A 230686-nucleotide genomic window follows, 5' to 3' on the forward strand; every position below is an offset into this window, starting at 1 on the left:
GATGAACTGCGCAATGACGATGAGCCATATCGGGTGCGCCAGATCGAACGGATTCGTAAAGTCGATCATATGGCCGGACAATCCGTACCAGGCCAGCGCGACCACGAAAATCGCCACCACGATCAGCACTGCTTCCCCCAATTGAGCAATGCCCGCCTTCGATGATTGGAGTCCCGCCTGGCGAACAAGCCCTCGAGAGCCAGGGAGTAACCACAGAACGACAAGTACCGCCAGCATCGGCCCGAACTGCGTCAGCTGGATGATCACCACAGGGATGCCGGTAGCCGGCTGCACGATTCCAAGCAGTAGCGCGAAGACGGAAGCTAGAACATAATAAGCGAGCACGATCCCGCTCAGTCGATTGAATCTCGGACTATCGATTAACGTCATATCAAGCCACCTCGATCAGATGATTTTTCCATACCATCATCTTAAGCGAAGGATCATCTCGCTAAAACAGGCTAAAGTCTCGTTATCGCCTGGACTGGAGACGGATGACGTAACCACGACTTCAACTAATCTGCCCGTTAGCGCAACGCGGCTGCCGATCCATGCCGGCAGCCGCGTTTTAGTTATTGATTAAGCTATAGTGTCCCGTTAGCTTAATCGATATTACGCGCAGGGTCCGACGGCCTTAGCCTCGCAGGGCTATCTGCTTGATCGACTTCTCCACCACGTGCAGATTTAGGGCTCGTCCCCTGCAGCGTAGATACGGTGTTCGATGAAGTCGTCTGACTTCATCGAACTACTCTAAATTAGGACCACTTGCATATAAATCTATATCTAAATAAGCATCTAATTCAGACACTCTTGCAATATTTTTTGGACTAAGATTAATTCCGGGAAACAACATGTATGAAAACGGAAATTTGGATCCCTATCGTTAAGAAACTTGGATCTTAGAACACTGAGAGCAACACGAGTGCATACCACTACGTGTTGCTTTCCTCATTCGCTTTGAACTATACTGCCCGTTACCTGAATGATTGTTACAAAGAAAGACCGGATTTACTGTGCTCCGGTCTTTTCCTTATTACTATTTTAAACTCACCATTAATATTCGACTCTCCGTTTTATCACTACTTGTGATACGGTTCTCCGCGCTGTCTGTAACGGCAAGTATTACGAAAAAGAAGGAGCGCTGTTATGCCCCCTCATAATCTTCAACTCATTCCAATTCCAAAATTGACTCACCGCTAATTATCGTTCCATTATCTTTCCCTTCACAAATTTCTTTCATTGAGCCCGGCTTGTCAAAATTAAACACATGCATTGGCAGATTGTAGTCTCTAGCTAAGATGAAAGCTGATTGATCCATTACCTTCAAGTTATATTTTAAAACATCGTTGTAGTGAACTGACCTAAACTTCCTTGCTTCTTTGTCGAACTTAGGGTCAGCATTGAGAACACCATCTACGCCTTGTTTTGCAACTAACAAAGCATCACAATTAACTTCGATTGCCCTTTGAACGGAAGGATAATCTGTTGTAACGTAGGGTTGCCCGTTTCCTCCCGCAAAAATTACTATGTAGCCCTTTTCCAGATGGTGAACTGCCCTTAGTCTGATGTATGGTTCTGCAACTGATGTAATAGGTATTGCTGTCATTACACGAACTTCTTTGTTTGATTTGGCTTTAAGAACTCCTCGAAGCATCAAGCTATTAATAACAGTCGCAAGCGTCCCGATGTTATCAGCTTCTGCTCTTTCTATTCCCCAGCTTTCCGCCATATTACCGCGAAAAATATTCCCTCCACCTATAACTAATGATACCTCAACACCTAGATTCACAACTGACATAATTTCATTGGCAATATGGTCCAACCTTTCAGGCTCAAAACCAAATTCCGTGTTTCCGGCGACTGCTCCACCACTTAGTTTAATAAGAACTCTTTTGTACCTTGTCAAATTAACACCTCCGCGCAAATAAAAAACACTAAAGCAACGAATGCTTTAGTGTCTTAATGGAACGAGAATATGAAATTGTAACAATCGACTTATTGTAAGCCTCCCGTTTCCACCTCATATTACCACTCCTTCCAGTAATTTGTCATCAATTCATTCTATACTGTGTGGGAGTAAAACGCAACACCGAAAGTGGCAGAATTTCAAACATATATTATTTCCATGAGCTCCTGTTCTAAGGGGCTCTATTTCTGTTTCTTAAGGAGGTATTTGTTTTGCGTATCATCTTTACGTATCAGGATTTAAAAGTGCTTCGCCACGCCAAAGCAATTCCGCAGGCGCTCCTCGAACTTGTCCAAGATTACTTCAACCAGCTAAGGGTTGAACTTGAAGACAAAGCTAAGAGCGAATTTATCCCAAGCCCCGCAAGGAATTACGCAAAAAACTTGCCCTTATTTATGATACGGTTCACCGTGAATGATCTTAAACTATCCTGCCCGTTAGCACAACGCGGCTGCCGATCATGCCGGCAGCGGTTCAAACTTGGTTCCTCTCTGGCCTCTTTTTCGTCGAAGTACCTTGACATCAGAATGCTATATAGTATTATAAAAATAATTGAATATGTTGAATTTTCTTATCAAGAGTAGGTGGAGGGACTAGCCCGATGAAACCCGGCAACCGACAAACCTTTGTTACCAAAGGAATGCACGGTGCTAATTCTTGCAGAAAAGCTGTACTAAGCGAATCTGGGAGATAAGAGCGAGGATATGACTTTGAATTCTTATGACCTTTCTCTGATTCCAGAGAAGGTCATTTTTGTTTTCATGAACTAACTAAACATGTGTAAAGGTGTGATAAGGATGCCGATCACGATTCCTAACAATATTACGATAGATGAAACTGTCGAGTATCACCACCAAGATATTCATCCCCTTCGTATTGCTTTGCTAAATTTGAAAAAATCAGCGATTGGTCTTTCTATTGAAAGTTCGCAGCAGTGTAAGATTACCCGAATAGAATGTTTTCGATTTGACAGTAAACTTACAGAAAAGCTGCAACTTGGACATGGAACAGATGATATCTACGGGCTAATTGCTATCTCCACAAATACAGGAGCAGTTGGCTTAAGGGAATTTGCGATCCCTTGTAACAGCCTGAGGTCCGATTTGACTATGTGGGCTGCTCTTTTCCAGCGAATTAAAGGTCTGACCTTGATGGAAAGCATGAATTATGCTCAACTAAAGCAAGAGGCATGGGGACCCGTGAGATTTGAATTAATTGAGTCCGCAATAATGGATATAATTAAAAAAAATGAATTAGCATTAATAAACAACAAGGATCAAAGATACTTCTACTTCTGGGATCAGGCATACATATTTGACCATACGCAAGCGTACATCTCTTTTTAAGAGATTAACAATCCTACCCGTAAGCGGAACGAAGAGCTGCAACACGCCTTCCCCAAAGCAGACCGACGGCCCGAAGATTCCGAGTGTCTGCTTTGGGGCTGGGTTACAAAGATGGTTTGTTCAATCAAGCTAACGTGTCCCGTTAGCTTAATGATCCTTACTTCTCTATTTTAAGACAAAACCACCTATATTTTAGCGATTGTCAATCTAACATGCTCGATGTTCCCTATAGCTTAATATTATAATACACGCTCGAGAACGCCCATCCTGCCATATGAACGAGCAATACAATCCCCAGGACAGGAGCTGCAGACAATTTCACACCGCATACCATCATGATGAATAGGATATAGATTGCTACCAGCGTAATTTTCCATGCGGTTGCTTGAGATTTACTTGAAATGATATGAAATCTTTCATCAAGTCCCCTTTGACGCGCTGCTTGCTTGCGACCCCACCATAACCCGAGCAATCCTCCAAATATCCCGAGCAGTATCATCAGTAAGACTCCAACCTGATCCAAACTCATGATTATTCACTCCCCTTGTCAAAAATAAATACATCTTCAATGTAAAGATCAAACACTTTAGCAATTTTATATGCCAATTCTAAGGATGGATTATATCGACCATTCTCAATGGATATGATCGTCTGTCTCGAAACACCAACTCGTTCGGACAACTGTTCCTGTGTTAGCCCTATAGCTGCTCTTAAATTTTTAATGCGATGTTCCATCCAACCCCACCTCTATGTAAAACTAGCTTTACGTAAAGGATACTTTACTTTCATTTTGATGTCAAGCACACTTTACATCACTCAAATACTCCTTATTTGCGTAAAACAAAAAAACCAGCTAATACTTGTCAAGCATTACAACTTGGTTAAGTAATAGAATACAGATATACTTTTCTGAACAGCACAAATAACCTTCATTGGCGTGAGGGTTATTGATAAATATGGTTTTTTAATGCTTTGTAGGGCTCGCTTTTACAAAGGATGGCGTACACGTGATGGAGAAGCTTGTTGGCGCAAGCTATCACGACCACTTTGTAAGGCTTGCCCTCTTTCCTTTTCTTGTCGTAGTATTCACTTATCCTGTGATTCGGTTTGCACCTAGATTTCCTCATCTTTCCTCTATTAGTACATTGAGCTAAACTGCCCGTTAGTTCAATGGCGCTTATAGTTATCCCGCTGGATTCATCATGTGCCCTAGTTTAAAGAAGGAGGCTTTTCCCTAGACATAAGTCCAGTTCTTATTCAAACCAAAGACCGTTACCAAATCTTTCTGACCACTGTACGATTAATATACAAACGGATCACGTGATATGAAATGATGACGATCTGTTTAGCAGATGCAGAAGAAAGGAAGATAAACGTTTGAACAACAATAAGAAGTTAGCTATGATTCTCCTGGCCGCTGCCAGTATCGGACTCGCCGGATGTACGAAAGAATCCTCTGTCACTAGTACACCAAGTATGTTCCAGCAAAACTCTTCTATACCGACAAACACAATTGTAGTAAATTCAGAAACATCGGACATTAGAAATGTCTCGAATGCAGTAAAAGGGGATATCTCCCAAATAGATGTAACTAACATTCAATCCCTAAAAATTCAGAGTAACGCTGCTATAGTTACAGTCATAGGCGACAAACAAATCAATCAAGCAGAATTGGAATTATTCAAGGGCAATTCACAAGGAATGGATCCCAACGTGACTACGTCGATCCAAGATGGAACATTACAGATTATACTTGAACAAAAACAAAAGAAGATCATAAATACGGGGCCATTGCCATCTTTAACGATTCGTCTTCCTTATAAAGAATTCAAATCCCTTGAGATAGATAATAAATTTGGCAACATATCCGTTGAGTCAGAATTGTCTGTCCAACACTTAAATGTGAGCAGCAGTGCCGGCGACATTACTGTAACGGATGTAATTGGTATGGAAAGCAGTAACATATCTACTAACGTTGGTAACGTCGAATTCGCTCTACCTGATCAACCAGTACCTCTATATGTAAATCTATCAACAAAAATAGGAACTATCGATAATCAGGTTGCTCTTGAAAAAGCAACAAATACCACAAAGGTTGTTTCCAAAGAACTCCATGGATATGTTGGTAAGGCTCAATCCGAGAGTGCAACGCTCAACATTTCCACACAGGTGGGCGAAATTCTGTTCAAAAATTAAGTGTCATCATCGTACCAGGCTTGCCATAATCATGATCGAGCCTGGTATATAAATTGACTTCATGACTTGTGTTCCCACGAAGATTTTAACCTTTCTCAGACCACGAGCTAATTTTTGTAGATCGTTCGAACTAACCTGCCCGTTAGCGCAACGCGGCTGCCGATCCATGCCGGCAGCCGCGTTTTAATTAAGCTATAGTGTCCCGTTAGTTGAGCAATGAAGCCTGCACAGTGAGCGGCTCCGATTATTACCAAACTACAAAATCTCCCAATTGGCCAGCATAATCGATTCGGCCTCGTCCCAGAGCCGCGGTAGTCGGGGATCCCCGTGTCCGTGGAGATCCCCGCCCCCGTCAACACCGCCACCAGCGGCCATTTCTCGCTCATACCGTCAGGAAGTTCAGCGACGCCCCCATCGCAAGGGTGCCCAGTAGCACCAGCACCGGGCGGTTGGCGGTGCGTCGCGCCGTCCCGTGGTGGAGCCCGAACCAGCAGCGCGATCAGGCCGACGTACAGCAGCATCGGCACCACCGTGTACACCAGCGGCATCACCCCCGGCACCGACTGCACCCGCTCGAACAGCGCCGACCGGGACTCCAGGTCCGCGGAGACGGCGTTCGCGTACAAGTCGATCCCGGCCTGCGCCAGACCCGATGCGACACCGGCGCAGCCTACCGCCAGCCACACCCGGCCCCACGCCGTGTCCCGGCCGCCCAGCCGCCACAGCTCCACCAGTCCGACGCCCATCAGCACCAGCCCGGCGAACAGCGCTAGGTGCCCCACCGTCCACCCGATCCCCATCTCGCGCGAGCCCGGCACCAGCCGCACCGCACCGTACACCGCCAGCAGCCCCGCCGACCATCCCAGCGCAAGCGCCCGATTAAAGTGGGTCTTGGCTTCTAACAATTTCTCTTCTAAATACGAGGTTTCCAGGTTATTGTTCATAATCGCCATTCCACCTCTCTTCGCACTAGCCCTATTATAATAGAACAACCGCTTACAGGGATGTTTTTACATTAATGGAGTTTTCCCCCTCCAACATGCTTCGGTTTTAACATCGATACAGATGTGTGGAAATAATTGCAAAACATAAAAGTCTCTCCATTTTTTGAGAGACCTTGGCAGTAACGTTTATAAACACCTCAATATTCATGAATAATTCATTAACCTATGCTGTCCGTTACTTCAATGAAAACAAGGAGCAGCTACTGCAGTAATCTGCTCCCTGGCTATTCAACTGGGTTTGCCAAACTGCTTTACCCGTAATAGAAGGTGCTACGTGGGACATTAGCGAACGCTAGCAATGCAATCATTGGGTTTGAGCGGAGGAAAAATACGACAGATCACACGCCATTCGCTGCATAGCAAAAAAGCGATCATTCGAGATACAGGTCTAATGACCGTCTCGAAGATCGCTTGTTTCATTGTGATATTTCAGTCAGTATGAAAGACTTCCTCCATAGATGCCCACCATTCTCCATTAAGCCGTGCCTTCAATGGCTCTTGGCATGGATCGCATAACTCCCACCATTTTTGGGTAACAGGATCTGCTGCCATCTTAGCCATATCCTTCTTGAAATCTTCACCGATGTATTCAAAATAACTAAATAAGTAGCTGTCTTTATAATAAATGGAATAATTTCGAATATTGCACGCATGGATCATTTTTAGTACGTCTGGCCACACATCAGCATGCAGCATTTTATATTCTTCGAGTTTCTCTGGTTTAACCTTGATTACATTACCATATCGCTTCACCATAGTACGCATCCTTTTTATTCAGCTTGAATGCCTTTAAACTCTGACGCCGTTCGCCTAATATCCAAGCTTATGTATAGGCGTAAGCTCCTTCTCTTAAACTTATCTTATCTCACGCGATACTCATTAAAAAACTTAGGCAAAATCGTTGTCGAAGCTCCAGGCATTTCAGGCAGCACATAATGCCCTTCTTTTACAGTCGCAGGCTCCTCGAAAATGTGACGTATCCAAGGGATATATTCCAACATGATTGCATTTTGCGTAGAGGCTACAAGATGCTGGTGGATTTGACCCATATCGCCAACGTGTGGACAAATCGGGATATCATACGAAGCAGCTAAACCAGCCACCTGCAGCCATTCCGTAATACCTGCTACACGAGTAACATCAACCTGGCAATATTCGACTGCTCCTTGGTGAATATAATCCCTGAACGCATATTTGTTGTACACATGTTCTCCTAGAGCAATGGGAACGTTCAACTCGTCAGCCAACTTTTTATGTCCCATAATATCATCCGGATTTAATGGCTCCTCCAGCCAGAACAAATCGAATTCCTCAAGCTTCTTGCCCCAAGTCATCGCTGTATTAATGTTCCACTGCTGATTGACGTCGATCATGAATATGACATCGTCTCCAATTGCTTTCCTTACAGCCTTACAACGATCGTAGTCTTCACGCGGATCTGGCTTGCCGACTTTGATTTTAACGCCAGTAAAGCCCTGCTCCACAATATCCGTTACGTCCTTTAGCAGACGCTCCTGCGTCCAGTTGAGCCAACCGCCGTTCGTATTGTAGGCTTTGATTGATTTCGACTTCGCTCCTCCGAGGTACTTCCACAGCGGCTTATTCGACGCTTTCGCCATAATGTCCCATAGCGCGATATCTACAGCTGCCAGTGCCATATGCGTGACGCCCGATCGGCCGATCCAATGCATTTTTCCAAATCGCATCTCGTCCCACAGCTCTTTGACCATAAATGGATCTTTGCCAATTAAAAGAGGAGCATAGTATTTATCAATCGTATCAACGATCATATCATCGCCATTTGCACATGTTCCTGTATATCCGTATCCAATAAAACCTTCATCCGTGAAAATGCGTACACCGGATAACCCCCAGTGTGTAGCAACATTAATAGCATCTGTGATCGGCGGTGTAATTGGTACATGCAATACAAAACTTTCCACTTTAGTGATTTTCATCTGATCATCTCCTAAGTTTGGTATATGCGAAACCTATTTAGTAACCAAGTGACGCCCCGCCGTCAACGGGAAGAGCTACACCTGTAACGAAACCGGATTGAGGGCTGGCTAAGAAGAGCGCGGCTTGAGCGACTTCTTCCGAAGTAGCTGGTCTACCCAGCGCATGCATATCATTCAACTTCTGAATGGTTGCTGTCGGATCATCCTGCTCTTGAATCCACTGTTGTAATAGTGACGTAGAGACTCCGGCAGGGCAGATGCAATTTATACGAATTCCATCCGTCGCATAGTCTAATGCCAGTGATTTCGTCATTGCGATAATTCCGCCTTTGGTCGCGGCATATACGGGATTCATCTTTTGTCCAACCAAACCGTTTAACGAAGCCATATTAACGATGGTTCCACGCGTTTTCCTTAGCTCGGCGAGTGAATGCTTGATCATAAGGAACACACTTTTCAAATTAATGTTGAGCAGACGGTCCCATTCATCCAATTCAATGTCCTCTAGAAATTTAGGCAAAATAACGGCAGCGTTATTCACAATGACATCCAGGTGACCAAACTTATTTAATGTTTCTTCGATGAGCGCGCGAACATCCTCTTCATTCGAAACATCAGCCTTCACCGCTGTCGCGTATTGCCCGATTGACGTTAACTCATCTGCCACACGGACGGCTTCCTTCTCATTCCAGTCCGCAATGACTACCTTTGCGCCCTGAGCAGCAAATAAACGTGCAATCGCTTCACCAATTCCCGATCCGCCACCTGTCACGATGGCTGTTTTACCAGACAGCACCATTTAGGCTTGCCTCCATTCGTTTTATAAAAAGTCGCATTATAATATATCATTAATCATGTATGATATTAATTAAAAAAATTAGATAAAGAAGCTTCTAGTACGTGCGTGAGAATTAATCAAATGCTTCTGCAAAGCTTGCTCCGCTTCCTCAACATTCCTTGTTGCCAAACAACTTATAACCAGCATATGCTCATGCCATTCCTCTTCAATCAGTTGTTGATCCATTCTTTTTTGAATAACCGTTAAATATCTCTGTATTCTCTCTATATACATTGTAATCAAGTTTTTTAAGGTATGATTCAAGCAGTAATCAAGGATTACACCATGCAAACTTTGGTTCATCTCGGCGATCAAATTGATTCTCTCGGTATTTTCCTCTGGCTTTTTGTTAGACCATCTCTCCATATCCATTTTCAGATCAACTAATAAAGAATTAGGTATATTGGAAGCTGCTTTCCTAATCGCCAAGCATTCTAATTCCATTCTAATTTCAAAAATTTCGTCCAGTTCTTGCAGAGTCATATCCGTTGCATACATGCCTTTAAACGGCACCATATTCACCAAGCCCTCAGCAGTCAATCTGGATAGCGCTTCGCGAATAGGAATATTGCTGACCTCAAGTTCACGAGCTAATTGATCGATATTTATTTTTTCCCCGGGAACAATCTGGTGATTGATAATTTGATCTTTTAATAGAGCATAAATTTCATCTGTCAAAACATACCGGCTTAAACTTTTTTTCAAAACTTCCACTCCACTCGGACTAAAATCGTACATGATTAATGATACCAAAAAATGGACATATATACAATATATTTTGCATTTACATATTGGAGCGAAAGTAGCTTCCTTTTTAAAAGATTTTAAGTAAAAAAAGAAACCTACACCCTAACGAACCGCTCAACTGCAGTCAGATATGATGTAGGTCTTCCAATTGGATAAAGCCTAATGATCAATTATAATGGCGGCTGCACCAATAACAACTTCCCAAGCTGGATCACCGTTTGATCATACCAATCTGGATGCCGCCGAACATGCTCCATACTTCGTTCATTGCCGCATGCCTCAAACACGGCCGCTTTGTCTGTCTTCTCGGTATCGACTTCGAAGCGAACCGTATGTTTCCCATTCGGGAGCTCCGGCAAGAATACATATTGATTTCGATTATGATCGTTGTGTGGTGTGAATCGATCAACAACAAAGGGTTCCCCGCCATCCACCGACACCTTCAATCTGCCAGAATCAGGCCCCCCGATATCGAATAGCCCGATATGGGTTCCCTCAAACTGTACTGTGATAGCCTCTCCTGGATCGATTGCTCGCCATAGGCCGGGGAACAACCAATTGTACTCGCGCACTAAAGGAAAATCATCGGGCGTCATGTAAGACCATCCTGCAGAAAAATGAGTAAGACGATCCAGTGACAGCATGGTCGCATACTCCCAAGGATTAGCCGAAACTAACGGATTCTGAGGCAAGTGATGTTCCAACCTTCCCAGATGATCTCGAAATTCGCTCATTTTCTCAAATGACCGGGTGATCGTATCCGTGTAAATCTGGTGTCCTTCGGGAATGGTCGGATGGATCGAATCATGCGTAAAAATAATGGCTCCAGGATTGGACTGGTCTGCCCTTGAGGTGAAAATGAGTTTTCCCTCGGACACCAAATGACTGACCGCTACGCCCAGATGAATCGAAGGAATACCGTAGTAATCGGCCACTTCCTCTTGCATGAGAGCCCCCTTCTGGTATTCTCCAGACTGAAATAGGGCCACATCCCGCTCCTTCAGCGTATAAACGAACAGGATATCGGTAAACCGGCTGCGCTTACGGATCTGTCGGACAATGCCTTCGATCCTCGCCTTCGATTCGGGAACTCCGCCATCGTTACCAACAAATTCAACAAACACGAGATCAGGCTGATGACGCAGCACATCCATCTCCAGACGGGCGCAGCCGAGGTCCGATCCTGTCCCAGAAATGCCTGCATTCACAGAACGGATATCCGCATTGGGATATTGCCCTCGAAGCCAATCTGCTGTCATGACCCTATATCCTTCCGAACGCGTATTACTGCCGCCAAAATAGACGATTGTTACGGTATCCCCATTTTCTAACTTAGGAATGACATTAGGCAGCCCTCTTCGAGGGAATAATTCCTTCATCCCGACTTCACCTGACCTCACTTATTGTTTTAGGAGCAAACCATTTTACAGCAAACACTTCATAATAAGGAGAACCATAAGTTGCGGAGAAATCAAACCGGATTCGGGTTACATCTTTCGCATCCACCTTATGTTTATTCAACGTGAGATAATTTCCACGGATGATGATTTCACGCTCGGTTCCGTCTTCTAAGGTTAAGGTCACATCATAATCTTGGATAAGTGGCTCGATCGGATCGTCGAAATGCTCCAAATCCAACTGTGAATTAAAAACAAGATGGATTTCATCTACATGTTTGGGGCTTGCAAAACAGAATTCCAACCATTCCTGTCCTTCCGTACGTTCAGAAATCCAGCCGTTCGGCAGACCATAAGGTCTGGAGAAGCCGTTGACGACATTCTCAGGATTGTACATATTCTGGGATGGCAACAGATCCTTGAAGCAAATGTTCTTATTGAGTTTCTTCAGTCTGGACGGCTCTTCCGGCCTATAATGGAAGCTGACCGCTCCTGTCAATTTCTCTTCATTGCCGTATACGGCAAGGCTCGCCGTACCTTCCAATACGATGTAGATTTTGTCGTCAGCAGGCTTCTTGCACCCCAAGTCTAGCGTAATCCAGTCGTCATGACCGGCTGCAATAACCAAGCGGTAATCTTTCAACGCACTGGTGGGAATGTAGTTTTCCTTCCGATCCCCGCCAAACAGCTTCACATGCAGCGTTTCCGGATGCTCGGACATATTTTTAATTTTGATCCGTACGCTTTCAGCCACGGATGTCTGAATCGGCAAGACCAAACATAACGCTTTCGCCAAGGAAATCTCTTCGGATGGATGAAGATTGTCATAGCTGCGCTGAGACGAGGCACGAATAGTCAATCCGTCAGCAAAGTAAGGATCTAATTCCTCTTGAAGCCCTACAATCGTCTGCCCGTCTCGAAGCAGCAGCGCCTGCAGCTCCCCCATATGAGCTTCGACGATGGCCGCGGGGTCTACCTCATATTTCAAGCATAACGAAGCAGCCGTTCCAACCGCCTGCCCCATACAACCGCAGGTTGCCATGACCCTGGTAGATCCGAAAGCCACATGGGTAGCACTGATATTGCGGCCAGCGAACATGAGATTAGGAATATTTCGTGAATATAGACTGCGGAGAGGGATATTGTACAAGCCAGGCACGAAATTCCATGCTGTAGCCGGCCCCTCATCGTAGATGCCCTTATTCGCATGTAAATCCATATACCATCCTCCGACGGATACTGCATCTGCGAAATACGGCTTTGCTGTAAGATCGTTCTGAGACAGCATGTGCTCCCCTATAAACCGCCTCGACTCCCGCTTTCCCGGAATCGGGCATACATAATCCAAGATGAGATTGTCTACATCATCAAATTCGCCGCTATTTTTGATATAATCCCAAATCCCGTACACCAATTTCCGCAGTTCCAATGCGATGTCTTCATTATTCTTAATAATATCCAGATGTCCGCCGTATTCCAGCCACCACAATCCGCCAAGCCCGTTGATTTTCCTTGGAAAAGACCGATGGTTTAAGCCTTTTCTGATACTATCGAAAAAGGCCAGCTTCGTAATATCATACGCAAAGCCAGGCCTTTTGTAAGGAACGGAATACTCTACATCGCGGGCTTGAAACAGGATCGTATCGCCCATGGTGTAATGGTCCGCGACTTCAGGGGCCAATTCTTCCTTGTATTCATGCTTCGCTTCTCTCCCCCATCGGAAGTGCGCACCCGCTTGATATCCGACAATGCCATCTCCTGAGCAATCGATGAAGGTTCGGCTTTCAAAACGAAATTTTCTTTCGGAAGCCAACTGAAGGCCATCCACCCATTGAATTCTACCGTTCTCCATGCCCGTTTCATGCACACATGTATTCAGGAATAGAGAAATGTTAGGCTCATCGTAAACCATGTCGAGCAAGACCGTATCCGAGAGCGAGAGCATAAGCTTCTTGTTATATAACGGATTATAGTGAAATACCTTCAGCTTGAGTTCCTCCACCAACCCGCCCTCACGAGCATAATAAGATGGACTGTTTCCGAGATATGCCGATCCGTTGATATGAACCCTGACCTCGCTGCTCGCATTTCCTCCAAGAACTGGTCGATCATTAATAAGTGATACCTGCAGCCCTTGGCGTGCGGCAGCAATGGCAGCGCATATCCCAGCAATACCTCCGCCTACGACGGTTACATCTGCTTTAATAAGCTCCATTTTGATAACCTCCATGATTAGATCCTTCTATCATGGTAGTCCTTTTGGTCCCCTTTTTTTTACAAGATTTCGCGAAAAATTCATACAATTTTGCAATTTTATTTGGACTCGTACCGTGTCATTTTAATCCGATATTGCTTAGGCGTATCGCCCGTATATTCTTTAAACAATTTACAAAAATAACCTTCATTGACGATGCCCACTTCCTCGCACAATTCCAATAAAGAGTAATCTTGAACATTTAACAGCTCGAGCGCTAATTGAATTTTTTTACGGTTGATGTAGCTGATCACGCCTTCGTTCATTGTTTTTTTGAATAAGCTGCTAAAATACGATGGTGCTAAATTCACTTCCTCGGCAATCGCCTCGAGCGTTAATCGCTGTTTGAGGTTTTTCTCTATAAACTGCATGGCAAGCATGATTTCTGCACGATGTACAAGTTGGCCAGCGTGTACATATTCGAATGTGAAGTCAACAATATAGGCAAGCTGCTCCCGAAAAGTCATAAATTCGATCGGAAACTCTGCTACTTCCGTGGTCAACTTGTTCCCCGATTTAAACTTCAGCGTAATGTCTCTGTACAAGTCTCGAAGCATCGGTGCCATGATGGACTTTTGGATTTTATGGTCCGTAACAAATTGGTTCAAATCAGCAAATTCTTTCTCCAGCTCTTCTTTGGAAATATTCCTTTTCACCCAAGCAAGAAAATCAGCCAGTTTCTGCTGAACGTCCTCTTTTCTGTCATTATGGTATTGGAACCGATGCACGGGCGTTTTGAGTACTTTCTCGGTATGATAATAGAAATCGTCACTCACATTTTTAGCTTCCGTGTACGCTTGTTTGATAGATTCCCAGCCTCGGTGCGGACCTCCAAAAGCGACGGATACCCTTTGATTCAAATATTGATGCAAATGAGAGATGATCTGCCCCCCCAATGACTGGCAAGCATATTCTGTTTCCATATCACTGCGATTATTTTCCCAGGAAAGAAAGCCAATAAAACGATTATCAGATAGCTCCGCAGCTACACCTATGCCACCATTCATCACTGTTTCTTCGATAATATTCGTCATCGCATATTTCAAGATGTTTTGATCAGCGGCTGCATATTCGTTACGGAAACTTTCATACAAATTCATTTCAACAATGAAGCAGCAATAGTTGGCTTGAAAGAAATGGAACTGCATGCGATTGGCAAAATCCGATGCCCGATGAGAAGGAATTTCGCCTCTAATCAGCTCGTTAAAAAATTGCTTGCGGACTCTATATTTATTTTCAAGCACGGATACGTTTAATGATTGAAATTCCGCTTCTTTTTTCTTAACCTCATTTAAAATCCCGGCTGCCTTATCTAAAGCTCGATCCAAATCCGTTTCCCTGAGCGGAACCTTAACAATGTACTCCAATACGTTGGCTTGAATAGCTCTCTGGGCGTATTCAAAGGATGAATAGGCAGTCAAAAGAATGTATTGGGTATGGGGAAGCGCTGGCTTTAGCTGCTCAATCATGGAAATTCCATCCATTCGCGGCATAACGATATCAGATATCACGATATCTGGCTTAAGCTTTACGATCTCCTCGATCCCATCCAGCCCATTATTCGCTTTTCCCACTAAAAGAAATCGCCTATCCCTAAGGGAGAGATCGTTAAAGAACAATTCCAATCTCTGAATGATTAGATCTTCATCATCCACAATGAAGCAGGTGTAGTTTCTCACCATCATGCATCTCCTTTATACAAGCCTGCTGGGAATAAAGCGCGAACTCGGGTTATTTCCTTAGGTATGCTTATGATTTGAAGCCCGAACTGTTCTCCGTAATGAAGTCTAATTCGACCATGAATATTATTTAACCCGATTCTTTTCCTTTTCACTTCCACATCACTCGGTTCTGATTCTAAAATACGCTTTATTTTATCCGCTGGGATTCCCTCGCCTTGATCAACGACTTCGATGATGACGATGCCGCCCTCTCTATACGCATGAATCGTAATAGGGCCTTCGATCCCCCCTCCGTTATAACCATGGAAGATACTATTCTCCACAAGGGGCTGCAGCAGCATTCGAAAAACCGGAAAATCTAGTAACCCTGCTTCGATTTGTTCAATCAATAGGAAGTTTCGGTTATAGCGGATGTTCTGGATCTCGATATAGTCCGATACATTTCGCAATTCCTGATGAAGTGAAACCTTCTCCGAAGCGTCATCAATCCCGTATTCCAATAATGAAATGAGAGACCCGATCACCACATCAACTTTCTCTATCTGTCCGAGGCGTATAACATTGCTGATCGAACCAAGCGTGTTATACAGAAAATGAGGATTTATTTGAGACTGCAGCACTTGGATTTCCAGCTTTCGCTCAAGTTCATTATGAAGCTCCGCTCGCCGAATCAGTTCCACAATTTGCTGCAGCATACGATCGAAGGCTCGGGAAAGATCACCAAACTCATCGTTTCGGTTAATTGTTATAGTCGTTGTGAGGAAGCCTTGCTCCACCCGCTTCATTTTTGTTTTGAGCGCATAGAGTGGGTTCCTTATATATTTGGCAATAAAAAAAGAAATGAACAAACTTAAGAGAAGACCTGCAGCTAGAAGCTCGAAATAATAGGTTTCTAATCTGGACAAAGCAGCTTTCATGCGTGATTCATCGTTGATCGAGATGATGGTCCAGTTGAATTTCTCCATCGGTTTTTTCAGAAGGGTGACCGGAATGCCATCCTTGGTATGCAGTTGAAAGCTTGTTTCTGTCGTATCTAGAATTTGTTCCGCTGACGTTTCCCCGATTGAAAACGTATGATCTTGATTATTCAGTGGTCCTTTATTTTCAGAAAATCCGGCAATGATTTGACCCGATGCGGTGATCAGAGCCAGATTCATTTGTTCTTGTTTATTAATCTTGAACAAGGTTTCTTCAATAGCATTTAGATCCAAATCTACTGCAATGGCCATAGGAAACGGAGCGCCGTTCAGATATCGAACCATCGTAACTGTCCAGCCGGAATACTTAGATTTGTAAGGATCACTGACAAATGTAGTCCTTCTGTTCTTGTCAGCCGCATCAAACAAAGGTTCTCTCTCCGATAAAGGTTCATCGAATATTCGGGTAGGTGTACTTCCGCCTAGAATGGATAAATCGCTTTTGATCAAATAAATATTACTGACGTAATTACTGTTGAGTTCATAGAGCTCTCTTAATTGCTTTTTAATCACTTCCGGATTGTCGATGTTGGCCTTTACCGATGTTTCGACCGAGAATAGGATCGTCTGGAATGAAGAAAAATTAACCGTGAAATACTGATCAACCTTGTCAAGTATTTGGTTGGTGTAAAAAATATCATTGGTTCTTATTTCCTTTTGGACATAACGATAAGACAATTGGCTGATCAAGACGATGCAGCTTAACACAAACGCAAACACGATAAAAAATAATTTTAAAGGCAAGCTGATTCTTCTTCGCATCCATCATCTTCCTTTTAATTCCGTATTAAACTAAGAATAGCATATGACAATAAAGAGAGAGGCTATAATAGCCACTCTCTTCGCTTATTTTACTTGATGATGCCTGCTTCTTTAAATTGCTTGATGGCTGTTTCCTTATAGGTCTGCATGTCAAACTTCGTATCCAACGTTTGGAGGAAATTGTCCCAGTTGGAAAGTGGTTCTTTGCCCGTCATAAATTTGACTAAGCTTTCATTAATGTAACGTGTGCGATCAGCTGCCAAGGTATCGCTGGGGTCTGCGGTCAATAAATTTCCGGGCAACGTTGGCCCCACATATTGCTGATTATTCGTGAAAGCTTCTGTTGTCTTCGGATTCTGGAAGCTGAAGTACTCCGCATCATCACCACGGCGCGGCATTCTATAATGATCGACCCATAGATACTTTTCCTTCATTTCCTTCGATAATTCGGAGGTTTTATTTTTGATCTTGCCGTCTACCACATCCCAATGAATCCCTTTAATTCCGTATGCAAAATACGGATAGGCTTCTTTGTCCGTAAAGAGATAATTCAGCATGGACAAAATCCGAATGATTTTGTCCTTATCCGCTTTCGCGGATATGGCCCATGAATTGCCTTGGAACGATTTTCGCTCTACAATTTGATCACCGTAAGGACCTTTCATTGGAGGAATGACGATCCATTCCGGCACCTCTCCACTGATTTCTTTCATTTTCTGTTGATAATCCGGTTCCAGCCTACGGGCATCTCTTATCATGAAGCCAACTTTACCCTTAAACAACTTTTGGTCCAACAAATCAGGCGTATTCATCGTCACCCAGTCGGGGTCTACCACATTGGCTTCCATCATTTTATGAATGTAAGCAAGTGCTTCTTTCATTTTGGGATCGATAAATAGGAATATCGGTTGATTATCTTTCACTTCAATAGCTGAGGGAGGATTGACGCCGAACATCCACATCAAGCTATCGAAACCGTAGGTTTGCAGATTACCTTCTTTATTCATACCGCCGATGAATCCGTACGTATCGTTCTTGCCATTACCGTCCGGGTCTTTTTCTGTAAAGGCTTTCATAACTTCGAACAGCTCATCAGGTGTCGTTGGCACTTTCATATTCAGCTTTGTCAGCCAATCATTGCGGATGAAGAAGCTTCGACTCATACCGTTTACATTATCATAACCTGGGACTCCAATCGTTTTTCCTTGGTAGGACATCGCCTCCCAGGAATCACTACTAAAACGCTTCTGCAATTCAGGGAATTGAGCAAGATATGGTGTCAAATCCGCAAGTACGCCTTGGTCATAATATTGCGCGAGATCAGCCCGACTCTTCAAGAAGATCAAATCCGGAATATCCCCGCCTGCAATGAGCGTATTCAGTTTGGTTGTTGATTGCCCAGCTTGAGGAATCATCATATCCAAGTCGATGTCCAATTCTTTTTCTAACATTTGGCGTTGAATATCTTCTTCACGTGGCGGTATCGGAGCGGCAGCATTGAAAGTACCTTGGTTAAACATCGTGATTTTCATTTTGTTCGCAGACTTACTAGCCTCGGATTGAGAACTGTTCGAAGCTGTCGGTTTAACTTCTTCTTGGTCCCCACATCCTGCCAATAGCGTTCCCAGCCCAACAATAGCAGTCAGAACAAGTAATGAAATCTTTTTACGTTGCATATTGACCTCTCCTTTAGCTTGTATATATATTATCACGGTGTCCCGTAACAACCTAGATAAGAATTGCCTTTAACCTTTAATTGATCCTAGGAGCACACCCTTCGTAAAATGCTTCTGCATGAAGGGATATACGATCAAAATCGGAACCGTCGTCACGACGACAGCGGCCATTTGCACAGCGAACTGGCTAACCGCACCGGAATTGGCCATCGAATCCGCGCTTTGTGTTGCGACGTTAAGCAGTATGTTGCGCAAGACAACTTGAAGCGGCATTAAGCTCGAATCATTTAAGTACACAATCGCATCGAAATAACTGTTCCAATGGCCCACGGCGTAAAATAAGGAAATGGTGGCAAGGACAGGCATGGAAAGGGGTAAAATGATCCTCCACAGCGACTGAAGTTCACTTGCACCGTCGACTCTCGATGATTCCTCGATTTCAGCAGGCAATTGCTCGAAAAAGCCTTTAATGATCACCAGATTAAATGCACTAATCAGATGCGGAATAATCAATACCCAAGGACTATTTAGAAGTCCCATCGAGCGGACTAACAAATAAGTCGGAATTAACCCCCCACTGAACATCATGGTAAACACAATGAATATTAGAAACGGACTGCGTCCCGGCAAATATTTTTTGGATAACGGGTACGCCGCGAGTACCGTAAAAAGCACATTTAACGCCGTACCTACAATCGTCCGAAACAACGTAATTTTATACGCCTGCCCTATCCCATGAGAAATGAATACTTCTTTATAGGCTGCAAAGGTAAAGGTTTCCGGTAGAATAACAATCCCTCTTCTTAACACTTCTGATTCTGGTGTTACCGAAACAGCAACCACATATAAAAAGGGAAGTAAGCAAAGCAGTGATAGTAGAATAAGAATCGTATAAACGGCTGCTTGCCATACCTTTTCCCCGATCGTCAACTTAATCATAGCTCATACCACCTCACCAAATTTGCCCATCGAATTTTTTGGCGATCTTATTCGCTGCCAACACTAAAATAAATCCGATGACAGCTTTAAACAATCCTACTGCAGTAGCCAAGCCAATCTTAAGACGCTCCAGCCCTTCACGGTATACCCATGTGTCGATAATATCGATCTTCTCCTGGTTAAAACTGTTGGCAAACATGAATATTTGGTCAAAACCAGCGTCCAAGATGTGGCTCAATTTAAGAATCAGCATCAGAATGATGACGCCTCGAATGCCGGGTAATGTGACATGCCATAGCTGTCTCCATTTGGAAGCGCCATCCATTCTAGCCGCTTCATATAAGCTTGGATCAATACCCGCTAATGCAGCAAGGTACAGTATCGCACCCCAACCAATGTCCTTCCATATTTCAGATGAGATGACCAGCAGTCTTCCCCAAGCAGGTTCCGTTAGGAAGGAGATGGGTTGAACACCACTTTCCTTCAGAATCATATTAAAAAGGCCATCTCCTGGGGCTAATAATGCCACCATCAGTCCATAAACGATGACCCATGACAGAAAATGGGGCAAATACGTGATCGTTTGTACGATTTTCTTGAACCATTGGGTATAAACTTCATTGAGAAGCAAAGCGAGTACGATGGGTGCGGAGAAACCGAACAATAGCTTATACAGCGATATAATAATCGTATTTCTCATGATGTCCCAGAAATAAACGCCGTTAATAAAATCCGTAAAATTTTTCAACCCCACCCATGGGCTATCCCATAGTCCCAACGCCAGGTTATAGTTTTTAAAAGCAATGATGATTCCCGCCATCGGAATGTATTTGAATATGGCAAAGTAAAGTAATGCCGGGAACAATAGAATATACATCACTTTATACTTTTGTATCGTTCTTATCCATGAATTCCGCTTTTTGGAGCGGGGAATGGCGTCCGCTGCCAATCTCGCTTGCATATCCTCACCTCGTCTCTATTTATAGTTGTATAATAGCACCCCCCTATTGGATAAATTTCTGTAATTTCAAGAATTTCTTATAAGATATTAAGTAAGTACAGCCTTGTATAATTCCAATACAATAGGCATGAAAAATCGGACAGAGTGAGCGCAACCGTTTCTAGGTGCCGAGGTAAGACAGAAAATTGGGACTGTGTGCAGCGAATAAGATGATCGTTTTCCAGTTAATGACATGATCTGTATCGTCATATATAATAGATTGATAGTCAAAATGAATGGAGGAGGAATATCCTTGGACTCTACCTTACAAATGTTAAAAGCCCTAACCGACGCCAACGGCGTACCAGGACACGAAGACGAAGTGCGCGACGTTATGCGGGAGCACATTGCCCCTTACGCTGATGAAGTGACGGTTGATCATCTCGGCAGCTTGATCGCCAAAAAAACGGGCACGGCCCCGGACGGCCCTAAAATTATGGTAGCCGGACATTTGGATGAAATCGGTTTCATGGTGACGCGGATCGATGACAAAGGCTTCCTATACTTTCAAGCGCTCGGCGGCTGGTGGGAGCAAGTGATGCAAGCGCAGCGGGTGACCGTCATGACGCGCAAGGGGAACATTCCCGGCGTGATCGGCTCGAAACCGCCGCATATTTTATCGCCGGAAGCCCGCAAAAATCCCGTTGACAAAAAAGAGATGTTCATCGATATCGGCGCGGAAAGCAAAGAGCAAGCTACGGAGTTCGGCGTTCGCCCGGGTGACTCCATCGTACCGGTTTGCGAATTTACCGTGATGAAAAATGAAAAACTGCTGATGGCCAAAGCATGGGATAACCGCATCGGCTGTGCCATCGCGATCGATGTGCTGAAGCAATTGAAAGACGCTGAGCATCCGAATACCATTTATGGTGTCGGCACTGTTCAAGAGGAAGTCGGCTTACGCGGAGCGAAAACGGCCACAAATATCATTCAACCAGATATCGGTTTCTCGGTTGACGTTGCGACCGCCGGCGATACGCCAGGTGTGAGCGAGAAGGACGCCTTAGGCAAACTGGGCAAAGGGCCGCAAATTCTCATTTTTGACGGATCGATGATCTCGCATCGCCGTCTACGCAACTTCGTTACCGACACAGCGGATGAGCTCGACATTCCTTATCAATTCGACTATACCGCAGGAGGCGGCACCGATGCGGGCGCCATTCACGTGACAGCCGGCGGCGTACCGTCGCTTGCGATTTGTATTCCAACGCGATATATTCACTCGCATGCGGCGATTCTCCACCGCGAAGATTTCGAAAATGCCGTGAAGCTAATCAGCGAAGTAATCAAACGATTGGATAAAAACAAAGTGAAGGAACTTACATTCGGCCAAGGGTAAAAAGCGACTACACGCCGTTTTCCCTAATTGGTGCCACGTACGATCGAAGAATTGAACTATCGTTCTCCTGAGAGGGAGAGTATTTTCATGAATCCAGAGATCGGTCTGGAATTCAGTTCCTAGAGGAAAAGGGGAACGTTTAGTCAGAAAATGAAAAAATTGCAATACTAAAAATAACGAGGTGCGGTGGTCATTCATAGACCAACCGCACCTCGTTTTTACTAAAGCGTGTGTCACGCAGAAGAACGCGAATTAATTTAATTAATTTAATTATTAATTTTGATGGAAAAGGTATATTAACCCTCTCTTACCCGCAACGACTATACCCGCAATTCGAGCATGTCTTGCATCCTTCAACATTAATCAGTGAAGCGGAACCGCAAGATGTACATAAGTCCCGTGATGTGTATGCACTCTCATCATGGCTATGTCCCGCATGTGCATTGGCCTCAGACTCCTCAACCGCAATCGTCGCTGCGATTGGCGCGATATCGGATGATGCCGCCAGCTCATTGCTCTCAATATGCGCTTCGAGCGCTTTGGCTACAGCATCCGCGATGGACTCTACGCGATTAACGCCAAACCCTATCGCACCGGAACCGCCTATACCTTTCAAGTGCTTGATAAGGAGTGCTTCCTTCTGACCATGGTCCCCGTAACGCAAGAACAAGGAACATACACGGCCGAGTGCTTCCGCCATGGCGAAGACATCCGATCCTGCTTTACCCACGTTCAAGAAGATTTCGCTCGGAATTCCTTCATTATCGTTAATCGTAATATAAGCCATACCAAATGGTGTGTTAATCTTGTACGTTGCGCCACGCAATACTTGCGGACGGCTCTTGTACTGCTTGTCGAACACTTGTCTTGTGTTCGCATCGACATTCACAGGAAGCGACTTATCGAGGGTCTGAATTGCACCCTTCTCTTCATTCGTCGCAGCTGCTTCTTCTTGGACCACAGCTTCTTTCTTCTCTTCCTTCTTCTCTGTCTGAAGGACCTGCACATCGCGGCTGCCGTCGCGGTAGATGGTTACCCCTTTGCAACCAAGATCAAAGGCAAGTTCATAAAGACGCTTCGTATCTTCAACCGTGAAGTCCGAAGGACAGTTCGCCGTCTTCGAGATCGAGCTGTCCACCCAACGCTGAATCGCAGCTTGGGAACGAATATGATCTTCGGCTGACAAGCTCATTGCCGTTACGAAATATGTTGGCAACTCTTCACCTGGATGCGTATCGATCCATTCTTGTGCAATCGGAACGAACTGCTCGTCGAAGCCTAGACGGCTCTGACGGTAGAATTTGAACGCAAAGTAAGGCTCAATCCCCGTCGATGTCCCTACCATGGTACCTGTACTTCCTGTCGGCGCTTGCGTAATCACCGTCACGTTACGCATGCCGTGCTTCTCAATCGCCGCACCTACTTCTGGATACACGTCGACGATATTTTTCATAAATCCGCTCTGCATGAACGGTTCAAGCTCAAATGCCTTGAAGGAACCTTTCTCGCCTGCAATCTCCGCTGATGCGAGGTAAGATTCTTTGGCGATAAAGCCATATAATTTATCCAAGAATTCTAACGATTCTGGACTTCCATAACGAATTTGGAGCTTGATCATCAGCTCTGCGAGTCCCATCGTTCCGAGACCTACGCGGCGTTCCTTCTGCTGATTCTCTTTATTTTCTTCGAAATGATACGGCGTCTTATCAATGACATTATCCAAGAAACGTACCGAATAACGCGTTACTCGGCCTAGCTCTGCCCAATCGACATCATGATTCGCTTCATCATAGAATTTCGAGAGATTCATAGCGGACAAGTTACATACGCCCCAACCTGGAAGACCTTGCTCACCGCATGGATTCGTGCAAATGATCGGGTTGAAATACCAGCTGTTCGACATCTGATTGTAATATTCCATGAAAACGACGCCAGGTTCAGCCGATTTCCAAGCGGATTCCATAATCGTATGCCATACGTCGCGAGCACGTACAGTATTGTAGTGGATGACATTCTTGCCTAGCTTCTTCCACTTGTCCATATCTCCGTCCCAGATTTCGTCGTACTCTGGATCCGAAGTATCAGGGAATACAAGATCCCACGTTAGATCTTTCTTCACGGCTTCCATGAAGCCGTTGCTCACACAGACTGACAAATTCGCATTCGTCACTTGACCCATCGTCTGCTTAACAGTAATGAAATCCATGAGGTCCGGATGCCAGTCATTGATCATCAGCATCAGCGCGCCGCGACGGCTACCTCCTTGCTCGATCAAACCTGTCGTGTAGCTGAACAATCCGCCCCACGATACCGCACCGCTCGACGATCCATTCACACCGCGAACAATCGCTCGACGCGGACGTAGCGAGGATAAGTTAATGCCGACACCGCCGCCGCGTGCCATAATCTCGGTCATTTCGGACAATGTCGCCATTATTCCGCCACGGCTGTCTTTCGGTGAAGGAATAACGTAGCAGTTGAACAACGTCAACTCTTCACTTGCACCTGCACCGGCAGCAATCCGTCCACCCGGCACCAATTTCCAATCATCTAATATATATCTGAAGTTTTCCGTCCATTGTTTTTGTAATTCTGGAGTTTTCTCCACCGATGCCATTGCCGCTGCCAGACGATCCCACATTTCCTCAGGCGTCTTCTCAACCGTTAGAGTCAGCTTCTCAACCGTCGATTCGACCACTTCACCGCTGCGTGTTCTCACGGTAACAGAACGGCCTTCGCGCTTGATGACTTCCCCTACTTCTTTAGCTGGAAATTTCGGATCATCCTTGGTCAATACGAGCACGATATCTCCGACCTTCGTCTCGTTCGTGTCTGCATTTTTCCATGCATAACGATCCAAAAATATTTTCTCACTTAATCCTTCCAACCGCTGCTTATGCGTCGTATTCAACAAAAACAACCTCCTCTAGCATATTAACAACCAATAAACCTATGATTTCCCGCACAAAAACGCATATTTATTGTATGTAAAGTTTACAATATATTGTGTGCGTTTATCATTATACTATACCACATATTGTACTTTCTAATGGTGTGATGTGGAATTAATGCCAAGAATCCGCAGCATGTCCCATCTAGCTTCTTTTTTCTCTATCACACGCTTTATTTCTAGACTTGCAATTCTAAATCCTTCTACTTGGAGAATATTGCAAGCGAGTTATGAACCCGCCCTTTTTCGTCCATACTAACCAGAACAGTTCACTATTTTTTTATCATTATCCGCACATCATCAAGAAGGAGCTAATCCATCATGTCCATAAATTCTGCAACGACTTCACGTTCCAAACAACCCTCCGCTCCGATTGATTTCGATCGTACGTGGTTCTCGGAATTAGAAGAACGCACAGCGAAGAACGGCCCCTGGGATGACTTTACGTTGTTCGCTCTTAACTATGAAGCGGAACAATCTCAGGTCGTCTCCACCTTCGATGAGCTTCAGTGCCTCACGCAATTGAACAACCTGAGTCCTCTACCGCACCAGATTGAGACAGCTACGAAGGTCTTACACGAAATGCGCGGACGAGCCATTCTCGCAGATGAGGTGGGACTCGGCAAGACGATTGAGGCGGGGCTCATTCTCAAAGAATATCTCGTTCGCGGCCTAGCACGCAAAGTGCTCATTCTCGTGCCTGCGTCTCTCGTCCTGCAATGGGTTCGCGAGCTGAACCAGAAATTCGGCATCGCTGCCGTTGCACAGAAAAAAGAATATACGTGGCACTATGATGTTGTCGTCGCCTCAATGGATACAGCCAAACGCGATCCGCACAAAGACCTGCTCCTGCAGAACGAATACGACATGCTGATTATTGATGAAGCCCATAAATTGAAGAACAAGAAAACAACCAACTACCAGTTCATTACCCAACTGCGCAAAAAATATTGCCTGCTCCTGACGGCCACGCCCATTCAGAATGATCTTAGCGAGCTCTATAATCTCATAACGCTATTGAAGCCTGGTCAACTGGGCGGTGTCAGTGATTTTGCTGCAAATTTCATTGTCGATAAGCGACTGCCGAAGAATGAAGATCAGCTGCAGAGCGAGCTCTCCAAAGTGATGATTCGCAATCGTCGCAGCGACGGGAATATCGGATTCACCAAACGATTCGTCAAAAATGTGCCGCTGACGCTCTCCGATGAAGAAATGGCATTGTACAACGGGGTTACGGCCTTCGTCAAAGATCGCTATAACGAGCTGAACGGCGATATGAGCAGCATGCTCTCCCTCGTAACTCTGCAGCGTGAAGTATGCAGCAGCCGCGATGCGGTATTCCTAACCTTGATCAATCTATCGAAGAAAATGCCGGAAGATTCTCCTATCCATGCGAAGATCTGGGAACTCGTAAATATGATTCGACAGATCAAGGCGAATACCAAGGCCGAGAAAGCGCTCGAATTGATTGAGGAAATGAACGACAAAGTGATTATTTTCACCGAATACCGGCAAACCCAGGATTATCTCCTGAACTTCTTCCGCAGCAAAAATATGGTGGCTGTCCCCTATCGCGGCGGGATGAACCGCGGGAAGAAGGACTGGATGATGGATTTATTCCGCAACCGTGCGCAAGTGATGATTGCAACGGAAGCTGGCGGCGAAGGAATTAACCTACAATTCTGCCATAACATGATCAATTTTGATCTCCCTTGGAACCCGATGCGCGTGGAACAACGGATTGGCCGTGTTCACCGTCTAGGACAAATGAATGATGTCAAAATCTATAACCTGTCCACCTCTGGAACGATCGAAGAACATATTATCAACCTGCTCCACGAAAAAATCAATTTGTTTGAATTGGTCATTGGTCAGCTGGATGTCATCCTCGAACGGATGGAGAAGCAGGACTCTCTCGAGAAAAGGCTCTATAAGATGATGTTAGAGTCGAAATCAGATGAGGATATTCGCGCGAACGTAGAGTCGATCGGCAAATCATTTCAAGACATTGCTAAAACGGTTGCCGATAATGAGCCTTACATTCAGGATGCACCCCAAGAGGAGGCACAATAATGGTGATGAGCGCCAAGCAAGTCCAGCAATTTGTTCTTCGCTATTTGGATGCGACGAACTGCCATTTGATCGAGAAATCTCCGGGACATGTCATCGTCAAGTTATCGCCTCAGGCGGACCGTGAGCTTACCAATCGCCCTTATTACTGGGGGTTCGTCGATCGAACAGGGACAGAACCGGAGACGATGAAATTTTGTTTTATTTTCGATAAAGACAAAATGCCTCCGCTACCGCCAGATCCTCCTCCAGGACCTGGATATATCGCCCATCGATTACTGAAGGAAGAAGTCACCTACGGCAGTCGGCGATTGGATCAATTCTTTCAAGCGGCGAAGGCGGGGGGTTCTTATGTTAATCTATTTGAACTGCCCAATGCAGAGCAGAAATCGTCGAACTTCTCAACGCCCTATGAGCAATGGCTTGGCGTGAATATGAAGATTGAATTTGCCTGCGATATGAAGCGAGAAGAGATCCATGCGCTAGGCATATCTATGGTTACGGGAGACATTATCGAGCAGTTCTGCGACAACATGTTGACTCGCAAAATGTCACCGCGGCTCCCAGCTAATGTTCATGTACTGCGAAGTGCCCTAACCTTAACCAAAGCGAGAAATCAACTCGAAAGTTATATCGAGAAAAAAATCAGAACCTATGATGATGAATGGGCGGTCGAAGCAAAAATCCGATTCGATGACGAAATCGCGCGGATTGACAGCTACTATGAAGGGCTGCTCAAGACGGAAGATGATGAAATAAAGAAATCTGTAGAAGAACAATATGCGAATCGCAAACAAGAACTGACATGGCAATACGAACCGCGTATCCGAATATCCGTCATGAATTGCGGATTCTTTCATTTGAGGTCGGTGGCAAAGCAATAACAGACGAATCTCGCTAAAACATCGCAAAAATAGAACGCGTACAGACACGGCATCGCCGACACGTTCTAACACCCTTTTTCAGGCTTGTCCGCTACAATAAGGAACATAAGATCATAAAAATGATGCAAGTAGGTGATGCGCTTATGCAACCATCGCGATTCATTCGCATACTCTTGTCAACTTGTGCTATTGCTATACTGCTATATAGCGCGATATTTACGACTATTTCGCCAGTTATCGCTGCTTCCGCTTCAGAATTGACACAATCAGCTGAAACAGACACAATAACATCCCCTGCCATCGATCAACAAATGATCATTCAGCACGTTGAAGGCTGGATTCAAGATTTATCCCAGCATGCACCTTTCACCGTCTGGAAAGGAGCGGAATATGAGATCTCTCCTCTCGGACCTGGCCTGCACAGTTGGCTCGTGCAATTGACGAAGAAGGAGAAAGAACTCGGTTATCTGATCGTCAGCGCAACGGAGACGCAGCAGCTAACATTGTCCGAATACGGCGTTGGTCCTAGCCCGCTCTTCAGCACGAATACGCTGTACCTCTCTTTGGTGCAGCACGGCATTATTCCTTCATCGATCAAACGCAATCAGCTTTTTACAACGGATACCTTGCATATCAAACGTTATTATCTCCACCCCATGCTTGCCGTATGGCGCGTCGAACCACAGGATCAGCCTGCTGCTTATTACAATGCCAAGACAGGAGAGCAGCTCTTAATCACGGACCAAGAATGGGACCAGCAGAAGAAGACATTTACGCAAGGATCACCGCTCGAAGCTGGAATGCAAGAAGTGATCATGCCTAACAAGAGCGCTCAGCCGATACCCACCTTCGACCCGTTCGAACGGATCAATTGGTTAACCCATGCGCCCTTAGAAATTAAAACGGCTGCTCATTTGTCCACAAAGCTGGATCAGAAGGCGAAAATCACGTATGTGTCGAACTGGTACCAAGATTCCTACATGATCCCACTGGCTGTCTCTGGTTATCAGACCTGGCGAAACGTTACCTATATTATGGTTCATGATGAAGGAGCGAGATGGATTCCTTTCCAATCTCTTGCCGCCTTCGGGAAATTCTATAAGTGATGGATGAGAAGAGTCCCTTCATTGGGGCTCTTTCGTTTACTTGGCAGCCATCATGACCGATAGCCGCATCGCATCCCGCTTCCATCGACCTAACCATGCCGTACCTGCGTCTTCAATCGCCTGCTGCAAGTCATGCAAGGTCTTGTAAGCCAGCTTCCATTGCACCGACGTAATTACAGCCTGTTCCTTTGCTTCCTCCAGTTCCTCTACATCCAGTACAAATCGTTCACCAGAAGGCAGTATCACAAGATCTAAGAACAAATCATCAAAATAAGGCACCCCGTCAGCCGTTACCCCGCTTCCCGCAAGAATGTCTACATAATGATGGACGAGCGCGCCTTGCGGATCAATGACCGTCGTTACTGCATAGTTCGCGTTGCTCGGAAAATATTGAAGCCACACATATTGATCGTCTACAAGCAAATACCTGTGATGTACTGCTGGCTGATACCATATCGGGTCTTGAACATCATCAAATTGAACTTGTGTGACATATCCTTTAAAATCCTCTTCCTCCACAAACATCTGACGGTAAGTCACCTGAAGATCTCGGTTCCAATCCGATAAATCCGCAATTTTGCGTTTCATTTTCACAATTCTTCCCCCCTCACCTCATTTCATTATACAAAAAAAGAAGCGCCTGCCTTCAACCTTTCGATGAAGGAGGTGCTTCTTCGTGTACGCGACTTACCTTATATATCCCTTGAGCCCATTTCAGAATACTATACGGGACGTATCCGAACCATCGCAATACCCATGGCTCACGCGTTTGTCGATTTTGCTTACGGACATCTTTAGGGGTCTCCATATAGACAACAACACGTTCCGTAATATACTTGACGAGCTCTTCGCCTTTTTTGGCCATTGTACATAACCTCCTCGCTTGATTCCTTACTCTTAGCATGCTCCATTGGTACAAAAAATAAACTTAGCGCATCATTTCTTTCATTTTGCGCATCCTATTCAGGAAGCTTTTTCAAGGAGGATTTAATGCAGCATGAAACAAATGAGAACATTCCATCGCCTTCTTCTTACAAGTATCCTTATCTTTATTAGCTGTCATACCTGGAGTTCATCAGTCGCTGCGGAACCTGCATCGATGAACGAAGTATTCACCCATCCCGTCATTGTGATTGACGTTGGTCACGGCGGAATTGATGGCGGAACAAGTCATGAGAATATTCTTGAGAAGAACATTAATCTAGAAATCGGAACACGCTTGTATTTAATACTTCAGAAGCATGGTATTCATGCCGTTCTGAATCGCACAGGCGACTATGCACTTAGTGAAGATAACCATTGGTTGAACAATAAATCCAGACATCGCAGAGACCTTGCACAACGCAGACAATTGACGGAAGAAATTCCAACCGAAATGCTCGTCAGTCTACACGTCAATTGGAACAAAAATCGCAGCCGTCGTGGGCCCGTTGTCCTGTATAAAGAAGAAGGCCGTAGTATCATGCTCGCGAACATTATTCAAAATGCGCTTAACAAACACTACGGCACCCATATGGAAATGCAAAGTGGTAAACCCTTCTATTTGCTGCGTCGAGTAAACCAACCTGCTGTGATTATTGAGACCGGATTTATCAGCAACAGCGAGGATCGCCGCATGTTATGCGACCCGAAGGAACAGACCGCAATCGCAAGCACCATTGCAGGTGCATTACAATACTACTTATCGCTCTTGTGAGCTTTGGCGAATTCAGCCACTCTTACGAACTGGAACATCGACTTCATCTTCGGCAGTGAACCGGCAAGGATCGATGCCGTCGTCACACCGCCCGTACCGACATGGCCAATGACAATGCATTGGTCATGATTCTGCATGAACGCCTCGACTTTACGAACCTGACCTGAGATATGCTTCACTGTAATGCTATCATCCAGGAACATCTGGTTCTCAGCAATCGGGACACCCAGTTCTCTGGCAATTCGTGGCGCAACCGTATGATAATTGGTATGACTGTCGAGGAAGAACAACCCCCGTTCCTTGCAGACTTGCAGCACAACGCGCATAACGCGCTCGTCTCCAGTGACTTTGGAGCCCATATGATTATTCATTCCGATGGCATGTGGGACTTCTTGAATGGCCGCTTCCAACCGTTTACGGATCTCTTGATCCGACATAGATGTCATGATCGCCCCTGGCCCCAGCCAACTGGCCCTTCCAGATTTTGGCTCCATCGGCATATGAACAATGACATCATGCCCCAATTTATACGCCATCTCTGCATCTTGCTTGGTCGTTGGCAAGAACGGCATGACTGCTACCGTGAAAGAGATCGGCAGCTTGAGCATTTGCTCTGTTCCTTTCATATTGTTCCCGAAGTCGTCAATGACAAGTGCAATTTTCTTCTGCTGCAGCGCTTGACTTACGGGATCGGGATTTCTTGTAGCGGTTGCCACTTGGGGAACACCTTGCATTAAGCCCATGGCAATCACCATCAAGCAGGCAAACAGACGCGTTTTATATCCTCTACATTTCATAATGCTCCCTCCAATTTCAAAACTGAATACCTTCATTTTTTGATGGAACCGTCCAAAGTATGCAGGGCAAACAAGCTTCTCCAATACTTGGCTTAAGAACAGCAAAAACACTCCAGCCATTTCCGGAGTGTTCGGTAAAGTGGTGCAACTTGATTAGATTGTCTGTTTGGATATCGCCCCAAAATAGTCTAACACGACCTCACGGAATTCCAGAGCAGCCCGCGATATGTATCGGCTTTTATGCCATATTAATGCGATCTCTCGCACCAACTCGTGATCTTCAACTTGGAGATATGTGACATGTTCCCGTGAATTCCTTGCCGTGCTTGGCATGAAAGCTATGCCAATTTCTGCTTCTACAAGCGTACTTAGCCTTGCAGGTTCATCTCCCTCATACACATATCTAGGTACAAACCCCACCGATTTGCATACAGCATCCACTAAATCGCGAGTACCATAGCCTCTCTTTACACCGACAAAACACTCATCCCTTAGTTCAATCAAGGATATGCTGCTTCGGTCTGCCAGCCGATGCCCCTTGGGAACAGCTACAAGGATGGGGTCATTGAACACGATTTGACATTCAATGTCATCCCCTTGTATAGGAGGTGAGGACAAGCAGAAATCGACCTCTCCTCGATGAAGAAGCGTAACCATTTCCTGCGTGGTCAGCATTTGCACATGAAATTGGATATGGGGCCGCTTTTTCCGAAACTCTCGAAGGATATTGGGTAACGTGCTTGCGGCGGTCACCGCCAATTCGAGTGTACCATGTTCCGGGCTGGATAAATTTCTAATCTCCTGCTTCCCCTGTTCCAATTCAAACAATGCCCTTTCTGCACGGCGAAGGAAGCTGCTTCCGAACTCATTCAGTCGCAGCTTCCTCCCTATTCGATCGAATAGAGGTACCCCTAAATCCTCCTCCAAACGTTGAATCGTTTTGCTTAGTGATGATTGCGTAACGTGCAAACTTCGTGCTGCTTCGGTCACATGTTCCACTCGAGCGACCTCGATAAAATATTGCAGTTGAAGAAGCTCCATTTCGCACCCTCCATTCATTCCTTTGAATCAATGAAATCATAACATAGAATGCATTGGAATAAATAACCGATTTCAAGTACGATGACATCAATACACTGGAGGGGGCCAAAAATGAATGTTCACAGCAGGTGGTTGATGATTTCCGTTGGCCTTGGGATACTGTTGAACCCTTTAAATTCTTCAATGGTTTCAGTTGCTATTCCAAGGCTGCAAAATGTGTTCCAACTTGACTTTACCGTTGTTTCCTGGATTATTTTTTCTTTCTACATTGCGAGTAGCATCGCTCAACCTGTCATGGGAAAGGCCAGCGATTTATTCGGTCGCAGGAGGATATTTCTTACCGGGCTTGTTGTAGCCTTCGTTGCATCATTATTAGCTCCACTATCACCAAACTTTGGGTGGCTCATCGTGTTCCGCGTTGTGCAATCCATCGGAACAAGCATGATGGTTGCCGTTGGCATGGCCATTGTGCGAATTCATATTATGGAGAACCAAGCGACTGCACTATCGGTTTTGTCCATATTCCTATCTGGAGCGGCAGCCATTGGACCCTTTATTGGCGGGGTCATCATTCACTGGTGGGGCTGGCCTGCTATTTTCTTTGTCAATATTCCGTTCGTGGTGGTGAGCTTTCTATTAGCTTGGAGGAATATTCCTAAAGATGAACCATCCACATCCGTTGCACAGGGCATGTCCTTTCGTAAATGGGTGGATTTGATAGATGCATCAGGGATCCTGCTATTCACAGTGGGTCTGGTTGTCCTGCTCGCTTCATTACTGTCAGCAAAATCATCTGGGCATGTCTCAGTTGGGCATGTCATTGTCGGGTTGATAGGCCTCGTGGTGCTTGTGGCTTTCGTACGACATGAGTTAAAAGCGAAGTCACCCTTTATTCCTTTGCGCACATTCGCCAAATATCCTGCGATGACTTGGGTCAATGTCGAATTCATGCTCGTTAACGTACTTTTTTATTCGCTCTTTTTCGGGCTTCCGTCCTACTTGCAAATGGTACGTCATGTCAGCGAGTTCCATACAGGGATTCTCATGCTAAGCTTAGGCTTGTGCTCACTCATCACGTCTCCAATAGCAGGCCGATGGATCGATAAATCAGGACCCAGGCCAGCATTGCTCATGTCTGGAATACTGATGACATTCGGGTCAGTGTGGATCGTGACCTTGAATCAAACTTCGCCGGTTATCAGTGTATGTCTGGCGTTAGCTGCATTCGGTATTAGCAACGGGTTGAACAATGTCGGTATGCAAGCGGCCTTATTTCAAAGTTCTCCAAAAGAAATGATCGGTGTAGCATCCGGAATATTTAATACATCAAGATACCTGGGAACCATTCTCTCTTCATTGTTGATAGGCATCGTAATGGGAGGCAACTTCAGCTTCGAAGGATTTCGGGTGCTTGGGATGATCCTCACGGGCATTGCATTGTCCTTGGTATTCATGAGTAGGCGTCGCCGGGAATCAGGGCAGTTGGGAGAGTCGTAACAGCTCGAAGAATTTTTGTCGGCCCAAGAGATAAGCAATACGCTTCAAATCTCGACAATAAAAAACGGGTCTTTAAATTACTCATTCGTAATTTAAAGACCCGTTTAATTGATTTAGATGATGCGGTCAAGAGGACTCGAACCTCCACGATATTGCTACCACACGGACCTGAACCGTGCGCGTCTGCCAATTCCGCCATGACCGCATATATGATGTAGTATTTCGCGATTTCACACCGCGTAATATTCGAAGTTCCGCGTAAGACTTTTTCGGACGGCTGACGAAAGGCTAACGATAGGTTATCGTCAATCTTTTCCGTCGACCGCGCTTTATTTTAGCCGTGCGCGCCTCCAACTACGTGAGATTTATAATACCACGCCAATTTATGGACGTCAATATGTTGCAAATTTCTTTAATCAGCGTTATTACAAGAATGTACGTTCATTTTTTAGGAGGTATCTACATGCGATCTGATCCGTATGTCGACGTAATTCAATGCGGCATGCAGCGGGCGACAACTGTGCTGGCGGAGGTTCGGCGTTCGGCGAGATTTGTGCAATCGCGGAATCAAAGTTTACGATGTAGTGCGTACGGCAATAGGGATTGAAGCGAAGTATCAATTTCGCGGCTATCACGGTAACTTTTCGATGCTATGGTCGCTAGTGCAGGCGGACGTTTCGGTGCGGATGTGTGCGTACATGGGGCTGGATATATCGGAGTTCGTACGTCATGATTTAGAGGAACATGAGCGGGAGATTATACATTGAAATAAGAAAATGCGCCCTCTATCGGTATTGACGCTTGAAGCGTCGTTAATGCAATAGAGGCGCTGTGATGTACAATAAACCACCGAAAAATAAACGATAAATACTACTACTTTGAACTATTTAGCCAACGATTCTTTAAGCTCTAGTTTACTTTGCTTAATGATATTCTCATATGCCTCATCGACTGTTTTTTTACCATCAATCGCATTTTGTGCTTCAGTGTTAATACTCACATAATGTTCCCTACCAAAACCTACTCCCTTTTTAAGAGACGACTTTATAGGTTTTAATTTATAAAACGCACTTACGTCTATACCAAGACCACTTTCTGTCATCAAACCAGGTCTTGATAAAATGTCACTACTCAATGTTCTGGATTGTAACTTCGCTACTTCTTCACTGTTAATATAGCTTATGAATTTCCACGCTTCACTTAAATGAATAGTATTCTTAGTTATACTAAATATATGATCTACGGATACTCGGTCTGAATATTCGTTATTATTAGGATTAATAGGATAAGTCACTATCCCCCACTGGAATGGTTTGAAATTTTTATTAAACTCTTTTTCACTTTTCATTGTCTTTATATATTGAGAAGAATTTAATTGCATAGCTACACGACCTTGTATGAATAAATCCTCTGGTTGCTCATCAAGTACCCCTGGTTGAACAGCGCCCGCTCTGTACGCCTCAACTGCATTAACAAAAATTTTCTTCCATTCACTCGTCCCTAAAGCTGATTCTTTCTTATCTATTTGTTGCAAACCAGACGTAACCCCAATTGAGTTAAACAATCCATAGAATCCAAATAATGAATTCATCGAGAAGCCATATATTTTATTACCCTTATTATCTGAATTTGGGAACCTTTTTGCTAAATCAAGGATTTCAGTCCATGACATTTTATCCGTAGGTAAAGGTATTTTAAATTCTTCAAATAATTCCCTATTAAAATATAATGCGTCCGTACTGAAATCCGGAGACAATCCATATAACTGACCATCGTTTTGTTTCAAAATTTCTATAACACCGGGGAAATAATTATCAATATCAAAATCATTTTGTTTCATCAATACATCCAAGCTATAAAGGAACCCTTTCTCAATTAGGTGATTATACATCACTAAATTCAAATCTAGTATATCAGGGCTACTCTCTGATAACATTTTCTCGTATTTTTCTGGATTATAAATATCCTCTGGTCTTATCTCTACTGGTTCTAATGTAATGTTAGGATATTTCATCATAAATAAATTTCCGTATTTTTCTAAAAAATAATCGGTGAATACGTTGCTACTTTTAATATCTGTTTTTCTACATCCCCTCCCTTTTCTTTTGTACATCCTAGCATCGTGCTAATTAACACAATAGTCATACAAATCAATAAGGTATTAGATAATTTATTTTTCAATTTTCCACCTCGTATTTTTATTGGAATTTTTACAGATACTCCAAGTTTATTGAACACTTGTCAAACACCAAGTTGTATGTATACATGTCCCCCCCTATTTTGATATTTAGCACTATAATTTTACATTAAAAACACATAATAGTCGCCATAATTTTTCCTTAATAAGTAAATTAATTCAATTATTTATGATAATTTAGTTAATTATAACATTTAGTGCTAATTATTCAAAAATGCGTATTGTTTTATTATGGAAAATATGTAATATTAATCAATGTAATTAAAATACTATTTTATGAGGTGTTTACAATGAAATCTATCCAACGCATTCTAGCAACTTCCGTCCTTTCCCTCTCATTACTAGCCGGAGCCTCTACTCTCTAGCCGCCCCTGCACCAGTTTCTGGAGATTCAGAACAATCTAATGTTGTGCAGCCCCTTAGTCAGAAAAAATGGATTTCTAATTACACGGTTAATTTTTATAACGAGCCGATTGCAAATCCATATTTCTACGCTAAAGACGGTTTTTACGGTAATCTAACACTAGTGAAGCCTATTGATCTTGGTAATGGCGGCTGGCAGGGTGTTTATGAAGGTTGGGTCACAAAAGATATCAATTTAAAAACAGAATAAGTATAAAATAAGAGCGTTTCCATAAGGCCAATCAATCTAGCTGATTGGTCTTTCTTTTAACCTTTCATTATCGTTCCGCGTTTTGTTGCGTTATTCTGTTTTACTTTGTTCCCTTGCTTTGTCCACCGCAGCCTCTGCGAGAATATACGCCACGACCGCACCAACCACGCAAATAATTCCAGTAATCTGCGTCACCGTTTCCGCGCCTGCACCGCCGGCCACCAATACGCTAGTGCCGAGCGCCGCCACCAACGCCCAAAACTTCCGACTCGCCAATTTACGTTTCCAGTCACTTATACCGCCTCTTTCGTCGTAATATTTACCGTCTTCGTCGTCGCATCCCATGCTATATTCATGCCAAGAGCTTCCGCCACCAACCGGATCGGCACTTTCCTAATGCCCGCCTCCACTCCGCCGACTCCGACCTTCTTACCGTTAACGTTTATCCTGACCTCTTCCGTCAATTTGACGTCCTCCTTCTGGTTCAACTTAGCATCTACACTCGTAATAAACGCTTTCCACCCAATCCACCTGCCGCCATCGTACATAAAACGCGGACATATCTTACCGGACCAATCGAAGTGGCGACGTAGTCGATCCGTCCCCCAGCTACGTTCCTTTAGCATCTTGGCGACTAGTTCCGCAGCGTTGTCTAGCGTCTTCGCGTAGTTGCCGCTATTGCAGATTTCGATTCCTATTGATGTTCGGTTTCCGGAATTATTACCGCTACCATCGCCGGCATGCCACGCGTTTTCGTTAAGTGGACATTCGATTGCCTGGCGTTCGTCCACCGCGATGTGGAACGATGCTTGGCGGGGATTTGTCGGATTAGTTAACCAGTCGCGTTCGTTGCGTGCCGTCGAACTCGGATTTCCCGTATTATTAATCGTGATCGTCGTCGCCGTCATTTTGTACGCGGGTCTCCGTTTACAGGCAGTTCCATGAGATATGTGTAAAACAACGTATTCCATACTTCATTCCTCCGTTTATTGTCTTATTTATCGTTGGGCATTCGTTCTTTCAAGCCTCGGATCTCCGAAATGATTACGTCGTATTTTTCGGAGAACTTATCGAGCAACGACTGAAGGCGGCCTTCACGTTCACGTTTCGCTTTCATTACGAGATCAGAAGCCAAACAAAAAGAGCCGCGAACGGCCCTTGCGTTAGAAAATACTTAAGTACGTCCATCTCCAATATCGATTGTCTCCTCCGTTTCTGCCGCGGTTTCGTCGCGCTCAATCTCCGCGTGAGCAAGCGCAATTTGATCGTCAAGTGCACGAAGAATATCCGCTTGTTTACCTTTATGCATGGCGGCTACTGCGGATATAACCGCGGATAGCTCCGGAATTGGATCGATACGTTGACCATGCAACTGCCTACCTGCCCATCTAGCGCAAGCGTTCCGTTATTGACAACGCGATAGATGCGGTTGGGCAAGTCCGAAAACTCTAACGAAATCTCCTTCCGATTGCCGTTAAAAAGCCGCGCCAGCCTCGTTAGAGCTACGTGAAACTGAGCCGGTGATGCTTCGATATACAACGTCAAGTCAATGCGTCGCGGATATCGTATGTTGAGCCGAATGATAGCTCGCCGTCTTGTCCCGCAATCTTCACAGTCGAATCGCTAACTTCCGGTAAAATAGGAAGACGCCGCTCAAAAAGAGCAGCGCCTAACGTTGATACCCAAATTCCGTTAATCTTTACATCGTAGTTCAAGACGCCTTCACCCCCGTAGACCGCAGCCTTGTCGCCACTCGTTCGCGCTCGGAATATTACGTCTCAATGTCCGCACGATCTTTGAGAACGACGTCGCTGACCGACATGTCGATATGGTTCACAATCTGCGAAGCTGGCTGAAACGAAGAAAGGGCACAATCGTTATTCGAGTATAGTGGCCCTTTAATTGCTATAAAAATGCACCCCCTAGAATTACATCGGATTAACCTAAGGGTTTTTCTAATGTTTATTCTAAGGGGTGCACTTCAAAGGTGCTTTAAGCAACTTTTATTTGACCATCAGATGTTTTAACGATCCTTTTTCTGCATTTTGTGCATTTGAAGCTCCCACCGATTAACTTGAAATTATTCCCACATACTGGGCAATCTACCGCTTCTGCTGCTTTCCATCTTTTATTTCCCATAGTAATCCCAATAAGGACTGCTATTGCAGATATAATAAAAATAATAAAAATGATCAATTTAAGCATATGGTTCACCTCTACTTTTTCATCATTTTACCACATAGAGGCGGTGTTTAAGAATATTAATATAACGTCGCCCCTTGAAGAGACGACGTCATCCCTCAATCAAATAGGTCTCCGAATACGTCCAGAACCGATTTTTTCTTCTTATGCTTGTTATTGTAATGTGGTTGATTGTGATTGTGCTGATTATTGTGTGAGTCGTAGCGATGTCGGTCATCATCATAGGAGTCTCTTCTAGCGTGCTTATCATGCTCATCATCATACCATTGATTGAATGCCGGTCTGATCTCACGAACACCGCTCATCAGCTTCTCAAGCTCTCCACGATCAAGCCATACGCCTTTGCATGATGGACAGATGTCAATTAAGATTCCATCCTTCTCCACCTCACGCATCCGCGTATCATGACATACTGGACAATTCATTCATACACTCCCTTTCGGACCCTGTTCACACGCAGGGTTAGATTATATTACGTTGTCCCAATCCCGTGGGTTTCATTTATTCGAATGGATTTATGCGTTCCATCGTAAAAGGCGTAATCGAATAGCTTCGGTCGAGCTTCACAATTCGTTTATTCGGCCGTCTTATCATCACGGTACTGTCATCCCAAGCGACAACTATCCCAATGACATCATTGATTTCAAGCGCATCACGCACCACACGGACCTTCGTTCCATCGAGTCGATATTGATTCAACTGCTCATCTGTTAATACTTCCATCGTATATTCTCCTTCAAAAAAGAGACCGAACAGCAAGCTGTTCAGTCCCTGTAAGTTGATTATTGTTCTACATGCTTCTTCAAATCATTCGTCTCGAACCAGTAATCAAGCACCTTCGACGACATTACCCGATTTCTTACGTATGACACTTGATGCGGCGTGAAATGACTGTTCCATTCATATCCAAGCTCATCGCATAATTTAACAATCGTGAGCAGCTCCGACCAAGCAACATAGCGTTTGTACCAGAAAAATTGAGGGTGTTCAATCATATAGGGATAAAGATCGTCAAATTCGGTATGCTTACAATCCAAGGCACGTTCAAAATGGACTTTCGCGTCATTTAACTTCTTCATGAAAAATGCATCAGAAACCTGTTCATTCCCCATAGTTGGTCGCCTCCCTTCCCATATTCCTTATTATAAGTCAAAACTGACAAGGATGAAAGAGACTCTTTCCCCCGGGAATTGTGAAATTACTCTTGAAAATGGACCTGCCCATCCTCTAGAGACTTAATTCTTACTAGAGCTTCAAGACTTACGCCTTGTTCTCGAATCGAAGACGCGCCATGTTGGAAACATTTCTCGACCACAACACCCATACCTACGAGGGTCGCCCCTGCACGCTCAATGATTTTGATCAAACCGCGTGCCGCATCGCCATTCGCAATAATATCGTCAATGAACAGAATGCGATCATCCGCATGAAGGAATTGACGCGATACCATAATATCCGTTACAATGCCCTTGGTAAAAGAAGGAACACGTTCGCTGTAAGTCTCTGTATCCCCGACAAGTGTCTTCTTCCGACGTGCGAATACAAGCGGAACACCGAGTTCTGCAGCAACGACAAATGCAATGGGAATTCCCGATGATTCTACCGTCATGATCTTCGTCACCTGCTGATCCCGAAACCTTGCAGCAAGCTCCTTACCCATGACTGTGGTAAGCTTCGGATCAATTTGATGGTTGAGAATCGCATCAAGCTTCAGTACTTGATCGGATAAGACAATACCTTCTTCTAAAATTCGCTGTTTCAACGCTTCCATACGTTATACCTCCGAATGCGGATTATGTAAGTTAAGTTAACATACGATTGAAATTCATTCAAGCAAAAAAATTAACCTGTCATCCGTAACTTTTAGAGCGCGATTCCGTCTAATAAAGTAGAACAGATACATAATTTTTCACTTAGGAGCTTACCCAAATGAAAATACCGATAAAATTGATTTATGTTGGATTGATCTTAAGCCTTGCGATCTTGCCTTCTTGCAGCAGTGTCATGGATTCAGCATCCTTAACGAACGGCCAGACATCATCCAAGGTTCAGCAATCAACTGACAAAGAACCCGCAAAGCTAGCCGATTCCAATCAAGAATCCGGTGACCCGAACGATGCGATCGATCAACCAAGTAAGAATAAAATAGAAATTTCATCCTCCAAAGATACCAAAAACACGAAAGATTCTAAGGATTCGAGCAAAGCAACGAAGAAACAGGAAGAGCCTGCCTTTGACCCTCAGAATCCCAAATTAGCCGGTATTGCCTTATCCGAGTCCAAAGACAAAATTACGAATAAACTCGGTAAACCTAGTGATCATTATAAAATGGACGATGAAGATGCGCCACTTGAAATCTATGAATATAACGGTATGTCCATTGGGTTCAACGAATCGAATACCGTAGAGTTCGTCGAAGTATTCCAGAAAGAAGTCGCTACTGGACTTCGTGGCATTCGGATCAATCAACATGCAGACCAAGTCATCAAAGCACTAGGCAAGCCCGACCGTGAGACCGACTATGTTATTAGCTATAATGCCAAAGATGCGTTGCTTAAACTCGACGTTGATCCGATGACGCATCTCGTACAATCGATAAAGTTATTTCAAGTAACAAAAGCTGAGTAGAACGATGTCTACACAGTTTTTTTGCGTCTTACGAGGATTAACGCAATAACAAGAATCAGAATCGCGAGAATAGAGATGCTGTGTACCATGTGATGCCGCACAAAGCGATGAATCACATTCCAATTCGAGCCGACGAACCGGCCGAGCGTAATGAATACGAAACACCAAATGAGCGCACCGCTCGCTGCAAAGCATAAATATTTGGCAAATGGTACACGGGTAACACCCGCAAAATAACATGTAACATGCCGGATGCCTGGAATGAAATATCCAAACACAATACTTAGCCCGCCATATTTATGGAACCAACGCTCTGCTTTGACGAGACGTTCCGGGGGCAAATGAATCCATTTCCCGTAACGCTGCAATAGACTACTCCCGACCTTTCTGCCGACGGTATAACTAATTAACATCCCCGTCATACTACCGAAAAAACTCACGAACAGCACCATGCTGTATGAAAAGTGTCCATGAACGGACAAGCCTCCCACCGCAAGCATCAGTGTCTCATCTGGAACAGGAATACCCACAATTCCTGCAGCTAGCAGTAAATACAAAGCTATATACCCATACTCACTTAGAAAATGTAATGCTCCTTGCATGAGAAAACCCCTTCCATTCCCCATCCCCTTCATCTTTCGAGTCATGTCCCATCCGAACCCATCATAGGCTGTAAAGAGGGACAAACTGCGTCATTGGAGGCGGAAGCTGCTTGAGAAATATCATCAAAGTATTACAAATTGCTTTTACGTATATCGGAACCATTGTCGGCGCTGGATTTGCCACTGGGCAAGAGATCTTGCAATTCTTCACGCAATATGGAAGATTCGCCCCTTGGACAATACTTATCGCAACAGTGCTATTTGTATGGCTTGGCACGAAAATTATGCTTATTGCCCATGAAATTCGAGCAAATTCTTATGAAGATTTGAACAAACATTTATTCGGACAAGCCGCTGGGCAAGTAATAAGCTTATTTTTGATGATCGTGCTCATCTGTGTGAACAGCATTATGCTCGCAGGTGCAGGCTCCCTATTCGTGGAACATTTTAATATCCATTACCAGACGGGGCTGCTGCTTACGCTAATCGCTACATTCTTTCTCCTGCGCAAAGGTATGAGCGCGATTCTGACCTTAAATTCCATCGTTGTACCGCTAATGCTCATATTTACGTGCCTAATTGTGCTAAATACGCTCGATTCTCCATCGGCGAACCGCTGGATTACTTTAATTGTGGACAAAAGCTGGACAGCCACTTGGGCCGCACCCTTCCTTTATTCTGCCTTTAATCTCGCGATGGCGCAAGCTGTGCTCGTCCCACTAGGTGCCCAGATGCCCTCACGCGGTGTAATTCGTACAGGGGGCATCCTTGGCGGAATTGGGATTGGATTCATGCTCTTATCAGGACATTTCGCACTCTCGGCCTATATGCCAGGCATTACACAATTTGAAATCCCTATGGGTAAAATCGCCTACCAATTAGGATTATTCGCTCAAATGGTCTACTTACTGTTGATCTTCTCTGAAATCTTCACCACGTTCGTCGCCGATGTATACGGAGTTACCCTGCAAATTCAGCAGCGCATCCGCCTCTCGACACCCGTCATTACCTTGCTGCTCATGATTATCTCTTATCTAATCAGTCAATTCGGATTTAGTTCACTATTGTCCGTATTATATCCGCTATTCGGATTATTCAGCCTTGTCTGGCTCGTCATGATTGTCTTAAAGAAACGATAAGTTCGTTGACTCTGCTTCCAAATACTGAATATCGGCATGCGAAAAATGTTGTCTTACCGCATCGACGATATGTGCGTGACAGGTCATTAGAATAATCTGATGACGCTCTGCAAGAGACTTCAGCACGCGTAAAGTTTGTCTTAATCGATCCGCATCAAAGTTCACGAATAAATCATCCAATAATAATGGCATATGCGGATGACTCGCAAACGTCTCTGCAAGTGCAAACCGCATCGCGAGATATAATTGTTCGGCGGTCCCACGGCTAAGGAGTGAACTATCGATCAATTGGCCTTGTGCTTGTTCTACTAGCATCCGTCTTTCGCCGAGCGGCGCAATGATCTTATTGTATTTCCCCTCTGTCATCTCAGCAAAATATTGCGACGCTAGCTTCAGCACTTGCGGCTGTTTCTCGTCTTCATAAATACGACGCGTCTTGCGCAAGAGGGTGTTGCAAATGGCATATAGAGCATACCGCTCTGTTAAAGCGCGCAGTTCTGCACGCTGCTCCTCCAATCGCTGAAGCGCATCAGCATGTTCACTGCGCTGCCTGATGGAGTCAAGTTCATTCAGAAGACGGCCGCGTTGTTCTTGCTTTTCTAGATATGTGAATTCAAATTGCTTGATGCGTTCATCGGACTCCGCCATTAGCTGATCGAGTAGGACGGGATCATCGATCTCCAGAAGTTCAATCAGATCTGCGGTGAGTTGATCTTGTTCTCCAAGCTGATTCGCCAGTTCCCACTGCATGGCCACCAACTGTTCTCTACGTTCCACCAGCCGCGCATGACGACGTAAACCTTCTTCATCCTTCGCAACAGCCTCCTCGAACAAGGATCTCAATTTCAGATCGAGTTGATCTTTGCGATAGATGACATCCTCTCGTGCCGAAGTCAGCTCAGCGAACTGCTTATTTTGCTGACTCCATAGCCGTCTCGCTTCTGCATATTGATCCAATTGCTGTTTATACGACCGAAGCGCATACATGCGTTCTTCTGCACGAATAAGTGATGGATCCTCGATTATCTCAGCGACGGACATATCGAACGCTGACATTTGGCCCAATACTTCACGCTCTTTCAACCGCAGTCGATCGATTTGCTGTAGTAAGGTCAACCCTTGTTCCGTCCACTGAAATACTTCAAGCACCGCGTCAGGGGACAGCGTCGTTTGTAACCCTTGGCTGGTTAACCAAGCTTCCCACTTCCGATGATGTGCCTCTTCCTCTATCAGGTTCTGTTCGATCACTTCTTCCATCTCCACCAATTGATCCCGCAATCGTTGCTCAATGCTTCGATACTCATGATGTCGTTCGGTTAGATGTCTCTCCTCCCGGATCCATTGCAGCCAAGGATCAACCGATTTCTGTAACTGCACCATCTGATCTGCAATGAACCGTTCCAGATCGTGAAGGGTCGCATGCTCAAGCGATGGCTGAGCTTCATGATCTGTTGGCACGTCGATAATTTCTTGGATCGACTTGATCATTTTTAGTCCTAGATCCCTTAATTCCGTATCCGAATCCGACTCTGAAAACCTGACATTCCCTCGGCGGGAGCGTCCTCTCGAATGGCTCCGCACCTGTCTCGATCCACTGCGAGTCCCAAACATTAGATATCCATCCAATATCAGAAACCCAAGCAACGAGCCAATACCGAATGCCCATTGCTTAGCTATGACAAAAAACAATGGAATCAAAACGGTAAGTACCACAGCTCCAATTTGCATTTTAGCGTGTAATGCGCGCACCTGCTGTGAGGAATGCTCCTGTGCGTGTTCTTCCGCTTCCCGCTGCGCGCGCATAGCACGATATGTGAGCATCTGATGATTCCATTTCTGAACTTCATGCTGAAGCATGGACCACAATCGCTGTCCCTCATCAGCTGATGTTGGACGTAAATGCGTAAATCGTCGGCCACCTGCGTCTTGATGCGCGACTAACTTCTGCTGAGACGCATAAATATCGGCTGAGGCAGCCTCCAGTTGTCGGCCAAGCCGCATATTATCTGCATGCAGCCCTTCGATCCGGCGGTCCGCAACAAGCTGCCGTTCCCGCTCGATTCTCACCCGTTCTCGCAACTCAATCGTGGCCGCGAAGCTCCTTAATTGATCGGCCGTCCATCTCGGATCAATCATCCGAAGTAATCGGGAGAGTTCACGCTCTGCCGCTTCTCGCTCCGATTGCAGCTCCCGACATTCGTATCGTTTCGCTTCAATAGACTCCGCCAAGTGAAGCAGCCTCTCCACCTCGGGGAGGTCATTCAATCGCATATCGTCAAATACAAGACCAGACATCTCTTCTTGTAGCTTCGTCATCGACCTTTCGGTTTGCTTCAATTGAAGGTCTAACGCATCGCGTTCCATCGTTAACTGCTGCGTTCGATTCACAGCATCTTCAGGAAATGCTCTAAATACAGGCAGCTCGGCGAGCTCTCTTTCAATTCGTCTTGCTCGCAGCCAATTCTCACGCATTCCCATTGCCCGCATGATTCGTGAGGATTCTGCTCGACTTGCCTCAAGTTCCATCGCCAGGTCTGCTATTTCCTCATCCGCCTGTTCTAACATCATGACGTGTTCATTGTAGCTCTGTATGAAGGATTTGCTGTGCCGAATATCTTTCTCCAGCTGATCCATGGCTTGCAAAATCTTGTTCACATCTTGATTCCGACCCTTCGGACGGAACAGCTTGTCCATATCTTGCGTTAGCTTGCGCTCCGCCTGCATAAGACTTCTTCCGCCGCCTATGCCCGCATGATATAAGAAGCCGCTCAATTCCTCCGACTGAAGTGTTCGAAGCTCTTGCAGCTCGGTCAGCGATACAGCAAATAGACTTCGAAATAACTCAGAGGATAAACCGCCTAACAGCTCTCGTTCCAAGTCCTGCTGCGAGCAGAACCTCACTTGACCTAGCGCATCGGTTACACGAATCAATAGGTTCTGCTGTTTGCCTTCTCCAGAGAGTGAACCACCAGAGGATGAAATGCCTGTAGAGGACAAGCCTCCTGTATTGGAACGATCGTAGCGCTCAATTGTCCATTCATTACCTTGAGAATCTTGTAACATGAGCCGTCCGCCATGGAGACCGCCATATACAGGCTCGTAACGTTCACTCATATACGTCCGTGAAGGAATCCCATATAACATCGCCCGGATAAACCCTAAAAGCGTACTCTTACCTGCCTCGTTATTGCCATATATGACTGTAACCATTGAATCCATCTGCATATGGACTTGGTGCTTCGCACCAAATCCGTTCATATAGAGGCCATTAATTCTCAAGAAACTTCGCCCCCTGCTCTTGGATCAGCTTCTTCCATCAAGACCGCCGCTAGTTCACATGCCCGTCCGATAAGTGCCCGTCCATCTTCTGAATCCTTCAGTTCTTCGATAACATGCCGCAGTCGGGTATGGCCTTGCATCGATTCCATCGCTTGATCCATGATCTCGTCATAGAGATCCAGGTCCTGATTGGTCTGTCTAGCCATCCGGAATAATTCGCCGAGGAAACTATCTGCTTCAAGGATATGCTCCACATCCACCTCAGAACCAGAATCCACCTGAAGCGACTCGAGCCAGACGATATTAGAACCTTCTGCAGAAACCCCATACTCCTCTTCTTCGCGAAGAACTTGAAGCAGATCTTGCACAAAACCGTTCTGCTCAAGCTTGCGATGCAGCAATCCTCTACCATGCAAGAACAATCGAAGAACCGACATCCGTCCAAGCGAGCCTTCTCTACAATTCTGCATCACTTGTTCCACAAGTTCTTTCAGCGCTTGTTCTGATTCTAACCCTTCTATCGAGATGGATTCCGTATACCACCGTACATCATCCAGCGGTGCGAATGTCAGGCGAGTCTGACGCCCTTCCATAACATCGACGATATAACAGCCTTTGGCCCCTGCTTCTTTCACACTCCGACCCTGAATGTTGCCTGGATAGACAATCCATGGCTCTTGTTCATGCAGAATCTGTCGTAAATGGATATGACCAAGTGCCCAATAATCCATCCCCGCTTGGATCAAATCTCTCTTCGCGCAGGGTGCATAGTTGTCATGCCCAATATCCCCATCCACATTCCCATGAAGTAGTCCAATATGATAAAGTGAGCTGCCCGCGAGACGTTTGTAGGATAACGCAACATTCTCATGCAAGGCCTTATGTGCGTACGAAATACCGCAGATCGCTGCGATGGCCTCAGGTTCTGAAGCTTCTGCGTGTCCACGCCGATATACGATTTTCGTCTCAACTTCTTTCGAACTTAAAAAGTGTACCGTATCTGGCCATGTTAATTCGGCATGCATCCCATCTTCGGGATCATGATTGCCATGAATAATATAGACGGGGATACGTACAGTTGCCAATCGCTGCAACTCCCGTTGCAATCGAAGCTGCGCTCGCAGCGATCGGTCTGCCGCATCATAGACATCTCCACTGAATACGACAAAATCAACCTGTTCTCGCAGCGCCAGATCAATTAAGTTCGTAAATGCCGTAAAGGTCGATGCGCGCAACCTCTCTCGAATTGCATCCGGCACGTGAGACATCCCTCGAAAAGGACTGTCAAGATGAAGGTCTGCGGCATGAATAAATCGAAAATCAGACAATACAGCTCCCCCCCAAGACGACTTCATTCAAACGCTAGGATTTTCGATTTACTTGCAAATAAATATTTTTCAATTCATTCACAACGCGTGTCAGAGAATAGGATTTCTTCGCTTTCTCCCATCCCGCACGCGAAAGTTGATAACGATAGACCGGATCGCCCATCATTTTCTCTAATGCATCTGCGAGCGCTGTCGGCTGATCAGGCGGCACTAAGAGACCATTCACACCATCTTCGATCTGCTCTGCAATGCCCCCCACATCCGTTCCGACAAGGGCGAGCCAACAGAGAGCAGCTTCGGCGAATACCGAGCCGAACGCCTCGGCTCTTGAAGGGAGCACGAAGATATCCGAGAACGGCATGAACTGTTCCGGATGCAGCATATAGCCATAAAAAATGGTCTCATCATAAATATCAAGGCTCACTGCTAGCTCCTCCAGCTCCGTTCGAATTGGACCGTCTCCGATAATGTGTAAGACGTACGCATGGCCGCGCGCTTTGAGTTCTGCACACGCTTGCAAGAGGATGTCGAGTCCTTTGGCCGGGACTAGCCGACACACGGTTATTAGCTGCGGCACCTCATTCTCGTGAGAGATCGGCTTAAATCGGCGCTCATCATAACCGTTAGGAATGACGATAATACGATCATGGTGATTCATATATGTAGACAGATACTGCTTGAATGACTCGGATACCGTCAGGATCTGATCCATATGATGTTCAAGCTCGCGGTAGAGCGATGTGAGGAATTGATGCTCGATCCCGCCTTCTTCTATTTTCCCGTTCAATATGAGCTCTCGCTCATAACTCGAGTGAATCGTCATCACGACGGGCGTATCCGGGAAGAGCTTCTTAAGGACAAGCGCCGCAATCGGGTGATGCGCGTGAATGACATCGTATGACTGCTTCAGACGCATCTTGGACCACCATATATAATCACGAATCGTCTGAATATATTTTTGCACCGTTGAATTCTCTTCGAATTGGTGCCAATCAAATGTGGTAAACGTTACTTCTTCATGCCCTTTACTGCGGACACGTTTGGGAATCGAGAATATTTCCATCTCCCAATTTGGCTTCTGAAACCGTTCCTGAAAAAAAGGAATCATAGAAGACACTCCGCCCGGTTGCTCTGGCGGAAAGAACAGAGCTTGCAACAGTTTCATATCAATGTCCTCCCGAATATGATATAGTAACACGTAGATTATAAAGGGTTGAACACAGAATTATATCGTAAAATCGATCATCATTAATTGGAGCGTAGATGCATGTCAACATTGGCGAATTTCTTCACAGGTACGATCGGACAAGCCTTCTCGTCATCTTGCATTATATACATAATGTTCATCATGATCCTGCTGTCCATTCGAATGTATCGAAAACAAGGAAAAAAAGCATACCTTTATCTCATTTTCGGTTTTCTACTCATTATGACATATCAAGGATTAAACATCCATTTTAGCATAAATGAGATCTTAAGAGCCCGAGCGATAAGCTACTTCGTTGAAATCTTGCAGACCTTATCGTTTATCATTCTGAACCTGGCGATCTATCAGCTATATAATCGCAACTCGAAGCGTACCGTCATTTATTGTTGTCTGCTCGTCATGGGAATTCTCATCTTGCCGATCGTTCAACTGCTAATCGATCCGCTATTCTTAAGCGGTCCTCCGACGGATCATTTCGCAGGCGTCTGGCCGCTGCAAGCATACAATCTGATCCTGTGCCTCATCTTTGCTCTGACCCTAGGCAGACGAATCAGGCAGCAGCTTAAATATTATAGCAGCCTTGTGCTGTACGGTGTAATCCTCGCGCTCAATTTGCTAGGCAACCACGTCTTAACGAAGCCTTCGGCTTTCATTGAACTGACACATAATCTACTACCAATTGTTTATTATACGCTGCTCTACTTTATTCTGTTCGACCGTATCGTCGAGCTGCTGCAATCCGTCTACCGCTCTTCGATTACGGACGGATTAACCAGCTTATACAACCGTCGTTATTTCAACAAAGTCGCTTCCCACTATATTCATGAGAACCTCCGAGTAAGTGTCATTTTTAGCGATATTGATAACTTCAAGAAGTTGAACGATACCGAAGGTCACCACCGAGCGGATGGCGTACTGAAACAGGTTGCGAATATCATGACGGAGGAGCTCGAAGGCATTGGCATTACGGGGCGTTATGGCGGGGAAGAGCTCGTCGCACTCGTTGTAGATAAGGACGCCAAAGTCGAAGAAGTCGCTGAGACCATTCGACGACGTGTCGCCTCCGAGAGCATTGTCACCATCAGTGTCGGACACAGCACCCTTCGCAAGGGTGTAACGACAGAAGAATTAGTGAAACAAGCCGACCAGGCCATGTATCACTCCAAGACAACAGGCAAAAATAAAGTAACAGCATATGCGGACCTCCAAGGTTCAACGAGCAAACCTGACCGGAAAACCCGGTTGGGATAAGCATAAACGATTTCGTCGTCCATTCAAAAGACGGAAAGCTTTTAAGCGAGAAATATAAGAACAGTTTATCCGTGAAACTTATAAGACCTTATATTTTAAAATAACCCTCAAAGTTTAAAATCTTATGCAAGGAGTTTAGGAACGACAATGACAACATCTTTACCCTCAACGTATATCGAACAAATGCGCACGCTCCTCGGTCAAGACGCGGAGCGTTTCTTGCTGTCTTATGACGAGCCACGAACACAAGGATTACGAATCAATCCCTTGAAGACAGAGATCGGTAGTGTGCTTACAGCGGAGCTCCGCAAGATGTTTGACTTGGAGCCCGTCCCTTGGTGCAGCACGGGATTCTATTACGGAGACCATCGCCCAGGCAGACATCCCTATCACGCCGCAGGCTTGTACTATATGCAAGAACCGTCTGCGATGTCTGCTGTGGAGATGCTGGACCCACAGCCCGGAGAGGTTGTTCTAGACTTAGCAGCAGCACCAGGCGGGAAATCCTCGCATATTGCAGGCAAAATGCAAGGACAAGGGCTTCTTATCGCAAACGAAATCCACCCTGCACGTGCCAAAATACTCGCCGAGAACATCGAACGGATGGGCGTGTCTAACGCCGTCGTAACGAACGCCACGCCGGATGAGCTAGCGGCACGCTTCCCTTCGTTCTTCGACCGGATCATGCTCGATGCCCCATGTTCCGGTGAAGGGATGTTCCGTAAGGACCCTAACGCATTTCAAGAATGGTCCGAGGACCATGTCGTCATGTGTGCGGCGCGCCAGTGGGACATCTTGGAACAAGCGGTGAAGATGCTGAAGCCAGGCGGTACGCTGGCTTACTCGACCTGCACGTTCAATCGTCAGGAGAATGAACTGACGATTGAACGCCTGCTGGCGGCGTTCCCCGCGTTCACGCTAGTGGGAACGGAGCGCATCTGGCCTCACGATCACCGCGGTGAGGGCCATTTTGTCGCCGTGCTGCGCGCAGCAGCAGGCGAGGGTGGTGCCCGCGAGCCGCAGGCTGCGGGCGCGGCGCACGGCCGCCGCAAGGCGGAGCGCGCGCCGCGCGGCAAGGGCCAGCCCGCCGCTCCCGCGGCGGCGGGCATGGCCCAGTTCCTCGCGTGGGCCCGCGAGGAACTGCCCGGCTTCGCGCCGGGCCAGGGCGATGCGCTTCTCTTCGGCGAAGCGCTGTACGGGCTGCCGCAAGTGGGCGGCAGCTCCCTGTCGGCCGCACAGCTTAGCGGCCTCCGCATCCCACGTGCCGGATTGCACCACGGCACGATCCGCAAGAACCGTATCGAGCCAGCCAGCGCATGCGCTGGCGCTCGCTGTGAACCCTGCGTGGGCGCGGCTCGTCTATGACTTCGCGCCCGATGCCCCCGAGATCGCCGCGTATCTGCGCGGCGAGACACTACCCGTGCCGCCGGATCACAAAGGCTGGGCGCTCGTGACCGTGAATGGCCTGCCGCTCGGCTGGGGCAAAGCCAGCAGTAGTCAACTGAAGAACCACTATCCGAAAGGCTTACGTCTTCCGTAAGCTCATTCGCTTCATCGCATGACATAGAGAAGCCCTGTTGCTCCAAAATCAAGGAACGACAGGGCTTCCGTCTTATTTAATCCACTTCATTCTCAAACTGAATTTCATCAATGACTTCATTCCGGAACATCAGTGTCAAGTGCAGTGCTTCATATTCCACCGATTTATCTAATTCGCGCATGAGCAGCGTACACATATGCGCACGATCCTCCGTTGTGCCAGGAACATCCAGCTCGATAAATCCGCTTAATCCTTCATCGCCTATATCTACGGTAGCAATCCCTACGGGAACGGAACCATAACGTTCATGATGATATATTGCATAGGTCAGCACAAGATTGTCGTCACGCACAGGTTCGATCGAATAGCCTTCAAAGGTATGTTCCATCAAAGAAGCATTCATGAAAATTTCAGCTTCTTCTTCATCTTCTTCAGCTTCTTCGTCTTCGCCGTCCTCCAGCAAATCTTCATGCGTCAACGCCATCGTCTGCAGTTGCATGTCACCCAGCTTCATTTCCAGATGAATGGTATCCATCAATTGCTCATCTAGATCACGAACGATCAGTGCGGTTAATTGATCCATCTCTTCTTCACTTGGCAGACGGTCCCATCGAACTTCACCTATCGCATCTGCACCATACTGTTTCACCACAGATACAGCCAGCAGATCATCTTCCATGTCGTATACTTCATAGACGGTAACATGACGCCCTGCGCTAATGACCTCAAGTCTTAAAATTTCGGCTTCAGCAAATTCCTCAATCCGCTCAAAATCCGTCTCGTCCTCTTCCTCGACTTCTAAGTCTACTTCTCGTTCCATCTCATCCGGGTACCATTCATGAACGATCGCCTGATCCTCAATTTCTTCACTCGTTGATACAATCGTCTCAAAAGGGCTGTACGAGACAAATACATCGCATTTTGGCGCGGACAACGCACCTGCAAGACCCTGCACATATTGGGTAATCAATTCTAAGACTTCAGGCTTCTCCTCGCGTGACAGAGAATCTTGCTCCAATTGAACAGAACCTGCTACCCGTTCTCCTTCGCGATAGATGAGCGAGATTGTTCCGACATATCGATGATTCAAGACGATATCATGCACTTCACCGCCAGATGTCTTCAGATCAGGTCGTAGGTTGATATTCATTCCTCCGTCACTCCTTCTACATTTCTTGCTTCCACTTATTCCAGTTCTAGGATTCCCACCAGACGTCGAAGTATTCGAACGCCCATTTCTGCGGACTCGGGATAAACGTCCAATCTTATAAAAATCGGCTTCATACTATAGATTATTCGAAGATGGAGATATACACCCAGCCCCCTGGATCTTCATTTTCGCAGAAACAAGATTAAAGGAGGAATTATGCAATGGGCGGAGTAGGCGATGGATTTTTCACTTCGGCAGCTACTATTCTTGTATTATTTATCTTGTTAGTAATCGTATCGTGTGCATGCATCTAAAGATTCTCTCGTACGATATAACCAGCATCTAAATAGATGATTCGATCTTGCATCAATGGGGATTACGCATGATCCTATGCACACAAAAGAGGCATTTCCACCCGTAGGTTACTACGAAGGAACGCCTCTTTTTTCTTTTTGTTTGATCATAGCGTCAATAGTCATTATTTATCAAAATGGAATCGAAATAATGAATTAGAGACAATATTTCACAAGCGCTAAATGGACACCATCTTCATTATTGCTCAAAGTAATATCATCAGCAGCTGCTTTTACTTCGATAGGAGAGTTGTCCATCGCAATCCCCACACCCGCGAATTGAAGCATCGTAATATCGTTATAATAGTTACCGATCGCCAAGATTGCGCTAGCGTCTACCTCTCGACTTGCAGCGCAATGCTTCAGAGCATTTCCCTTCGAGGCTCTCGCATGCATAATATCAATGAAATAATCCCCACTGCGAATAATCGTGAGCTCGTGTATCCATGTATTCCACTCGGCTTCAAGCTCATCCATTTGTCCTTTCGTACCGAAAGCCGTCATTTTGACCATCTGGTCCGTTAGTGATCCATCCACGGGCAGCACCAATGGTACGACATAGAATTTGCCGTACATTGCGAGCACTTCTTCTGTCAGAATATCTTCCCGCTCAACATACAGCTCATTGGCCGTATTGAGATCAAAATGATAGTGATGTTCTCGGCAATACGCCTTGAATGGGGCTAGCTCGCTATCTGCAATCACATACTGATGAATAATCTTACGTGTGGCCGACTCCATCGTCACAGCGCCGTTGTGTGTAATGACTGTCCCAACAAGTCCTAATTGTTCCAGCAATGGAATCGTGCTGCTCGGGTTACGTCCCGTACATAATACGATCTCTGCACCTTGCTTCGCGACCTCGAGAATCGACTCTCTTGTTTTGGGGGTAATTTCGTGATGATCATTAATCAAAGTACCATCGACGTCTAGTGCAATCATTTGAAAACGGTTCATATGCTTCTGCTCCTATCTCTTCGGCCTCTGTTTGGCCTTTCTATATTTCTCGGCTATTCCCGCTCTTGCTTAAGTCCCGCTAGCTCTTCCTTTGTCAATTCACGATAATGACCTTCCTCAAGCGCTGAATCGAGTATCAATGAGCCCATCGAGATCCGCTGGAGATAGACGACCTTCTTACCGACGGATTCGAACATCCGCTTGACTTGATGGAATTTGCCTTCTGTAATGGTCAATTGGATTCTGGAGACCACTTCGGGTCCCGAACGATCGTGACTTAGAATCGTTAATTCTGCAGGTTTCGTGACATACCCATCATCCAATGTCACACCCACCATAAATGCCGCAATATCTGACTCTCCGACGTCTCCAACAACATTCGCAATATAGGTCTTCGGGACATGTCTCCTGGGAGATAACAGCTCATGGGAGAGCTTCCCGTCATTCGTTAAGAGCAATAGTCCTACGGTATCTTTGTCCAAGCGCCCCACGGGGAATGGTTCAAAGATGCGTTCTTCGTCATCCAGTAGATCAATGACCGTCTGGTCATGCCGATCTTCTGTCGCGGAGATTACCCCAGCAGGCTTGTTCAACATCAGATATATGAACTCCCGGTAGTGTACGCGCTCACCATCCAGCATAATAATATCTTCTTCCGGCTGGACTTGTAATCCGTTATCCTTGACCACGCGGTCATTCACCGTAATTCTGCCCTGCTTGGCCCATTTCTTAATCTCACTGCGCGTACCAAGTCCCATATGACTAAGTACTTTATCTAATCGAATCGTATTTCTCATCGATTTATGTCCACCTCCACCCAGCTGGGTATTCATTCTTTAACATGCCATCAATCCATTTGCCCCATCCAACAGAATAACCGTCAATACAGATAAGCACATATCCTTTTGCAGCTACCTTCTCATTTGCAAGCTGCACACGTTCTACCGGGATCGATAATGTCTCACCTTTCAAATAACGGACCGCTTCATCCGTGCTAGATTGTAGATCAATGCGTCTTACAACCTCCTGATGATGTAATGCTGTAGCAAGAGGATGCGAAGGCTCAAATCGGTTTTTCTTTAACGTTCCAATGAAGAATCCAGGCCTTACCACTTTCAATCCGGTCAAGCGATCTTGACCGACAGGCGACATGTAAACATGTTGTCCGTAACGCACAAGCTCACCCGTTAATACAATCCGAAGATGATTGCGCATGAACTGCTCTACTTGATCTCGTTCATCCGGTGTCAATTTTGTTTTGACTTCGGATTCCCTGTTGCGCTTTTCTTTCCTAGATGATTGATCCACGAAGTCTTCCTGGAGCACTTCAGAGCCATCATGCTGCATCACAGCGAGGAAATGTCCTTCCCCTTCAACAAGGTGCGGCCACAGTCTGCCCGTATCGTTCACGGCTTGAATCGTCTCTTCTTCAAAAGCTTTTCCCGAGGCATCCGTTAAAGTACGAATCCATTCCCCTCGGCCCGCCGCGAAGCCGCTAGTGCTCGGAACAGGCACGATATGGAATCCAGGATGTCGCTCTAGAAATTCTGCGATCATTGCTTCATTTTCTTCAGGGGAGAACGTGCATGTCGAATAAACAATGCGACCGCCGGGAGCGAGGAGCGAAGCGGCAGTCCTCAAAATATCGCGCTGCATAAGGACGCAATTCTCGACGGAATGCTTCTCCCACTGCTTCGCCATGTCTTCATCTTTTCGGAACATGCCTTCCCCCGAACATGGCGCATCAATCAATATTTTATCAAAAGCATGCTTGAACGTACGTGCAATCTCCTCTGGCAGCGCATTCAGTACAACCGCATTTCGTACGCCGTACAGCTCCATATTTTTGGCTAAGGCCTTCGTACGGTCTGCATTATTGTCATTGGTCACGAGAAGGCCTGTCCCAGCAAGCTTTGCCGCAATTTGTGTCGACTTGCCGCCTGGTGCCGCGCATAAATCAAGGACCCGGTTACCCGCTTCAATCTCTAGTAATTCGACAGGCGCCATCGCACTCGGCTCTTGGATATAATAGAGCCCAGCATGATAATAAGGATGTTTGCCTGGACGCGCATCTTCCTCCACATAGAACCCCTCTGGCACCCAAGGAATGGGCCTAAGCGAGAACGGTGAGAGCTCCTTAAATTGACCAACGGCTATTTTTAGTGTATTCACACGAATCCCATAAAATCTTGGCGCATCGTAAGAGGCCATGAATGCCTCGTATTCTTCGCCTAATAGTCGCTCCATCTTCGCCCTGAATGCGAGCGGCAACGTTATTCCCATTCTGTATCATTCCTATCATGAAGTAATCTACCCTATTGACGGTTCCGAACATATTAATATAAACTAACTGTAAACTTCACCTAATTATTGCCAATCACGTCACGATTCACCGCGGTAAATTCCAAAAATTTCTACTCTTCATGTCGATTAACCTCAGCAAGCAACCACATCCAGGAATACGCACTGGAATACCACTCACCTAGAGCACATACTTCAAGATTATACACCATTCTAACTGAATTAACCTTCAAAACTGAATACCACCAATTGAAATCATGCTGTTCCATATCAAAATGAGGTGACTTATGAGCGAACTCACTCCAACTCCCTTGCTTGAAGTCGAGCATTTGCATGCTGGATTTCATATTCAAGGAAAGATGTATCATGCAGTTGATAATGTCTCTCTGAAACTTCACGCCGGCAAAATTATTTGCATTGTAGGCGAGTCCGGCTGCGGGAAGAGCGTGCTTTCTCTATCCATTATGGATCTTCTCCCTAAAGGCATCGGCTCCGTCACGGAAGGAAGAGTCCATTTTAATGGGCGCGATATTACGAAGCTGTCGATGGAAGAGATGAACAAGATTCGTGGGAAAGAGATCAGTATGATCTTCCAAGAACCGATGACCGCCCTTAATCCTGTATTTACCATTGGATCGCAGCTGCAAGAAGTCCTCCACAATCACACGACCATGAGTAAGAAAGTGTCCCGCGCACGCGTCATTGAACTGCTGAAGCAAGTTGGCATTTCAAGGGCTGATCATATTGTGGATGAGTATCCACATCAATTGTCCGGCGGTATGCGTCAACGCGTGATGATTGCGATGGCCATTGCCTGCAATCCCAAGCTGCTGATCGCGGATGAACCGACAACAGCACTCGATGTCACCATTCAAGCTCAGATTCTTGAGCTTCTCAAAGATATTAAGCAACATAGCGATATGTCCATTCTGTTTATCACGCATGATCTTGGCGTTGTCGCTGAGATGGCGGATGAAGTGATCGTCATGTACGGCGGACAGATCGTAGAGCAAGCTCCTGTCGCTGCCATCTTCCATGATCCGAAGCATCCTTACCTGCGTCTACTCTTGCAATCGATTCCAAGAATGGAGGAGACCAAACATCGCCTTGAATCTATCCAAGGTATCGTTCCGTCTCTTCGAAATATGCCGCGTGTTGGCTGCCGGTTCGCAGATCGCTGCCCATCCGTGATGGACAACTGCCGAACCGTGACACCGCAGCTGCTAAAGGATGCAGGTGGTCACGCCGTTCGCTGCCTGCTGTACCAAGATACGTCATCACGATATTCGGAACAGGAGGTGAAATCATGAGTCAATCGAAACAATCCGTTGGGGCACCCCTCCTTGAAATTACGAATCTGAAGAAGCATTATCCAATCTATGGCGGCATTTTTCGTAGACAAATCGGCAGCGTTAAAGCCGTCGATAATCTGACGCTTACCCTTCAGCAAGGCGAGACTGTCGGCCTTGTCGGCGAATCAGGATGCGGAAAATCGACGGCAGGGCGCACCATTCTGCGACTAACCGATCCAACCGAAGGGTCGATTCGCTTCGAAGGTCAAGACGTCACTTCGATCCGTGGAGAGAAGCTTAGACAGCTTCGCCAAAACATGCAGATGGTCTTCCAAGATCCATTCGCCTCGTTAAATCCGAAGATGATGGTCGGTCATATCGTGAGCGAGCCTATTCGGAACTATAACCGTATCCAAGAAAAAGCACTCACAGAAGAAACGATGCAGCTTCTTGAACGTGTAGGATTACCTGCGGAAGCCTACTACAAATACCCGCATGAATTCTCCGGAGGACAACGGCAGCGTATCGGGATTGCACGATCACTCGCGCTCAAGCCGAAGCTGATCGTTGCTGACGAGCCCGTATCGGCCCTGGACGTATCTGTTCAATCTCAAGTTTTGAATCTACTCCAAGACCTGCAAGATGATTTTAAATTAACCTATTTATTTATTGCGCATGACCTTAGTGTCGTGAAGCATATCAGTAATCGCATCGGCGTGATGTATTTAGGCAGTCTGGTCGAGATTGCTGCGACTGACAGCATGTATCGCTCGCCATTGCATCCTTATACCCAGGCCTTAATCTCTGCGATCCCTGTTCCGGATCCGCTGAAGCGTAAGGAACGCATCGTATTACAAGGCGATGTGCCAAGTCCTGCCAATCCGCCAACCGGCTGCGCATTCCATCCGCGCTGCGTGCATGCGACAGCCATCTGCCGCGAAGTTCGCCCACAGTTACACCAGGCTGCACCTGGTCACCAGGTCGCCTGTCATTTATACACGACATAAATAAACATTTATTCGAAGGAGGCGTTTTACGATGAAGAAATTTCTAACATTGATGCTCTGCACATTCCTCGTCATTTCATTACTCGCAGCATGCGGCAGCACGAAAGAAGCAACGACAGAGACCAAGAAAGAGGCCACAAAGGATCAGGGCAAAGACGCAACAACCGAGAATAAGACCGAGACGAAGACGGAACCGACGACGGAGGCAACAAATGATCAACCCAAACCAGGCGGTAAAGTTACATACGGTTATGGTCAGCCTTTCAAGGGGCTTCTGGAATCAGCCTTCTGGCAAGGGCAAGATGACGGCTTGATCATAAGCGTCATCGATGACAGTTTATTTAAGACAGGTGATGACCTGAAAAATTATCCTAACATTGCGAGCTGGACAGAATCTCCAGATCACAAAACATTCAAGTTTACGATCAAGCAAGGCGTCAAGTGGCATAATGGCGACGAATTAACCGTCGAAGACTGGAAATTCGCGCTTGAAGTCATCGCACACAAAGATTATACAGGCCCGCGTTACTCGAACGTTGAGATGATCCAAGGGGCTAAAGAATACCATGAAGGCAAAGCAAAAGAGATTTCCGGGATCAAAGTCATTGACCCGTACAACATTGAAATTACGGTAAATAAAGCAGCTGTCAATACACTCGATAACCTATGGAGCTCGCCAATGAACAAGAAGTATTATGAAGGCGTTCCTGTGGCCAAAATGGATTCCAGTGACCAAGTTCGTAAGAACCCGATCGGTCTTGGACCTTTCAAAGTGAAAAAAATTCAACCGGGTGAATTCGTAGAACTCGAGCGTTTCGATGATTACTGGCAAGGTAAACCGTACCTCGATACGATCGTTTACAAGGTGATTGACGATAAACTTGCAACATCTTTACTTGAAAAAGGCGAAATCGACTATATGTCGTTGCCGAATTCGCAATACAAAGAAGCTGAGAAGCTTAAGAATATTTCACTGACCAAAAATGACTCCCTATCCTACAGCTATATCGGCTTCAGCCTTGGACACTGGGATAAGAAACAAGAAAAAGTTGTCATGGATAAACCAAAATTCGCAGACAAACGTCTTCGTCAAGCGATGTACTATGCCATTGATGTTCCAGGCATGATCGATGCTTTCTCCAATGGATTAGGTACGCCTATCTACGCACCGATGCCAACCGTGAGCTGGGCGAAGATTCCAGACGATCAGATCACCAAATACGCCTATGATCCAGAAAAAGCGAAACAATTGCTTGATGAAGCTGGATACAAAGATGTAGACGGCGATGGCTTCCGTGAAGATCCAAAAGGCAAGAAGTTTACGATCAATTTCGATGCGATGCAAGGTTCAGAAATTGCAGAACCACGTGCACAATACATTCTTCAAATGTGGAAAGATGTAGGTTTAAACGCGAAACTGAATGGCGGCGCTCTCAAAGAATTTAACTTATTCTACGATACGATTCAAAATGATGATCCTTCTGTAGAAACATTTATGGGTGCATGGGGACTTGCGAGTGACCCAGATCCTTCAGGTCTATGGACAGAAAAAGATGCATGGAACTTCCCTCGTTGGGTGAATGCAGCGTCCGACAAGCTCATTGCGGATGGTATTGGCGAGAAAGCATTCGATCCAGAACAACGTAAACAAATCTATTTTGAGTGGCAAAAACTAGTCAATGAAGAAGTGCCTATGATCTTCCTATCTGCACCACAAGACGTTGCTGCGATTAATAATCGTCTGAAAGGCGTTCATCTGAACTCTTTCTCCAGCAGCAACTTGTTAGATGCACACTTATGGTGGGTGACAGACGGAAAATAGGAGTGAACGACCATGCTAACATACTCAATCCGCAGGATCCTGGGCATGATCCCGCTCCTAATCATTATTTCTATCATTGTCTTTGGTCTTGCTAAAATGATGCCGGGCGATGCACTCACGGGTCAGATCGACCCTACGAAAGCAACGCCCGAGTATCTCGCAGAAATGCGCGAGAAATTAGGATTCAACGACCCAATTCCAGTGCAATACTGGAATTGGGTACAAGGACTTATCAAAGGCGACTTTGGTCAGTCCTTCATCCATAAGCTTCCGGTATCCGAGATGATCGCGCAGCGGTTGCCGAATACGCTCTTACTAGCGGTCGTATCTCTGGTCATTACCTACACTTGTTCATTTATGATGGGCATTTATGCTGGGCGATATCCGAACACATTAGGTGATCGTTCCATCATTTCATTGAACTATGTCGCATATGCCGTCCCTTCGTTCGTTGCTTCGATCATTGCAATTTATGTCTTTGCAATTAAGCTCGGATGGGTGCCGATCAGCGGCTCGGTAAGCATTGGGGTTGAAGATACCAGCTTGATGTATGTGCTAAGCAAGCTGAAGCACACCATCCTGCCGGCACTTGTACTAGGGCTCTTCAATACCGCAGCGTATACGCAATTCCTGCGCAATGATATTATCGATAGCACGCGCAAAGATTATGTCCGGACAGCGATGGCAAAAGGGACAAATGCTTCGGCGATCTATAATCGTCACATTCTAAGAAATTCACTGATCCCGATTGTCACCTTCTTCGGGTTCGATATTGCAGGGTTGCTGGGGGGCGCTGTCGTTGTCGAGACGATCTTTGTCTATCCCGGGATGGGCAGTTTGTTTATAAATTCCATATCAAACCGAGATTATTCCGTGGTTATGGCCGTAACGCTCCTGCTCGCCCTAATGACCTTGCTTGGAAATCTAATCGCTGACCTGTTGTACGGTGTCATTGACCCGCGCATCCGGTTAAGTTAGGAGGCGTCTAATGCTACCCGTTCATCCACAGCGAAGCACTTCACCATGGCGGCTCGCATTCGCCGAATTCCGCAAGAATAAGCTTGCGATTACTTCCGTAATCTTCTTGTTTTTCGTAACCGCTCTCTGTATTTTAGCGCCTTGGTTAACCTCTTGGGATCCCGTCAAAATCAATATCCGGTTCATAAATAAAGGACCTTCTGCTGAGCATTGGCTTGGAACCGATAAAGGGGGGCGCGATATTGTCGCACGTCTGCTCTATGGCGGACGGACGACCTTATGGATCTGTTTCTCTATTAGTCTTATCGTTACATCACTAGGGACACTTGTAGGTTCGATTGCAGGCTATTTTGGGGGCCGTGTAGATAGTTGGCTCATGCGCTTCACGGATTTAGTCTTGATATTTCCGTTCCTCGTATTCGTTATCGTATTAAAAGCGATATTCCCGGATACAGGGATATCCATCTTCATTATCGTTGTCAGCATTCTCGGATGGGGAGGAACGGCAAGGCTTGTACGAAGTAAGATTTTAGCAGAGAAAGAAAATGAGTATGTCTTAGCTGCTGTTTCAATTGGCTGTAAGCCTTCCATCATTATCATGAAACATTTACTACCGAACGTTATTACGACAATTATCGTCCAAGCTATCTTGATCGTAGCCGGTATGATTACGGTTGAGACGGGTCTCAGCTACCTCGGATTTGGTGTTCCGGCGAATATCCCTAGCTGGGGCAATATGATGTCGGACGCCATTTCGCCAGAAGTCATCAAGAACCAATGGTGGGTTTGGCTTCCTTCTGGCATACTCATCACGGCTACGATTCTCGCCATTAACTTCCTCGGCGAAGGCATGAAAGATGCATTCAACACGAAGAAATAGCGATCTCCAAACGCATAAAAGCACTAGCTGGAAGTTTTCCTTCCGGCTAGTGCTTTTTCTTCTGTCACCTACACCGATACCACAATCTGACTTAAAAATGTGCGAATTTGCTTATCGAGTCCCCTCGGATCCTCCACCGGCAAATAATGTCCGCAATGCGGCATTTGACAGGATTTCACCCCCGGCACTTGGCGCTTAATTAACTGCAAGCTCTTCATAATCGACGGCAATTCCTTATCCCCGTGCAAGACTAGCCATGGTTGGTTAACGTCATGAATCTTGCCTTTCAATTCTTTACGGAATGCTTCAAGCTCGAGCATTTTCGATGGCTGCACTGCAAATGTATCAAAGTAAGGCGTGAGTTCCTCTTTGGAACTTCGTTCAAATGGAGATAATCCGCCATTAATTTTCATATCCTTCCGTGCTAAGATCTTCAGCATGGACATCTGTAGGATCGAATAAGGCTGTAAATTCGGTGAGATGGTCACGAGCCCCTTCACACGCGATTTGTACTGCAAAGCTACTCGTAACGCCTCTAAGCAGCCAGCACCATGTCCAATACAGATCCATTCCTCGTTCTCAGCAGCTTCTGCTTCATAATCCATTTGTACCTGTCCTAGGGGTGGGAATATCGTCACACATTGGGTAGTATAGCCCTGCTGCTCTAAATAGCGCTGGAGCTGACCAAATGTCTCTACTTTCATATTTAACCCCGGAAACAACCATATCTTCGTAATCACTTGAATTCCTCCATCATGCTCTGTACTTCTGTCATAACCTCTAGCAACTCAGTATCCTCAATCTGAATCGTTAAGTGGTAAAAAGGAAAAGGAGCCTGTTCCCAGCACTCCAATTGTGAGACATATTGTCTTGCTTCATGAATCAGCTGACCTAGGTTAATCCCGAGCATCTGATCCGGGTATTGAATTAATTTCTCAATCCCTGCCATGAACAATTTGCGAGAACCCGTCACATTCCCATTCTCGAAATGATACAATCCCACGGCAATTTGGAGCATGCCTTGGTATAGCGGGTTACGCCCCTCTTCTAACCAGAGCTCCTCCAACACTTCATGACACTCATAATAATCCCTATTCCAATTAAAATGGATTAAGAATTGAATGTACAGCCGATCATACATCATATTTCGTCAACAACATCATCCGGTTTCTTTTTAACTTGAACGAACGTAGCTTCCACACGCTTATAGAGCTCTTTAATGCCTTCCTCATCATCGTTCATCCAGAGTTCATTGAATTGATGCTGGAACGCAATGGCTTCACGGATATGGTGATGGAAGTAAAGCTCCGAGATGTAGTTTAAGATTTTGGTTGTGATATTCGACTTCTCTTCGAAGCTAATCTGTGCATCGAGAATTTCTTGACGAATACTGGACATCTCGTTATCCAGTACAAATGCTGCTTCTGCCGCCTTCTTCAATCGAATACGCATTTCCCCTGGCAGACTTTCACGATATTTGTAATTCAGAGAATGTTCAATCGTCGCCCAGAAGTTCATCGCAAGCGTTCGGATCTGAATCTCTGCCAGCACTCTCTTCTGTCCAAGCGCAGTCTGAACCGGATACTCAATAATCATATGGAAACTACGGTATCCACTCTCTTTGTAATTCGTAATATAATCCTTCTCGTAGATCACACTTAAATCTTTACGTTCACGAATATATTCTGCGACACGGCGAATATCATCTACGAACTGGCACATAATGCGTATGCCTGCGATATCCTCAATCCCCGTATCGATATTTTCCATAGCTACATTAAGTCGTTTCGCTTTATCGAGAATGCTGGAAATTTTTTTCACACGACCGGTCACGAACTCTATTGGTGCATACTCTTCACGCTTTTTCAATTCTGCACGCATCGTCTTGAATTTGACTTTTAATTCTTCCACGGCTTGTTCATATGGTAGCAAAAACTTTCCCCAATCTCTTCCGTCCATCAGAACGCCTCCTGTACTCAAGTTTCCGCCCAAGTTAACGATGATCCGCACCCACTGCTTCGGAAATATGGGCATATCCGTCTCTTCTTAACAATTCCCTTAATCCTTGATGTAATTCGCGATTAATGCCTGGCCCATTATAAATTAATGCCGTATAAATCTCCACCAAGCTAGCTCCAGCGCGAATTTTATCGTACGCATCTTGACTTGTGAATATGCCACCGGAACCAATGATTGGCAGTTTGCCATCCGTCTGGCTATAAATGCGGTGGATAATCTCCGTTGAACGATCACGAAGCGGCTTGCCGCTTAAGCCCCCAGCTTCCTTCTTATTCACGTGCTGAAGACCTTCCCTCGATAGGGTCGTATTCGTTGCAATAATACCCGCAACACCGCTCTCCGCGATCGTGGCAATCATATACTCTAACTCATCATCATTGACGTCTGGAGCAATTTTGACGAGAACCGATTTAGGTTGTCCCGTACTCTTCGCTGCCTGCCGATCCCGCTCTTCCGTCACCGCCTGAAGCAGCTCCTTCAATTCATTGCCATGCTGCAAATTACGCAAATCCGGTGTATTCGGTGAACTAATGTTCACGACAAAGAAGTCCGCTTCCGAATACAAGTCACGGATTAATGATTGATAGTCATCCGCTGCATGTTCATTTGGTGTCACTTTATTCTTGCCAATGTTGACCGCAACAGGGATTCTACGCGATTTGAGAGATGCGAACCGTTCTTTCATCGCTGCCGCACCTTCATTATTGAATCCCATCCGATTGATAAGCGCTTCGTCCTCTGGTAAGCGAAACAAGCGCGGTGTTTCATTGCCTGATTGACCTTTCGGCGTCACTGTTCCGACTTCCATAAAGCCAAATCCGATCGAAGAGAACCCTTCTATGGCTGCGCCATTCTTATCAAGCCCTGCTGCAAGCCCAATCGGATTTGGGAAATGAATGCCGAATAAATCAACAGCGAGATCTGCCGTTTCCTGGACACCGTACAAGCCACGCATTATCGCTAATGCCCCAGGAACCTTGTCGCCAATCTTTAGACCGCCTATTGTAAAATGATGCGCCTTCTCCGCATCCATCTTGAATAAGTACGGTTTCAATATTTTTTGATAAAGCAAGTTGTCCACTCCGTTCTCATCTATACGTCGTTCCATTTCTCCTACAAATATTTTATCCGTTTCCGCCAAAAAAGGAAAGTCTGTTCGCCCTTTAAAAACCATGAAACTCTAGATATTCGGCAGGAAAACGATTACAATAGGTTTATATCTATTACTTTATTGATAAAGAGAGGTTGAACCACAATGTCTACAAAAAGAAAACCCCCGACGATGACGCATAAGCCGAAGGAAGAGGTTAATAAGAAAGCCATCATTTGGACAGGCGCTATTTTCGTTATACTTGTTGTCATTGTAGCTGTTCTGATTCTGATCCAATAAAGCTATTCCTCTATTTAATTCAACCATTTATAGACTTTATGGGGATTCGTCTGATTCTGGCCTTGCTGCGGTCTAACCTTGAAAGGTTGCTGCGGTTCTACAAGATCATCAGGTAGAATTCCCTTTTTAATGACCACTTTCGTACCAAGGGGCACCATATCGAACAATTCCTCGACATCCGCTTGACGCATTCGTATACAACCATGGGATTCATCTTTTCCAATGCTCGCCGGCTCATTCGTGCCATGAATGGCGTAGAGCGTATCTGATAACGTCATTCCTCGGCTGCCAAATTCACCGTTTGACTTCCCGTTGGGGTTTTTGACCTTTTCGCTGATTTCGAACGATCCTTCCGGCGTCTGATCGCCACCAAGTCCGACCTCATAGCTGCGCCAAATCACGCGACCTGATACGACAGCTAGCCGATGATTCTGTTTGTCGATCACGATCTTATAGGGTTCATCAAACAGCATTTTGGCCGAATTCGTACTCATATTAACAGTTAGTGCACCGGGAGAGTCAACGATTGATTGTTTATCCTCAGACTCTTGTTTACTTGATTTGTCTTGCCCTAGAATGGTCTGTCTCTGATTCAAAGGTGTGAATAATGAACGCATATTCGACGTATTGCCGGCCATCACATTCCTCGGATAGGAATCGGTAAGATCCGCAATTTGCGCGGGTTTCTTGCTATAGATTTGCTGATATCCCATGATCCCAGACCGCAGCGATTGAATTTCTTCGATTTGTGTGACCCACTTTGCAATATAGGTCCGCGTAGAACGTGGTATATCCGGTGTGCAATCGCAGACCGCAGGGTCGAATACTTGCACATCATATGTCCGATGACTTGATGAAGTGCCAGGATCCTCTTGCTGCTTCACTTCCCCCATCACTTGCGGTTGATGCGACCATAATAGCCACGAACCACGCTGCTTCAGCTCCAGTACGACGGCTCGCTGCCCCGGATTTCCTTGGATCATGTGGGAAGAGATCGCTTGCTGCCAAGCAGTACCTGCCTTCTCCTTATCTCCTACGAGGTAGATCATTGGCTGCTCTTGCGGCTTCTGCGGCTTGGTTACCTCTAGAGGGAGTTGAAGGTCTGTAGGTTCCGCACCCGGTGCGCCAGAAATTCCGCATATAAGTAATAGCATGAGCGCAATCATGGACCACCTACGCCTTGCGATACGCTTACGTTGTCGTTCAATAAGCTGTCGCTCCCGCTCGGCTGCTTCTAATAGCCACTTCGCTGGAATTTGTGTATGCTCGAATGCTTCATAGACATCCCCTGCCTGATTGAAGCAATAATTTGCTTTGCCGATCTGCCCTGTCGCCTCATATTCCTTGCCTAACAGATACCATGACATTCGGTTATCGGGATGGGACTCTACATATCTTTTGAGAAAAAGAATATCTTTCATAATGTCTCCTCCTTCCTATGCAATCCCTACCCCATATATCGGCATTTCACTGCGATCCTTGAACCGTTGTAACGGATACCAAAAAACCCCAGCCCAAAGGACTGGAGTCTTATGTGTAATGTAGATTCTATGATAATGAATACGGATTAGTTAAATGGTGTGTCCGCGATTTTGATAGAATCAGTTGGGCAACCATCTGCTGCATCTTGAAGATCATCATAAAGATCCTCTGGAATTTCAGTTGTTCCCATATTGTTGTCCCCATCAAAAATTACTTCTGCAATACCTTCATCGTCATAATCATAAATATCTGGTGCAGTTGCACCACACGCGCCACAGGCGATACAAGTATCTTTTTCAACCCAAGTGAATTTTGCCACGGCCAATTTTCCCTCCTGTTATAGGTCCAATCTTTCATTACCCTCACCAATCAATATAATACAAAAACGAGCTAATTTCAAACAGTTTGTCATTATTTTCTAAGCGAGGCTGCATAATGCGATCATTCTTGTTCCTTATTCTCCTGCCGGCTGAAATCCATCTGTAAAGAAGTACCGCGAATTCGATGATTTCTTATCAAGGCTGACGGGTCATCCGTGAGCATACCAGCGGTCAATATTGCATTCTCGCCAAATTTATCTCTGAGCTTATCCATCGCTACATTCAACTGATCCTTCTTCGGCTGTTTCTCATAATCGAACAAATCCAATTGAATCGCCGTCTCCGATTTGGGGACTAAATTCTGCAGCGCAACACCCAGTAGTCGGACAGGCATATAGGCAGGCCAGTGGCGATCGAACAACGCACAGGCGTCACGATAAATTTCATCCGCTGTATCTGTTGGAATATCCCGAGTAGACGATCTCGTAATCGTCTTCATATCCGGCGTTCGTATCGTGATCTGAATCGTCTTCGCCATCAATTGTTGTCTGCGCATACGTCGTCCTACCTGATCGGACAGATTCAAGAGCACTCGATGTGCATCGTTTCGGCTGCTCACATCATTTGGCAATGTTGTTGTATGCCCAATGGACTTACTCTGTTCCCGCTCCGGATTCACAGGGGATTCATCAACCCCATTAGCGGCTTGCTTCAGCCATGTCCCAATTACGCCGAATGCATTTAGCAGTTTACGCTCATCCGCCTGTGCTAGCTGACCAATCGTGTAGATTTGATGCTTTTTCAGTTTCTGCGCTGTTTTCTCGCCAATCCCGAATAAGCTGTTGCACGGCTCCTCCCAGAGCACCTTAGGCATGTCTCGACGCCGGAGAACGGTAATACCATTAGGTTTTTTCATATCTGAGGCCATCTTTGCGAGCAGCTTATTCGGCCCGATGCCGATGGAACAAGGAAGTGACAACTCATCACGAATGCGACGCTGTATGTCCTCCGCAATCTCTAGCGGCGTACCGAACTGCTTCGATCCGGTAATATCCATATAACACTCGTCGATTGACATCGCTTCGACGAGCGGTGTATATTCATTAGCCAACTTCATGAACGCATTAGAATATCTTCGATATAAATGAAAGTCTGGCTGAATAATAATTAATGAAGGACAAATCTTCAATGCCTGACGCACTTGCATTCCGGTTCGAATCCCCAGCTTCCGCGCAGCATAGGAGCAAGTGACAATGATCCCTTTGCGCAGCTCTATACTCCCGGCTACGGCCGTTGGTTTATCCATATACAAATGTGGCTCTTCGGCCGCATGCACGGAGCAGTAGAAGGCATTCATATCCACGTGCAGAATGACGCGGCCTTTCTCAGGATAAAATTGCTCTGTATTCGATCTCAATGGTTCTCACCCAATTTCTGCAAGCTTCATCCATCTCTTCTCAGCAAACCTTGTCATTTCGAAGGGGGTCAAGTTCAAGGAAGTAGAAAAATATTGAATTTTCTATCTACTTTCTACCAATAGCGTATGTTATAATAAGAAATTATACTTCTAGATCGAATTCATTACTTCCTAAAGGAGGCCCTCTCATGTCAACGGCAATTTCAATCTTTGATACGACACTGCGCGATGGGACGCAAGGCGAAGGAATCAGCTTATCTGCTGATGACAAGCTCAAAATCGCGAAAAAACTCGACACCTTTGGTGTTCATTATATTGAAGGCGGTAATCCAGGCAGTAACGGCAAAGACATTGAATTTTTCAAACGAGCAGTGAATTTGAATTTACGAGCGAAGCTCACTGCATTCGGGAGCACTAGACGCAAAGACTCAGATGCCACGCAGGATGCGAACTTAAATCGCATTGTAGAATCTGGCGTGAAAGCGGCAACTTTGGTCGGGAAGTCATGGGATTTCCATGTTCATACCGCATTACAGACGACGCTTGAAGAAAATCTTGCGATGATCTATGATTCCATTGCGTTCCTGAAACGCAACCATCTAGAAGTTATTTTCGATGCGGAGCATTTCTTCGACGGGTACAAGAACAACCCTGAATACGCCGTCGCTGTACTCAAACGCGCCCAGGAAGCTGGAGCGGATTGGGTTACGATGTGCGACACAAATGGCGGCACCTTGCCAAGCGAGGTGTTCGATATTGTCAGCAACATCTCGAATGAACTGACAGCCAAGCTTAGTATTCACACCCATAATGATTGCGAACTAGCCGTTGCTAACACGTTAGCTGCTGTGCAAGCAGGCGCAAGACAAGTACAAGGCACAATTAATGGCTATGGAGAACGCTGCGGCAATGCCAATCTCTGCTCCATTATTCCAAATTTACAGCTCAAAATGGGCTACAATTGCATCCCGGAAGAGCAGATGAGTCAATTAACAAACGTTTCGCGTTACGTCAGTGAAATCGCAAATGTGCTCATGCCTGTGAACCAAGCCTATGTGGGTAATGCTGCTTTCGCTCACAAAGGCGGTATCCATGTCTCTGCGATCATGCGAGATTCACGTACTTACGAGCACATCGTTCCTGAATCTGTCGGGAACAAGCAGCGCGTACTCGTCTCTGAACTTGCGGGACAGAGCAATATCCTATCGCGGGCGCAAGATCTCGGCATCGAGCTTGACTCCAATAATCCGCTGACGAAAGACGTCATGGGCAAGATCAAGGATTTGGAACACCAAGGCTATTCCTTCGAAGGCGCTGACGCTTCCCTCGAACTGTTGCTCCGCCAAGCGAATGGCGAGATGACCGAGTTATTCACACTCGAATCGTTCAAGATGACCGTTGAGAAGACAGCAGACCGTCCGGTCGTCTCAGAGGCTATTGTGAAGATCCGAATTGATGACGAGAGCATCTACACGGTTGCGGAAGGTAACGGACCTGTGAACGCACTCGATAATGCACTACGTAAAGCGTTGCTTCAGCACTTCCCAACGCTGAAAGATATGCATCTCTCTGACTATAAAGTTCGGGTCATGGATGATCAAGATGCAACTTCCGCGAAAGTACGCGTACTCATTGAATCAACCGACTTTAATAATCGGTGGAATACCGTTGGCGTATCCGGCAATATTATCGAAGCCAGCTGGGAAGCACTTGTCGATAGTATACGCTATGCATTACTCGGCCAGACGAAGGTGGAAGGCGTGCCTGTTCCCGAACCTCAACGCTTTGGTCTTGTGAACCACTAATACCTATCACAATACGAAACCCTCAAACTCACTTAGAGCTTGAGGGTTTATTGTTGTTGCACGCTTATTTCCTTAATCTGCAATAATATTCTGAATCTTCTCCTCAAGCGTCTTTGCAGGCACAACGCCAATCGTAATATCACGGATGACTCCATCACGATCAATCAGAATATTCGTCGGGAACGCAATCCCTTTATAGAGCTTAAATTGGTCGCCCTTCGTATCCATCAGGATCGGATTCGTAAGTTGATACTGCGCAACGAATGCCTTGGCATTCTCAAGTGTATCTGTCGAGGTCACGTTCACGGAATACAGGTCCAGCTTCTCCTTATACTGCTCTGAGAAACGCTTTAAATCCGGCGCTTCTTCTTGGCACGGTTCACACCAAGACGCCCAGAAGTTAATCATGGTCACCTTATCACGTTTACCACCAACCGAATACGTCTTGCCATCCAATGCTTCCAGCTCAAAACCGGGAGCCAGCTTGTTCAGCATTGGTGCAGCTTCCGTCGGTAAGGCGGATGAATTCGAATTCACAGGACGATCTTTTTTGGTTCCATTTTGATTGATTGCAATCGTCACTAACAGCACAATAACAACCAATAGCCATAAGTTCCTTCTCATCGGTGATTTACCCTTCTTATCGATTCATATTTATATGCATTGTGTACATGGTCTTTAACTTCTATTGTACCCTCTTTTTCCTCATATTTTCAAACCTTACCAATCTTTTTTTGCATGTCACCCCATCAAACCGGCAACAATAATGGCACATGACACCAAATACCCCCACATAGCGGGGCTTTGGCTTCGGAGTCGATTCATGTCCTTTGTGGGGACCCCGAACACTTATGAATCTTTAGAAAGGTTGGGAAGAATGGCCACCAAAACAAAGTCCAAGAAGCTTCTTTCCATCTCATTTGAGAGCGAGATTGAATCGAGTTCGAAGAACAATGATTCATACGAAACAAAACCAGACGCATCTCAGAGCGATAAAGGAAGTGTATGGAAGTATATAGCCCTTGCCAGCATTCCATTGGTTCTAGTGCTCGGCAATTCCATGCTTGTCCCTATTCTGCCACAGCTGCAGTCACAGCTTCACATTTCCCAATTCCAGAGCAGTCTGGTGATCTCGATTTTCTCCATCGCTGCGGCTCTTATCATACCGCTCGTTGGTTATTTATCCGATCGGTTCTCACGTAAAGCGATCATGATTCCTGCTTTAATCGTTTACGGCAGTGCGGGCATTCTAGCAGGGTTCGCTGCCGCATGGGGCTCCTACTCGTGGCTTATTATCGCACGTGCCATTCAAGGTATTAGCGCGGCTGGTACCGCTCCTATTGCCATGGCCCTCGTCGGTGATCTATTTAAGGATGGTGAAGAGAGCAAAGCACTCGGATTAATTGAGGCCTCCAATGGTGCAGGGAAAGTTATAAGCCCCATTCTTGGATCGCTTCTCGCTTTAATCGTATGGTATGCAGCCTTCTTCGCATTCCCTATTTTTTGCGGGATATCGCTCGTGATGGTTATTTTCCTCATCAAAGAACCGAAACGAAAAAATGAACCTTTGCCATTGAAACCCTATTTGCATAAAATCGGGGTTATTTTGAAAAAGAAAGGCCGCTGGCTCATTACTTCATTTTTTGTCGGTTCCCTTGCGTTATTCATCCTCTTCGGGATTTTGTTCTACCTGTCTAATATTCTGGAGAAGAAACCTTATAATATCGATGGGGTTGTAAAAGGTCTTGTATTAGCCATTCCACTCCTCGGCTTGGTCACGACTTCGTACATTTCAGGAAGTGTCGTCAAAAAAAACGGGGTTCTCATTCGTTGGTTCGTCAATATCGGACTCATTGTGATGACGGTTTCCCTTGCCTTAGCCATCTTCTTCAACAAAAATATCTATGTATTTATTGGATTGCTTACACTCAGCAGCATTGGAACGGGGTTGTTATTACCTTGTCTCAATACGATGATTACAGGGTCGGTTGAGAAAGGTGAACGCGGGATGATTACATCATTATATAACAGCTTACGCTTCCTCGGGGTGGCGTTCGGTCCGCCATTGTTCGGGTGGATGATGGGCATATCACATGCAACGATTTTCATTACCGTATCTGCATTGTCGCTCATCGGTCTCGGGCTTAGCTTCTTCCTGATCAAACCGGATGCTACGGTCAAATAAACAGTCCAGTCATAGATAATTCGAGGTGTACTTAATCGGCCATAACAGCCGCCGTCTCAGCAGCAAAATAAACCAAGAAGCTATAAACACTTCAAGCATCATCGAACGTACATTCCGTTCCATGTTGTTGGTGGAATCCGTCTTGATCTCAGGCAACTGAGGAATGGTTAGCATATGCAACTTGATACTGCGCTTGACTGTAATAAACCCGTCTTTCTGTGAGCCCTTGAGGAGTAATTCATTCGAGCCAATCGGCGCACTTGCATTTTCAACGAACGCGATAGGAATAAAAATAGACAACAGCAAAATCATGCTCATCCAACAGGTGAGTGTGATTTTTTTGCTTTTATGCATCATTTTTTGTTCCTCCTCTCCGTTAAAAATGACAACCGATTTACTATTAATCTTCCTATGAAGGATCTTCTACTTTTTTCATTTCGGTTTTCGCTGCATTTTTCTTCTTATAATTGCGATCGAGCTTAAAGATCCGATTCATGAAATTGTAGACATGCTTCGATTCCTTAGTTAATAGTGGACCTAAGATCGCTAAGATTAACACGTACAATGCAGAGAATGGTTGCAATATCGCCAGTAATCCCCCTGCTTTCCCCAGGTTCGCTATGATGATCGAGAATTCCCCGCGTGATACAATCGTGAGTCCAATATTCGATGAAGCCTTGGGTGATAATCCGGCACTGCGACCCGCAAGCATACCTGCAATATAGTTACCAATTAATGTGATGACGACCGCGCCAAGTGATAACCACACCGCTCCACCAAGCGTGAACGGATCAATCGTCAATCCGAAGCTGAAGAAGAATAGTGCTCCGAAGAAATCACGAAACGGTAAAATCAAATGTTCAATTCGCTTCATATGCTCTGTCTCTGCAAGAACTAATCCAACGAGCAACGCACCGATGGCTTCAGCAACATGGATGGTCTCGGAGAAGCCCGCAACAATGAACAGCGTGGCAAATACCGCCAGCAAGAACAGTTCATTGGATCGAATGTTAAACATTTTGTTCAGTAAAGGCAGTGCTTTACGTCCAACGACAATAACTAAGAGCATATATCCAAGCGCAATCGCTGCAGATAGCAATACTCCACCGATGGAGCTCGCACCGCTAAGCACAAGACCGGATAGAATCGAAATATAAACGGCTAGGAAAATATCCTCGAACATGATAATGCCCAGTATCATCTCCGTTTCCGCATTCGCCGTACGCTTCAGATCTACCAGTACCTTGGCAACGATCGCACTGGATGAGATACTCGTAATCCCGGCAATAATGAGTACTTCTTGAAACGGCAGCCCCGCGCCAAATCCGAAGAGAAGTCCTAACGAAAAGTTAATCACGATATAGATCGTCCCGCCGATGGCAATTGACTTACCCGCCTTTATTAGACGCCCTACAGAGAACTCTAGACCCAAATAAAACAATAAGAAGAGTACGCCTAGACGTCCAAGAAGCTCAATTAACTCGGCACTATGAATAAACCGAAAATCAAAGTTACCAAACTTAGGTGCGTGAGGTCCTACAGCCATCCCAACAAGAATATAGAAAGGAATGACGGAGAACCTTAGTTTTGCAGATAACAAGCCAGCAAGCGCAATGAGCGCAACAGCTAGGCCAAGTTCTAAAACAACATGCTCCATCCCATCACTCTCCGTTCATTAAGATTTGTTTCAATTTCATAATTTGTTGACGCTCTCCCGCTACGACCAGGGTCGCATGCGCTTTGAGAACACTGTCTGGTCCAGGATTAATGACACGCTCATTCTCTTTGCCCAGCATGGCAATGATCGTCGCACCTGATTGATGGCGTACATTAATCTCTCCGATGGTCTTGCCGACACATACCGCATGGGGCTCAATTTTGTACCATTCAATAATGAGCTCATCCAGCGCCACCTCGATACTCTCCAGCGCTTTCGGCTTGTAAGCCATTCCCCCGACGATTCCCGCGATCTGTCTCGCTTCATCATCGTCCAGCGTGATCATCGAGATGCTCTCATCCGGATCCTCATGGTCAAAATGGTACATTTCCCTTCTCCCATCATCATGTACAATGATGACAAGCTTATCTTCGCTGCGGGTTTCGATCACATATTTGTGCCCAATCCCTGGAAGATCACAATCTCTGATTTGCTTCATTCACAATACCTCCAACTTATTTTTTTATAAAGCAGTAATATTATATCACAAATCTACCCCTCATCCCCAGCATGATGCACAACATGTATAGATTACCAAGTAATTGTTAGGAGAAAAATACCACTAATGGGTACGATCAACGATTCCTATTCATTGCATAGATATCTTTTGCCTTGTATTAACATCCTTATTCTCTACATATTGGGTATTCTCATGCATACAAAAAAAAAAACACCCCAAAAGGAGGTGTTTAATCAAATGATATCCATCTAAGATGAACTTAAATACGCATATAATTCCGATAACGTCGTGACTTGACGTTCACGCATTCTTCGCACATACTGCGACCATAATGCTGCGGTCATTCGGGCATCTTCTAATGCATGGTGACGCGTCGTCACCTCAATCTGATTCATTACCAGCAATTCATCCAGTGTATAGTTGCGTGACTCCTTCTCCAGCCACTTCGCGACGAGCATCGTGTCTACGAGTCGATGAGACCAGCGCGCCCGCCAGGTTTTCCAGAATGCAGAGACTAAGAACGCTTTATCATGACCGCTGGCATGGGCTATCAAGACATCGGAACCGACAAATTGCATGAAAAGTTGAAGTGCCGTTGGAAGCGGCAGGCCATTCGCCAGCATCGCATTCGAGATTCCCGTCAACTGTTCAATTTCGGGCGGGACCGTCTGATTCACTTGAACGAGCGAATAGAACTGTTCCCCCGTATTGATCTCTTCTCCCTTGACTCGGACTGCCCCAATCGAGATAATTTCATCCCCATGATTGGGTAGGAATCCCGTCGTCTCCAGATCGAACACGACCACAGATAATTCTTCCAAAGGAACGTGCAGCACATTGGGTTTCCGCTGCTCCTTCAACGTGTTACGCATAAACGCAATTTGCTCCGCTTTGGCATTTGGAACGCCGATAATGGAAGAAAAAGCAGATGAAATCTCACCCCTCTTCAGTGCGCTCCACCAACTTCCTTCCGTTGATCCCCGATCCTTCATCGTTCATTCCTCATCTGCACACGTATTTGTCGATTCAAATAGCGTTGTAAGCCATGTACAGCTTGCAACTCCTTCTTCAATGCTCTTACGACGTCTCGTGTTAAGTCCGATTCAGTCACATATCCATGGCTCACGTATTCGCCCTCTTCGATGACAAATGGAATCGTTGCCCGCCTTGCTAATACCGAGCGGAAAGCTATCTCACATGAGCTAAGAAGCTCTGTATCCTGGGACCCATTCTGCTTCAAATACATGAAGCGTTCCCACGTGGATGGTTGCTGAAGTGCATAGAATGCATCTTGATCCACTCTTAACCCTGTAGTAATGGCTAGATAACGAATTCCATTCACTAGCGGAATATAGGCCCCATACTTCAAGTTCACTCCCCCGGCGAACTCACCGAACCTTTCCCGAATAATCTGGCCAAAAGAATTAATCGACGCTTTATAGTACAACGTGTTGCGCAGCATCGCTTCTGCAATACCAGGCGTACGCTTTAGCAGGTTCGTATATAAGGCACGCCATTCTGCCGCAAGGTCCTCGTCACCAAATACAGGACGCATGTCGGATGCAATCAGCAAATAGCGTACATGCTCCCAAGATAAGTCTTCAAGCCATAACCTCAATTGTTCTTCCCACTGCTTCATCGACTTCCGCCAAACACTATTGCTTACGAGCACCTGCCCCTTGCACCTCGGGAATCCAAGCACCATCAATTGTTCAACGATCACTTTCGAGAAGTGCTCGAAGTATTCGAGCACGGAACTATCCGTCGTATCCTCCATGATCAATCCATGATCCTGGTCGCTCCATTGTGCTTGTTCACTTCGACCACCGCTTCCGAACAAGACAAATGCATATCGAACAGGCGGATGCCCCCAGCCCTCCCTGACAAGCATTTGCTCACATAGACGAATCGTTGCTGCAATCAATGCATCATGCCATCGATTCAGCTGGACATTCCACTCGAGCACCTGGGTTGAATCCACAGCTTGGCTCCACAACGTCTGATACTGATCACGTAACAGACGTAACGCGTGAACCGATGTCGCTGCCCCTAATGCTTCCATTGCGACTCCCATTTGCTCCATCCGCCTACCCCCATGTTTATCCCGTGTAACATTTCATAACATGAACATTCAACTCTAGCTGAATTATAACGAACAAGTCTAGGGCGCACAAGCATTCTTTTGTTAAAATATGTTTATTCGATAAGAACATACCCTGATGATGTCAATTTACATCACTCGAGTTCCAGAGACCCACACGACAAACCATAACGTTTGACTGTATACTTTGATGTTTAGTATGATACATAGATAGCAATCTTAAGAAGCGAGGTGCCTAACATTGGACACAATCAAAATGTATCGCATCAGCGAACTAGCAAGAGAAGCAAATGTAAGCCTGCGTACGATCGACTACTATACAAAGCTTGGCTTGATTGAACCCGAGCAACGTTCCAGCAGCAATTATCGTCTCTATAGCGATGAAACCTTAATCCGTTTACAACGTATTAATCAGATGAAGCAAGAGAAATACACGCTCGATGAGATTAAACACAGCTTGACGGAATGGAGCAAGGTAACGCGAGAAGAAGAAGTATCACAGCGATTGACCTCACTTCAGATGCATATGGCGCAATTAGAACGTGAGGTGAAGGAGCTAAGTCCAGTCATCGAACAGCTCAAGCCGCGACAAGCAAAAAATTTATTCAAAAACTTAACTCCGCAAAGCGCTGCAGTCATCGAAGCGTTACTGCTATTGCTCAGCAAAAACTCAATTATGTAATTACAATAGGAGGGCTATACCAATGACATTATCAACATTTATGTACATCCCAATCTTGCTAGCCTTTATTCTAACGATATGGGCACAATTTCGAGTCAAAGGAACATTCAACAAGTGGTCTGAAGTTCCAGTTCAAAGCGGACTTACAGGATATGAAGCAGCTAGACGAATGCTGGATGCCAATGGGCTCCATGATGTTCCCATCGAACCCGTTCGCGGCGCATTGACAGACCATTACGATCCGATTGCACGAGTGGTAAGATTATCCGAACCGGTCTATTATGAGAATTCCATCTCAGCTGTATCGGTTGCCTGTCACGAAGTCGGTCATGCGATCCAACATCAGCAATCGTATTCCATGCTTGTCCTTCGCCATCGGATGTTCCCATTCGTGAATTTCGCCTCTGGCGTCGCACCATTCTTGTTGCTCGCAGGATTCATCTTCGACTTCATGAACTTAGTCGGTATCGGTATTATCTTCTTCTCCGCTGCAGTAGCTTTCCAAGTCGTTACGCTGCCTGTAGAGTTCAATGCAAGTAATCGGGCACGTGACATTATGGTCTCTGAAGGCTTTATTACGAATGATGAAGAACGAGGCGTTGCCAAAGTATTGAACGCCGCAGCACTCACTTACGTCGCCGCTGCGCTCCTATCGCTCCTCGAGCTTTTACGTTACATCTTAATTTTCGTGAACAATCGCGATTAATACGAAGAAACCAAAAAACTCCCATCCGTGCTATTGTACGGAATGGGAGTTTTCTCTATTTTCGAAGAACTGTAACAAAAAGGCGTAGAATACAGCAGCAACGGGTGATAATTTATCATCGATTCGACGGATGAGACCAATCGGTCGTACGACCTTCGGCTCCCGGATGCGAACCCTTGAAGGCTCCAGCTTCTGTGTCTGGAATAAGGCCATGTCTGGAAGTAAGCTAACGCCCATCCCTGCAGCGACAAGTCCGCGTATCGTATCTGTCTCTTCTCCTTCGAAGCTAATCTTCGGTGAGAATCCAGCCTGCTCGCATGCATCCCATACGATGGGCCGCAAGGAATAACCTTGGCTAAATAAGACGAACATTTCATCCTTCAACTGTTCCAATACGATTGATTCTTCTCCGGCAAGCGGATGATTCGGCGGTACGATGGCTGACAGCTCCTCCATCAATACAATCTGACCCGTTACATGCTCCGACTCATCGGGAAAAGGGGATATGAACGCCAGGTCCGTGTCTCCTGAACTGACATCTTTGATCAGCGATGCATAATTCCCCTGCTTGAGACGAAATTTCACATTCGGGTGGATCTTCCGAAATTCGGAGACCACTTCCGGTATTAGATGAATACCCAAGCTGTGTGGAAATCCTAGCCGGACCTCCCCGCAATTCGGGTCATGAAATTCATGGACTTCCTGTACGGTTCGCTCTAACGAGCGCAAGACCGCCTCAATACGCTTATACAGGAGTTGACCGACAGGGGTTAGCTGAAGATTACGCCCCTTCTGTATAAACAGCTTTACGCCAAGCTCTTCCTCTAACTGGTGAATCTGGCGGCTGACAGCCGATTGTGCCACATGCAGCTCTTCCGCCGCTTGCGTCACATGTTCTTTCTTTGCTACTTTCACAAAATAATACAACTGCCTTAATTCCACTGATGTACACTCCGTTCTTGGCGTCAATACAGCTACTGTACCATGCCGCCCTTGTGCTTTCAATGAAAAAATGTAATCGTCTTCACAGTCTAAGCTTACGAATCAATCCGTAGAGGATAAACCCAGCGACAAGCCCGCCGAGATGCGCCCATAAATTCACACTCGCTACCATAACGGAATAGACCAACCCCATGCCGAGCAGCATATAGATCGTCTGTCTTGAAGGAGGATCCAATAATGATCGTTGCAACAGAACAATGAATAGATACGCTCCGTAAATGCCGTAAATTGCGCCTGAGGCGCCCGCCGACAAAGTTGGACCACTTGCCATCAAATCACTAAACACATTCCCTAGCAGGCCGCTGAAGAGGTAGAACAAGGCATACTGCCACGAGCCAAGCAAGCGTTCGAGCGGTGGAGCGAATACGAACAGCGCAAAAGAATTAAACAATAAATGATCGAAGCCAATATGAACGAACATCGCTGTGAAATAACGCCAGTATTCTGTCGCATAATGTGAATCATTCAACATCGCTCCATATTTCAGAAGCGTATATGTATTCGTTGATCCACCATCAAATGCCATCAAGATGAACACCACGATATTGGCAAGCAGTAGAACCGACGTCACTGGATAGAAGCGAAGATAACTCTTGAAATTCTCATAACGAATAAATATCATAATCCATCACCATTCCCTAAATATATTGTAAAACAATTAGACATTTTCGACTCAAAACAACTATAATAAATTCTGGAAGCAAGATATCTAAAGGAGGCAATATCCATGGCACAAGAACGTACAGTAGCATTCAAAGGAAACCCGATCACATTAATCGGTCCAGAACTTAAAGCAGGCGACAAAGCTCCTAACTTCACATTGAACAAGAACTTGCTTGAAGAAGTAACGCTTCAAGACTATGCAGGCAAAATCAAGCTGATCAGTGTTGTTCCTTCCCTCGATACAGGTGTATGCGATGCACAGACACGTCGTTTCAACGAAGCAGCTAGCAAGCTTGGCGATAATGTCGTTATTCTTACTGTAAGTGCTGACCTACCATTTGCACAAGCTCGTTGGTGTGGCGCAGCAGGCATCGATAAAGTAATCACGTTGTCTGACTACAAATCCAATAGCTTTGCAGAAAGCTATGGTGTATTGATCAAAGAATTCCGTCTAGACATGCGTGCTGTATTCGTGGTTGATGCGAATGATACGATTACATACGTAGAAGTACTCTCCGAAATGACTGAGCATCCGAACTATGAAAATGCGATCGCAGCTGTCCAAGCGCTTCTATAATCGTAATACGTAGTACGTAAAAAGCGAGCGAAGGTTCCCCTTCCTCGCTTTTTTGCTTTTCCTATATAAGATTCAGGCAGCGCCTGAAACATTTAGCTCGATGTTTTATATGATGATAGCTTCTTATCTAAAATCGCGAACAATTCCATAATCACACGATAATTGGATCCCAGATCTCCCATACCGCCGCGCGATGCAGAGAAAATATCGACTGCCGATTTGGTTGGTCCCACAGATATTACAGATACCGTAATATCCATCGTTCTGCCTGTAACCGTTCTTTTCTCCAGCGTAATTTCACCAACAGAATGCACTTCATGAAGCAGCTTGTACCCTGGAATTTTCTTAAGCGTGGATACAACCTCTTCCCATGCACGATCTTTAGATAAACTATAGTAATGTGATTTTAATTTAGGGTCTTTGGCACGATCGCCAGTTGCTTCATAACTGCGCAAGATGCCGATTAGAGCTCTTTTGAGTGACAACGAACTTCCTCCCTTATATGTACACAAACCCGCAAATGCCGTCCGATTTCAAATGCTTCTGAACCTACTCTCGCAGGTGGGTGCCCGCAGAGTTACCTTTGAAGTCCCAGTGAAGGGCGTGTCAGCAGCAACTCGATTTGAACTCCCTAGAAACCGTTATTGGTTCAAAACAACGTGAAATCGAACGAACACCGCAGGATGTAACACCTATTATAGTACCTTGCAGTCCAAAAGTAAACTAAGTGGTCGGCTTGTCCTCGCTTAGCACTGCCTCAGCCTCAGCTTCTTCCTTCTCAGCTTTCTCCAGTGCATCCTTCTCTAATTGCAGCTGCATCTTCAAATAAATCAAATGGAAGTTATAGAATGCGAACGTAGCAATGATACTACCGGTAAAGAAGATAATCAAGAACGGATATCTCAAGCTGAAGTAACCGAGAATACCTGCTCCAAGTACAGTTGTAATGGAACGGATCGGTCGAATGACTGTCAGGAGAACCGCATTCTTAATCAGTTGTAGCGTTTTCATATGATAGTGCACGATCATCGAGAAGAAGTTGAACATCGAGATCAGCAATACGACCAGCAATACCACCATCACAATACCAACGAATTGGAAGCCCTTCAGTTGGGTCATATACACTTGTAAATCCACATACATAATGACAGCGAGCAACGTGTAGAAAATACCGCCGATCATAGCTTGTACATAGTTCTGCTTATACCCTTTGAAGTATGTCGAGAATAGCTTGACATCCGTCTCACCCATGACCCATTTACGAGCGACCGTGAACATCGCTGCGGTTGCAGGGAATAATGTGAACGGAGCTACAATCCCCATTGCCCAGTTCATTGTAATCGACTCATTCACTAGGTTTTGTTGGACCACTAACAACTTCGTAAACGCGAAGAACAAGAATGGGGACGAACATAAGATCCAGAGCAGATTAATAGCCGACAAGCGCATAATCCATTCCGAGACCCGATATAATCCTCCCATAACGCCTTTAAATTCCAAACAAATTACCTCCTCAGCAAATCATCAATGCTTGTATATTATATTACTATAATACAAGTGGCCTACTATTTGCTACCGCCTATTTTAGTTGGACTGGGTAGTAGTCTAAACGACTAGCACCTAACCACCATAGGATACACTGTAATCCCCAACCACTTTCATTTCATAGAAGGAGGTTACAGTATGGGCGACTTCGGATTCGGCGGTTTCGGAATCACATCTACTAGCGGAATTTTAGTTCTTTTCATTCTGCTCGTTATTGTTAGCGGCGCTTTCATCTAACTACGTTAATCCTCAACCTTGATGCACAAAAAAAAGACGAAGCCTTACGCTTCGTCTTCTTCCATTCTATACGTCGCTCATACTCTCAGGACGTTTCGCTGGTTTACGGCCTTCACCGCTATTCGTACGTGGTCTGCGATCTCCTTCGCCACTTGTGCGAGGTTTGCGATCGCTGTTACCACGGTACCCACTGCTGTCTCCACCACGGGAATAACCGCCTTCACGGCTACCATATCCGCCTTTGGAGTATCCGCCGCCAGAGCGGTTGCCATCACGACTGCCTTCGCGACTGCCTTCACGACGGTAAGAAGATCCTTCGCGGTTCCCGCCGCCGCCTTGACGGTTGGATCCGTAGCTGCCAGATGGCCGACGTCCGCTAGAACGGATGTCCGGTTTACGGCGTTTTGCACGAATCGGCTCTTCCGGTGTCAATTCGATCACACCATCTTTCTTCTCGCCTGTGAGCAATTTCATAGCCGCCGATAGCAATTGTACGGAATCATATTGTTCGAGCAATTGAATTGAGATTGCCTTGAACTCGTTGTATTCTTCATTCTGAACGATCTCAAGAATACGCTCAGCTGTTAGACGTTGTTTACCTTCGATAGCTTCTGCAAGACTTGGCAATGGCTTCTTCGGAATGCGATGTCTTGTCACTTTCTCAATGAAGTGCAAGTGATCGATCTCACGAGGTGTTACGAAGGACCATGCTGTACCTTCTTTACCTGCGCGGCCTGTACGACCGATCCGGTGTACATAGCTCTCAGGATCTTGTGGAAGGTCAAAGTTCACTACGTGAGTCACGCCACTCACATCAAGACCACGTGCCGCAACGTCTGTTGCCACGAGTACATCAATGCTGCCATCACGGAATTTACGCATAACGGTATCACGTTGGTTCTGAGACAAGTCACCATGCAATCCGTCTGCAGAATAACCACGCTTCTGCAATGCTTCGGACAATTCGTCAACACGGCGTTTCGTACGTCCGAATACAATTGCAAGCTCTGGAGATTCCATATCAAGCAAACGGCTTATCGCTTCGAACTTCTGACGCTCATGAACTTCAATGTAAGCTTGATCGATAAGTGGTGCACTTACTTGCTTTGGAATAACGGATACATGCTCTGGGTTTTTCAAGAATTGTTGTGCAAGCTTCTGGATGTTCGGAGGCATTGTTGCCGAGAACAGCATCGTCTGACGCTCATCAGGAACGAGCTTCAAGATCGATTGAATGTCCTCCATGAAGCCCATGTCGAGCATTTCATCTGCTTCATCCAAGATGACGGTCTGTACATCATCCAGTTTAATCGTCTTACGATTGATATGGTCAAGCAAACGACCTGGTGTACCGATAATGATTTGAGGTTTTTTCTTCAATGCGCGGATTTGGCGAACGATATCTTGTCCACCGTAAATCGGTAGTGAGCGAGTACCTTTGAAACGTGCAAGCTTTGCAATTTCTTCAGATACTTGAATCGCTAATTCGCGTGTGGGTGTCATGATTAGTGCGACGATGCGCTCTTCGGTAACTGGAATTTTGTTGATAAGCGGAATACCAAATGCTGCTGTCTTCCCTGTACCTGTCTGTGCCTGTCCAATCAAGTCTCTCCCTTCCATTGCAAATGGAATGGATTTCGATTGGATCGGAGTGGATTCTTCAAATCCAAGTTCCGTGATTGCCTGGAGCAGCTTCGCGTCCAAGCCAAAATCTGTAAAGTTCATCAATATAGTTCATACTCCTTCTTTATCTTGGGGGGTGATGGACATTCCCCATCCTAAACTGTATCCTTAAGTAGCGAAAAACATTTTGTATGCGATCCCCTGTATTTCAATTCATATGCATATATAATGCACAAATCCAACTGCAAACATCGTCGCAGTTGGAAAATAATCCCTACTCAAGAACATCTAATATATTATATCACAAATTAGATGGAGAATACCAGCGACTAACTTGCTAAATACTACATATGAGGTGAATTTCATTGAAAAAAGTATGGGAAATCGCTTCCATGGTCATTGGAGCGTTCTTTATAGCCGTAGGGTCTAATTTGTTCATTATCCCTCATCAAATTTTGAGTTCCGGCTTGAACGGACTCGCGATGATCACAGGTTATTTCACTCACTGGAATATCGGATTGTTGTATCTGATCTTCAACGCCCCGATCCTCGTTGCAGGATGGTTCATCCTCGGGAAACGATTTATCTTCAATAGTATGGTGTCCGTTGTTGCGGTAACTTGGTTCATGCAATTGTTGCCAGTGTATCAGTTCAACGACACCCCTATCCTTGGCGCCGTATTCGGCGGATGCCTCATTGGTTTTGGTGCAGGTATCTCCCTTCGAATGGGCGGCTCTTCCGGTGGATTCGATATCGTTGCTTCCATTATTTCCAGATACCGCGATATTCAGCTGGGGATGATGATCGTCGGCTTAAATGGCTTCATCATTATCGCCCTTGGATACATGAAGGACAACTGGGATTTGGCCTTATATTCCATGCTCTCCGTATTTATCACGGGAAAAGTAATGGATGTGATCCATATTAGCCATATTAAAGTTACTGCCTTCATTATTACGAATGAGACGGAACTAATGCTGGAAAAGTTACTTGGCTTGCCGCGTGGTGTCACCATCATCAAGACGCGTGGTGCCTATTCGGAAGTGGAGAAGGATATGCTGATGACAGTAACGACACGTTATGAGTTAGCCGAACTGCAGAATATCATTAAATCTGTTGATAAGAAAGCTTTTGTGAACATCGTAGAGACCGTCGGTGTAATGGGCGCATTCCGCAGACGAAAACCGTAAGTGTCGCTACTTTTTATTGGGAAGATGTGTTATAATCAAATGGATTAAAATTGGAAATAAATCATTTGGCATAGTTTTCAGGTTTTTACCCTTTGTTTCACGATGTACAGCTTTTCCGAACTCGTAATCATGATTTCGATGAAAGGGTGATCGCTGTGGAAATGGAAACGGTAAAACTGTCCGAGATTGTGTTAAAATGGTACCCTGATCTTATTCCGTTCCTTCGCCAAACGGAACTGGATCGCAACATCGTACTACGGGACGGTATCAACATCTTAGGTCCTGGGGATGCAATGGAGATTATTCATTACAGCATCTGTGATAATCAAAAAAATGGTTACATTCATTAAACAGCTCCCCTGTAGATGCCTCAATTCTGCAGGGGAGTTTTTTCTGCAAAATCCTCCATAATGCTCTATAACGAATCTCTCTTTTTCGCTATAATCTAGTAATAGTGCGAGTTCAAAAAGTCGGCTTTTCAGCATCTAAGAGTTTTCGCAGAAAACTGACATCGTAAGCGTATACTCAGGTTGCGAGAATCCTCGGATAATGCTTACGTAGCAAGTTTTTCTTCGAAAAACTTTCAGGAGGAACGGAGTTTAGGTAAAACCTAAATGAGTACCTGAAATGTTTCTGAAGGAAACATACTTCGAAAGCATATGCTCTTCGAGGATGAACGCAAGATTCGATGTCGGGTCTGCTACTTTGCAACACTTCGTGATCAAAAGATGACTTTTTGAACAACGTCTAATAGCGTCGCAAGAGGAGAGTGTACCCTTTCATGAACATCCTATGGTCTTTATTACTCATGGCTCTGAGCTCCTTAAGCCAGACACCAGCACACCAAGACACTAGCTCAACGCAGTTAATGAGAGCTGCCCTGCAAGCCATTAGCGCCGAAGCGAATCCGAGCGGTCAGATCTCGAATCCATTCGCTGCGCTTGATCCACAAGAGCATGCTCCCAAAGTGAAGGGCATCTATGCAACCGCATACAGTGCCGGCGGCGAACGTCTGAAATCCTTGTTGCAATTAATAGATTCGACTGAGCTTAATGCGATGGTCGTTGATATTAAAGATGACTCCGGATATATCACCTATAAGACGGACAATGCGAAGTTAGCGCAGCTTGGATCACCTAAGCCCTTTATTAAAGATATTCACCAATTCATGGAGACACTACAGAAACATCAGATCTATCCGATCGCTCGAATCGTCGTCTTCAAGGACACCGTACTTGCAAAGAAGCATCCGGAACTCTCTTTCGTCAAATCCGATGGATCCGTGTGGGCGAATGGCAAGAAGGACAGCTTCGTGAATCCCTACATGAAAGAAGTATGGGACTATAATATCGAACTAGCCAAGGAAGCTGTGAAGCTAGGTTTCCGTGAAATCCAATTCGACTATGTTCGGTTCCCTGAAGGATTTGAGAACAAGGCCAAATCGCTCAAATTCACAACGAATGACAAATCGCGCGTACAAATTGTTGCCGATTTCGTCGATTATGCGAAGCAGCAGCTCGCGCCTCTTGGTGTGCGTGTCTCCGTAGATATTTTCGGTTATGCAGCATCCGTCCCTGCCGCAGAAGGCATTGGACAGGATTTCGTAAAAATATCAGAGCATGTCGATGTGATCTGCCCCATGGTCTATCCAAGCCACTACTCAACCGGTTGGTACGGTGCGAAGAATCCGGATATCGAACCTTATCGCACGATTAAAGGCTCCATGGAGGATACACACAAAAAACTTTCTCCACTCGCCGAGAAGAAGCCTATCATCAGACCATGGATTCAAGACTTCACTGCAAGCTGGCTTGGAAAAGGGCATTACACGAAATATGGCAAACATGAAGTCGAAGAGCAAATCCGCGCCTTGAAGGATACCGGCATCGATGAGTACCTATTGTGGAACGCTGGCAATCGGTATACCGAAGATGTGAAGTACTAGGTTAGATTTAACACCAATAAGAAGAGCCCTGTATACCACCCGAGCGAATGGTATGGAGGGCTCTTGTATTTCAAGTCACTTGCGATGCGTCTCAATCACGTAACCCGCACCCTTATCCAATCTTTTCTTCTCAAGGATACTAACCTCAAGTTGCGCTGGTGATGCTAGGAAATGACGGTCCATGTGAGAGTCGACATAGGAAAATGCTTTCTCGTCCGTCTCCGCTACGACAATGAGATAGACAAGTTGTTCTTCCAATTCAATTTCAACACGATATAAGTACATAAGATGACTTCCCCTTCCACATTCTTATCCTTATTATCCCGATGAGGATTATATTCATTATATTGAAAAACCTCCCAAAAAGCTTGTACAAATTTTCTCCCTTCCCGAAATGAGAAAAACCTCTATCGAGGTCCTTTCAAAGATGAGCGACCGCGTTTAGAGGTAGTTTTTATCGCCAATAGGAAATTTTTTATACACCTTTGTCGCTTTAGTTAACATTCCTATGTGGTAAAAAAAGACTGCTCCTCCGTCATCTCCAAATGACTTCAGAACAGCCTTTCTTGTTAAGCTTGATTATTTCGAAAGACGTAGAGCAAGATCGTACAATTCCATATCAAATGCTTTCTTCGTGTTCACAACCGTATCAATATCGGTCATCACCAATTCACCTTTAATGACACCGCATGATTTGCCTGATTGGCCTTCCATTAACATACGTACAGCATAATCGCCAAGACGGCTTCCTAGAACGCGGTCATTGTGCGTTGGGCAGCCACCACGTTGAATATGACCCAATACGGTTACACGCGCATCCACGTCAACACGCTCCGTAATGCCTTTGGCGATATCTTCACCGCGGCCAACGCCTTCTGCAACAATCACGATACTATGGCGTTTGCCATGTTCGAAATTGTCTTTCATGCGATTCGCTACATCATCAATGCTGAATGGCACTTCAGGGACAAGAATCGTCTCTGCGCCGCTCGCAAGACCAGCATACAACGCGATATCACCGCAATGACGTCCCATAACCTCAACGATAGAGGAGCGCTCATGCGAACTCATCGTATCGCGCAATTTATTGACTGCGTCCACTACAATGCCTACAGCCGTATCGAATCCGATCGTAAAGTCTGTGAACGCAATATCATTATCAATTGTGCCTGGTAAGCACATCGTTTTGATGCCAAGTTTGCTCAATTTGTTCGCGCCTTGATATGAACCATCTCCACCGATAACGACTAAGCCATCGATACCATATTCACGTAGAATATCCGCACCTTTTTGTTGGCCTTCAGCCGTCATGAACTCTTTACAACGAGCCGATTGCAGAATCGTTCCGCCGCGTTGGATAATATCACCGACACTACGCAAGTCCATCGAACGGATTTCTCTGTTCAATAGTCCTTGGTAACCGCGTTGAATACCGAACACTTCGATGCCGTAATATAACGCACTACGCACGACTGCACGAACAGCCGCGTTCATCCCTTGAGAATCTCCCCCACTAGTAAGAACTGCAATTTTTTTGACTGCTGACATATCCTTATCCTCCTTAAAAAATCCATCTTATCTCTATCTATGATTTATGTTTACGTATCCAAAGACTATTCCCCCAGAAAAACAACCGCGTTAACGGGCTTTTCCGCATGAGACGCTTGGAGACGGACTTCACATGCTGTTGACTCGTCACCTTTGGGTCTGACAAGTATAAAGCAATCAATCCTTCTATCACCATACGATGGAACTGCGAATCAGGCAAGTGCTTCACATCTTCTCTCGCCCCTTCGACCACCATCACCATCCGCTCGATTAAGGTCTCTTGCTCATCGTAATAGTTGCAGAAATTCAAATCCCCACCCAAGCGATCTTCTTCTTGGTCAATTAAATAATCAAGCATAATATGCAATCCGCATACATGCGGAAAATAAGCTCTTCGAATATCACTTGCCTCGCGTACGGTCAGACTAGGTCTTGTCGCAGCTGTGAACAGCATGAATACACCTAGGGTCGAACCTGTCGCTGCAGCGAATTCATTCCAGTGCAAATGAGGAGATTTATTCCGATTCTGCTCCCACCAGGCGGTTAGCTCCGATTCTCTAAGATCATGACGAATATGCTTGTACACTTGCAAATCGACATACAGACCCACCAATTCTTCCAGATAAGGCATCACTTTCCCATAGGACGGAAGCTGCCTGATACAAGATTGGCAAGTCGACACGAGATTATGCAGGTAACCATCGTCTTCATGCTCAGGATGGTAAGCGTAATAATTTTGAAGTGGAGCTTCGGGGTTAATCGCATCTAACATCGACTGATGGAGCTGGCGAAAATCAACCGGATCCATGGAGGTGCTGCGATCACACAGGTTATCCAGATAATCGCTGATCGTCTGAAATGCCACGATAAGTGGAATCAGCACATCTTTCTGCGATATATCTAAAGCTGCGTACACCGCTCCGCCTTGACAATGGAACTGCTTCGTCGCGATGCTCGCAAGCGCTTGTCGGCGAAGCTCTTCATCAGGAATCGACTCCGCTTGTTCCTGCCAATAACCAAGTGATTGCTTAACACCTGGCAAAATAACACGATACACGCGGAACATCAGCTGTATTGGATTTAGTGGTGCAGTGAATTGTCGCTGTTGTGTTAGACTCAATACGGGGTGCCTCCAAAAATGCATTCATTTTCATGTGAATCATTCCTATTATAGTACGATCAGTCATAATGCACAAACCGCTACATTAGGCATGCATTCTCGTACGTACCTCTTGATTCGTGCGGTACCACAAATGCAAATCATTAATCTGACTAGCAATTTCGGCGATCTCCGAATTCAGCTGGCAGCTGACCTCGAAATTTTCTTCATCAAATAATTGTGACTGTTTCTTATTAATTACGCGCTCAAGCGCTATGATTCGGTTTGGGATTTTTCCTCGGATCCATTCCCATCGAACAAGAATAGCTTCTCGCTCTACAACACTATATTGTTCCCACTCTTGAGCAAGCGCAGGCACATGAATACCTAACCGCTCATCGAATTGAAAGACATTCTCCATCTCTATCTCCTCCATGAAAAAGAGTCCAATAGTAAATGTACCACTCACAACGAAGGAAATCTATAATATTCAGCACAGTTCCAAAAGAGCATTCCAGAACCCTGAGGCAGGTGCTATACTAATAGTTATTTCGATACCCATTCTAGATTGGAGCTCTCAGCATGTTGTTCAGACGAAATGGATCCTCTATGATGCAAGATTTTCATTGGCTGCGAATGTTCGTATTCTCACTGTATACGACCACGTCACTCATTACAGCCTTTTTTCCGCTCTATTTCAGCGGCATTGGCTTCTCGAATGTCCAGATCGGATTTATTTATTCGATTGGACCCTTAATCTCGATTTTCTCGAACCTCATCTGGGGAATTGCTAGCGATAAGTTCCGTACGATCAAGAAAATCGTTCTCATCCTACTCGTTGGCCAATTATTCATGGTCTTACTATTAACGCAATCTACCTCTTTTGCCGTCATTTGCATTCTGATGTTCGTGTTTAATTTCTTTTATTCTCCCATAAACCCATTAGCTGATACATGGGCGATCATGACGATGCAGAAGCGCGGTAAAAATTTCATGAGCGTGCGAATCTACGGGTCATTCGGATTTGCCATCGCATCACTCGTCCTCGGATTTATTCTGAAGCAAACCGGGGCCCATATTACGCTGTGGGTATGCCTTCTCCTATCCGGATGTTCGCTGTTAATTGCCCTATTCGCAACGGACCAACAGGGCACAACAGCCAAGAAGATGGAACTCGGAGGGCTACTGAAAATCCTGAAGCAGCGCGAAATCGTCTGGTTCTTCCTGTTGCTGCTCTTAGTCGCAGTATCACATCGATTCAACGATGCCTTCATCTCCCCTGTTCTACGAGGAATGGGCGCAGATGAGACAATTATCGGATGGGCATTGTCCGCTTCTTCGTTAAGTGAAATTCCCGTCTTCTTCCTTCTTAGCAAATACGGCTCGAAGTTCAAAGAACTTCCGCTCTTATCGATCGCCAGTCTCATGTATGCCGTTCGTTTCTTGCTGATGAGTGTTGTTACGGATCCGGCGTGGGTCGTTGTTATACAGCTTATGCACAGCGTCACATTTGGTATCTACTTTTTTACCGCTGTTCGTTACGTAACCAATATCATCCCGGATGAGTATCGCGCGACAGGACTTGCATTCTTCACGATCATCTGGTCCTCGCTCGCAGGTCTCATCAGCGGGTCTGTTGGCGGAAGTCTGCTCGATATCAGCAAAGGAACATTATACATGGTCGCTGCGAGTCTGGCATTGATCGGTTCGATCGGCTTTATGGCGCGCTATTTGATAGCAAAGGATCAATAACCGACGCGAAATTCCTTGCTTTTTCCAATCTTCGGGCTATAATGAGAAAAGGATTTAGGACCAAGTAATAAAGGCGGGGAAAATCATGGATTTCGAACAACTCAAAGCAATTATTCATGGACGTCGAAGCGTCCGTAATTACACCGATCAATCAGTCGCGATTGCAGATATCGAAGATCTCATTGATTGTGCGCGTTATGCTCCAAGTGATACGAATTCACAGACTTGGGAGTTCATCGCCATTACGAATAAAGACCTGATCAAACAAATTGAGGGGTTGACATGGGATCAGCTTCATGCGCTTGCAGCCGTATCGGAGACGAAAGGTCTTAACCGCGAAGCACGCCTACTCGTGAAATCTTTCGGACCTTATGCGACAGCCTTCTCCAATGCTCCTGTCTTGATCATTTGTCTAGCAACGCCATACAACTCGAAATTCCGCGAGAAAATCTTCGACCCGATTGAACTTGCTTCGGAGAGCGTATGGGCGGAGGAAGGGATCAAGAGCAGCTGCCTTGCAACACAGAACCTCATGCTCGCAGCGCATGCCAAAGGGCTTGCTACTTGTCCTATGACAGGACCTGTCCTGCTCGCTGAACATCAGTTGAAGGAATTGCTTGAGATTCCTGATGATCGTCAAGTCAACATGGTCATCTCACTTGGTTACCCGGCCGATCAGCCGAGCAAGCTGCCGCGTAAAGACGTTCAAGACATTCTTCGTATTATTGAATAAATAACGTGCAAGACCCCCGTTATCCTATGATTGCGGGGGTCTTGTCTTGTTTTACAACAAATGAAGCTGTTAGAAATACAAAAAAACAGATCCCAGAATGAACTGAAATCTGTGTGATGAACATGCATGGCGCAATTTATAATGAATAGTTAATTATAATTTCGTTACGCTAGCCGCTTGTGGTCCACGGTTGCCTTGTGTAATTTCAAATTCAACCGATTGGCCTTCTTCTAGAGTCTTGAATCCTTCGCCTTGGATCGCGGAGAAATGAACGAATACATCGTCGCCGCCTTCCACTTGAATAAAACCGTAGCCCTTCTCAGCATTAAACCATTTTACTGTTCCTTTCAAATGAACAACCTCCTAATATGCCGCCTTTAATGGCGATTATTTATATTATATCCGAAATATTGGAAATGTTCAACGAATCTTTTTGATCTCAAGAAAGTCGGACGAGCCTGGTATGAAAGGCAATTGACTGGACTTGAAGGATACCTGATGGCCTGTTTGTTCAAACTCTTGCATCATGGTCGACATCGCTGAGTATCCAGCCCAGCGTAGTGATTTCAGCGGATAGATGAGCACCCTTCCACCCACCGCGCAGACGCGAATTAATTCCTTAATTGCTGCCAAGTGAAATGCATAATCGAATTGATCCGCGTATAAGAAAAGAAAGTGACTGCAAAAAACATGCTGAAATGTATGATCATCGAAGGGTAGTTCGGGCAGCTTCGCAAAGATATAATGCGACGGATTGCCTTGATAATCCGCAATAAATTGCTCTGAGGATCTTATGCGTCTATCGCGGTGCTGAGCCGGGTCCCCGTAGAAGCTCCAATCGAACGTCTCCTGTATCTTCGTAAGCTTGGCTGTTGAAGTCTCAATCTCCTCCGATGCATAACGCGCTAAATACGCCGCATCGTAATGGAATAACGGGTCTGCCGCCACAGCCGTGTACCCGCGTGAATTCGCTTCCGCCGTGAAAGACGACGCACCGCCTGCCACATCCAAGATACTCCCTTGTGCCAAATCTGCCTCCGTAAGAGCGAACATTCGCATATATTCCTCATACGAACGACATGTCATAGCTACACCTTGCTGTTCATACGCTGGATAAAAACTCATCTCAACCACTCTCCTCAGCTCATCTCAACTCATCTCTTCAGCCTCAATCGGCTTTGTTATAAATTACCACTTAAACCCATACAGAGCAAGATCAAATTATGACTTAATATTTGCTTTATATCGCGCTGTACGTTATCATTTTACACAAAACAACGTAACAAGAACTTACCTGAAGAACGGAGCTTATAAATGATTAAAAAACATGTAATATACAAAAAAGACAACTGGAATATGATTACGGTAGAGGTCCAAGGCAAGTATATTGTCCTTCGCGAAATTTCAGACCAATGGGGCGAAGAGACGCACACCTTCTTAAGTCGTCCTGCACTCATGAACTGGGTTAATAACCGCTTCCCCAAATCGGAGTATATAGATAACTTGGAAGAGTGGAATGACATGATGGCGAATTTCCGACAAGTCTAAGCCAAGCTCACGAAATGAGGTGATCCCCATAGACTCAACCAGTATTCTCATCTTTATCATTCTAGCCTTTTCGATGGGTGCCATCCTTATTATGAAGAAAGATTCAATTCCTGCGCCTCTGCGCCGGGTCATGGCTATCATTACGATTCTTCTCGTGGCATTCGCCTTTTTCTTAATCGTATACAGCTCATTTCAACTAGGTTCAGCTTAATTGATAAATGACAGGCATCAGGGTCATACTATTGACAAATTTTACGGCGCAGGAGTGATCTTGTGAGACGAGGAATTTGTCTTTTATTGATTACATGTCTATTGCAACAGACTGTCATCCCCGTCGCGGCCAGCTCTGCTGAACCCGCGCAATCTATCAAACCTAGGAGGGTTCCAATGAGTCAAATCGTTAAGCGTCAAGATGTACCGAAAGAAGATCAATGGAAATTAGAAGATTTATTCGCTTCGCAAGGGGCTTGGGATCAAGAATACAAGCTGGTGAAAGAACAGCTCGGCAAAGTATCCGCCTATCAGGGTAAATTAACTGATGCAGCTGCAGTCAAGGCTTGCTTCGACTTGGAAGATGAGATTTCACTACATACAGAACGTCTTTACGTTTACGCAAACATGCATCATCACGAAGATACTGCTGAACCTACATACCAAGCATTATCCGAGAAATCCAAAAAGCTCAGCGTGGATGTCGGTGAAGCATTATCATTTATTACCCCGGAAATATTGTCATTATCTGATGAGCAGCTCGACAGTTTCATTAACAATTCAGATCTCAGTAAATATAAATTTACGTTGACTGAAATGAAACGCCAGAAGGCGCATGTTCTCTCGAAAGCTGAGGAAGCATTGCTCGCACAAGTCGGCAATATCTCACAAGCGCCGAATACCATCTACGGTATGATCAACAATGCCGATATGAAATTCCCGAAAGTCAAAGATGAGAAAGGCGTGGAACGTGAATTAACACACGGCAGCTACATTCAGTTCCTCGAGAGCGATAATGTGGAGGTACGCAGAAATGCGTTCAAAGCCGTCTACGAGACCTATGGCAAGCAAAAGAATACGATCGCTGCAACACTCAATGCGAACGTCACCAAAAACATCTTCTATTCGCGTGCACGTAAATATCCATCCGTTCTTGAAATGTCGCTCTATGGCGACAACATTCCAAAAGAAGTGTACACGAATCTCATTGATACCATCCATGAGCACCTGCCTCTAATGCACCGCTACATGGAACTGCGTAAGAAATTGCTTAAAGTCGATGAACTTCATATGTACGATTTGTTCGCTCCGCTCGTCGAAGAGTTCAAAATGGACATTACCTATGCAGAGGCCAAGAAAATGGTCAAAGAAAGCTTGAAACCGCTAGGTGATGATTATCTGAACAACCTGCAGCATGGATTCGATGATGGCTGGATTGATGTCCACGAAAACGAAGGCAAGCGCAGTGGTGCATACAGCTGGGGCGCATACGGCACACACCCTTACGTGCTCTTGAACCACAAGGACAATCTCAACAGCATGTTCACGCTTGCACATGAAATGGGTCATGCGCTTCACTCCTTCTATTCCGATACGAACTTGGAATATCGCGATGCACAGTACACGATCTTCTTAGCTGAAGTTGCTTCAACCTTGAATGAAGCCTTGCTCATGAACTATATGCTGAAGAAGGCAGAGAACGATCCAAAAATGAAAATGTATCTGCTCACATACTACGCTGATCAATTCCGTACAACGGTCTTCCGTCAGACGATGTTCGCAGAGTTCGAGAAAATCATGCATGAACGCGCAGAACAAGGCGATGCGCTGACGCCGCAAGAGCTCTCGAAGATTTATTACGACTTGAATCTCCAATATTATGGCAAAGGCATGGTCGTGGATCAAGACATTGAGATGGAGTGGGCACGAATCCCTCATTTCTATACCAGCTTCTACGTCTATAAATACGCTACCGGATTCTCTGCGGCAACAAGCTTTGCGAAGCAGATTCTCGATGAAGGTGCACCTGCTGTAGAACGTTATCTTGGATTCTTGAAGAGCGGCGGCAGCGACTATTCCATCAACATCCTCAAGCGTGCCGGCGTCGATATGTCTTCACCACAGCCGATTCGGGAAGCGATGGACGTGTTCAAACAATTGATTGAAGACATGGAGAAACTTACGAACTAGTTAGAAACACCCCCACGCACCCCGAAAACGAATTAACGCTATACGAACAAAATCCCTTGCCTGCTACGGCAAGGGATTTTATACTATAAGGTACGCTGAAGCTTTAGGAGGAGTCATATGAAAATTCAATGGTCATTAATATTAGGACTCGTATTTGCATTAATTACGGCGATCTTCGCTGTCATTAATGTAGATCCCGTCCAAGTCAATTTGTTATTCGGAGTCGTCCAAGTCCCACTCATCCTGCTTATTTTGGGATGCACCTTGCTGGGTGGCTTAATCGTCGGTTCTTACGGAATTTACCTGCAATACCGACTACAGCGCAAGCTTAAGGCGACCAAGGCGGAGTTACAACATATTATCGATGCAACAGGCTATACATACCCAGTTTCACAAGATGCGCTATCATCCACGCATCCATCTAACCCAGACGAGGAGAAATCGAATCATGAACCTACCCTTTAACCAAGATTATGTCCTTGATTTTCTCGAAGAAATCCTAAATACCCCTAGCCCTACAGGCTACACGCACCACATTATGGAGCGAATTGAAGCTGAGGCACGTTCGTTAGGTTTCGAATTTGAACGTACGCAAAAAGGCTGCGGCATCATTAGTGTTCCGGGAAATGATCCATCTCGGACGATCGGGTTTACTGCACATGTCGATACCCTCGGCGCCATGGTTCGCTCGATCAATGCGCGTGGTACACTCCGGATTACACCGGTGGGCGGTTATATGATGAATGCGATTGAAAATGAATACTGTACAATCCATACGCGCGATGGACGCATTTATAGCGGAACGATTCTCACGACACACCCGTCTGTTCATGTCTACAGTGATGCTCGCGATTTCAAGCGTGATGAAGCTAATATGGAGATTCGGATTGATGAATTAGTCCATACGAAAGAAGATGTCATGAATCTTGGCATTCGTACAGGCGACTTCGTCTCCTTCGATCCCCGCGCTGTTATCTTCGATAACGGCTATGTGAAGTCACGCCATCTAGATGACAAAGCAAGTGTCGCTGCGCTGTTTGGTATTCTGGAATCGATTCATCGTGATCGCTGGACACCGGCCTATAATTTGAAATTGATCATTACCAACTATGAAGAGATTGGACATGGCGGATCCTACATTCCAGCAGAAATCGATGAGCTGATTGCAGTCGATATGGGCGCAATGGGGGATGATCTTGCATGTACAGAGCTGGATGTATCGATATGTGCCAAAGACTCCTCAGGCCCCTATGATTACGGTATGACGAGCAAGTTCATCCGTCTTGCTGAACGTGAGCAGATCCAGCATGTCGTTGATATTTACCCTTATTACGGTTCCGACGCATCTGCTGCGCTTCGCGGCGGCAATAATATCAAGGCGGCACTCATTGGACCCGGTGTACATGCCTCCCATGGTATGGAACGCACTCATATCCAAGCTGTCATGAATACCGCTAAATTACTCGCAGCCTATGTAACGGATACGGAATAGTAAATTTGGCGTTGAGGTCATCAGGAGGTGTCCGGGTGCAATTCCCTATGAAACGGTTCCAGTATAGCAAGATCAGAACACGCACGCTCCTATTCATACTGGCATTCATACTGATTCTAGCGATTAATATCTTCTACTTCATCCATACCAAGGCGAAGTATACCTATCATCAAGTTACCGCAACGAACGGGATATCCCTGCATGTACTTCATACGACACCAGACCATATTCAGTTGAAGGCGATTGATAGCAATGTTACGGATACTGGAGACGTAGGCATCAATGGCGGATTCTTCTATGGACAAGATATCTTATCCATTGCTGTACAGAATCATATCCCTGTGAAAGATGAGCCGCGTGCCTATGGATCAGGTTGGTATAACACCAAATATGATCGCGGCACCCTGGTCTGGGATGGATATCAAAAACAGTTCACTGTTCAGTCTGTTAAATCCGTGGAAGAACTGGATGTCTTCGATCGCAGTCAATATTGGGCGCAAGGCGGCGTCAGCATGAATTTGGCCAATGATTTCATCTGGGGCCTTGTGATCTATTATCAAGCACTTCCTGCAGCACATGAGGCCAGGTTGCGCAGTGGGCTTGTCTATGACAGTATGAATCAATTGTATCTCGTCGTCACACCAACGCCTTGCACCGCCGATCAATTCCGGCAAGCCATCCAAGAACAGATTGCTCCAGGGCAGTATAAAGAAGGCATCTTCTTAGACGGAGACGGATCTTCTCAACTTGCTTCAAATCAGTCCATGCTCACAGGAGATCATCGTAAAGTGCTTCAGATGATTAGCATTGAGTAGGAATATGAAGCCATTCAGTGAACGCAAAAATAGCGCAGAGTGTCCTAAGACTTGCTCTGCGCTATTTTATCGGCTAATTCGTTCAGATAGGTCCAGCGTTCCATTAACGCCTCAAGCTGCTCTTCCAGCCTCCGCTGCTCCTCTAACAACTCCTGTAGACGAGCGGAGTCACTGAAAGCCTCCTCCATCTGCTTCGCGACCGTTGCCATCTTCTGTTCCGTTTTCTCTATGACACCGTCGATCTCATCAAATTCTTTTTGCTCTTTGTAGCTGAATTTCAAGCGTTCTTGCTTCTCACGTTTCGGCTCACTTGCTTCCTCACGCGTCCCAGCGCTTGCACTGCTATTGCTGCTTTCACTTGCACTCGCACCATACTTCGCCATGTATTCTTCATACTCAGTGAAATTGCCTACATGATGACGAATCTTCTCATCACCTTCGAAAGCAATAATCTTCTCTACCGTACGATCTAGGAAGAAGCGATCATGCGATACGACAAAGACGACACCTGAGAACTCGTCCAAATAATCTTCAAGTACGGACAATGTCTGAATATCCAAATCATTCGTCGGCTCATCCAGCAGCAAGACATTCGGCGCACTCATGAGCACACTAAGAAGATAAAGTCTACGCTTCTCGCCGCCAGACAGCTTGGCAATCGGCGTCCACTGCATCGTTGGTGTGAAGAGGAACCTCTCTAGCATTTGAGCCGCTGTAATCGAACTGCCATCTGCCGTCTGAACGACCTCAGCGATTTCTTTAATATATTCAATGACACGCATCGAATCGTTCATCTCTTGGTTTTCTTGCGAGAAGTAACCAAGCTTCACTGTCGGCCCCATCTCAATGCTGCCTTCATCAGGAGTAATATGACCTGCAATCATATTGAGTAAGGTTGATTTCCCGCTGCCGTTCGGTCCAATGATCCCTACACGATCCTCGCGAACCGCAATGTACTCGAAATCACGAATCAATTGCTTACCATCAATCTGCTTCGACAAATGCTCGATTTCAAGTATCTTCTTCCCTAACCGCGACGATGCCACCGAGACATCTACCTTATTGTTCTGTCTAAGACCTTCCTGCTCCTGCAGCTTCTCGAAGCGATCGATCCGCGCCTTCTGCTTGGTTGTACGCGCCTTCGCCCCGCGACGAATCCATGCTAGTTCATTCCGAAGGAGATTCTGACGTTTCTGCTCTGAGGCTTGTTCTCGCTCTTCCCGCTCGGCCTTGAGCTCCAAGAACCGAGAATAGTTCGCTTCGTAGCTATACAGCTGTCCATGATCGAGCTCGAGCATCCGGCCCACAACGCGATCCAAGAAGTACCGATCATGGGTAATCATGAGCAGCGCCCCTCTACGCTTCTGCAAATACTGCTCCAACCAGATAACCGACGCATGATCAATATGGTTCGTAGGCTCATCTAGGATTAATAATTCGCACGGCTGAATTAACGCGGCTGCCATGGCAACCCGTTTGCGTTGACCGCCGGATAACGACCCGACCTTCGCCTCGAATGCTGTAATCCCAAGCTTAGACAACACCATCTTCGCTTCGCTCTCCAATTGCCATACATTCAGACGATCCATCTCATGGCTCCAATGAATCAGCTTCTGCTGCAATGCCTCATCGTTAGGCGCGAGCTCCACCTGCTGCATTGTCTCGGTATAGGACCATACGGTCTTCATCTCTGGTGAATCCCCGCGGAATACTTGCTCAAGCACAGTCGCATCCGGGTCGAATGCAGGATTCTGTGCTAAATATTGAATGCGCACCCGATTTCCGATGGCGATCTGTCCTGAATCCGGTTGTTCAATGCCTGCGATCACTTTGAGGAACGTCGACTTTCCTGTGCCGTTCACACCAATGATCCCGATCTTTTCCCCTTCCGAGATGCCGAACGACACGTCTTTGAATAGAATTTTCTCCCCATAACTCTTCGATATATTCTCAATCGTTAGTAAATTCATGCCTCGTCCCTACTTTGTCCGTATTCTGTACTAATGTATTCTACCACAAAACCACGGCCATGAAGAAGTAACGGCCTTGCATGCCATGATTTCTCCTGTATACAAATAAATAAAGCCCCGACACAGCACGATCCGTGCTCGTCGAGACTTTATTCATGTCTATGACACAACTGTTGTTGTCTTCTTCTGTGGTCCCGTAAGCTTATGAAGCGATAGGATCTGCCAGCTATTGCACACCACGAGCGGAATCAGCATGTAGAGGATATACTCCATCCGATTAACCGATAGCGATGGCAGCAGCTCCAGCACCGTAATCACAATCATGAAGAACATGGTCGGGACGATCGCATTCTTGTTCGTCAGTTTTACTTTCCAGATCGTAATGATCACACCAACAGCAAGAATAAGTAGCGGCAATCCAAGATACCCAAACGCATGGTCACCCTCACCAGCGAACTTCTTGAACCGAATAAAGAACAAATCAAACAGGGTTAGCAGTATAAAGAAAATTTGGATCCCAATCCAGACGTTCATGCGATTCTTCAGGATCCCAAGAATATAATATCTTCCGAATACGAAGGCGATAAATCCAATGATACTCGTGAACGCAATCGAGAAGATACCGAGCATCAATGAGGATAACTCATATCCGCTTAACTCGTCATCAATAAAGATAAACCCTGGATCCAAATATCTGAGTACTGCCCATGTTGCGATACCCGTCAACACGCCAATCAGTGTTGTTGTCCAGCATAAGTAGAAGATTCTCTTAATCATGCGCATATCCCCTAGAGAGCAAGTAAGCGTACATTAGAACGAAATAACGCCGTATCCCATGCACACGATGAGAGCAAGCAGAACAACCAAGATAATCCAGAACATCATCGTTGGTTCATTTCTGCGTAGACGCCCCATAATCATTTCCATCATACCGATCAAACCAAGCGCCAAAATCCCCTTCACAATGTACATGAGCGGGAAGTTCAACTTCACGAGCATCCCGATACCGGAGACGAGCATAATGAGGTAGAACAGACGTGTGATCATCGGTGTTACTTTCTGGCGTTTGAAAATGCAGCTAATGACGAACATCAGCACAAGAATCGCCCAAGAACCTGCATGGGACTGATAAAAAATATTAAACACATCCATGTTAAAACCCTCCTATTCTGTATTCGCAATCATTTAGACTATGTATTGTGTACGCATATCATCTAGATTGTACGTTTGATTAATCTGAAAAGCAATTCCATATCCAAAAATGATCGATTTTGTTCACAATATGATGAAGTTTTCATTCAAAACAACCATTGATCCTGTGAAAAAAATCATAGCAAGCCAAGCTAGACGAAATGAAAAGGGCCTCTGACCGGATAATCCGATACAGAAGCCGCTTCTTCAATCTATTCATGCGTACTGATCTACGATTAAGCTTGACCAATAATGTTTCTTGCAATCCACACGCCTGCTGCGCCTGCTTGCGCTAGCCCGCGTGTAATACCCGCACCGTCTCCACCGCAATACAAGCCAGGGATTTCTGTCTCGAAGGACTCCGACAGCTTTGGACGTGCTGAGTAGAATTTCGCTTCAACACCGTAGAACAAAGTGTGCTCGGAAGCAAGACCCGGTGTTACTTTATCGAGTGCCTCGACCATTTCGATCAAGCTCTTCATCGTATTATACGGAAGTACAAGCCCAAGATCTCCTGGTACAGCTTCACGAAGTGTCGGTTCTAAGAAGCCTTCACGAATCCGATTCTCTGTCGAACGTCTGCCGCGTAGAATATCGCCATATTTCTGAACAATGACACCGCCGCTTGATAGATCGTTCGCCCGTTTACAAATCTCACGTGCATACTCATTCGGTTTATCGAATGGATCTGTGAAACGATGCGACACCAGCAACGCGAAATTCGTATTCGCAGATCCAAGGGCTGGATCCTTGAAGGAGTGACCATTCGCCGCCATAACACCGCTGTGATTCTCAACTACAACGTGACCAGATGGATTGGAGCAGAACGTTCTTACACGTGTACCTACCGATGTGTTGTAGATGAATTTCCCTTCGTACAAATGCTCATTAATTTCACGCATGACAACATCGGACGTCTCTACGCGCACACCGACATCGACTTGGTTATTGAACATTTTGATCTTGCGCTTCTTGAGCACTTCAGTTAACCATGCGGAACCGTCACGACCTGGCACGATAACAACATGATCTGCTTGATACTCCGTTCCGTTCTTCAGCACAACACCGCGAACCTGCTTCGTTTCTTTATCTGTAATAATGTCATCGACTTCGGTCTTGTACATCATGTCAATCTTGTCTTTCAAATATTCAAAGATCGACTTCAGAATCTCAAGGTTCTGCTCCGTCCCCAAATGTCTTACTTGTGCCCGCAATAGCTTCAGTCCTGCAGCATATCCGCGCTGCTCAATATCGCGAACGATCTCCGTTGTCGGATCCGTAATGGACTCTGTTGCCCCGTGATCGAGGTTGATCTGGTCCACATATTTAATCAAATTTAATACTTTAGATGGGCTTAAGTAATCAGTCATCCAACCGCCGAACTCCGTCGTTACGTTGAATTTACCGTCACTATACGCACCCGCACCGCCAAAACCGCTCGTGATCGAGCAAGCTGGCAAGCATCCTGCGAAATCCTTCTTCCCCGCTGGTGGCGGGCATAGTTGGATTTTCTCCTCCAGAATCGGGCAGCGCCGACGATAAATATCATGACCTTTATCGATTAATAATACGCGAAGCTGTGGCGCCTTCAGTGATAATTCATAACATGTAAAAATTCCTGCTGGCCCTGCTCCTACGACAATTACATCATATTGATTACTCATGTCATCCTCCTAAAGTACATGTTGTCTTAGCTTGGGAACAACACAAAAAACCTGTCCAACGAATGAGGTACGACAAACGCCCCATTCGTAGACAGGAATTTACGGCTCCTTGTAGAGACCCTCAGTCCATATCACTGAGGATATACGAATTGAATCAAATTTATTCATGCTGATATGGATATCGTAACGGACAACAACGAATATGTCAAGCGTATCATTTAATTATTGTTCGGATTTTATGAGAATTAAGAATATACACCATGTAATATACCATTGGTTTTATCACCAATTCCGAATATTACTCAGTCGACACGACTCCCCTTGTTAAGCAAGGGATCTTCATTTCATTCAAGATCTGGTATGATAATAGCGATAACTGCTGAACGAACAATATAATACTAGCGAGGTACAACCATGCCTAATTACCATCCTTATCTCACGCTAACCCGGCAAGAATGGGCGCAATTCAGGTGCCAGGACCGCCCGGTTATTACTTCTCAGCACTTGGAGCAATTGAAATCACTGAACGATCAGATCACAATCGATGAAGTGCAGGAAGTCTACTTTCCATTAGCAGCGTTCCTCCATCTTCAAGCAGAGGCTGCGAAGCAGGTAAAAGCTGCCGAAGCTCGTTTCTTGGAGAAGTCTGTATCCGATGCACCTTATATTATCGGGATTGCAGGCAGTGTAGCAGCCGGTAAGAGTACTACCGCAAGGCTTCTGAAGGCTTTATTGTCTACATACGAGGGTTATGCCAATATCGATATCGTCACAACGGATGGCTTCTTGTATCCGAATCATGTCCTCGAAGCTAAAGGAATAATGGACAAGAAAGGCTTCCCACAAAGCTATGATATTCGTAAGCTCATTCAGTTCTTAACAGATATCAAATCGGGGATTCCGGAAGTGACTGCCCCCATGTATTCGCATCTGAGCTATGATATTCTGCCTGACGAAGTTCAGACTGTTCGCAAACCGGCGATCCTCATTATCGAAGGGATCAACGTATTGCAGGTGATTCGAGGCGCATCCGTATTCGTCAGCGACTTCTTCGATTATTCCATCTTCGTTGACGCCGGCGTTCAAGATTTAGAGACTTGGTATCTAGAGCGATTCCGTATGCTTCGAAAGACGGCGTTCCTGAATCCGCAGTCCTATTTCCACCGCTATGCAAGCCTAAGTGAACAGGAATCCTTGCTTATGGCATCAAATGTCTGGCGCGAAGTGAATGAGCTAAACCTCACCGAAAATATTTTGCCAACCAAGGCCCGCGCGAAGCTCATTCTGGAGAAAGGTGCAAGCCATACCGTTCAGAAGATCCATCTTCGCAAATAGCTCAAAACTAAAAACAGGATGTCTTCCGTCATAAACATGACTTCGAAGACATCCTGTTTGTTCTATATTCCTGCCAAGTAGAGTAAGACAATTGCGATTAATCCGCCAGCGCAGGAGCTGATCCAATTGACTTGGTCATTGTTCATCCACGAAAGGCCACGTACTCGATCAGTACGTACACCACAGTGGTCCTTCCGTTCAACCATTTTCCCGCATTTCGGGCAACGGTACATGACCTGGCACGTCGCTCCCATGATCGAATCGGCGAACGCACCTACCGTTCCGCCGATCCATCCCATCAGCAAATACAGATAGACGGGAACGCCTTGATGGATTGGAGACAACCAATCGAACCCAGCAGCGCATAGGCCGATGAAGAGGCCGCCGCACATCGCAGCGAGTGTACCTAATACCGATACGCCTCCTGAAGTTCCTGTCGGAATTCGTCTCCATGTGAGCACAGAACGAGGCTGTGAGCGGCTTAAGCTGCCGATCTCCGTTGCCCACGTATCCGCCGTCACCGTAGCCATCACACCTACGAAAGCAGCGACGATTAGAGGACTAGGATTGATCGCAAATGCGATACATAGCAGCATACCGATACCACCGTTGGCGAACACTTGTCCTGCATCCCGGCGCCCTGTTTTCTCATAAGCCGCTTCATACGTTTCTTTGGCGCTCTTCTTCACATGCGACATCACACTTGAAGAGACAAAAAACGCTAGGAGAATGCCAAACCAGAGCAGACTTCCCATTGCGAAAAAAATAGTCCCCATCGTGATAGCGGCAAGCATCCCTGATAAAGATAGAGAACGCCGCTTATAAGCCGAATAGGCGACAATCGCACTACAACCGAACCCAATCACCCAATTCCACATACGTATACCTTCCCCTTCGTACCGAAAAACATCTATGATGGCGAGACAAGTTATGCGATGATGCAAGAATCCAGCCGTTCGTTTCCAAAGTAGAGCTCAAGCTTGTCCCCAGTTACTGCAGCACCGACTCCTGCCGGCGTCCCAGTAAAGATGATATCGCCTTTTCCGAGTCCATAATGCGTCGCGATGAATTCAACAATCGTCTTCAAGTCAAAAATCATGTCCCGCGCATTGCCACGTTGGACCTCATTATCATTCTTCAGCAATACAAAATCGGAATCCTGAAGCGCATCGACACCTGGGAATGCGATATAAGGTGTTATCGGAGCGGAGTTGCGGAAGGCCTTAGCAGCTGTCCATGGATGGCCTTTCTGCTTACATACCGTCTGAACATCGCGAAGCGTGAAATCCAGTCCTAGTGCCATCACATCAATCAGATCATCCATCGGCATCCCTGGTTCATAATCTCGACCAATACGGATCACGAGCTCTGCTTCATAATGAAGTTCGCCTTGGTCCTTCGGCATCGTAATCTTCCCGCCGCTCATCGGCACGACGGCATGCGTTGGCTTCATGAAGATCATCGGCTTGGTCGGTACCTCATTCCCAAGCTCTGCGGCATGAAGTCGATAGTTCCGTCCTACACAGTATACATTCTGAATCATAGATTGCATGTTATCCCTCTTTCCCTTCTCCAATAGCCATATTCCACCGATCCGGATAATTCGTACAAATCATTAGTTCCGGATGCAGGTCAGCTACTTGTATAATGTCTTTCGTATGATTGCAAGTCCACGCCATAATCCCAATCCTCTGCTGCACCAAGGCAGCTGCGTTCTGCTTCGTGAACAACGGATAATATAAAGACAGAAAATCAGCTCCAAAAGAACGGCAGACGGCGACGTAATCTTGACTCGGTATCTCCGTAATGAGCCCTATTCGCAATTCTGGTGCAAGTCGCTTCAAACGTTGTACCACGTTCGGTTCGAATGATGTCAGCACGACATCATGCTGGAGCGTATATCGATAAATATGATCGATGACGGCTTCTTCAAGGCCAGAGTACATATTCCCCTGCGTCTTGAGCTCAATATTCATACGAAGCCGACCACCGGCTAAGTCGAGGACATTTTCTAAGGTTGGGATTTTCTCCCCAGCATAGGCTGGAGAGAACCACGAACCTGCATCCAACTGACTTAGTTCAGCATAGGTTTTTTCCCGTACAAACCCCTGACCATTTGTCGTACGCTCCAGCGTATAATCGTGTATGATGACGGGAATTCCGTCCTTGCTTAACTGAACATCAAATTCAATCCAAGATATGTATGGTTCAGACATAGCTAGCTGTATCGCTGCCAACGTATTCTCTGGCGCTTTGGAAGACCACCCGCGGTGTGCAACACAACAATTCTTCCCTACGTACATTCCGTGCTCCCCCTTACCTCGTACGACCGATCGTACCGATTCGCCCATCTTGACGAACTTCAGCGCCTAATGGATGGGACAATGCTGAGACTCGCTTCAACAGCTTCGAACCCGTCGCTTGATCCATAGGAACAGCTTGCCCGAGGTTCGCATGGAACGGGAACATTTGTAGCGCACAACTGCCATCATGATTCAACGTGACTTGCAGAACCGCTGTCTCCCAAGTCATGGGATTACTCGACTTTGTAAATACAAAATTCCCAAGACTATAAGCGATCCATTTCCCTTTGTACTGTTCAAATCCTTGAAGAACATGCGGATGGCTGCCAATAATGAGATCAGCCCCTGCATCAACGTATTCACGTGCCAGCTGCTTCTGCACAGCATTAGGTTTATCTGCTCTCTCAGCACCCCAATGTACCGTTACAATGACGAAATCAGCCTTTTTCCTCGCTTCCGCAATCTTCTCCCGCGCTTTGGCCGAGCTGTATGTATCTGCTACGCCTGGATTCTTTCCTTTCGCGAACCAACTGGTTTTCGGCAGAACGCGAGAGAATCCGAGCAGCGCAATGCGTTTTCCTTTGCGTTCCACATAGGCAATCTTGAAGGCCTCTTCCTCATCCTTACCCGCGCCAAAATGTTGGATTCCCGCTCCATCCAGATGCTTCATTGTATCCATCAACCCTGTGACCCCATGATCGAGTACATGATTGTTAGCGAGTGTAACCATATCTATCCCTGCTTTGCCTAGAGCACTCGCTGAGCCCGGTGCTGACTTGAACACAAATTGCTTGTCTTCCGCTGGTACCCCGCCTGTCGTGATCGGCGTCTCCAAGTTCGCTACCGTCAGGTCGTCTTGCTCGAACATCGATTTAACGTAATGAAATGGGAAATCATCACCGTTCTTATCGATCAATTCAGCTACTTTACCTGACATCTGGATGTCTCCAACAAAGGATATCTTAAGTCCATCCTGATCTGGCATCACGACCTGTGAGTTGACTTCTTCAGCAGGCTTCATTGCTGGATTGCCCCCAGCCTGACCCGTTCCCTCGTCCCCCACTTGACCTCCTGATGGATCACCCGATTCTGCAGAACCGGACGTTGTGTCGACACTTTCAGCTTCATTCACGGGTTCGGGCTTAACAGCATCCGTATGCTCTGTCGCAACCTGCTCCTCCACCTGCGTTGAACTGCGATCATGCCCTGCTTCCGCCTCCAGCGGGTCGCCTTGGAACTTAAAGATATAAACCGCAGTTAGCCCAGCGATGATTAGTAACATCACTAAGTTCAATGTTAACAACGTTCGGATCTTACGCCTTTTTCTCGCTTTTTGCGCCCGATGGGCATCTGATCTTGAAATATACATAGATTCTCCTCAAGTATTTATTCAGAAAAAAAAGCACTACTCATCCCATTATATCAACAATATGGGATAGAATAGTACTCTTTCAAGAAACATGTCAGTTTATTCATTAATCGGAAGGGTTTTTCATCCAGTTCACCATCCGTGCTGCTGCATCACGGCCTTGACGAATACAGTCGGGCAACCCAACCCCTTCATATCCTGAACCTACAACCTCCACGCCAGGAAGCTGCACAGACAACTCTTCCCGCAGACGCGCAAGTGCGTTCAAGTGACCTACCGGGTATTGCGGCATCGATTTCTTCAATCTCGTAATCTCGGTGAAGAGCGGTTCTGCCTGGATGTCAAGAATTTCTCTTAAATCTTTGCGAACGAGTGCTGCAAGTTGATCGTCTGGCAAGTCCACATTCTGCTCTTCGCCTTCACGACCGACATAACAACGAATCAGCACTTTGCCTTCCGGTGTCGAATGCGGCCATTTGTTCGAAGTCCATGTACAAGCGGTAATGTTGCGCTTCTCCTTGCGTGGAATGAGGAAGCCTGAGCCATCAAGTGGATTCGGAATATCGGCTGCATCGAAGGCCATAACAACATTCGCGACCGAAATATACGCCATTTGATCTAGCATGCTCGTATTCACATACGGTGCAAGTAAAGGTCCTGCCGCGAAGGTTGGCGTAGCAACAAAGACAGCGTCCGCTTCAAGCGACTCTCCTTGATCCAATACAACGCGATAACGTGGAGAAACTCCGTCTTGTGGGTCCAAAGGCTCTATGGCCGTAACACCCGTATTCGGAAGCAGCTCTGCCTTAGCATGCAAATCATGTACGAGCGCATGGACAAGGGACTGCAAGCCTTGACGGAAGGTCAAAAACATACTTTTGCGCACCGCATCGGTCTGGCCTGGCAAGTTAAGCGGCTTCGAGGACGAAACGCTCGACTTCATGCCGCGGATTAGACTGCCGTGCTTCTGCTCAATTTCACCGAACTGCGGGAACGTCGCCTGAAGACTCAGTTTGAACGTATCCCCAGCATAGATGCCTGCGAGCAGCGGTTCTGCGATATTTTCGAGCACCTCGAAGCCAAGACGCCGCGATAGGAATGAGCCAAGGGATTCGTCGCTTTGATCAGTCCGCTTCGGAATGAATAAATCCATTCCTGCTCTGAGCTTCCCTGGCACCGAGATGAGACCTGTCTTGAGGAAAGGCGTTATTTGCGTCGGAATCCCTAGCGATAGCCCCGGAGGCATCTTGTGCAGCTTCCCTTGATGCATAATATACGTCTGTTTCTTATCCGGACTTGTCGCGACGAGCTCATCCTCCAACTCCAATTCACGAGCCAGATCAATCATCGGCAGTTTGCGAGCAAGGAAGGAATCCGGACCCTTCTCAATGACAAAGCCGTCGCGGTGGAGCGTCATAATCTTGCCGCCGAAGCTTGCATCCTTCTCAACCAAGGTAACCTTCAGATCAAGACCTTGCTCTACCCCATATTTATGCAAATAAAAAGCGGAGCTCAGTCCGCTTATCCCTCCGCCAATGACTACAACGTGACGAGACGCTGTGTTCACCATGGACGGTCACTTCCTCTCTAGTTGTTGATGCACTACATCCGCGAGTGTCGCAATGTAGAGCGGATCCGTGTTCAATGATGCTGTACGTTCCAAATGAACTCCTAGTTCGCCAGCCACTTGCTGTGCTTCGATGTCTAAGTCGTACAACACTTCCAAGTGATCGGAGACGAAGCCGATCGGTGCGACGAGCACCTGCTTCACTTGCTCTTCTTCGACCAAGGTGTGGAGTGTATCGAGCATATCTGGCCCGAGCCAAGGTACAGCGGTCTGTCCGGCACTCTGCCAAGAGAATTGCCACTGCGTAAGTCCGACACGGTCTGCAATCGCACGGGAAGTCGCAAGCAGCTGATCCGGATAAGGATCGCCCATCTCCAGAATTTTTGCTGGAAGACTGTGAGCGCTGAAGAGAACTCGAACATCACGTTTCGCTTGCTCCAGCTCTCCAAATTTCTGCAACGCGTCTTCAACGCGTTGTACGAGTGCATCAAGCAAGAGCGGGTGAAGATGATAGTCTTTGACGAACGACATCGCAATGCCCTTCTCTTCCGCTTGTGCCTTCGCACGTTGAATATATCCGCCTACACTCATAACCGAATAATGGGGTGCCAAGACGACGCCGACTGCTTGCGTAATTCCATCTTGCGCCATCTGCTCAACGCCTTCTTCGATCAATGGATGTGCATGCTTCAATCCTTGATAGCAGACGAATTCCAAGTCCTCACGGCCGAATTCACTGTTCAACATTGCTTCAAGTGCAGCAACTTGACGATTGGTATTCTCACGCAGCGGGAAGAACCCGCCTACGATTTGCTCATAACGGGAAGTCAACTCTTCAAGCTGCTCTGTAGTCGGTGGATGACCACGGCGAATATGGGTATAGTACGCTTCCACTTGATTTAGACTCTCAGGCGTGCCATAGGACATCACCAATACACCAATTTTGTTCTGTGACATATTCCTTATCTCCCTCTGTGGCTGCCTTAACCTCTTATACGAATCGCTTCGCGCGAATAGGCATGTATATAGTCTGTTAAATGCTTCAACGTATCCAGCGATGCTTCGGGGAACAATCCATGACCCAGATTGAAAATGTAGCCTGGCTGCTGAATCCCTTCGTCAATCAACTGTCTTGCACGTTCTTCAAGGACGTGCGTCGGTGCAGTTAGCAAGAACGGGTCCAAATTCCCTTGGACCGCGAATTTCGAGCCTATACGCGCTCTTCCTTCCGTAATGGACACGCGCCAATCCAATCCGATCACATTCGCTTCTAGGTCACGCAGTGTTGGTAGCAATTCGCCTGAACTGACTCCTGGGAAATAAATTTTAGGTACATCTACTTCTTTGAGCGATGCGAAAATCCGCTTAATCGTGGGCAGTACATAACGTTCGAAATCTTGCGGTGCGAGTGCTCCCACCCAGCTATCAAACAATTGAACCGCTTTTGCCCCATTCGCGACATGTGCTTTAAGATAAGCAATCACCATATCACCTAGCTTATCCATTAGAGCGAACCAGACTTCTGGAGCACTATACATCATTTGCTTCGTTAACCGATAATTCCGTGATGGACGACCTTCGATAAGATAGCTGGCGATCGTAAATGGCGCCCCTGCAAACGTGATAAGCGGCACTTCAAGCTCGCGATCTAGAATTCGAATCGTCTCCAGCACGTGTGAGAGATCCCCCTCTATATCGATCGGACGCAGCTTCGCTACATCCTCTGCCGTTCGTACCGGATTATGTATGACTGGACCTACATTGGCAACAATATCAAAATCAATTCCAATTGAAGCAACCGGATTCATAATATCCGAATATAGAATTGCTGCGTCTACCCCGAGCTTATGAATCGGCATGAGTGTAACTTCCGCAGCCAATTCCGGCTGTTTGCAAATTTCGAGCAAGCTGTATTTTTCTTTGATTTTACGATAATCAGGATCGTAACGCCCTGCTTGGCGCATATACCAGACGGGAAGCTGATCGACCTCTTGCTTCAAGCATGCTCTTAGAAACCGGTCATTCGTTATCATGTCAATTCTCCAATCTAACCAAAATAATGTGTGTTCAAAAAGTCAACTTTTCAGTACCGAGAAGGTTGCGAGAATCCGAAGAAGGAGGAACGGAGTTTAGGTCAAACCTAAATGAGTACCGGAGTTCAAGGATGAACGCAAGATTTGATGTCGATTTCGCTTCCTGGAATTCTTCGTAATCAAAAGATGATTTTTTGAACAACCTCTAATGTCAATAAACTCATTATGCCCTTTTTCATATATCGTCTCAACCTATCTCGAATAGCTCCCTATGACAATTCAATGACAATCGTCACGTACACGCGAACCGCCCTGTTTCGTCCATGACTGCACCTTATGCTATAATTTCCAATACAGGATCGTTCGAAACCCTTACAGATTTATCTATCATCTAAGAAAGGAGTGATCCATACGATGCAACAATGGAAAGTCAATCTCGTCGTCCTCTGGGTTGGCCAATTCCTGGTCAATGCCGGCATGACGATGATCATTCCGTTCCTATCGCTCTACTTGCAGCAAGATCTTGGTCTTACCGATCCGCACCAAATCGGGACTTGGGCAGGGTTCATCTTCGCTGCAAATTTCTTGACATCCTTTATATTCCAGCCGATCTGGGGCAAGTTCGCGGACAAATATGGCCGGAAAATGATGCTCTTACGCTCTGGATACGGCATGGCGATCGTCATGGTGCTGATGGGCTTCGCACAGACGCCGTTCCAGCTCTTGTTATTGCGCCTTTTAAATGGAACGATTTCCGGCTTCAATCCCGCAGCTATCTCGCTTGCCGCATCTGCAACGCCGAAGCAGCGAATGGGATTCGCCATGGGGATGCTGCAATCTGGACAAGTCGCCGGAACCATCCTAGGCCCATTCATTGGCGGTCTGCTCGCGGATACGATCGGCTATCGTCCGATATTCTACATAACCGGCGCACTCACATTTGCTGCTTCCTTCGTCGCTACCTTCTTGATTAAGGAGAAATTCAATCGTGAGGAAGCAGCGAAGAAACCGGATATCTCCGTTATTGCCGGTTTCATGCAGCTTACCAAATATCGTCCCCTCATGGCGTTATTCGGTGTAACCTTCTTGCTGCAATTCGCGATGATGGGTCCGATGCCGCTCATGCCGCTTTACGTGCAAGAACTACACGGAACGTCGGTGAATCTCGCCTTCTGGGCCGGATTTGTCAGTTCCATTACCGGCATTTCGAATATGATCGCTTCCCCATTGCTCGGGAAGCTTAGCGACAAGATCGGCTCCAATGGAATTCTCTTCTTCTGCTTGATTGGCGCTTCCGTCACACTGATCCCGCAGGCATTCGTCAGCAGTGTATGGCAGTTGATCTTATGTCGATTCGTTCTTGGCATGTTCATGGGCGGTCTACTGCCTTCGGTGAACTCCCTGATCCGCAAATATACACCCGATGGGATGGAAAGTCGCTCTTACAGCTTCAACAGTAGTACGTTAGCACTCGGGAACATGCTCGGACCTATTATTGCAGGTGCATTATCCGGAAATATTGGCATCCAGGGCATCTTCATTTCCTCCGGAATCTTGTTATTATGCAATGGGCTGTGGGTGTGGATGACCTTATATCGTAATCATCGTGTGAAAGCCACTACGTAATACCTTCCCACAAAGTGGTGCGTTGGCTTTGGAGCGATTCAGAACATGTAAAAAGGGTTGCCCTTGCAATGTACAAGCCATTGCAGGAGCAACCCTTTTATGATCTAATCGCGAATTATTGTTCTGTAAGGATGATTGGCCCTTCGGCTGTAATCGCGATGGTATGCTCATATTGTGCAGACAGGCCGCCATCCTTCGTTCTTGCCGTCCAGCCATCGCTATCCAGTTTGCTGCGCCAGTCGCCTGTATTCAGCATCGGCTCAATCGTAATGACCATGCCTTCCTTAAGACGTGTACCGCGGCCTGCTGGTCCGTAATGAAGCACTTGCGGCTCCTCATGCATCACCTCTCCGATCCCGTGACCTATAAATTCACGTACGACGGAGAAGTTATTCGACTCCGCATGGACCTGGATCGCATTCGCAATATCGCCTAAGCGATTGCCAATCACTGCCTTCTCAATTCCTTTGTACAGCGATTCTTCCGTCACGCGAAGTAATGTATCGGCTTGCTCGGATACATTCCCAACGCGGTAAGACCAAGCTGAATCCGCCAGCCATCCGTTCAAGTTCACGACCATATCGATGGTCACAATGTCCCCGTCCTTGAGAATTTCTGGTTTCGGGAAGCCATGACAGATCACATCATTAACAGAAGCACACGTCGCATATTGATACCCATTGTAGCCTTTCTGCTCTGGTGTTGCTCCGTGATCGAGAATGAATTTTTCAGCGAATTTATCAATTTCTTGCGTAGTAATTCCGGGTTTAATCATCTTGGCGATCTCACGATGGCACGCAGCGAGAATCTCGCCTGCCGCTTTCATGTTCGCAATTTGTTCTTTTGTCTTGATCGTAATCATCTCACGCGCCTCCTGTTCATTTGTATAGTGTATTGAAATTGATCGATTTTAGCAAATAAGGCCGCCGCACACTTTACTTCACCATGGCAATAGCAAGACCATCATAAGCTGGCAGCATCGTACTCATCAGCCGTGGGTCTTGCGCAATCCGTTCATTAAATTGTCTTACAGCTTGAACCGCAGGACCACTCCGTGTCGGATCAGTCGTTCTGCCGCGCAGCAATGTGTTATCTCCTACGATGAGGGCACCTGGATTGGCAAGTCTAAGGGCATATTCAAGATAGTTCAAGTAATTCCCCTTATCCGCATCAATGAAGAAGAAATCAAATCGCTGCCCTTCGGCTTCAAGCTGCTTCAAGCTCTCCATCGCATCGCCAATGCGATACTCAACTTGATGGCCGTGCCCCGCTTCGGTCACATGCTGTTTCGCCACCTCTGCGAACTCCGGCTTCAGTTCCAGCGAGACGAGCTTTCCCTCATCATCTAAGCCGCGAGCAAGACATATCCCGCTGTATCCGCTAAGGGCTCCAATCTCGAGAATGCGCTGCGCACGCGAAGTCTTCACGAGAATTGTGAGCAATCTCCCGTAACCCGGGGCAATCGATATTTCGGGCATTTCTGCCTTGCGCGTCCCTTCCATCACGCGTTCTAGAACCTCATCTTCAGCAAATAATGAATCCATATATTGCTCATCGGATTGCGTCATTTCCTAACCTCCTGCATGCTCATTTCTATTTCAATGTTTGTAACGTCGATTAAATTCGCCTATACTGGATTGTATCAGAAAATGCTGTTAGGGTGTGAACGATTACATGAGTAAGTATCAGTTAATTGCGACAGCGCCAATGGGACTTGAAGCTGTTGTCGCACGAGAATTAAGAGATTTAGGCTATGAAGATCTGATGGTTGAGAATGGCCGCGTGAATTTCCGCGGTGATCTGATCGATATATGCCGGTGTAACCTATGGCTTCGGACGAGTGATCGCGTTCTGATCAAGATGGGCGAATTCAAAGCCACCACATTCGATGAACTATTTGAAGGAGCCAAAGCACTGAATTGGCCGGATTGGATTCCAGAAGACGGGGAATTCCCTGTCGAAGGCCGTTCGCATAAATCGCAGCTTAGCAGTGTACCTGCCTGTCAATCCATCGTGAAGAAAGCGGTCGTCGACAAAATGAGTATGACTTACGGGACCGAATGGTTCGATGAAACCGGGCCTCGTTACGTGATTGAAGTCATTATGCTGAATGACATCGCGCTGCTTACCTTAGATACAACAGGACCAGGCCTTCATAAACGCGGATACCGTAAAATAGCAACCGAAGCACCACTTAAGGAGACGATGGCGGCAGCACTCGTGCTGCTCAGCCGCTGGACTCCAAATCGCCCGTTCTATGATCCATTCTGCGGTTCGGGTACCATTCCGATTGAAGCTGCCATGATCGGCTGGAACATCGCCCCAGGACTACGACGTTCATTCAATTCGAGCGACTGGCCGATCATTCCCGCCGACCTATGGGAAGAAGCAAGAGAAGAAGCCTACGATCTCTTGCGCGATGATATTCCGCTGGAGATCGCGGGCTCCGATATTGACCGAGAAGCGATTGACATTGCATATGCTTCCGCAAAGGCAGCCGGACTGGGCCAAGAAATCAAGTTCCATACCCTGCCTGTCGCGAAAATAGACCCTCAAGGGGACTACGGTTGTATCATTACGAATCCTCCCTATGGCGAACGACTCGGTGAAATTGATGAGGCTGAGAAGGTCATGCGTGATCTCGGCTTTGTCTCGAAGAAGCTCCCGACTTGGTCATTCTTCTCGATCTGTCCGAACAAGCAATTCGAGCATTACTTCGGTCGCCCCGCGAACAAGCGTCGCAAGCTGTTCAATGGACGCATTGAATGTCAATTCTATCAATACCTAGGCCCGCTCCCACCACGCAAGCCACTTGCGTAATCCTATAGATAAAAACCGAAACGCCGTTATTCATTCGCTTCCTTTTGGAAAGAATGGGTAACGGCGGTTTTTTTGCGAAGCAGGTTGCTTCATCCAGATATTAACAGAAGTTGAATCCGAATTTATTACGTTTATAATAGTAAAGGTGTCTGTTGACCGCTATGAATTACCATTTTGCTCGAAGAAAGGAGCTGTTTCGACCTTGAATACACCGTACCAGACGGCTCCGCGAGCCAAAAGAGTACCGCTTCATACCTTATTTCGTATTCGTTATGTCGAATGCATTCTGTTTATAGCACTTATCCTGTATAAATTGTTTCTGTTCGATCGATTTATGGATGTTCCCCTCGTCCGGATGGATCGATGGGATTATATCATTGGCGTTGGTTCCATTCTGCTCTGCTCGTTCTGGGTGTGGCTGCTGCCGCCGCGAGGACGATGGATTAGCGTGTTCATACTGAATGTGCTGCTCACCAGTGTGTTTTATGCCGATTTGGTCTATTATCGATACTTCCAAGACTTTATTTCCATTCCTGTTCTGATGCAGGCTGGACAAGTCAGTTCTCTCGGACATAGTATTGCTTCCCTCCTGTTCTGGAAGGATATCTTGTTCTTCATCGATATTGTACTGCTCCTACCATTAACCATCGCAGCTTGGATCATCCTTGGTAAGGAAAAAGCCTTAATGCGTATGGCTCGCACAGGTCGCAGCCGTATCCAGAAATTCATTACTCGTGTCGTGATGAGCGCGATCATCTTCGGTCTCGGTGCAGGTCTGACATTCCTCCCGATTCAACATGCGACGAATACCTGGGCAAAAGGGATCTTCGTCGGGAACTGGTGGAACGTGTCCCTCTATAATGTGACCGGGTTGATTGGATTCCACGGATACGATATTAACCGCTATGCGAGTGAGAATTGGTTCTCGAAACAGACGCTCTCCGCTGAAGAAGAAGAGGAAGTCAAACAATGGTTCACGGCCAAGCATAACGAACCGCAAGTCACGAATGAGCTGTTCGGTGCCTATAAAGGCAAAAATATAATTGTCATTCAAGCCGAGGCTTTCCAGAACTTCATGATCAATCAGAAGATCAATGGGATCGAAGTCACGCCGCATCTGAACCAATTCGTTCGTGAGAGCATGTATTTCAACAATTATTATCACCAGACGGGACAAGGCCGCACATCCGACGCTGACTTCTCATCGCATACGTCCTTGCATCCATTGCCAACAGGCTCTGTATTCATTCGTTATCCGAATCATGCTTACGATGTCCTCCCTCAGATTCTCAAAGATAAGGGGTATTCAACAGGCGTCTATCATGCCTATGATGCGAGCTTCTGGAATCGATACAATATGTACAATCAAATGGGCTACGACCGGTTCTATAGCAAGAAGGACTTTACAATTGATGAACCTTTAGGCTGGTCACTCGGGGATGCTTCCTTCTTCCGACAATCCTTGGATTATATGAAGCAGACGAAGGAACCCTTCTATTCCTTCTTGATTACGCTATCCAGTCACCATCCTTATGAACTGCCAGCGAGTAAGCAAGTGCTGGATGTCGGGAAATTCAAAGGGACAATCTTCGGAGACTATCTAGAATCCGTTCATTACGTGGATGAAGCGTTCGGCCAAATGGTCGAACAAATGAAGGCCGACGGTCTGTGGGAAAATACGATCATTGCGTTCTATGGGGATCACGATAATTCCATTCGCGACAAAAGCGCAATGGAGCAGTTCCTTGGCACAAGCATCAGCGACATGAAATTCGAACAGCTGATGAATCAAGTTCCGATGATCGTCCATTTCCCTGACGGGAAACATGCTGGTACCGTCGATCGTGTAGGCGGTCAGTTAGATATGACGCCTTCCTTGCTCTATTTGCTGGGCATCCCAACCGACTCGTATTATATGATGGGAAATAATCTATTCACCGAAGGCGACAAGCTCGTCGTGCTGCGTACAGGTGCAGTGACAGACGGACAGTACTATTACATGCCTGCAGCAGATGGGATCTTCGAGAATGGAACCTGCTATGACGCGAAGACCGGGGACAAGACTGATGTTGCAGGCTGCCGTTCCATTGCGGATCAAGCGAAGAAACAACTCGAAATGTCGGATAAAGTTATTACCTATGACCTGATCCGTCGTTTCAGGGAGAAGACATAAAAACAACCCCTTGCACAGCATTAGGATTAGGTCATGAACACCATGACCATCCCGATGTTAGCAAGGGGCTTCTTTGTATTAATCGACGATATATCGATCTGATGGATGCATACAAATGCCGTGCAAACGCTTCGAATTGACAGCTGCAACCCACGCTTCCGCATCTTGAACGATAGCTGGGAACGTATCATAATGCACAGGGATATTGGTTTTCGCACCAATCCATTGCGCTGCGAGCAGCGCATCCTCAGGCCCCATCGTGAACACATCGCCGATTGGAATCGCCGCAGCATGAATGTCGTGCAATTCGCCAATGAGCTTCATATCACTGAATAAGGCCGTATCCCCAACATGATAGAAGGTTTTGTCGCCCATGGTGAGCAGAATCCCACCCGCAACGCCGCCATATATAGGGCCTTGCTCGGTATCGAGGCTTGAACTATGGATTGCTGGTGTAAATTTAACCTTGCCCCAGCGGAAGGTATTGCACCCGCCGATATTCATGCCAAACACGGTGGCGCCTTTGCTCCCAAAATAACTACAGATTTCAAAGTTCGCAATAATCGGACATTGATTTTGAAGCGCGATCTGCAGTGCATCCGCCGTATGATCGGAATGCCCATGTGTCAGCAGTACCGCATCCACTTTGACGTCTTCTACTTTCAATGTTGTGAGCGGGTTGCCCGAGATGAACGGATCCATAATAACTTTGAAATTGTTATGGGATACAATAAAGCAAGAATGACCGATAAATTGGAGCTCCATGCTCTATTCACACCTCACTTAGAAATCGATATGATCTGGATCTGGGCCTACACGTTGTTCCTTGTTCATCGCTTGAATACGTTCCATATCTTCAGCCGAGAGCTCGAAGTCGAAAATATCGCCATTCTGAGCGATACGCTCTGGATTAACGGATTTCGGAATCGTAATGACACCGTTCTGCAAATCCCAACGCAGAATCACCTGGGAAACTGATTTACCGTATTTCGCAGCAATCTCTGTAAGCGTCGGATCGTCCAACAGCTTCCCTTGCATTAACGGACTCCATGCCTCAAGCACAACATTGTGGCTGTTACAGAATGCATGCAGCTCACGCTGCGCTAGCAACGGATGATATTCCACTTGGTTTACGACAGGCACGATGCCGCTTACTTCGAAAATATCCTTCAAATGATGGATATGGAAATTACTCACACCAATCGCACGAACCAATCCGTCGTTGTAGAGCTTCTCCAGCGCTCTCCATGTATCGATATATTTTTTCTCTTTGACAGGCCAGTGAATAAGATATAAATCAAGGTAGTCGAGGCCCAGCTTCTTGCGGCTCTCTTCGAACGCATGGAGCGTCGATTCATAACCTTGATCCGAATTCCAGACCTTCGTCGTCACGAACAGCTCTTCTCTTGCGATGCCGCTGTCTTTGATTCCTTGTCCGACACCAGACTCATTCTGATATACCGCCGCCGTATCAATGCTGCGATAACCACATTCAATCGCTGATTTCACGGCATTAGACACCTCTTGACCATCTGCTGCCTTCCATACGCCAAGACCAAGCCATGGCATCTCGACACCGTTGTTCAGTTTAACGCGATCTGCAATATGTTTCATACAATATCCTCCCTTGATATGTATTCTGAATATTCTCTAAACGCTTCCATAAAGTAAGCGACAACATTATCATATCACAGGTATTTTCCACAGCGCAAAATGCAAAGCCACCTGGGAGGAATCGGCTCTCATTCCATTCCAGGTGGCTCTACAACATGCGTATTAATCTGTAGATAATTTATTCAACCGTTCCATTTCATCTCCTAATAGCTCGCGTGCGAACTCTACAGGCTGTTGATTCCGTCCTGTCTCATTCTTCATCGCCGTATCTACTGCGTTCTGCGCTCGCTTCAATGCGCTATTCGCTTGTCCCACAGATTGTTCCGACGGATGACTGAGCGCTTGAGAGACGGCGTGATGCAGTGTTTCAATTGAATTCTGCGCTTGCGTTATCGGAGTTTGCTCATGCATCGAATCATCATTACGTGTCAATATCCTGTCCTCCCTTTGACCATTATAGCCTCCTTAGGATAGACGAAAAGGTGCGGAACTATCCGCACCTCTTAAGATCACACTTTATTTTTTTTCACGTATTTACTTGCCATCTCAATCGCTTCATCTTCCGTAGGTGCCGTTACATAACGGCCGTTAATGAAGATAAATACCCGCTTCCCGCAAGGACCACAATACGACTTGCATCCTACTTTGATCTCTGCTTCCGGGTCCATCTTCTGAACTTTCGGTAAGAACGTCTTCATTTTAACATGCTTACATTTATCGCAAATGCGTATGTCGTTCGCCATAATTCATCCTCTTTCTAGTGATCCCCATGATTGCCTTTTGATGGATTCGTAATGATAAAACCCTCTTCAGGGAAATATAAATAGTCAATTTTGATTCCATCCAACATTGGCTCGTCCGATTGCAAGAGGACAGAAATCTCCTTGTCTGTCTCCACAATCGTGTCATTATCCTTCGCCTTATCCAGGTCCATTCCATAGTGGGCATGGTTCCCGTGGGAATGGGTAACGAAAACACGAAGCATCAGCCCCGGATCTTTCGCTTGTTCAAGCTCTTGCTTTATCTTTTTCGCAGCGTTGCGTGTAATTTTGCAATTCATGATTCTCTCTCCCATCATGTCCAAATATATATTCCTTTATTGTAAATAATTGAACCCTTGAAATCAACCTATAAAAACTTCAAAGTTCACATTTTGTACACAAATTAACACTTGATTCCGCGCTCATTATACCCTATAATCCAAAAGTGATTTATTTTAGACCTAAAATATTAGAGCGTAAGATTTTCAGAATTGGAGGTTTGGCCATCTATGCAAGAAGCAATACAAGATTCATCACCAAAGACGATTAACCGGACCATGGTACTCATCGGCTTAATCATCGGGATGCTCTTCAGTGCACTCGAACAGACCATCGTCGGTACGGCAATGCCTACGATTATTAAAGATTTAAATGGATTTTCCATCTTCGCATGGGTAACCACAGCATATTTGATTACATCTACTACCGTGGTACCGATTGTCGGTAAACTCGCTGACATGTATGGTCGCAGACTCTTCTATTTACTTGGCGTCCTGATATTCGTCGCAGGCTCGTTCTTATGTGCTACGGCGATGACGATGGAACAACTGGTCCTCTATCGTGCCGTGCAAGGGATCGGCGGCGGGATGCTCATGCCGTTATCTCAGACAATTGTCGGGGATATCTTTAACGCTGAGCAGCGTGCCAAATGGCAAGGTGTATTCGGTGGTATTTTTGGACTCAGCTCCGTTATTGGACCTTTTATCGGTGGATTTATCGTTGACCATGTGCAGTGGCACTGGATTTTCTTAATCAACGTACCTGTTGGACTCTTGTCCGGTATTCTTATTTTCTTCGGCATGAAGCATGAGCTTGTAGCGAAGCACAAAGCCGTTATCGACTGGTGGGGCATCGTTACATTCGTTCCTGCGATCGTCCTTTTACTCCTTGGACTTACATTCGGCGGTAAAAATTTTGCGTGGGCATCCGTTGAGAGCTTCTTGATCTTCGGCGGCGCAATCGTTCTGACCGCTCTCTTCCTCATCATCGAGAAGAAAGCGAAAGAACCGATTCTAGATCTCTCATTATTCAAAAACCGCGTTTTCGCGACAACAAATATTCTTGGCTTCCTCGTTGGGATGGGGATGTTCGGTGCGATTATGTTTGTACCGATGTTCATGCAAGCGATTCTAGGTGTTAGCCCGACCAAAGCTGGATCGACGATGACACCAATGATGCTCTCGCTGATTGCAGCAAGTATCGTAGGTGGTCAACTCTTGCTTCGGATTCGTTATCGTACCGTTCTTATTTCAGGGATGGTAATCGGTGCCCTTGGGTTCTTCCTCATGAGCACCATGGGGACGCATACGACGCAGCTTACCGTGAATATGTACATGATTATTCTGGGTCTCGGTATGGGTCTTGTTATGCCAACCCTTATGATTGCCGTGCAGAACCAATTCCCTCGGGAACAGCTCGGAACGGTGACTTCGGCATCGACATTCTTCCGTTCCATCGGTAGTACGATTGGCGTTACGGTATTGAACGTTGTCATGAACCATGCGCTTGCTAGCAAAATGGATGAAGCACTAAAGTCCGATCAAGTGACGAATAATCCCGTATTGTCCGGCATCATGAGTAAATTGTCAGAGAAGGTAGATGATCTGTTCACCATCATGCTCGCGCCTCAAGCGTTACAGCTTGAAGCCGACATCAAGGAGACCGTTCTGAACTTGATCAAAACGGTGTGGACCGAAGCCTTCTCCATCGTGTTCTGGGCAGGACTTATCTTCATCGTATTGGGCGTGCTGACCGCTTGCTTCGTAGGCAACGGCCGAATCTCCAGAGAGCAAATGCCGCAGCGTGGCAAGAAGAAAGCAAAAGATCAGGAGCCAGAACCTGCAACGGAAGTATAAACATATCATGAATCTGTTAAAGGGCAACCTCAACGTCAAATTGTTGACTGCGGGTTGCCCTTTTTGTTGGAATTTGCCGCGCTAACTAGCCTGTAGCGCTTGAAATTCCAACCCGAGCAGTTAAATAAAATCAGTTTCATATTCGATCGGACGAAGAAAGGTACGGTATTAATACGGGATATTGATATTCGTAGCCTACAATAGTAAGGATTAGCTCTCCCTCACAGTGAAGAGGCGTTATGCTGTTCATCAAGAACAACATAACGCCTCTGTTAATATCCCAGATACGTCCTGGTATATACTCTGGAATTGCTGTATCGGGAGTGGATTCATCCCCATTCCGACTTCAATCGTGAAGCCCGGCTTGCGAAACTCCTGAATGAACCAATCCTTATACCCCGCATCGCTGCCGCTCAGCTTCACAGAACGATAACTGCTTGCTTGTGCAAATCTTCGCGCAATCGCTTCCGATTCTACCGGCTCATAGTCCCGGTAATTCCAATAAATCTCCTCACCTTGCGAATGTAGGGATAAGACCATATCGAATTGATGCGCTCTCGTGAACTCCGCCAATGCGACCGCTTCAGGTTCCATCAGCGGTCCCTCCGCCGTATAATCCTTCGGACCTGGTCCACGCTTTCCTCTTCGATCTCGTTCTTCCTCCCAATGTGCCGGGAATTGATCATTCAGGTCCACGCCGCGAATATTGGCTTTCCAACGTGTGAACTGATAGGACCCACCATTCCAATGCAGCAGAGATCGATAATAGGGGTGACTCGGATTGATTCCTTCTTGCGATAGCTCTACGCCATCCGGGTTCACCATCGGAACAACCCACAATGAATTGCGCTGATAACATTCTTGCGGATCCATGCTGCCCCAAGAACCGCCCGTCCGATAGGCTTTGGCATATTGTTCAATATACTTCATGAGAATGGGCGTCGTGATCCATTCATTGGCATGAACCGCCCCATTCGCATGGACTTTGCGATCCCCCGTGCCGATACGCATGGCAATGATCGGTTTCCCCATCACACTATAGCCAATAATATATCTTCGAACGAATGGATATTGCTCACACAATCTAGCGCTGTCTTCCATCAATTGAGCTGGACCATACTCCGCATCCACGCGAATAATATCCCCGCTCTTCGTCAGCGGAATGATCATACTTTGACCTATTTTCAGATGGCGTGGATCAACGGAAGGATTTGCATTTAGGAGCTGCTGAATCGGCACATGGAATCGCCTTGCAATTTCATAGAATGTATCTCGTTCTTGGATCAGATAGACGTTATCCGGCCGGAACGGAATGTACATAACTTGTCCAGGAATAATATACGGTGCTTCTTGCAGCTGCGGATTCACCATATGAAGCGCTGTGGTATGAATCCCATACCTTGCAGCAATACGAAGCCACGTGTCGCCCTGCTGAACGATATATGGAATAGCCATTGTTCCCCTCCTAGCCCCATCCAAATCTACTTTTGTTTCCATGAAGTATATGAGAGAGTTGCATCCATTATGTCAACGATCCTTACTGAATCTGCACGAAAAAACCGGCAGCGCTCGTATCATACGAATCCGCTACCGGCTTCTTTTATCCTCACAAAAAATTCGGCACTTGCCATACAACTGGCGCAGTTTCCAAATGCTCTCTTAGCCATTCTTGGGCAATTTGTTGAAATATCTTCGGTTCTCCGCTGCAGAAGAATTGATGAACAGGCAGGTCATCTGCTTTGGCTAACTGTCCGTATTGGTATAGGATCGTACTGATCTCACGCGCCGTCTCATCTGCGGAGCTAATCAGCTTCACATTCGGCCCCATCACTTCAGCGATAGGTTCCATTAGAAACGGATAATGCGTACAACCAAGAATCAAACAATCAATGGGTTTGTAACGAAGATGCTCTAGCGATTCCTTGACGGTCTTCCACGTCACTTCGTCACGGAACATTCCTTTTTCCACGAGAGGTACGAATTTCGGACAGGCTTCACTAACGACCTCAATATGCGGTGAAATCTCCTTCAAGGCTTGAGCATAGGCACCACTGCGAATCGTACCTTCTGTGCCGATGACACCGACAAAACCGGTCTCTGTCGCATTAATCGCGGCTCTTGCCCCCGGATGAATAACACCTACGACAGGCACATTGACCATCGCCCGAATCTGCTCCAGTGCCACGGCTGTCGCCGTATTGCAAGCAATGACAATCATTTTAGGTTGAAACTGAATAAGATACTCAACAATTTGCTGTGTAAATAACAACACTTCTTCCGACGAACGCGGTCCATAGGGTGTGCGGGCAGTGTCTCCAAAATAAATGATCTTCTCCCGTGGAAGCTGCCTCATAACTTCTTTAACAACGGTTAATCCTCCCACACCGGAATCTAGTATAGCGATGGCTTGCTGCACGAACACACGCTTCCTTCTTATAAAATGTCAGTTACAGGGAATCCCCTCTCATAGAATATGAATCTATCGGTCAAAATGTACCACGTAACATGAATCCATAAATATTAGCTCAAAATGGAGTTAGGTTCAAGCAAACACCGTGTCATTTCCACCAAATTCCAATAAAATACATCATCACACACCGCATCTCCTACGGGAGCACAACGTTTTTCAGATTCATCCCATCACGTCTGCCTATCAAAAAAATATTTACCAAATAAAATGACAAAATTTTAATTAACCTTTTTACCCGAAAATACGTCATAATGATATAATCCCATAATCAATTATGATTTGAAAGGAGTCTTACTATTGAGACAGCAAACTCAGACGGCACAGCGACAATCGCAGCCTGTTGCCCCAAGCCGTCGAGCGAGGAAGCAACAGCTTACAAGCAAAAAGAAACGTATGACCTTTGGTCGTTTTATAAAAAATCTTTTCATTACGTTATTTATCGTCGGTGCGCTCGGTGCCGCATGGCTCTTCTTCACACCATCCGGGACGAACGTCCGAATGCTCATCGCAGATACACTGATCACGACACAACATCGCCACTGGGCGAAATATATTATTGGGGAAGAAGCACTCCAAAACCGCGTTGCGGAATATAACAAAAGGTTTGAAGGGATGGGTGATGAGAAAGACAATCAGAACATTTCCGTTGGCGGGAAGAAATCGGGAGACTTGGTGGAGATTAAGCCGGTCAGCGGTGCGGGCTTCAGCGGGTACCTTATGATTGTGAATGATCCAACCAAGATCCGAATCGGGGTCCCAAATCGCGTCGGACGCGGGGAGAAAGTAACCAGCATGGTGAAACGTACGGGTGCCATCGCAGGCGTTAATGCCGGCGGCTTCGCCGATCCGAACTGGAAAGGGAATGGATTCCAGCCGATTGGACTTGTTATCGCCGACGGGAAAGTTTATTATGATGGCGGGATTAGTAATAAGAAGAAAACCCAGATCGTCGGCATTGATAAGAATGGCCGAATGGTTGCCGGGAACTATACGATTCCTCAGCTTCAAGAGATGGGTGTGAAGGAAGCCGTGACCTTCCAACCCCGTATTATCGTGAATGGCAAAGGTCTTGTGAAGAACGCGGCTGACGGCTGGGGTATTGCACCTCGGACCGTCATGGGACAACGTGCCGACGGCACGATCCTATTCCTTGTTATCGATGGCCGTCAAGCCCATAGTATTGGTGCCAATCTCTATGATTGTCAGAACATCATGCTCGAGAATGGCGCTGTGATTGCAGCAAATCTGGACGGTGGATCTTCAACCGTACTGGTAAAGGATAATGAAATTGTTAACTCCCCTTCCAGCCAGCATGGAGAGCGGTATTTGCCAACAGCCTTCCTTGTCTTCAATGATCCGGAGAAGGTCGACATTCCGAATATTTGGGAAGGACTCGATCCACATAAAATTGACCCATCCAAGTGGTAATGCACTTATCCGTTATAAAATGATCGAAGAGCCCATAGGATCAAGAATCCTATGGGTTTTTTTCGTTCTACTGTCATCGCCTACTGTACTAACATCGTAGAAATTGTCAATGTGAAAATTTACAGACAACATCCGCAAACATCATTAATATAATAGATTAACGGCGACCTCTACCCTGTACCCGGTTAGAGGTTTTTTGCTCTAAAAGATTCTCAAGGACGATGGAAAAGCTATTGAACACTTGAGAAATACTGGTAATATAAGAGTTGAAATCTTATTCTAGAAGGGAGTAATAGGATGGTTACTTTACCCAAATTAAATGAACTAGGATTTTTCGAGATTAGGCTGGAATCCATCGGCGGTCTCGGCGCGAACTTGGCCGGGAAAATGCTGGCGGAGGCCGGAGTGACAGGCGCCTCACTAAACGGCGTAAGCTTCTCATCCTATGGATCGGAGAAAAAAGGGTCTCCCGTCAAAGCACACATCCGGTTTTGCGACAACCATACGAATATCCGAGATACGTCGCCTGTGGAACGGCCGCATGTTGTAGGCATTTTCCACGAATCGTTATCCAAAACAGTCAATGTCATCAGCGGCATCTATGAAGACAGTCTCGTACTTGTAAATTCGAATAAATCACCTGAACAATTGAAAGAGAAGATGAAGCTCTTGGGCGGTACGATTGCCGTCGTCGATGCAACAGGCATTTCACTAGAAGAGAAGAACCGCACGAACATGGCGATGTTAGGCGCACTTTTCCGGCTATGCGACTTCCTAGACCCCGAAGCCATGAAATCTGTTATCCGTAAATCCCTCGAGAAGAAGTATCCACAAGCTGTAGGTCCTGCACTCCAAACGTTCGAAAGAGGCTTTAATGAAGTAACTTTCCAGACATTTGAACTGCCTGTTGGTCAGCAAATGCCAGCTTTTGTGCGCCAGGATACACCTATGCTCGGTTACGAGACGCAGCCGATGGGTGGCGTGATTACGAATCCAGGGAACAGCATTCTGAAGGATCTGAGTATCTCGCGTGCAGGGATGATGCCTCATTTCGCCGATGATAAGTGCATCCACTGCGCAGCTTGCGATAATGTATGCCCTGACTTCTGCTTCGTATGGGAAGAACAGCCGGATAAGAAAGGCCGTCCGCAGATGTTTCTACAAGGGATTGACTATCAATACTGCAAAGGCTGTCTGAAATGTATTAGAGCTTGTCCAACAGATGCGCTCAGCAGTGCCAGAGAAGAAGATGGTTATGCAGACGAGCACCGTACGCCGCATCGTTTTGACCTAGCAGTCCATTAATTTGCATGCCAGAAAGGTGGAATCGACATTGTCTATTGATTTGTCCAAAGAACAAGCAGGACTTGCCAAAGTAGAGCAGCGTGTCGTGTATGAATCCGGCAACGAAATGGCTGCCTATGCGGCGCACCAAATTAATTATCATGTGATGGGTTATTTTCCGATCTCTCCGTCAACGGAGGTCGCTCAATTTCTGGATTTAATGAAGTCGAACGGGCAGCACGATATCGTGTTAATCCCAGCTGACGGTGAACATGGCTCCGCAGGGGTATGCTACGGCGCTTCCACAGCTGGCGGTCGTGTGTTCAATGCAACCAGCGCAAACGGCTACCTCTACATGATCGAGCAAATGCCGGTACAATCCGGGACCCGATTCCCAATGGTCATGAATCTTGTCTGCCGCTCCGTCTCCGGACCGCTTGATATTCATGGGGATCATTCCGATTTATATTATGCCCTCAATACAGGATGGCCCATTCTGATGTGTCGTGATCCGCAAGCGGTCTACGATATGAATATTATGGCACTCAAGGTCGCGGAAGATGCAGAAGTTCGTCTACCTGTGCTCGTCGCATCCGACGGTTACTTCACTTCGCATCAGAAGCGCAAAGTTCAGACGTTCGCGAATCGTGAAGATGTACATCAATTTATAGGCGCTCAGCCGCCCGTCGGCTACCCTGACACACTGGATCGCAACAATCCAATTACTGTTGGTCCTTATATGAATGAACCGGATTACATTAACAACTGTTATCAGCAATCGATGGCGATGTACAATGCAGAACATGTCTATGACCGCGTGCGCAAGGAATTCGCGGATCTTACAGGCCGTGACTATCCAATCCTCGATCAGTATCGCATGGAAGATGCAGAAGTCGCTGTATTCCTCATGAACTCCGCTTCGGAGATTATCAAGGATGTCGTGGATCAACTTCGTGCGCAAGGGATCAAGGCGGGCTCCATTGCTCCGAACATGATCCGTCCATTCCCGCAACGCGCCATTGCTGAAGCGCTGAAGAACGTGAAGGCGATCACCGTCGGTGATCGTGCTGATTCTTACGGCGGGCACGGCGGCAACATGGTCAATGAGATCAAAGCCGCACTTTTCACCCATGGTAACCGGGATACGCTCGTCATCAGTCGAATTTATGGTCTTGGCGGCAAAGACTTCTATGCCGAAGACGGCCATAATCTGTTCCAATTCGCGATCGATGCCATGAATAAAGGCGTGGTCGACAAACCGTTCGATTATTACGGACATACACCAGGAGACCCTGCCAAATCACCGAAGCGTGTGCTGAAGCCGATGAAATTCGAAGATTTGAAGACAGGGCTCATTACGGTGAAGAAGGACGAAGAGACAGGTAAGTTAAGCGTTCGCATCCCACCGCTCCGCTCGCTGACGAAGAAACCGAAGCGGATTGCGCCGGGCCATGGAGCTTGCCCAGGCTGTGGTATTTTCTCCGGCTTGGAATTGTTCTTCAAGGGCATTGAAGGCGATATCGTCGCTCTATTCCATACGGGATGTGCGATGGTTGTTACGACAGGCTACCCTTATTCTTCGCACAAAGCGACGTATATTCATAACTTGTTCCAGAATGGTGCAGCTACCCTCTCCGGTGTCGTTGAAATGTTCTGGGAACGGAAGCGCAGAGGCGAACTCGATCACTTGAATCTGCAGGATGACTTCACCTTCGTCATGATTACAGGCGACGGCGGTATGGATATCGGCATGGGACCTGCGATCGGCGCAGCGCTTCGCAATCATAAGATGATTATTCTGGAATATGATAATGAAGGCTATATGAATACAGGAGCACAACTCTCCTATTCGACACCGATGGGTCATCGGACATCGACCTCTAATATCGGTTCCGTGCGCGCCGGCAAAGTGTTCCACCACAAAGATACGGCACAGATTATGGCAGCAACCCATATTCCGTATGTGTTCACAGGCTCAGAAGCTTTCCCGCAGGATCTTGTGAAGAAAGCAGCTAAAGCCCAATACTATGCACAGAATGAAGGCCTTGTATACGGTAAAATCTTAATCACATGCCCGCTCAACTGGTTGTCCGAGGATGAACTCGGTACGGAAATTATCGACGCAGCCGTCGGTTCATGCTTCTTCCCGCTCTACGAGGTCGAGCATGGCGTTACGACGATCACGTACAACCCTGATGAGAAGGATAAGAGGGTCCCTATCGTCGAATGGCTCAAGACGATGGGTAAGACGAGACATCTTACGAAACCGGAACACGTTGAGACGCTCAATGCCTTCGAAACTGAAGTGGAGCGCCGGTGGAAGATCCTGCTCGCAAAGCATGAGAATCCGTATCTATAACGTATAGCGAGAGGAGTTGCCCTTCGTGCCTTTCGTACTCCACCATACCGCAACACATCAGATCTATGCTTGTCTGCTGCGTAATGGTTATGACTTGATTTATTACGGGGTGAAATATTGGGAAGATGAGGAAGATGCCAAGGCAGAGCTTCCTGATTTCCTTGCATCGCATGATATGTTGGACGCTGATACTTGGTCTCTACTGGAAGTCGATGAGCAGGTCCTGAAATTGTGTAATGTGAAGTTAAAAAACAGTCCAAAATACATCTGTTTCCTTGACGCAGAGGGACGGCCTTATGCCGAAGTCCTCGCGCAACAATAACCGTATATACGCTAAAGAGCAGCAGTCCCTTTACCAACAGGGCTGCTGCTCTTTTCATATTTCCATTTCCTGCTTCACGTTCCCCGCACGTTACTTCAGAATTTCATCGAGTTCACGTGTTTCTACTTTGTCGTCTTCTTTACTTGAAGCGATTTGCGCAAATGTCTCGTCATCCTCTTGACGGCGATTTTGGCGCCACTCGCGTAAATTGTTCACTTTGTCTTTCGCTGCTTCAACCCAGCCCGATGTATGTTCACCAACTTGCTTGATCACATTAGTCGTCTTCTCACTTACTTGGTGCGCTCCATCTTTAATGTCTTGGCGCAGCTCGCGGCCAGACTTGGGTGCAAGCAGTAGCGCCGCTACTGAACCAACTACACTCCCTACCAATGCACCTAACAGAAAGCTTTTTCTTTTCTCTGACATGTTGTCATCGCTCCTTTATTATGATCCTTCTTTACTCTCATTTGGCTTCGCAGCTCGGGATTCCGCGTTCGCTGGGCGCACGGCTTGCCATTTCTCCCACAATCCAAGGCCTAGATCCATCCAATCGAACATATCGCCAATCCGCTCAATGTTATTGGCGTGCGCACGATTGACATGCGATACGGCAGAGGACGTCAACGCTTCCGTGACCGAGGTTACCGAGGAAGTGACATAACGCAGCGTCTCCCCTGTCTCGCGAATGGAATCGCAGAACGGTTCAAAGGAATCTACTTGCCGCTTCACCATTGCCGCTGTCTTCTGCGCATCTTGGACGAAGACGGATACTTCCCGGCCCAGCGCTGCTGTATCTCGCTGCAATTGAAGAATCGTTGCAAACGCCTGAAGCACCGTATTTCTTACCGTAATAAGCACGACGATAGCCACGCTGACCATTATGACAAATGCAACCGCCATACTCACAACACTCCATTCAACCATCCACGATCACCTCGATTCACGTTGTTCCCGGGCGAATGCCCATTTTCTAATGACAGTATAAGAAGAATGGGCTTGACTTGACACAGCGGACAAACCAAAATTATTGAACTTTCGTCAAAAGCCTTGCGCGGCGTGCGGTTCACGCGATTCGTTCTCTTCGTTAGCCGAATTCTCCTCGCTGAACACTAACAACAATACGATCACCCGAGGGGACGCGCAGTCGAACAGCTAAAGACAATGCATGCCACGGTTTCTAATGAACTCAGATGTGCTTATTAAGCTGAAATCATGCGTTTTCTAACTTTAACGAACACCAGTGACGCTATTTCCGGCAAATGCACGCCACTTAGCCTTTTGACCCGAATAACGCCGCTAGAGTTCGTTAGCTCGAAAAAAACTCAAATTTAGGGCGAATAAGCCCCATACGATTCGTTAGGCCGTTTCTTCTCGCGTTAACTCGAAAATTAATCTTTTCTCGCTCCAAAGAAATCAAAACGAGTAAAGGTAAGACACAAAAGTAATAAATGGAAACTAGTTGATGTCTTTAATGGACTTTATAATTAAAAAAATGACAACGATGACCTATAAAAAGTATGCATGCAACACCAGCTGTGAAGAACATTTTCAAGATGGATCCTATGGCGCTTTAGTCAGCTACCTTTGACGAAAAACTGTATGCGCTTACAAAAAAACCGATGATCGTCGCTCAATTAATAGATATTCCCCTTTCCGATTTGTAAGCGTTTCATCGTCTCCCTTGCTATAGAAGCGACTATCGCTTTTATATAAAACAATCAAAAAAGGAGCATGCGATTATGAATGGTAAACTGAAGAAACGTTTTGTGGTTTTCTTAGCATCCGTATTAACTGTTGGTACGATGCTGAATGCTACGATCGTACAAGCCGGCGGCGATACGCTGCCACCGCGTCCTGGTGAACAAGGTTTCAAGGGGAAAAACCAACCTGTCTATCATGGACAACGTAAACAAAATATTGTGGATTGGACACCTGAAAACGATGAATATTATGACTTTATGAGAGCGAAGGTGCCGCTTCAGAAGCGTAATGAAGCATTTAAACCAACACAGGCTAATCCTATGTTGGATCAGGAAGTTCAAAGCCTGCTCTTAACAGGTGATTATGGCAACGAATTTTTCAACCCAACGATCTATAATGATCAATTCGCGCAATATTTATTTAACTTCTGGCAATATGCGGATTATACGGCATCCTGGCATGGCGTAGTTACCAACCCAACGCCTGATTCTTTGTTCGATCCGGAAGCAGACTGGTGGCAGCGTGAATATGAGTTTGGTGTGGTGAATATTCCAAACCCGGCGTATACCAATGCAGCTCACAAAAACGGTGTTAAATCATTAGGTTGTGTTTTCTTCCCAAGAACAGAACATACCGATGACTTTATTTATAAAGACGAGAACGGAAAATTCCCAATCGCTGATAAACTCGTTGAAATGGCTAAATATTACGGTTTTGACGGTTACTTTGTGAATGCCGAGGAGACTCTGCCTGCAAGCTTTATGCCAGTCTACCAGGAGTTCCTCCGTGCCATTACATCGCAAGGACTTTATGTACAAGTCTATGCTTCAAATCTATACGGTCAAAACAATCAAAACAAGTGGGGTAAAATTGATTACTATAATAAAGATGCCTCCTTGTTTAGTAACTGGATCAAATCCCCAGGGGATAATACTATTGCTGCTAACTCCTTGTATATGAATCCAGACCCAAGTAAAGCCATGGTCGATGGTTCTGTTGCAAGTATGAAAGCATTAGGCTTAGATCCAAGAGAAACTGTATTTGATACGCTTGAAGCGGGTCAAACCGGATTTAGTGGAATGCGCGGTTCATTATATAACACACTTGATGAAAACTTAGTTCCAAGAACAGGCATTGCTTCACTTGGTGCTTCAACGGTATTTGACCATCTAGATGAGCAGTTGTTTGGTCATTCAGGTCCAAATAAGTACTCTGAAAATAGACGCGGTAACCCAGACTATTACAAATATATCGCGCAAAGAGAAAGAACATGGTACTCAGGTGCTGCAGATGCTCCTACATATAGCGAGGGAAAAGGAACTCTTGCTTCAGCTGGTATGACACAGGAAGAATTGCAACAAGCTGTATTAAATGCTACACCGGACCCTGTAAAAACAGCCAATGACCCTAATCGTGCAAAGCCAGACGAGGGTAAGGATAACGAGGGTAAGCCATATAAGACATGGCCAGGTCTAGCGTCATACATTTCTGAAAGATCTGTAATTGACGGTTCGAACTTCTATACGAACTTTAATACTGGTCATGGTATGGAATATTTTGTTGAGGGTAAAGTCTCGAATAACAACCAATGGGCGAACATCAACATTCAAGATATTCTTCCAACATGGCAGTGGTGGATCGATACAGACGGCACTCGATTAAAAGTAGATTTCGACTATGGGAAGAAATATAGCGCAGGAAATGATTATACGCAGCTTGGCGGATATCAAGGTGGCAGTTCTCTAGCGATCTTTGGCGATCTGGATGCAACGAACTTTGTTCATTTATACAAAACAAAATTAAATATTAATAAATCTTCGAAGTTAAACATTACGTATAACAAACCATCAGCTACGGATACGAGCAGCGTAAAAGTCGGTTTGATTTTTGAAGACAATCCATCCCAAGTGGAGTATGTTGACATTCCTAGCGGTGCTAACAAAACGACAAAAGGATGGGATCAGAAAAATCTGGATTTATCCAAATATGCAGGTAAAACGTTAGCCTCTTTCGGACTAGCTATCACTCCTGAGCAAGGAACGATTGAAAATTATCAATTCAATGTTGGTGAAATTAAGATTACGGATGGTTCCATCGCTAAAGCTAGTGCGCCAACCGGCTTAAAAATTGATAAGTCCTTTGATACTTCTGAAATGTATATTTCATGGGATTTAGAAAATTACAGCAAGGTACAACGATACAATGTTTATGCAGAATATGAGAATGGCACAGAAATCTTCTTAGGCGGAACTTATGATGACAGATTTTATATTAAGTCTTTGTATGATCCACAAGGTAATGTGAAAATCAAAGTAACAGCTGTTGGTGCGGATGGAAGAGAAAGCAAGGCGGCAGTTGCCCTGAAAGATTTCTCTAAAACGGTGAAAAATATCCATACAACAGAAAATGGTGGATCTATTGATGTCACTTGGGAAACGCCATCCGTTCAATATGCTAACGTAAAACTAGATGTAACCTTGAACTATTCCAATAAAGAAGGATATTCAACGAAAGCAGCAAAAGGAGTAAATGCAGCGAAAATTGAACTTCCAATTACAGATGGAAGCGCATATACCGTTAGAATTTCTTTATTGGACGCGAAGGGTAACGTTGTGAGCTATGCCGATCATACTGGTGTATTAAAAGACGATCATTCCAATGTATATGAAGGCACTGCAACATTGAAAGGAACGAAAGTGAAACTCTCCGGTCCAACATCTGATGACTGGTGGCATTTATATGTTTGGCAAGACGGCAAACAGATTACATTCAAAGATGGAAGAACATATGCTATTCGTGGTATTGACGATTTAACATCCATTCCAGTAAAGGGAACTTCAGGTGTTATTGAGGTCGTATTAGAAGACTTTAACGGCAATAAGTCTGAGCCTGTACAAGTTCCATTCGGAACAACTCTTACCAATGAGTAAATAAAGGCTTTATTCTAAGTGATAAAAACTCGCTTCCAGTTTATGATTTTATAAACTGGAAAGCGGGTTTTTATTATGGTAAATCGGAAAAAACGCGATCCCCCGGACCGAGGGAATCTCCCCCGTACGCCGTAGAATCGCGTTTTGTGCGAGTACCGCAATTATTTATACTGCTTCCAATCTTGCTTCGTGTTGTTCAGTAAATATTCGAAGTCGTTCTCTTTGCGCTTCTGCTCTGCTTTCCGCGCTTCCTCTTCCTGTTGCCGTTTCGTAGCCTTCCGGTCCTCTTCTTCCTGCTTAAGATCATTGGCCTGCGCTTTCAGCTTCTCGAGTACCTTCGGATCGAGGAGATCCTTCAAGGTAGCTGGCTTATCTTGAGCAGCCGGCGCTTGAGCAGGCCGCGTCTGTTTCGATTTCTTCGCCATCTTTTATCACCTCATCTTGAACATTTCATCGTACTATTATAACAGATTCCATGAAAAAAGAGGCCTCGTGGAGACCTCCTTGCATTAATTAGAAGAATGAATTCGATAAGTGCATCGTAGTCCGCCTTTGGCGAGACATTCCGTTCGTTCCACTTCGGTGCCGAGCAGTTCCTTGAATAAGGCCAGCTCACATTGACAAGCTTGCTGATAGACTTGGGCGACTTGGGTGATCGGACAATTATGCTCATGCAGCAAATACTCTCCTTGTTCCCCCTGCGTGAGTTCAGCCATATACCCATTCGAGCTCTGGATATCCGTCAGCTCTGTAAGCCGTGCGTTCAGATCCTTGCCCTCCATTCGCGGGGCATATTTGCGAAGCAGCTTCGCCTTACGCCCTTCGAACAATCGATTCACCATCGCTTGTCCAGCCTCTGGATCCTCGGCATGATTCTCTTCCAGCTCTTGCAGCAGCTCCAGCAATAAATTCTGATAGTTCTTCGGAAAATGATTGTCCGCCAGCTCCGTTAACTCATACACCAAGCTTGGACGACCTATCGATTGCCGAACCAGCGTGCTTCGTACAAGCCCGTCTCGTTCTAATGTATTTAAATGGCGTCTCACTGCCATCTCCGTGATCTGCAGCGACTTCGCTAGCTCACTAACGAGGAGTCCGCCCCTCGTCTTCAACAATGTAAGAACAACACGCCGTGTTGATGTCTCTTGCTCCGCTCTTAACATACGTACCACCTCAGGCGTATTGTAACGTATTTTAGTACATAAGTAAATTAGTAAACATTTATGTATCAAAAATACGTGTTCGCAGTATTCTGCACATTTACGATTGGAACGCCCCTAATTCCCGCTCGACATATTGCCGCACGGATGACGCGAAGGTCTCCAGTACATCAGGCAGTACCGCTAGAAAGGGATGTAGCTCCAAGCTTGGCCACGCATAATATTCTTGCACTAACGGTTTGCGCAGACGCACAAGCTCTATTAGCACGGGTGTCAACTCGCGTGGGAATACTTGTTCTTCTGCATTAATCTCAATAATATCCTCATAACTGCTAGCATCGCGCATAATAAATCCATCGATCAGATAACTTCCAACATCTGTGACGGTCTCAATGGCGAGATGCAGTGCTCGTTCTTGCGCAAGGCCTTGAACCTTGCTGCCATCCCAGCTGACTCCAATCTCACGCATCGCTTCCGCAATCGAAGGAATACATTGCAGCCGTAATTCAAGTTGCTCACGATTCACATAGTACACGGCAAGTGCCTCCCATTCTCTGGCTTAGGATTGCTTCTTCCGCTTGCCTTTCCATTTCAGCCAGAAGAAGATTACGAGGAAACCAACGACAATCTCAAGAACAACTGCAAAGGCTTCCATAACATCTTTCAAATCACTCATGCTGCTTTCCTACTTTCCTATACTTCATAATCCAAGCTGATGGAGCTCTCGCGTGCTTCAGCCATATGCGCGATAACCTTCTGGTGTTCTGGATGGACGTTATATGCTGCAAGTGCTTCAAGGGAATCAAAAGTCGTCACCAGGGCGATATCGTAAGACCGATCGGAATGCATCACATCTTTCCCCACTTCAATGCTCTTGAGTTCTGGGATCTGACCTTCCATGGCTCTTAGTACACTCGCAGTACGCTCCACGCTCTCGGGTGAACGGTCTTTTAATTTAAACAATACAATATGTCGAATCATAACCAATCGCTCCTTTACCTGTTGCAAACTGTGGAATCTTACCTATTATACACCAATCATTTTCCAGAAACACGCACAAAATGACCCCACAAAGTGGGGATTGGCTTCGAGGTCGATTCAGGTACTTGGTGGGGGACCCCGGAAACAAAAGAATGACCGCTCGATCAAGGATCAAGCAGCCCTATTGCTTACGTGTCATTTGTCCTTCTGCTTCAAAATCTGAATCATGTCGCGAATCTTCTGAGGCAGTGGAAGCCCTAATCGTCCATAATTTTCTGTAATCGAGATCAACTCGTTCGCTAAGTAGAAATATATCGCACCCGACATAATGATATCGGTCTCTAGCAATAGATCCATCTGATGCCCTAACATAATAATGAAGAGCATGAATACTTTGCGCGCGATCCCCCAGAACCCCGTATTACTATTCAAACCTTGTCCCTCACGAAGCGATGCTGCAACGCCGGTGATGTAATCTACGGTAATGGCGACCAGAAAAAATGTGAGCAATTGGCTCCACCCCCCAAAAGCAAAAGTCACGACGGAACCAACAATGCCGGTAATCGTATTCAGAGCGATTTGGTTCAATCGAATCGTCCCCTTTACTCTGGTGTGCTACGATATCATATGTTCATCTCTATCAAAATGAAACTGATAGTATCCAGTGTCCATCTGCACATTTCCTACTCACCCCACAAAATGAAGCTATGGCTGCGAAGTAGATTCAGGTACTTTGCGGGGACCTCGAAAAAAATAAAGTCTCTGCACGAGGCAGAGACTTACTAGTAAAGGTAGATGAAGTTTAGGCCTTCGCCTCTTCCTTGAAGAAATTCGGCAAATACTTGCGGTTCGCTTCGAGCATTTCGTTCAGCATGTCTTTCGCAACCGATACGGAAGGTACAAGCGGGTGGTGTACAAGAGCTTGCAGCGCGAGACCGCGGTCCCCTGTAATCGCCGCTTCAATCGTTAACTCCTCATACGTCTTCACCGCTTTGAGCAGTCCCTTGATATGACTTGGCACACGCTGCGGTGGAAGAGAAATTGGGCCATGCCCCGTGATCACGCAGTTCACTTCAATACTTGCATCCGCTGGCAAGAAATCATAGATATTGCCATTCTGCACGTTCACCGTCTGAATATCCTGTACGTTATTATGCAAGGAATACATGAGGTTCACCGCTGCCTCCGAATAGTATGCGCCGCCGCGCTGTTCCAGCTGCTTTGGCTTTTCTTGCAAATTCTCATCCTTGTACAGCTCGAACAACTCCGCTTCAACACGGCTTACAACCTCGGCGCGGGTACCATTCTTCTCGAGCGATTCTTTTATATCCGCGAACATTTCGTTCATCATGTAGAAGTAACGGAGATAATACGTCGGAATCGCACGCAAGGAACTTAAGAAATCATAATCCCAATCCATCGCAGTCACGTTCGAAGCTGTATATTCCTTGCCGCCGTCAATGAGTTCATCCAGTTTATCTTCGCCGTTGACATAAGCCGCAGTTACCCAGTGCAGGTGGTTGATCCCTACGAATTCAGGCATCGTCTCATTCTGCTTCACGCCATATTGCTTCGCGAGGAACTTCTGGAAGTTGATCGGCGAGTTGCATAGTCCAATGGATTTGACCTTCGAATATTTCGCTACCGCTTCGGTTACAATCCCTGCAGGATTCGTAAAGTTGAGCATCCATGCATTCGGTGCCAGCTCTTCGATATCACGACAAATGTCTAGAATAACAGGAACCGTACGAAGTGCCTTCATCATCCCCCCAGGACCCGTTGTCTCCTGCCCAATCACGCCGTATTTAATCGGGATATGCTCGTCGCGTTTCCGTGCTTCTAGCAGACCTACGCGAATTTGGGTCGTGACGAAATCGGCATCCTTGATGGCTTCGCGTCGGTCCAATGTCAAATACACTTCCGTCGGAATCCCTGATTTCTTCACCATACGCTTCGCTAGCTCACCTACGATTTCAAGCTTATGCTTGCCTTCCTCAATATCAACGAGCCATAGTTCCCGAATCGGCATCTCATTGTACTTCTGGATGAACCCTTCGACAATCTCCGGTGTATACGAAGAACCTCCCCCGATGACTGCAACTTTTAAGCCTTCATTTGGATTACTCATGAAATTATCCTCCTTCGCGTATCCCGCTTGATTCTCTTATAGAAATTTAATCTGATGTAATTGATTATAGATCGCGTCATGGATGTGATGACCCGCGCAATCCATCGCGCTCATAACAGCCCCTACGACGGGGTCCATCTCAACGCGAACGAAAGTCGTATGTGGAGCTACTCGCTTCACTTCACGTTCAATCGCATCAATCATATGCCGACTTGTGCTCTTCGAGAATACGCTGCCGCCGAGAACGACATCGAATACATCCTCTTGCATGTTCAATCTTCGAATGAGCGCATTCGCCGCATTACCGAACTCTGTGCCTTCTTGCTCCAGAATACGGATACTTAAGGCATCGCCCGCTGACGCAGCTTCAAAGACAAGCTTCCCTAAGTCCAGCGGCAGTGACTTGCGTCCGTAGAGCATATCTTCGAATAGCTCCTCAACGCTCATACTGCTGGTATGTTTCAAGACCAGCTCTGTTAGCATGGTAGCAGGTCCGCGTTCATCCCAAGCCCGTACCACAGCGCGAAAAGCATGAATCGCTAGATCTGTGCCTGAGCCGTGACCATCGCCGAACATATATCCGAAGCCGCCGTAATCGAGCTCAGCGCCATCTTTATTCCGTGCCGCGCAGTTAGACCCCGTACCACTAATAATAACGACACCGGATGAATCTCTTGTACCGGCACGCATCGCGATCATCGTATCGCACACAATCTTATAGCGCTTAAACTTTAGGGCAGCAATCATCGGATTTAGAATTTCGAAGTCTGGTCCCCGATCTGCACCTGCAAGCCCGAAGAACGCAAAATCGATATCTTCTCTCTGAAGACCCGCAGTGAATAATGCTTGTTCGCAAGCGGAACGAATATTATTCTCCGCTTCTTGCTTGCCGGTCTGATGATTACCATTCCCGAACACAATACCTTGCCCGAGCACTCGCCCTTGCTCATCGACGATGAGCGTATGGACCTTGGTCCCTCCCGCATCTACGCCTAGAAATCTACTCATCCTAGCGCCCTCCTGACATTCATGACTGAACGATTGCTTATTGAACCTATACTGTAAAGGTACACGATCTCGCTTGAACCTGCTACTGCAAACCGATTATCGACTGATACTATCTTACTGTCATTATACCCCACAAAGTGATGCTTCCGCACAAAAAACGGAGCTACTTACGCAGCTCCGAAGGTGATCTACCCATATAATGACGAAACAACCGATTGAAATTCGATAAGTTACGGAAGCCGCAGCGCGTACAAATATCAATGATTTTGTACTCGGATGTCTCCAAGAGATGTACGGCTGCCCCTAGGCGAAGCTGAATCAAGTAATCCATTGGCGATGTGCCTACAATCTGACAGAACAAGTAGCTGAACCGAGATGGACTCAGATGAGCCAGCTCCGCCAGCTGCTGCAAGCTCCAAGGCTCAGCAATGTGATGTTCCATCTGTTCGACAACCTTCCGAATCGTCTCAATCCCTTGCAATTTGGCGGCATGCTTCGGTAGTTCCTGCAGTGCGAAGGAACGATGAATGGAAGCCAGAAATCGAATCAGATGTGCCCGTATGATCGATACATAGGAAGGTAATTGCTTGTAATACTCTTCCTCCATATCATGGAGAATACGCCGAAGCTCTTCAATCACTGGGTTGTCCGCATCGAGCAGATTCGAGAAACGCGTACCAATCTCGCGAAATGGTGCAAGAAGCTCGGGGTCATAACGCTGCTCGATGGCTAACCAGGAAGGATCGAACATGACGACCATCATCGTTAGATCTTCGGTCTCGAAGGCGCGATGCAGCTCATCGGAATTAATGAGAATGATATCACCTTGCGTGAAGGTATATTTGTTCCCGTCGATAATGTAATATCCAGAACCGCGTACGATGAGATTGATCTCTAATTCGTTATGCAGGTGTAGTCGTTGAAACAATGGCGAAATGCCCTGACTTTGAGAGATGAGAATGGGAAATGACGGCGGTAGGTCAATCGTGTCGCTCTGAATCGATGAATGAAGTTTGTGCATAAGCCGTCCTTCCTTTCTAACTACGTTACATTCGCCATACTACCTCTGAGTATATCATATCTGATGGACTTTCATTTCCAATATCTTCATCCATCAAATAGATACATTTTCAACTTCCCTTTACGATGAAATCATGTAGAATAGAAAGGTCGTCTTGACGAGGGTTCGTCAGACAACCGATACTATTACCTGAATAAAAGGAGCATTTCGATTCATCATGCAAACACAACAAGTCAAAATGACTACAGCGGATCCGAGCGCACTCGGACTGTTTGGCCTTGCGATGGTTACCCTGGTCGCATCCAGCCAAAAACTCGGATGGACCGACGGTCTATCCCTCATCATTCCATGGGCGATTTTCCTCGGGGCTTTCGCGCAGCTCTTCGCCTGCATACATGATGCCAAGAAGAACAATACGTTCGGTGCTACCGCATTTGGCGGATTCGCTTTCTTCTGGTTCTCTGTTGCACTCTCGTGGCTGTTCAAAATGGGCGCATTCGGTGAGATCATCGCCTCGCAAGCGGACGGCAAACAGCTTGGATTTGCCTTTCTTGGATACCTGATCTTCTCGCTCTACATGACGATCGGTGCGATGGAGACGCATAAAGTCCTCTTTACCATCTTCGTCCTGATTGATTTCTTATTCTTCGGACTTACATTCGATGCATTCGGCATTGCTTCGCATGTGATGCACAAGGTCGCTGCCATCGCTGAGTTCTGCATTGCGATCTTCTCCTTCTACGGCTCTGCCGCAGCCGTGCTCAATGTCCACTTTGGGCGTACATTCCTACCCGTTGGACAACCATTCCGGATCTTCAAAAAATAAGATCAGATTACGATTATGACAAAAAGCTATGAATCTCAACGAGGGTTGAAATTCATAGCTTTTCTTAATATTCCAGCATGATTTACAGAAGTAAATAGAGAAAATAGCCATAGACAGCTTCCAGCTCTTTGACCGAAATTCGCAAGGCTTCCGCTTGCTGTTCGAAGGACGATTCTGGTAACTGCTGAATTACCTTAAGCAGCTGCGCCATATATCCGAACGGTGTACACTGAAGATCCGCTTGGAGCACCCGAAATCCGGTCGGCTCAGCAGCTTCGAGAATCCCAAAGCTAATACACTTCTTAATTCGAGAAGAAATATCTGCTGGCGACAGTCGGAGCACCTTACTCAGTTCCGTCACCGTTACGTGGCTTACGTCAGATTCGTTCTTTTTCTCCAATATAATGTAAATTAATGTTCTGTACTGTTGGAGCAGATCACCCCAATTGAGCACGGAAGTTTGTCCTTGAATCATCGCTCTCATCTCTCTGTTTCTATGATATTGGTACGATCCTATTATTGCTCTGTATAATCTCGAAAGAAACGACTTACAGATTGATTGAAATACCTTGCGACCTTATCGGCGTTCTCACGTTTGGGTGTAATGCCTTCGAACACCCACCGTTCAACGGTTCTCGTCTTCATATTAAGCGCCTGTGCAAGTTCCGGTATAGAAATGTTCGACGCCTCGATGGCCTGATATAACCGTTCATTGCCAATTTGCCATCGTTTTAATTTACGAAGCGGATACTTCTTGAAACAGTGCTCGCAGGTCTCCCGCCCTTGCAGGGGACGGCCACATTTGATACATTGCCCCATCCTAGCCCGCTGCTCTTCAATCCCTTGGCGATTCTTATTCCTTCGCTCTTCACAGCGTATGCATAAATACCGTTCACTTCGATGCTCGCCACATTGTGCGCATACACCCTGAATGCGACGCCATTGTCGTAACTTTCGCATTGATATCGCTTCATTTGTCATGCTCATCATTCCTTCAACAAAACTTCACTTGATGCGAGAAAAATAGAATGACAGCCGGTCACGGCTCATTTTTCACCACTACCAGTATCGTATAAATAAGGACAAGTTACAACGATAAATTCTGCCAAATCAGCAACGAATAAGACCCATTATCAGCTGTGAAGGTATTGGTTGTATTGCAATAGGTAAAGGCATGAAGAGGAGGTGTTCGACTCGGATAGGCGGATTCGTGAAAAAAACCAACCGCGTTAGCCCTGCGATTGGTTCTTAATCTTCCATCATCAATGGGAGAACGATCTCAAAGGACGTCCCTTGATTCAGCTCGCTAGATGCAGTAATGCTCCCACCATGATTCCCAATAATATTATAGCTAATCATAAGCCCAAGACCGGTACCTGTTTCCTTCGTGGAATAGAAAGGCTGCCCGATCTGCTCCAGTTGCTCTGCTGTCATCCCGCATCCTTCATCTCGGATGATGATATGTACTTCTTGTCCATATACAACTGTAGATACATATACATTTCCCCCGTCCTGCATCGCATTTATCGCATTCTTCACTAGATTGATCAATACCTGCTTCAATTGATTCGAATCGCCAGATACCCAGATCGGCTTCTGGTCAAAATGTCCCTGAATCTCAACGTTCTTCAGAATAGCTTGTCCATTCATTAACGACATCACATGATCCAGAATCGCAACAATATTCAAATGGTGAAGATGTGCTTGATGGGGTCTAGCTAAGATAAGAAGTTCGTTGATGATACTCTCAATACGCTTCAATTCGGACTCCACAATCTCGAAATACCGCATTTCTGTCGTACGTCCTGTCTGGAACAACTTCATGAACCCATTGATCGAGGTTAATGGATTACGGATTTCATGTGCGATGCCCGCTGCGAGCTGTCCGACAACAGCAAGCTTCTCCGATTGAGCCAGGTATTCTTCTTCCCTCTTGCGTTCTGTAATATCGGCGTAAATCCCAAGCACGGCTCGTGAACCCCGATATTGGAAGGATACGGACACCCCTTCAACGTCTTTAGGATCGCCGGTAAGACAGAGTATGCGGTAACGGGTTGCGCCGATGCGCTGATAATTCCGATAACGTTGCCTTCTCGCTTCAAGCTCACGGTGATAGGAGGCATCCACGAGCTGTGTTGTCGATATTCCCAATACTTCTCCTAGATGTGATGCTCCAATCAGCCTAAGGCCTGCTGGATTCGCGTAGTGAACTGAACCGCCGCGAGTAATAAGAACTGCGAGCGGCAGAGCCTCAAGCAGCTGTTCCAATGCTTCTTCGTTGTCGTTCATACATTGCGAGAGTATCTGTTCCTCCGTCCGGATCTGAAATTGGATCAAAAATGTTGACATCTCGCCATGTTCCTCTCGAAGCCGAGTGACATGCAGTATCATATAGAGAATATGGCCCTTCCGGTGTAAGAGGCGGGTAGGTAGCTCTTTCTTCTCAAACGATTGGTCCATCATGGCTTGAATCAACATTCTTACTTCGTCACGATCATCCGAGTATGTAATCTCTTGAGCTGTCAATCTTCTTAATTCATCGATCTTGTAACCCAGCATGCTGCATAAAGAGTGATTCGCGTGGAGAAAATCCCCTTTCTCAGATACATAAGCCATCCCAATGATCGCTTGCTCATATGCCACACCATGCGAATGAACCTGCTCAAGACACACTTGAAATCCCCTCTCGAATGATTGATAGTAAGTAACGTAATTTCATCCGAATAATTCCAGACTAACCCAATTTTACATCCACTCCCTATTACATTCAATAGCAACCTTCTACGTGTCCCCGATATCCTGCAGCTGGTCGAGTATTCGCATCTCTTGCATTGCTTGCTTCGTCTCATCCGTACCGCATTGATAAATTTGCTTATACACCTCTGTTAAATAATGGTCGTACGAATCATTCTCTGGATCAACATGATAAGGATAACCTGGAATATGTGCGCGGAAATACGCCCGATCATCCCAGTTCATCTTCATCTCCAGCAGATGCTGTAATTGGTCCACTTCCTCCTGCGATGCATAGATCTCAAATTCATACGGCGTTGCACCCTGTTCTCTAACAATCGAGTTTGATTGTACAGACACATAATATTTATGCTTTTCCATCGCCAACCTCCTATTTATCCTGTTATGACTTCATGGAATAATAAATACAAGCCACAATAAATACGGCTATAAGCACAAGATAAGGAATAATAATCCGATTGCGGAACACGGAGTTCTTCTTCATTTTTGCGTAGTACGGCTTCGTCATCATGTCTTTCTCTTCGTCCTTCACCTTGCATCCTTCCTTTCACCTTAGGCAGTATGTCTTCCCCTTTTTCAAACATCCTTATTCTACCCACTGGATGGCAGATCATCCGTAACGAACCATGGATCTCGTATAACACAAAAAGACTGCGAAAGCTCGCAGTCCTCGCAGTCCTATTACCTCAATATGAAGTTAATAAATTATACCGTTCTTAACTCAATCGCCTTCCCGGAACCAATCGTCACGTACTCTGGGAACAAGATAGCCCCTGCCTCGAAATGATAACTTAATGCCTTGTCGCCCAGCAGGATCGATTCGATCTGATCACCTTCCAGGTATGGCAAACGCAACGTGGATAACGCCAGCTCCCCATACAAGACACATAAGGATGCGCCTGCTGCAGACTTACGGAAGATGCCCCAACCTGAATCAAGTGACCAGAAACATTGGAATTCCGCCTCTTGCGAGACAGGATTGAACCCAATCATCCCCTGCACCATATTGTATTCGAATCCGCTTAATGTCGGGATTAACGCGTAACTCGCCATAGACCGTGCATAGTTGCTTCCGCATTCGTATTCGTTCCATGGGTTGCGTTTGTATCCGTCAAATCGATCCCGAATGGCTTCAACAATCTCCAGCCCTTCATTCACGAGCCCTTCTTGAATCATATGAATCGCAGCCTGATATTCAAACCCGTTCATCGTCTCTTGCGCATAAGTGAGCGGTACAGCAGGCTTCTGCGTCCCTTCCGGCCAGTCACAGATCATAACACCCGCTTCATCATTCAAGCTATAGATTCGACAAGGATTAAATACGTTCTGCATGCTCTTCTTGAAATTATGATTGTAAATGGCTTGAAGCGCGGATCTCGTCTGCTGCGGATCGAAAATTTCACCAAGACCGCTTAGATTGGCATGCCATTGCGCGACGACTTGATCCACGCCGCATCCGTCAACGATTTGATACTTCATTTCCTGCTTCTCCGCATTCCAATAATGCTTCATCGCACTAGCATCATACGAAGCTAGAATCGATGGATCCGTGATATCCACGATTTGATGATAGTAAGAACCATTATATAAATGCTCATCCGTCCAAGCTTTTCCTCGATTAAATAGCGCTCGATATTCGCTGGCTGTATTTATCTCTCCCAGTGCTTCAGCCATTTCTGCTCCGGCCTTCAGCGCACCGAGATAGAAGCCATTCAACCAGGCGTTTGGTCCGAACAACTCCATATCTAACGTATGATGCTGTCTTCCTTCAAGAACGCCATCTTTATTCGCATCCCAGCGATCCTCATTCGTATCCGCCCAGGCATATTCGATCGAATTCTTCACCGCTTGCCAATTCCGCTTCAGCCATTCCGTATCCCCACAAATTTTCCAATCGCGATAGGTCTTCATGACGCCGCCGAATTGTCCATCTGCACACGCTCGGTAATTATTCGCCGCTCTCCCGATGGGCAGCTGCAAACGAAATGCCATCCGTCCATCTTCTCGCTGATTATAGCGGAAGTCTAAATCTCGCATCGACCGTTCCAACGCTGGGAACAAGAATGGCAGCGCATAGGCGTAATTCCAGACATGCGTACATGAGCCTTCACATGATCCTTGATCCGGTAGACATCCTTCCCAGCCATAAAATGATCCATCGGTTAATCGCAGACAGGTCGGCGACTTCAGGATGGAAATATTCGCAGAGACAGCATCCAGTACCGCAGGCGGCAGCGTAGATGTGAATAGTGCTTCTTTGAACAGTAACGTCTCCTGGTACAATCGATCCCAGTGCTGCAATGCGTACGCGGCACTCGCGCTGGAATTCGGGAATAGCGTCGCATAATAGTTCGTCCATGCATTATGGACCAATGGATCACAGTTCCCCGTTGCACATGGACATGGTTGCGGGTTCCAATCGTTCACAACATTCGGGAAGCTCCAGCTGAGCACAAACCGCACACTACGTTTCTCCCCCGGAGATAGCTGAATATGCGCTGCGAGTGTACTATGATCGGTTTGTTCTGGAACCGCTTTCGATTGTGCATCGTCATAAGAGCGATTCTTGAATTTACCTACCGTCGTTAAGTCATTCCAATACATCTCCAAATTATCGAACCAATCGCCGCGATACCAGTATTCCTGGTAGCTGGCATCCTCGCAATCCGTCGCCATCGTCATATCGCCATATTTCGGATCATTCGCTGCGAGGCCCGTTGAAGTTAGCTTGATCATATGGAAATTCTGGATATGCGCATATCGGCTTACCCGCTGCTCATCTAGGAATGGATTCGAAACCGTGAAACAAATCGTATAATCTAGCACTCGTTCTGTGGTATTGGTGATCTCAATATCAAAGAACGCACTCGGAATACTCGAATCCTTATCATTGAGCGGTATGAAGGGATTGAATGCCGTCATGCTTACGCTGCCTGGGAACTTCGGATCAGCAAAAGCAAGCTTCGCAATTGGAAATTCCCCCTGAAAGGTCAGGGATTCAAAATGCGGAACGCCGGCTAATGTCGATCGATTTGGCCCGAACCCGTATCCGCCATGATGGCGATAACGAATATTGCCCATATGTCCTGGCGGCAGATCACCATGCAAGACACGTGTATCCAGCAGTTCACCGTCTGCCTCCGTTTTGATCGCAAAATGACTAAAATAGTTATCACTTTGCTTGTTCGGACGGTTATAAAGCTCCCAGTCAATCAATCGTCCACTTCCTGATAACCCTAAACTGCCTGATCCAATACCACCGAGTGGGAACGATATCTCCTTCGCTTGCTCGCCTTGATAGGTGAATCTGCTCATAGGTTCGATCTCCTTTGTAGGTTGAATCCAAATCCAACAATCGAAATGATCTATTTTTCGTTCACGTGCACGGGTTAATTGTAGCAATACTTATTTCGGTTGTAAACCATACTTTTCGAATCCGGAAATCGTTCACATGGCATATACGTTCACGTGCACAAATTGACCAAACTCACGAATTGAGATACGATAAATCCATAATCTTGAGAGGACCGGAGAATAGCAAATGCAAAAGATAACCAGCAAACATATTGCAGAAGTATGCGGCGTTACGCGAGGTACCGTAGATCGTGCCCTTAACAATCGCCCCGGCATCAAACAAGCGACACGGGAGAAAATTCTGAGGGCAGCCGAAGAGCTCGGATACCGTCCTGACTATCTCGGTCAAAGTCTGGTAAAAGGCGCAACCCGAACACTGGGTATCGTCATGTTCGATGTCCATAATCGGATTTTCGCCCAGCTGTTCCATGCCTTTGAAGAAGTTGCAAGACAGCACGGGTATTTCGTCTACCTTGTCTTATCCCATAAGGACAAGGACGTTGAGATTGAGTATATACATAATCTGATCGACCGAAGGGTGGACGGGATTGCCCTGAATCCCATCAATGCGGGAACAGCATTCGAATCCCTGCTGCACAAGACGCGTACGCCCATCCTCACCTTCGGGAATGAGCTGTCTGAACAATTTCCCCACGTATGGATCGACGATCAAGCGGCTATCCAAGAAGCAGTACGTCATATTGCTGCGAAAGGCTATCAGCATATCATTTATGTGAGTCCTCCGCTCCGATTCAAAGGCGAAGAAAATATCCATGTACCCGAACAGCGCTATCTCGGGTTTCAGGCTGCTCTTCTACAATTACCTAGTGTCAACTATACGGTCATCACCGAGAAAGACTATGTGACGGCAATACATACGGAGCTGCAGGAAACACGCAGCCGAACGGCTATTTTTTGCACGAGCGACGTATTCGCACTGGAGGTATTAAAGTCATTGAAGGATTCCAACGTAGATGTTCCTGGCGAGGTCGGTGTCATGGGATTTGATAATATTGATATGCTGAATTACATCGATCCACCGCTCACGACCGTTGACTATCAGGTCGAGGAGATTGGAAGAAGCCTAGCAGAATCTCTCATTCGACGTATTCAAGGGGAAGACATTCCATCGTGTACACTCGTTGCTCATCAAATTATGGAACGTAGCTCACTGTAACAAGACGAAAGCTCAGGTCCTTCACACGGAAGAAATCTGAGCTTTATTGCATGCATGTCGTACTTATTGGCGCCATACGCCTAGCTGTTTCCGAATCAATACGATTTGACCTGCATGATAAGCATCATGCATGATCCAGTTCAGTAATTCTTGACCTAATGTTAAGCTTGTTGAAGCATAAGGCGCATCCAGTTGTTCTTCCGTTAATTGTCCAAGTGCTTCACGAAGTCCCGCTGAGATGGTTCTGGCTTTCGTTACCACCGCCTGCCATCCTTCCTCATCCTCCGGATCGATATGGCCTCTGAATGTCTCCTCATTGGAAATGTTCTTCGGCCCTACTTCTTGCCCGTTAAGACGAAGCCATCTCCGCTCGTTGTGGTAATTCATATGATTCAGTGTCTCCCAAATGGAGTTCCCTCCACCTTGCGGCACCCACGCTGCTGAAGCCGCTGGTATCCCTTCTAGTACTGTAGTTACAGGAGCAATCCACTCTTCCTTCTCCCAAATATGATCCCATTGCCATACCAAGCTCTGAACACGATTCTGCTGCACGAAACATCATCCTCCCGGCATAAAGTGTAACTAGCAAAACTCAAATTAACACGTTACAATGCAATTAGAATATACCATAACCTTTCGATATATGTAACTATCTAAATTTAATTTAGTAGTTACAGTACTAGCAGGAGGCACTTATGATTCATTCGTTATGGGCAGACTTTTTGAATAGCCAGTGGCATGATTGGCGCGGGAGCGGCCGCTCTGAAGACCGGCTTCTACTGCCAACCTGGCAGACACGTTATCTGGATACTTACGGCTTATCTGCCCCCGTACCAGCCCATGAGGTGGATATCCTTATGCTGCAGCACTTCCGAACGCAATTGCATCACATCGCGCTTCGTCTATCACAGGGCGGTTCCATGACAGAGGAGAATCTTGATCTTCTAAATAAGGTTCTAGCTCAAGGTGATAATACGCGCAGATTGCTACGTGATGCAGACGGCTTACACCTTGCATCACTTCCCAACCGGTCCGATTGGCAGCAAGTCATGGCGGAGATTACGACGGATTTCGCCCGCAACATCATCGAAGGTGCTAGCGATCGCATCCGAATCTGCGACAACCCGGATTGCCTATGGGTGTTCTATGATGATACACGGAATCGTACCAAACGGTATTGCGATGACAAGATGTGTGGGAATCTGATGAAAGTGCGGCGATTTCGTGCGAAGAAGAAAGTAGAGCAAGCACGTGATTAAGGTTTGAGAAGCAACAAAGAGGGCTGTTCCGCTTTGGAACAGCCCTCTTCTTGTTATTCTACACGCCACTCGTAACCTGTTGATTCGCTACCATATCGGCGAGCTTCATCGGATGTCCACCGTTCAATCTAGATTGCTCAGAGGCGAATGCTATCAGATGGCTCTGCAGTGAGGCTGTCGCGGAAGTCAATCCATACGATGGATTATGGTCGAAGCGTCTCACTTCACGCAGGAAGGAGCTAACGAGGCGTTCGTCGCCGCCGCCGTGTCCGTCGCCACTCGTGTTGCAGTTAATCTCCAGCTTCTCGCCTGTCAGGTAACGGTACAATGTATAGATACCTGAATCCATATCGCCGATAATCTCGCCGTGCGTCCCCATGATCTGTACCCTGCGGGCACCACCTTCGGTCAAGCCTGACATGATGAAGGACGCGTTGGCGCCGTTCGTGAACTCCATGTTCACAATCTGGTGGTCCACCACATTGTTGTCACAGCGATACACGCAGCGTCCGAACGGACCTTCATGCAGCGCCTTTAGAATCCCTTCCTGCGATAGGTCACTCGTCATGTACCGCGCCCATGGATGATGCGGTGGATCAATATACATCTTAAGCGCCGAGAACGCGCACTCCTTCTCGACTTCGCAGCCGCTAATGCAGCGATCCGTGGAGCCTACCGGCGCATTCTCCGGCCGGAAATGCAGAAGCGAGCCATAGGAGCTCACACTCGTACATTCCTGTCCCATTAACCAAGAGATAATATCCAGGTCATGGCATGATTTCGCGAGAATCATCGGGCTCGTCTCTTCGGAATTCCGCCAGTTCCCGCGAACATAGCTGTGCGTCATGTGACGATATCCAACATTCTCCGTCAATTGAATGGTCGCGACGGTTCCGAGCTCGCCCTGATCGATGCATTTCTTAATGCCTGTCCAGAACGGCGTATAACGAAGTACATGGCTTACGATCAGCAGACGTTGATGCTTAAGCGAAGCCTGCTCGAGCGCAATGCATTCATCCTGCGAAGGAGACATCGGCTTCTCCAATAGGACATGATAGCCAAGTTCCATCGCCTTCATCGCCGGTACGAAATGCATCCGATCGAGTGTACTAATGATCATTACGTCTGCAATTCGTCCTTTCTCAAAAGCTTTCTCCCACGAATCATATACTTGATCTGGTGCAATCTCATGAATTGCCGCGAAATTATTCCTGCGCTCATCATCAGGCTCTGCGACCGCGACGATTTTCAGTTCATTCGGAAATTTTTCTGCATAAGGTCCATAAATATAGCGTCCTCGACTTCCTGCGCCAAGTAGTACCGCTGTTAATGTTTTCAAGTCATTTCCCCCTCAAGTTCACCCTCTGACTTTCATATTAAGCGCAGACCCTTGGTTCAGGAAAGAGATCGTTACTGACATTTCATATACAATTATTGACCTGAAGGACTAGCTGCTCGAACGTACAATACGGTATTCTTGCGGTGTCACCTCATTCTGCTTCTTGAAGAATCGGATAAAGGCCAACGCTGAGTTATATCCTAGCGCGGTTGCAATTTCGCCCACCTTCATTGACGATTTCAGAAGCATTTCCTGGGCAATTAAGTTTCTATAATCGTTAATGTATTTAGAGAGACCGATTCCCGTAATCTGCTTATATAGCCTGGACAAATACGATGGATTTAGCCCGACGTAATCTGCGAGCGCATTCAGAGAAATATCCGTCGAAATGTTCTCTTCGATATAGCGATGGACCTTATTGACGACTTCCGTCGGCAATTGGGTGCCTCGCATCGTATTCCATTCGAACAAATAATCTGCGAGCTGCCAGAAATATTGAATCATATCCGGCCAGGATGACGCATCTTTCGGCTGAAATAGACGATCCAAATCCAGCACTGTATTGACATAGTCTCGGAACTCCCGATTCTTGTGAATGTAGAACAAGAATACGGCAGATAGGGAATGGTACAACTCCGTCTTCCGCTCATGCGAGGTCTTTGGATCATTCCAGATCGAAGTCAGTTCAACATATAGCTTATTGAACGGTTCCCGATGATTGTTCTCCACACAGGTCATGAGCAATTGAATACGAGAATGATAGAAGCAATCATGGTATGCTCCTGCTTTATCGTTCTCTTCTTCGGATTGCATGTCAATATCCGTCAGAATGACTTCACTAGACAATCCATGGCCGTGCGCCAGCCCAAATTTGATGGAATGGAATCGATCGGACACGTTCTCCCATAGTGTGGGCTCACTTCCGAGCACGAATGACACCGGGAGACTAAGCAATCGCTTACAAGTTCCTTGTACCGTCTCCAGGATCCCGCTAGTATAGCGATATGCACGACCCCAATCCAAAGCCTGCAATTCGTTCACACTCGGCTCACTTCTCAGAGGCTGAATTAACCAGACGATTCTCGACAAATCATATACGAAGGAAAAGCTTCGTACTTGCGAAGATAAATATTCATCGCAAACATTCTGGAATGCGTACGTCAGTAGCGCTTTATCCGGTGTCGTGAACATTTCTCTCCACGCATCTACCCTACCAATCAGTATAAACACAGGCAGGCTCGCATCCAGTGGGATATCCATTTCCTGAAAAGCACGCGCCAACTGGCTTTGCGTGACCTGCTTACCTTGGAAGAGTCCCCACAAATAATCCTTCTGCAATGACGGCAAAGCCTGCCGCATCTTGGTTTGAGCCCTTGCAATGATTTGCTGCTGATTATATTCGGCCTCTAAGGTTGTAATCGCGCGCTCGACCGATTCGATGATCTTCTCATCGCTCTCAACCTTCAGAATATACTCGAAGCCGCCGTAAGTAATCGCGCTTCTCGCATAATGAAAATCATTGTAGCCTGTTAGAAAAATAACCTTGCAGTCCGGCCACTCCGCCTTAATCTCTTGCAATAATTCAATCCCTTCCAGGCCAGGCATCTTAATATCCGAAATAACAATATCAACGCGTTGCTGCCGCATGACTTCTAGCGCCTCTTCACCGGAATAGGCTTTTAATAGCTCGAGTTTCAAATGCTCCGTATGTTCGAATAATTCGAGCAGTCCATCCACAATAATCGGAATATCATCCACGATTAGCAATCGGTACATGCGAGTTCCCCCTCTAGTCTACACTCAGATTGATTTTGACTTGCAGTCCGCCTAGCTCAGAACGCGACGTTGTAATGCCATACTCTGCTCCATAACGCAATTGTATTCTTCGATGAACATTTATGAGTCCTGTTGTCTCTTCCATCCGATTGGAAGATTGCCGAAGCCGAAGATTCAGCTGTTCAATCGCTTCATCGGTAATTCCCTTGCCATTATCTTCGACGTATAACGCAAAATCCTTACCGCTGCGTTCCATATGAACCCATAGTTCACCTTGCTGGACCATATTCCCAAGCGCATGCTTATAGGCATTTTCGATAATAGGCTGCAAAATTAGTCGCGGTACCAAAGTATTCGGTACCTCCCCTTCAAAGGTGACCTGAATGCGTTCCCCATAACAAATGGTCTGCATATCCACATAGGTGCGAGAATGATTCACTTCAAGCTCCAGCGGGATATCATCCTCGTCATTGCGCGTAATAAATTGAAAATACTGTCCGATATGCAGACAAAATTGATAAGCTTTCTCCTTCTGATGCTCGGACTTGATCAGACGGCATAAGACGAAAAAGCAGTTATATAAGAAATGAGGATTGATCTGTGATTGCAATCGTTTCAGCTCGGAGCGCTGATTGCGAATTTGCTGCTCATAGTTTTCCTCGATTAATGTCTTAAGGGACTGTACCGTATCATTAAAGGCCTGGTACAAATAACCGAACTCATCCTGCCCACGATCAATAGGAATTGGCTCCAGCCTGTTCTGCTGTACGCGCCGAAAGGATTGGACCAACTTCATTAATGGCCGATAGATGAGTCTTAGTAGAAAATAAGAAAAGAAGAACACAATACATACGGCGAGCGCACATGCGCCCCAGAACAACAATCGGTACTTCTGTAATGGGCCGAGCACATTCGCTTCCGGTATACTCGTAATCGAATACGAATGCCAGAGCTCTGAATACTTGTAGACTGTTAAATATCGTTCCCCATCGACATGCAAGGTCACATAACCTTCTTGTGCATTCGAACGCTGAACTTCTTTGGCGTATGCTCGCATCTCGTCAAGCAGTTTCGGATCATGCGCCCCAGAAATTTCCCATCCGCGATCTAAGTTCATCAGCACCGTCTGTCCGCCTCGCGAGCTCCCAATCTGCTCGAGCGTCTCACGGATCTTATTCGCTGACAACTCCACCCCGACGAGATAGATCGGATTTTTTGCGAAGCTGCTCGGGTATTGCATCGTGATGAACAATCGTTCCTTCCAATAGATAAACGGCTCCTCATACTTCTTCGTGCTCTGCTGCATCGCTCTATATTCCTGCTGATCCATGGCCGTCTCGAATTTCAGACTTAATATCGTACGGTCGATTAATGGGACATACGCCCTCGCTTCACGAATAAATGGACTCGAATTTTTCATCAAATCCAAGCGGCGCTGAATATCAAGCACCATCTTAGCCCGATCATAATAACTCATCGCTGTGCCTGTTGTCGCAATTTCCATTAAATCTTTGTCCATGACATAATTCGGCAAATATCGACTGATTCGATCCACTTCCTTATCTAACGAATCCATATAAAACCTCGTCGTATTCAGAATCGAAGAAGAGATCTCAGTCCGGATATTCTCCGAACCCCGCTCATTGATCATCCATGTAATGAGCATAAGCGGCAACAAGGCCGCCAAAAAGGCAGCCATAATTTTCTTGAAAATGGAGGAGTCTTGTAACATGAATTTACTCTTCATTAGCTGTTCTCTCCCCTAATAGTATCGTAGCGAAATTATTCTGCAATACTATTCTTTGACACTCCCCATCACAATTCCTTTAATGAAGAATCGTTGTAAGAACGGATATACGATGAGAATTGGGAATGCTGCGACGAAAATCTGTGCTGCCCGGCTCGTGCGATCCGACACTTTGAGCGCCAATTCGACATTTTCCGCCTTAATGAACCGGAAATCTAATTTTACAATGACCGTCTGCAAGAAGGTCTGCAACGGATAATTCTCCGTATGATTCATGTAGAGCATCCCGTCGAACCAGCTGTTCCAATGCCCTACCATCGTGAACAAGCCTGTCGTTGCCAATGCAGGTAATGACAACGGTACATATATTTTCCATAACGTCTTGAAATGTCCTGCTCCATCAATTCGCGAAGATTCCTCAAGTTCCTTCGGCAGACTGCGGTAGAAATTGAGGAGCAAAATGATGTTGAATACTGCGACAGCTCCCGGTAGAACCAGCGCCCAAATCGTATCGATCATGCCGAGGGACTTAATCGTAGTATACGTCGGGATCAGACCTCCGCTGAAGAGGATCGTAAAGACGAATACCCATGCATAGAATGTACGCAGCCGGAATTGCCTGGAATCTTTGGACAATGGATACGCTGTAATAATCGTCAGCGCCATACTGATTACTGTCCCTAGAATAACCCGCTGAATCGAGATCCAGAATGCGCGTAGATACTCCGGCTTTCCGAATACGTTTTCGTAAGCAGCGGTTGTAAATTCAACCGGCCAGAGTAGGACTTTACCGGCTGCTGCCGCCTGTCCGGAGCTGAATGAGATCGCTAGAATATGAATAATAGGCATAAGACATAAAAAGGATATGAATGCCAAAATGATGAAGTTGCATACCAGGAATAACTTTCTGGACCATGATCTGTTATTATGCACGATGTGTGTCTCTCCCTTCTGAATTACCGACGCGTGCCTTAGAAGATGCGGTAATTCGCTATCCGATAGGCTAAGACATAAGAAACCGAAATGAAGATAAAGGATACGATGGATTTAAGCAGACCCACCGCTGTCGCGAATCCAAACTGTGCTTGTTGGACCCCCATACGGTAGACGAAAGTATCGATAATATCCGCACTTTCATATACCGGCGGACTGTACAGGTTGAATATTTGCTCAAAGCCAGCATTCAGTACATTACCGATATTGAGTGTGAGCATCAGGATAATGATGGGCATCATCCCTGGCAGTGTGACGTTCAATATCTGCTTGAATCGCCCAGCCCCATCGATCTCAGCTGCTTCATACAGCGATGGATTAATGCCAGTTAGTGCAGCCAGGTAGACGATCGTCCCGAACCCGAACTCCTTCCATACATCCGATATGACCATCACATAGGGGAACCAGGCATTATCACCTAAGAAGAATATAGGCTTGATCCCAAATATGCCGAGCACTTGATTCAGGATACCGGAGGATGGAGATAGAATATCAACCAAAATACCGCTTAATAGAACCCAAGATAGAAAGTGTGGCAAGTATACGAGCGTCTGGAACGTCCGCTTGACCCATTCTTTCCGCAGCTCATTGAGCAGAATCGCTATCGTGATAGGCACAATCAATCCGGCAATAATTTTCATAACCGCAATATAAATCGTGTTCAGAAAGACTCTTCCGATATCGGGGTATTCGATTAACAATTGAAAGTTTCTCATTCCAATAAAGGGGGATCCTAACAGACCTTTGTTCGGGATATACTTTTGAAAAGCCATCATAATACCAGCCATCGGGTAATAACAGAAGATCAATACCAAGATTAATCCTGGTAGCAGCATCATATGAAGAGGCCACTCTCTCTTCCACATCCTTGTCAATACATTCATGAATTTCACCTCGCTGTATTAAAAGAGGGGTTGTTATGATTCAACCCCTCAGATCAACCATCATGTGATTATTTGTGACTTGCGTACCACTCGTTCACTTCTTTGGTAATGTCATCGCCGCCAAGCTTCTTCCACTCTGCAACGAATTTATCGAATTCATCGACAGACACTTGGTTCATAATGATTTTGAAATAGATTTCGTCACGTTTCTTCTTCAGAATTTCTAGACGATCTACCATCGTAGGCGTAGCTGCGCCATAGAATTTGTCTTGCAGGTACTCTTTGTTTTGCAGGATTTTCGGGTTATGCGATACAGCGCCGTTCGGACCCGAAATCAGCGGTTCCCACCACATATTGATATCGGTGCCATCGATAAATTTCATCGCACGTTCATAACGACCCTTCTGATCTGCGGTTTGAAGAATGCTAGCATCTTTCGTCCCAATCGCTTTCGGCAGAATCTCGCCGTTGTTATCTAGCTGTTTACCAACGCGTAGTGGGCTAAGCAGCCAGTAGTTGCTGCCTTTTTCTTTTTTGTCTTTACCAAACAAAATGGTTTTTTGGTCATCTGTCGGAGTCATCGTATTATCCACTACGATCCATTCGTTCAGCAATCGAATTACGCCTTCTGGGTGCTTCGCTTGCTTGGAAATAACATAATACTGATCCACACCTAAGCCAATTTGATTCAGTGTCGGTTTACCATCCGCGGATGGGATTGGGTATGCGCCCCACTCTTGCACGACTTTACCGTCTTTGACCGCGCCCTTCACCAGCTGTGCAGGCGTCCAGGATGCACCGAATACAAGACCTACATTGTTGTTATAGAGAAGTTCTGCTTCTTTTTCCGTATCTTTAACCGCGAATTCAGGATCGATTAATCCCTTCTTGAACATATCCTGCAGCGCTTTGAGCGCGTCTTTCACTTGCGGTTGAATGTCGCTGTTCACGAGATTGCCGCTCGCATCTTCCATCCACATATTCTCATACGCATGGTAGCCGTTGAGGAATGCGCGGAGACCCGTTACACCTGTATCGATTTTGAATGGTTCCTTGCTGACTGCGAGACCGTAAGGCTTGCCTGTGCCGCCTGGGTCTTTCGTCTTGAAGGCTTCGGCGATCGTCATCACGTCTTGCATCGTCTTCGGTTCAGGCAGGTTCAATTTCTTCAGCCAGTCCGTACGTACGTACAAGTATTGGAAATTGTACGGATTGTAGGAGCTCGGAATTCCCATCAATTTTCCGTCGATCGTCGCGGTCTTCATCTGCATGCCGCCGTCCATCGTCAGGAACTTCTTCGTATTGTCCGTTGCATTCTTGTCGTATACATCTGTGATATCCATGATCATGTCAGCTTCTGCCAACTCTTTGAGCTGTGTCGCTTCCACAAGCATGAGATCCGGAATATCGTTCGATGCGATCGTCATTTTCAATTTTTCTTTGAATTGCGTGACGTCTGCTACCCATTTATTCGTAATCTTCACGCCAATATCTTTTTCGTACTGATCATAGACGGCGTTCTTGTCGAAGCTCTCGCCTTCGTCGAATTTCAAATACGGGTCACTCTGCGCAACGGTAGATACTTCGATCACTTCATTTTCTTTCGGCGTTTCTTGCGTTTGCGTCTGTTCCTTCGCCGGTTCTGCCGGCTTCTGTGCTTCCTCTTTCGTGCCGCCGCATGCCGTTAATGCCATGCTGAGGACGAATAATACGATCAAGAGTGATTTACTTTTTCTTCTCATATGAACCCTCCCTAGTGATCTCGAAAAGTGATGATTGGCTGAGGTGATCAGCTCAATGCTCTCTTCTTAGTTTTAGTATAGAAAGATACATGCCTATCTTCTATATACTAGTCTTTACTTTCGTATACACCTTTTGACACATACCATATCATTCCATAGGAAAGCAAAAAAGCCAACCCCGTAACCTTGGATCCGGTTAATAGGGCAGGCTTCATGGCCATACACAACAATAGAGTGTTCTATGTGGACACCCTACACTCGTCTTATTGTTACACATCTTGCCTTCTAGCTCAAAGAATAACCACTGTACTAGGCCTTTCGATACCCCCATCAGGCTGGTCTTATCATAACGATAATCCTTACCTGTCCAGAGCCTCCCGCTATAGTCTCAACGACCTATAAAAGTGGATTTCTCCTCAAAAACTTTAATTTCTGTGCACACGCAGGGTTCCTTCATGATTTCTGGTGTTTACGGAATACTAACCCAAAATCAAAATCATTCCAACGATGTGACAAAGGAGAACACCTATGAATCGAATCCTTCTTACAACAGTAACGATCGTCATGCTGATGACGGGATGTACGTCTTACACAACACCCAAGGAAGCACCCTCCAAAGTAAAAATATACAGTGACGCTTCCATCTCCTCGACGCTAACATCCGCACAAAAGCTACGCGCCGAGAAACTGATCAGCCTGTTCGAGAACGGCGTTACTACGATCCAATACGGCTATGCCAAGAACCTGCATGATGGCCGAGGCTTTACTTGCGGTCGCGCTGGATTCACGACAGGTACAGGTGATGCATACGAAGTCGTTAAACGGTACACGAATCGCGTCCCTTCGAATAAACTCGCCCCTTTCCTGCCCGAACTAAACCGGTTAAATCGTGCTCGGAATCAAGCTGATGTATCACGATTGACTGGATTTGATAAAGCTTGGAAATCCCTTGGCAAAGACACCACATTCCGCGCCGTTCAAGATGAAGTGGTCGATGATTGGTATTATCGTCCTTCCGCTTCCTATGCGAGCACAGCAGGACTGCAGCTTCCGCTCTCCATGGCGGTGCTCTATGACACCATCATCCAGCATGGCGGCGGGAACGATCCGGATAGCTTGTCTGCTTTAATCAAGCGAACTAATACTGCTGTAGGCGGATCACCTCAGCAAGGCATTGATGAGAAGAAGTGGCTCGCCAAATTTCTCGATGTACGTCGAGAAGTCCTGAAGAACCCATCCAACCGCTCAACGCAGCAAGAATGGGCCCAATCAGTAGGACGCGTCGATGTCTTCAAATCCATCGCAGCAAGCAACAATTACGCCTTAAACGCACCTATCGTGATTGATACGAGCGAGTACCACGAGACGATAGTGTAGCCTTAGGAATATACTTGGTTACGTATTTTTTGTAGTCGCGTACCCCTTGAATCACTTTGACATCCGCTGATAATAACTTTCGATCACTAATCACCCACGTATGCCCCAACGAATTTTTCTCTCGGATCGCTGCAAAGTTATATTTGCTCGCAGAGTAGACACGAAAGCCCCGTGCTCTGCTGTCTCGACAGAATTTATCATCCTCCCCATTGCTGCGATCCGGGAACTGAACCTTCTTGAACACTTTCTTCTTGAAGACCAACGTCGCACCCGGGAGGATCGATACGTACCTACGTTCATACTGAGGAAACCGAAGGATCAGCTTCTGATTCCCTTTGAGCCACGCATAACATGCGCGTTTGCCAACAATGTCGGCACCGCTTTTTTTCATCGCCAGCATCGAGCCAGTTAAGTAGCTTGGCGCATAATAATCATCGTCATCGAACTTCGCAATAGTATTATACTTCGATTCTTGGACCGCATAGTTCAAACATGCGCCTAGCGAGGTGTCTTCAGGCAACTGATATACGGATACATTGTCATTATCCCGAGCCATTTCCCGATACTCTTCAATATCCAAGCTATCTTTATTCAGAATAATGATCAGTTCTTTCTTTACCCAATTCTGTCTATTGAAATTTTCGAATATATTCTGAATATGATGAGGGCGTTTGGTACAGGTAATAATAGAAATGCCCTTCCCTTTATACTGATAACCACTTCGGGTTTTCACTTGGCGGTCCTCCTTCCAGGGTAGTGGAAAAGCGTCTTTTTTTTCTTTCAAGGAGTCACTATATTAGTATGAAATGTATATAAAATAAAGACGGCGAATCAACTGGTTGTTTCGTGGAAATGGCGTACGAGATTCCTCTTGGAGGGGAGAAGACCGTTCTTATGATCGTGAGAAGTAGGATAAAACCGAAGATCAAACCATTAAAGCATCATAAAAAATCGATAATACGTACCGACAGCGATCCCAAAATCGCCTACCTTACCTTTGATGATGGTCCCAACGAATACACCGAACAAATTCTAGATGTATTGAAGGAATATGATGCGAAGGCGACCTTTTTTATGCTGAAGCCGCATATTCTTGAGCATCCGTACACGGCTATGCGCATCGTTCGTGAGGGCCATGCCATTGGACTGCATGGCGTGACACACCGCGCGGAGCTCTTCTATGCTTCGAAGGAATCCGTCATCGAGGAGTTCAATGACACACGGAACACACTCCGTGCGGTAACGGGCAAAGACACGCGACTCGTCCGTACTCCTTATGGAAGCATTCCACATATGAGACCCTCCTATTTTGATGAGGTGGAGCGCTGGGGCTACCTGCTCTGGGACTGGAATGTCGATAGTCGAGATTGGAAATATCGAGATTATCGGTCTGTTCGAGCCGTGAAAAGGCGCGTTCGAAAGCTGCGTCATCGCGGCAGGAGGCCTGTGATCTTGATGCATGATCGCCTGGAGACGGCTGAACTGCTCAGAGATATTATTGAATATCTTCAAGAACATGACTATCGTCTGGATAAGCTAGATGAGACATTAAAGCCGATACGATTGAAAACCCTATGAGATCAAAAAGGCGATAGTTCCCGATTCCATATCAAATCGAGAACACATCGCCTCTTTCATATTTATTTCCTTTTATCAGAAGTTCGGGTTGCCGAACTTACCGATTCGCAAATCGCGGAAGGCATCAACAATCTCCCGCTCCGTATTCATGACGAACGGCCCGTGCTGAACAATCGGCTCATGAATCGGTTCTCCGCTAAGAACGATCACAAGCACGTCTTCGGTCATTCCTTCGATCAGTATTTCTCCTTGTTCGTTCTTAAAGAGGACCAGTTCAGATGCCGAAACAACGGACTCATCATTAATTTTCACTTGGCCTTGTAGGACCAACATCGCCGTATTGAAAGATTGCGGAAGGGTAAATCTTGCCTGTCCTTGCTGTTTCAAGGTGATGTCGAATAGATTAACAGGTGTGAACGTCTCCGCTGGACCCTTCACGCCTTCGAACTCACCTGCAATAATACGAACCGTTCCCGCATCACCCGGCAGCCCCACATACGCCATTTGATCTTTCAGCAATTCCTGATATTTCGGTGGACTCACTTTGCTCACCTGCGGCAGATTCACCCACAGCTGAATCATATGCATGATGCCGCCGCGTTCTGCGAACGATTGCTCTTGGTACTCCTTATGCAGTACACCCGAGCCTGCCGTCATCCATTGCACATCGCCTGGCCCAATGACGCCATGATTCCCTGCATTATCATGATGCTCGACATACCCGTCATATGCGATCGTTACAGTCTCGAATCCACGATGCGGATGCGCTCCGACACCTCTGGCAGCACGAGCTGGCGGAAATTCATAGGGCGAATTATAGTCCAGCAGAATAAATGGACTTAACCGTTCAAGGAATGGGTTCCCGGATGGGAAATAATTCGATACACGAAACCCGTCTCCAACCATTTGAAAAGGTGCGCCTTTGAAAATTCCTTCAATCGAACGAAATGTTGACATATGATCACGACTCCTTTAATTGTTGTTGTATGAATTTATTTCAATTAAATATTCTTTAATTAAAGATTTTAAGGCGAAGAAAACGGGCTACGCACCATTAGCCCCTTTACCTAATAACTTCAGCATCTCGATCGCCTCTTCCTTCTGCGCTTGGGAGAGTCCACCCAATAACTCGTGGATTCGGTCGGCATGCTGAGGAAAGATTTGTCCGAAGAATTCCTGGCCTTGCGCTGTGAGCTCCGCGAAGATGACTCGACGATCCTCCTGCGATGGAATACGGGCAATCCAGCCTTTTTTCACGAGCTTATCAATGTTATAGGTCATCGTACCGCTTGTGATCAGAATTTTCTCACCAATCTGCTGAAGCGGGATTCTCCCCTTCGTAAAGAGTACCTCTAAGATGCCAAATTCGGAAGGCGACAGATCATAGGTCCGAATATCCTTCGATACACTATCCATAATTGTCTTATAAGCCTTGGAGAGGACGACGAGCAGTTTAAGTGATGTAAGCTGTTCTTCCTCGGTATGATTCGCCATCTTCATTTCCTCGATTCTACTGTTTCTTATGTTGCGCTCAAGTATCTTGAGTTAAAGATATATCGTTTCACCCCATTTGTCAATATGCTAAAAACTGACATCCGCAGTACGTGGATGCCAGTCTATATGATTTGTATTATGTTCTTATAGATCTATCTTGGGATTGCTTACGAAGCTCACGATGCACGATTGGAGCAACCTCGGTTGCTAACAGTTCGATCGCAGCAGCGATTCGAGAGAATGGAACGCCGCCAATGTCCATCTGCAGCATATACCGTGTATGCCCGAACATCTTATGCTGCGTGAGAATCTTCTCGGCAATACGCTCTGGACTGCCTACGGCTAATGCCGTATCTGGACCCGCAAGCTGCTCGAATGCATCCCGCGTCAAGGTGCTCGACTCTAGTCGGTTTCCGTTGAAATGTGATGTGTAATTCGCATAATAAGGATAAAATTCGTTAAAAGCCTGCTCCGTCGTCTTGGCAATATAACCGTGACTCGTGATTCCTACTTGTAAATGCTGAGGGTCATGTCCCGCATTCTTACCAGCTTGTCGATAGGTTTTGACGAGGTGCTGCAGCTTCGATGGGTCTCCTCCCAGAATGGCAAGGGCCATTCCCGTACCATAAGTCCCTGCAAGCGCAGCACTAGCAGGCGTTCCACCTACGCCAATCCAGATCGGAAGTTCGGACTGTATCGGTCTCGGCGCAATTTCAGCATTTTGAAGATCGCTGCGGAACGCACCTTTCCAGGTTAGCTTGGAATGACGGTTGAGCTCTTGCAGTAATGTTAGATTTTCCTGGAACAAGGCATGGTAATCATCTAATGCGTAACCGAATAATGGGAAGGATTCCAAGAAGGCTCCCCGACCGGAGATGATCTCAGCACGCCCGTTCGAGAGCAAATCTAATGTTGCGAAATCTTCGAAGACACGGACAGGATCCGCAGTACTGAGTACGGTTGTGGCGCTCGTTAATCGAATACGTTTCGTGGCTTGCGCGATGGCAGCTAGGACAACGGGTGGGGATGATAATGCGAAATCCAGCCGATGATGCTCGCCGACGCCGAACACATCAATCCCTGCTTCATCTGCAAGCTTCGCGGCTTCCACAATTTCATGCAATCGCTGTGCTGGACTGATCTTATGCCCTGTCTGTATATCTATGGATAAATCTCCTAGTGTATAAAGTCCGAATTCAAACTTTGGTTGTACTCCTTCATTTTTCATATTCATGGTTCCCTCCCTAGATGACATGAATCCTATACGCCTGTAAAGATCCATGAACGCAGTTCAGCTCGTACACTCCGATATTTAAAGTATGCTCACAAGACCTCGTTTTTCCTGTACGCTTCGTCCTGAGCACTGCGCCATTTTTTACAAATTCAAGTTTAAATTTAGATTAAGATTACTTATAGTAAGTAAGTGTATTATAGTAATTTACTATTGTCAACGTTATTGTTAGAGGCACAAAGGCGAATTGACCAGAACCGACCATAAAGAAGATTAAAGAAGCTGTCCGACGCCAGCTGGCTGCCTAAGGGCTTTTTTCAATGTCTACTACATGGGGGCTTGACCACGGTAATTTTAATAAGGTAATGATCCTTTAGAATGAAATCGGAAGGTTCAAATATTGTATAATTTATCCATGATCGCTATACTAATTCTATAGGTCGTGAAGCACACGCCGCTTCGAGTAACTTTCCAGACATTCGCTCTGGATCAGTTCATTCGAGGCGGCTTTTTGTTGCATTTAAAATGGAGGGATGCATCGATATGGGACAGTTTAAAGAACGATATGAACAGTGGTTGCAACAGAATATGGATGAAGAAAAAAACCATAGAAGACGTGAGATTCTCCAAAAGGGCTTAGGTCATGGGACGGTGGAATTTCTACGGACGATATGGTTTCCCGTTGTTGGTCATTTTGATCACTTGTATCCAGAATGGGAAGTGCGAGATTTCAAAAACGGCTACCGTTATCTAGACCTGGCCTATATGCCCGGGGGTGCCAAAGGAGGTATTGAGATACAGGGATATGGACCGCATGCTCGTGATTTGGATGTGAGAAGATTTAAGGATTTATGCACACGGCATTGCCTTCTAGCCCTTGATGGGTGGATATTCCTGCCTGTGGCGTACCCTTCCATTACGGATGAGCCAAAAGAATGTCAGCAGCTCGTTCTTGCTTTTATCGGTAAATTTATCGCGACAGATGTAGCATCTTCATTGTCTTGGTTAGAAGCTGAGACCGTTCGTTTCGCTCGACGTGTGCTGCGGCCGCTCACACCGCTAGAGCTTGCTGCACATTTGAAAGTGAGCGACCGGCATGTCAGACGTATTTTGCACCGGTTAGTCGATCAGCAAATATTGCGTGTGGCAAGTGGCCAAGACCGATTTAGAACGTACATGCTTCGATAAGTACAAACTTGGATAATAGCATATTACGTTCGTCACTTTGAGTTGTCCACGGACTATGGTTCCGGTTATTCGCTCGGTTTCTACCAATCATTCAACGATTGCGGACCGAGGTTCCGTTATTTGCGATAAAACGAATCTGTTCGATGGATTACATCGCATATAACGGATCTGTAGTCCACAAATCCTATGATTTAAGCGTATTTCTATCAAATAACGGAATCACGGTCCGCTCACGCGGCTGCAATGTTGACTGTCACCTTCCGCGAGCAAGCGGCCAAACCGATTTAGATCGTACAAGAATCGATAAGTACGAATCTGGATAATTGCATATTACGTTCGTAACTTTGAGTTGTCTACGGACTATGGTTCCGTTATTCGCTCGGTTTTTACCAATCATTCAACGATTGCGGACCGAGGTTCCGTTATTTGTGATAAAAAGAATCTTGCCGAATGATTACATCGCATATAACGGATCTGTAGTCCACAAAACCTATGATTGAAGCGCATTTCTATCAAATAACGGAACCACGGTCCGCTCACGCGGCTGCAATGTTGACTGTCGCCGTCCGCGAGCAAGCGGCAAAGACCGATTTAGAACGTACATGCTTCGATAAGTACAAACTTGGATTATAGCATATTACGTTCATTACTTAGAGCTGCCTACGGACTATGGTTCCGTTATTCGCTCGGTTTTTACCAATCATTCAACGATTGCGGACCGAGGTTCCGTTAATTGCGATAAACCGAATCTTGTCGAATGATTACATCGTATCTAACGGATCTGTAGTCCACAAAACCTATCATTGAAGCGCATTTCTATCAAATAACGGAACCACGGTCCGCTCACGCGGCTGCAATGTTGACTGACCCCGCCCGCGAGCAAGGACACTCTCTTGATATTGCTGTTCAATCCGTGCAGGTTGATCGCTCCAGTATCCCAGTTATGCGTGTTTGTCGAAACCCAGTGCAAGAATTGATGATACTACGCTGTCATCCAGCACTGGTGCTGTTTCATTCATTCACCAAGAGCAGGAATCTTGTTAAAAACCGTTTTAGTGAACGTTTCACTTACTCGACAAAAAAAGCTGCCTTACGCAGATCGAGATGATCTGGATAAGACAGCCTTCTTTTAAGACAGTTTATTATTTTGCCGTTGCCGATTTGAACCAATCGTTAACTTCTTTCGTGATTTGATCGCCGCCATTTGCTTTCCAGCTTGTAACGAACTGATCAAATGCATCCACTGGCAATTTGCCGTAGATGATCTTATTGAACGTCTCCATCTCGGATTGACGCAGCAAGTTCCATTTCGTGATCATCGTTGGTGTTGCTGCACCTGTGAAGTAATTTTGCTTACGAATATCCAATTGCGACATAACAACCTTCGCTGCATACCAGTTCTCTGGTTTACGGAATTCTGCAATTTGCTTCTCATATGGTGTCTCAGGCTTCGCGCCGTCTGCAAGCTTCACAAGCGTCTTCATGTACAGATCCGGAATACGAGCAGGACCTGTTAAGTAAGGGAAGTCGTTGTTGAAGTCTTTGATCTTATCTTTATTGCTCGTCGGTTGTCCGTCTACGACATCCCAGTCATATCCTTTAGCAAAACCGTATTCATAAGCGCTGCCTGTCTTCGGATTTGCAAGATTATCAAGCAGGTAGTTGTAATAGAGAATGATCGCTTCCGGATGCTTCGCATCTTTATTGATCATGATACTGCTGTTAACACCGGAGTTCTGCCATTTCGTTCCCATCAATCCATCTGGACCTGCAGGAACAGGGTATGCTTTATATTTCGAACCCTTCACATTCTTCAACAAGTCCGGAGCTGGCCAATCTGGAACCCAGTTCGCACCTGCCAAGATGCCTGCTTCACCTTTTGTCCAACTCTCAGATGCTTTGCCTTCATCCCACAATGCCGCATCGACGTGGATGTAACCTTTATCCATCCATTCTTTCAACTTCGCAAGTGCTTGCTTGGCGCCTGGGTGAACCGAACCGTAGACCAAGTTGCCATCCGCATCTTTATTCCACTGCTCTTCGATCGTTCCATAAGCACCGAATAACCAATCGAGCGAAGCCATCCATGTATTTGTATTACCTTTCAACGACACTGCTAATGGGAAGACATTCTTCGCAGGCAGACCGTCTGGATTTTGGTTCTTGAACTTATCCATAATGTTCTCTAGATCCGCGATTGTCTTAGGCGCTTGAAGGTTCAGCTTCTCCATCCAATCTTCGCGAAGCCATAGTAGTGTATCATCATTATCGGTATATTCCATGATTGGCAGGTTGTACTTTTTGCCATCACGCGTGAACGGATACCATAACTCTGGATTCTTCTCCGTGTGATCTTTCCAGATTTTATTCGCATATTTATCGAACAGCTCGTCAATTGCGATGAATTGTCCAGAATCGATCAATTGGTTCGTCAGAACGCGATCAGTCGGAACGGGAACGAAATCAGGCAGCTTCTCGCCGGAAGTAACTGCAAGCTGCAGCTTCTGACGATACTGCGCATCGCCAGCCGGATACCAAGTATCCTTATGCTTAATCCCGAGTGTCTCGAGCATCCAGCGATCATGAGCGTTGTTTTCTTTTGTATCGCCCTTTGTAAATTTCTTCGTCGGCATGAGACTTGTACTAATCTCAATCGGCGGGTCATATTTTCCTTTTGCAAATGCTTCATCCGCTGCAGAAACCGTATTTGTATCGGTCGGCTTCTCTGCTGCCTTCTCCGTATTGCCGCTGTCCGTTTTCCCGCCGCAGGCTGAGATCACGAGCAGAGCTGAGACCATAAGTAGCAGCAATGATTTTCTGAATTTACCCATTCTGTATTCCCCCTACTGTGTAAGATAGCTACATCTGTAACTTTACCAACGGACTAGGGAGGACATCTATATGACTTTGTTAGTTTTTATAGGACTCTATCATGCGTTTCATGACCGTCTCGATATTCCTGTGGTGTCACCCCGAACTGACGTTTGAACACTTTGATGAAGTACGCCGGGTCCAAATATCCGATTTCCTGACTGATTTCATAGACCTTCTTATCGGTCGTCTTCAGCTTGTGACAAGCCCGATCCATCCGAAGTCTTGATACATAATCACTGATGCCTTCCCCTGTCTCGATCTTATATATTTTGGACAAATGCGTCGGATGCAAGTTCACATGATCCGCAAGCGCGCGCAAAGAGACATCCAGATGCAAATTTTTCTCCGCAAAAGCTTGAAGCTTCGATACGTAAGTCGACCGGCTGTCCGAGGCTTGATCAGAATTCGCTTCCTGCAGCTTCGTAAGGACACGGAGCGACCAATTCCGCAGCTTGCTAATGGTGGAGAAGGCCTCGCCGTTCTGCATCATCTCCATGTCAGGTCCGATGAGACGTGTCAGACTCTGGCCGTTCCGATGCGCCAAATAAGTAAAGGAAGAACCAATAACGAAGCCTGCTTCCATGCAATGCTCCAGCGATTCCGCCCAATCCCGGTCCAGCTCCACGCATACCGCACTGATCTTTTCTTTGACGGCCTCCCAGCGCCCTGCCTCAAGCAGATTCATGAAGGATGGAGGCAGATAGAGCGCATCCAGCGGCCGCTGAGATAGACTCGGATCCACATCCAAGGCACGCGTAACGAATTCGCGCTCATCCCCAACAATTTGCCGAAAATAGGATGTCGCCTGCAAATACCGCTCAGGCAACTGCTGAGGAAAACGGAATCCATCGGTCATGACGATGGATATGGAAGCTCGCAGGAACTGCTTAACCTTGTATTGCAACTGGATCGCCAATTTCTCTAGCTTCGCCCCTCGACTTGCCACTGTGCTAATTCCTTTGAATTGGAGGACAAAGGCCAAATAGCCATGCTCCTCCTTCACGCCCCACACTTCGCAAGATTCTCCGAGTATTTCTTGCGCCATATTCATCATGGCATATTCTAACAGCTGAGGCCCCATCTTCTTCGTGTAGTCGGACGCCTCTTCAATCCGAACCAGAAGAAGCACCGCCTCTCCTTCATGGAAGGGCAGCAGATAGTTCTCCAATTTGCGCTCCCATTCTTCATCTGCCATCGGTTGACCTCGAAATGCATCAAGAAGAAGCTGTCCCTGCAGCAGCGGCAAGTTCTCCCGAAGCGTATGAACCGTCCGTTCAACAGAGCTGATCTGCTCCCATTCCCGGTTCAACTGATCGATGGCGATCCGAACAGCACCGAATAATTCCTCGTCAGTGGGTGGCTTGAGCAGATAATCTATCGCTTGGTTCTGGAGAGCCTTCTTCGTAAATTCAAAATCCGAGTGACCTGATAAAATAATACATTTAATGCGTCCATCCACGGCTCTAACCCGCTCAATCAACTCAAGACCCGTCATTTCAGGCATAATAATATCCGATATGACAATGTCAATGGGATTTGTCTCTATGATCTGCAGCGCTTCCTGTGCGGAATACGCTCGATGCACTTGTTCAATACCTAGGGTATGCCAAGGCTTGAACATGGATAAATTATCTACCCAATGCGCTTCATCATCTACTATGATCATCTGCATGCTAGTTATCTCCTTTTTCGGCCTTCTTCAGACGATCTTGTTCATCTGCAGGAAGCTCCCATTGTATCACGGTTCGAAATCCTCCGAGTGGGGACTTCGTAAAATGCAGGAATGACGATCCGCCGAATTGATGCATAATTCGCTGATTGGTATTCCATAGTCCGCAGCCCATCTCCTCTTGAAGCGGTTCCAGCATTTTACGATTCAAGGCTTCTTCGTCTTCCGCTGTCATCCCCGGCCCGTCATCATCCACATAGATCGTGCAATAACGTTCAGAGAATTCCCCAACGATTTGAATAGCACCTGACGAGTATGTTTTGCCTATACCGTGAATGACCGCGTTCTCAACAATCGGCTGCAGCAATAGTCGCGGAACATGCTGTGCAAGCATCGGTTCAGGCATGTCGATATGATAGTCTATTCGTCCATTCCGCAATTTCTGAATGTCCAGATAATTCACGAGCAGTTTCACTTCCTCGCTTAGTGTCGCCGTCTCCTTCTCCATGCGGGTCGTATATCGATAATACGCACTTAAATTATGCGCCATCGATACGACGGCCTCCTCCTCTTTCATTTGAGCCATATTAATAATGTAGCCGAGGCAATTATAGAGGAAATGCGGATTTATCTGCGCTTGCAACTGCTTAAGTGTCGCTTCGCGAGCTCGCAGTTTCTCGTTCAGGACATTTTCGATGAGATCTTGAATTTGACGCGACATCTCATTAAATCGATGGAATAAGAATGAGAATTCACTGCTATCCTTCGAATAAATGCGAACCGTGAAATCCCCTCGCTTCACGCGCTGCAATCCGCCGATCAGCTGCTTAATCGGCCGCTGCACATTTCGATATAGCAGAATAGAAGCTGTGATACCCACGACAAATAACAAGACCATCGTGAAATAGAATAAATCACGACTATACGAAATGGGACCGAGTACTTGCTCAAGCGCTACGACATCGACCAGATACCAATTGAGATTCGGCGACTTGATGGAGCTGAGTAGATAGGATTTGCCATCCAACTGGATCACTTGCTGATTCGTATCCCCAAGCGTCATCTCGTCCAAGGCCGGGATCAGCTCATGAATCAGCTTTTGATTCGCTGTTCGGTTTAAGATTGGTGCTTCACCCTTGTGATAGAACACCGTCTCACGCTGCCCGCCAGCTTTATAGGAATCTAGCATATTCTGAATGTTCTCATTGCTAAAGCTCGCCTCAACGACAAGACTGCTGCCGCGAATGACACCTTGTTGACCAAAATTGTCCGTATAGAGCCAATAGAATGCTTTCGGTTCTCCCGCCTTGGGTGACTGACCGTGCCGATATACCCAATTGCTGCTCACATTCCCTGTGAGATACGTATCGTCGTACTTGCTATCATTGCTGAAGTTGGATATTAAATCTTGATTCTGCTGCGAATATACCGTATACCTAGCCGGCCATATATTGACAATCCCCGATTGAAGCACCATTTTCTCCTGTACAGCATATCGAGTCTGCATGCGATCATATCGATCTCCCCAGATCTGTAATCCGTTAAATGTCTTCACATTGGGATCCTTCGAGAAGGAGATCGTGAAGTCCATCATTTGCTTAATTCTAGATTCAATCTGTCCCGATAGGAATGTAAGCTGCCTTGTATTGGACATCTGGAGTTCTTTACTCACGACATTAAGTGCAACATCATTCGAATACGAATACATCAGAATGATCGGGATGAACAAAATCACAATCAACAAGTTCATTTTGGCGAACAGACTCTGCCTAGACCCGAATAACCTTCTCCTTATGTAATCGATCCCTCTATGCCATCCCATGCGCAGTCCCATGCCCGAATCCCCCTATTCATGATCCCTAACAAAACCCTATCGAGCCTAACATTGTCATATAGTCTCGCGACATCGCCGCTTGCTACTATTAATAGCAGAGATCCTCTTTTTACACAATTTTATTTTTCTAAGGTCATTTAAAAAGTTAACTTATGACTTTTAAACACCAATTCAACGAACGGGAGAGCGCCATGGATATGAATACGACGCAACAAACAGCCCTTAACACCGGCAGTCACAAGATGACAAAACGCAGCAACAAGCCCACTTGGATATTACATCTAATGGTCTTACCTGCGGCTATTCTAGTTTTTATATTCTCTTATCTTCCGATGTCGGGCATTGTTATGGCATTTCAGGATTATAAAGCCGCTCTAGGCATTACAGGTTCTCCATGGGTTGGCCTGAAGCATTTTCAGTACATGTTCCAGAACGAATACTTCTTGCAGATTACGTGGAATACATTATTCTTCGCCTGCTCCAAAATTGTCATGAACCTGCTCATCCCATTTATATTCGCCTTGCTGCTGAATGAAGTGCGGCATATGGGATTCAAGCGATCGATCCAGACCTTTGTCTATTTGCCTCACTTCTTGTCCTGGGTAACACTCGGCGGGATTCTGATCGACATGCTCGCACAGACCGGCATTATCAATCAGTTCCTAACGTCTATCTTCGGGACTAAACCGATCTTCTTCCTTGGTGATGGCTTCTGGTTCCGGCTCACCATCATCTTCAGTGACGTCTGGAAAGAATTCGGATTCAACACAATCATCTTCCTAGCAGCCCTGGCAGGCATTAACCCTGCACTATACGAAGCAGCCGAAGTCGATGGAGCTAGCCGATTCAAGCAGACGCTATATATTACGATCCCTTCGTTGATTCCAATCACCATCGTTGTTGCGACACTCGCACTCGGTAATGTATTGAACGCGAATTTCGACCAGATCTTCAACCTATACAACCCGCTAATCTACCAACAAGGCGATATTATCGACACGTTCGTCTATCGTGAGGGTCTGCTGACGGGGCAATTCAGCTTCGGAACCGCCGTCAGTCTATTCAAATCCGTCATTAGCTTGATCTTAATCGTGGTCTCATATCGACTTGCATACAAATTCGCAGGGTATCGGATTTTCTAGAAAGGGTGACATCCAATGTATCACAAAACGCTGCCTTACCGGATCTTCTCCATCTTTAATTATGCTTTTTTGGCCATTATTTCCGTACTCTGCGTGTTGCCGATGCTGCACCTATTCATGGTATCCCTCAGCTCGCAAGCACCAGCCAATGCTGGTCTGGTGAAATTATGGCCTATCGGATTTACATTAGAAGCTTATACCAAGACCTTCGGCAACGCCAATTTCCTCTCGTCCTTATGGGTATCGGTTGAACGTACGGTGCTCGGAACAGCGCTTGCGATGGTCGTTAATACTGCCGCTGCCTATGCGTTATCCAAAGAAGCGCATACGTTCCGCGCGCGTAATATTTACATGTGGTATTTCGTCATTACGATGTTGTTCACCGGCGGACTTATTCCGAGTTATATTTTAATCTTGAAGCTAGGACTCATAAATACCCTAGCAGCACTCATTCTTCCGGGCTTAGTCGGGGTCTACAACGTCATCCTGCTGCTTAATTTTTTCCGTGCAGTCCCCAAAGATCTTGAAGAAGCTGCTTTTATGGACGGTGCTGGGTATTTGCGATCATTTATTTCGATCTATCTTCCGATCTCTCTGCCCGCGATCGCAACCGTCTCGTTATTCATTATGGTAGGTCATTGGAATGCCTATTTTGACGGATTGATCTACATCAAAGAATCGGAGAATTTGCCGCTCGCGAGCTTCATGCAGACGATTATCGTTCAAGCGGATATGACCAAGTTCGATCCTTCGCTCGTAGCCAACTTATCACAGCGCACGATTCGTGCTTCCCAGATCTTTATCGGCGCGCTGCCTATCTTGATGGTCTATCCGTTCCTACAGCGTTTCTTCGTCAAAGGAATTGTCATTGGGGCCGTCAAAGAGTAGAAGATCTATCGAAGCGTCTTTCGATTCATCGTTCTTACGAGGATGCATACATTCATTCTTTCCAGAAGAGGTTTGCTTTTGCCGTTATTGGGAAAAATAGATGAATGTTTGATGCATAAGAGCGATCAATTGGAGGCGTATGAAATTGAAAAAAACATCTTGGGCATGGCTTGCAGGCGGCATAATTCTTGCATTAACAGGCTGTGATGCACAGCAATCCGCTATGCACGTATCTGCAGCCCATGAACCCTCAGCCAATGTACAACCGGTAACATCCGATATTATCAATGGCAAAGGCAAAAAAATCGGAACAGCGACATTCACGCAACTCGCAAAAGGTGTCCAAATTGATGTATCCGCATCTGGACTCAAAAAAGGATTGCATGGTATCCATATCCATGAGATGGGCAAATGTGAAGCGCCAGACTTCAAGTCGGCTGGCGGACATTTCAACCCCACCAGCAAAGAGCATGGATTTAACAATCCGAATGGGGAGCATGCAGGAGATCTTGCGAACCTCGTCGTCGGCTCAAACGGCAAAGGTGAAGTGCAATTCGTCAATACTGCAGTGACGCTGCGGAAGGGCGAACCGAACTCCCTATTCAAGGAAGGCGGGACTTCACTCGTCATTCACGCAGATCCGGATGATATGCACACGAATCCTGCTGGCAACTCCGGGGATCGAATCGGCTGCGCCGTTATTCGCTAACAACAACTAACCATTCAAGCATAGCCCCCTCAGGCACCTAACCATGGTACTTAAGGGGGCTATTGTTCGGTATACGCTTCTCACGAAGCAAGATAAACGTCATCAATGCCAGTGATGTCATTACCAGAGCTGCTGGTATCACGAAAATGGTCGGTTGGTAACCCGGTATAAGGAATGGCAGCACATAGCCGACCAAGGAAGCGGTCTGCGATAAGAAGACATATAGACTTGATCCAAAACCGACTCGCGTATGGAACATCCGCTGTACGTACCCCATGGCTACGCCATACAAAACAGACACGAAGAAGGAATACAATGGTTGAACCATAAAGAAAATAATGAGCGGCGGTGACAGCGCGTACGTTATGTAGACGACGATCGCACATAAACTGGCGATGAATATCACCTTTTTACTGCCATATCTCGCAGCCCAATAGCCCGCTAAAGTCATAAATAACAGTTCGAACACTGCTTGAGCACTCCACAAATAAGACATCAACTGCGGCTCCTTAAATTTCTGAACAACAACGAGCGGCAAATAAAGCCCGCGCAGCGCATCACCGCAGGAGAGCAATAGGAGCGCAATCAGCATGATGATCGAGAGCGGCTCACCCATACTCTTCTGGGATAGTGAACCGACTTCTTCTTCTCGGAATACGAGCAGCAAAGCTAATAACATGACATAACCGAGTAGATTTCCCCACAAAATCCCTTTAAAATCAGCGAACAAATAGACATTCGCGCCGACCAACAGCCCCGTGAAAAACCCTACACTATACGTGGTACGAAGCCAAATTTGAGCCATTTCAAAAAACGCAGACGCATGCCGCATGAAGTGATTGCGAGCCATAGCGAACAGCTGCCCCATGATGAGCCCTGAAGGTGCAACGATGAAGATCATGCCAATCAAAGCTATGTCGTATGTAGAGGCTTGCATATAGATCGTAAGACCGATGATACATAACATACTCGCAATAACAGGGAGCGTCTTCTTACGCTTCATTCGATCACTGATCAATCCAACCGCAATCGTCGTGATCATATTCAACAAAAGCGCAATCGAGAAAATTGAGGTAATCTCCCATTTGCTAAGTCCAATACCATCCCTCATATACACCGCATTCATCGGCGCGAGAATGCCCATACCAATGCCATAGGCGAACATCCCGATAATTAACGGTTTTGCTCCATGGATGCGGAAAAATTCTGTCATATCGGCCAACCACTTCATCTTACAGCCACGCTCCTTCTACTTATCGACTTCTACTTAAGGGCTGATTAGTCGAAAATCGATATTCATAGGCGGTGGGAAGCTCGCCATCGCTTCTTCCAGAATCTGCGGTGTGACTTCCGTGTGTCTTGCATTCGCAAGCTGCTTCGCATGATATTGATACCATAGGTCTACGATCCGAACTTCCCCTTCGCGAATGACAGCAAATTCTGTGTTGAACAGCTTCTCGATGAAATCATGCTTATCCAGTTCCAGTGCTGCCGTGCCCATGATGATCTGAATGCGATCGCTTGCAGCGAAACCCGCAGGCAGCGCTTCATAGACATCCCAGGCTTGCTGATAGGCTTGACTTGAAATGAATAGATTCAAATATTCTTCTACAAATGCTCGATCCGGGAAGCCATTCGCTAACGCATAAGCTTGTTCGTAGAAGTCGAGCGCTGCAGCTGCATCGCCTTGCTGCGTCTTCACAACGGCTAAATTACGATAGGCCCAAGCGGATGGTGCAATGCGCAACGACTTCTCCCATGCCTCAACCGCTTCTTTCTCGAGCCCATACTCGTATAACATCACACCGTAATGCAGGAGTGAAACCCATGACGGCTGAGCCGTTCTAGCCATACTTTCCTGCAACAGCTTGAACCACTCCTCTTGAATCATCCATGAAACTGGAATACTGTGAACATCCTGAACAGGCAGCTGTCCATCCTTCAGTAGTGCAAGCCACGGATACTGAGGCTCATCGAGTGTGATATCTTCGAAATAGAATCCAAGCGGAATACCACGTTCGCTCAGATCCTCACGACGCACCCGTTCCAGAGCGCCCCAGCCAGATCCTTTGGACAGAAGACGATCCGGATGCTTCTCTGCCAATGCTTGCAGCTTCAGATGCATATGGTTCACATCATCTTCACTTAAGACGGAATCCACATGAGCTTGGATGTACTGGTTCGCTTCCACCCAAGGCGTCTCTAAGGATTGAGCTGCATCAACATGTGTAACCCCGAACATTTGCGTAAAATCCCATACCGTATTGGCGGGCATTTCGATGCCATGACGCTGTGTGGGAGCAAGCCCACCCTGCACTTCGATGTAATTGCCTTCGCCAGGCTTCGCAAGGAAGTCGCACCAGCGTCTTCCCCCTTGATGATTCCCCAAACAGAACATTTTACGATAGCGAAGCATTAGAGTAGAGCGTTCATAGAATAAACGGCCATCTTCATACGCAACCGCCTCCCACGGTGATGGATGAGCTGCATCGGTCTGGAAGAAGTATTCATTCGAGAAGGGAATTCGCATCGGATACGAGGCGTCAACCTGTGGCTCGGATGGCAAATGAGGCAGATCAGCCAGCCCGAAGCCTTTGACCTCCATATCCATATAGATGACCTTGCTCGTCGACGAGAATACGCGTGCATCATGCGTCTCTTCCACGGCAATGTTGGTCCACCAATACATTGGAACCGGCTGGTCACGATCATTCACCATCCGCACATACACAGCGAGCTGTTCTGCGCCTGGTGGAAGATGACAATCGATATGCCAGAAAATATTTTTACAACGTTCATATTCATAGAGTCGCAGAAATTCGTTGCCGTCCTCATCCTTAACCGCTGCAGCATGAAGGGGGGAGCATGTCGTAAATGTATGGCCTATCTGCCCGATATTCCATTCAATCCCGCCCGAGAACCACGCATTGAGAATCGATAGATTGGCAGGCTGTAGGACTGGATTTCGATACAAAATTTCGCGATTTGTTCGCTTATCCTTCAGCGAATAGAGACGTCCACCGTATTCTGGCAAGAACGTCGCCTTCAGGATATCATTTTCGAGAATAATGGCCTTAAGCCCGATATTCTTGCGGTCCCGTGTATAGCGATCCTGCATCCGATAGGGCAAATAACGTTCCCCCGTCTCGTATCCCAAATATTCGCGTTGTTCTGCTGTGAACGTTCCGTTCTCCGCCACTTCACTATGATGATTACGGCTCCTGAACATCGGAAGCGGATTCTCACCTTCTACAAGCGTCCCTTCCAAATACAATGTTGACAAAGTGACTTTCATCGTACTCACCTCACCCATTGATTATTTGCAAATTCGTTCCTGTTCCGCCCATGTCAGTTGAACAGCTATGCCAGCCTTACAGACGATTTCCTTCGCTTCTCCTTGATAACGAACCTTGCATGTGCCGTCTCGATCGGCAACAATGACCGCTTGTGTTAGCTGACCGGCAGACCATTCCATGCTTACCGTATAGCCTCCTCTTGCGCGAAGCCCATGGATATGACCCTGCTCCCACGCGGTAGGTAGGGCTGGAAGGAGATGAATATCCAGCAGATGACTCTGCAGGAGCATCTCGGATATTCCCGCAGCTGCGCCGAAGTTCCCATCGATCTGGAACGGTGGATGTGCACAGAACAAGTTCATATAAATGCCGCCTTTTCGATAGTTGAATGCTTGGTCCGTACCGACCTGCATGAAGTTGTTTAATAGTCGCAAAGCACGATCCCCATCGAGAAGCCTCGCCCATACCGCAACCTTCCAGCCCATGCTCCAGCCCGTACCTTCATCTCCCCGCCGCGCCATCGTATTCCGCATCGCTTCACAATAAACAGGAGCATGTTCTATTGTGAATTGTCTTCCAGGGAAGATCCCGAACAAATGCGAGAAGTGGCGATGCTGCGGATCGACTTCTTCGTAGTCTTCATCCCATTCCATCAAATACCCTTTGCTGCTGATTTGAAGCGGCTTCAGCCGTGCTAACGCATCTTGACATCGGTTCGTAAACACTTCATCGACACCCAGCAGTCGACTTGCCTGATCCGCAATCGATAACATTTCCCATGCAATCGATAAATCCATCCCCGATGCTTGGGTTACCGATCGCGGCTGTCTAGTCACTGGATCATAGAAGTGATTCTCGGGTGAAGTCGAAGGGCTCGTTACCAGCTGACCCTCCTCGTTCTCTATCAGCCAACCTAGCATGAATTCCGCCGCACCTTGAATCAATGGCCACGCCCGATCTTTCAGGAAGCATACATCCTGACCGAACAAATAATGATCCCATAAATGCTGGCAGAGCCATGCGCCGCCCATTGGCCAATAGGCCCAGGTCGCCTCCCCGGTCGGTCCAACATTGTTCGTCCGCCAAATATCAGACATCGTATGCGCGGTCCATCCGTCACAGCCATATTGAATCCGTGCGGTTTTCGCTCCCGTCACGGCTTGTTCTTCAATCAGTTGGAAGAGCGGTTCATGGCATTCTGCCAAATGACAGCTCTCCGCTAACCAATAATTCATCTGTAAATTGATGTTCAGGTGAAAATCTGCATTCCATGGCGGCTGCACCATATCATTCCAAATGCCTTGCAGATTAGCAGGCTGCGTCCCTGGCCGAGAGCTCGATATTAAGAGATATCGTCCATATTGGAAGAGAAGGCACGACATATCTAAATCTTTCTTGCCTTGCGCCATCCGCTGCAGTCGTTCGTCCGTTGGCAATTGCACTGCATGGCTATTTTCGGCATCGTACAATTCAAAGTCGACCCGATGAAATAACGATTGGTAATCGGCAATATGAGCAGCTTCTAATTCTAGATAGTTCTTCCCCCGCGCCTTCTGCAGCGTATCCCGACATGACGCCACAGGATCAATGGATGTCTGACCGGGGATCTCATCAAAGCGCGAGTAGCTTGTTGCACTCGTATATAACAACGTGGCATGGGTCGCTCCCGTAAGATGAACTCGGTCTGGTTCAATCCGTACCTGTCCATCTGTCTCTGCCACGGTGATCATCGCTGCGAACCGTGTGGATAGACCCTCATCATCATACACAACGGCAGGTTCAATCCCGTTATTATGGTTCTGAACCTTTGTCGGTGCGATTCCCGTCAGCAACAAGCCCTGTCCATCGGATGACACCTGATAACGAAGCAAGGAATCCATCGACACCGCTACATCCAACGAGTTTTCCGGCGAACGCTCAAGTCGTATGACCATCACTTGATCGACGGCTGAAATGAACATTCGGCGCGTATGCTGCCGATCGCCAGAGCCCACCATTGTTGTCGCGATCGCGGTATTCAAATCCAGTTCCCTCATATACACTTCTTCATCCGATAATCCTTTGAAGTCGAGATAGACATTACCTAGCGGCTGATAAGGCTGCACCCCATGCCCGTCCGTTCCAAGCATATGCTGCTCAACAAGCGATTGTGCTTCCGCAAACTGTTTGGCCGCAATATATTCTCTTGCTGCCGATAAATAGTGCAAGGCATCTGGATTATGCTCCTCCCGAGGATAGCCCGCCCATAGCGTATCTTCATTCATTTGCAGCCGATCACGGTCCTGCCCCCCAAAGACCATGGCGCCAATCCTACCATTCCCTAATGGGAGCGCTTCCGTCCACTGCAATGCCGGTTGTCTGTACCACAATTTCGCAGCTTTTTGCATGACCTTACCCACCTCATTTTATGGTTGTAATGTACGATCAAAGTCGAAAATATTAGCTAAAAAATACAACTATATTCATGAATTCATTGAAATTATATATCACTAGACATAGGAAATAAATAACAATTCACAACGTCAATCGAGAAACCGGAGTGAAAGATTACAGTCTCCACGTCGTGATGCATGGCAAAGGGTGGATTGAGCTCGATGATGCTACTACACTTCAGAGGATGATCGCTGGGAAATCTACTGGATCCAATTTTAGGCAGGGGGTTCGAGCTCTACGAACTAAGCATGCCAGATGCGAGGCATAGGCATCGGTTCTTTCCCGAGCTCCGCCCATATGTATTTCAGCAATAGTTCTGATTTTAATGACTGGTATGCAGGATCTTTCCACAAATTGTGGCGTTCTTGCGGGTCCTGTTCGAGATCGAAGATCTCACCATAGGTCTGATTATAATAGACGGTTATCTTGTAACGCTCATCAATATAAGTCTTCTGATGAATCGTTGTCGGCTCATGATGGAATTCACAGATCGCATGATCTCTCACGCACACATTGGACCCACGCCAGACCTCACTTTGATCCACCCCCGTCATGATCGGCGGGATATCGATACCACAGAAGCTGAGGAATGTCGGCGCCAAATCTACGAGCGATTGGATCGCAGAAGACTGAACTCCGCTTGGCACATGATCTGGATAGCGCACAATGAACGGCAGCTTCATCAAATCTTCGTAATGGAATCCGCCTTTGTGCTGGAGCCCATGCTGCCCAAAGAAATGCCCATGATCGGTCGTGAACACGACGATTGTATTCTCCGTGAGATCGAGCTCATCCAGCTTATCCATAATACGTCCAATATATTTGTCCATCAGACTGATCATCCCGTAATAGGTTGCAACGAGCTGCTTTCGCTCAGATTCAGGCGTCAAATGCGAATGATAACCATGAATCCCGTTGCCTGTCTCTCGCAAGTGACTGAAATCCGGCCGTTCCTCCTGCGTCATCGCAAAATGCGGCGGATTCCGATCATGCTCCCCTGTCGATATGCTTGGAATCGTTAGATTATCGGGGTCATACATCGCATCCCATGGCGCAGGTACAAGATAATCAGGATGCGGGTCGAAGAAGCTGGACCACAAGAAGAAAGGCTTATCTCCCGCCTTCGATTGCTCGAGCACCGCATTCGTTCGCTCCGCAATCCACGTATTATAATGAAATTCCTCTGGAATCGGCCACGTGTGCTTGATTGCACGATCCATCGTCCCCGTAGGCGCCACGAAGTAATCTCGCCAGTTCGTACAACCTTTCTCCTCCAGCCATAAAGCATAATGCTGTCCCACATGTGCTTCATTCGTATGATTCCGAGCCAATTCCACATGATCGAATCCATAGAAAGGCCCCTTATACGAACGCCAGAATTCCAAGTCCTGCAATATCGGATAAGCTTCGAGCGAGGGATATTCCTCCGTACCATGAAGTGGCTGAAAGTGAGCTTTCCCGATCAACGCCGTCGTATAGCCTGCGGCGCTGAAGTCTTCCCCAACCGTATGGCGGTCCTCGTGCAGCTTCGTCCCTAACGTCCATGCGCCATGTTGACTCGGATACATCCCTGTAATTATCGAAGCGCGTGTCGGCGTGCATGTCGGATTCGGACAATAAGCGCGTGTGAAGGTCGTCCCCTCCCGTACTAGTCGGTCCAGATTCGGCGTATGGATCTCACGGTTAAATGCCCCGATCGTATCCCAGTGCTGCTGATCGCTCGTTATCAACAAAATGTTCGGTCTGCTCACACAACCCTCTCCTTAAGCTTCATTTTCTTCATGATTACTTAGAAGATTATCTTGTCTCAGCTCATTTGAAAATGACATAATGTATTTAGCAAAATGTTAGGTTGGAGGTGGCTCATGAAAGAACATGCCGTCGAATTCGCGGATCTCTGGCACCACATGCCCTCCAAGGTTGAACGTACCGGAGGCTTCTGGCTTGTCCGCGCGGGTCGCAATCTCGCCAAACCCAATTATCATGTGGGTCCGAAGCAAATTGATTGTTATGGATTGCATTTCATCGTCAGCGGAGATCTCCAGCTTGTTCATGAGGATGAAGTAGTTCTACTGCATGCGGGCGACTTGTTCTGTTTATTCCCTCATAACACCTATGAATATCGAATCGCCTCAGATAAAGAGCTAAGGATGGTTTGGCTCACGTTAGAAGGTCCGCAAATGCGTGAACTGATGCGAGCCATGGGGCTTCCCCTTCATCTTCCTTACCGTTCTTCGGTTGTAGATGAAGCGGTGATACACCTACTACAGGAGGTGGAGCAGATCATCTGGGGTGAGGAGCCAAAATGGCGGCGACATCTCACCCTCCTCGCTGTACTACTTCGACTGTTCGAACAGTTAGAGATTTACCCGGAAGAGCACGATAACGTCAAAGCACCGTCCAATGCGGATTGGATTCATGAGGTGCATCAATTCCTTCAGCTGCATTATGCGGAGCCATTGCGAATTGAAGCGATTGCGCACCTCTTTGGGTTTCATCGTTCTTATTTCACACAGCAATTCACACAAAATACAGGGCAATCTCCTCAGCAATATTTGCAGCAGCTTCGGCTGGATCGCGCGAAAGAACTTTTATGCAGCTCCAGCTTACCGATTGGCGAAATCGCATTATCCGTCGGATATCCTGACCTGTATATGTTCTCCCGCGCTTTTAAGCGCCAAGTTGGGTGTTCTCCATCTGCTTATCGCGAAGGAAGCTGCTAAGTCAGTGCTATGTAGCAAAAGAGCCCTGGGTTTCCCCGAGGGCTCTTTGCTGTGTACATGTACGTAATTGCTGATTTAGCTTACCGTCGCATCCAACAGAATCGCATTGATCCCATTCAAGAAGGCAATAGCACTTGCCTTAATGATGTCTGTATCCATCGCACGTCCTGTATAGACCTTATCTTGATAGACAATCCGAATATTGACCCGTCCGACTGCATCTTTGCCGCGAGAAAGACTGTTAATCTTATAATCCTTCAACTCCACATCGAGTCCGACCAACGTCCGAATGACACTATACAACGCATCTATAGGTCCATCTCCTACACTGCTATCGGTTAGGATTTCATCCCCTTTTCGCAATCGAACCGTTGCCGTCGGATGCAGCTCGTTGCTTACCACTTGGAACGATTCCAGTTCATAGAGCTGATGCTCGCCTTGTGCTAGTGTCCGGTGATTCGTCACCAGGTAGAAGACATCATGGTCATAGACTTCTTTTTTCGCATCCGCAAGGGTTAGGAATTTGTTGAACAACTGCTCGAAGTCCGCAGCATCACTTGTATCGAAGCCCATCTTCTCGACGGCATTCTTAAACGCATGACGACCCGAACGAGCAGTCAAGATCAATTCCATACTCTCGGCTCCCACTTCCTCCGGTGTCATGATCTCATAGACCTGTTTATCTTTAAGCAATCCATCTTGATGAATGCCTGACGAGTGCGCAAATGCATTTTCGCCCGTGATTGCCTTGTTCACTTGGACATCCAGACCTGTCAAATGACTGACCAAGCGAGACGTTCGTACAAGCTCCTTCGTATTGATGTTCGTCGTGCAGCCATAGAAATTCTCTCTGACTTTTAACCCCATAATGACCTCTTCAAGCGAAGCATTCCCCGCACGTTCACCAAGGCCGTTAATCGTACATTCGATTTTCTGCGCTCCGTTCTTAATCGCACTCAGCGTGTTCGCTGTTGCCATGCCTAGATCATTATGACAATGAACACTTAGAATGACATCGGGATTTAAGTTCTTCAGCCGATCATTGATACGGTAAATCAAATGACCGAATTCCTCTGGAACCGCGTAACCTACCGTATCCGGTACGTTAATCATCGTCGCTCCAGCCTTCACCACAGCCTCAATCGTTCCCCACAAATATTCGAAATCCGATCTTGAAGCATCTTCCGTAGAATATTGTACATTCGGCAACAGTGTCTTCGCGTACTTCACCGCATCAACACCCATTTGCAACACCGCGTCCTTCGAACGGTTGAATTTCTTCTCCACGTGAATGTTCGACGTACCCAGTACGATATGAATCAACGGATTTTGTGCAAGTTTAATGCTCTCATAGACCGCATCAATATCGCCTTTCACGGCACGTGCCAGCGCTGTAATCGAGACCGTATCCCCTACACTGCGGGCAATTTCTTGCACCGCTTGGAAATCTCCAAGGGAAGAGGCAGGAAATCCTGCTTCGATAATATCGACTTGAAGACGTTTTAACTGTTGAGCAATCTCTATTTTTTGATGTAAATTCAATTTCGCGCCTGGAACCTGTTCTCCATCTCGTAGTGTCGTATCGAACACGATAATATTGCGACTCATTTGAATTCCTCCTCTAATTTTCGTTCGTTAACCATGTCATGGATGTTCTATATGCGTTAGGTTTGTTAGTTAAACCCGGAATTTAACCAACAAAAAAACCCCGTCTCTATGTATAGAGACGAGGTTGAACTCGCGGTACCACTCTAATTCATTTCTACTTCAGAAATGATCTCCTTCGATGGCCATCACCATCTATCCTTATAACGGTGGAATTCCGGCTTACCCTACATCATTCAGGCAGCTGTTCATAGACGAGTTCGAAATGAACGACATTACCGCTTCGCACCTACCAGCGGCTCTCTGAAAAGTCAATACACTTCTACTATTTCTAATCGGTACATTTAAGATTCATTCAATTATTTGTTATTATATGGATCGCCAATTGATTTGTCAACCGTATTTTTGACATCTAGTCCAACACACATACACCTGCTTGTACTTGACGGCTAATGATGCTATCCCAATTGATAGGCGCAATTTGGATCATTGTGACATAACCTATTCCATCGGGCTTATGCCTACTACATTCGCGAAGGGCAGGGAACACATTGGCAGTCTCTTATATGGACTTCACGTCTCCAACCGTTCAGTTTACTTACGATCTGAAGAATAATCCCTTTTACAAAAAGGATGCAAACAACTACATTCTCGCATTATCCGTCAATCAACTTAATACGTTGGGGAATGCCTCACTGCTCGACATCTTCCTCAGCAAAGATAATATCGTGGAGCCTCATTACCATCAGAATGCGACGGAATTGGTATATGCTATCTCAGGCTCTACTGTCGTCTCGATCCTCAATCCGTTCACCAATGAATTGGGCAATTATCCGATTCAACCTGGACAAGTGGCCAATGTTCCGCAAGGATGGTGGCACTACGAGGTCGCGACATCAGATAATACACATCTGCTCGCAATCTTCGACGCCCCAGTCCCAGAATTCATTGCAGGTTCGGATATTCTCCGATTGACGCCAGCACAAATATGGGCGGACACGTATTGTCTGGACGAAGCCAAAGTGAAAGAAACGTTCGCACCAATTACGAAGACGGTTGTCATCGGACCACCAAGTGATTGTAAAACAACGTCAACAACGCAGACGCAAGCAGCCAACATCGTCAACCAGCCTGCGAGTTCCAACACGCCACCTCCAACAAGGCAGCGGCAAGTTATCGGTAACGGGCTTAATTTCCAATAAGACAGGACCCACTTCAATTGCTTATTCAATAGTAGTGAGAGACACCAGGGGAAGCATCCACTGGTGTTTTTTGTATATATCCGCTCATTCCCATTGACTTCCAATTATTGTTGTATTACTGTATTAATTAATTAACACAGTGGTAGTCATTGCCGGCTTGGAGGCGATCATGGAGTTCAATAAAATCGAACCCATTTATGCACAAATCATTCAAGACATTAAGCTCAAATTGTTCAACGGGACGTATACCCTTGGTCAAGTAATTCCCTCACGCCGTGAGCTCGCCAAGACGCTGGGTGTCAATCCCAATACGATCCAGAGAGCGTACAAAGAAATGGAAGATATGAACCTCATCGTAACGCATCGCGGTCAAGGGAGCTTCATTACGAGTGATGCTGCTGTACTCGCTGCCATTCGGGAAGAAGCATTATACGAGGCTATACATCAGAGCATGGGGCTGCTGCGATCTTTCGAGAAATCCGATTCAGAGATTCTTACGCTCATTCAATCCTATCTTGAGAGGGGAACATCCTCGTGATCCAAGTATCTAACGCATTCAAGCGATTTGGTAACAAATTAGCGTTAAATGATGTATCGATCACCGTCGAAGAAGGTCAAATCATCGGGCTGCTCGGGACGAATGGCGCAGGAAAATCAACCTTGCTCAAAGCGATGGCGGGCTTGCTGAAGCTCGATCAAGGCTCTATCACCTTCGATGGTGCCTCGCCAAGCATTTCTACGCGAGCCTCGACAGCATATTTGCCGGATATGGATATCTTGTATCCATGGATGACATTGTCCGACGCCATGAAATACATGCGGGGTTTCTACTGGGATTGGGATCCAGATAAGGCACATCGATTATTAGATTACTTCGAGTTAACCGCTTCTTCCCCTATCCGACAGGCTTCCAAAGGCACGCGCGCCAAGATGAAATTATTACTCACTCTAAGCAGGCAAGCGAGGTACATCCTGATGGATGAACCCTTCTCTGGCATAGATCCCTTCGCTAGACAGCAAATTGCACAAGCGATCATCGATGACTTCATCGAGGAAGGACAGACCATTCTTATTACTACCCAAGAAATAACGGAAACAGAGCATTTGCTTGATGAAATTCTATTCCTTTATGAAGGGCGATTGCTGCTCACGGGCCAGGTCGAGAATCTCAAACAAACGCGTAATCAATCACTACTCGATATCTTGAAGGAGGTTTATGACGGTGCACGCCTTTAAAAGACTGCTGTTAACCGAAATTCGCAATCGGAGAAATGTGTTATGGATTCTGCTATGCGCCCACATCCTCCTGAATATCGCGATCATCTTCCTTACAGCGCATACAAGTTCAGATCAGCTTTCGTATTTGATGTCGCTGAATATCGCACTGCTATGCGCCATGCTGATCCTTCCTTTTTTACGCTCCTTCTCCACTTGGCGGGATGAATGGAAGCAGCATTCCATTTACCAACTATTTGTTTTACCCGTTCCTCGTTCCTATCTGCTTCTAACAAAATCCCTCGTTATTCTTCTTGAAGCCTGCATGATCTTCACTATCACAGCGATTTCACTATGGATTCAATACAAGGTTAGCCATGGACTACTATTCCGCGCGGAACCCTTAATCACAATCGATGGTCCCAAACTATTGTTCATCATTAGCATCGTACTCAGTTCCATTTCTATCGTCCTGCTGTGTGCCATGAGCCTATTCATTGGTCAATGGGTCGGCAAGCTCTCCCTTCTCCTCACCTTCGTCAGCTTTGTCGCTGGATTGTTCTTATGGTCCATGGTGTTCTCGTTATTTCCTTATTTCTTCACGGTGCTCGTGCTAACGATCGGATTAGCCTGGTTCAGCCATTTTTTACTGGAGAAGAAGGTGTACGCCGAATGAGAAAGCCTTCCTTTATCAGAGAATTTCTTAGCCATGCAGGACAAGTGGGGAGCATCATCCCGAGTTCACCGTTCCTAACCCGCAAAATGCTGCCGAAAACGATTCCTTGGCATAAGATGCGGCAAATCGCAGAGCTCGGTCCCGGTACCGGTGTATTTACGCAATCGATTCAGCAGCAGATGCCTGCGCATAGTCAACTCTATTTGTTCGAAGCCAACGCTAACTTTCGCGAAATGTTGGCACGTCGCTTTCCATCCTGTTATCTGCTGGGCGATGCGCTGCAGTTAGGAGAGGTGGTGAGTGCATCGGGGCGGCCCTTTGATCTCATCGTCTCGGGACTCCCCTTCGCGAATTTCACCGAGACAATAAGATATCAAATATTTGACGCGATTCATGAATCATTGACACCTAATGGAATCTTTGTCGCCTTCCAATATACCCTACTTCTTAGGCCACAATTCCAGACCCATTTCTCGTTGATAGACATCGGGTATACCTGGATGAATGTACCCCCGGCATGGGTTTTCAAATGCAAAAAGAGATGCGTGTGATCGCACCTCTTTTACTTGTATCTTCGCTTGTCGATAGGATCTCCAGATGCGCTGCGCTGACTACCACTGAGATTATCCTTCTGCCACATCCGCCCGTAATTCTCCCGCGACCTCCATCATCTTGGGAATTACGGCTTCATTGGTGCCCGATACGTATATATCCCCTTGATAATACCGGAATGGGATCTTGGTATCATTGTAGCTCCACATGAAAAAATCTCCCTCAATGGACATGCTGCCGGTAGCGTTTGTTACTGTAAAAACAGATGTATACGAAAAATCAGGTTTGGATGCAAAATACGCTTGGCACTCTTCCAAAGAAATGGTTTGTGCTGTATTGTCATTTTCCTGAAATTCTCTAGTAATACGATAGCGTTGACTCATTAAAATGCCTCCATGATCATTCATATTGCTCAACTGATGGTTGAAAAATCTTAACATCCTCATGGAAAATTGTAAAGCTGCACATGTCACATCACCATCAGTTCAATCGATGCACCATCTCATTGGCTGCGCATCTCCTCTTCACTGTCCCCATGAATCAGCGAACTTGTTCGAACTGCAAGCGTCGCTAGTACTTGTTCCCAGTGCAGCTTCATTTGCTCACGTGTATCTGCATCTGCTAGCTTCTCTTGATGAAAACTGATCGTGATTCTGTCCGGTTTATCGGATAACAGTCGAATTTGCAGTGTAGACGGGCGTTCCCATACCCTCGTGCTCCATGCCATGCGAAGCTGGTGAAGCGGCTTCAATACCCGCAATTGTCCAGAGATGCCATCCCGGGATTCGAAGAATTCCCCGACTTGCAATTGTTGAAGCGTGTTCTCGTCTCCAATCCATAGCGACTTCCCTTCCGAAGAGACGAGATACGCCCACGCCTGTTCTCTCGTGATAGGCAATGTTCGCCTTACACCAACCTGGAAACCGACGCTCGCCGTCTGTCCGACGATTTTATCTGAATTCGAACTTGAAGAGACTTTATGGTTCACCATCACACCTCATCCTTCAATGGATTATTAGCACGAACATAGATGTTCGTCAATTAACGAACGTTTGTTTGTATCATAATATACATCAAAGAAATTGTCAATTATATCCATACGATTCACTTCATTTCGATCATTGTTTATCTTCTATACGGATTGCCAATAGAAAACGGCAAGCCGCCTCCATGAAGGAAGAGCTTGCCGTTCTTATACGGTATTAACGATCCACTCGAGCAACGGTGAATCCTGAGGCGAGTGATCGCACACGATTCATCGCCGCTTCAGGTGAAGGAATGTTCGAGTCATACTGCATGCGATAGTGGAATTCGTAGAATCCGCCCACAGTCGCTTTGAAATTGGTCTCCCAATAATTGCTCAATGCCCACACATAGAGATGTCTCGGTTCATCACCCGTCTGCTGGGTATGGACAATCCGCTTGTCATGTGCAAGGGAGCCTAACTGAATCAACGGTGTATCCGGCGTCGCTATGAGCAGTGCCTCCTGATGGCCGTTCTCTTGATTTGTAAGACTGAGGCCCTCCTGAATGCAATAGTAATCGAGACACGTACCAGGCAGTTGATCCACACCGGGTCGAATTGGCGCACCAGCTTTATCGAGCCAGAGCGTCTCGTGGTCTTTCACACCCAGCGTAAACGGCACCGAGATGTAGAGATTCTCCGGATTCCATACGCTGTCCTTATGCAAGCGAACGGATACGTCCACACGATTCGAATCGGCATAAACCTTTAGATGGACCGAATAATAAGTCATGCCAGCGACTTCATAATGTAGTTCAACCCTTGCGAACAATGGCCCTTTGTTGCCTTCCTTCATTTGCATGATTCGTCCAATAGAGCGCTGTACATTCAAGCCTTTACGATTACGGCCCATCTGCCTCCGAACTGCGCACTGGCTTCCCCCATCCCTCGCATCCGTTGCCGGAGTCACCTCATAGATCGGCGTAAACGCATGATGATCACGATCTGCCCGCAGCAGGTCTTCTCCCGTTTCCTTGTTCAACCAGCTTACGATCCCCTCATCGTTCCAGCTGATCTGCACATAATCCGATTCAATCGCATGCCTACTGACCTTAATGCTTTGCTGATCGCCGCCACCTGGATAGATGTCTGCGATATCATAGACTTGATCGGCACCAATCAACTGCACATTGTTCGTTGTTCTCGGCTCAACATGCTTCACGGGCTGCAGATAGAATTCTTTGCTTGCCATTGAATCCAATGCTACATTCACCGTATAGCTCTGATACCCACTCTTCTGGTGAGGAATGACACTCCCCGTAGCCGCATCGATCACTTCCAGTCCATCCTTGAATCGAACGACCTCATACCCCTCCAGGTTCAATTCAACGAGTTCACGTGAAGGCGTAGGATTTGTATTCAACACCCGATATCGGAAAGGACGATTCGGATACAGAAGTGCTTCACCCTGGCTATGCAGGAGCTTATCCCACGCACGATATGCGAGTGTGCTTGCGTTAGATGCGTAGGCTTCCTTCCGAATGCCGAGCTGCATGACCTGCGAATGCCATGGTTCATAGATCGAAGAATGGAAGCCCCACGTATGTTCCGCGTACATGACCAAAGGCTGCTCGATCGCCGTAATTTCTTGAGGCGAAATGACTTCGTGGCTAGGGTCCATCTGCCGAATTTTCCGAAGCGTCCGCTGCGCATCCCGGAACATCTGCGTGTGAAGCGCTGTGGAATTCACGCCGTCAGACCACCAATCCGGCCAATCGCCGCGATACACTGGAATATCGATATCAGATTGTTTGACGATCTCGAAGAAATGGCTTAATGTCGTCATTTCGATATGAATTGAATCGCCATGCTTCGCATTCCACTCATGGATGAACGTCATTAATTGGCCGTTCGGAGCTCCATTATCTGTCGCTAGGCCCGAGATCATAACAGGGACGAAATCAGCTGGGTACGCTTCCGTTTCCAGCTGTGCCAAATACCGCTGAATTCGTATCTCCGCAATTTCCATCTGATTCTCGACGATTGCAGGCGTCACGAGCTCATCGCGAATCATATAACTGCCGACCGCGTCCGGACAGAGGGCGAGCTCATTGCCGAGCATATAATGATCTCCATTCCAGACGAGCAGCTTGTCCCCGCGGGATGTCTCCCACCAGAATGGGGTCTGCTTGCGGCCTAACGGGAACATCCCGTGATGCGTATGCACGCAAGAGAATAGATGCTGTATTCCTGAATCGATCAAACTCTGCGCATAACCCCAGCTATAACCATTGATATCCGCCGTCATCGCAGAATCCACTTTATGTCCGATACTGCGCCCGTACGTAACCGCCTTGCTAAGAATGCTCCGTAGAAGATGTTCATCCGGCAATTCGGTCATATTCAAATAGGTCCCGGATAGCTCGATATCCCCATTACGTACTGCTTCCGCAAAAGCGGATTGCTCCTGCGGTGTCGCCTGTTCCAAAAATCGTTCCACAGCCCAGAAGGTCTCGCAGCACCATTTGAATCCCTGCCAGGTCGGCTGTCTGCCAGACGATGCATCGCTAAGAATCTGCAAAGCCTGACGAATAAACCCGACATGATACTGCTCGATTTTCTCTTGACGGTCTGTATAACCAATATCGGTATGGGAGTGATGAATCACATAAATTTTCCAAGGTTTCTTCAATGAGATCAATCTCCTTTGTTCTTAGGTAATGCCCTCATTGTAGCGACGATGCGAATGGATGTATTTATGAGAACAAGTCATTTTTTTATAATTTGGAGACATCCCTCGGATCCGGATTTAGATAATAATAGTTCATCATATAATCTAAATAGACATTACCCTGATCCCCTGCATTGAATTTGTATTCGATCGTATTGCTTCTGCCGGTTACACGAAACTCCATTTTCCGCACAAGTAACATTCAAATTGATCCTATGTTGAAAGGAATGACAGACGATGAAAAAGGAACAAACCGAGGTCGCCATCACGGAACATTTTTGTAAAAAAGTACATAACGACTCGAAAATCCAGCATGCATCTCTGCTGGTGCACTCCGATCGGCTCGGCATTCACTTGAACTTGGCGGAAGGTCGGGCCGAACATCACACGATCCATCCTGAGCAACCTTTCTACATCGCAAGTATCAGTAAATTGTTCACGTCCGTTCTTATTGGCATGCTGGTAGAAAAGGGGCAGCTGGCCTATGAAGACCCCATCTCACGGTATCTGGACCAAGATCTGCTGCATCAGCTGCACTTCTATAAAGGCAAGGATTATACGAGTGAGATCCAAATCAGGCATTTATTAAATCATACGTCAGGGCTTCATTGCTTTTTCGAGGATCAACCGAAGCAGGGGAAATCGATGATTGATAGGATTATCGATGAACCAGAGCGAACATGGACGCCGCAGGAAGCTCTGCTGTGGGCCAAAGCCCATCTACACGGACATTTCCCGCCGGGCAAAGGATTTCACTACTCAGATACGGGCTATCATCTCTTGGGGCTCATCATTGAGAAAGTCACCAGCCTGCCTTATCACGATGTTCTGCTAATTTATATTTTCGCGCCGCTCCGCATGTATGACTCTTATATTGCACCCGGTAAACCGATGCACCAAAGTGAATATCCATTAGCGCGTTTATTCGTTCGACACATCGATGTGACGGATTATAACAGTATTAGCTTCATGTACGCCGGTGGCGGGATTGTATCGACGACGGAAGACCTGCTGCGATTTATGCGAGCTCTTGTAGGCCATGAGCTGATTTGTTCGCAGACGATAGACACAATGATGAAGGATTGGGCGAGATTCTTTCCAGGAATTGATTACGGCTACGGGGTGATGCGTTTTCGAGCCATCCCCATCCTCATGCCGGCCAAATACCATGCCTGGGGCAATGCAGGCTCAACAGGGTCCTTCATGTTCTACCATCCCGCTACTGACGCATATCTGATCGGCAGTATGAATCAGTTCCGATACCATCAGAAGGGTATAAGGCTTATGATGCAGACGATCGATAAGCTGCTGAAATGCGATGCCTGAACGAAGCTATCAGATCCCCCAACGCATCAGAAAGAGCTCCGCGAATCGCGGAGCTCTCGATGCTTATCTAGACTTTCCACTCGACAAACTCGTCCGGATGGTATCGAATATACGAGCTAATACTACCTAGGATCTATGCAGAAGGACGCTGCAGCTGCTGCAAGATAATAAGCCAATCCCGTCTGCTGACCTTCTAACATTTGAAGATGGAAATCATCCGTTAAGAAAAACTGGGTCTGCGCAGCAAAATCAGTCGGCGTTATCGTATGCCCGTGTGCGTTCAGAAAATCAAGATGACTGCCTATCCGCTGCCGTATCTTCTCATCGTGATGCTTCACGCCATTCCTTAGCGATTCCGCCATTCCCGCCATAAACGCCATCGCTTCCTTGGCTTGTTCATTCATCTCCGGCACATCGATCGGACCCGCTTCATGAAGATCATAATCATAGGCTTGCTTCAAGTGCTGCCGCTGCGCATCCAGCGCCTCTCTCCAGGCTTCGTCACTCTCAAACCCCCGGAATAATTCTTCCACATCCGTCCGTGTCCCATCCTTGGATTCGCGTAGAGTCTGAAGAATACGTTCCAGCCTTTGCTGACGTGCCTCAAGCAGCTTCTCCTGCTCACCCAGAATTTGAATGCGATCGGGTTCGCCTTCAAGCAATTGTTTGATTTGTTCGAGCGGGAACTCCAATTCACGATAGAACAATATTTGCTGCAGACGCTCCAGCGCTTTGGTTCCATATAACCGGTACCCCGCATCGCTGATCTCCTTTGGGATGAGCAGGCCCATTTTATGATAGTGATGTAAGGTTTTGATCGTTACATTGGACATTCTTGATACTTCGTTGACCGTATAATGCATGTAAATGCACCTCCTCTGCTCAGTGTAAGGTCTCCCCTTAGGTAAGAGTCAAGTCATGAAATTCTCAGTTAAAAAAAGCACCCATTCCTCCCGAATGGGTGCCTTGCTTCCTTAAATTCCCGTTTACTTCACAATCTGCTTCGCGATAGCCGCCAAGTCCGCGATATCAATTTTGCCATCACCGTTGAGATCGCAAGCTTTAATCGCCGCCCAGTTCGGATCTTGGCTGGTCCGGCCATAATTTGCCGCCGCGATGGCCAAATCGCCGATGCTGACCTTGCCGTCACCGTTAACATCGCCAGAATTGCCCGGCGTAACGACAGTCACTTGAATCGTCAGCGATGCGGCCCTAATGCTTGATTCCGCCCCTTGATCGTCTGCGACAAGCGCATTCGATACGGCAATCGTCCCCGTTATCGGCGCCGTCACATTCTTGGCCCGGAATGTCAGCTTCAATACGTTCGCTTTATCGCGAACGCCATGTGCTGCTCCTTCACTCGCGACGATGAACCGGAGCTTGCCCTCTGACGTTGTCATTTTATCCACAATGCTCACGCCTGGCAAGATGGATTCTGCACCGACATACGTCATCGCAGCCGCATCGTACTGCAAGGATAAATCTTGTGCGTATACGGAACCGCTCACTCGATCGAGTCCGAGAGTAACCGTAAACTCTTCTCCTGCCGCAACCGTGCTTTTACCCGTTAGCGTCATCGTAGGCGTATCCGGCTTCGGGGGCACAATCGCACTTCTAAATTCCTTCACCGCGTCGCTTAGTGCGTTCACTGCTGTATCGACTTCGTCTTGCTTCGCCGCGCTTCTATCGTACACCGTCTGGGCAGCAGCGATCGCAGTAACCAGCTTCGCTTGAGCTGCTTCGGAGACTTGCCCTGGCGCTGAACCTACGCTCGTATCGTCATGCAGCTTCTTCGCTTGATCGATATCCGCTCTCAGCTTGCTCTTATCAACGTCAATGCCGAGAACTTCGATTTCATCAAGGAAGACCCAGACGTTGACCGGGAATTCGACCTTGACGTAGCGGGCGTACACTTTATCAGCTCCCGCTTCTCCCGGCACACCGTCAATTATCCCGCTCCAGCTCACGAACTCGGCTGAGGCTGCATCTTGTGCCGGTGGTGGAGTAACGGTTGCAAGCCGGCTCCAGGATTGGCCGTCAGATGAGATGGAAAAAGTGACGCTCTGAGGGAAATAGATACCGGGTCCTCTATCCTGAAGAAAATGAGCTCTAACTAGCCCGATCGATTTGCTGCTGCCCAAATCAAATGTAATTGTGCGGCTTCGTTCGTCAGGGTAGTCGCTCCCCGCAAATCCCTGCCATTGCTTGTTGCCGTAATCCGTCCCGCCGAATTGGCCGTTCGTAAGTTCGTTCCCGGAATCGGGATAGTTGCTGTTAGGCGGCTTCGAAACCGTATAATTTTTGCCAAGAACTAAATTGCTGAGCCCCGAGCTGTCAGACCAGGAATGAATGAGAACTTGAGCGTAGGTATCAAGTATCGTTACTGCCGGAGCGGAAATCAGCCCTTGCGATTGCACGGCTGGGTCGTGAATGTGCGCGAGAAAATCCTTCATATTTGCTACGGCATCCTTCGGCTTGTTTTGCTCCAGAAGAAGCTTGATGGTCTGCAACCGATTCGACAACTCACTGCCAAAAGCCGAATCGATTTCTTTCGATGCGACATAACCCCGTACAAGCTCAGACATCGTCTCTGGCGCCGGGCTGTTGTTAGTGGCGTACGTTCCGTTCAAATATTGGTACAACCAGTCATACATTAGACGCAAATCAGGATCCTTACTCACCCCTAAGTTGTATACTGCATTATTGCCTTGGTAATAAGCTCTAAACCCTTTTTGCATCAAACCAGTTGAGACGCCGCTGTTCAAGTAGTCGATATAACGTTCGAGGAATACGCCGTCCGTCAACATCCGGTCATCAAACTCGACTTCGATCCCCATCCCATACCGCTTAGCATTATTCGCGGCATCTTCCAGACGGTCAACATCCATTCCGCCGAAGAAGTAGTTCGGCTGGTAGGCAACGGTATCAAACCCTACGTCTTTCCACATATAGCTTTTGTATGCCAAGGAGTGAGGAATCCAGAAAAATTTCAGGTTCATGTCATGGACTTTGCCGCTTACGGCTTTAACTAGGTCCGGTCCCGCAGCGCTTGTGCTGATTTGCTCTTCCAGCCAGTACATGCCGACAAGCTCCAGATTGGAATAATGCTCGGCCTGCCATCTTTGGCGGACCTGATCCAACCACCACTTCACCGCTTTTTGCCTGTTATCTAGCGCTTTCGCTTTGCCGACATCGGAATCGTTGAAGCTTTCGGATACGCCGTCACCGTCAACGTCGCCAAAATTTTTCAAGTCTTCGCCTGGATTCGGAATCATTAGTACAACCTTCACTTTATGATCAGGCTGATTCAGCTTGGCTCCGACTTCCACGGTAGCCTCATTCAACTGCTGCATATCCCCCTTGGCTGCAAAGGTTTTATCTAAATACCATTTCCAGTCCTCTAGGATCGTCTGCCCAACACCGAAATCCCGTCCGGCAGGCGAAGCCAGCCCGAGATATAACACGCCGTCAAACAGCCAATCGGTCGGCTCGCCATTTTTATTCACATAGCTGATGTTCGGGATAATCCGTTCCTTCTTCCAATCACCCAGACCATTATCATACTGTCCGTTATACAGCAGATTCAGATTTCGGATCCCGGCCGTAGCTTCCCCCGGTGCCAAAAAATGAGGCTGCTCGGCAGGAACCTTCACGGCTCCACTCAGCTCACCGTCCGTACCCATAATTTCGATTTCATCAATGTATTCCCATTGCGATTGATGCATCGTAAAGATGACTTTCACATAACGCGCATAAGCCATCTTGCCATCCGTATTCCCACCTTTGATTCCGTCCCGGCTGCCGTCCCACACAAAGGTCTCCTGTCTAGGCGGTCCTTCCCCCCAGAGCAGTTGGGTGGCGTTATGGGAGAGCAATCCCCAATTCGCCTTATCGTCTGAGACATACATCGATACCGTCAGCGGCACGAGGATCGAGTTGGTAGGATAATCTTGGAAGAAATGAGCTGAAATCTTTCCGATCGACTTTTCCTTACCCAAATCGAACACGACTTCGCGCGATTTGCCGCGCAGATGTCCTACCCACGCCGGGTCATTCATATCCAACTTGGCGTATTTTCCATCTGTAAGCTTGTGCCCGTCGTCGGGATGTGAGGCTTCCGGCGCTTCGGACCATTCATAGGAAAGGCCTGCCGCGAGATTGCGGAATTTCACCTTGTCCTCGATAGGGGGTGTTGCAGATTTCCTGCCATCCGCCGGTTGATCCGGTACGGCCTGTGGACTTTCTGTATCATTTCCTTCCGTCTGGTCTGCATCTCCCGCCTGCGCGATCGTTACGGCCGGAACAGGCGATTTCGCCTGCACCGCAGAAACCGGGGCCATCAGCAATACTGCCGCCATCAAGACGGATACCCATTTTTTATTCGAATTCATCAAGACCAGCTCCTTTTTAAATTCTCTAAGTACAGAAATACCTGAAACCTTTACACCCATTTTCCTGTTCCGGGTGAACGCTCGATTTTGATCCCCCCTTTCACGAAATCCGTAATAAAAAAAATCGATGAAGTTCTGCAGACTAACCCGTTAGCGCTTTCAAAAGAGAAGAAAGGTTTTCCCGGGTAATAATTCTGAAAAGCGATTTCGGGCCCGTGCTTCCGCATGGATTCATGATAATGGGGGATTTAAAAGGAAGGCAAGCAACATAATTTGATATGCTGCGCAATATTTTCGCACGCAATATAAGGCGTATTCATGCGTAGAAAATGGTTCAGAAGTAAAAAAATGTATATCAATGTAAAGAAAAGTGCATGGTCTTATGTAAGGAGATAGACACACGAAAAAAGGCCCTGTCCGGAATGGACAAGGCCAATAAAAATAGATATCATTCCACATTTATTCTCTTAATACGATGCATAGCGAATGGCATTGCTCAAACTTGTCCAGATATCGTCGGTTTCCGCTCCTATATACCAAAACGCAAAACCCGCTACCCCTCGCTTGGCCGCCATCATCGTTTTTAGTCCGAGGGAACGTCCGTCTTCCACCCAGATCCGGTGCCCGCTCCCTTGGCGGATGTAACTGAGGACATACTGCCCTAGGTCCGAATCCCATGAGCGGTTATAGGCTACGGAGCGAATACGGTAACCCTGCTGAATCAAAGACAGCTCTTCGGACGACGCCCCGCCCGGCTGAAGCGTCCAATCCCTCGTATAAAACGGAAGCGCCAGAATGGTTTTGGAAGCCGGAACGACGGAAAGTAACTGATTTAAGGCCGATTGAACCCAAGGGAACGAGGATACAGAACCCGCCACGGGATCGCCGTCCCAATGCTCGTCATACCCCATCAATACCACATAATCCGCATATCTTCCAAGCGCTTCATAGTCAAAGGCTTCGGTCCAATCTGTACCCAGGTCCGGGGAAACATCAATAGACAGCACCGCCCCTGCCTTCCGCAGGCTCGTTCCGAGTTCGGAAATGAATGCCGTTAGCGACAGCCTGTCCTCTGGACTTACGTTCTCGAAGTCCACGTTAATTCCAGATAATTCGTATGTCTTCACATAACCGGCAAGTTTCTGAATGACAGCAGCCCGCTTTTTCTCGTCCGACAGGATCTGATGCGTCAACACCGGATCCGAATGGTTTCCGAGCATAGCCCATACCTTTTTGTTGTTCTGCTCGGCCCAGCTAGAGAGGCTGGCGTCTGCATAGTTCGAAAGAGGATTTGATGCATCTTCCAGAAAAAACCACCTTGGTACCAACGTATTTACATTGCTGTTCTTCACCTGCTCCTTAAACTGGGATGTCGTTAATCCGTTTTGCCAGCCCAGTTGGATGCCTTCGTTCGGCTTTTTGTGGATCGCATTGTACCAAACCTTGTCCTTCAGGACCCTGGCGAGTACCGCAGCCGTTTCCTCGCGACTCATGGCATCCGCCGGACGGAACTTCCCGTTTGCTCCATCCATAAGGCCAAGCGTATGCGCGGCTTGTACATAAGGAGCTGCCCAAGGTGCGATTTGATCCGCATCTGTATATGAAAGACTGCTACCGGAATCGTTACCGGGATCAACCTTCAGCGCCCTGACGATCAGCACGGCGGCTTCCTGTCTCGTAATTCGAGCCGACGGCTCGAACGTACGCTTGCTTTTCCCCTCAGCGACACCGAGTTGAACAGCAGCTTCAATCCAGCCGTAATACCAGCTTTTCGCAGCAACGTCGCTAAACGTCGGCATATCGGCAGCCACAGGCGCAAGCTTAAGCAAACGGTCGGTCATGGCCACAAATTCGGCGCGTGTCACGTTTTTTTTCGGTTCAAATTTCCGGTTGCCCGTGCCGTTTACGACACCTTCCTTGATAAGTTCTATAATTTCTTTCTTGGCAAAACTGCCGGCAATATCGTCAAACGGCATAGAGGTAGACGCAGCCGCTGCCGGCGCGTTGGTAAAAGCGCCGGACACCATGGCCGTCGCCATCCATACAGCTAAAATTTTGTTACGTATCTTCAAAACAAATGCCTCGCTTTTTTTTCATAGAATAGATTCATAACCCATAACTTCTATCCTATCAAAAAGGGCACGGAAGGTGGACGACCAAATCATGGAACGATGAGCGAAACGATGGATGGGGTGCAATAAGTCGCTAGGTTGGGCTGATTTCACCCTTGGGGATCTTTGTTCTACCGGAGCGGCTGGGGTTATCAGCGGAAAGCCTGCCGTGGCTCACTGTTCCCGATGGCATTGGTGAATTGATCGGAGGGCTGGTGACGTTTATACTCGCCTCCAGCCTCCTTCCTCGCATCATGTTATTGATGAGACTCACACTCTGAAAAGATCTGCTCGCCATTTCGTGATCGCTCTCTTGATCGCGTCAGGCTGCATCCCCGTCTCCGCAGTTTTCGAGCATAGCGCTGGAAACTCCTCATCCGCTGCGAACCGAAGCGCGATGATCTGCTTCATGGTCAGACTTGGATCTATTGGCTTCCCTGTTAGGCGATAGTACCGGAAATTCTCCTCTTGACGAATGATCCGGTCCTGAAGCTTGGTACTGTAAATCCGCAGCAGACCAGTAAGCAGTACGATTGCAATCGCCATGCCCAAGAGCAAGACAGATGCGTAGCTGAATGCCTCTTGAATCGCATAAACGATGGACGCAATCAGCACAATTAACACAATCAGGCTCAACGCAAAATGATACATCGGGTCCACTTTCTTATGATTTTGATAGGTTTGTTGACTCGGTTGACTCATCAATAAATCTCCTCCATTTCAATAGTTAAGACTTTGGCATTTGGCTCAACAATTATCTTGCTAGTAATTTCATTCGAGCAAGGCGTTCAGGTTCCTGCTGCTAGGCATTGGATTCTGAGATAAATCTTCTATTCATTCATCCATGATCTGGTTCGTTACTACCGCTAACTTAGATGGGTTTATCGATCCCAGACAATTAATAAATAATGGTTGCACAATTAATTGTGTATGGTATATACTGATTACATAATACACAGTTAAATGAAGGGAGCACGACCATGCGAAAATATGCGATTGAAGTGAAAGGACTTCGCAAGACGTTCGGCAGCCAAACGGTACTGAATGGACTCGATCTAACGGTCCCAGCTGGTACGATCCATGCGTTGCTCGGGCCTAATGGAGCCGGCAAAACAACACTAATCAACATTCTATCGACCCTGGTTTCACCAGATGAAGGTTCTGTGCGTGTTGCGGGATATGACGTGGAGAAGGAAAAGGACGGCGTCAAACGTTCCATTAGCTTGACCGGACAATTTGCTGCCGTCGACGACATCCTGACAGCCGAGGAGAATCTCCGCATGATCTGTCGGCTCTCGGGTCTATCGAAGGAACAATCCCAAGTTCGAAGCCAGCAGCTGCTCCAGCAGTTTGACCTTACACCATCTGCACACAAACGCGTCAAGACCTTCTCCGGCGGGATGCGACGGCGTCTGGACCTCGCCATTAGTCTCGTAACCAGCCGATCCGTTGTATTCCTCGATGAGCCAACGACAGGTCTCGATACGATCAGTCGACGCGCCTTGTGGGATATCATTCTTGGGCTGCGAGACCAGGGCATCACGATTTTCCTCACGACACAATATTTAGAGGAAGCTGACCAACTAGCCGATACGATTGCCGTTATCAATGACGGGCGCGTTGTTGCATCCGGAACCCCGGCAGAGCTTAAATCCCGCATCGGTGGCGAAGTCATTGAATTGAGCGACTCGAAGGATCAAGTCATTCGTACCATCCCTACGTATGGCAATATTCACGATGTCAGTCGAACACTACAGGAGTTATCGCACACACTGCCGAAGGACACCCAAGTGAGCATTCGCAAACCAAGCATGGATGATGTATTCCTCGCTTTAACGACGAAGCAAGAAATGAAAGGAGCCATCTCATGAACACATCTCAACCTTCTGTCAAATCCGCCTCTCTCTGGGTAACCAACAGCGTCTTCATCGGACGGAGTCTTCGCCACAGTATTCGCAATACGGAGGCATTAATTATGGCCATCATGCTGCCTGTGATGCTCATGCTGCTGTTCACCTTCGTCTTCGGCGGCGCAATAGATACGAGTGGTAATTATGTGAACTACGTTGTACCTGGTATCATCCTCCTCTGTGCAGGCTTCGGATCATCCAGCACGGGGGTCGATGTCTCCAATGATATGACGAATGGTATCATTGAACGCTTCCGTACGATGCCGATTCAAGCGATTAGCGTCATTACCGGCCATGTGGTCGCAAGCCTTGTTCGCAATCTGCTCGCCACAGGTGTCGTGATCGCCGTCGCATTGCTCGTCGGGTTCCGTCCCTCTGCGAACGTATTGGAATGGCTTGGCGCCCTAGGCGTCATCTTCTTGTTCATCCTTACTTTCACATGGTTATTCGCTGCAATCGGCATCGTCGCTGGCAGCCCTTCCGCTGCATCCGGGTATGGATTCATCCTGCTGTTCCTTCCCTATCTCTCCAGCGCCTTCGTTCCAACCGATACGATGCCCTCATGGCTGCAAGGGATTGCCGATCATCAGCCGATTACACCTGTTATTGAGACCATTCGCGGGCTACTCACCGGGACACCGCTGCAGCAGCAAGGTTGGATTGCGATCTGTTGGTGTGTAGGAATTCTCCTCATCGCATTTCTATGGAGCATTCTGGCTTTCCGCAAACGGGCAGGTCGAAGATAGGTTCGTATCTCGTCCATAACAAAAAAAGAACAGCGGTTCGATCTGCATCGAATCGCTGTTCTTTATTCTTATTAAGAATATGAACTATTTAGAATCCGGTTGGATTGACTTTTTGGATACCAAATAATGCTCAATGCTATCCAGAATGCGTTCCAATCCAAACTCGAAATCGTCCCCGACATTGTTGTCCTGCTCATTTTCTCCCGTATATGCACCCGATGCAATGACCGGATAAAGGTCCGGATACTGCTCCGGCTTGACTAACTGTTGCAGTGCTTCGCCATAATTCACACCACTGAACTTCTCTGGCGTGGATCCCGCTTCAATCGCTAGGTCCATATCACGAAGCAGCATGCCGCCTGATCTCGAATAGCTGCTCAAGAGGAGGATGAACGACATTTTCTCAAACTGATTTAACGGCAGATGACGCATCGATCGCAGTGCCCAGTCGATCACCTTAAGATTATAAGGTGCGAGCGGAATACCCATGATGGGAATATCAACGTACCACGGGTGGTCACGAAATACTTGAATACAAGCCCTGACATAGGCCCGTAAATTCTCACGCCAATCCGGCGACTCATCCTCCACATCAGGAATAGGGATATGACACACAGCATCCTGCATCAGATACAACAGGTCATCCTTACTCGATACATAACGATAGAGCGACATGGTCGTAAAACCAAGCGATCCAGCCAGTCGACTCATCGATAAGGCTGCGAGTCCGTCTTTGTCAGCAATGGCAATCGCTGCCTCGACGATTTTCGGGATACTCAATTCGCCTTTAGGTCCTCTTGTAGGCGGTTTATTCAATCCCCAGCTGAGCTTCGCTCCGTTGGGCAGATCTTTTAATACGTCTTTATCCTCGGGTCGATTGTCCTGCATGTACGATAGGCCCCCATTCAAAACCAAAAAAGTGTTTATTATATACACAGTATACCATCATTTGGACGGGATATCGAACGCGATTCCTTTATCCATGTGAGGTCTTACCGCTTCACTGCCGAGATAATCAGGAACATTGGTCGGCGCAATTCATCCCGCATCCCTTCATATTTGTCGAGCAATTCTACCGCAGGCTGCGGTTCACAGAGTTCCGTGATCATGAATCCAGCGCGAATAAGCGAGTTCAGATGTGTGGCAACGGTTCGATGGTATTTTACAACCTCCGTCTCCAAGAAATTCGCATACCGTGGACCTTCGCTCTGGTAATCGTCAACAGGCCAGTGCAGGCGCTCGCCCTCTGAACCAACATACCAATCCTGGGCAGCACGTGCCGTAAAAATCGGATGTTCAAACGATAAAATAAACGTTCCTCCAGGCACGAGACAATGGTGAATTTTTCGGCAGACATCTTCAAGATCCTCAATATAATGAAGCGCAAGAGAGCTGATCACCACTTCGAATTCCCCTTCAGCGAAATCGATATCTTCCATCGCGATCCGGCGATATTCAATAGCAGAATCCTCTGACAGTTCTCTTGCGCGCTCTAACATATTCTCCGAGAGATCCACGCCTACCACGGACCGTGCCCCTTGCTCGCGCGCATAGCGACAATGCCATCCGAAGCCGCAGCCAAGGTCTAACACCCTTTTATCCTGAAGATCGGGGAGCATCACTCGTAATGCAGGCCACTCCCCGGCCTCTTTTAGCCCACCCGTGGAGCGCGGCATCTGACTGTATTTTTCGAAAAACCCTTGTTCATCATATTTATTCTGTTTCATGCCATAGGACTCCTTACTTCTCGTGTTATGTATTCCATGCCATAGATCATGGTCTATTCCTATTTCGATTATACATGGTTCGGAGCGGAAAACGTCGTGATCCAAGTACACGTTGGATTGTGGATGAGATTTGCCAGGTGATCTTGAAGAACTGGCGGCAGTACGTTATGTTGTTTGATGTTTTCGGTCTCTAGTTCAATCCATTGAAACGCAAGATGCTCTTCGTGTGATTGCGGGATGGTATGCGATTGCAATAATGCAGAGCTCACTTCAAAGAGATGGCTGATCTCATGATGCATGGCACCTCGCTCATCGAATCGATGCGTCTCAAGAACACCTAGAAAACGACCGATGTCACATGCCACGCCTAACTCTTCATTAAGTTCTCTTCGCAGTGCATTTTGCGCGCCTTCACCAAGCTCAATACCGCCGCCAGGCAGGAAAGCATGTGCCCCCTTCATCCGTGCAATTAATAGTTTGTTCTCATGAACGATAACTGCTCGAGCAATATGACGAAACTGGATTTCCATACGACCCACCTCCAACTTTTTCCTGATAGATCTAACAAATTTATATCATATCAAATAGACTTGGGAAAATCCTTGCATCCTATCGATGCAGTGATGTCGAACCACGCTAACGAAATGAAAGTACATTGCTTTTGTTAATTTAATATGATATTGTTACTTTATATCAGCTTAGATTTTCACGGTTAGTGCAGTCTTAAATGGGTATTCTAGAAAATGATTTGGGAAACATAACCTGAGGAGGTAATAAGTAATGTCCAAATTAAACATCGGAATTATTCTAGGTAGCACACGTCAAGGTCGATTAAGCCCACAAGTTGGTGAATGGATTAAGAAAATTGCAGATGGACGCGGAGATGCGAATTATGAGATCGTGGATATCGCAGACTTTAAACTGCCACTACTCGGAGAAGTAGATGCAACCGAACAAGCAACAGCTTGGAATGAGAAGCTATTCACGTTAGACGGCTTCGTATTTATCGTTCAGGAATATAACCACAGTATTACAGGCGCACTTAAGAACGCACTCGATTATGCGCGTGAAGCGTGGAACAACAAAGCCGCAGGGATCGTTAGTTACGGTTCTGTAGGCGGTGCTCGTGCAGCTGAGCATTTGCGCGGCATCCTCGGCGAATTGTCTGTCGCAGACGTTCGCGTTCACCCAGCCTTATCCCTGTTCACAGATTTCGAGAGTGGATCTGTCTTCAAACCAGCTGACCTGCATTTAACAAATGTCAATGCCATGCTCGATCAAGTTCTTGCATGGAGCGGCGCATTGAAGACTTTGCGTTAAGATATAGGAAGGCCCATGCCCTTGCACATCAAGGGCATGGGTCTTTTTTGATTTTTTCAATAGAATGAACCGCGATACGCAATACCGCAATCGAAAAGAAATCTCCCCCCGCGCCTTATGTTAGGATAAGGAAAAAGGAGGAGTTATCATGTTATTAGCCAATAAAACGGCCGTCATCTATGGAGGCGGTGGAGCGATTGGTAGCGCGGTTGCCCGTGCTTTTGCCCGCGAAGGAGCAGCTGTATTCCTCGCTGGTCGAACTCTATCCAAATTAGACAGCGTTGCGAGCGATATCGCTGCTGCAGGAGGAACCGTAGAAATCGCACAGGTGGATGCGCTTGATGAGGGGTCCGTCGAGAATCATGCAAATGAAGTAGCTGCGAAGGCAGGCAGCATCGATATCTGCCTGAACGCTGTTGGGATTGATCACATTCAAGGCACGCCTGTTATGGAGTTGTCTCTTGATGACTACGAATACCCAGTTCAAGTCTACACACGGACTCACTTCATCACCTCCAGAGCTGTGGCTCGGCATATGGCGAAGAACGGTACAGGTGTCATACTCATGCTTACAACGCCTGCGGCGCGTATGCCGGGGCCCGGATTTATGGGACACAGCGTCGCTTGTGCAGGAATCGAAGCCATGACCCGTCATTTGGCAGGGGAACTCGGTTCCTACGGGATCCGGGTTAACTGTATACGTCCTCACATGATCCCCGAAGCGGAGGCCATCGGCTCCCATAGTCAAGATGTCTTCCGCCGTGTCGCAGATCGGGCCGGCATCACCACAGCGCAAATGCTGGAGGGGGCAGCAGCAGGTACACTGCTGAAACGTCTCCCGACCTTGTCTGAAGTTGCGAACACCGCAGTCTTCCTTGCTTCCGATCATGCTGCTTCCATGACAGGCACCGTGATAAATCTCAATAGCGGCGTGATGTTGGATTAATATACATAAAAGGACGTAGACACATCATGTGTTCACGTCCTTTTTGCAGTTCATTGATCCTTGATCCTTATCAATTTCCCCCTCGAAGCATCGGAGGAGGTACTGCCTGACAATGGGTTCTTAGGAATGCTTCCTTGTGCCCAGCCGCTTGCTGAACACAGGATAGATTAAGGTAGACGCAAGCGCTACCACCGTCATTAATGCGCCTGCCATATTCAGCGTCATCATCATGTACACGAGATAGAAGATCGGGGTGATTAACACCAATCCCGGTACCGCGAATAACGCTGCAAGCCACTTCCATCTCCCTTCTCTGCACCGAAAAGAAATATTTATCCCGATGAGACTGAACACGAAAGGCCAGAACATGAGATAGCTGCCGCCCGGCAGCATGAATGCCGTCGCCACGCCAAACAGTAACCACAAGAACAAAATACTCGCCCATACATTCTCCGTACGGACATAACGCGAGAACCAGCGATACAAACCGATGGTGATCAATGCCGTTACCGCGAGCAACCCGATCAGATAATACACACTAATATCAGATTTCGTCAGAATATCCATATATCGATCTCTCGATAAATTCGACGGGATGAAACGCCATAGCAAAGGAATGACCCCATAAACTAAGCCCAGACTGCCTATTGGAATCAGGATACCGCCGACCATCCCCCGAAGTGTTAATCGATGTTGTCGGAACCCGTGCCATAAAGTGAATACAAACAGTAAGACACCAAGCGCAATGAATCCAATAGCCCAAGACTGAGGATAGCTGACCATATGCCAGCCGAACACATTAAAATAAACCCGATCCTCTTGCCGCACCTCGCTTAAATCCAGCTGACCGAAGTGACGGGATAAGTTCAACATATATTCGCCATGATGCTGAAGGCTGCTACGATCCAAGTTCTCGGGCGTATCCGTAGGACTATGGTACGCATCCAACCCCATCCCGAAGGCAAAGTTCATGCCAGGCAATCCACCCTGCTTAAATACCGTAAGGTCGGTGTCGTTGGGCATTAGCTTATATACGTTATATATGAGCGAATACGCAATAGGCTGCGGTGCAGCTTTCATGAATTCTTGGATGATCCACCCGTTCTGGTCACTCGTCTCGAACATAAAGACCGGGCCTTTATTTCCCCGTGCCTCAAAATTGAGTACTAAACCGACATCTTGAACCCATGGATGCCCCTGAATGAATGCTTTGGCCCCGAGCAGCCCCATTTCCTCCCCATCCGTCATGAGCAGAATGAGGTCATTCTTTAAAGGTTGCCCTGCTTGAATCGCCCGGACCGTCTCCAGCATCGCCGCAATCCCGGCGCCATCGTCTGCTGCTCCAGGACCCTCAGGTACCGAATCGTAATGCGCAGCAATCATTAATGCCTTGCTGGAATCCGTACCCGGTATGCGCGTAACGATATTCTCAATGTTCCCAGATAAATCCGTAGCGATATCCGAACTCACCGTAGCCTTTTGTATTTCAGGTTGGTAACCCAACTGACGAAGTTCAGAAATCAGATAATCTCGAACCTCCGTATGACTGGCGCTTCCGATCGGATGCGCATTCTTCGCGATTACCTTCAACTTCTCAAGGGCCCGCTCCGCCGAGAATTGATCTGCAGGCGCATCGTTCCCAACCGGCTTCGGCGCCTGAATTTGCAGCATGCCGACAAATATCGAAGCTGCGATCAACACGAAGACACTTATACGCCTGAACCATGTAACCCATCGAATATGGGTCTGCTGTGAAATCACTGGAGAGATTGGTTGATTCGAGTTCACACAACATCCTCCTCATGTAAATAATGGGAAATATTTCAATGATTTTATCATAGCATGAATTCAATATCTATAGCGTGAATTTCAGCGTCAGATCAAGTGAAAAAGAACAGGTTCTGTCGTTCACGTCCTTTTTGTAATTCATTGATCCTAACGAATCCAGACACTCTTATTTGACCTAAAAATAGCGTTTTTCACATGTAACGAATCTCATTAACGCTATTTAACGTATAAGGCGGCAATTTTGCCAAAAACCAGCGTCATAACGCTGGTACGGTTCGTTAGCGTGAAGGAAGCTACATTTTCACAGGAATAAGAACAAAAAAAGACTCAAGCACATCACTGCGCTCAAGCCCCTTTTTTGCCTAACCAATTCAACGGATCTCTACGATTACTTCATTCCTACCCCGCCCAGACTCGCACCTTTCACGAACAATCGCTTGATATGCTCCTCTACCCCAGGGTCTGGAATCAACGGCGGTGCTTGATGCGGCTTTGAACGTGCGTCAATGATGACATTATCGCATCCCCAATGCTTGAACTCATTGAAGCTGTTCACCCCGTAGATATCATGCGATGGATTGCTGCGCGTAAAGGTAACCCAGAGGAAATTATCCAACTCCGCACTCAAATAATCACTGTCATCACAGAAGATGATCATCGGACAAGTCGTCAGTGGGCCTCTGGAACGGATCGCATCACAGAGCTCATTGATTTGCTGTTCTGCTTCCTTGTAACTCGTAAACTGCGGACCAGAAATTGCGACGATCCCCGGCATAACCAAGCTAACCTGCTCGAACCCTGGAAGCCCGCGCAAAAGTTCAGGAACCTCGGTGCACAGCTCTCTCTTCTTCTCACCCGCCGCAGCGAAAATGACCTTACTTCCGGCGTTCAATCCCGTTCCCGAATAGTCGAGCGTATCGATCGTCGTATTCGTCTGGAAATGAATATCCCGGTGCAGATCGATCCGCTCCAGCATATAACCTAAGAAATCCTCGATCTGATGCGTACTGACTTCCCGCTTCTCTTCGGCCGCAATGAATAAGAACTTCGCGAGACTCAGCTGTCCGGTCCCTAATATCCGATTCGCCTGTGTAAGAATCTCAGCCGGCTGCTTCACCTGCTGGTACGGCGTATACCGTTCGCTGCCTATCGCGAACAGCAACGGATGAACACCCGCCGCATCGATAGCATGTACTTCTTTTACCCCTCGAATCTCGTTTTGAATCGCTCCGCCCGTCAATCGATGGATTAACTCGCCGAAGGAAGTATCCTCCTGCGGCGGACGCCCAACGACTGTGAATGGATAAATCGCATTTTCTCGCGCGTACACTTTGTGGACTTTCATCACCGGGAATGGATGGATTAAGCTGTAATACCCCAAGTGATCGCCAAAAGGCCCCTCTGGCTTCGTATCCCCCTGATGTATTTCCCCCGTAATAACGAAATCCGCATCCAGACTAATGCAGTAACCATCGACATACGTGTAACGGAAATGACGTCCAGACAAAAGTCCCGCAAAAGTTAACTCACTCATTCCTTCCGGTAATGGCATAATGGCGGATAGCGTATGTGCCGGCGGGCCACCAATGAACACACTTACCTTGAGCGGTTGCCCCAGCTTATTGGCCTTGTCCTGATGGACTCCAATTCCCCGATGGATCTGGTAATGGATGCCGACTTCCTTGTTCACTTCATAGTCATTGCCTGTCAACTGTACACGATACATCCCCAGATTGGAATTCATAATGCCCGGTTTCTCCGGGTCTTCCGAATAGACCTGCGGCAGCGTCACAAAAGCCCCACCATCGCCTTGCCAATGTTGAATCAGCGGCATATCCGAAATTTGAATCTCTTTAAACCCTGCCAGACCGCTGCTCATTTTTTTGAGCGGTAATGCTTTTCTCGCTGCAAGCCCCGTTCCAATGTATTTGAAAGGATTTTTGAGCGCCTTCACTGGATCATTACGTAGTCCAATGACGTTCTGCGTCGAATCCCATGTATCTCGGAAAATAAACTTGCTGCGCTCCATCGTACCGAACAAATTAGAAACCGCGCGAAATTTTGAACCTTTCACGTTCTCGAACAATAACGCCGGGCCGCCCGCTTCATAGACTTTCATATGTATCGCAGCCATCTCCAGGTGCGGATCAACCTCTTCAGCGATCCGAACCAAATGGCCATGTTTCTCTAGATCAATAACACATTCTTCTAAATTGCGATATCTCATAGGATGACTCCAATCTCTAGAAATATAGAAATAGATAAAACAAGTACAACTTCTATTATGTGAAAAAAGAAACGAAATCACAAGGTGCTGTCATATATTGATGAAAATGACTATCGGAGGTACGACGTTCATGCGCAATTTATTCAGCCAAATCGATCAGGAAATTCAGCGACTCACCATGAACTTGATTCATGAGCAGCACCAAGACGGGAGCTGGCATTTTTGTTTTGAGAATGGCATCCTTATCGATGCCCATCTGATCATTCTCCTTCGAACACTGAATATGCCGAGCGAAGATCTGATTAAGCGACTGCATGAACGCATTCTAGCAGAACAACAGGCTGACGGGGGGTGGAGATGGTATACCGATGAGAAGGGCGGGAACTTATCCGCCTCCGTGGATGCCTATTATGCGCTGCTCTATTCGGGGTATAGCCAAACAAACGATGAGCCTATTGAGCGGGCTAGGCGTTATATTCAATCCAAAGGTGGACTTGAAAAAGTAACGAGCATCCTGACCATAGCTCTTCTCGCCGCGACAGGACAACGCAAATGGCCCGCATCCATTACTTCGATCCCGCTGGAAGTATTGCTATTGCCCGCATCTTTTCCGATCAGTATTTATGATTTCTCTGGGTACTCCAGGGTTCATCTCGTCCCTCTGCTGATTATGGCAGATCGTAAATTTGCTATGAAGACAGCTGCTACACCTGATCTCTCAGACCTTCGTGTCGTATCTACACAGGCGGAGGAATCTTACACAAGAGAATTACAGGATATACTTGCGGGCATCCAGTCCGGACTAGGCCGGCTCATAGGCACCCCTCGCTCCCTGCATGAGGCCGCCACAACCAAGGCCGAGCAATTCATGATACAGCGGATTGAATCCGATGGAACCTTGTATAGCTATGCAAGCTGTACGTTACTCATGATCTTCGCCTTCCTTGCACTCGGCTATGATTCGAAGCATCCTCTGATCACCCATGCCGTTCAAGGCTTGATCGCGATGCAATGCCTCTCGCGTGGAAGAACGACGATCCAGAACTCCCCTTCCACCGTCTGGGATACAGCGCTGCTCACCTACGCCCTGCAACAAGCCGGGATGTCCGATGAACATGAGACGATTCAGCGTGCGACGAAGTACCTTTTAGCTGTGCAACAGTACAAGACAGGCGATTGGCAGATTCATAATCCGAATGCGCTGCCAGGTGGATGGGGATTCTCGGAGACCAATACGATCAATCCCGATGTTGATGACAGTACGGCAGCCTTACGTGCCATTCATAGCCTATCCCATCGCGATCCTACCTACCGTGACGCATGGAATCGCGGCATCCATTGGGTCATTTCCATGCAAAATAATGATGGGGGCTGGCCGGCTTTCGAGAAAAATACCGATAAAGAAATGCTCACCTGGCTCGCCATACCAGGGGCCAAATCCGCAGCCACCGATCCTTCCGAAGCGGACCTTACAGGTCGCACCCTGGAGTATCTCGGGAATTTCGCAGCGCTTGACATCAAGCACGAGTTCATCGGGCGGGGCACTCACTGGCTCATCGAGCATCAAGGACAGGATGGATCATGGTACGGCCATTGGGGGATTTGTTACATTTATGGAACGTGGGCAGCATTAACCGGGTTGACGGCTACGGGCATTTCTCCGGATCATGCTGCGATACAAAAGGGAGCAAATTGGCTGCAACGCATTCAAAATCCGGACGGGGGCTGGGGGGAATCTTGCCAGAGCGACCAGCTCCGGCATTTTGTGCCTTTGGGAGCAAGCACGCCTTCGCAGACCGCTTGGGCACTCGATGCCCTTATGGCGGTTCACGCACAACCAACGCCTGCGATTGATCGAGGGATTCATCGACTAATCACATTGCTTCATGAAGACCATTGGGCAACCACCTATCCGACCGGCGCGGGCTTACCTGACTTTTTTTACGTCCATTACCACAGCTATCGAACGATTTGGCCGCTTCTTACATTAAGTCACTACCGAAGCAAATATAAGAAATGAACCGTTCTCCGCACGAACCGGAAAAATCTATCGTCCTCGCCTACACTTCCATGATATAGTGTTATAAATAAATTTATAAATTTTACCAATTTTGCAAAGGAGGGATTCAATGGACTACGTACGCGACTACGTCATGTACGCAGCTATTTTTGGCATGTTTAGTTTTAGTTGGTTCGGTTGGGCACAAGAGAGACCGCGGGCGAGCTGGCGCATCTATATTGGCATCGCTTCAGGTATCGCACTACTCGTCTGTCTATTCGGTGTATATTTAAGTGTGACGCACTGGGATGCACCTTCCGCTCTGGACGATAAGACCGCCTTCGGAAATTATTTAATCTCCGTGTATGTAGAGTTTTTCCTTGCTGCCGTCGGAGCCGTCGCACTCATCCGATGGAAGCGTAAAGATTATGTTGCGCCTTGGATCGCTTTTATCGTCGGGATCCATTTCATTGGGCTGAAATCGGTATTCGACGATCCCAGTCTGTACGTCCTAGCTGCCCTGCTGGTTATCGTCTCCATTGTTTCGGTATTCCTAGCTCCCAAGCTAAAGGTAGCAAACAGTGCGATTACGGGGATCGGTTCGGGTACGGTGTTGTTCGCTTTTGCAGTCATAGGATTAATTCGATACTTTTCGGTATAACGCTAACGAAAAAGAGCACCCAGACCATAAGTCTGGGTGTTCGTCGTTCCAACATCAAATCGATATCGTCATCCTTTGTCTGTCGCCATATGATAATCACATAAGGAGGAATGCTGAATGACTGACCTGAACGCTCTATTTCGCCAGCGGATTGGATTACCAGAGGAGGTGGAGATCACATTTGACCTTCTGGATCAGATTCTCGTGAGCGCAGCCAAAACCATCCCTTTTGAAAATTTCTGTATTGTCAAACATAGACCCTATCCGATTTCGAGAGAAAGCTTAATTCGCAAGATACTCATTCATCAAGAAGGTGGGCTCTGTTATGAACTGAATATGCTGCTCAACTTCTTCCTAATCGAGCATGGATTCCACATGACACCTATGCGTGGCATTGTCTTCAATCATGAAACGCAAACCTATCTCCCAATCGGAAGGACGCATGTCACCTTGCTCATGACGCATGAGCACCAATCCTATGTCATCGATACGGGTTTTGGAGGAAATTTACCGCTGACCCCTGTTCCTCTAACCGGTGAAACCGTCACTTCCGGGAATGGGGAATTTCGAATCACACCAGGAGATGGCGAGCACGGGAACTATGTGCTTGAAATGAAAATGAAGCATAAACATACGGATTGGCGAATTGGATATGCCTTCGACACCCAACAACTGATAACCAACCTATCGGAATTGAACACGGTCCAACAGATTATCTCGGAACACCCTGATTCAAGATTTAATCGATATCCATTAATTACAAGACGTACGGATCAGGGCCAAATCACCTTAACCGGTACCTCCTTTACACAATGGGAGGATGGCATCATGACCAAAGAGCCGATAGACCGCATACGGTTCGAAAAGCTGTTAAGTCTGCATTTCGGACTCGTTTACTGAAACGACATCACTACACATGCCTTAACTTCTCTGGATTGGCCACATTATAAATCGCTTCAATTTGCCCTTTACGGAAACCGAACGAATAAATATAACGAAGCCCATCGTCCAACGTCAACTGGATACCCGGCATCCCATTCACGGTCATGTAGGCAAGGTTGAACTTCCCTGTATACCTCTTAAGCAGATTTAGAAGTATTAGCACCACGTGATTGGACCCTGTAACGGGAACCTGAGCCGCATGCACTTTACCGCCACCATCCGAGTAGAAGACCACATTTTCACTCAACAGCTCTAACAATCGATCTTTATTCCCCTGTACGAGAGAGCTAACGAAATCTTTGACCTGCGACTCAGCAACCGAAATCGAAGGCACCTGATCGGGATCATAATGAATGCTACGCTGAGCACGATGGAAAATTTGACGGCAATTGCTACTTGTCTTTCCCACCATCTCTGCAATCTCATCATACGAATAGTGGAAAATCTCACGCAGCAGGAAGATCGCGCGTTCAACGGCATTAAGCTGCTGTAAAAGTAAAAGATAGGCTGTCGATATCGATTCATGCTGCAAATAAATATCAGAAGGGTCCGTATCCTGGTTGCCCTGATCGATTAACGGCTCGGGAAGCCATGGGCCCACATAGAGTTCTCTCTTTTTAGCAGAAGAGCGCAATAAGTCCAGACAGCGATTCGTTACAACTTTGTAGAGGAACGCTCTTACATTCTGAATTTCTTCGGGATTTGGCAATTGATTATACGCAATAAAGGCTTCTTGGACGATATCTTCCGCATCCATCACACTGCCTAGCATTCGATAAGCCAGCGCAAACAGAGGCTTTCGATAGGTTTTATACAATATTTCTGTGGTTATCACCCTGTACCCGCTCCGTTCCCTCGTGTGCGAGAATATGTTGTACCGCTCTCTTGGCACTTGCTGTCGCCGCATCGACCAATAATTCTCCATGGGAAACCCATTCCCCTGCCGCATACAAACCTTTGATTTCAGGTACAGCAGGACCTGGGTCAACTTGACGCTTCATATGTGCAAAATCATAGCATACCGGAATTTTGGGAAGATACTGTTTGTCTATAAGCTCACTCCGCCAGCCTGGCTGTATTAAGTCCAAAGCATGCTCTAAATCGTGCAAATCCTTTTTCGCATCCTTCTCCTTTCCTTGGTACTTCATCAGGGATAAGACTTGCGCATTGTCTTCATTCATCAATGCTGCACGCGAATGATTGCTGAGAAAGACGGGATGATCCAGCCCATATACGAACTGCTGCTTCGGCTTGGGCAGACGGCGCAGCACCACATCCAGACAAGCTCCTGTGACCTCAATCGCTTGCTCTTTCCAGGTATGAATCGCCGTAGCTTCAGCACGAGGCACCAACTGATGCAGAACCGCCGGCGGTGTCGTGACGATCACATGCGTCGCTTCAATTTTCGTCCCATCTTCGCATAAGACATGGCGCACAATCCCTTCACTGTGTTCGATGGAGACGACCTTGCTCTTCGTGATGATCTGCACCCCCAGCTTAGAAGCGACCTGCCGCAATTCTTCAACCATCGATCCCCAGCCGCGATCAAGGTACAACACACCACGGAGAGCACTCTTGAATTGCCGCAATACCGGTCCTGCCGCTTGGAGATCTGGCGCCATCACATAACTCGCCGTACGAAGCAGGGAATAGAAAATATGACGGACCATCGGGTCTTGTATATGTCCCTCAATCCAGTCACGAAGACTGATTTTGTCATAAGCATGCGTATCCAGCTTGCCAAATTTGGCGAGCCAGCCCGCGAACTCCACTTTCCCTCTCCATGAGAGTAGCGGCGTTGTCATTAAAGAACCAATCCCTGTCGGCAGCACCTGAAGCTTATCCTTCCAGATGCCAAACGCATCAATCGAAGGTTGGTTTCCTTGCAGACGTAATCCAAACTCCCGGAACGTCTCATAGGCATCACTTTGATACAAAGCATGCCCGCCTAGGTTAAAATACGTTCCATTCTTCTTGTTCGTCATCCCCCGACCACCTAAACGCTCTTGCTTCTCAATGAGTATCGTTCTCTTCCCTGCTCTTCCAGCATAAATGGCTGCGGTTAACCCCGCTATCCCTCCACCTACAACAGCCACGTCCATTTTTAACATCCGAACCATCCCCTTCCCGTTTTATATCCGTATGACGGGTAAGCGAATCCAGATGTGACAAAACACCCCTTAGAAATTCATTGGATAACTCAAAAAATTCTCCAACGTCTATCTAAGGGGTGCTCTTTTTAGGAATGAATCCGTTTTTTCTTAAACACAAGCATGGCTACACCTAGCAGCATCACACTTAGTCCCGCGAGTTGCATCGGAAGATGACTATCTTCCCCTGTCTTCGGCAGGTATTGACCGGGCGTTCGGTCATCGTCCTTGTGTCCTGTTATGTGGTCGCTATCATCTTCTTCCTTGATAGCTGGAGGCTGTTGATCTTTACCCCCATGGTCCGTCGTTCCTGCATCAGAACCGCCATCTGACGTACCCTCTTGCCCTTCCGTCGATTCATCCGATGTATCCTTACCAGGTTTAGAAGGATCCTCTGGATCTACCGGATCAATAGGTTTTGTTGGATCTGGCGACTCAGGAGGATTTGTCACAGGGTTATCCCCGTCTTTTCCCCCGCTAACATAGCGATCATTCGCAACAACAACTTCGGTTTCTTGCCCTTTCACCACTTGAAATGAGGTATAACGATCTTTGATCGTGTATCCATTCGGTGCTTTAGTCTCTTCGAAGTAGTATGTTCCAGGTCTGAGATCCGAAATTCTCACTTCTCCGTTACGATCCGTTATGAACAGCTTCAGTTCGTTGCCATCTTTATCTTTCACAGGGTTCTTATCTGCATCCAACAGTCTGAACATTGCATCTTGCAATGTTTGATCCAGCCGTCCTGATTCCACCTTCGTTAGCTTCACAGCACCTGGCGTCTTGTTGTTCTCGATACGAATTTTCACTTGGTCTTCGCTCTCGATTTCGAACGGTACAGAATCTGTAAGCGCATCATAATCAGCTAGAGGTGTCACCTCTACGAATTGGTAACGTCCTGCCTTTAGATCATTCATTGTGATTTTGCCGCTTGAATCAGTCATCAGATTGGATTTAACAGGCTGACCATATGCATCCTGTAGTTCGAACGCCACGCCTTCAAGCGGTGCAGCATCAAACCCATCCACCTTCGTCAATTCAACAGAGCCATTATCGATCACATCGTTCGTCATCGTATATTCTTTGATCACTGTCTGATTTGGATCAATCGTGAAGTGGATTGGCGTTAGGTCCCGTTTATATCCCTTCGGTGCCTTAATCTCCGTGAGCTGGTAGTCGCCCACATCCAAATTAGCCAAGATGACTTGCCCTTTATGATCGGACGCCACGGCTTCCATACCAGTAACGACATGCATGCCGCCTGCTTCCTTCTTCTCCAATTTAAAGACGGCACCTTCTAGCTTTCGTGTGGGCTCTTCTTTTGCAACTTTCGTTAAAATAAATGCTTGCTTGATCTTTTTATTTTGAATCACCAACATTTGCGTCGGATCCTTCGCATCAAACTTCACACTTATCCACTGCGTATCAGCGACATACCCTGTTGGGGCAACGATCTCTTTAATCATGTAATCGCCTGACTTGAAATCTTTGAATTGTACTTTCCCATCGCTATCCGTCAAGTCTGAAGTCGCCAGAAGCTTGTCCCCTGCCGCATTATAGAGTTCAAACTTAGCGCCTGCCAGCTTATGATTCGGGTCCGAGAAATCTTCTTTCACGATCGAGATATTCCCTTTCACCGCATGAATTGCTCCGCCACCGGCACCTGAATAATCAGCGACAATTTCCTTGTTCGCAGAATCTCCTATTTCTTGTGCGGTCTTCCCGGCAAACGATACGCTATTCGTTACTTTTTCGAGATGCACCGCATTCATATAGGTCTGATATTCCAGGACATACGCACTTTCGAGCGCTTTATGGAACGTAATCGTAAAGGTGGGATCGCCCGCTGCAGCGTTATCGTGAAATTCTAAGGTATAATCCTTTGGATCAACCTCTCCCACTTTACTGAAATGCTCATTAGCATCTGCTTTCAGCTTGTAAAGTCTAAATGTATCCTTTAGCGGGATTTGATTCGGCGACATCGTATCTTGTAAGACGGCATTTTCTGCAATATAGGACTGACTGCGATTGATATGAATCGTCCAATACGCTTGATCGATATCATTAACCGAAGTCCCCTGTCTCCCCTTTTTATCGATAGATTCGCCACCGTACACAGGAACGATCGTTTTGGATTGTTCAAAAAGCTTTGTGCCCGACCCACCCGTATGGTCAGACAGCGTTGCATGGTTCGAGTATTCACCTTCTACAGGCAAGGATTTTAGGCTTGTTTTATACGTAATTCGGTACGATGAGTCGATCGGACCACGGAACGTTATTTTGAACCCCTCCGAGGTACCATCCTGCGATTTCGTAAATTCAACATCATACTGATCTACTTGTTCCCCAACAACGACTTGACCTTTGGCATCGATCGAGGTCTTATTAATCACGAGTGAATTCTCAACGAAAGTCTGCACACCCTTTAGCTGATCCGTTACGACAGCATTCTGAATCACATGTTGGTTGTAGTTCATATCAATTGTCCAAGAAATCGATTTGTCTTCCGCGTTATAGGAGCCTGTTTTATTTCCGTTATTCTGCATGTTCGATATTGGCGTCACATAAGCCGTCTTACCAATGGACTGAGGTGTACCCGACGTATCCTTCCAGGTCATATCCACTCGGTTCTTATAGGTTTTGACGTTCTGCGTATCATATGCCGTTGAATCGAATTTTGTTGTGTACGTTATGGTATAATGATTCATCACAGGCTTCGTGAACATAATCTGAAACCCTTGCGTGTAATCCGGATCAGGCGTCACGGTGTACGTCTGATCTGATTCAAGCCCCGTAATATGCAGGCTTCCTTCTACATAAGTCAGCCCTTGGCCCGCAAACGTATCCTTAAGAACCACTTGATTCATCGTCTGCGAATCACGATTCACCTGCAGAGTCCACTTGATTTCTTTATCTTTGTAGCTTGTGATCTGTCCCGTTTTCGATAGAATGACTTCTTGAATATCCTTCGAATCATGGCTTTCTTTGCCATCATGCATAATGACAACATTAGATGCTTTTCCGTCCGTATATACACGATCCTTCAGTTTTGTCTGATAACGAATGTAGTAGCCTTCACGAATATCTTGATTGAAGCTTAATTTGAACTGTGAAGCTGACTTATCCTCATACAGCGTATAATTCACCACTTGTTCAAGCGGCGTCGCGCTGCCATCCGGATTAATACGTACTTTATAGACCTCTATAGAGTCCTTTACAAGCTCCTGTGCTGGAGTGTCATACGTATCGATCAGATACGCTTGATCCTTCGGGATCAACTGTTCATTGTAATTGTATTCGATCGCCCAATTCACCGTTTGCTTCGAAGGGTCATAGGCTCCTGCTTTTTTCGTCAGCGATTGGCTAAAGTTCACCGATACCTTGCCCGTACGCTCCATCAGAGGCTTTTGGCCATGATCGTCGTACCCTTCAACCAGCATCGCATGATTGCTGTAAGTCGCCTGATCGGTCTTGCTGATCGTAGTCGAATAGCTTATGCGGTAAGCATGATCTATATTGTCATCAAAAGTAAGCGTGAGCCTTTGCTGCTTCTTACCATCAGCCGTCAATTCTTCCGTTAATTTATGCGAATAATGATGATATACGCTGTTCGTTACGCTAACCGTGCCATCCAAATGGACCTTCAGTGGTTCAACCTTAATGGAGGCTTCATCCAACACCAATCCCTCCGGGATGATATCTTCCATGCGCGGCTCCCGAATGATACGCTCATCCTTGTTCAAGTCGACGATCCAATCGATCTTGCTCGGATTGAATGCCTTATCCGCGATCCCAGACTTGTCCATGGCTGAGCCCTTATTTTTGAAATGCACGGATACATCCTTGACTTCGTCTTTAAACGGAAACAGGATTTTCTGCTCCGTTCCTTCCTCCAATTTCGATGAATCAAATTTTCGCCATACATAAAAATACCCATGTAATTCAAGGTTATTTTCAATGCTATCATTAAACTTCAAAGTTACTTTACCTTCTGGCGTTACTGTATATGTACCTACTCCGCCCGACAAATCGCCTGATAGCGGCTGACTCAGTGTAAACTTGTCCGGCAGATCGAATGTAAAGCTGGAATTCGCTTTGTACCCATGGTTAGCAGGGAGTGCCCAATCCAAATATATCTTCACGCGTTCCCCTGTATCCAATCTCACCTCTGAAACGTCTTGTTCATGTCCCTCTTCACCGACCGTCATCCTGACGCCGGTAATCATATTATGCGTAATCTCATACACGGCCTCCGTTACACTGCTTCCTCTGGTTCCAACTGACTCCTTCGAAAGATCAGCAGCATAAGCCATCGGCATCATGACGTTCAATAATAATGCAATAACAAAAAATATAGATAGTATTTTCTTCGTTTTTCTCGTATTCAACCTTTTCACCTCTTCTGCGACATCTAGATCGAGATTTCGCGGCTTCTAATCTAATAATTTTCCTTTGATGATTAATCGATGTGTCGGATTAACCATCGGTTCACAAGTCACAAGCGTTATTTCTTTTTCGATACCTTCCGGTTCCAGCACCCATACATCATCTGGCTTCACAGTCATTTTTTCGGTGACGACATATTGGTACTGCTTATTTTCCGTCTCAACTTCAATAATGTCGCCATACTCCATTTCTGCGAGTCGGTTGAAATTTCTCCCGTACGTTCGGTTACGGTGACCAGCAATCGCCATATTTCCCACCTCACCCGCCTTACCTGTCTTCTCAATCTGGGCCACAGAGGTTTTCATATTTTTGCTCGTCGCCCCATACAAGATCGGTAGATTTAAATCGATCTTATCAATTTTGAGAATACCTTCTACGTCAGATTTGCTAGATTTCAACGATGCGGCATGTTCCACATCATCTGATGGATTCAAACCCGCAGCAGAATCGCCCGGATCGATATTTAGCAGACTTGTCTGCCATTCCGCCGCCAATCGCTGCTGCTGCTGATCTTCCATCCATTCGGATAGGCCGGGATAACAGAAAATAAATAGGCCAATGACAATGAGGAGGGGAGCCATCACTTTGCTTTTCATTCAACATTCCTCCTTCACTTGATACGAATTTCTTATCCCTCGCTGGTAGATTACCGTACGCAACTTCTGCGCGTTAATCATCCTCAGGCCATGGCAAAATAATCAGTATCTGCTTACTGACTTCATTAGAAATGCCTTATTACGGGCCAGTAAAAATCAAAAAGCCCTATTCATCCATAGGGCGTGAAAAACAATTCAATTAGGACGATACGATGTAAATCTACTTACCACTGCCATGCCAATGACAGATTCTACATACATCACTAAACGAAGTCAAGGCGGCTTTTGTAACCAATTGAGGTAAACACGTCAACCGCGATGGTTCATGCTTTCTTGGTAATTTTTTCTTATTAGACTTCCGGCTTCTGATTGAAGTATTCCGCAATGGCCTGTACTAGAAACAAAAAAAGGCATCTCTGCCGTCTCTCTTTCGTTATCTTGCCGTCTTATTCGCAATAACACCGCAACACAAAATACATGTGCTATACTCGTCAAAACATATCATATGGGATTGGAGTTGCGGATCGATTATGCATGTTGTCATTGAACCTAAAATCCTCTACTTTGGCTCCGCCGTTGTACTTATCAGCACCTTGAACGAAGACGGGACCCCCAATTTGGCTCCGATGTCCTCGGCTTGGTGGCTGAATCAGTCCTGTATGCTGGGGATGAGCAGTAAATCACAGACCGTTCAGAATTTACAACGTGAACGCGAATGCGTGCTGAATCTTCCTTCCACGGACTTTGTTCATGCCATAGACCAGTTAACCTTATTAACGGGCAGAGACCCGGTTCCAGAATCGAAAGCCAAGCGTGGCTATCAGCATGAAGCGGATAAGTTCGGCATCGCGGGCCTAACACCTATGCCGTCACATCATGTTCGCGCACCGCGTGTCCTGGAATGCCCCGTCCAGTTGGAAGCAACGCTGATGAACGTTCACGCCGTCGAGGATCCTAGCTCTTTGGTTGCGCTCGAAGTTCGTATTCAGAAAGTCCACATTGAGGAGCATTTACAGATGGACGGCCACCCCAATTATGTTGACCCTTCAAAATGGAAGCCGATGATTATGAATTTCTGCGAATATTTCGGACTTGATCATCAGCTTTCATCTTCTAGACTCGCTCCAGTATTCGGCCCTACTACTTAGGCAAAGGTGCTGCCGATTCGTCTGTTCTCTGCGTTTTAACAAAAAAATACAAAAATCTGTGCGATAACGTATAATGGATAATGAACTTGATTCATATCATTGATGATTAATTAGGAGGCATATTCATGCGGCAAACAACGCTTATATGGGTACAAAAATTAGGGGAAGACGCATCATTGACCCTATAAACTGCGCAATTCCCCTTGATGTACGAAGGGGCTATTTCTTTGAATTATCTAAAATCGATCGCATGGCTTAGTTTTCTTGCTTTCTTCAGTGTGCTTAACGAGACCGTATTTAACGTATCTCTACCTGATATCGCCGTACAATTTGGCATTTCACCCGCAGCGGCGAACTGGATCAATACGAGCTTCATGCTTACGTTCGCCATCGGTACAGCTGTATATGGGAAGTTATCCGATGTATACGGTATCAAGAAATTGCTTCTGATCGGACTGCTGCTATACGGGACAGGATCGATTGTCGGGGTTGTGTTCCATGTCTACTATCCCGGCGTGCTCGCCGCAAGATTCATTCAAGGCGCAGGAATCTCAGCGGTTCCGGCGTTAATTATGGTCATTGTGGCGCGTTGTATCGAGCCGAATCAACAAGGAAGAGCCTTTGGCCTCATTGGTTCTATGGTGGCCTTCGGCGAAGCCATCGGTCCGGTAATCGGTGGGATGATTACGACTTATTTGCATTGGTCCTACTTGTTCATTCTACCGATATTGACGCTTATAACGCTACCATTTTTTATTCAGACGCTGCCTGACGAATCGATAAGTGAAGGAAAGACGGATGTCCTCGGGGCAATGCTCTTATCTCTTGGGATTCTTACGTTTACTCTCTTTACAACGATGTTTCAATGGTCCTTCCTAGCGATCAGCATATTGTTGTTTATCGGGTTTACTTGGCGGATACGACGTGCAGAGCAGCCTTTTATTGAACCCTCTTTGTTCAGCAGGAAAACGTTTATCGTCGGTGTACTTACTGGCAGCATCCTGTTAGGCACAGTAGCTGGTTATGTAGCGATGGTTCCTTACATGATGAAAGACGTATATCAGATGCCCACTAGTTTAATTGGTGCTGGTATTCTATTTCCGGGGACTGTCAGCGTGATCCTATTCGGCTACCTCGGCGGAATCTGTGTCGATCGACGCGGGAATCTATTCACAATGGCGATTGGCATTGGGATGATCACTGTAAGCTTTCTTAGCGTTGCGCTGGTCGCAGACCGAACACCCTGGCTCATCACCTGTGCCATGATCCTGACATTCGGTGGACTTTCCCTGGTGAAGACCATAATTTCCACCAGTGTCGCAGGGTCGCTGCATTCCGAAGAGTCTGGCTCCGGAATGGGGCTGCTGAACTTCGCCTGCTTCCTGGCCGAAGGCATGGGTGTGGCCATCGTCGGAGGACTACTCACGAAACCTTGGTTAGCTGCTTCCTTCCTCCCAACGGTAAGAGATGCTGCAGCATTTCTGTACAGCAATATGATGCTGCTCTTCAGCACAGCAATCATCATAGGAAGCATCGTATACTTCGCCGTATACGGTCGACTGCCAAGCACGTCAGAACAATCATCGACATCTGAATAAAACCGAACGATAGGCAAAAAAATAGCCTTCATCCCTTACGCTATGGGATGGAGGCTATTTTCACTGCAACTTCAACTGTTCGTTACGATGTTACCGTTTCTTTATAGGGAATGCTCATTTCATGGCTGATCATGTGCTGCGTCAAATCAATAACTCTAGAGGCATACGCCCATTCGTTGTCATACCATGCTAACACTTTCACTTGTCTGCCGCTCGTCATAATCGACATGCCGTCAATAATCGAAGACTTCTCGTTCCCGACGAAATCTGAGGAGACGAGCGGTTCATCGCACAATGCAACATAAGGAGCATATTTCCCTGCCACCGCCTGCTTAAAGACGCTGCGCACTTGCTCAGATGTCACCTCATACCGTGTCTCCACAGTCAAATCGATTAAGGAGACATTCGGTGTCGGGACACGAATGGAGATGCCTTGGATCACAGGAGCAAGATGCGGAATGACATCGCCTAACGCTTTGCCTACCCCTGTTGTAGTCGGAATAATGGACTGCGCGCACGCTCTGGCACGACGCAAATCTTGGTGTGGATTATCCAGATGCTTCTGATCATTCGTATAGGAATGAATCGTCGTCATCCAACCCGTCTGAACTTGAAAAGCATGGTCTAGAATTTGAAGCACGGGCGCTAAGCAATTTGTTGTACAGGATGCGGCGGATACAATCGAGTGTCGATCCAGATCATAGTTGTCCTCGTTGACTCCCATCACAACCGTGATGTCGACACCCTTGCCCGGTGACGACAAGATCACTTTGGAGGCCCCAGCCTCTAAATGCTTCGCAGCTTGTGACCGTTCTGTAAATTTCCCTGTCGCATCAATGACCGTATGGATGCCAAGCTGCTTCCAAGGCAGGAAAGCTGGATTCGCCTCACTTAATACCTCAATCCGTTGCCCTTCAATAATGAGCGCGTTCGGTTCCACCTTAATGTCTCGATCCCATTTCCCATGCACGGTGTCATATTTCAATAAATGAGCAATCGTCGATGCTGGATACAGACAGTTAATTGCACGCAATTGCCACGATTCCTGTGGATGTTCGAATACTCTGCGGACTAGCAAACGTCCGATTCTTCCCATACCGTTAATCCCGATCAACATGAGTTAGACCATCTCCCTGTCATAAATTCCATTCGCACCTAACGGGATTAATGTATCATATTAACTAATGTTACACAATATTTATTTGATTAATTTATATTTATAGTACAACATATACTTCATATTTTAACAAAACCGTCAAGAAACCTGTTATAAACATCTATTAACTACCATTTATTTCTAATTTACTATATATATGACTCATAATAACTATAACATCGCGGAAGCCGTTAAGAGAGGCAGATCTATAAATCGGTGCCGTCCTGATTATTCAGACTGCAACGTCGTTCTATGCTTGGACACCTCACCGACTTACGTCTCAAGGGTGGAGCTCACTTTAGCTGAACGCTCTTCTTCAGCCATGAGGCCAATTCCACCCGATGGGTGTAAACAAGAATCGCAAAATTTCCAAGCCACACGAGCAGAATCACTGCCGAGAACATGTTGAGAAGCAAATAGATGAACACAAGCAACAACCCGCTTACCACCTGCAAGCCGTCCGCCTCCGTGGATGTTGGCTTGTTTTTGTTGATCCAGAAGCTCCCTGCCTTCATAACCGCCAATACCACCGCATATACCAGCGAGACCTCGAAGCCTGTAAGCCCGCTCCAGACCCCAAAGGTTACCGCGATCGCCTTTCCTCCCTTGCCCCGTAGAAACGGTGAGAAGGCATGCCCCGCAATGGGAGCTAGCGCAAGCGGAATGATGAGATAACCCGGGGCATACCCGCTTGAGATCCCCCATATCACAGGCACGTAACCTTTAGCAAAATCCAACAAGATACCAAAAATGCCGACTTTATAGCCTCGAGCCTTCCATAAGTTCATAGCACCGGGGTTGCCATCGCCCACAGCCTTTAAATTTTTGCGACCCGCTAGACCCAGCCAGTACGAGAACATGAGTGATCCCGATAGGAAAGCACAGGCGATCCACAATAATATCATCATCGATTTCGCCTACCCCCCACTTGGACGAGCCTACCTTTCCATCTGACCTCCCCTAGGATAACGACCTGATACATCGAATACACCATGATGACGACGAAAAACAGGGAAGCAATCACATGCAGCACCGGAATCAGCAGCCCGAACACACCAACATATCGAATGAAATAGAAGAACTGAGCCATATATAGGATATAACCTAGGAACAATGGCAAGGCCCAAGACGTGTTCGCAAAAACAAATGCAATATCTGATACAAGGAGGCCAACCACCCAGACCGCGATCGGGATAATCGTCCATGGACTTAATGTCGACGTGCTTAAAATAGCCCCCTTGCTAAAGCCTTCAATCTCGCTTCGGATCCCTTGCGGGTACATCCGGAAGGAGACCATCCCATATCCGATAAAATTGGTGACAGGAATACCTGCTTCCACGAATTTCGATCCGATGAGCAAATCATCCAATACTTCCGATTTAACGCTCTCATGGCCTTTGATCTTCTCATAATCCTCGCGTAAAGCAAGGATACAAGAGCCGTACAGACCTTTCTTGGGATTCCTCTTCTCAAAGACTGACGTAAACGTAAAAATACCCAGCATATTCATGACCAGCGCGAGCTTCTCGTACAGCTTCTCCGTATGATGAAAAGGAACCACTGAGATGACACCCTTCGATCGTTCACGTGCCTTTATCAAGGAGCCCAATGCGTGGGGCGCCATTCGGATATCCGCGTCCAAAAAAGCGAAAATATCGCCGGAAGCATGCAAATAACCATTCCATACTGCCCAGCTCTTCCCTGTCCATCCCTCCGGGAGCGGAGTGCCCGCAATCACCGTGACGCCTGCATAACGTTCAGCGATTTCCCTCGTCCGATCCGTCGAGAAATCATCCACCACGATGATCTCGTAAGGTAGGGTGGTCTGCGACATCAGCGAATCGAGAAGATAAGGCAAGTTACACTCCTCATTTCGAGCAGGAATGATAATCGAGAGCTTACGCGAGCCCCGATAGGGCTCATCATTGGAAGGTACGATATTTTTTCTGAATAGTATGAATCCGCAGAGACATCCGGCAACCATTAGCATTACAATCCACATGTCCGAATTCCCCCTTCTGGCTCTATGTATATGAGGAATTGCGAATAGACATTACATTTCTGATCCCCTATAATATCTAGTATCATTCAACAAAAATACGAACATTAAGGTGCATATCATGACTAAATATTCGCAAATCTTTCTAGGGACAGCTTTTTCTTCCAAATCACCAAAAGAAGTACACATCTTAAAAGATTATCTTTTCTGTATTAATTCGGATGGGATGATCGAACAAATTGTTGCCCCCGAAGACAACGATTATCAACCGTTATTGGATACTTATCAACACCAAACGAATTTCCATCGACTTGCTGAAGGCCAATATTTCTTGCCTGGTTTCATCGACTTGCACGTTCATGCCCCGCAATGGGCTCAATCCGGAACGGCGCTCGATATCCCGCTCTATGATTGGCTTAACACCTATACCTTCCCGTTAGAATCGAAATTCGCAGATTTGGATTTTGCCGAGAACGTCTACCAAGACGTCGTTAGCACACTTCTTGCCAACGGAACGACGACAGCCCTCTACTTTGCAACAGTTCATAAAGAAGCAAGTATTCGACTTGCTGAGATCTGTGCCGAGCAAGGACAACGCGGTCTGGTTGGGAAAGTGGTCATGGATCATCCTGAGAATAACCCTGAATATTATCGTGATAAGGATACGGCATCCGCACTCGCAGATACCGAGGAATTCATTCTTGCGATTCAGGAATTAGCAAGAACAACCAAACAAGGCGTCTACCCTGTCGTAACACCGCGCTTCATTCCTAGCTGTACCGATGAAGGCTTACAAGGACTTGGCGCATTAGCGGCAAAGTATGATACTTATGTGCAATCACACTGCAGCGAGAGCGACTGGGCGCACGGCTATGTGCAGGATCGCCACAATAAGAACGATGCATTTGCATTAAATGATTTTGGACTCCTACGTGAGAAATCTGTCATGGCGCATTGTAACTTCCTGAATGATGAGGACGCCGATCTATTCGCGGAGAAGGGCACGGCGATATGCCATTGTCCGGTCTCGAATAGCTATTTTGCGAATAGCGTGATCCCGATTGCGCATTTGCAAGCCAAAGGCGTTGAGATTGGACTTGGATCTGATATATCAGGCGGATTCTCACCAAGTCTCTTCGATAATGCGAGACAAGCTGTGATCTCTTCGCGCATGCTTGAAGACGGCGTGAATCCAGCTCTTCCTGCAGCTGAACGTGGTGTTCCGAATTCACGTATCACCATTAACGAAGCTTTCTATCTGGCAACAGCCGGAGGCGGTGAGAGTCTCAGCTTACCGATCGGCCGCTTGGAAGCGAACTATGCATGGGATGTACAGATGATCGATACGACATTAGCGACAGCTAAATTGCCGATCTATCAAGCGGATGAGGATTTAAATGATGTGTTCCAGAAGATCATGTATCTGGCACGTCCTGAGAATATTCGTGAGGTGTGGGTACAGGGCGAGAAGGTTCATACGCGGTAAGTGGATGCTTCTAGCATATAATTAACGAAACAATATCATTTGTAACGTTTTCTATGAAAAGGCCCTGAGTGTTCGGGGCTTTTTTCGTTTAGTTATTAATATAGTGAATTAACCAGTAACAACTACCCAAACAAAGAGAAATCAGTCTTCATAACATAACGAGTAATCAAAATAAGGTTTTGGGAGGTGTTCACATGTCCGGTCTTGGTAGATCTTTTACAAGCACAAGTACAATCCTTGTATTGTTCATCTTGTTAGTCATTGTCGCTTGTGCTTGTGTTGGTGGTATTGGTGATATCGGTGGTGTTGGATGCGGTTGTTAGAGCCTAATGTCAATCATACTACG

214 protein-coding genes, 1 tRNA gene, 1 other RNA gene, 2 pseudogenes, 2 riboswitches and 1 other annotated feature are annotated in these 230686 nt (G+C 46.5%); of the genes and pseudogenes, 76 read left to right on the forward strand and 142 right to left on the reverse strand.

Translation table 11 applies throughout. The features are described 5' to 3' along the window. The coding region (locus C558_RS34450) for a hypothetical protein (RefSeq protein ID WP_018755728.1) at nt 1–390 on the reverse strand (390 nt) is incomplete at its 3' end. Between the two features lie 19 nt (nt 391–409). On the opposite strand from C558_RS34450, the gene C558_RS33670 reads away from it, so the two are divergent. Beyond that, nucleotides 410–583, forward strand: coding sequence for a hypothetical protein (locus C558_RS33670; RefSeq protein WP_156826038.1), 174 nt, complete (start codon nt 410–412; stop codon nt 581–583). Between the two features lie 585 nt (nt 584–1168). On the opposite strand, the gene pyrH is transcribed toward C558_RS33670, so the two are convergent. After that, the gene (gene pyrH, locus C558_RS0107960; RefSeq protein ID WP_018755729.1) at nt 1169–1906 is read right to left on the reverse strand and encodes a UMP kinase; all 738 of its coding nucleotides are present in this window, start codon (nt 1904–1906) and stop codon (nt 1169–1171) included. 272 nt (nt 1907–2178) lie between these two features. On the opposite strand from pyrH, the gene C558_RS33675 reads away from it, so the two are divergent. Next, nucleotides 2179–2550 carry a hypothetical protein gene (locus C558_RS33675; RefSeq protein ID WP_018755730.1) on the forward strand — a complete coding sequence of 124 codons (372 nt, stop codon included), beginning with the start codon at nt 2179–2181 and terminating at the stop codon, nt 2548–2550. Then, nucleotides 2535–2663, forward strand: a riboswitch (SAM riboswitch). It overlaps the preceding gene by 16 nt. 100 nt (nt 2664–2763) lie before the next feature. Next, complete coding sequence (locus C558_RS32490) at nt 2764–3312, forward strand: hypothetical protein (protein WP_018755731.1); 549 nt, start codon at nt 2764–2766, stop codon at nt 3310–3312. A gap of 226 nt (nt 3313–3538) precedes the next feature. Here the strand turns inward: C558_RS32490 and C558_RS0107975 are convergent, their stop codons facing one another. Together C558_RS0107975 and C558_RS0107980 are read right to left on the reverse strand one after the other, a co-directional pair. Continuing rightward, nucleotides 3539–3841: a hypothetical protein gene (locus C558_RS0107975; protein ID WP_018755732.1), complete on the reverse strand. Its 303-nt coding sequence runs from the start codon at nt 3839–3841 to the stop codon at nt 3539–3541. A gap of 2 nt (nt 3842–3843) precedes the next feature. Then, nucleotides 3844–4047: a helix-turn-helix transcriptional regulator gene (locus tag C558_RS0107980; protein WP_018755733.1), complete on the reverse strand. Its 204-nt coding sequence runs from the start codon at nt 4045–4047 to the stop codon at nt 3844–3846. A gap of 642 nt (nt 4048–4689) precedes the next feature. Between C558_RS0107980 and C558_RS0107985 the strand changes: the two genes are divergently transcribed. Continuing rightward, nucleotides 4690–5508: a DUF4097 family beta strand repeat-containing protein gene (locus C558_RS0107985; protein WP_018755734.1), complete on the forward strand. Its 819-nt coding sequence runs from the start codon at nt 4690–4692 to the stop codon at nt 5506–5508. Nucleotides 5509–5615: 107 nt separating this feature from the next. On the opposite strand, the gene C558_RS32495 is transcribed toward C558_RS0107985, so the two are convergent. From C558_RS32495 to C558_RS0108045, 12 genes are all read right to left on the reverse strand, one after another. After that, entirely contained in the window at nt 5616–6452 is an 837-nt protein-coding gene (locus C558_RS32495) for a hypothetical protein (protein WP_156826039.1), read from the reverse strand. Nucleotides 6453–6941: 489 nt separating this feature from the next. Next, entirely contained in the window at nt 6942–7268 is a 327-nt protein-coding gene (locus C558_RS0107995; protein ID WP_018755736.1) for an L-rhamnose mutarotase, read from the reverse strand. A gap of 104 nt (nt 7269–7372) precedes the next feature. Next, the gene (locus C558_RS0108000) at nt 7373–8470 is read right to left on the reverse strand and encodes a mandelate racemase/muconate lactonizing enzyme family protein (RefSeq protein WP_018755737.1); all 1098 of its coding nucleotides are present in this window, start codon (nt 8468–8470) and stop codon (nt 7373–7375) included. Between the two features lie 37 nt (nt 8471–8507). Further along, nucleotides 8508–9269: an SDR family NAD(P)-dependent oxidoreductase gene (locus C558_RS0108005; RefSeq protein WP_018755738.1), complete on the reverse strand. Its 762-nt coding sequence runs from the start codon at nt 9267–9269 to the stop codon at nt 8508–8510. A 78-nt stretch (nt 9270–9347) separates the two neighbouring features. After that, nucleotides 9348–9986, reverse strand: coding sequence for a GntR family transcriptional regulator (locus C558_RS0108010; protein WP_245583761.1), 639 nt, complete (start codon nt 9984–9986; stop codon nt 9348–9350). Nucleotides 9987–10225: 239 nt separating this feature from the next. After that, on the reverse strand, nt 10226–11434 hold the full coding sequence (locus C558_RS0108015; protein ID WP_018755740.1) for an SGNH/GDSL hydrolase family protein: 1209 nt from the start codon (nt 11432–11434) through the stop codon (nt 10226–10228). A gap of 7 nt (nt 11435–11441) precedes the next feature. After that, a complete protein-coding gene (locus tag C558_RS0108020; RefSeq protein WP_018755741.1) occupies nt 11442–13667 on the reverse strand; it encodes an FAD-dependent oxidoreductase in 2226 nt (741 codons plus the stop codon). 98 nt (nt 13668–13765) lie between these two features. After that, nucleotides 13766–15391, reverse strand: coding sequence for a response regulator (locus C558_RS0108025; protein ID WP_342662324.1), 1626 nt, complete (start codon nt 15389–15391; stop codon nt 13766–13768). Then, nucleotides 15388–17127, reverse strand: a complete 1740-nt coding sequence (locus C558_RS0108030) for a sensor histidine kinase (RefSeq protein WP_018755743.1) — start codon at nt 17125–17127, stop codon at nt 15388–15390. Before C558_RS0108030 ends, C558_RS0108025 begins: the two co-directional genes overlap by 4 nt. Before the next feature lie 89 nt (nt 17128–17216). Further along, complete coding sequence (locus C558_RS0108035) at nt 17217–18803, reverse strand: extracellular solute-binding protein (protein WP_018755744.1); 1587 nt, start codon at nt 18801–18803, stop codon at nt 17217–17219. Nucleotides 18804–18872: 69 nt separating this feature from the next. Then, a complete protein-coding gene (locus tag C558_RS0108040; protein ID WP_018755745.1) occupies nt 18873–19742 on the reverse strand; it encodes a carbohydrate ABC transporter permease in 870 nt (289 codons plus the stop codon). A gap of 13 nt (nt 19743–19755) precedes the next feature. Continuing rightward, nucleotides 19756–20703 carry an ABC transporter permease gene (locus C558_RS0108045; RefSeq protein WP_018755746.1) on the reverse strand — a complete coding sequence of 316 codons (948 nt, stop codon included), beginning with the start codon at nt 20701–20703 and terminating at the stop codon, nt 19756–19758. Nucleotides 20704–20974: 271 nt separating this feature from the next. On the opposite strand from C558_RS0108045, the gene C558_RS0108050 reads away from it, so the two are divergent. Continuing rightward, nucleotides 20975–22081: a M42 family metallopeptidase gene (locus tag C558_RS0108050; RefSeq protein ID WP_040674671.1), complete on the forward strand. Its 1107-nt coding sequence runs from the start codon at nt 20975–20977 to the stop codon at nt 22079–22081. Nucleotides 22082–22388: 307 nt separating this feature from the next. Here the strand turns inward: C558_RS0108050 and C558_RS0108055 are convergent, their stop codons facing one another. Further along, the gene (locus C558_RS0108055) at nt 22389–24992 is read right to left on the reverse strand and encodes an adenosylcobalamin-dependent ribonucleoside-diphosphate reductase (RefSeq protein ID WP_026263790.1); all 2604 of its coding nucleotides are present in this window, start codon (nt 24990–24992) and stop codon (nt 22389–22391) included. Nucleotides 24993–25352: 360 nt separating this feature from the next. On the opposite strand from C558_RS0108055, the gene C558_RS0108060 reads away from it, so the two are divergent. The 3 genes from C558_RS0108060 (at nt 25353) to C558_RS0108070 (ending at nt 29091) form a co-directional block, all read left to right on the forward strand. Then, nucleotides 25353–27104, forward strand: a complete 1752-nt coding sequence (locus C558_RS0108060) for a DEAD/DEAH box helicase (RefSeq protein ID WP_018755749.1) — start codon at nt 25353–25355, stop codon at nt 27102–27104. Next, the gene (locus C558_RS0108065; protein WP_018755750.1) at nt 27104–27985 is read left to right on the forward strand and encodes a YqhG family protein; all 882 of its coding nucleotides are present in this window, start codon (nt 27104–27106) and stop codon (nt 27983–27985) included. Before C558_RS0108060 ends, C558_RS0108065 begins: the two co-directional genes overlap by 1 nt. A gap of 143 nt (nt 27986–28128) precedes the next feature. Further along, nucleotides 28129–29091, forward strand: a complete 963-nt coding sequence (locus C558_RS0108070; RefSeq protein ID WP_018755751.1) for a hypothetical protein — start codon at nt 28129–28131, stop codon at nt 29089–29091. Between the two features lie 36 nt (nt 29092–29127). On the opposite strand, the gene C558_RS30715 is transcribed toward C558_RS0108070, so the two are convergent. Further along, nucleotides 29128–29679: a ribonuclease FAU-1 family protein gene (locus C558_RS30715; RefSeq protein WP_245583780.1), complete on the reverse strand. Its 552-nt coding sequence runs from the start codon at nt 29677–29679 to the stop codon at nt 29128–29130. A 58-nt stretch (nt 29680–29737) separates the two neighbouring features. Next, the gene (locus tag C558_RS0108080; protein ID WP_018755753.1) at nt 29738–29956 is read right to left on the reverse strand and encodes a YqzE family protein; all 219 of its coding nucleotides are present in this window, start codon (nt 29954–29956) and stop codon (nt 29738–29740) included. Between the two features lie 132 nt (nt 29957–30088). On the opposite strand from C558_RS0108080, the gene C558_RS0108085 reads away from it, so the two are divergent. Beyond that, nucleotides 30089–30787, forward strand: coding sequence for an N-acetylmuramoyl-L-alanine amidase family protein (locus C558_RS0108085; RefSeq protein ID WP_018755754.1), 699 nt, complete (start codon nt 30089–30091; stop codon nt 30785–30787). Here the strand turns inward: C558_RS0108085 and C558_RS0108090 are convergent. Both C558_RS0108090 and C558_RS0108095 read right to left on the reverse strand, forming a co-directional pair. Continuing rightward, complete coding sequence (locus C558_RS0108090; protein WP_018755755.1) at nt 30769–31584, reverse strand: divergent polysaccharide deacetylase family protein; 816 nt, start codon at nt 31582–31584, stop codon at nt 30769–30771. The genes C558_RS0108085 and C558_RS0108090 overlap by 19 nt on opposite strands. Before the next feature lie 153 nt (nt 31585–31737). Further along, complete coding sequence (locus C558_RS0108095; protein WP_018755756.1) at nt 31738–32625, reverse strand: LysR family transcriptional regulator; 888 nt, start codon at nt 32623–32625, stop codon at nt 31738–31740. A gap of 111 nt (nt 32626–32736) precedes the next feature. On the opposite strand from C558_RS0108095, the gene C558_RS0108100 reads away from it, so the two are divergent. After that, nucleotides 32737–34122, forward strand: a complete 1386-nt coding sequence (locus C558_RS0108100) for an MFS transporter (protein WP_018755757.1) — start codon at nt 32737–32739, stop codon at nt 34120–34122. A gap of 121 nt (nt 34123–34243) precedes the next feature. Here C558_RS0108100 and C558_RS0108105 read toward each other — a convergent pair. Next, a tRNA-Leu gene (locus tag C558_RS0108105) sits at nt 34244–34327 on the reverse strand. A gap of 258 nt (nt 34328–34585) precedes the next feature. Here C558_RS0108105 and C558_RS33685 point away from each other — a divergent pair. Both C558_RS33685 and C558_RS33690 read left to right on the forward strand, forming a co-directional pair. Then, complete coding sequence (locus C558_RS33685; RefSeq protein ID WP_018755758.1) at nt 34586–34729, forward strand: hypothetical protein; 144 nt, start codon at nt 34586–34588, stop codon at nt 34727–34729. Continuing rightward, nucleotides 34707–34889 carry a YhjD family protein gene (locus tag C558_RS33690; protein ID WP_156826041.1) on the forward strand — a complete coding sequence of 61 codons (183 nt, stop codon included), beginning with the start codon at nt 34707–34709 and terminating at the stop codon, nt 34887–34889. Before C558_RS33685 ends, C558_RS33690 begins: the two co-directional genes overlap by 23 nt. A 116-nt stretch (nt 34890–35005) precedes the next feature. Here C558_RS33690 and C558_RS0108115 read toward each other — a convergent pair whose 3' ends face one another. From C558_RS0108115 to C558_RS0108165, 12 genes and pseudogenes are all read right to left on the reverse strand, one after another. Continuing rightward, entirely contained in the window at nt 35006–36235 is a 1230-nt protein-coding gene (locus C558_RS0108115) for an extracellular solute-binding protein (RefSeq protein ID WP_018755759.1), read from the reverse strand. Between the two features lie 787 nt (nt 36236–37022). Beyond that, nucleotides 37023–37154: a hypothetical protein gene (locus tag C558_RS35095; protein WP_342662325.1), complete on the reverse strand. Its 132-nt coding sequence runs from the start codon at nt 37152–37154 to the stop codon at nt 37023–37025. A 71-nt stretch (nt 37155–37225) separates the two neighbouring features. Continuing rightward, the gene (locus C558_RS0108130; RefSeq protein ID WP_018755762.1) at nt 37226–37903 is read right to left on the reverse strand and encodes an N-acetylmuramoyl-L-alanine amidase; all 678 of its coding nucleotides are present in this window, start codon (nt 37901–37903) and stop codon (nt 37226–37228) included. 23 nt (nt 37904–37926) lie between these two features. Further along, nucleotides 37927–38126: pseudogene (locus C558_RS33055) on the reverse strand (BhlA/UviB family holin-like peptide). Further along, the gene (locus C558_RS0108135; RefSeq protein ID WP_018755763.1) at nt 38107–38304 is read right to left on the reverse strand and encodes a hypothetical protein; all 198 of its coding nucleotides are present in this window, start codon (nt 38302–38304) and stop codon (nt 38107–38109) included. The pseudogene C558_RS33055 and the gene C558_RS0108135 overlap by 20 nt, the downstream one beginning before the upstream one ends. Next, nucleotides 38247–38477 carry a phage tail domain-containing protein gene (locus C558_RS35185; RefSeq protein ID WP_425413918.1) on the reverse strand — a complete coding sequence of 77 codons (231 nt, stop codon included), beginning with the start codon at nt 38475–38477 and terminating at the stop codon, nt 38247–38249. Before C558_RS35185 ends, C558_RS0108135 begins: the two co-directional genes overlap by 58 nt. Then, nucleotides 38474–38647, reverse strand: coding sequence for a phage tail family protein (locus C558_RS33695; RefSeq protein WP_018755764.1), 174 nt, complete (start codon nt 38645–38647; stop codon nt 38474–38476). The genes C558_RS35185 and C558_RS33695 overlap by 4 nt, the downstream gene beginning before the upstream one ends. 277 nt (nt 38648–38924) lie before the next feature. Beyond that, nucleotides 38925–39137 carry a DUF2614 family zinc ribbon-containing protein gene (locus tag C558_RS0108145; protein WP_018755765.1) on the reverse strand — a complete coding sequence of 71 codons (213 nt, stop codon included), beginning with the start codon at nt 39135–39137 and terminating at the stop codon, nt 38925–38927. Between the two features lie 95 nt (nt 39138–39232). Then, entirely contained in the window at nt 39233–39559 is a 327-nt protein-coding gene (locus C558_RS0108150) for a TFIIB-type zinc ribbon-containing protein (protein WP_018755766.1), read from the reverse strand. 76 nt (nt 39560–39635) lie between these two features. After that, on the reverse strand, nt 39636–39857 hold the full coding sequence (locus C558_RS0108155; RefSeq protein ID WP_018755767.1) for a hypothetical protein: 222 nt from the start codon (nt 39855–39857) through the stop codon (nt 39636–39638). Between the two features lie 59 nt (nt 39858–39916). After that, entirely contained in the window at nt 39917–40246 is a 330-nt protein-coding gene (locus C558_RS0108160) for a hypothetical protein (protein WP_018755768.1), read from the reverse strand. A gap of 86 nt (nt 40247–40332) precedes the next feature. After that, nucleotides 40333–40905, reverse strand: coding sequence for a xanthine phosphoribosyltransferase (locus tag C558_RS0108165; protein WP_018755769.1), 573 nt, complete (start codon nt 40903–40905; stop codon nt 40333–40335). A gap of 158 nt (nt 40906–41063) precedes the next feature. On the opposite strand from C558_RS0108165, the gene C558_RS32500 reads away from it, so the two are divergent. Beyond that, a complete protein-coding gene (locus C558_RS32500; protein ID WP_018755770.1) occupies nt 41064–41762 on the forward strand; it encodes a hypothetical protein in 699 nt (232 codons plus the stop codon). 8 nt (nt 41763–41770) lie between these two features. Here the strand turns inward: C558_RS32500 and C558_RS0108175 are convergent, their stop codons facing one another. Next, nucleotides 41771–42364: a DedA family protein gene (locus C558_RS0108175; RefSeq protein ID WP_018755771.1), complete on the reverse strand. Its 594-nt coding sequence runs from the start codon at nt 42362–42364 to the stop codon at nt 41771–41773. 110 nt (nt 42365–42474) lie between these two features. On the opposite strand from C558_RS0108175, the gene C558_RS0108180 reads away from it, so the two are divergent. Beyond that, nucleotides 42475–43503, forward strand: coding sequence for a YkvI family membrane protein (locus C558_RS0108180; RefSeq protein ID WP_018755772.1), 1029 nt, complete (start codon nt 42475–42477; stop codon nt 43501–43503). Here C558_RS0108180 and C558_RS0108185 read toward each other — a convergent pair. From C558_RS0108185 to C558_RS0108195, 3 genes are read right to left on the reverse strand one after another with little or no spacing between them, the layout of a single operon-like run. Then, nucleotides 43489–46782 carry an AAA family ATPase gene (locus tag C558_RS0108185; RefSeq protein ID WP_018755773.1) on the reverse strand — a complete coding sequence of 1098 codons (3294 nt, stop codon included), beginning with the start codon at nt 46780–46782 and terminating at the stop codon, nt 43489–43491. The genes C558_RS0108180 and C558_RS0108185 overlap by 15 nt on opposite strands. Further along, a complete protein-coding gene (locus C558_RS0108190; protein WP_018755774.1) occupies nt 46779–48110 on the reverse strand; it encodes a metallophosphoesterase family protein in 1332 nt (443 codons plus the stop codon). Before C558_RS0108190 ends, C558_RS0108185 begins: the two co-directional genes overlap by 4 nt. A gap of 34 nt (nt 48111–48144) precedes the next feature. Continuing rightward, the gene (locus C558_RS0108195) at nt 48145–49275 is read right to left on the reverse strand and encodes a glycosyltransferase family 4 protein (protein WP_018755775.1); all 1131 of its coding nucleotides are present in this window, start codon (nt 49273–49275) and stop codon (nt 48145–48147) included. Between the two features lie 102 nt (nt 49276–49377). Here C558_RS0108195 and C558_RS0108200 point away from each other — a divergent pair, with 102 nt between their 5' ends. Both C558_RS0108200 and C558_RS30725 read left to right on the forward strand, forming a co-directional pair. Beyond that, the gene (locus C558_RS0108200; protein WP_018755776.1) at nt 49378–50568 is read left to right on the forward strand and encodes a GGDEF domain-containing protein; all 1191 of its coding nucleotides are present in this window, start codon (nt 49378–49380) and stop codon (nt 50566–50568) included. 147 nt (nt 50569–50715) lie between these two features. Continuing rightward, nucleotides 50716–52108 (forward strand): annotated as a pseudogene (locus tag C558_RS30725) (RsmB/NOP family class I SAM-dependent RNA methyltransferase). A 76-nt stretch (nt 52109–52184) separates the two neighbouring features. Here C558_RS30725 and C558_RS32505 read toward each other — a convergent pair. The 4 genes from C558_RS32505 to C558_RS0108225 all read right to left on the reverse strand — a co-directional run bounded on the left by C558_RS32505 (nt 52185) and on the right by C558_RS0108225 (nt 56851). Next, entirely contained in the window at nt 52185–53258 is a 1074-nt protein-coding gene (locus C558_RS32505) for a hypothetical protein (protein ID WP_018755777.1), read from the reverse strand. Nucleotides 53259–53767: 509 nt separating this feature from the next. Then, nucleotides 53768–54568 (reverse strand): Cof-type HAD-IIB family hydrolase, encoded by an 801-nt coding sequence (locus C558_RS0108215; protein WP_018755778.1) that lies wholly within the window; start codon nt 54566–54568, stop codon nt 53768–53770. Between the two features lie 53 nt (nt 54569–54621). Beyond that, nucleotides 54622–55365 (reverse strand): pseudouridine synthase, encoded by a 744-nt coding sequence (locus tag C558_RS0108220; RefSeq protein ID WP_018755779.1) that lies wholly within the window; start codon nt 55363–55365, stop codon nt 54622–54624. 4 nt (nt 55366–55369) lie between these two features. Further along, the gene (locus C558_RS0108225) at nt 55370–56851 is read right to left on the reverse strand and encodes an RsmF rRNA methyltransferase first C-terminal domain-containing protein (RefSeq protein WP_018755780.1); all 1482 of its coding nucleotides are present in this window, start codon (nt 56849–56851) and stop codon (nt 55370–55372) included. A 305-nt stretch (nt 56852–57156) separates the two neighbouring features. Between C558_RS0108225 and C558_RS0108230 the strand changes: the two genes are divergently transcribed. From C558_RS0108230 to opp4C, 5 genes are read left to right on the forward strand one after another with little or no spacing between them, the layout of a single operon-like run. Beyond that, complete coding sequence (locus tag C558_RS0108230) at nt 57157–58179, forward strand: ABC transporter ATP-binding protein (RefSeq protein ID WP_018755781.1); 1023 nt, start codon at nt 57157–57159, stop codon at nt 58177–58179. Beyond that, nucleotides 58176–59168, forward strand: a complete 993-nt coding sequence (locus tag C558_RS0108235) for an ABC transporter ATP-binding protein (protein ID WP_018755782.1) — start codon at nt 58176–58178, stop codon at nt 59166–59168. The genes C558_RS0108230 and C558_RS0108235 overlap by 4 nt, the downstream gene beginning before the upstream one ends. Before the next feature lie 31 nt (nt 59169–59199). After that, nucleotides 59200–60990 carry an oligopeptide ABC transporter substrate-binding protein gene (gene opp4A / locus C558_RS0108240; RefSeq protein ID WP_018755783.1) on the forward strand — a complete coding sequence of 597 codons (1791 nt, stop codon included), beginning with the start codon at nt 59200–59202 and terminating at the stop codon, nt 60988–60990. A 12-nt stretch (nt 60991–61002) separates the two neighbouring features. Further along, complete coding sequence (gene opp4B, locus C558_RS0108245) at nt 61003–61968, forward strand: oligopeptide ABC transporter permease (RefSeq protein ID WP_018755784.1); 966 nt, start codon at nt 61003–61005, stop codon at nt 61966–61968. A gap of 10 nt (nt 61969–61978) precedes the next feature. Beyond that, nucleotides 61979–62848, forward strand: a complete 870-nt coding sequence (gene opp4C / locus C558_RS0108250) for an oligopeptide ABC transporter permease (RefSeq protein ID WP_018755785.1) — start codon at nt 61979–61981, stop codon at nt 62846–62848. Nucleotides 62849–62916: 68 nt separating this feature from the next. Here opp4C and C558_RS0108255 read toward each other — a convergent pair whose 3' ends face one another. The 4 genes from C558_RS0108255 to C558_RS0108270 are packed head-to-tail and all read right to left on the reverse strand — an operon-like array spanning nt 62917 to nt 65939. Continuing rightward, nucleotides 62917–63588 (reverse strand): alpha/beta fold hydrolase, encoded by a 672-nt coding sequence (locus tag C558_RS0108255; RefSeq protein ID WP_018755786.1) that lies wholly within the window; start codon nt 63586–63588, stop codon nt 62917–62919. Continuing rightward, nucleotides 63585–63992 (reverse strand): DUF309 domain-containing protein, encoded by a 408-nt coding sequence (locus C558_RS0108260; protein WP_018755787.1) that lies wholly within the window; start codon nt 63990–63992, stop codon nt 63585–63587. The genes C558_RS0108255 and C558_RS0108260 overlap by 4 nt, the downstream gene beginning before the upstream one ends. Then, nucleotides 63989–64807, reverse strand: coding sequence for a GTP diphosphokinase (gene yjbM / locus C558_RS0108265; protein WP_018755788.1), 819 nt, complete (start codon nt 64805–64807; stop codon nt 63989–63991). The genes C558_RS0108260 and yjbM overlap by 4 nt, the downstream gene beginning before the upstream one ends. 34 nt (nt 64808–64841) lie before the next feature. Continuing rightward, nucleotides 64842–65939, reverse strand: coding sequence for a quinone-dependent dihydroorotate dehydrogenase (locus tag C558_RS0108270; RefSeq protein WP_026263793.1), 1098 nt, complete (start codon nt 65937–65939; stop codon nt 64842–64844). Between the two features lie 183 nt (nt 65940–66122). On the opposite strand from C558_RS0108270, the gene C558_RS34955 reads away from it, so the two are divergent. Then, nucleotides 66123–66257: a hypothetical protein gene (locus C558_RS34955; RefSeq protein WP_018755790.1), complete on the forward strand. Its 135-nt coding sequence runs from the start codon at nt 66123–66125 to the stop codon at nt 66255–66257. 14 nt (nt 66258–66271) lie between these two features. Here the strand turns inward: C558_RS34955 and C558_RS0108280 are convergent, their stop codons facing one another. The 3 genes from C558_RS0108280 to C558_RS0108290 form a co-directional block, all read right to left on the reverse strand. Further along, entirely contained in the window at nt 66272–67678 is a 1407-nt protein-coding gene (locus tag C558_RS0108280; protein ID WP_018755791.1) for a L,D-transpeptidase, read from the reverse strand. 146 nt (nt 67679–67824) lie between these two features. Further along, entirely contained in the window at nt 67825–68058 is a 234-nt protein-coding gene (locus C558_RS0108285; RefSeq protein ID WP_026263794.1) for a ferredoxin, read from the reverse strand. Between the two features lie 122 nt (nt 68059–68180). Then, on the reverse strand, nt 68181–69476 hold the full coding sequence (locus tag C558_RS0108290; RefSeq protein ID WP_018755793.1) for a DNA polymerase IV: 1296 nt from the start codon (nt 69474–69476) through the stop codon (nt 68181–68183). A gap of 188 nt (nt 69477–69664) precedes the next feature. Between C558_RS0108290 and cimA the strand changes: the two genes are divergently transcribed. Beyond that, nucleotides 69665–71281 carry a citramalate synthase gene (gene cimA / locus C558_RS0108295; RefSeq protein WP_018755794.1) on the forward strand — a complete coding sequence of 539 codons (1617 nt, stop codon included), beginning with the start codon at nt 69665–69667 and terminating at the stop codon, nt 71279–71281. 72 nt (nt 71282–71353) lie between these two features. Here the strand turns inward: cimA and C558_RS0108300 are convergent, their stop codons facing one another. Then, entirely contained in the window at nt 71354–71905 is a 552-nt protein-coding gene (locus C558_RS0108300; RefSeq protein WP_018755795.1) for a TlpA family protein disulfide reductase, read from the reverse strand. 253 nt (nt 71906–72158) lie between these two features. Between C558_RS0108300 and C558_RS0108305 the strand changes: the two genes are divergently transcribed. Further along, nucleotides 72159–73466, forward strand: a complete 1308-nt coding sequence (locus C558_RS0108305) for an MFS transporter (RefSeq protein WP_018755796.1) — start codon at nt 72159–72161, stop codon at nt 73464–73466. A gap of 9 nt (nt 73467–73475) precedes the next feature. Here the strand turns inward: C558_RS0108305 and C558_RS0108310 are convergent, their stop codons facing one another. The 5 genes from C558_RS0108310 to C558_RS0108335 all read right to left on the reverse strand — a co-directional run bounded on the left by C558_RS0108310 (nt 73476) and on the right by C558_RS0108335 (nt 77726). Further along, on the reverse strand, nt 73476–73823 hold the full coding sequence (locus tag C558_RS0108310; protein WP_018755797.1) for a hypothetical protein: 348 nt from the start codon (nt 73821–73823) through the stop codon (nt 73476–73478). A 52-nt stretch (nt 73824–73875) separates the two neighbouring features. After that, nucleotides 73876–75123: a cation:proton antiporter gene (locus tag C558_RS0108315; protein ID WP_018755798.1), complete on the reverse strand. Its 1248-nt coding sequence runs from the start codon at nt 75121–75123 to the stop codon at nt 73876–73878. Nucleotides 75124–75127: 4 nt separating this feature from the next. Further along, nucleotides 75128–75622 carry a cation:proton antiporter regulatory subunit gene (locus C558_RS0108320; RefSeq protein WP_018755799.1) on the reverse strand — a complete coding sequence of 165 codons (495 nt, stop codon included), beginning with the start codon at nt 75620–75622 and terminating at the stop codon, nt 75128–75130. A gap of 269 nt (nt 75623–75891) precedes the next feature. Continuing rightward, nucleotides 75892–76635, reverse strand: coding sequence for an exonuclease domain-containing protein (locus C558_RS0108330; protein WP_018755801.1), 744 nt, complete (start codon nt 76633–76635; stop codon nt 75892–75894). Next, entirely contained in the window at nt 76632–77726 is a 1095-nt protein-coding gene (locus tag C558_RS0108335; RefSeq protein ID WP_018755802.1) for a DUF294 nucleotidyltransferase-like domain-containing protein, read from the reverse strand. The genes C558_RS0108330 and C558_RS0108335 overlap by 4 nt, the downstream gene beginning before the upstream one ends. 274 nt (nt 77727–78000) lie before the next feature. Between C558_RS0108335 and C558_RS0108340 the strand changes: the two genes are divergently transcribed. Continuing rightward, complete coding sequence (locus tag C558_RS0108340; protein WP_051106856.1) at nt 78001–78426, forward strand: MerR family transcriptional regulator; 426 nt, start codon at nt 78001–78003, stop codon at nt 78424–78426. A 22-nt stretch (nt 78427–78448) separates the two neighbouring features. Then, on the forward strand, nt 78449–79132 hold the full coding sequence (locus C558_RS0108345; protein WP_018755804.1) for a zinc metallopeptidase: 684 nt from the start codon (nt 78449–78451) through the stop codon (nt 79130–79132). A 30-nt stretch (nt 79133–79162) separates the two neighbouring features. Here the strand turns inward: C558_RS0108345 and gltC are convergent, their stop codons facing one another. Then, complete coding sequence (gene gltC / locus C558_RS0108350) at nt 79163–80074, reverse strand: glutamate biosynthesis transcriptional regulator GltC (RefSeq protein ID WP_018755805.1); 912 nt, start codon at nt 80072–80074, stop codon at nt 79163–79165. A gap of 82 nt (nt 80075–80156) precedes the next feature. After that, on the reverse strand, nt 80157–80756 hold the full coding sequence (locus C558_RS0108355) for a rhomboid family intramembrane serine protease (protein WP_018755806.1): 600 nt from the start codon (nt 80754–80756) through the stop codon (nt 80157–80159). 105 nt (nt 80757–80861) lie between these two features. Here C558_RS0108355 and tpx point away from each other — a divergent pair, with 105 nt between their 5' ends. Continuing rightward, nucleotides 80862–81374 (forward strand): thiol peroxidase, encoded by a 513-nt coding sequence (tpx, locus tag C558_RS0108360; RefSeq protein ID WP_018755807.1) that lies wholly within the window; start codon nt 80862–80864, stop codon nt 81372–81374. A 92-nt stretch (nt 81375–81466) separates the two neighbouring features. On the opposite strand, the gene C558_RS0108365 is transcribed toward tpx, so the two are convergent. From C558_RS0108365 to C558_RS0108370, 3 genes are all read right to left on the reverse strand, one after another. Beyond that, complete coding sequence (locus tag C558_RS0108365; RefSeq protein ID WP_018755808.1) at nt 81467–81859, reverse strand: DUF1499 domain-containing protein; 393 nt, start codon at nt 81857–81859, stop codon at nt 81467–81469. 22 nt (nt 81860–81881) lie between these two features. After that, nucleotides 81882–82062: non-coding RNA, 6S RNA (gene ssrS, locus C558_RS33060), on the reverse strand. 35 nt (nt 82063–82097) lie between these two features. Beyond that, entirely contained in the window at nt 82098–82874 is a 777-nt protein-coding gene (locus C558_RS0108370; protein ID WP_018755809.1) for a YesL family protein, read from the reverse strand. A gap of 183 nt (nt 82875–83057) precedes the next feature. Between C558_RS0108370 and C558_RS34455 the strand changes: the two genes are divergently transcribed. Next, nucleotides 83058–83156 carry a hypothetical protein gene (locus C558_RS34455; RefSeq protein ID WP_018755810.1) on the forward strand — a complete coding sequence of 33 codons (99 nt, stop codon included), beginning with the start codon at nt 83058–83060 and terminating at the stop codon, nt 83154–83156. A gap of 66 nt (nt 83157–83222) precedes the next feature. On the opposite strand, the gene cshA is transcribed toward C558_RS34455, so the two are convergent. Beyond that, complete coding sequence (gene cshA / locus C558_RS0108380) at nt 83223–84884, reverse strand: degradosome RNA helicase CshA (RefSeq protein WP_018755811.1); 1662 nt, start codon at nt 84882–84884, stop codon at nt 83223–83225. 260 nt (nt 84885–85144) lie between these two features. Between cshA and C558_RS0108385 the strand changes: the two genes are divergently transcribed. The 3 genes from C558_RS0108385 to C558_RS0108395 all read left to right on the forward strand — a co-directional run bounded on the left by C558_RS0108385 (nt 85145) and on the right by C558_RS0108395 (nt 87914). Continuing rightward, a complete protein-coding gene (locus C558_RS0108385) occupies nt 85145–85969 on the forward strand; it encodes a YitT family protein (protein WP_018755812.1) in 825 nt (274 codons plus the stop codon). 161 nt (nt 85970–86130) lie between these two features. Next, nucleotides 86131–86319 carry a hypothetical protein gene (locus C558_RS0108390; protein WP_018755813.1) on the forward strand — a complete coding sequence of 63 codons (189 nt, stop codon included), beginning with the start codon at nt 86131–86133 and terminating at the stop codon, nt 86317–86319. A 431-nt stretch (nt 86320–86750) separates the two neighbouring features. Then, nucleotides 86751–87914, forward strand: a complete 1164-nt coding sequence (locus C558_RS0108395; protein WP_018755814.1) for a putative glycoside hydrolase — start codon at nt 86751–86753, stop codon at nt 87912–87914. 75 nt (nt 87915–87989) lie between these two features. Here the strand turns inward: C558_RS0108395 and C558_RS0108400 are convergent, their stop codons facing one another. The 4 genes from C558_RS0108400 to C558_RS0108415 all read right to left on the reverse strand — a co-directional run bounded on the left by C558_RS0108400 (nt 87990) and on the right by C558_RS0108415 (nt 90982). After that, nucleotides 87990–88199: a DUF3906 family protein gene (locus C558_RS0108400; protein WP_018755815.1), complete on the reverse strand. Its 210-nt coding sequence runs from the start codon at nt 88197–88199 to the stop codon at nt 87990–87992. A gap of 294 nt (nt 88200–88493) precedes the next feature. Beyond that, nucleotides 88494–89462, reverse strand: coding sequence for a 6-phosphofructokinase (pfkA, locus tag C558_RS0108405; RefSeq protein ID WP_018755816.1), 969 nt, complete (start codon nt 89460–89462; stop codon nt 88494–88496). A gap of 37 nt (nt 89463–89499) precedes the next feature. Next, entirely contained in the window at nt 89500–90582 is a 1083-nt protein-coding gene (locus tag C558_RS0108410; RefSeq protein WP_018755817.1) for a tetraprenyl-beta-curcumene synthase family protein, read from the reverse strand. Nucleotides 90583–90667: 85 nt separating this feature from the next. After that, nucleotides 90668–90982 (reverse strand): hypothetical protein, encoded by a 315-nt coding sequence (locus C558_RS0108415; RefSeq protein WP_018755818.1) that lies wholly within the window; start codon nt 90980–90982, stop codon nt 90668–90670. A gap of 161 nt (nt 90983–91143) precedes the next feature. On the opposite strand from C558_RS0108415, the gene C558_RS0108420 reads away from it, so the two are divergent. Beyond that, nucleotides 91144–92313, forward strand: coding sequence for an MFS transporter (locus C558_RS0108420; protein WP_018755819.1), 1170 nt, complete (start codon nt 91144–91146; stop codon nt 92311–92313). An 85-nt stretch (nt 92314–92398) separates the two neighbouring features. Further along, complete coding sequence (locus tag C558_RS0108425; RefSeq protein WP_018755820.1) at nt 92399–93046, forward strand: nitroreductase family protein; 648 nt, start codon at nt 92399–92401, stop codon at nt 93044–93046. Between the two features lie 153 nt (nt 93047–93199). Here the strand turns inward: C558_RS0108425 and C558_RS0108430 are convergent, their stop codons facing one another. Then, a complete protein-coding gene (locus tag C558_RS0108430; protein WP_018755821.1) occupies nt 93200–93397 on the reverse strand; it encodes a cold shock domain-containing protein in 198 nt (65 codons plus the stop codon). Nucleotides 93398–93466: 69 nt separating this feature from the next. Continuing rightward, nucleotides 93467–94171, reverse strand: a complete 705-nt coding sequence (locus tag C558_RS0108435; protein WP_018755822.1) for a class I SAM-dependent methyltransferase — start codon at nt 94169–94171, stop codon at nt 93467–93469. Between the two features lie 189 nt (nt 94172–94360). Here C558_RS0108435 and C558_RS0108440 point away from each other — a divergent pair, with 189 nt between their 5' ends. The 6 genes from C558_RS0108440 to C558_RS0108460 all read left to right on the forward strand — a co-directional run bounded on the left by C558_RS0108440 (nt 94361) and on the right by C558_RS0108460 (nt 99082). Further along, nucleotides 94361–94594, forward strand: coding sequence for a hypothetical protein (locus tag C558_RS0108440; protein WP_018755823.1), 234 nt, complete (start codon nt 94361–94363; stop codon nt 94592–94594). A 28-nt stretch (nt 94595–94622) separates the two neighbouring features. Beyond that, complete coding sequence (locus C558_RS33065; protein WP_083927154.1) at nt 94623–94805, forward strand: hypothetical protein; 183 nt, start codon at nt 94623–94625, stop codon at nt 94803–94805. A gap of 176 nt (nt 94806–94981) precedes the next feature. Continuing rightward, nucleotides 94982–96775, forward strand: a complete 1794-nt coding sequence (gene pepF / locus C558_RS0108445; protein WP_018755824.1) for an oligoendopeptidase F — start codon at nt 94982–94984, stop codon at nt 96773–96775. Nucleotides 96776–96892: 117 nt separating this feature from the next. Then, nucleotides 96893–97240 carry a LapA family protein gene (locus C558_RS0108450; protein WP_018755825.1) on the forward strand — a complete coding sequence of 116 codons (348 nt, stop codon included), beginning with the start codon at nt 96893–96895 and terminating at the stop codon, nt 97238–97240. Next, nucleotides 97224–98267 carry a M42 family metallopeptidase gene (locus tag C558_RS0108455; RefSeq protein ID WP_018755826.1) on the forward strand — a complete coding sequence of 348 codons (1044 nt, stop codon included), beginning with the start codon at nt 97224–97226 and terminating at the stop codon, nt 98265–98267. Before C558_RS0108450 ends, C558_RS0108455 begins: the two co-directional genes overlap by 17 nt. Nucleotides 98268–98302: 35 nt before the next feature. After that, on the forward strand, nt 98303–99082 hold the full coding sequence (locus C558_RS0108460) for a hypothetical protein (protein WP_018755827.1): 780 nt from the start codon (nt 98303–98305) through the stop codon (nt 99080–99082). Nucleotides 99083–99126: 44 nt separating this feature from the next. On the opposite strand, the gene C558_RS0108465 is transcribed toward C558_RS0108460, so the two are convergent. From C558_RS0108465 to C558_RS0108480, 4 genes are all read right to left on the reverse strand, one after another. Beyond that, on the reverse strand, nt 99127–101052 hold the full coding sequence (locus C558_RS0108465; protein WP_018755828.1) for an ABC-F family ATP-binding cassette domain-containing protein: 1926 nt from the start codon (nt 101050–101052) through the stop codon (nt 99127–99129). A gap of 159 nt (nt 101053–101211) precedes the next feature. Continuing rightward, complete coding sequence (locus C558_RS0108470; RefSeq protein WP_018755829.1) at nt 101212–101829, reverse strand: KinB-signaling pathway activation protein; 618 nt, start codon at nt 101827–101829, stop codon at nt 101212–101214. Between the two features lie 33 nt (nt 101830–101862). Then, nucleotides 101863–102204, reverse strand: a complete 342-nt coding sequence (locus tag C558_RS0108475) for a DUF1516 family protein (protein ID WP_018755830.1) — start codon at nt 102202–102204, stop codon at nt 101863–101865. A 275-nt stretch (nt 102205–102479) separates the two neighbouring features. Next, nucleotides 102480–103907, reverse strand: coding sequence for an NAD(P)/FAD-dependent oxidoreductase (locus tag C558_RS0108480; protein ID WP_018755831.1), 1428 nt, complete (start codon nt 103905–103907; stop codon nt 102480–102482). Between the two features lie 68 nt (nt 103908–103975). Beyond that, nucleotides 103976–104075: riboswitch (purine riboswitch) on the reverse strand. Between the two features lie 246 nt (nt 104076–104321). On the opposite strand from C558_RS0108480, the gene coaA reads away from it, so the two are divergent. Continuing rightward, on the forward strand, nt 104322–105242 hold the full coding sequence (coaA, locus tag C558_RS0108485) for a type I pantothenate kinase (RefSeq protein ID WP_018755832.1): 921 nt from the start codon (nt 104322–104324) through the stop codon (nt 105240–105242). A 62-nt stretch (nt 105243–105304) separates the two neighbouring features. Here the strand turns inward: coaA and C558_RS0108490 are convergent, their stop codons facing one another. From C558_RS0108490 to hemE, 7 genes are all read right to left on the reverse strand, one after another. Beyond that, on the reverse strand, nt 105305–106120 hold the full coding sequence (locus C558_RS0108490; protein ID WP_018755833.1) for a DUF92 domain-containing protein: 816 nt from the start codon (nt 106118–106120) through the stop codon (nt 105305–105307). 50 nt (nt 106121–106170) lie between these two features. Continuing rightward, on the reverse strand, nt 106171–106794 hold the full coding sequence (locus tag C558_RS0108495; RefSeq protein WP_018755834.1) for a fumarylacetoacetate hydrolase family protein: 624 nt from the start codon (nt 106792–106794) through the stop codon (nt 106171–106173). A gap of 1 nt (nt 106795) precedes the next feature. Further along, the gene (locus tag C558_RS0108500) at nt 106796–107545 is read right to left on the reverse strand and encodes a glycerophosphodiester phosphodiesterase (protein ID WP_018755835.1); all 750 of its coding nucleotides are present in this window, start codon (nt 107543–107545) and stop codon (nt 106796–106798) included. Nucleotides 107546–107558: 13 nt separating this feature from the next. Beyond that, complete coding sequence (locus tag C558_RS0108505; protein ID WP_245583782.1) at nt 107559–108830, reverse strand: CapA family protein; 1272 nt, start codon at nt 108828–108830, stop codon at nt 107559–107561. Between the two features lie 190 nt (nt 108831–109020). Continuing rightward, nucleotides 109021–110481: a protoporphyrinogen oxidase gene (hemY, locus tag C558_RS0108510; protein WP_425413923.1), complete on the reverse strand. Its 1461-nt coding sequence runs from the start codon at nt 110479–110481 to the stop codon at nt 109021–109023. A 9-nt stretch (nt 110482–110490) separates the two neighbouring features. Further along, entirely contained in the window at nt 110491–111438 is a 948-nt protein-coding gene (hemH, locus tag C558_RS0108515) for a ferrochelatase (RefSeq protein WP_018755838.1), read from the reverse strand. A gap of 26 nt (nt 111439–111464) precedes the next feature. Then, nucleotides 111465–112514, reverse strand: coding sequence for a uroporphyrinogen decarboxylase (gene hemE / locus C558_RS0108520; RefSeq protein ID WP_018755839.1), 1050 nt, complete (start codon nt 112512–112514; stop codon nt 111465–111467). A 414-nt stretch (nt 112515–112928) separates the two neighbouring features. Between hemE and C558_RS0108525 the strand changes: the two genes are divergently transcribed. After that, a complete protein-coding gene (locus C558_RS0108525) occupies nt 112929–114140 on the forward strand; it encodes an MFS transporter (protein ID WP_018755840.1) in 1212 nt (403 codons plus the stop codon). 115 nt (nt 114141–114255) lie between these two features. Here C558_RS0108525 and map read toward each other — a convergent pair whose 3' ends face one another. Together map and C558_RS0108535 are read right to left on the reverse strand one after the other, a co-directional pair. Next, nucleotides 114256–115002 carry a type I methionyl aminopeptidase gene (gene map, locus C558_RS0108530; RefSeq protein ID WP_018755841.1) on the reverse strand — a complete coding sequence of 249 codons (747 nt, stop codon included), beginning with the start codon at nt 115000–115002 and terminating at the stop codon, nt 114256–114258. Nucleotides 115003–115075: 73 nt separating this feature from the next. After that, on the reverse strand, nt 115076–115708 hold the full coding sequence (locus tag C558_RS0108535; protein WP_018755842.1) for an O-methyltransferase: 633 nt from the start codon (nt 115706–115708) through the stop codon (nt 115076–115078). A 106-nt stretch (nt 115709–115814) separates the two neighbouring features. Between C558_RS0108535 and C558_RS0108540 the strand changes: the two genes are divergently transcribed. Both C558_RS0108540 and C558_RS0108545 read left to right on the forward strand, forming a co-directional pair. Then, nucleotides 115815–116960 (forward strand): THUMP domain-containing class I SAM-dependent RNA methyltransferase, encoded by a 1146-nt coding sequence (locus tag C558_RS0108540; protein WP_018755843.1) that lies wholly within the window; start codon nt 115815–115817, stop codon nt 116958–116960. Between the two features lie 202 nt (nt 116961–117162). Further along, entirely contained in the window at nt 117163–119133 is a 1971-nt protein-coding gene (locus C558_RS0108545; RefSeq protein WP_018755844.1) for an LTA synthase family protein, read from the forward strand. Nucleotides 119134–119211: 78 nt separating this feature from the next. Here the strand turns inward: C558_RS0108545 and C558_RS0108550 are convergent, their stop codons facing one another. The 5 genes from C558_RS0108550 to C558_RS0108570 form a co-directional block, all read right to left on the reverse strand. Next, nucleotides 119212–119898 (reverse strand): metal-dependent hydrolase, encoded by a 687-nt coding sequence (locus C558_RS0108550; protein ID WP_018755845.1) that lies wholly within the window; start codon nt 119896–119898, stop codon nt 119212–119214. An 18-nt stretch (nt 119899–119916) separates the two neighbouring features. Continuing rightward, nucleotides 119917–120747, reverse strand: coding sequence for an aldo/keto reductase (locus tag C558_RS0108555; protein WP_018755846.1), 831 nt, complete (start codon nt 120745–120747; stop codon nt 119917–119919). Nucleotides 120748–120909: 162 nt separating this feature from the next. Beyond that, a complete protein-coding gene (locus C558_RS0108560; RefSeq protein ID WP_018755847.1) occupies nt 120910–121179 on the reverse strand; it encodes a hypothetical protein in 270 nt (89 codons plus the stop codon). 77 nt (nt 121180–121256) lie between these two features. Beyond that, nucleotides 121257–121490, reverse strand: coding sequence for a YuzB family protein (locus C558_RS0108565; RefSeq protein WP_018755848.1), 234 nt, complete (start codon nt 121488–121490; stop codon nt 121257–121259). Between the two features lie 14 nt (nt 121491–121504). Further along, a complete protein-coding gene (locus tag C558_RS0108570) occupies nt 121505–121807 on the reverse strand; it encodes a HesB/IscA family protein (protein ID WP_018755849.1) in 303 nt (100 codons plus the stop codon). Between the two features lie 210 nt (nt 121808–122017). Here C558_RS0108570 and C558_RS0108575 point away from each other — a divergent pair, with 210 nt between their 5' ends. Then, nucleotides 122018–123643, forward strand: a complete 1626-nt coding sequence (locus C558_RS0108575; protein WP_018755850.1) for an MDR family MFS transporter — start codon at nt 122018–122020, stop codon at nt 123641–123643. Between the two features lie 249 nt (nt 123644–123892). Here the strand turns inward: C558_RS0108575 and C558_RS0108580 are convergent, their stop codons facing one another. Next, nucleotides 123893–125098, reverse strand: a complete 1206-nt coding sequence (locus tag C558_RS0108580; RefSeq protein ID WP_018755851.1) for a M14 family metallopeptidase — start codon at nt 125096–125098, stop codon at nt 123893–123895. A gap of 151 nt (nt 125099–125249) precedes the next feature. Continuing rightward, nucleotides 125250–126059, reverse strand: a complete 810-nt coding sequence (racE, locus tag C558_RS0108585) for a glutamate racemase (protein WP_026263797.1) — start codon at nt 126057–126059, stop codon at nt 125250–125252. A 447-nt stretch (nt 126060–126506) separates the two neighbouring features. Here racE and C558_RS0108590 point away from each other — a divergent pair, with 447 nt between their 5' ends. From C558_RS0108590 to C558_RS0108605, 4 genes are all read left to right on the forward strand, one after another. Then, nucleotides 126507–127541: a phosphodiester glycosidase family protein gene (locus tag C558_RS0108590; RefSeq protein WP_156826070.1), complete on the forward strand. Its 1035-nt coding sequence runs from the start codon at nt 126507–126509 to the stop codon at nt 127539–127541. Nucleotides 127542–127838: 297 nt separating this feature from the next. Then, on the forward strand, nt 127839–128846 hold the full coding sequence (locus C558_RS0108595) for a 2-oxoacid:acceptor oxidoreductase family protein (protein ID WP_018755854.1): 1008 nt from the start codon (nt 127839–127841) through the stop codon (nt 128844–128846). A 28-nt stretch (nt 128847–128874) separates the two neighbouring features. Next, nucleotides 128875–131184: a thiamine pyrophosphate-dependent enzyme gene (locus C558_RS0108600; protein WP_018755855.1), complete on the forward strand. Its 2310-nt coding sequence runs from the start codon at nt 128875–128877 to the stop codon at nt 131182–131184. Between the two features lie 25 nt (nt 131185–131209). Then, a complete protein-coding gene (locus tag C558_RS0108605; protein ID WP_018755856.1) occupies nt 131210–131506 on the forward strand; it encodes a hypothetical protein in 297 nt (98 codons plus the stop codon). Between the two features lie 90 nt (nt 131507–131596). Here the strand turns inward: C558_RS0108605 and C558_RS0108610 are convergent, their stop codons facing one another. Both C558_RS0108610 and C558_RS0108615 read right to left on the reverse strand, forming a co-directional pair. Next, nucleotides 131597–131932, reverse strand: a complete 336-nt coding sequence (locus tag C558_RS0108610) for a YtxH domain-containing protein (RefSeq protein WP_018755857.1) — start codon at nt 131930–131932, stop codon at nt 131597–131599. 18 nt (nt 131933–131950) lie between these two features. Continuing rightward, on the reverse strand, nt 131951–132430 hold the full coding sequence (locus C558_RS0108615) for a DUF948 domain-containing protein (protein WP_083927129.1): 480 nt from the start codon (nt 132428–132430) through the stop codon (nt 131951–131953). Between the two features lie 815 nt (nt 132431–133245). Between C558_RS0108615 and C558_RS30735 the strand changes: the two genes are divergently transcribed. Then, nucleotides 133246–136137 (forward strand): endo-beta-N-acetylglucosaminidase, encoded by a 2892-nt coding sequence (locus C558_RS30735; protein ID WP_018755859.1) that lies wholly within the window; start codon nt 133246–133248, stop codon nt 136135–136137. Nucleotides 136138–136298: 161 nt separating this feature from the next. Here the strand turns inward: C558_RS30735 and C558_RS0108625 are convergent, their stop codons facing one another. The 8 genes from C558_RS0108625 to C558_RS0108665 form a co-directional block, all read right to left on the reverse strand. Next, nucleotides 136299–136562 carry a YqkE family protein gene (locus C558_RS0108625; protein ID WP_018755860.1) on the reverse strand — a complete coding sequence of 88 codons (264 nt, stop codon included), beginning with the start codon at nt 136560–136562 and terminating at the stop codon, nt 136299–136301. 84 nt (nt 136563–136646) lie between these two features. Further along, nucleotides 136647–137300 (reverse strand): helix-turn-helix transcriptional regulator, encoded by a 654-nt coding sequence (locus tag C558_RS0108630; protein WP_018755861.1) that lies wholly within the window; start codon nt 137298–137300, stop codon nt 136647–136649. Between the two features lie 97 nt (nt 137301–137397). Next, nucleotides 137398–137832 (reverse strand): DUF86 domain-containing protein, encoded by a 435-nt coding sequence (locus C558_RS0108635; RefSeq protein ID WP_018755862.1) that lies wholly within the window; start codon nt 137830–137832, stop codon nt 137398–137400. Between the two features lie 158 nt (nt 137833–137990). Then, entirely contained in the window at nt 137991–138278 is a 288-nt protein-coding gene (locus C558_RS0108645; RefSeq protein WP_018755864.1) for a Dabb family protein, read from the reverse strand. 195 nt (nt 138279–138473) lie between these two features. Continuing rightward, entirely contained in the window at nt 138474–138866 is a 393-nt protein-coding gene (locus C558_RS0108650; RefSeq protein WP_018755865.1) for a phage holin family protein, read from the reverse strand. Nucleotides 138867–139080: 214 nt separating this feature from the next. Continuing rightward, nucleotides 139081–140406: a 6-phospho-beta-glucosidase gene (locus C558_RS0108655; protein WP_018755866.1), complete on the reverse strand. Its 1326-nt coding sequence runs from the start codon at nt 140404–140406 to the stop codon at nt 139081–139083. A gap of 36 nt (nt 140407–140442) precedes the next feature. Beyond that, entirely contained in the window at nt 140443–141414 is a 972-nt protein-coding gene (locus C558_RS0108660) for an N-acetylglucosamine kinase (RefSeq protein ID WP_018755867.1), read from the reverse strand. 163 nt (nt 141415–141577) lie between these two features. Further along, a complete protein-coding gene (locus tag C558_RS0108665; RefSeq protein ID WP_018755868.1) occupies nt 141578–142435 on the reverse strand; it encodes an AraC family transcriptional regulator in 858 nt (285 codons plus the stop codon). A 217-nt stretch (nt 142436–142652) separates the two neighbouring features. Between C558_RS0108665 and C558_RS0108670 the strand changes: the two genes are divergently transcribed. Next, entirely contained in the window at nt 142653–143261 is a 609-nt protein-coding gene (locus C558_RS0108670) for an acetate uptake transporter (protein ID WP_018755869.1), read from the forward strand. A gap of 82 nt (nt 143262–143343) precedes the next feature. Here the strand turns inward: C558_RS0108670 and C558_RS0108675 are convergent, their stop codons facing one another. The 6 genes from C558_RS0108675 to C558_RS0108700 all read right to left on the reverse strand — a co-directional run bounded on the left by C558_RS0108675 (nt 143344) and on the right by C558_RS0108700 (nt 149330). Next, nucleotides 143344–143736: a hypothetical protein gene (locus C558_RS0108675; protein WP_018755870.1), complete on the reverse strand. Its 393-nt coding sequence runs from the start codon at nt 143734–143736 to the stop codon at nt 143344–143346. A 41-nt stretch (nt 143737–143777) separates the two neighbouring features. Continuing rightward, complete coding sequence (locus C558_RS0108680; RefSeq protein ID WP_156826045.1) at nt 143778–144221, reverse strand: helix-turn-helix domain-containing protein; 444 nt, start codon at nt 144219–144221, stop codon at nt 143778–143780. A gap of 288 nt (nt 144222–144509) precedes the next feature. Further along, a complete protein-coding gene (locus C558_RS0108685; RefSeq protein WP_211220748.1) occupies nt 144510–145904 on the reverse strand; it encodes an ATP-binding protein in 1395 nt (464 codons plus the stop codon). Between the two features lie 138 nt (nt 145905–146042). Next, a complete protein-coding gene (locus tag C558_RS0108690) occupies nt 146043–146375 on the reverse strand; it encodes a hypothetical protein (RefSeq protein WP_018755873.1) in 333 nt (110 codons plus the stop codon). Between the two features lie 22 nt (nt 146376–146397). After that, nucleotides 146398–146547 (reverse strand): hypothetical protein, encoded by a 150-nt coding sequence (locus C558_RS33700; protein WP_018755874.1) that lies wholly within the window; start codon nt 146545–146547, stop codon nt 146398–146400. Between the two features lie 173 nt (nt 146548–146720). Beyond that, entirely contained in the window at nt 146721–149330 is a 2610-nt protein-coding gene (locus tag C558_RS0108700) for a GH116 family glycosyl-hydrolase (RefSeq protein WP_018755875.1), read from the reverse strand. 226 nt (nt 149331–149556) lie between these two features. On the opposite strand from C558_RS0108700, the gene C558_RS0108705 reads away from it, so the two are divergent. Then, nucleotides 149557–150546: a LacI family DNA-binding transcriptional regulator gene (locus C558_RS0108705; RefSeq protein WP_018755876.1), complete on the forward strand. Its 990-nt coding sequence runs from the start codon at nt 149557–149559 to the stop codon at nt 150544–150546. 63 nt (nt 150547–150609) lie between these two features. Here the strand turns inward: C558_RS0108705 and C558_RS0108710 are convergent, their stop codons facing one another. Then, a complete protein-coding gene (locus C558_RS0108710; RefSeq protein ID WP_018755877.1) occupies nt 150610–151098 on the reverse strand; it encodes a DinB family protein in 489 nt (162 codons plus the stop codon). Nucleotides 151099–151241: 143 nt separating this feature from the next. Between C558_RS0108710 and C558_RS0108715 the strand changes: the two genes are divergently transcribed. Further along, the gene (locus C558_RS0108715; RefSeq protein WP_018755878.1) at nt 151242–151805 is read left to right on the forward strand and encodes a CGNR zinc finger domain-containing protein; all 564 of its coding nucleotides are present in this window, start codon (nt 151242–151244) and stop codon (nt 151803–151805) included. Between the two features lie 58 nt (nt 151806–151863). On the opposite strand, the gene C558_RS0108720 is transcribed toward C558_RS0108715, so the two are convergent. From C558_RS0108720 to C558_RS0108745, 6 genes are all read right to left on the reverse strand, one after another. Then, on the reverse strand, nt 151864–153144 hold the full coding sequence (locus C558_RS0108720; protein ID WP_018755879.1) for a Gfo/Idh/MocA family protein: 1281 nt from the start codon (nt 153142–153144) through the stop codon (nt 151864–151866). Between the two features lie 108 nt (nt 153145–153252). Further along, nucleotides 153253–154920 (reverse strand): response regulator, encoded by a 1668-nt coding sequence (locus tag C558_RS0108725; protein WP_018755880.1) that lies wholly within the window; start codon nt 154918–154920, stop codon nt 153253–153255. Nucleotides 154921–154933: 13 nt separating this feature from the next. Then, entirely contained in the window at nt 154934–156667 is a 1734-nt protein-coding gene (locus tag C558_RS0108730) for a sensor histidine kinase (RefSeq protein ID WP_018755881.1), read from the reverse strand. Nucleotides 156668–156715: 48 nt separating this feature from the next. Further along, nucleotides 156716–157516, reverse strand: coding sequence for a carbohydrate ABC transporter permease (locus tag C558_RS0108735; protein ID WP_245583763.1), 801 nt, complete (start codon nt 157514–157516; stop codon nt 156716–156718). 122 nt (nt 157517–157638) lie between these two features. Further along, complete coding sequence (locus tag C558_RS0108740; protein WP_026263800.1) at nt 157639–158544, reverse strand: ABC transporter permease; 906 nt, start codon at nt 158542–158544, stop codon at nt 157639–157641. Between the two features lie 68 nt (nt 158545–158612). Next, nucleotides 158613–160286 carry an extracellular solute-binding protein gene (locus C558_RS0108745; RefSeq protein ID WP_018755884.1) on the reverse strand — a complete coding sequence of 558 codons (1674 nt, stop codon included), beginning with the start codon at nt 160284–160286 and terminating at the stop codon, nt 158613–158615. Between the two features lie 528 nt (nt 160287–160814). Between C558_RS0108745 and C558_RS0108750 the strand changes: the two genes are divergently transcribed. Then, nucleotides 160815–161663 (forward strand): chitosanase, encoded by an 849-nt coding sequence (locus C558_RS0108750; protein ID WP_018755885.1) that lies wholly within the window; start codon nt 160815–160817, stop codon nt 161661–161663. Here C558_RS0108750 and C558_RS0108755 read toward each other — a convergent pair. Then, on the reverse strand, nt 161620–162396 hold the full coding sequence (locus C558_RS0108755) for a glycosyltransferase family 2 protein (RefSeq protein WP_018755886.1): 777 nt from the start codon (nt 162394–162396) through the stop codon (nt 161620–161622). The genes C558_RS0108750 and C558_RS0108755 overlap by 44 nt on opposite strands. Nucleotides 162397–162557: 161 nt before the next feature. Between C558_RS0108755 and C558_RS0108760 the strand changes: the two genes are divergently transcribed. Further along, nucleotides 162558–163241, forward strand: a complete 684-nt coding sequence (locus C558_RS0108760) for a polysaccharide deacetylase family protein (RefSeq protein WP_018755887.1) — start codon at nt 162558–162560, stop codon at nt 163239–163241. A 75-nt stretch (nt 163242–163316) separates the two neighbouring features. Here the strand turns inward: C558_RS0108760 and C558_RS0108765 are convergent, their stop codons facing one another. The 3 genes from C558_RS0108765 to C558_RS0108775 form a co-directional block, all read right to left on the reverse strand. Beyond that, nucleotides 163317–164198, reverse strand: coding sequence for a pirin family protein (locus C558_RS0108765; protein ID WP_018755888.1), 882 nt, complete (start codon nt 164196–164198; stop codon nt 163317–163319). Nucleotides 164199–164285: 87 nt separating this feature from the next. Beyond that, nucleotides 164286–164735 carry a MarR family winged helix-turn-helix transcriptional regulator gene (locus C558_RS0108770; protein ID WP_018755889.1) on the reverse strand — a complete coding sequence of 150 codons (450 nt, stop codon included), beginning with the start codon at nt 164733–164735 and terminating at the stop codon, nt 164286–164288. 136 nt (nt 164736–164871) lie between these two features. Next, complete coding sequence (locus C558_RS0108775) at nt 164872–165969, reverse strand: LLM class flavin-dependent oxidoreductase (protein ID WP_018755890.1); 1098 nt, start codon at nt 165967–165969, stop codon at nt 164872–164874. Nucleotides 165970–166509: 540 nt separating this feature from the next. Between C558_RS0108775 and C558_RS0108780 the strand changes: the two genes are divergently transcribed. Continuing rightward, the gene (locus C558_RS0108780; protein WP_018755891.1) at nt 166510–167154 is read left to right on the forward strand and encodes a transcriptional regulator; all 645 of its coding nucleotides are present in this window, start codon (nt 166510–166512) and stop codon (nt 167152–167154) included. Between the two features lie 1142 nt (nt 167155–168296). Here C558_RS0108780 and C558_RS0108785 read toward each other — a convergent pair. From C558_RS0108785 to C558_RS0108795, 3 genes are all read right to left on the reverse strand, one after another. After that, nucleotides 168297–169985, reverse strand: a complete 1689-nt coding sequence (locus tag C558_RS0108785) for a type 2 periplasmic-binding domain-containing protein (RefSeq protein WP_018755892.1) — start codon at nt 169983–169985, stop codon at nt 168297–168299. An 86-nt stretch (nt 169986–170071) separates the two neighbouring features. Then, nucleotides 170072–171700 (reverse strand): response regulator transcription factor, encoded by a 1629-nt coding sequence (locus C558_RS0108790; protein ID WP_018755893.1) that lies wholly within the window; start codon nt 171698–171700, stop codon nt 170072–170074. A gap of 1 nt (nt 171701) precedes the next feature. Beyond that, nucleotides 171702–173531, reverse strand: coding sequence for a sensor histidine kinase (locus C558_RS0108795; protein ID WP_018755894.1), 1830 nt, complete (start codon nt 173529–173531; stop codon nt 171702–171704). 191 nt (nt 173532–173722) lie between these two features. On the opposite strand from C558_RS0108795, the gene C558_RS0108800 reads away from it, so the two are divergent. The 3 genes from C558_RS0108800 to C558_RS0108810 all read left to right on the forward strand — a co-directional run bounded on the left by C558_RS0108800 (nt 173723) and on the right by C558_RS0108810 (nt 176270). Then, nucleotides 173723–174673, forward strand: a complete 951-nt coding sequence (locus C558_RS0108800; RefSeq protein WP_018755895.1) for an ABC transporter permease — start codon at nt 173723–173725, stop codon at nt 174671–174673. A gap of 15 nt (nt 174674–174688) precedes the next feature. Continuing rightward, on the forward strand, nt 174689–175561 hold the full coding sequence (locus C558_RS0108805; RefSeq protein ID WP_018755896.1) for a carbohydrate ABC transporter permease: 873 nt from the start codon (nt 174689–174691) through the stop codon (nt 175559–175561). Nucleotides 175562–175700: 139 nt separating this feature from the next. Beyond that, complete coding sequence (locus C558_RS0108810) at nt 175701–176270, forward strand: superoxide dismutase family protein (protein ID WP_018755897.1); 570 nt, start codon at nt 175701–175703, stop codon at nt 176268–176270. 37 nt (nt 176271–176307) lie between these two features. Here C558_RS0108810 and C558_RS0108815 read toward each other — a convergent pair whose 3' ends face one another. The 4 genes from C558_RS0108815 to C558_RS0108830 all read right to left on the reverse strand — a co-directional run bounded on the left by C558_RS0108815 (nt 176308) and on the right by C558_RS0108830 (nt 183750). Next, a complete protein-coding gene (locus tag C558_RS0108815; RefSeq protein WP_018755898.1) occupies nt 176308–177501 on the reverse strand; it encodes an MFS transporter in 1194 nt (397 codons plus the stop codon). A 36-nt stretch (nt 177502–177537) separates the two neighbouring features. Then, on the reverse strand, nt 177538–179565 hold the full coding sequence (locus tag C558_RS0108820; protein ID WP_018755899.1) for a DUF5107 domain-containing protein: 2028 nt from the start codon (nt 179563–179565) through the stop codon (nt 177538–177540). A 21-nt stretch (nt 179566–179586) separates the two neighbouring features. Further along, entirely contained in the window at nt 179587–181953 is a 2367-nt protein-coding gene (locus tag C558_RS0108825; RefSeq protein ID WP_018755900.1) for a glycoside hydrolase family 95 protein, read from the reverse strand. Nucleotides 181954–182241: 288 nt separating this feature from the next. Further along, nucleotides 182242–183750, reverse strand: coding sequence for a sulfatase family protein (locus C558_RS0108830; RefSeq protein ID WP_018755901.1), 1509 nt, complete (start codon nt 183748–183750; stop codon nt 182242–182244). Nucleotides 183751–183864: 114 nt separating this feature from the next. On the opposite strand from C558_RS0108830, the gene C558_RS0108835 reads away from it, so the two are divergent. Next, entirely contained in the window at nt 183865–184722 is an 858-nt protein-coding gene (locus tag C558_RS0108835; RefSeq protein ID WP_018755902.1) for a helix-turn-helix domain-containing protein, read from the forward strand. A 75-nt stretch (nt 184723–184797) separates the two neighbouring features. Here the strand turns inward: C558_RS0108835 and C558_RS0108840 are convergent, their stop codons facing one another. Further along, entirely contained in the window at nt 184798–186330 is a 1533-nt protein-coding gene (locus tag C558_RS0108840; RefSeq protein WP_018755903.1) for a 2-isopropylmalate synthase, read from the reverse strand. A 111-nt stretch (nt 186331–186441) separates the two neighbouring features. Further along, nucleotides 186442–186675 (reverse strand) — a binding site (T-box leader). 203 nt (nt 186676–186878) lie between these two features. On the opposite strand from C558_RS0108840, the gene C558_RS0108845 reads away from it, so the two are divergent. From C558_RS0108845 to C558_RS0108865, 5 genes are all read left to right on the forward strand, one after another. Next, nucleotides 186879–187529 (forward strand): cupin domain-containing protein, encoded by a 651-nt coding sequence (locus C558_RS0108845; protein ID WP_018755904.1) that lies wholly within the window; start codon nt 186879–186881, stop codon nt 187527–187529. Nucleotides 187530–187698: 169 nt separating this feature from the next. Further along, entirely contained in the window at nt 187699–188067 is a 369-nt protein-coding gene (locus tag C558_RS0108850; protein WP_018755905.1) for a GntR family transcriptional regulator, read from the forward strand. Continuing rightward, on the forward strand, nt 188064–188765 hold the full coding sequence (locus C558_RS0108855; protein WP_018755906.1) for an ABC transporter ATP-binding protein: 702 nt from the start codon (nt 188064–188066) through the stop codon (nt 188763–188765). The genes C558_RS0108850 and C558_RS0108855 overlap by 4 nt, the downstream gene beginning before the upstream one ends. After that, on the forward strand, nt 188752–189420 hold the full coding sequence (locus tag C558_RS0108860) for an ABC transporter permease (RefSeq protein ID WP_018755907.1): 669 nt from the start codon (nt 188752–188754) through the stop codon (nt 189418–189420). The genes C558_RS0108855 and C558_RS0108860 overlap by 14 nt, the downstream gene beginning before the upstream one ends. Continuing rightward, the gene (locus C558_RS0108865; RefSeq protein WP_018755908.1) at nt 189417–189971 is read left to right on the forward strand and encodes a class I SAM-dependent methyltransferase; all 555 of its coding nucleotides are present in this window, start codon (nt 189417–189419) and stop codon (nt 189969–189971) included. The genes C558_RS0108860 and C558_RS0108865 overlap by 4 nt, the downstream gene beginning before the upstream one ends. Nucleotides 189972–190043: 72 nt before the next feature. Here the strand turns inward: C558_RS0108865 and C558_RS0108870 are convergent, their stop codons facing one another. The 4 genes from C558_RS0108870 to C558_RS33705 all read right to left on the reverse strand — a co-directional run bounded on the left by C558_RS0108870 (nt 190044) and on the right by C558_RS33705 (nt 193851). After that, nucleotides 190044–190355 carry a hypothetical protein gene (locus tag C558_RS0108870; protein WP_018755909.1) on the reverse strand — a complete coding sequence of 104 codons (312 nt, stop codon included), beginning with the start codon at nt 190353–190355 and terminating at the stop codon, nt 190044–190046. Between the two features lie 119 nt (nt 190356–190474). Beyond that, nucleotides 190475–190963 (reverse strand): SRPBCC domain-containing protein, encoded by a 489-nt coding sequence (locus C558_RS0108875; RefSeq protein ID WP_018755910.1) that lies wholly within the window; start codon nt 190961–190963, stop codon nt 190475–190477. A gap of 211 nt (nt 190964–191174) precedes the next feature. Next, nucleotides 191175–193628, reverse strand: a complete 2454-nt coding sequence (locus C558_RS0108880) for a glycoside hydrolase family 38 N-terminal domain-containing protein (RefSeq protein ID WP_018755911.1) — start codon at nt 193626–193628, stop codon at nt 191175–191177. A gap of 85 nt (nt 193629–193713) precedes the next feature. Next, entirely contained in the window at nt 193714–193851 is a 138-nt protein-coding gene (locus C558_RS33705; RefSeq protein ID WP_156826048.1) for a hypothetical protein, read from the reverse strand. 53 nt (nt 193852–193904) lie between these two features. Between C558_RS33705 and C558_RS0108890 the strand changes: the two genes are divergently transcribed. Further along, the gene (locus C558_RS0108890; RefSeq protein WP_018755913.1) at nt 193905–194993 is read left to right on the forward strand and encodes a serine hydrolase domain-containing protein; all 1089 of its coding nucleotides are present in this window, start codon (nt 193905–193907) and stop codon (nt 194991–194993) included. 122 nt (nt 194994–195115) lie between these two features. Here C558_RS0108890 and C558_RS0108895 read toward each other — a convergent pair whose 3' ends face one another. The 4 genes from C558_RS0108895 to C558_RS0108910 form a co-directional block, all read right to left on the reverse strand. Then, nucleotides 195116–195856: a MerR family transcriptional regulator gene (locus C558_RS0108895; protein WP_018755914.1), complete on the reverse strand. Its 741-nt coding sequence runs from the start codon at nt 195854–195856 to the stop codon at nt 195116–195118. A 123-nt stretch (nt 195857–195979) separates the two neighbouring features. After that, nucleotides 195980–199384, reverse strand: a complete 3405-nt coding sequence (locus C558_RS32510; protein ID WP_018755915.1) for a DUF4855 domain-containing protein — start codon at nt 199382–199384, stop codon at nt 195980–195982. Between the two features lie 467 nt (nt 199385–199851). Next, complete coding sequence (locus tag C558_RS0108905; RefSeq protein ID WP_245583765.1) at nt 199852–201456, reverse strand: S-layer homology domain-containing protein; 1605 nt, start codon at nt 201454–201456, stop codon at nt 199852–199854. Between the two features lie 309 nt (nt 201457–201765). Further along, nucleotides 201766–202197 carry a DUF6526 family protein gene (locus tag C558_RS0108910; RefSeq protein WP_018755917.1) on the reverse strand — a complete coding sequence of 144 codons (432 nt, stop codon included), beginning with the start codon at nt 202195–202197 and terminating at the stop codon, nt 201766–201768. Nucleotides 202198–202475: 278 nt separating this feature from the next. Here C558_RS0108910 and C558_RS0108915 point away from each other — a divergent pair, with 278 nt between their 5' ends. Then, nucleotides 202476–203366, forward strand: a complete 891-nt coding sequence (locus tag C558_RS0108915) for an ATP-binding cassette domain-containing protein (protein ID WP_018755918.1) — start codon at nt 202476–202478, stop codon at nt 203364–203366. Next, nucleotides 203363–204151 carry an ABC transporter permease gene (locus tag C558_RS0108920; RefSeq protein WP_018755919.1) on the forward strand — a complete coding sequence of 263 codons (789 nt, stop codon included), beginning with the start codon at nt 203363–203365 and terminating at the stop codon, nt 204149–204151. Before C558_RS0108915 ends, C558_RS0108920 begins: the two co-directional genes overlap by 4 nt. An 84-nt stretch (nt 204152–204235) precedes the next feature. Here C558_RS0108920 and C558_RS0108925 read toward each other — a convergent pair whose 3' ends face one another. From C558_RS0108925 to C558_RS0108935, 3 genes are all read right to left on the reverse strand, one after another. Next, nucleotides 204236–205039, reverse strand: a complete 804-nt coding sequence (locus C558_RS0108925; protein WP_018755920.1) for a TetR/AcrR family transcriptional regulator — start codon at nt 205037–205039, stop codon at nt 204236–204238. A gap of 104 nt (nt 205040–205143) precedes the next feature. Next, nucleotides 205144–205878: a class I SAM-dependent methyltransferase gene (locus C558_RS0108930; protein WP_018755921.1), complete on the reverse strand. Its 735-nt coding sequence runs from the start codon at nt 205876–205878 to the stop codon at nt 205144–205146. 68 nt (nt 205879–205946) lie between these two features. Continuing rightward, entirely contained in the window at nt 205947–206408 is a 462-nt protein-coding gene (locus C558_RS0108935) for an NUDIX domain-containing protein (protein ID WP_018755922.1), read from the reverse strand. Nucleotides 206409–206658: 250 nt separating this feature from the next. Here C558_RS0108935 and C558_RS0108940 point away from each other — a divergent pair, with 250 nt between their 5' ends. Together C558_RS0108940 and C558_RS0108945 are read left to right on the forward strand one after the other, a co-directional pair. Next, nucleotides 206659–207198 carry an NADPH-dependent FMN reductase gene (locus tag C558_RS0108940; protein ID WP_018755923.1) on the forward strand — a complete coding sequence of 180 codons (540 nt, stop codon included), beginning with the start codon at nt 206659–206661 and terminating at the stop codon, nt 207196–207198. 148 nt (nt 207199–207346) lie between these two features. Beyond that, nucleotides 207347–208144 (forward strand): SDR family NAD(P)-dependent oxidoreductase, encoded by a 798-nt coding sequence (locus C558_RS0108945; protein ID WP_018755924.1) that lies wholly within the window; start codon nt 207347–207349, stop codon nt 208142–208144. Nucleotides 208145–208264: 120 nt separating this feature from the next. On the opposite strand, the gene C558_RS0108950 is transcribed toward C558_RS0108945, so the two are convergent. Continuing rightward, on the reverse strand, nt 208265–209932 hold the full coding sequence (locus C558_RS0108950) for a M20/M25/M40 family metallo-hydrolase (protein WP_018755925.1): 1668 nt from the start codon (nt 209930–209932) through the stop codon (nt 208265–208267). 388 nt (nt 209933–210320) lie between these two features. After that, nucleotides 210321–212159 (reverse strand): UbiD family decarboxylase, encoded by a 1839-nt coding sequence (locus C558_RS0108955; protein WP_018755926.1) that lies wholly within the window; start codon nt 212157–212159, stop codon nt 210321–210323. A 130-nt stretch (nt 212160–212289) separates the two neighbouring features. Here C558_RS0108955 and shc point away from each other — a divergent pair, with 130 nt between their 5' ends. The 3 genes from shc to C558_RS0108970 all read left to right on the forward strand — a co-directional run bounded on the left by shc (nt 212290) and on the right by C558_RS0108970 (nt 215719). Further along, the gene (shc, locus tag C558_RS0108960; RefSeq protein ID WP_018755927.1) at nt 212290–214179 is read left to right on the forward strand and encodes a squalene--hopene cyclase; all 1890 of its coding nucleotides are present in this window, start codon (nt 212290–212292) and stop codon (nt 214177–214179) included. Nucleotides 214180–214288: 109 nt separating this feature from the next. Further along, nucleotides 214289–214819, forward strand: coding sequence for a hypothetical protein (locus C558_RS0108965; RefSeq protein ID WP_018755928.1), 531 nt, complete (start codon nt 214289–214291; stop codon nt 214817–214819). Nucleotides 214820–214936: 117 nt separating this feature from the next. Next, entirely contained in the window at nt 214937–215719 is a 783-nt protein-coding gene (locus C558_RS0108970) for an arylamine N-acetyltransferase family protein (RefSeq protein WP_018755929.1), read from the forward strand. Nucleotides 215720–215729: 10 nt separating this feature from the next. On the opposite strand, the gene sigJ is transcribed toward C558_RS0108970, so the two are convergent. From sigJ to C558_RS0108990, 4 genes are all read right to left on the reverse strand, one after another. Next, nucleotides 215730–216578, reverse strand: a complete 849-nt coding sequence (gene sigJ, locus C558_RS0108975) for an RNA polymerase sigma factor SigJ (RefSeq protein WP_018755930.1) — start codon at nt 216576–216578, stop codon at nt 215730–215732. Then, a complete protein-coding gene (locus tag C558_RS0108980) occupies nt 216571–217872 on the reverse strand; it encodes a phytoene desaturase family protein (protein ID WP_018755931.1) in 1302 nt (433 codons plus the stop codon). The genes sigJ and C558_RS0108980 overlap by 8 nt, the downstream gene beginning before the upstream one ends. A gap of 128 nt (nt 217873–218000) precedes the next feature. Then, the gene (locus C558_RS30745; protein ID WP_020608495.1) at nt 218001–222299 is read right to left on the reverse strand and encodes a collagen binding domain-containing protein; all 4299 of its coding nucleotides are present in this window, start codon (nt 222297–222299) and stop codon (nt 218001–218003) included. 45 nt (nt 222300–222344) lie between these two features. Next, on the reverse strand, nt 222345–222953 hold the full coding sequence (locus tag C558_RS0108990) for a class D sortase (RefSeq protein WP_018755932.1): 609 nt from the start codon (nt 222951–222953) through the stop codon (nt 222345–222347). A gap of 530 nt (nt 222954–223483) precedes the next feature. Here C558_RS0108990 and C558_RS0108995 point away from each other — a divergent pair. Then, nucleotides 223484–224101 (forward strand): flavin reductase family protein, encoded by a 618-nt coding sequence (locus C558_RS0108995; RefSeq protein ID WP_018755933.1) that lies wholly within the window; start codon nt 223484–223486, stop codon nt 224099–224101. A gap of 206 nt (nt 224102–224307) precedes the next feature. Beyond that, the gene (locus C558_RS30750) at nt 224308–225699 is read left to right on the forward strand and encodes an MFS transporter (protein ID WP_051106857.1); all 1392 of its coding nucleotides are present in this window, start codon (nt 224308–224310) and stop codon (nt 225697–225699) included. An 82-nt stretch (nt 225700–225781) separates the two neighbouring features. On the opposite strand, the gene gap is transcribed toward C558_RS30750, so the two are convergent. From gap to C558_RS0109015, 3 genes are all read right to left on the reverse strand, one after another. Next, nucleotides 225782–226816: a type I glyceraldehyde-3-phosphate dehydrogenase gene (gene gap, locus C558_RS0109005; protein ID WP_018755935.1), complete on the reverse strand. Its 1035-nt coding sequence runs from the start codon at nt 226814–226816 to the stop codon at nt 225782–225784. 332 nt (nt 226817–227148) lie between these two features. Next, nucleotides 227149–227763, reverse strand: coding sequence for a glycerol-3-phosphate acyltransferase (locus tag C558_RS0109010; RefSeq protein ID WP_018755936.1), 615 nt, complete (start codon nt 227761–227763; stop codon nt 227149–227151). Then, a complete protein-coding gene (locus C558_RS0109015; protein WP_018755937.1) occupies nt 227760–228857 on the reverse strand; it encodes a glycosyltransferase in 1098 nt (365 codons plus the stop codon). The genes C558_RS0109010 and C558_RS0109015 overlap by 4 nt, the downstream gene beginning before the upstream one ends. Nucleotides 228858–228975: 118 nt before the next feature. On the opposite strand from C558_RS0109015, the gene guaD reads away from it, so the two are divergent. Together guaD and C558_RS33070 are read left to right on the forward strand one after the other, a co-directional pair. Then, nucleotides 228976–230340, forward strand: a complete 1365-nt coding sequence (gene guaD, locus C558_RS0109020; RefSeq protein ID WP_018755938.1) for a guanine deaminase — start codon at nt 228976–228978, stop codon at nt 230338–230340. A 194-nt stretch (nt 230341–230534) separates the two neighbouring features. Then, nucleotides 230535–230663, forward strand: a complete 129-nt coding sequence (locus tag C558_RS33070; protein ID WP_083927132.1) for a sporulation protein YjcZ — start codon at nt 230535–230537, stop codon at nt 230661–230663. The last annotated feature ends 23 nt before the right edge of the window (nt 230664–230686 follow it).

It is taken from the genome of Paenibacillus terrigena DSM 21567, from assembly GCF_000374845.1.
Taxonomy (GTDB): domain Bacteria; phylum Bacillota; class Bacilli; order Paenibacillales; family Paenibacillaceae; genus Paenibacillus_K; species Paenibacillus_K terrigena.

What these genes read in the sequence shown, in the direction of transcription:
- C558_RS0108335 (WP_018755802.1), bottom strand. Translation starts at nt 77,726, where the DNA reads ATGGAGCAAATGGGAGTCGCAATGGAAGCATTAGGGGCAGCGACATCG.
- C558_RS0107995 (WP_018755736.1), bottom strand. Translation starts at nt 7,268, where the DNA reads ATGGTGAAGCGATATGGTAATGTAATCAAGGTTAAACCAGAGAAACTC.
- C558_RS0108840 (WP_018755903.1), bottom strand. Translation starts at nt 186,330, where the DNA reads ATGAGTCGCAATATTATCGTGTTCGATACGACACTACGAGATGGAGAA.
- C558_RS0108020 (WP_018755741.1), bottom strand. Translation starts at nt 13,667, where the DNA reads ATGGAGCTTATTAAAGCAGATGTAACCGTCGTAGGCGGAGGTATTGCT.
- C558_RS0108130 (WP_018755762.1), bottom strand. Translation starts at nt 37,903, where the DNA reads ATGGAATACGTTGTTTTACACATATCTCATGGAACTGCCTGTAAACGG.
- C558_RS0108465 (WP_018755828.1), bottom strand. Translation starts at nt 101,052, where the DNA reads ATGAATTTACTAACGATTGAGAATATATCGAAGAGTTATGGGGAGAAA.
- C558_RS0108400 (WP_018755815.1), bottom strand. Translation starts at nt 88,199, where the DNA reads ATGTACTTATATCGTGTTGAAATTGAATTGGAAGAACAACTTGTCTAT.
- C558_RS0108990 (WP_018755932.1), bottom strand. Translation starts at nt 222,953, where the DNA reads ATGAAAAGCAAAGTGATGGCTCCCCTCCTCATTGTCATTGGCCTATTT.
- C558_RS0109010 (WP_018755936.1), bottom strand. Translation starts at nt 227,763, where the DNA reads ATGATGATATTATTGTGGATCGCCTGTGCTTTCCTATCGGGATCACTC.
- C558_RS0108230 (WP_018755781.1), top strand. Translation starts at nt 57,157, where the DNA reads ATGAGCGAACTCACTCCAACTCCCTTGCTTGAAGTCGAGCATTTGCAT.
- C558_RS0108340 (WP_051106856.1), top strand. Translation starts at nt 78,001, where the DNA reads ATGTATCGCATCAGCGAACTAGCAAGAGAAGCAAATGTAAGCCTGCGT.
- C558_RS0108470 (WP_018755829.1), bottom strand. Translation starts at nt 101,829, where the DNA reads ATGATTAAGAGAATCTTCTACTTATGCTGGACAACAACACTGATTGGC.
- C558_RS0108315 (WP_018755798.1), bottom strand. Translation starts at nt 75,123, where the DNA reads ATGGAGCATGTTGTTTTAGAACTTGGCCTAGCTGTTGCGCTCATTGCG.
- C558_RS0108200 (WP_018755776.1), top strand. Translation starts at nt 49,378, where the DNA reads ATGTCAACATTGGCGAATTTCTTCACAGGTACGATCGGACAAGCCTTC.
- C558_RS0108030 (WP_018755743.1), bottom strand. Translation starts at nt 17,127, where the DNA reads ATGCGAAGAAGAATCAGCTTGCCTTTAAAATTATTTTTTATCGTGTTT.
- cimA (WP_018755794.1), top strand. Translation starts at nt 69,665, where the DNA reads ATGTCAACGGCAATTTCAATCTTTGATACGACACTGCGCGATGGGACG.
- C558_RS0108555 (WP_018755846.1), bottom strand. Translation starts at nt 120,747, where the DNA reads ATGAAACATATTGCAGATCGCGTTAAACTGAACAACGGTGTCGAGATG.
- C558_RS0108825 (WP_018755900.1), bottom strand. Translation starts at nt 181,953, where the DNA reads ATGCAAAAAGCTGCGAAATTGTGGTACAGACAACCGGCATTGCAGTGG.
- C558_RS0108945 (WP_018755924.1), top strand. Translation starts at nt 207,347, where the DNA reads ATGTTATTAGCCAATAAAACGGCCGTCATCTATGGAGGCGGTGGAGCG.
- C558_RS0108225 (WP_018755780.1), bottom strand. Translation starts at nt 56,851, where the DNA reads ATGGGAATAACGTTGCCGCTCGCATTCAGGGCGAAGATGGAGCGACTA.
- C558_RS32495 (WP_156826039.1), bottom strand. Translation starts at nt 6,452, where the DNA reads ATGAACAATAACCTGGAAACCTCGTATTTAGAAGAGAAATTGTTAGAA.
- C558_RS0108045 (WP_018755746.1), bottom strand. Translation starts at nt 20,703, where the DNA reads ATGCAAGCGAGATTGGCAGCGGACGCCATTCCCCGCTCCAAAAAGCGG.
- C558_RS0109015 (WP_018755937.1), bottom strand. Translation starts at nt 228,857, where the DNA reads ATGTGGATTGTAATGCTAATGGTTGCCGGATGTCTCTGCGGATTCATA.
- C558_RS0108730 (WP_018755881.1), bottom strand. Translation starts at nt 156,667, where the DNA reads ATGAAGAGTAAATTCATGTTACAAGACTCCTCCATTTTCAAGAAAATT.
- C558_RS0108780 (WP_018755891.1), top strand. Translation starts at nt 166,510, where the DNA reads ATGGGACAGTTTAAAGAACGATATGAACAGTGGTTGCAACAGAATATG.
- C558_RS0108725 (WP_018755880.1), bottom strand. Translation starts at nt 154,920, where the DNA reads ATGTACCGATTGCTAATCGTGGATGATATTCCGATTATTGTGGATGGA.
- C558_RS0108735 (WP_245583763.1), bottom strand. Translation starts at nt 157,516, where the DNA reads ATGCCTATTATTCATATTCTAGCGATCTCATTCAGCTCCGGACAGGCG.
- C558_RS0108630 (WP_018755861.1), bottom strand. Translation starts at nt 137,300, where the DNA reads ATGTTAAGAGCGGAGCAAGAGACATCAACACGGCGTGTTGTTCTTACA.
- C558_RS0108155 (WP_018755767.1), bottom strand. Translation starts at nt 39,857, where the DNA reads ATGGAAGTATTAACAGATGAGCAGTTGAATCAATATCGACTCGATGGA.
- C558_RS0108260 (WP_018755787.1), bottom strand. Translation starts at nt 63,992, where the DNA reads ATGATGTATGATCGGCTGTACATTCAATTCTTAATCCATTTTAATTGG.
- C558_RS0108415 (WP_018755818.1), bottom strand. Translation starts at nt 90,982, where the DNA reads ATGGAGAATGTCTTTCAATTCGATGAGCGGTTAGGTATTCATGTGCCT.
- C558_RS0108005 (WP_018755738.1), bottom strand. Translation starts at nt 9,269, where the DNA reads ATGGTGCTGTCTGGTAAAACAGCCATCGTGACAGGTGGCGGATCGGGA.
- C558_RS0108145 (WP_018755765.1), bottom strand. Translation starts at nt 39,137, where the DNA reads ATGCTTAAATTGATCATTTTTATTATTTTTATTATATCTGCAATAGCA.
- C558_RS32510 (WP_018755915.1), bottom strand. Translation starts at nt 199,384, where the DNA reads ATGAATTCGAATAAAAAATGGGTATCCGTCTTGATGGCGGCAGTATTG.
- C558_RS0108525 (WP_018755840.1), top strand. Translation starts at nt 112,929, where the DNA reads ATGCAACAATGGAAAGTCAATCTCGTCGTCCTCTGGGTTGGCCAATTC.
- opp4C (WP_018755785.1), top strand. Translation starts at nt 61,979, where the DNA reads ATGCTACCCGTTCATCCACAGCGAAGCACTTCACCATGGCGGCTCGCA.
- C558_RS30715 (WP_245583780.1), bottom strand. Translation starts at nt 29,679, where the DNA reads ATGAAACGCAAAATTGCGGATTTATCGGATTGGAACCGAGATCTTCAG.
- hemH (WP_018755838.1), bottom strand. Translation starts at nt 111,438, where the DNA reads ATGTCACAGAACAAAATTGGTGTATTGGTGATGTCCTATGGCACGCCT.
- C558_RS0108535 (WP_018755842.1), bottom strand. Translation starts at nt 115,708, where the DNA reads ATGACGCAATCCGATGAGCAATATATGGATTCATTATTTGCTGAAGAT.
- opp4A (WP_018755783.1), top strand. Translation starts at nt 59,200, where the DNA reads ATGAAGAAATTTCTAACATTGATGCTCTGCACATTCCTCGTCATTTCA.
- C558_RS0108000 (WP_018755737.1), bottom strand. Translation starts at nt 8,470, where the DNA reads ATGAAAATCACTAAAGTGGAAAGTTTTGTATTGCATGTACCAATTACA.
- C558_RS0108890 (WP_018755913.1), top strand. Translation starts at nt 193,905, where the DNA reads ATGAAAAAGGAACAAACCGAGGTCGCCATCACGGAACATTTTTGTAAA.
- C558_RS0108345 (WP_018755804.1), top strand. Translation starts at nt 78,449, where the DNA reads ATGACATTATCAACATTTATGTACATCCCAATCTTGCTAGCCTTTATT.
- C558_RS32500 (WP_018755770.1), top strand. Translation starts at nt 41,064, where the DNA reads ATGAAAATACCGATAAAATTGATTTATGTTGGATTGATCTTAAGCCTT.
- coaA (WP_018755832.1), top strand. Translation starts at nt 104,322, where the DNA reads ATGCCTAATTACCATCCTTATCTCACGCTAACCCGGCAAGAATGGGCG.
- C558_RS0108175 (WP_018755771.1), bottom strand. Translation starts at nt 42,364, where the DNA reads ATGCAAGGAGCATTACATTTTCTAAGTGAGTATGGGTATATAGCTTTG.
- C558_RS0108050 (WP_040674671.1), top strand. Translation starts at nt 20,975, where the DNA reads ATGAATGGAGGAGGAATATCCTTGGACTCTACCTTACAAATGTTAAAA.
- C558_RS0108235 (WP_018755782.1), top strand. Translation starts at nt 58,176, where the DNA reads ATGAGTCAATCGAAACAATCCGTTGGGGCACCCCTCCTTGAAATTACG.
- C558_RS0108280 (WP_018755791.1), bottom strand. Translation starts at nt 67,678, where the DNA reads ATGAAAGATATTCTTTTTCTCAAAAGATATGTAGAGTCCCATCCCGAT.
- C558_RS30735 (WP_018755859.1), top strand. Translation starts at nt 133,246, where the DNA reads ATGAATGGTAAACTGAAGAAACGTTTTGTGGTTTTCTTAGCATCCGTA.
- C558_RS0108220 (WP_018755779.1), bottom strand. Translation starts at nt 55,365, where the DNA reads ATGAGAAATACGATTCGATTAGATAAAGTACTTAGTCATATGGGACTT.
- C558_RS0108330 (WP_018755801.1), bottom strand. Translation starts at nt 76,635, where the DNA reads ATGAAGGATCGGGGATCAACGGAAGGAAGTTGGTGGAGCGCACTGAAG.
- C558_RS0108070 (WP_018755751.1), top strand. Translation starts at nt 28,129, where the DNA reads ATGCAACCATCGCGATTCATTCGCATACTCTTGTCAACTTGTGCTATT.
- pfkA (WP_018755816.1), bottom strand. Translation starts at nt 89,462, where the DNA reads ATGTCAGCAGTCAAAAAAATTGCAGTTCTTACTAGTGGGGGAGATTCT.
- C558_RS0108085 (WP_018755754.1), top strand. Translation starts at nt 30,089, where the DNA reads ATGAAACAAATGAGAACATTCCATCGCCTTCTTCTTACAAGTATCCTT.
- C558_RS0108150 (WP_018755766.1), bottom strand. Translation starts at nt 39,559, where the DNA reads ATGAATTGTCCAGTATGTCATGATACGCGGATGCGTGAGGTGGAGAAG.
- C558_RS0108680 (WP_156826045.1), bottom strand. Translation starts at nt 144,221, where the DNA reads ATGCGAAAGTTACGACAATGGCGTCGCATTCAGGGTGTATGCGCACAA.
- C558_RS0108925 (WP_018755920.1), bottom strand. Translation starts at nt 205,039, where the DNA reads ATGCAGGACAATCGACCCGAGGATAAAGACGTATTAAAAGATCTGCCC.
- C558_RS0108015 (WP_018755740.1), bottom strand. Translation starts at nt 11,434, where the DNA reads ATGAAGGAATTATTCCCTCGAAGAGGGCTGCCTAATGTCATTCCTAAG.
- C558_RS0108425 (WP_018755820.1), top strand. Translation starts at nt 92,399, where the DNA reads ATGGATTTCGAACAACTCAAAGCAATTATTCATGGACGTCGAAGCGTC.
- C558_RS0108575 (WP_018755850.1), top strand. Translation starts at nt 122,018, where the DNA reads ATGCAAGAAGCAATACAAGATTCATCACCAAAGACGATTAACCGGACC.
- C558_RS0108690 (WP_018755873.1), bottom strand. Translation starts at nt 146,375, where the DNA reads ATGGAAAAGCATAAATATTATGTGTCTGTACAATCAAACTCGATTGTT.
- C558_RS0108980 (WP_018755931.1), bottom strand. Translation starts at nt 217,872, where the DNA reads ATGTTAAAAATGGACGTGGCTGTTGTAGGTGGAGGGATAGCGGGGTTA.
- C558_RS0108935 (WP_018755922.1), bottom strand. Translation starts at nt 206,408, where the DNA reads ATGGAAATCCAGTTTCGTCATATTGCTCGAGCAGTTATCGTTCATGAG.
- C558_RS0108625 (WP_018755860.1), bottom strand. Translation starts at nt 136,562, where the DNA reads ATGGCGAAGAAATCGAAACAGACGCGGCCTGCTCAAGCGCCGGCTGCT.
- C558_RS0108785 (WP_018755892.1), bottom strand. Translation starts at nt 169,985, where the DNA reads ATGGGTAAATTCAGAAAATCATTGCTGCTACTTATGGTCTCAGCTCTG.
- C558_RS0108435 (WP_018755822.1), bottom strand. Translation starts at nt 94,171, where the DNA reads ATGAGTTTTTATCCAGCGTATGAACAGCAAGGTGTAGCTATGACATGT.
- C558_RS0108300 (WP_018755795.1), bottom strand. Translation starts at nt 71,905, where the DNA reads ATGAGAAGGAACTTATGGCTATTGGTTGTTATTGTGCTGTTAGTGACG.
- C558_RS0108815 (WP_018755898.1), bottom strand. Translation starts at nt 177,501, where the DNA reads ATGAAGTGGTTGGCCGATATGACAGAATTTTTCCGCATCCATGGAGCA.
- yjbM (WP_018755788.1), bottom strand. Translation starts at nt 64,807, where the DNA reads ATGGACGGAAGAGATTGGGGAAAGTTTTTGCTACCATATGAACAAGCC.
- C558_RS0107975 (WP_018755732.1), bottom strand. Translation starts at nt 3,841, where the DNA reads ATGAGTTTGGATCAGGTTGGAGTCTTACTGATGATACTGCTCGGGATA.
- C558_RS0108715 (WP_018755878.1), top strand. Translation starts at nt 151,242, where the DNA reads ATGATTCATTCGTTATGGGCAGACTTTTTGAATAGCCAGTGGCATGAT.
- C558_RS0108965 (WP_018755928.1), top strand. Translation starts at nt 214,289, where the DNA reads ATGGACTACGTACGCGACTACGTCATGTACGCAGCTATTTTTGGCATG.
- C558_RS0108770 (WP_018755889.1), bottom strand. Translation starts at nt 164,735, where the DNA reads ATGGCGAATCATACCGAGGAAGAACAGCTTACATCACTTAAACTGCTC.
- C558_RS0108660 (WP_018755867.1), bottom strand. Translation starts at nt 141,414, where the DNA reads ATGAGTAGATTTCTAGGCGTAGATGCGGGAGGGACCAAGGTCCATACG.
- C558_RS0108320 (WP_018755799.1), bottom strand. Translation starts at nt 75,622, where the DNA reads ATGAAGCAAATCAGAGATTGTGATCTTCCAGGGATTGGGCACAAATAT.
- C558_RS0108750 (WP_018755885.1), top strand. Translation starts at nt 160,815, where the DNA reads ATGAATCGAATCCTTCTTACAACAGTAACGATCGTCATGCTGATGACG.
- C558_RS0108955 (WP_018755926.1), bottom strand. Translation starts at nt 212,159, where the DNA reads ATGAGATATCGCAATTTAGAAGAATGTGTTATTGATCTAGAGAAACAT.
- C558_RS0108760 (WP_018755887.1), top strand. Translation starts at nt 162,558, where the DNA reads ATGATCGTGAGAAGTAGGATAAAACCGAAGATCAAACCATTAAAGCAT.
- C558_RS0108065 (WP_018755750.1), top strand. Translation starts at nt 27,104, where the DNA reads ATGGTGATGAGCGCCAAGCAAGTCCAGCAATTTGTTCTTCGCTATTTG.
- C558_RS0108805 (WP_018755896.1), top strand. Translation starts at nt 174,689, where the DNA reads ATGTATCACAAAACGCTGCCTTACCGGATCTTCTCCATCTTTAATTAT.
- C558_RS0108550 (WP_018755845.1), bottom strand. Translation starts at nt 119,898, where the DNA reads ATGGAGCTCCAATTTATCGGTCATTCTTGCTTTATTGTATCCCATAAC.
- pepF (WP_018755824.1), top strand. Translation starts at nt 94,982, where the DNA reads ATGAGTCAAATCGTTAAGCGTCAAGATGTACCGAAAGAAGATCAATGG.
- C558_RS0108795 (WP_018755894.1), bottom strand. Translation starts at nt 173,531, where the DNA reads ATGGGACTGCGCATGGGATGGCATAGAGGGATCGATTACATAAGGAGA.
- C558_RS0108665 (WP_018755868.1), bottom strand. Translation starts at nt 142,435, where the DNA reads ATGCACAAACTTCATTCATCGATTCAGAGCGACACGATTGACCTACCG.
- C558_RS0108700 (WP_018755875.1), bottom strand. Translation starts at nt 149,330, where the DNA reads ATGAGCAGATTCACCTATCAAGGCGAGCAAGCGAAGGAGATATCGTTC.
- C558_RS0108165 (WP_018755769.1), bottom strand. Translation starts at nt 40,905, where the DNA reads ATGGAAGCGTTGAAACAGCGAATTTTAGAAGAAGGTATTGTCTTATCC.
- C558_RS0108040 (WP_018755745.1), bottom strand. Translation starts at nt 19,742, where the DNA reads ATGATTAAGTTGACGATCGGGGAAAAGGTATGGCAAGCAGCCGTTTAT.
- C558_RS0108500 (WP_018755835.1), bottom strand. Translation starts at nt 107,545, where the DNA reads ATGTACGTAGGGAAGAATTGTTGTGTTGCACACCGCGGGTGGTCTTCC.
- C558_RS0108970 (WP_018755929.1), top strand. Translation starts at nt 214,937, where the DNA reads ATGACTGACCTGAACGCTCTATTTCGCCAGCGGATTGGATTACCAGAG.
- C558_RS0108355 (WP_018755806.1), bottom strand. Translation starts at nt 80,756, where the DNA reads ATGATATTTATTCGTTATGAGAATTTCAAGAGTTATCTTCGCTTCTAT.
- C558_RS0108810 (WP_018755897.1), top strand. Translation starts at nt 175,701, where the DNA reads ATGAAATTGAAAAAAACATCTTGGGCATGGCTTGCAGGCGGCATAATT.
- C558_RS0108645 (WP_018755864.1), bottom strand. Translation starts at nt 138,278, where the DNA reads ATGATTCGACATATTGTATTGTTTAAATTAAAAGACCGTTCACCCGAG.
- C558_RS0108565 (WP_018755848.1), bottom strand. Translation starts at nt 121,490, where the DNA reads ATGGCGAACGACATACGCATTTGCGATAAATGTAAGCATGTTAAAATG.
- C558_RS0108915 (WP_018755918.1), top strand. Translation starts at nt 202,476, where the DNA reads ATGCGAAAATATGCGATTGAAGTGAAAGGACTTCGCAAGACGTTCGGC.
- C558_RS0108215 (WP_018755778.1), bottom strand. Translation starts at nt 54,568, where the DNA reads ATGAACCGTTTTCAAATGATTGCACTAGACGTCGATGGTACTTTGATT.
- C558_RS0108540 (WP_018755843.1), top strand. Translation starts at nt 115,815, where the DNA reads ATGAGTAAGTATCAGTTAATTGCGACAGCGCCAATGGGACTTGAAGCT.
- C558_RS0108480 (WP_018755831.1), bottom strand. Translation starts at nt 103,907, where the DNA reads ATGAGTAATCAATATGATGTAATTGTCGTAGGAGCAGGGCCAGCAGGA.
- C558_RS0108580 (WP_018755851.1), bottom strand. Translation starts at nt 125,098, where the DNA reads ATGGCTATTCCATATATCGTTCAGCAGGGCGACACGTGGCTTCGTATT.
- map (WP_018755841.1), bottom strand. Translation starts at nt 115,002, where the DNA reads ATGATTACGATCAAGACAAAAGAACAAATTGCGAACATGAAAGCGGCA.
- C558_RS0108775 (WP_018755890.1), bottom strand. Translation starts at nt 165,969, where the DNA reads ATGAATATGAAAAATGAAGGAGTACAACCAAAGTTTGAATTCGGACTT.
- C558_RS0108115 (WP_018755759.1), bottom strand. Translation starts at nt 36,235, where the DNA reads ATGTACAAAAGAAAAGGGAGGGGATGTAGAAAAACAGATATTAAAAGT.
- C558_RS0108490 (WP_018755833.1), bottom strand. Translation starts at nt 106,120, where the DNA reads ATGTGGAATTGGGTGATTGGGTTCGGTTGTAGTGCGATTGTCGCCTAT.
- C558_RS0108940 (WP_018755923.1), top strand. Translation starts at nt 206,659, where the DNA reads ATGTCCAAATTAAACATCGGAATTATTCTAGGTAGCACACGTCAAGGT.
- C558_RS0108440 (WP_018755823.1), top strand. Translation starts at nt 94,361, where the DNA reads ATGATTAAAAAACATGTAATATACAAAAAAGACAACTGGAATATGATT.
- C558_RS0108475 (WP_018755830.1), bottom strand. Translation starts at nt 102,204, where the DNA reads ATGGATGTGTTTAATATTTTTTATCAGTCCCATGCAGGTTCTTGGGCG.
- C558_RS0108450 (WP_018755825.1), top strand. Translation starts at nt 96,893, where the DNA reads ATGAAAATTCAATGGTCATTAATATTAGGACTCGTATTTGCATTAATT.
- C558_RS0108395 (WP_018755814.1), top strand. Translation starts at nt 86,751, where the DNA reads ATGAACATCCTATGGTCTTTATTACTCATGGCTCTGAGCTCCTTAAGC.
- C558_RS0108870 (WP_018755909.1), bottom strand. Translation starts at nt 190,355, where the DNA reads ATGAGTCAACGCTATCGTATTACTAGAGAATTTCAGGAAAATGACAAT.
- C558_RS0108495 (WP_018755834.1), bottom strand. Translation starts at nt 106,794, where the DNA reads ATGCAATCTATGATTCAGAATGTATACTGTGTAGGACGGAACTATCGA.
- C558_RS0108610 (WP_018755857.1), bottom strand. Translation starts at nt 131,932, where the DNA reads ATGTCAGAGAAAAGAAAAAGCTTTCTGTTAGGTGCATTGGTAGGGAGT.
- C558_RS0108420 (WP_018755819.1), top strand. Translation starts at nt 91,144, where the DNA reads ATGTTGTTCAGACGAAATGGATCCTCTATGATGCAAGATTTTCATTGG.
- C558_RS0108995 (WP_018755933.1), top strand. Translation starts at nt 223,484, where the DNA reads ATGCATGTTGTCATTGAACCTAAAATCCTCTACTTTGGCTCCGCCGTT.
- C558_RS33070 (WP_083927132.1), top strand. Translation starts at nt 230,535, where the DNA reads ATGTCCGGTCTTGGTAGATCTTTTACAAGCACAAGTACAATCCTTGTA.
- C558_RS0107980 (WP_018755733.1), bottom strand. Translation starts at nt 4,047, where the DNA reads ATGGAACATCGCATTAAAAATTTAAGAGCAGCTATAGGGCTAACACAG.
- C558_RS0108765 (WP_018755888.1), bottom strand. Translation starts at nt 164,198, where the DNA reads ATGTCAACATTTCGTTCGATTGAAGGAATTTTCAAAGGCGCACCTTTT.
- C558_RS0108100 (WP_018755757.1), top strand. Translation starts at nt 32,737, where the DNA reads ATGAATGTTCACAGCAGGTGGTTGATGATTTCCGTTGGCCTTGGGATA.
- C558_RS0108820 (WP_018755899.1), bottom strand. Translation starts at nt 179,565, where the DNA reads ATGAAAGTCACTTTGTCAACATTGTATTTGGAAGGGACGCTTGTAGAA.
- C558_RS32490 (WP_018755731.1), top strand. Translation starts at nt 2,764, where the DNA reads ATGCCGATCACGATTCCTAACAATATTACGATAGATGAAACTGTCGAG.
- C558_RS34955 (WP_018755790.1), top strand. Translation starts at nt 66,123, where the DNA reads ATGTCTACAAAAAGAAAACCCCCGACGATGACGCATAAGCCGAAGGAA.
- C558_RS34455 (WP_018755810.1), top strand. Translation starts at nt 83,058, where the DNA reads ATGGGCGACTTCGGATTCGGCGGTTTCGGAATCACATCTACTAGCGGA.
- C558_RS0108615 (WP_083927129.1), bottom strand. Translation starts at nt 132,430, where the DNA reads ATGGTTGAATGGAGTGTTGTGAGTATGGCGGTTGCATTTGTCATAATG.
- guaD (WP_018755938.1), top strand. Translation starts at nt 228,976, where the DNA reads ATGACTAAATATTCGCAAATCTTTCTAGGGACAGCTTTTTCTTCCAAA.
- C558_RS0108875 (WP_018755910.1), bottom strand. Translation starts at nt 190,963, where the DNA reads ATGGTGAACCATAAAGTCTCTTCAAGTTCGAATTCAGATAAAATCGTC.
- C558_RS0108060 (WP_018755749.1), top strand. Translation starts at nt 25,353, where the DNA reads ATGTCCATAAATTCTGCAACGACTTCACGTTCCAAACAACCCTCCGCT.
- C558_RS0108850 (WP_018755905.1), top strand. Translation starts at nt 187,699, where the DNA reads ATGGAGTTCAATAAAATCGAACCCATTTATGCACAAATCATTCAAGAC.
- C558_RS0108305 (WP_018755796.1), top strand. Translation starts at nt 72,159, where the DNA reads ATGGCCACCAAAACAAAGTCCAAGAAGCTTCTTTCCATCTCATTTGAG.
- C558_RS0108080 (WP_018755753.1), bottom strand. Translation starts at nt 29,956, where the DNA reads ATGGCCAAAAAAGGCGAAGAGCTCGTCAAGTATATTACGGAACGTGTT.
- C558_RS0108310 (WP_018755797.1), bottom strand. Translation starts at nt 73,823, where the DNA reads ATGATGCATAAAAGCAAAAAAATCACACTCACCTGTTGGATGAGCATG.
- C558_RS0108790 (WP_018755893.1), bottom strand. Translation starts at nt 171,700, where the DNA reads ATGCAGATGATCATAGTAGATGATGAAGCGCATTGGGTAGATAATTTA.
- opp4B (WP_018755784.1), top strand. Translation starts at nt 61,003, where the DNA reads ATGCTAACATACTCAATCCGCAGGATCCTGGGCATGATCCCGCTCCTA.
- C558_RS0108455 (WP_018755826.1), top strand. Translation starts at nt 97,224, where the DNA reads ATGAACCTACCCTTTAACCAAGATTATGTCCTTGATTTTCTCGAAGAA.
- C558_RS0108570 (WP_018755849.1), bottom strand. Translation starts at nt 121,807, where the DNA reads ATGAATTGCAAAATTACACGCAACGCTGCGAAAAAGATAAAGCAAGAG.
- shc (WP_018755927.1), top strand. Translation starts at nt 212,290, where the DNA reads ATGCGCAATTTATTCAGCCAAATCGATCAGGAAATTCAGCGACTCACC.
- C558_RS0108670 (WP_018755869.1), top strand. Translation starts at nt 142,653, where the DNA reads ATGCAAACACAACAAGTCAAAATGACTACAGCGGATCCGAGCGCACTC.
- C558_RS0108390 (WP_018755813.1), top strand. Translation starts at nt 86,131, where the DNA reads ATGGAAACGGTAAAACTGTCCGAGATTGTGTTAAAATGGTACCCTGAT.
- C558_RS0108930 (WP_018755921.1), bottom strand. Translation starts at nt 205,878, where the DNA reads ATGAAACAGAATAAATATGATGAACAAGGGTTTTTCGAAAAATACAGT.
- C558_RS0108025 (WP_342662324.1), bottom strand. Translation starts at nt 15,391, where the DNA reads ATGATGGTGAGAAACTACACCTGCTTCATTGTGGATGATGAAGATCTA.
- gap (WP_018755935.1), bottom strand. Translation starts at nt 226,816, where the DNA reads ATGTTGATCGGGATTAACGGTATGGGAAGAATCGGACGTTTGCTAGTC.
- C558_RS33670 (WP_156826038.1), top strand. Translation starts at nt 410, where the DNA reads ATGATTTTTCCATACCATCATCTTAAGCGAAGGATCATCTCGCTAAAA.
- C558_RS0108595 (WP_018755854.1), top strand. Translation starts at nt 127,839, where the DNA reads ATGGTTACTTTACCCAAATTAAATGAACTAGGATTTTTCGAGATTAGG.
- C558_RS0108835 (WP_018755902.1), top strand. Translation starts at nt 183,865, where the DNA reads ATGAAAGAACATGCCGTCGAATTCGCGGATCTCTGGCACCACATGCCC.
- C558_RS0108090 (WP_018755755.1), bottom strand. Translation starts at nt 31,584, where the DNA reads ATGAAATGTAGAGGATATAAAACGCGTCTGTTTGCCTGCTTGATGGTG.
- C558_RS0108675 (WP_018755870.1), bottom strand. Translation starts at nt 143,736, where the DNA reads ATGATTCAAGGACAAACTTCCGTGCTCAATTGGGGTGATCTGCTCCAA.
- C558_RS0108920 (WP_018755919.1), top strand. Translation starts at nt 203,363, where the DNA reads ATGAACACATCTCAACCTTCTGTCAAATCCGCCTCTCTCTGGGTAACC.
- C558_RS0108895 (WP_018755914.1), bottom strand. Translation starts at nt 195,856, where the DNA reads ATGCATTATACGGTCAACGAAGTATCAAGAATGTCCAATGTAACGATC.
- C558_RS33685 (WP_018755758.1), top strand. Translation starts at nt 34,586, where the DNA reads ATGCGATCTGATCCGTATGTCGACGTAATTCAATGCGGCATGCAGCGG.
- C558_RS0108590 (WP_156826070.1), top strand. Translation starts at nt 126,507, where the DNA reads ATGACCTTTGGTCGTTTTATAAAAAATCTTTTCATTACGTTATTTATC.
- C558_RS0108095 (WP_018755756.1), bottom strand. Translation starts at nt 32,625, where the DNA reads ATGGAGCTTCTTCAACTGCAATATTTTATCGAGGTCGCTCGAGTGGAA.
- C558_RS0108865 (WP_018755908.1), top strand. Translation starts at nt 189,417, where the DNA reads ATGAGAAAGCCTTCCTTTATCAGAGAATTTCTTAGCCATGCAGGACAA.
- C558_RS32505 (WP_018755777.1), bottom strand. Translation starts at nt 53,258, where the DNA reads ATGAATATCAACCTACGACCTGATCTGAAGACATCTGGCGGTGAAGTG.
- C558_RS0108160 (WP_018755768.1), bottom strand. Translation starts at nt 40,246, where the DNA reads ATGGGGAATGAACAGGTTTCTGATGCATTTTTCATGAAGAAGTTAAAT.
- C558_RS0108655 (WP_018755866.1), bottom strand. Translation starts at nt 140,406, where the DNA reads ATGAGTAATCCAAATGAAGGCTTAAAAGTTGCAGTCATCGGGGGAGGT.
- C558_RS0108745 (WP_018755884.1), bottom strand. Translation starts at nt 160,286, where the DNA reads ATGAGAAGAAAAAGTAAATCACTCTTGATCGTATTATTCGTCCTCAGC.
- C558_RS33705 (WP_156826048.1), bottom strand. Translation starts at nt 193,851, where the DNA reads ATGGAGTTTCGTGTAACCGGCAGAAGCAATACGATCGAATACAAATTC.
- C558_RS0108195 (WP_018755775.1), bottom strand. Translation starts at nt 49,275, where the DNA reads ATGAAACTGTTGCAAGCTCTGTTCTTTCCGCCAGAGCAACCGGGCGGA.
- C558_RS0108740 (WP_026263800.1), bottom strand. Translation starts at nt 158,544, where the DNA reads ATGAATGTATTGACAAGGATGTGGAAGAGAGAGTGGCCTCTTCATATG.
- C558_RS30750 (WP_051106857.1), top strand. Translation starts at nt 224,308, where the DNA reads ATGTACGAAGGGGCTATTTCTTTGAATTATCTAAAATCGATCGCATGG.
- C558_RS0108705 (WP_018755876.1), top strand. Translation starts at nt 149,557, where the DNA reads ATGCAAAAGATAACCAGCAAACATATTGCAGAAGTATGCGGCGTTACG.
- tpx (WP_018755807.1), top strand. Translation starts at nt 80,862, where the DNA reads ATGGCACAAGAACGTACAGTAGCATTCAAAGGAAACCCGATCACATTA.
- C558_RS0108910 (WP_018755917.1), bottom strand. Translation starts at nt 202,197, where the DNA reads ATGAGTCAACCGAGTCAACAAACCTATCAAAATCATAAGAAAGTGGAC.
- C558_RS0108800 (WP_018755895.1), top strand. Translation starts at nt 173,723, where the DNA reads ATGGATATGAATACGACGCAACAAACAGCCCTTAACACCGGCAGTCAC.
- C558_RS0108035 (WP_018755744.1), bottom strand. Translation starts at nt 18,803, where the DNA reads ATGCAACGTAAAAAGATTTCATTACTTGTTCTGACTGCTATTGTTGGG.
- hemE (WP_018755839.1), bottom strand. Translation starts at nt 112,514, where the DNA reads ATGATAACGAATGACCGGTTTCTAAGAGCATGCTTGAAGCAAGAGGTC.